Source organism: Variovorax sp. 679 (assembly GCF_003952185.1).
GTDB lineage: Bacteria > Pseudomonadota > Gammaproteobacteria > Burkholderiales > Burkholderiaceae_C > Variovorax.
This window is the reverse complement of sequence record NZ_RXFS01000002.1, coordinates 225,312-448,833: the sequence shown is the minus strand read 5'-3', so window position 1 is coordinate 448,833 and position 223,522 is coordinate 225,312. Positions and strand designations below refer to the sequence as shown.

Below are 223,522 nucleotides of genomic sequence, written 5' to 3'. Positions count from 1 at the left end.
AAGGCCAGCATCTCGCTGGTGCAGCGCCACCTGAAGATCGGCTACAACCGTGCCGCGCGCCTCGTCGAGGACATGGAAAAGGCCGGCCTCGTCAGCGCCATGAGCGGCAGCGGCCAGCGCGAAATCCTGGTGCCGGCGCGCGCGGCGGAGTAATTCGCCGCCGGGCTTTCGCAATTCCGGTTACGTGCTGAAAGGCAATTTGCAAAAGCACCGTGCGGCATTGCAAATCTTCATCAAGACCTGCACCTGCCGCAATTCGCGGCGGGTAGGGTTGAAGCCCGGTGCCACAGCTATTCAGAGGAATCCAAATTGAAATTGCGTCATTGGCTGTTGATCGGCCTCCTGAGTTCCGCCAATGCCTGGGCCGGCGGGCTCGAGAGCCTTGAAGCCTTCGTGAAGACGGTCAAGTCCGGCCGCGCCGATTTCACCCAGACCGTGACCGCCCCGGCGCGCGAAGGGCAGCCGGGCCGCACCAAGACATCGGCCGGCACCTTCGAATTCCAGCGCCCCGGCAAATTCAAGTTCGACTACCAGAAGCCCTTTGCGCAGAGCATCGTGGCCGACGGCAGGACGCTGTGGCTCTATGACGCCGACCTGAACCAGGTCACGCAGCGCGCACAGGCGCAGGCGCTGGGCTCCACGCCTGCCGCGCTGATCGCCGCGGCGCCCGACCTGAAGGCCCTGCAGGCCGACTTCACGCTCGAAGCCGCGCCGGAGCGCGATGGCCTGCAGTGGGTCAAGGCCACGCCGAAGAACAAGGATGGCCAGCTGCAGAGCGTGCAGGTCGGCTTCCAGGGCGATGCGCTGGCTGCACTCGAGATCCTCGACAGCTTCGGCCAGCGCTCGGTGCTCAAGTTCAGCAAGGTCGAGGTGAATCCTTCGCTGCCGGCCAGCGTGTTCGACTTCAAGCCGCCGGCCGGCGCCGACGTCGTCAAACAGTAAATAAAAAGCCCACGGGATTGGCCTCCACAGCCCATCAGCCCCTCGCCGAACGCCTGCGCCCGAAGACGCTGGGCGACGTGATCGGCCAGCAGCACCTGCTCGGCCCGGGCATGCCGCTGCGCATTGCCTTCGAGTCGGGCCAGCCGCACTCCTGCATCCTCTGGGGGCCGCCGGGCACCGGCAAGACCACCATCGCGCGGCTCATGGCCGATGCCTTCGACGCGCAGTTCCTGAGCATCAGCGCGGTGCTCGGCGGCGTGAAGGACATCCGCGAGGCCGTCGAGCGAGCCACCGCTGCGCGCGACGGCCTCACGCAGCAGCGCACCATCGTCTTCGTCGACGAGGTGCACCGCTTCAACAAGAGCCAGCAGGACGCGTTCCTGCCGCACGTGGAGTCGGGCCTTTTCACATTCATCGGCGCGACCACGGAGAACCCTTCATTCGAGGTCAACTCGGCGCTGTTGTCGCGTGCGGCCGTCTATGTGCTGCAGTCGCTCGACGAGGGCAACCTCAAGCAGATCGTCGCGCGCGCACAGGCGATCCAGGCCGTGCCCGCCATCGACGACACCGCGGTCGATCGCCTCGTGGCCTATGCCGACGGCGATGCACGCCGGCTGCTCAACACGCTCGAAACCCTCGCCGTCGCGGCCCGCGCCGAGAAGCTCGACCACATCACCGACGAGTGGCTGCTGCGCGTGCTCGGCGAGCGCATGCGGCGCTACGACAAGGGCGGCGAGCAGTTCTACGACACCATCAGCGCGCTGCACAAGTCGGTGCGCGGCAGCGATCCCGATGCCGCGCTCTACTGGTTCGTGCGCATGCTCGACGGCGGCGCCGATCCTCGCTACATGGCGCGCCGGCTGGTGCGCATGGCCAGCGAGGACATCGGCCTGGCCGACCCGCGCGCATTGCGCCTCGCACTCGATGCCGCAGAGGTCTACGAGCGACTGGGTACCCCGGAGGGCGAACTGGCGCTGGCCGAATGCGTGGTCTACCTCGCCATCGCACCCAAGTCGAACGCCGTCTACAAGGCCTACAACGCCGTGCGCGCCCTCGTGAAGACCGACAGCACGCGTCCGGTGCCGATGCACCTGCGCAATGCGCCGACGAAGCTCATGAAGGAGCTCGACTACGGCAAGGGTTATCGCTATGCGCACGACGAGGAGGGCGGTTTCGCCGCCGGCGAGCGCTACCTTCCCGACGGTCTGGAAGGCCAGGTCTTCTACGAGCCCGTCGAACGTGGACTCGAGATCCGCATCGCGGAAAAGCTGCGCGAACTGCGCCGCCTGAACGGCGAGGCAAAGGGTTGATACAGCCGTCTATACGCTGTTGCAGCATGCGCGCAAAGTGCGCATGACCCCACGCGCATACAGCATGACGTGAGCGGGTAAACCCCCGTCCGCGCGCACCAAATCAGCGCTGGTGCGTGACTACAATCCCGCCCACAAATCTGCCAGCGACACATGTTGGCTGGTTTTTTGCTTGTCAAGCCAGGGGCGCCAAACCGGTGCCCCGGTGGGTGAATGGCACCCCGCAACGGTGCAACACATAGGGAATCGCGTTATGGACATTTTGCTGCAGCAGATCATCAACGGTCTGGTACTCGGCAGCATGTACGCCTTGATAGCCTTGGGCTACACAATGGTGTACGGCATCATCAATCTGATCAACTTTGCGCACGGTGAAGTGCTGATGGTCGGGGCTCTCACGAGCTGGACCATCATCGGTCTCATGAAGGACGGCATGCCCAACACACCGGGCTGGCTCATCCTCCTCATTGCCCTGATCATCGCCTGCGTCGTCGCGGCAACCCTGAACTTCGTGATCGAGAAAGTGGCCTACCGGCCGCTGCGCAACAGCCCCAAGCTCGCGCCGCTCATCACCGCCATCGGCATGTCGATCCTGCTGCAGACGCTGGCAATGATCATCTGGAAGCCGACCAACAAGGCATATCCGACACTCCTTCCCTCCGACCCCATCCACCTCGGCGGCGCGGTCATCTCTCCAACCCAGGTCATGATCCTCAGCGTCACGGCGTTCTCGCTCGTGGTGCTCATGTGGCTGGTCAACTACACCAAGCTCGGCCGCGCGATGCGCGCCACCGCCGAGAACCCGCGCGTGGCTGCGCTCATGGGCATCCGCCCCGACATGGTCATCTCGGCCACCTTCATCATCGGCGCCGTGCTCGCAGCCATCGCCGGCGTGATGTACGCCTCCAACTACGGCATCGCGCAGCACGCGATGGGCTTCCTGCCCGGCCTCAAGGCCTTCACCGCGGCCGTGTTCGGCGGCATCGGCAACCTGGCCGGCGCGGTGGTCGGCGGCATCCTGCTCGGCCTCATCGAGGCCATCGGCTCGGGCTACATCGGAACGCTGACCGGCGGTGTGCTCGGCAGCAACTACAGCGACATCTTCGCTTTCATCGTGCTGATCGCCATGCTCACGCTGCGTCCTTCGGGCCTGCTGGGCGAACGCGTGGCCGACCGCGCCTGAGGAGCTTGCCATCATGAAGAACAGCAAGAACCTTGCTCTCTACGTCATCGGCGCCATCGCCGTGCTCGCGCTGCCCCTGCTGCTGCAGATGCAGGGCAACGCATGGGTGCGCATCGCCGACATCGCACTGCTCTACGTGCTGCTGGCCCTGGGCCTGAACATCGTGGTCGGCTACGCCGGCCTGCTCGACCTGGGCTACGTCGCCTTCTTCGCGGTGGGGGCGTACCTCTTCGCGCTCATGGGCTCGTCGCACCTGTCCGAGACCTTCGAGTGGTTCAAGATCACGTTCCCGAACGGCATGCACACATCGCTGCTGATCGTCATACCGTCGGCCTTCGCGCTGGCCGCGGTGATGGGCGTGCTGCTGGGCGCGCCCACGCTCAAGCTGCGCGGCGACTACCTCGCCATCGTCACGCTCGGCTTCGGTGAAATCATCCGCGTGTTCCTGAACAACCTCGACCAGCCGGTGAACATCACCAACGGTCCGAAGGGCATCACCTCGATCGACTCGATCAAGTTCTGGGGGCTCGACCTGGGCAAGCCGCTGAAGCTCGACGGCTTCACCATCTCGTCGGTCACGCTCTACTACTACCTGTTCCTGGCGCTGGTGCTCATCACCATCCTCATCTCGCACCGCCTGCAGCTCTCGCGCATCGGCCGCGCCTGGATGGCCATCCGCGAAGACGAGATCGCCGCCAAGGCCATGGGCATCAACACCCGCAACATGAAGCTGCTGGCTTTCGGCATGGGCGCGAGCTTCGGCGGCGTGTCCGGCGCGATGTTCGCGGCCTTCCAGGGCTTCGTGTCGCCCGAGTCCTTCAGCCTGATGGAGTCGGTGATGATCGTGGCGATGGTCGTGCTCGGCGGCATCGGCCACCTGCCCGGCGTGATCCTGGGCGCCATCCTGCTGGCTGCGCTGCCTGAAGTTCTGCGCTACGTGGCCGGCCCGCTGCAGTCGCTGACCGACGGCCGCCTCGACGCCTCCATCCTGCGCCAGCTGTTCATCGCGCTGGCCATGATCGTCATCATGCTGGTGCGTCCGCGCGGCCTGTGGCCATCGCCGGAGCACGGCAAGTCGTTGACGAAGAAGGGCGCGGCGCCTGTCGACCCGACCCATGCGGCCGTGGCTCCCGGATCGCTGCAGACCCATGCACCAGGCGTCGATTCGCCCGCTGACGAGTTGCCTGGCGCGGCTTCCCGTCCCATGTCGATCAATCCCTGAACGCCGAAGGAGGAAATCAACATGACGACAGACACCATCCTCGACGTCCGCGGAATCTCCAAGCGCTTCGGCGGGCTGCAGGCCCTGTCCGACGTGGGCATCACCATCAAGCGCGGCCAGGTCTACGGCCTGATCGGTCCCAACGGCGCCGGCAAGACCACGTTCTTCAACGTGATCACCGGCCTGTACACGCCAGACAGCGGCACCTTCGAGCTCGCGGGCAAGCCCTACCAGCCGACGGCCGTGCATGAAGTGGCCAAGGCCGGCATTGCGCGTACCTTCCAGAACATCCGCCTCTTCGCCGAAATGACGGCGATCGAGAACGTGATGGTCGGGCGCCACATCCGCACTCATTCGGGCGTGCTCGGCGCGATGTTCCGCACCGGCGGCTTCAAGGCCGAAGAGAAAGCCATTGCCGACCGCGCGCACGAACTGCTCGACTACGTGGGCATCGGCAAGTTCGCTGACTACAAGGCACGTACGCTGTCCTACGGCGACCAGCGTCGCCTCGAGATCGCGCGCGCACTGGCAACCGACCCGCAGCTCATCGCGCTGGACGAACCCGCCGCCGGCATGAACCTGACCGAGAAGGTCGCGCTGCGCGAGCTGATCGACCGCATCCGCCGCGACAACCGCACCATCCTGATCATCGAACACGACGTCAAGCTCATCATGGGCCTGTGCGACCGCGTCACCGTGCTGGACTACGGCAAGCAGATCGCCGAGGGCACCCCTGTGGAGGTGCAGAAGAACGAGAAGGTGATCGAGGCCTACCTCGGCACCGGAGGACATTGAGATGAGCGCAGCAACGATGACGAGCGAACAAGGCACCGCGACGAAGGCGGCCGGCAAGACGCTGCTGAAGGTCAGCGGCCTGAAGGTCGGCTACGGCGGCATCCAGGCCGTCAAGGGCGTGGACTTCGAGGTGCGCGAGGGCGAGCTTGTCTCGCTGATCGGCTCCAACGGCGCCGGCAAGACCACCACCATGAAGGCCATCACCGGTACGCTGCCGGCCGGGGCCGGCCACATCGAGTTCCTGGGCCGCAGCATCAAGGGCCGCGGCGCGTGGGACCTGGTGGAAGAGGGCCTCGTGATGGTGCCGGAAGGCCGTGGTGTGTTCACGCGCATGACCATCACCGAAAACCTGCAGATCGGCGCCTACATCCGCAAGGACAAGGCCGCGATCGCGAGCGACATGGAGCGCGTGTTCGTCACCTTCCCGCGCCTGCGCGAACGCAAGGACCAGCTCGCCGGCACCATGTCGGGCGGCGAGCAGCAGATGCTGGCCATGGGCCGCGCGCTCATGGCACGCCCCAAGGTGCTGCTGCTGGACGAACCCACCATGGGCCTGTCGCCCATCATGTGCGACAAGATCTTCGAGGTGGTGCAGGCCGTGGCCGCGCAGGGCGTGACCATCCTGCTGGTAGAGCAGAACGCCAACCGCGCGCTGCAGCTGGCCGACCGCGGCTACGTGATGGAGTCTGGGCTCATCACCATGAGCGGCGAGGCCAAGGCCCTGCTGAGCGACCCGCGCGTGCGGGCCGCCTACCTCGGCGAATAAGCGGGCGTTTCGTTCGCCAGAGGCGGTGCGGGCCGCGCCTGCATGGCGCGGCGGTACGCACCGCCTTTTTCTTTCTCCTGCCGGCTACATCATCGCCGCGGCGGCCTTGATCGCCTCGCGGATGCGGCCGTAGGTGCCGCAGCGGCACACGTTCTCGATGGCGTCGATGTCGGCGTCCGTCGGGTTGCGCGTGCGGCGCAGCAGGTCCACCGCCGCCATGATCTGCCCCGGCTGGCAGAAGCCGCACTGCGGCACGTCGAGGTTCAGCCAGGCCTGCTGCACCGGGTGCAGCGTGTTGCCGTTGGCCAGTCCCTCGATGGTCGTCACCTGGCGGCCGCGCACGTCGGAGACGCGCACCGAGCACACGCTCACCGCCTTGCCGTCGACATGGCATGTGCAGGCCTTGCAGACGTTGATGCCGCAGCCGTACTTCGGCCCGGTGATGCCGAGCTTGTCGCGCAGCACCCAGAGCAGCGCCATGTCGTCGGGCGCCTCGACGTCGACGTTCTGGCCATTCACCTTGAAAGATTGCACGGGCATGGGGAGCCTCCTCAGGTCGGGATCGGAACGTTGACGGGCGTGGGCAGCTTGCCCGGCGGGATCGGCGTGAAGTCGACCGGGAAGTTCAGCGGGAAGCTGCGCGGCTTCGTGCCGGTGGCGCGCGCATACGCGTTGGCTATCGCACCGGAACTGGCCGACAGCCCGACCTCGCCCAGGCCGCCGATGGCCTCATTGCTGGCCGGCATGATGATGACCTTCACGTCCTTCGGGTAGTGCTTCATGCGCGAGAAGTGGTACTGCGAATAGCTGCCTTCCAGCGGCAGCCCGTTCTGGATGTGCAGGCCCGCGCTGAGCACCAGCGCGATCGACTCGCACAGGCCGCCCTGCATCTGCGCCTCGATGCCCGATGGGTTGATCGGCGTGCCGACGTCGATGGCGATCGTTGCGCGCACCACCTTCGCGGCCGACGGCGCCCGCGCGTCGATCTCGACGATGCAGGCCGTGAACGACTTCGACTCCTGGTGCACGCCCACGCCCTGCGCGAAGCCCGCGGGCATCGCCTTGCCCCATTGCGCGGCCTCGGCCACCGCCTTGAGCACCGCGCGGGCGCGCGGCAGGCGCAGGTACTCGAGCCTGAACGCGACCGGATCCTTGCCCGCCGCCTTGGCCATCTCGTCGACCAGGATCTCCTCCACCAGCCGCGAGGGCTGGATGTGCACCGAGCGGTAGGAGCAGGTGTTCATGTCCATCGCCACCGGCGTCAGCAGCTTGGTCGTGACGCCGAAGTTGTACGGCGAGGTGACCATGGTCTTGAACATGATCTGCTCGATCGCGAAGTTGCCCACCGTCTGCGGAAAGCCGTTGGGCAGCGCGATGGCCGCGGCCTCCAGCATGTTGCCGAAGCCGTGGCGCGTGTCGAGGCGCACGCCGGCGATGCGCTGCTCGAAGGCGATCACCTGGCCCAGCAGCATCGTCGCGCGCGCCTTGTGGAACATCGGCGGGCGGATGCGCGTGTGGCGCATGTCGTCGGTGCGGTGGTACATCAGGCGGCAGGGGCGCCCGAGCGCCTTGGAGACCTGGATCGCCTGCAGCACCGGGTCCCAGAAGAGGCGCCGGCCGAAGGAGCCGCCCGAGGGCACCGCATGCACGATCACCTTGCTCAACGGCAGGCCCAGCTCGGCCGCCACGGCCTGCTGCGTGACGATGGGGCTCTGCAGCCCCGCCCAGATCTCGGCCCGGTCGGCGCGCACGTCGGCGATGGCGCATTCGACCTCCATCGGGCAGTGCGCGGCCGGCGCGAACTCGAACTCGCCCTCGACCGTCAGTGCGCCCAGCGGCGGCAGCGCGAACGGCAGCAGCGCCGACTTCAGCTTGCGCATGATGGTGGCGTTCGATTCGCCGTCGATCGGGCCGGCGGCCCAGGTCACGTCGAGCGCGTTCACGGCGGCCCAGGCCTGCCCGAAGGTCTCGGCCATCACGGCCACGCCGGGCGGCGTCGGCGTGATGCCGTTGGTCGAGGGAATCGGCACCACGCCGATCACGCCCGGCATGGCCGTCACCGTGTTCATGTTGTTGATGCTCACGAACTTGCCGTTGATGGTCGGCGGGCGCCGCACCATCGTCGGCATCGCGCCGGGCACCGCCTGGTCGAGCGTGAACTTCTTGCGCCCGGTGACGATGTCGAGTGCGTCGAGCCGCGTGACGCGCTGCCCGACCACCGAGGGCGTGGAGCCCGAGAGCAGGCCGCCCAGGCCGCCCAGCAAAGGCATGCCGGCATGCAGCGAGCGCACGCTCGACGAGCCGCCGGTGAGCTGGTTCCAGATCAGCTCCGGGCTGGCGTCGGCCGAGCTCACCTCGATCGCACTCAGCGGCAGGCGCAGCTTGTCGGCCAGCATCATCGCGGTGGCCGTGGCGATGCCCTGGCCCACCTCGAGGCGCGGCAGCGCGAGCCGCACGCGGCCGTTCTCGCCGTTCGTCACTTTCACCAGGGGCATGGTCGGCAGTGCAGTCACCGTCACCGCATCGCCGATGTCGATCAGGTCGGTGGTGTCGGGCGGGGTCATCGGCAGCAGTGCTGCGGCTGCCTGGGAGGGCGCCGCGAGGCCGGCCAGTCCGGCGGTGGCTGAGACCAGCGGCGCGGCTGTCGCGTAGCCAAGAACCTCGCGTCGGCGCAGGCCCGGCGCATCACCGTCGTCCGGCCCGCGCGGGGGGCGCGGGCTCTCGTTCGAGCGCTTCATCGTTGTCTCCTTGTTGTGGTGGCGAACGCGGGGGACTGTGGCATCATGGCCGCGCCGAAGATGTCGTCGGAACGACATTTCTTACGGCCCCGGTGGCCGGCCCCTGCGACGGGCCGCCAGCTGTCTTGGGAGGAGACCGCAGGAGGCACGACGATGTCGAACGCGTTGGAGAACATGCTCCGCGAGAGCCTGTGGGCGCGTGCCCTGACGAGCGAGGAGCTCGATCGCGTCGTGCAGGAGTCCCACGAGCGCGCGGTGCCTGCCGGCGGTTTTGTCGTGCGGCGCGGCGAACCGGCCGATCACTGGGTCGGCGTGATGGATGGGCTCCTGAAAATGTCCGTGTCGCTGCCCGACGGGCGCGTTTCCACTTTCACCGGCGTCACTGCCGGAGGCTGGAGCGGAGAGGGCTCCTTGCTCAGTCCCGGATGCTGGCGCTACGACGGCGTGGCATTGCGGCCAACGCGCGTTGCATGCATTCCCCGGCACAGCTTCGAGCGCCTGCTGGCCTCGAACATCGAATTCAATCGGTTTCTGTTGTTACACATCAACGCGCGATTGAGCCTGTTCATCGGGCTCATGGAGTTCGATCGCCTGCTGGGACCGGACGCGCGCGTGGCGCGCTGTCTCGCCAGCCTGTTCGATCCGATCCTGTATCCGCGCGCCGACCGCTTCGTGCGGTTGAGCCAGGACGAGATCGGCCTGCTGTCGGCGGTGTCGCGCCAGCGGGCCAACCGGGCGCTGCATGCCTTGCAGCGCGACGGGCTGCTGCGCGTGGAGCACGGCGGCGTCGAGGTGCTCGACCTCGCCGGGCTGCGCAATTACTCGGGCGAGGCCACCACGGCGGGGCGCGGCCCGGATCCGGAGGCGCTCCCCGGGGAGCTTGTCAGTCCACCTTCGCCCCGGTGGCCTTGACCACCTTCTCGTACTTCGCGAGCTCGCTCTTCATGAAGGCGCCGAACTGCTCGGGCGAGCTGCCGACCGGTTCGGCCAGCAGCGAAGCAAAGCGCGTCTTGGTTTCCGGCGCGTTCAGCGCAGCCACGAAGGCCTGATTGAGCTTCACGATCACGTCGTGCGGCGTGCCGGCCGGTGCGACCAGGCCCCACCAGGTGTCGATGGAGAAGCCCTTGAGCGTGTCGGCCACGGGCGGCACTTCGGGCAGCGAGGCGCTGCGCTGCAGCGTCGTCACCGCGATCGCCTTCAGCTTGCCCGCACGGATGTTCGGCGCGGCGGTGGCGAGGTTGTCGAAGTTGAAGTCGACCTGCCCCGAGATCAGCGCCAGCTGGGCCGGGCTGCCGCCGTTGTACGGGATGTGCACCGCGAAGATGCCCGCTTCCTTCTTGAACAGCTCGCCCGCGAGGTGCCCCGCGCTGCCGTTGCCGCCGCTGCCGTAGTTGAGCTTGGCGGGGTTGGCCTTGGCATAGCGGATCAGGTCGGCCACGCTGTTGATGTTCAGGCGCTTCGCCGTGTCGGCGTTCATCACCAGCACGTTGGGCACGCGGACCATCTGCGTGATCGGCGCGAAGTCGGTCGCTGCGTTGAACGGCATCTTGCTGTAGAGCCACGGGTTCACCGCGTTGGTGGCGGTGGCCGCAATGCCGATCGTCAGGCCGTCCGCGGGGGCCTTGGCCACCACGTCGGCACCGATGTTGCCGCCAGCGCCGGGCTTGTTGTCGATGATGACCGTGCCCAGCGTGTCCTTGACGCGTTCGGCCAGGATGCGTGCCGTGTTGTCGATCGGGCCGCCCGCTGCGTAGGGTACGACGAGGCGGATGGGGCGCTGCTGCTGTTGTGCGGTCGCCTGGCCGGCGCCCAGCAGGGCCGTGGCGCTTGCGAGGAGGGTGAGGAGGAAGTGTCTCGTCTTCATTTTCTTCTTGGGTCTTGTCTCAGGGGAGGGCCTTGTCGGCCTCTGTAGTGAATGCGTCGGCAAAGAATTCTTCTTCGGGCAAGCCAGCCAGCGCCACGTAGTCGCGCTTGGCCGAATCGACCACGATGGGCGCGCCGCATGCATACACCTGGTGGCCCGAGAGGTCGGCGAAATCTTCGAGCACGGCCTTGTGGACGAAGCCGGTGCGGCCGGTCCAGTTGTCCTCGGGCGTGGCGTTGGAGATGACGGGCACGTAGCGCAGGTTGGGCATCTGCGCCATCTGCTCGCGCAGCCAGCCGTCCATGTACAGGTCTTCCGGCCGGCGGCCGCCCCAGTAGAGAGTGGCGGGCCGGTCGATGCCCTTGAACTGCATGTGCTCCAGCAGCGCCTTGATCGGCGCGAAGCCGGTTCCGGATGCCAGCAGGATCATCGGCTTGTCGGAGTCTTCGCGCAGGAAGAAACTGCCGAAGGGACCTTCGATGCGCAGGATTTCCTTTTCCTTCATCGTGCCGAACACATGGTCGGTGAACTTGCCGCCGGGCAGGTGCCGCAGGTGCAGCTCGATGCCCGTGCCGGGCTGGGCCACGGTGTGCGGCGCATTGGCCATCGAGTAGCTGCGGCGCGCGCCGTCGCGCAGGATGAATTCGACGTACTGGCCCGCGTAGAACTGCAGCGGCTCGCCGGCCGGCAGTTGCAGGCGTACCAGCATCACGTCGTGCGACTGGCGCGTGAGGGCCATCACCCGCACCGGCATCTTGCGGATCGGCAGTGCGCCGGCCTCGGTGACCTGGCGCGATTCGAGCACCACGTCGCTCGTGGGGTGGGCGCAGCAGGTCAGCACGTAGCCGGCAAGCTGTTCCTCGGCGCTCAGGGCCTTGCTCTGGTGCGGGCCCAGCGTGACCTCGCCCGAGAGCTTCTTGCACTTGCACGAGCCGCAGGCGCCGTCCTTGCAGCCGTAGGGAAGGCCGATGCCCTGGCGGATGCCGGCGGCCAGGATGGTTTCGTCGCCCTGGACCACGAAATGGCGCCCGCTGGGTTCGACGGTGATGGAAAAGCCCGCTTCGTGCGGCGCCGAGACAGTCATCGGTATTCTTCGAGGGGTAACGCTCTTGCCGGGCCGCAGGCGACCCGGGAGCAACTGAATTGGAAGACGGGAACAGGATTTTGCCTTCAATCAATAGCCCCTCCGGCGCGCTGCCAGCGCGGTTCCGGCGAGAACGCCTGCTGATCGTCGGTTGCGGCGACGTGGGCCAGCGCGTTGCGCGCGACCTGCGCGGGCGCATGCAGCTGGTGGCGCTCACTTCGTCGGCCGACCGTGTGGGAGCCCTGCGCACAGCCGGAACACGCCCGCTGGTGGGCAATCTGGACGATCCGGCCACCCTGCGCCGGCTGGCGGGCATCGCCACTCGCGTGCTGCATCTGGCGCCGCCCGCCCGTGACGGCGGTGCCGCCTGGTGGCGCGACCAGCGCACCACGGATCTCGCGAGGGCCCTGCGGCTGCGTTCGGTGCCCTCGGCCTTCGTCTACGGCTCGACCAGCGGCGTCTACGGAGACTGCGGCGGCGCCCGCATCGACGAAACCCGCACCGTGCGCCCGGACACACCGCGCTCCCACCGCCGCGTAGACGCCGAACGGGCAGTGCGCTGGCTGGGCCGGAGCGCGGGCGTGCGCGCCAGCATCCTGCGCATTCCGGGTATCTACGCTCCCGACCGCGAGAACGGCACTCCCCGGGCCCGCGTGCAGCGCGGCACACCCGTGCTGCGGCGCGAGGACGACGTCTACACCAGCCACATCCACGCAGACGACCTTGCACGGACCTGCATCGCCGCGCTGTTCCGTGGCAAGCCGCAGCGTGTCGTGCACGCCTCGGACGACACCGAGCTGCGCATGGGCGACTACTTCGACTTCGCCGCCGATCTCTACGGCATGCCCCGCCCGCCGCGCGTGGACCGAGGCGAAGCCGAACGGCAACTGCCGTTGCAGCTGCTGAGTTTCATGGGGGAATCGCGCCGGCTGGACAACACGCGGCTGAAGCGCGAACTGCGGGTGCGGCTTGCGCATCCGACGGTGCATACAGGCCTGCAAGAACAGACCGAATCGAGATAAGGGAGGGGAGGGCCCTATTCCAGGGACACCGTGGAACCGGCTCCGCCGGGCCACCGGTGTCGCCCCCGGTAGGGGGAAGGCGAAGCGACACGAAGTGCGCGAAGCCTGGGGGCGAGCAAAGTGTGGTGCCCGGGGCCGGAATCGAACCGGCACACCTTTCGGTGGGGGATTTTGAGTCCCCTGCGTCTACCAATTTCACCACCCGGGCAGGGTTCTGAACGAAGCCCAAAATTATGGCACAGTGGCTGCCATGAATTATCCGACCATCGAAGACGCCATCGGCAAGACCCCCCTGGTCGCACTGCAACGCATCAATGCCGCGGAAAACGCCAAGCGCGGCAACGTGATTCTCGGCAAGCTCGAAGGCAACAATCCCGCCGGTTCGGTAAAAGACCGACCGGCCCTCTCGATGATCCGGCGCGCCGAGGAGCGCGGCGAGATCAAGCCCGGCGATACGCTGATCGAAGCCACCTCCGGCAACACCGGCATCGCGCTCGCGATGGCCGCGGCCATCAAGGGCTACCGCATGGTGCTCATCATGCCGGAGGACCTCTCCGTGGAGCGCGCCCAGACCATGAAGGCCTTCGGCGCCGAGCTCGTGCTCACGCCCAAGAGCGGCGGCATGGAATACGCGAGAGACCTCGCCGAGCAGATGGTGACCCAGGGCAAGGGCCGCGTGCTCGACCAGTTCGCCAACCCCGACAACCCGCGCATCCATTACGAGACCACCGGCCCTGAGATCTGGGCCGACACCAAGGGCAAGGTCACGCACTTCGTGAGCGCCATGGGCACCACCGGCACCATCACCGGCGTCTCGCGCTTCCTGAAGGAGAAGAACCCGGCGATCCGCATCATCGGCGCGCAGCCAGCCGAGGGCTCGCGCATCCCGGGCATCCGCAAGTGGCCCGCCGAATATCTGCCGAAGATCTTCGATCCGAGCCGTGTCGATGAAGAAATCAGCGTGAGCCAGAGCGACGCCGAAGAGATGTGCCGGCGCCTCGCGCGCGAGGAAGGCATCTTCGGCGGCATCTCCGCAGCCGGCGCGCTGTGGGCTGCATTGGAAGTGTCGAAGACGGTCGAGAACGCGACCATCGTGTTCGTTGTCTGCGACCGCGGCGATCGCTACCTGTCGACCGGCGTCTTCCCGGCCTGAACTGCGGCCGACTGCAGTGCCTGCCAAAGGCGGGCAGACCGCCCAATAAAAGAAAGAGACCCCATGCCCCATCCCAAGTTCTGCCAGGTCTGTGCCACGCCGCTCGAGTGGATCGCGTTGATGGAAGACGGCGGCCCCAAGGAGCGCCTGCGCTGCCCCAACTGCGGCCACACGCACTGGAACAACCCGACCCCCGTGCTTGCGGCCATCGTCGAGTACCGTGGCCAGGTGCTGCTGGCGCGCAATGCCGCGTGGCCGGGCAAGATGTTCGCGCTCATCACCGGCTTCATGGAGGCCGGCGAGACGCCCGAGGAAGGCATCGCGCGCGAGGTGAAGGAAGAAACCAACCTCGACGTGAGCGCCACCAAGATCGTCGGCGCCTACGACTTCCAGCGCATGAACCAGGTCATCATCGCCTACCACGTGGTGGCCGACGGCGAGGTGAAGCTCTCGCCCGAGCTGGTCGACTACCGGCTCTACGATCTGCCCGACCTCAAGTGCTGGCCCGCCGGCACCGGTTATGCACTGGCCGACTGGCTGCGCACGCGCGGGCACGAGCCCGTGTTCTTCACCGCCGCGGAAAACGAGGAGCGCCGCCGAGGCCTGAACCTGCCGCCGGAGCCTGGCAATGCAAGTTGATCGCGAGCTCGACACGCGCGGGCTGAACTGCCCGCTGCCCATCCTCAAGGCGAAGAAGTCGCTCAACGAGATGGCGAGTGGCCAATTGCTGAAGGTGGTGTCGACCGATCCGGGGTCGATCCGCGACTTCCAGGCCTTCGCGCGCCAGACGGGCAACGAGCTGATGGAGCAGGAAACCGTCGGCACCGACTTCATCCACGTGCTGAAGCGCCGCTGACGAGGCTGCGGAAGCAGCAAAGAAAAAGGGCCGCAGTCGCGGCCCTTTTTGTTCGTGTGCTCGAAGCAGCGATTACAGCTTCAGGCTCTTGAGGTACTCGCGGAAATCCGCGCCCACTTCCGGGTGCGCCAGCGCCAGTTCCACCGACGCCTGCAGGAAGCCTTCCTTGCTGCCGCAGTCGTAGCGGATGCCCTTGTACGAGTACGCGTAGACCGATTCCTTCTTCATCAGCGCCGCGATGCCGTCGGTCAGCTGGATCTCGCCGCCCGCGCCCTTGGGCTGGTTGCGGATCTCGTCGAACACGCCCGGCGTGAGGATGTAGCGGCCGGCAACGCCCAGGCGCGAGGGAGCTTCCTCGGGCTTCGGCTTCTCGACCATGCGGCTGACCTTCACGAGGCCTTCCTCGATCGTGTCGCCCGCCACGATGCCGTAGCGCTTGACGTGTGCGAGCGGCACTTCCTGCACCGCCAGCAGCGAGCCGCCGAGGCGGCCGAAGGCTTCGGTCATCTGCGCCAGCACGGGCTGGCCGCCTTCGGGGCCGACCATCAGGTCGTCCGCCAGCAGCACGGCAAAAGGCTCGTTGCCGACCAGGTGTTCGGCGCACAGCACCGCATGGCCCAGGCCCAGCATGCGCGGCTGGCGCACGTAGGAGCAGGTCATGTCGTCGGGCATGACCGAACGGGCGATGTTCAGCAGGGCGGTCTTGCCGCTGGCCTCGAGCTGGCTTTCGAGCTCGTAGGCGGTGTCGTAGTGATCCTCGATGGCGCGCTTGTTGCGGCCGGTCACGAAGATCATGTCGCGGATGCCCGCTGCGTATGCCTCTTCGACGGCGTACTGGATCAGCGGCTTGTCGACCACAGGCAGCATTTCCTTGGGCTGTGCCTTGGTGGCCGGCAGGAAGCGGGTGCCGAAGCCTGCGACAGGAAATACGGCCTTGCGGATGCGGGTCGAGGAAGTGGACATGGGCAGTTCTGCGTCTTTCTTCAAAAAAGGGGGAGGGCAGGAAGCGAAACGGGACCGGCGCGGGGCCGCTCCCGGAATGCTAAACGCCTTCGAAACCCCTGGTCTGTCAGCCGAGGCGCACAAGCTGGTCGCGCAAACGCTCCAGAGTGGCCGTGAAGTCAGCCAGACGTTTACGTTCCTGCTCGATCACGGCCGGCGGGGCCTTCGCGACGAACGCTTCGTTACCCAGCTTGGAATGCACCTTGGCGATCTCGCCTTCGATGCGTGCAATTTCCTTGCCGATGCGAAGCTTCTCCGCAGCCTTGTCGATTTCCATGTGCAGGCACAGTCGCGCCGCGCCCACCACCGCGACCGGAGCCGCTTCCGCGGCGGCCGACCAGGAAGCCTCGTCGTCGAAGACCTTCACTTCCTTGAGCTTGGCGAGCGCCTGCAGCACCGGAGCCGATTCGCGCAGGAAGGCCGCGCCTTCGGCATCGTCGGCCACTGCGTAGAGCGGCAGTCGCACCGCGGGCGACACGTTCATCTCGCCGCGCAGCGTCCGGCACGCATCCACCAGCGCCTTCAGCCGCGTCACATACGCTTCCGCAGCCTCGTCGATCTTCTCCGGCTGGCTCTTCGGATAGGCCGCGACCATGATCGACTCGCCCTCACGTCCTGCAACCTTCGACACCTTCTGCCACAGCTCTTCCGTGATGAACGGAATCACCGGGTGCGCCAGGCGCAGCAGCGTCTCGAGCACGCGGATGAGCGTGCGGCGCGTGGCGCGCTTCTGCGCGTCGTCGCCGGTCTGGATCTGCACCTTGGCGATTTCCACGTACCAGTCGCAGAACTCGTCCCAGGCGAACTGGTAGATCGCGGTGGCCACGTTGTCGAGGCGGTATTCCTCGAAGCCCTGCGCCACCTCAGCCTCCACGCGCTGCAGCTTCGACACGATCCAGTAGTCGGCGCGGCTGAACTTCAGGTAGCCGTGCGCCGGTCCGCCGACCTTGCACTCTTCCTTCGTGTGCTCCAGCAGGCCGCAGTCCTGGCCTTCGCAGTTCATCAGCACGAAGCGCGTGGCGTTCCACAGCTTGTTGCAGAAGTTGCGATAGCCCTCGCAGCGCTTCGAGTCGAAGTTGATGCTGCGGCCCAGCGAGGCGAGCGAGGCAAAGGTGAAGCGCAACGCGTCGGCGCCGAAGGCCGGAATGCCGTCCGGAAACTCCTTCTGCGTGTTCTTGCGCACGGCGGGCGCCGTCTCGGGCTTGCGCAGGCCTTGCGTGCGCTTGTCGAGCAGCGCGGGCAGCTCGATGCCGTCGATCAGGTCCACCGGGTCGAGCACGTTGCCTTCCGACTTGCTCATCTTCTTGCCCTGCGCGTCGCGCACCAGGCCGTGGATGTACACGTGCTTGAAGGGCACCTTGCCGATGAAGTGCTTGGTCATCATGATCATCCGGGCGACCCAGAAGAAGATGATGTCGTAGCCGGTCACCAGCACGGTCGAAGGCAGGTACAGGTCGAGGTCCTGCGTCTTCTCGGGCCAGCCCAGCGAAGAGAAGGGCACCAGCGCCGACGAATACCAGGTGTCGAGCACGTCCTCGTCGCGCGTCAGCTTCTTGCCAGGCGCCTTGGCCTGCGCGGCGGCTTCGTCTTCCGCCACGTACACGTTGCCTTCCTCGTCGTACCAGGCGGGAATCTGGTGGCCCCACCAGAGCTGGCGCGAGATGGTCCAGTCCTGGATGTTCTCCATCCAGTGGTTGTAGGTGTTGACCCAGTTCTCGGGCACGAAGCGCACCTCGCCCGACTTCACCACGTCGATGGCCTTCTGCGCGATCGACTGGCCGTCGGCGCCGGGGCGCGTCATGGCCACGTACCACTGGTCGGTGAGCATGGGTTCGACGATGGCGCCCGAGCGCGCGCAGCGCGGCACCATCAGCTTGTGCTTCTTCACCTCGACCAGCAGGCCCAGCGCGTCGAGGTCGGCCACGATGGCCTTGCGCGCCACGAAGCGGTCGAGGCCGCGGTACTTTTCGGGGGCGTTGCCGTTGATGGTCGCGTCGAGCGTCAGCACGCCGATCATCTCGAGCTTGTGGCGCTGGCCGACTGCGTAGTCGTTGTAGTCGTGGGCGGGCGTGACCTTCACCACGCCGGTGCCGAACTCCTTGTCGACGTAGTCGTCGGCAATGATCGGAATCAGCCGGTCCACCAGCGGCAGCTTCACGCGCTTGCCGATGAGGTGCCTGTAGCGCTCGTCCTCGGGGTGGACCATCACGGCCGTGTCGCCGAGCATGGTTTCGGGCCGGGTAGTGGCCACGGTCAGCGTGCCGCTGCCGTCCTCCAGCGGGTAGGCGATGTGCCAGAGCGAGCCGTCTTCTTCCTCGCTCTCGACTTCCAGGTCGCTCACCGAGGTCTTGAGCACCGGGTCCCAGTTGCCCAGGCGCTTGCCGCGGTAGATCAGGCCTTCTTCGTACAGCTTCACGAAGGTGTGGGTCACGACCTTGGAGAGGTCGTCGTCCATCGTGAAGTATTCGCGGCTCCAGTCCACCGTGTCGCCCAGGCGGCGCATCTGCTGGGTGATGGTGTTGCCCGATTTCTCTTTCCACTCCCACACGCGAGCCACGAAGTTCTTGCGGCCCAGGTCGTGGCGGTTGACCTTCTGCTCCTGCAGCTGGCGTTCCACCACGATCTGCGTGGCGATGCCGGCGTGGTCGGTGCCCGGCACCCACAGCGTGTTGTCGCCCTTCATGCGGTGGTACCGCGTGAGGCTGTCCATGATCGTCTGGTTGAACGCATGGCCCATGTGCAGCGTGCCCGTCACGTTGGGCGGCGGCAGCTGGATCGCGAACGATTCGGCGCCTTCCTTGGGTTGCTGCGTGCCTCGGAAGCCGGCCTTGGCATAGCCGCGCTTCTCCCATTCGGGGCCCCAGTGCGCCTCGATGGCGGCGGGCTCGAACGATTTGGAAAGGCTGTCCAGTCCAGGCTGGGCGGGAGGGGTGGTGGGTTCGCTCATGGGAAATGCAGGAACGGCCCTTCGGGGAGCCGTTGGGGGGACACAGGTGGGTAGCCGGCGATTTTACCGGGGCGGCCCCGTGTCACGGCCGCCACTGATAATTCCGGCATGCTCTTCCTGCTTTCCCCTGCAAAGTCGCTCGACTACGACACCCCGGTCCCCTCCGAACTCCCCGCCACCCAACCCCACTTCGAATCGCCTCGCGGCCCTTCGGTCGAACTGATCAAGCTGCTGCGCGAGAAGTCGCCCCAGCAGATTTCGGAGCTGATGCACCTGTCGGACAAGCTCTCGGCCCTGAACGTCGCCCGCTACGAGGCCTGGTCCAGCAAGAGCAGCCCGAAGAACGCCCGCCAGGCCGCCTTCGCCTTCGACGGCGACGTCTACGGCGGCCTCGACGCCCGTACGCTCACCAAGGCCCAGATCGGCTGGGCGCAGGACCACGTCTGCATCCTCAGCGGCCTCTACGGCCTGCTGCGCCCGCTCGACCTGCTGCAGCCCTACCGCCTCGAAATGGGCACCCAGCTGGCCAACCGTTACGGCAAGGACCTGTACGCCTTCTGGGGCTCGCGCATCGCCGAGCACCTGAACGAACGCCTCGCGGCCGACCGCACGCCGGTGGTCATCAACGTCGCCTCGCAGGAGTACTTCAAGTCGGTCGACCGGAAGGTGCTCAAGGCCCGTGTGGTCGAATGCGTGTTCGAGGAATGGAAGGGCGACAGGTACAAGATCGTGAGCTTCTTTGCCAAGCGCGCCCGCGGCCTGCTGGCGCGCTGGGCCGTGCAGCACAAGGCCGCCACGCCCAAGGCACTGGAAAAGTTCGACCTCGAGGGTTATGGTTTCGACGCAGATGTCTCGAAACCCGACAGGCTGGTATTCAGGAGAAGGCTGGACTGACCCCCAGTCTTCGCGCACTTCGTGTCGCTTCGCCAACCCCCTTGCAGGGGGCAATACCGGCGGCCCGGCAAAACCGGTTCCGCGGTGTTCCTGGAATGGGGCGTGGCTGTTTTTTCATGCGTTGCGGGGCTTGCCGCAGCGTGGAGGAGTAATTGATATGTCGCAAGCGATCAGTCCGGAACTGCGCGAATGGCTGGTTGCCCAGCTCGCCGCCGGGCACTCGGTGCCGGCCCTGCGCGCCTCGATGCGCGCGGCCGGCTGGCACGATGCCGCCGCCGACGTGGCGCTGGCCCAGCTCGAAGCCGGCTTCCCCAACGTGGAAGTTACCCTGCCGCCGGTGCAGGCGAAGATGCCCGGGCCCGACCTCGACGGCGCGCCGCTGTACATCGACGCGGGCGACCGTCGCGTACAGGTGCTGCAGACCATGCGGCATCCGCGCGTGATCGTTTTCGGCAACCTGCTGTCGGCGGAGGAGTGCGAAGGACTGATCGCCGCCGCGAGCGTGCGGCTCGCGCGTTCGCTCACCGTTGAGACGCGCACCGGCGGCGAGGTGCTGAACGTCGACCGCACCAGCGACGGCATGTTCTTCGAGCGCGGCGAGAACGAGATCGTGGCCCGCCTCGAGCAGCGCATTGCCGCGCTGCTGCGCTGGCCGCTCGAATTCGGCGAAGGCCTGCAGATCCTGCGCTACGCCCCCGGCGCGCAGTACCGCCCGCACTACGACTACTTCGACCCGAACGAGCCCGGCACGCCCACCATCCTCAAGCGCGGCGGCCAGCGCGTCGGCACGCTGGTGATGTACCTGCAGGAGCCCGAGGGCGGCGGCGCCACCACCTTCCCCGACGTGGGCCTCGAAGTGGCGCCCGTGCGCGGTTGCGGCGTGTTCTTCAGCTACGACCGGCCCGACCCCGTCACCCGCACCCTGCACGGCGGTGCGCCGGTGCTGGCGGGCGAGAAGTGGGTTGCCACCAAGTGGCTGCGCGAGCGCGAGTTCAAGTAGCGCGAGAACAAGGACCCGATGAAAGTCACCGCCAACGGGCTGCAGATCGAAGTCGACGACACCGGAGGCGAAGGGCGCCCCGTCATCCTGCTCATCATGGGCCTGGGCATGCAGCTCGTTGCCTGGCCGACCGCCTTCGTTCAGCAACTGGTGGACGCGGGCTTCCGCGTGGTACGCCACGACAACCGCGACATCGGCCTGAGCCAGGGCTTCGACCACGCAGGCACCGGCAACATCGTGTGGGAGACCATCCGCCACCGCCTCGGGCTGAAGGTGCGCTCGGCCTACACGCTGCAGGACATGGCCCTCGACTCGCTCGGCGTGCTCGATGCGCTGGGCATCGAGAAGGCCCACATCGTCGGCGCCTCCATGGGCGGCATGATCGCGCAGCGCATCGCGGTCTTCGCGCCGCAGCGCACGACCAGCCTCGTGAGCATCATGAGTTCGAGCGGCGCACGCGGCCTGCCCGGACCGCGCCGCGAAGTCACCTCCATGCTCATGCGGCGCCCGGCGGGCCGAGACGAGGCCGCGCTGGTCGCGCACAGCATCAGGCTGCTGCGGCTCATCCAGAGCCCCGCCTATCCGCAGACCGACGAGGCGCTGGCCGAGCGCCTCACCTTCGGCCTGCGGCGCTCGTACCATCCGGCCGGGCTGCTGCGGCAGATGCTGGCCATCGGCGCCGACGACGAGCGCCCCCGCATACTGCAAGGCATCCGGTCGCCCACGCTGGTGCTGCACGGCGATGCCGATGCGCTCGTACCCATCGCCTGCGGCGAAGACTCGGCCAGGCGCATTCCGGGAGCGAAGTTCGTTTCCATCCCCGGCATGGGCCATGACCTGCCGCCCGAGGTGTGCACCATCCTCGCCAACCACATCGCACCGTTCGCGCACGCGGCCGATGCAGCAGACACGAGACCATCATGAGCCACGACCCGCACAACCCCAACACGCCCGAGCAATCGCAACTGGGTCGCGCCTCGGCCTACGCCGACCACTACGACCCGACGCTCCTGTTCCCCATCGCGCGCGCCACGCAGCGCGAGGCCATGGGCATCAAGACCGGCGCCTTGCCCTTCTTCGGCGCCGACCTCTGGACCGCCTTCGAGGTGAGCTGGCTCAACCTGCGCGGCAAGCCGCAACTGGCCATCGCGCACTTCACCATTCCCTGCGAGACGCCGAACATCATCGAGAGCAAGAGCTTCAAGCTCTATCTCAACAGCTTCAACAACAGCCAGTTCGCCAGCGTCGACGCCGTGCGCGAGCGCCTGCGCGCCGACCTGTCGGAAGCTGCATGGCGCGGCAGCGACCAGCAGGCCGGCATCGGCGTGACCCTGCTGGCGCCCGAGATGTTCGACCGAGAGCCCGTGCACGAACTCGACGGCCTCGACCTCGACCGCCTCGACATCGAGTGCAGCCACTACCAGCCCGCTCCCGAGCTGTTGAGCAGCGACGCCACGCAGGCGCCGGTGACCGAAACCCTCACCAGCCGCCTGCTCAAGAGCAACTGCCTCGTCACCGGCCAGCCCGACTGGGGCAGCGTGCAGATCCGCTACAGCGGCCCGCCCATCGACCAGGCCGGCCTGCTCGCGTACATCATCAGCTTCCGCAACCACAACGAGTTCCACGAACCCTGCGCCGAGCGCATGTTCACGGACATCTGGACCCGCTGCAAGCCGAACAAGCTCGCGGTGTATGCGCGCTACACGCGGCGCGGCGGGCTGGACATCAACCCGTTCCGCACGAGCTGGCCACAGGCGTTGCCGCCGAACATCCGTACTGCGCGGCAGTAGGCCAAGGCAGGCCGGGGGCCTTCCTTAAGCCCCTCTTCGGAAACCCGAAACCCGCTCTGGCCCTGCTTGTGGCATTCTGGATTTCACCCGCGAGCCTGCGGGCGAACGAACATCCGGAGCACAGACAAGCATGGTTGAAGGAAAAGTGGTCGTCGTCACCGGCGCGGGCGGCGGCATTGGGCGCGACATCGCGCTGGCGATGGCGGCGCATGGCGCGAAGGTGGTGGTCAACGACATCGGCGCGGCGCTCGATGGTGCCGGCGGCAGCGCCGGGCCCGCGCAGCAGGTGGTCGACGAGATCCGCGCGGCGGGCGGGCAGGCCGTGCCCAACACCGACAGCGTGGCCGATGCGGCGAGCGCGGCTCGCATCGTCGAATGCGCGGTCGAGAACTTCGGGCGCATCGACGCCGTGATCAACAACGCAGGCATCCTGCGCGACCGCTTCTTCCACAAGATGTCGGTGGACGAGTGGGACTCGGTGCTCAAGGTGCACCTGTACGGCGCCTACTACGTGAGCCGCGCCGCCGCCACGCATTTCAAGGAGCAGGAGTCGGGCGCGCTGGTGCACATGACCTCCACCTCGGGCCTCATCGGCAACTTCGGCCAGGCCAACTACGCGGCCGCCAAGCTCGGCATCGTCGCGCTGTCGAAGTCGATCGCGCTGGACATGCAGAAATTCAACGTGCGCTCCAACTGCATCGCGCCCTTCGCCTGGAGCCGCATGATCGGCGCCATTCCCACCGACACCGATGAGCAGCGCGCCCGCGTCGACAAGATCAAGCAGATGACGCCGGCCAAGGTCGCGCCGCTGGCCGTCTACCTTGCGAGCGATGCGGCCAGCGCGGTCAACGGGCAGATCTTCTCGGTGCGCAACAACGAGATCTCGCTCATCAGCCAGCCGCGCCCGGTGCGCTCCATCCACCGCTCGGAGGGCTGGACGCCGCAGAGCATCGCCGAGCACGCCATGCCGGCGATGCGCGCCAGCTTCTACCCGCTGGACCGCTCGGCCGACGTGTTCAGCTGGGACCCGGTCTGAGTACAAACCCGCAGGAGGCCGCGCGCCGCTTCATTCGCCGGACAATGCGCGTTCCCTTTCTCCTTCGTGCCCGCGCCCGGTGAACCTGCACTTCGACCTGTTCGACCTGAAACTGTTCGTCTACGTGGCGGACGCGCACAGCCTCACGCGCGGCGCGGAGAAGGCCTGCATCTCGCTGGCCGCCGCCTCCACCCGCATCAAGCAGATGGAAGAGGCCGTGGGCGGCAAGCTGCTGCACCGCAGCGCGCAGGGCGTGAGCCTCACGGCGGCGGGGCAGGCGGTGCTGTACCACGCCAAGCGCGTGATGCAGCAGATGGAGCACCTGCGCTGCGACATGCAGGACTTCGGCAAGGGCATCAAGGGCCATGTGCGGGTGTTCGCCAACACCACCTCGATCACCGAGTACCTGCCGCAGAAGCTGGCGGGCTTTCTCACGCAGCACCCGGCCGTGCAGGTGGACCTGCGCGAATACCTCAGCGAGGAGATCGTGCGCGCGGTGGCCGACGGCGAGGCCGACATCGGCATCCTCGCGGGCGACGTGCACACGGGCGACTTCGACGCGCGCCCCTTCGGCAGCAACCACCTCGTGCTGGTCGTGCCCGCCACGCACCGCCTGGCGGGCGCATCGTCGGTGGCCTTCGCCGACACGCTCGACGAGCAGCACGTGGGCCTGCACCACGGCAGCGCCATCCACCGCTTCCTGCAACGCCGCGCGGAGCTCGCGGGCAGGGGCTTCAACCCGCGCATCCAGGTCAGCAGCTTCGAGGCCATCTGCCTGATGATCGAGGCGGGCGTGGGTGTGGGCGTGCTGCCTGCTTCATCGGCGCAGCGCCTCTCGATGGCGATGCGCATCTCGACAGTGGCGCTCAGCGACGCCTGGGCCGAGCGCGAGCTGAAGCTCATTGCTCGCAACCGCGAGCAGCTGCCGGCCTCCGCGCGCGAGCTGTTCGATCACCTCGTGGCGCACTGAGGGTGCCGCCGCGATGTCCGCCGACCTGAAGTCGCTGCGCCTGTTCGTGACCGTGGCCGACCACGGCAGCATCAGCGAGGGCGCCAAGCGCTGCCACATCGCGCTTGCCGCCGCCAGCAAGCGCATCTCCGACCTCGAAGCCCGCGCGCGGCTGCCGCTGCTGGTACGTCATGCGCGTGGCGTCACGCTCACCTCGGCGGGCCACGGGCTGCTGCTGCATGCGCGCGCCGTGCTCTCGGCCATGGACCGCCTCGGCGCCGAGCTCGACGACTTCCAGAACGGCGTGGCCGGCGTGGTCAGCATCACGGCCAATGCATCGACCATCGCGCAGTTTCTTCCAGCGCAGATCGGCTCTTTCCTGCGCCTGCACCCGGTGCTGAAGATCGACCTGCAGGAGCGCGCCAGCACCGAGGTCGTGAAGGCGGTGCAGGCGGGCCTCGCCGACATCGGCGTGATCGAGGGCAACACGCCCGCCGACGGCCTCGAATGCCTGCCCTACCGCAACGACGAACTGGCGGTGGTGATCGCGCGCGACCATCCGCTGGCGCGGCGCAAGCGCATCGGCGTGGAGGAGGTGCTGCGGCACGACCACATCGTGGTGCGCGAAGGCACGGCCCTGCATCGCGTGCTGCTGGCCGCGGCGCTGGAGGCGCAGGTGCCGCTCAAGGTGCGCATGCAGGTGGGCAGCTTCGACATGGTCTGCCGCATGGTGGAGCAGGGCGTGGGCATCGGCGTGCTGCCCTACGCGGCCATCCTGCCGCAGCTGCAGATTCTGAAGCTGCGCTGCCTGAAGCTCGACGCGCCCTGGGCCGTGCGCCGTCACCTGCTGTGCGTGCGCAGACAGCAGGACCTGACCGTGGCCGCGCGCTCGGTGCTGGAGCACCTGGGCCGGCCCGACTGAGCGCGAGCCTTCGCGCGGCACGAAGGCTCGAACTCGCCAAAAACGAATTGTTCTCCCGCGGTTCGCACGCAAAGATGCGCGCATCAACCAAGGAGACACTCTTGAAGATCGTTCGCGTCAGCGCCACGCCGCTGAACATCCCCGTCACCATCGACGTGGTCGGCATGAACAAGCAGACCTCGCTGTCGCTGTGCCTCACCGAGATCGAGACCGACACCGGCCTCGTCGGCCACGGCATGACGGCCATCACCGAGGAAGAAATCATCGCCGCCGCCGTGCGCGAGGTGGCCGGCCCGGCACTGATCGGCGAAGACCCGATGGCCACCGAGCGCCTCTGGGAAAAGCTCTACTGGCTGCTCTCGCCGCGAGGCCAGACCGGCTACGCCAGCCACACCATCGCCGCGCTCGACATCGCACTGTGGGACATCAAGGCCAAGGCGCTCGGCCAGCCGCTGTGGCGCCTGCTCGGCGGCGCGCGCTCGAAGGTGCCGGTGTACGCCACCTTCGGCTTCGGCTTCTTCGAGCGCGACCAGCTCGCCGCTGCCGCCAAGCTGTGGGTCTCGCAGGGGTTCCAGCGCCTGAAGATGACGGTCGGCAACCACGCGCTCGCGCGCCGCGACGAGCCGCGCCCGCTCGACGAAGTCATCGCCGAGGACGTGCGCCGCGTCGCGGCCGTGCGCGAGGCCGTGGGCCCCGACGTCAAGCTGTACGTCGACGCCAACTGCGGCCTCGACCTGTTCCACGCCACCGAGCTGGCGCACCGCATCGAGCCCTACGGCATCAGCTTCTTCGAGGAGCCGCTCACGCAGAACGACGTGCGCCAGATGGCCCAGCTGCGCGCGCGCACCCGCATTCCGCTGGCCTGCGGCCAGAACGAGGGCCTGGCCTTCCGCTTCCGCGACCTGCTGGTGAACCAGGCGGCCGATGTGCTGCAGCCCAACGTGACCATTTCGGGCGGCTATTCGCAGGTGCTGAAGATCGCCGGCATGGCGCAGGCCTTCAACGTGCCCATCGACAACGGCGGCGCCTGGCCCTTCCACAACATGCACCTGCATGCGGGCGTGTCGAACGGCGGGCTGGTCGAGTACCACTACGTCGCGGTGCAGATGCTCAAGCAGATCTTCGACGGCCTGCCGGTGCCCGAGCAGGGCTGGCTCACGCTGCCCGAGACGCCCGGCCTGGGCTTCGCGCCCAATGCCGGGCGCGTGCGCGAGCTGGCGAAGCTGCCGACCTCGCACGGCAAGGGCAAGGCCTGAGCGGCCGGCCACTGCCCTGCGGCGACACTTCGATTCACGACCGGGCCGCGACAGACGGCCGGCGATTCCGACCAGAACAACGGAGACATGATGAAAGCCAGACAAGAGATTCGACGACCGGAGCGCCGCCGCGCATTGCGCGCGATGGCGGTCCTTGGCCTCGCAGGCGCGCTCGTGGTACCCACGGCCTGGGCCCAGAAATACCCCGACAAGCCCATCCGCCTCATCGTCGGCTACTCGGCCGGCGGCGGCGTCGACGCGGTGGCGCGCCTGCTCGGCACGCGCCTGTCGAACGTGCTGGGCCAGCAGGTGCTGGTGGAGAACCGCACCGGCGCCACCGGGCTCATCGCGGCCGACTTCGTCGCCAAGGCGCCGCCCGACGGCTACACGCTGATGATGGGCGACAGTGCCTTGCTCGCCGCCAAGCTGCTTCAGCCGAAGATCGCCATCGATCCGCTCACCAGCTTCAAGCCGGTGGCGGGGGCTTTCATCTCGCCGCTGATGATCGTCTCCGGCAATGATTTCCCCGCGAAGACGCCGGCCGAGCTGGTGAAGGAGCTCAAGGCCAATGCCTCGCGCTACTCGTACGCCACCTCGGGCGTGGGCACCGTGCAGCACCTGGGTTTCGAGATGCTCAAGCAGGCCACCGGCAGCCCGGTGGTGCATGTACCGTACCGCGGTGCGGCGCAGATCGTGCCCGACGTGATCGGCGGGCAGATTCCGCTCGGCGTGGTGAGCGCCACGGCCGGCATGGCGCAGGCCAAGGCGGGCAAGCTGCGCGCGCTGGCAATGATGAACACGGCCAAGCTCGAAGGTGCCGAGAACGTACCGCCGCTGGCCGACGCATTGCCCGGCTTCGACGTGGCGCCGCGCATCTTCGTGCTGGCACCCGCCGGCACGCCGAACGACATCGTCGACAAGCTCTCGGCTGCCGTGAAGTCGGTGCTCGACACGCCGGAGGCGGGCGCGGCGGCCGCTGCGCAGGGCACCCTGCGCGCCTATGCCACGCCGGCCCAGCTCGGCAAGGACATGGCGGCGGAAACCGCGCGATGGAAGAAGATCATCTCGGAGCAGAACATCGTGGCCGAGGGAAGCTGATGCAGGCCGGAACGACGACACCCCACCTGGGCCTGATCGTGCCCCCCGCTGCCGGCGCAGTGCCGGTGGACGGCCCCTTGCTCTACGGCGAGCGCATCCGCTTCAGCGCACTGGGGCTGGGGCTTGGCGAAGTCTCCACGCGCGGCTACCTCGGCGTCATCGACTCGGTGGTCGAGAAGGCCGTGGCGCTGAAGGAGCAAGGCGTCGGCGCCGTCTCGCTCATGGGCACCTCGCTGAGCTTCTTTCGCGGCGCCGCATTCAACCGGCAGCTCGAGATCGAAATGACGCGCGCCACCGGATTGCCCTGCACCACGATGAGCAACGCCATCGTCGGCGCGCTGCGGCACATGGGCGTGCGGCGCGTGGCGGTGGCCACCGCGTACATCGACGAAGTCAACGTGCACCTGCGCAAATACCTGGAGCAGAGCGACTTCGAGCCGCTCGCGCTCGAAGGCCTTTCCATCTCCGACGTGCAGGCCGTGGGCGAGGTGCCGACTCAGGTGCTGGTCGACCTGTGCGTGAAGGTGTTCGACGCGCAGGCGGGCGCCGACGGCGTGCTGATCTCGTGCGGCGGGCTGGTGACGCTCGACGCGGTGCGCGAGGTCGAAGCCCGGCTGCAGGTGCCCGTGGTGTCCAGTTCGCCCGCGGGCTTCTGGGACCTGGTGGGCACCGCAGGGCTCGACCCGCGTTCGGCCGGAGGCGGGCGCCTCTTTTCCTAGGCCAGCCAGCGCCCCACGCGCGGCGTGTCGGCCAATTGCCAGATGCGCTGGCACAGCGCCTTCGCCTCGTCGGCCGTGGCGCCTTCGCCGTAGTGCGCGAGGCGCTGCATCTTGTCCTCGATCTCCGCGCGACTCAGGCTGTTGCCAGGGTCACCCTTGGGCTCGTCCACGCGACCCAGCAGCGTGCGGCCGTCGGCGGTCCGCACGCTGACCTTGCCGATCCAGCGTGCGGGGTAGGCGGTGTCGACCTCCTCGTCGAGCTGCATCGTCACCTTCTCGCGGAAGGCCGAAACTTCGGGCGCGAGGAAGTCGCGGTCGAACTCGCCCAGGCCCGCGCGGCCATGCACGGCGATGAGGCCCAGCACCGTGCCCATCGAGAACTTGCCCTGGTGAACGGTGGCCGGCACCGTCACGCGGCCCAGCACGTCGATGGCGCCCTGGTGCACGTGCGTTGTCACGCGCGACACGTCGGCGGGCTTCAGTCCGTTCTGCTTCATCACCTGCAGCAGCGCATCGGCGGCGGGATGCGTGTGGCGGCACGAGGCGTGGTACTTGAAGGAGGTCTCGGCCAGCGTCCAGCGCGTGCCGAGACCGTCGGTGAGCTTCGCCGGATCGGCATCGCTCGACATGCCCACGCCAAGGCCCTGCGCGCCTTCGAGGATCTTCGCGGCGCCTGTGAAGCCGTCCTGCGCGAGGTAGGCCGACATCAGCCCGCTCGCCGCGGCGTGCGCGCAGTGCAGCTGCTTGGAATCGGCGGCGTCGCGAAGGAACTCCCACACGCCGGCCGACTGCGTGCCCGCCGAGCCGAAGGCGTGCAGCATCTGCTGCGGCGACAGTTCGAGCAGCCGGCCCACCGCCGCAGCCGCCGCGAGCGTGCCCGCCGTCGCTGTCGTGTGAAAAGTCTTGTAGTGCGAGCGGCCGAGGAATTCGCCGACGCGGATGCCGACCTCGTAGCCCGCGACCACGGCCGTCAGCAGCTGCGCGCCGCTCGCGCCGATGCTCTGCGCCACCGCGAGGGCGGGTGCGATGACTACGGCTGCCGGATGGAACACCGAGCCGTTGTGCACGTCGTCCTGCTCCACGAAATGCGAAGCCGCCGCGTTGACCAGTGCCGCGAACACCGGCGACGTGGTGCGGCGCGAGGTCAGCAGTTCGCTCGGCCCTTCGGCGGGCCCCATCATCTGCGCGAAGCGCTCGATGCTGCGCACCGGCCGTGCCGTGCGGGCCGCTAGCACGGAGCCCAGCCAGTCGAGCATCAGGTCCTCGGTGCGGCGCAGCACGGGCGCGGGGATGTTGGAGAACTGCAGCCCGGCTGCAAAGGTCGCGAGCACCTTGCTCGGGTGGTCGGCAACGGCGGATGTCATGGATGGATCCTTTCGTGGAATGCCGCGGAACCGGCTTTGCCGGGCCGCAGGCGTTGCCCCCTGCAAGGGGGTTGGCGAAGCGACACGAAGTGCGCGAAGCCTGGGGGTTGGTCAAAAGGAACGGGGGAGGCCGAGCATGTGTTCGGCGACGTAGCTGAGGATCAGGTTCGTCGAGATCGGCGCCACCTGGTACAGCCGCGTCTCCCTGAACTTGCGCTCGATGTCGTATTCGCACGCGAAGCCGAAGCCGCCATGGAACTGGAGGCAGGCGTTGGCTGCCTCCCAGCTCGCCTTGGCCGCGAGGTACTTCGCCATGTTGGCCTGCGCGCCGCAGGGCTGGTGCGCATCGAACAGACGGCAGGCCTCGTAGCGCATGAGGTTCGCGGCCTCCACCTCGATGAAGGACTCGGCGATCGGGAACTGCACGCCCTGGTTCTGGCCGATGGGCCGGCCGAACACCACGCGCTCCTTCGTGTACTTGGTGACCCGGTCGATGAACCAGTAGCCGTCGCCGATGCACTCGGCCGCGATCAGCGTGCGCTCCGCGTTGAGTCCGTCGAGGATGTACTTGAAGCCCTGGCCTTCCTCGCCGATCAGGTTCTCGGCCGGGATCTCCAGGTTCTCGAAGAACAGCTCGTTGGTCTCGTGATTGACCATGTTCAGGATAGGCCGCACCGTCAGCCCCTTGCCGATGGCCTCGCGCAGGTCGACGATGAATATCGACATGCCCTCGGACTTCTTCTTCACGTCTGCCAGCGGCGTGGTGCGCGCCAGCAGAATCATCAGGTCGGAGTGCTGGATGCGCGAGATCCACACCTTCTGGCCGTTGACGACGTAGCGGTCGCCCTTCTTCACGGCGGTGGTCTTGATCTTGGTGGTGTCGGTGCCGGTGGTTGGCTCGGTCACGCCCATCGACTGCAGGCGCAGTTCGCCGTTGGCGATCTTCGGCAGGTAGGCGCGCTTCTGCGCTTCGCTGCCGTGGCGCAGCAGCGTACCCATGTTGTACATCTGGCCGTGGCAGGCGCCGGAGTTGCCGCCGCAGCGGTTGATCTCTTCCATGATGACCGAGGCTTCGGTCAGGCCCAGCCCCGAGCCGCCGTACTCCTGCGGGATCAGCGCGGCCATCCAGCCGGCCTTGGTGAGCGCGTCGACGAATTCGGCTGGGTAGCCGCGCGCCTCGTCGATCTTGCGGAAATAGGCATCGGGAAACTGCGCGCACAGGTCGCGCACGGCGTCGCGGATGTCGGGGTAGTTCTTGTCGTTGGCGTTGTTCATCGGTCTTGACTCAGTCCTGGTGCGGTCCGCCGGCTTCCTTCTCCACGCGCTGCCAGATCTCGATCGCCATCGGGTCGTCGATCTCCTCCAGGATGTGGCCCACGAGGCCGATGGCGCGGGCCATCACGCCGAAGCCGCGGATGATCTTCCACGGAAAGCCGAACTCCGCCGCGATGGCGCCGATGGCCCCGGTCGCGTTGATCGGCAGCGACTTGCCCGACACGCGCTCGGCTTCTTCCTGCACCGCCTGCATCAGCGCGACGTAGTGCGTGGAAAGCCCGTTCTCCGCCGCGATCTGGAACAGGCGCGGCGTGCGCGGATCGATGGGCTTGTGCAGCGGATGGCCCAGCCCCGGCACGATCAGCTTGCGCGCGCGGTGGTCGGCCACGATGTCCTTCGCCATGTCGGCGAGCGGGCGGGAGGGTTTCTCGCCGAAGGGAATCGCCTCGTAGAGCATCTTCGCGGCGCCCTCGGTGCTGCCGACGAACACGGTGCCCAGGCCGCACAGGCCGGCCGCCACGGCCGCCTGCAGCGCCTCGGGTGCGCCGGCATAGGTGAGGCGCGCGGCCAGCGCGCTCGGCGTGACGCCGTGCTCCACCAGCGTGACGACGATGGCGTTGAAGGTCACCGACTCCTGCGGCGTCGGGATGCGCCCCGTCAGTTCCAGGAAGGCCATGTCGCCGAGGTTCAGGTGGCCGAGGATCTCCGAAGGCAGGTCGCGCCCGCGCACGGTGATCCTGTCGGGCGTGCTGTGGCCCAGCTCGGTGTGCAGGGATTTCTTGATCTTGGTGGTCATGGGCCGAATCTAGCCCGCCTCGCGCGGGGCGGCTCTCTGATTGCGAAACCCTCCCTTCGGCAAATGCAAATGCCGCCCGGCGGGGTCTTCGGGCACGCTGCGGCGATGGATCCTGAATCACTTTCGGCAGTGCGCGAATCGGCGCTCGACTACTTCGTTCGCAGCCGCGCCATCCAGCGGCGGCGGGCGCGCATGGAACATCCCGGCGGCGACGAGGCCGAGGGCTGGCGCGACATCGCCGCGCTCGGCTGGACCGGCATGCTGGCGCCCGAATTGGCCGGAGGACTCGCATTGGGGCTCGACGGCGCCGCGGAGATCCTGCGGGCCGCGGGCGAGCATGTCGCGCCCGAGCCGCTGCTGGCCGTGGCCGGCCTCAGTGCATTGCTGCTGGCGCGGCTCGGCACGCCCGGCGCGAATGCCTTGCTCGCCGAGCTGGTCTCGGGCCGCAGCCTGCCCGCGCTGGCCTGGCAGGAAAGTGCGGGCGACCTGAGCGCCGTGCCACTGGCCTGCGGTTGCGAGGCCCGGCCGGGGCACCAAGGCGGCGTGCTGCTGCAGGGTGAAAAACTCATGGTGCTGCCCGGCGCCGCCGCCAGCGGCTGGCTGGTGTCGGCGCGCGGCGACGACGACGCGGTGCTGCTGTGGGTGCCGCGCGGCACCGAAGGCGTGAGCGAGACGCTGGTGCCGCTGGTCGACGGCAGCCAGGCCTCGAACCTGCGCTTCGAGCAAGTGGCGCTGCCGGCTGATGCGGTGCTGGCCGAAGGCCCCGCCGCGCAGGAGGCCCTGCGGCATGCGCTCGCAACCGGCCAGATCCTGCAGTCGGCCGAACTGCTGGGCGCGGGGCAGGCCATGCTGGCGCAGACGCTGGCCTACCTGCGCACGCGCTCGCAGTTCGGCAAGCCCATCGGCAGCTTCCAGGCGCTGCAGCACCGCTGCGTCGACATGTTCATCCACCTCGAGGTGGCGAAGGCCACGCTGGACGAGGTGCTTGCGCTGACTGCCGAGGGGCTGGAAGCAGACCTGATGGAAGCCGAGGCCAGCCGCGTCAACGCCCGCTGTACCGCCGCCGCGCTGCAGGCTTCGCGCGCATCGGTGCAGCTGCATGGGGCCATCGGCTACACGCAGGAATGCGACCTGAGCCTGTTCTACAAGCGGGTGCTGTGCCTGTCGGCATGGCTGGGCAACACCAGTGCGCACCAGCGCCGGCATGCATCGCTGTCGGGCGATGCGGAAGCCACGCCGGGCGCGGCCGCCGAGTGGAGCGCTGAGTTCCCGCGCATTGCCGACTGGTCCGCCATGCCCGAGCCCGACTTCCGCCGCATGGTGCGCGCCTTCCTGCAGCAGCGCTACCCGCAGCAACTGCGCTACCTCTCGCACCGCGCACGCTGGAGCGAGATGCGCGAGTGGTACCTCACGCTGTCGGCACAAGGCTGGATCGCACCCGCGTGGCCGCAGGCGCATGGCGGCATGGGGCTGCCGGCGGACAAGCTCATCGCATGGATCGAGGAGCTGGAGCAGCACGGCGTGGCGCGCGCGCCCGACCAGGGCATCGTGATGATCGGGCCCCTGCTCATCCAGCACGGCACGCCCGGGCAGCAGCAGCGCTTTCTGCCACGCATCCTCAGCGGCGAGCACGTCTGGTGCCAGGGCTACTCGGAGCCCAACGCCGGCTCCGACCTCGCGGGCCTGCGCACCGAGGCGATGCCGGCGCGCGACGCGCAGGGCGAGCATTTCGTGGTCAACGGCCAGAAGATCTGGACCACGCTCGCGCAGGACGCCAACCACATCTTCATGCTGGTGCGCACCGACAAGGACGCGCGCAAGCAGGAGGGCATCAGCTTCCTGCTGTGCGACCTGCGCACGCCGGGCATCACGATCCGGCCGATCCACACGCTGGCCGGAGAGCCCGAGTTCTGCGAGGTGTTCTTCGACAACGTGCGCGTGCCGGCCGAAAACCTCGTGGGCAAGCTGCATGGCGGCTGGACCATCGCGAAGGCGCTGCTGGGCTTCGAGCGCATCTTCCTCGGCAGCCCCAAGCAGTCGCAGTACGCGCTGGGCCAGCTCGCGCGGCTGGCGCAGGCGCGGCGGCTGTTCGCCGACCCGGTGTTCGCGCAGCGCTTCGCGGCGCTGCGGCTCGACGTGCTCGACCTGTCGGCCGCCTACACCGGCTTCGCGAACATCGTGCGTGCCGGCAAGCCGCTGCCCGCATCGGTGTCGCTGCTGAAGATCTGGGCGAGCGAGACCTACCACCGCATCGGCGCGCTGCTGGTCGAGGCGGGCGAGGAACAGGGCGCGGTGGCCGGCGACCAGGTGCTCGACGGCCAGAGCTTCAACGTGCTCTCGCCGCTCATCGGCTCCACCGCCGCAATGATCTACGGCGGCACGAACGAGATACAGCGCAACATCCTCGCGCGGCAGGTGCTCGACCTGCCCGTATGAGGCTCGCCCCCAGTCTTCGCGCACTTCGTGTCGCTTCGCCAACCCCCTACCGGGGGCAACACCTGCGGCCCGGCAAAGCCGGTTCCGCGGTGTTTCACGAAAGAACAGTCCTGCTTGGCTTTTGAGCCTGACTTGTAGATCAACAACAGGAGACAACGCTCATGACATCGATTCACTTCTCGCGCCGCCAACTCATGGCCGCGCTGGCCGGCGGTGCTGCACTCGGTGCGCTGCCGCACCGAGCCTTCGCGCAGCAGCCGTTGCCGCCGCTCATCAAGCTGGTGGTCGGGTATTCGGCCGGCGGTCCGGTGGACGGCGCCGCGCGGCTGCTCGCGCCGGCGCTGAGCCAGGAGCTGGGCACGCAGGTGATCGTGGACAACCGCCCCGGCGCCAGCGGCTCGCTGGGCGGCGACGCAGTCGCCAAGGCTGCGCCCGACGGCGCGACGCTGTTCTTCGGCGCGAGCCCGACCATCACCATCAACCCCAACGTGCAGCGCCACATGGCCTTCGACCCGATGAAGGACCTGGCGCCGATCGCGCCGCTGGTGGACTACACCAACGTGCTGGTCGTCAACAACGAGGTACCGGTGCGCAGCGTGGCCGAGCTGCTGGCCTATGCGAAGGCGCGGCCCGGCAAGGTGTTCTACGGCTCGGCGGGCGTGGGCGCCTCCAACCACCTGAGCGGCGCGCTGCTGGAGAAGATGACCGGCGTGCAGCTCACGCACGTGCCCTACAAGGGCAGCGCGCCGGCGCTGGCGGACGTGATGGCCGGCACCGTGACCATGATGTTCGACATCATCGCCACCTCGAAGCCTTTCATCCAGACGGGCAAGGTGCGTGCGCTGGCCGTCACCTCACGCCAGCGCAACCGCATGCTTCCCGATGTGCCGACCATGGTCGAGTCGGGCGTGCCCGGCTATGACGTGGGCGGCTGGTTCGGCCTCTACGGACCGGCACGCATGGACCCCGCGATGGTCGCGCGCATGAACGCCGCCGCGCAGAAGATGCTGGCGCGCGAGGACATCGCGAACCGGCTGCGCGAGCAGGGCTACGACGTGTGGTCGGGCGCGGCCGACGTGCTGGCGGCCAAGGGCAAGTCCGACCGCCAGCTGTGGGCGACGGCGTCCAAGGGCATCGAGGCGGAATAGGCGATGCGGCGGATTCATCATTTGCTGGAAGAGCGTGCGGCGCGCACGCCGGATGCGGTCTTTCTCTTCGAGCCGGGCGGCACGACGACATACGCGCAGCTGCAGGCCATGGTCGACATCGCCGCGCAGGACCTGCTGTCAGCCGGCGTGCGGCCGACCGACCGCGTGCTGCTGGTGGCCGAGAACTGCGCCCCGCACATCGCGCTGCTCATGGCCTGCAGCCGGGTGGGCGCGTGGTCGTGCGGCGTGAATGCGCGCATGTCGCCCGGTGAGATCGGGGCCATCGTCGAGCGCGCGGATGCGCGGCTTTGCTGCTTCACGACCGGGGCATCCGAAGCCGCCGAGAAGCACGCTCGGAGGGCCGGTGCAAAGCCGACGGCACTCGCCGGCGTGATGCGCTCGGCGGCCCGCGACGAGGCGCGCACCGAGCCCGATCCGGCATTGGCCGACACCGCCGCCATCATCTTCACCTCCGGCACCTCTGGCACGCCCAAGGGCGTGATGGTGTCGCACCGCGGCCTGCTGCATTTCGGGCGCGTCTCGGCGCAGGTGCGCGCGCTGGACGAGCGCGACCGCGTCTATGCCTTCCTGCCGATGACGCACATCTTCGGCATCGGCACTGTGTTGATGGCAGCGCTCACGGGCGGTGCCGCGCTGGTGCTGCGCGGCAGCTTCTCGCCGGCCGACGTGCTGCAGGCGCTGGCGCACGAGCAGGTGTCGAACCTGCTCGGGCCGCCCACGATGTACGCGCGCCTGCTGGCCCACATCGAGACCGAAGGCGCGGCGCCGCGCTTTCCGCATCTGCGCTATGTCTACACCGGCTCGGCGCCGCTCGATCCGGCGCTCAAGCAGCGCGTGGAGCGGCTCTTCGGCCAGCCGCTGCACTATGGCTACGGGCTGTCGGAGTACGCGGGCTCGGTGTTTCTCACGCGCACCGAGTCGCCCCGTGCGGATACGTCCGCGGGCCACGCGGTGGAAGGAGGCGAGGCGCGCATCCTGGGCACCGACGGCAAAGACGTTGCGACCGGCGACACCGGCGAGATCTGGCTGCGCGGCCCCGGCCTCATGCTCGGCTACTTCCGCGACGCCGCCGCCACGGCGCAGGTGATGCGCCCCGGCGGCTGGTATGCCTCCGGCGATCTCGGGCGCTTCGGCCCCGACGGCGCGCTGTTCGTGGTCGGCCGGCTGAAGGAAATGATCATCCGCTCGGGCTTCAACGTCTACCCGGCGGAGATCGAAGCGGTCATCGGCCGCTTCGACGGCGTGCACCTGTGCGCGGTGGTCGGTGTGCCCGAGGCCGACGGCAACGAGCAGGTCGTCGCCTTCATCGAGCTGAAGCCCGATGCGACGCTCGACGAAGCGGCCCTGCGAGAACATCTGGTCGAGCACCTGTCGCCCTACAAACGGCCGGCCCGCATCGAGGTGATCGACGCGATGCCCACCACGGCCAACGGAAAGCTGCTCAAGCGCGAGCTGCGGGCGCGCTGCTGATTCGGACCCTGGCGGTTCAGCCGAAGATCGCCGCGCGGCCCTTTTGCGTGTCCATGTACTCGCGCACGCGGGCGATGCGGCCTTCGCGCAGCCCGAAGACGAAGCAGTAGTCGTTGTCGTAGTGCCTGCCGCTGGCCAGCGTGGCCTGCATGCGCTCTTCGAGGATCACGGTGTCGCCGTCGCAGTACAGGTGGGAGAAGCTCACTTCGACGTTGGCGACGAAGAGCCTGGGAAAAGCCTCCACCAGGAAGTGTGCGATCGCGGCCGGTCCGATCATGTGGTCGGGCACGTCGAGCGCCACCGCCGTCGCGTTGCCCCTGGGCGCCAGCCATTCGGCGTCCTCGGTGAAGACGGCCTCGATGCGTTGCGGGTCGCGGCTCGCAAAGGCCTTCCAGGCTTCGGTGACGGCGCGCTTGTTCTGTTCCGGTGTCATGGGGTGGGTCGGCGGTGGGAGTGGACGGAAGCCCGAGGCTAGGGCGCGTGCCGCGCGCCGGCCCGCCGGTTCCGGACATCTCCACCCAGGGCATCGTAGGCACGCTCCTACACCTGTGGCCGGGGGCGGGCACGATACTTGTAAATTGTTTGTTAACTACAAGTTTCCGGAAATAGCCTTGACCTTGCCGATGAACCCGAAGCCAGAGGCTGCCGCGCGATGAAGTCGTCTCCCAGTGCGCGCAGCTGGATTGCCGCCGGCGTGCGCCACGAACTTCTCACTCGCGCGCTGCCAGCCCTGCGGCACGACATGGCGGCGCCGGTCTCGGTGATCCGCATGGCGCTGCTGATGCTCAAGCGGCAGGTCGGCGCGGCCACCATCGACGCCGCGGCCTGCGAGGAGCGGGTGGGGTTGATCGACAGCCAGGTCTCGGAGCTGGTCGAGGCCATCCGTTCGCTGCGCGACTGGGAACTGGCGACCGCCGACGACGGCATCACCCGCGGCACGCTGGTGGCGCAGTGCGTGACGCTGATGCGCTCTGCCTTCGACCTGCACGGCGTGGCGCTCGACGTCGATGCCTCCCTGGAGCCCAGGGACGACGAGCACCGCTGGCCGGCCGCCGCTGCGCTGCGCTACCTCTTCCTCGGCGCCTTGGGCTACCTGCACGACGGCGCGGACGAGGCCGGAGCGATCCGCATCGAGGCCGACGGCGCGAACGCCCTGCGCCTCACGGCTCTGCCACGCGAGCCCGGCAGCGCGAATGCCGTGCTCGACGCGCACCGCGCACCGCGCGCGCTGGCCATCGACGCCGTCGCGCTGCAGAACCTGGCCGAAGACCTTGGCTACGCGGTGATGCTGGAGGCCGACAGCGTGCGCCTCGTGCTCGCGACCGGCAACTGAGCGCTACCTGCGCGCATCGGCGGAAAATGCCGGCCTGCGGGCCGGGCGCGCTTGTTGCTCCTGCCCGGCCGTCTTTTCCTTTTGACCAGGTTCCAGAATGACTTCGCTCAAGTCCTCCTTTTCCGCCGCCCGATGGCTGGCCGTGCCCGCAGCGGCGCTGCTCTTCACGGCCTGCGCCTCCACTTCCACGACGACGGCTCCAGCCGCGGCTGCCCCGGTGAAGGTCAAGGTCTTCGTCGCCGCCATGTTCGAGATCGGCCAGAACACCGGCGACCGCGCCGGCGAGTTCCAGCACTGGTACGAGCGCTACTGGAAGGACGCCAAGCCCATCGCCGTGCCCGGCGCGCTGCAGCCCGTGTACTGCAATGCCGACGGCGTGTGCGGCGCGGTGCTGGGCATGGGCAAGGTCAACTCGTCGTCGTCGATGCAGGCCATCCTGCTGAATCCGCGGTTCGATTTCTCGCAGAGCTACTACGTCATTTCGGGCGTGGCCGGCACGCCGCCTTCGCGCGGCACCATCGGCGAGGTCAGCTGGGCCACCTGGCTGGTCGACTACGACCTCGGCCACCGCTGGGCGCCCGAGGAGAACAAGCCCGGCGAGCCGACCTTCATGCCGCGCAAGGGCTACGAGGAATACCGCCGATTCAAGCTCAACCCCGACCTCGTGAGCTGGGCCATGAAGCTCTCGGCCGACACGCCGCTGAAGGACTCCGAATCGGCCCGCAAGTACCGCCTGCGCTACCCCGACGTGGCGGCGCGCCGCGCGCCCTTCGTCGGCACCGGCACGCACATGACCGGCGACACCTTCTTCCACGGCCCCGGCATGTCGAAGCAGGCGCAGTACATCGCCAGGCTCTACGGCGCCGACGACTACGTCATCACCGAGATGGAGGCCGCCGCCATCACCCTGGTCATCAAGCGCACCCACGGCACCGACCGCGTGATGAGCCTGCGCGGCGCCGTCAACTTCGACCAGGGCAACCCGAAGGAAACCACGCTGCAGCACCTCGACCCGGCACCCGGAGAAACGGCTGGCGGCTTCGCCGAGACGGTGGAGAACATCGAGCTGGTGGGCTCGCGCGTGGTTGACCACATCGTCGCGAACTGGCCGAAGTGGTCGGGCGGCGTGCCCAAGCCCTGAGGCTTGCCGATCAGGGCAGTGCCGGCTTCAGGTGCCACGTCACCGTGAAGTCGAAGGGCGTCCACCGGCTGACGGTGACGCCCGAGCGGCGCAGGCCGCGGCCGGTCCAGGTGTTGCAGGTTTCGAAGAGGTTGTAGCCGCCTTCGGCCTCGTAGAAGGCGTCCTGGTTGTCGTAGTGCGCGCCGGCGATGGGCGTGGCCTGGCCCGAGGGCAGGGCGGCGCGGACGTAGCCGGCGAGTTGTGCGTACTGAGCCTGCGAGAGCGGCAGGCTGTAGGCGCTACGCCCCAGCTGGTTGCGCCGCAGGTAGCTCACGTGCATCAGCGCGCGGTTGCCGCCCATGAGCGCGCCGAACGCGCGCGCGGCCGTCAGGTCTGCCCAGGTGGGCGTGTTGAGGTAGAACTCCCGGTCGCCCCAACCGATGGCGACGAACTCGGCGTCGGGCGGCGGCGCCCTGAAGTCCTTCAGCGGAAACACCTGCAGCCAGTCGATGGTGGCCGAGCGGATCGGGAACACGTAGTCGGTGTGAACGCCGTTGCTCAGTACCCAGGCCTGTACGTCGGCCTTGGCGTCACCAGGCGGTTCGGCATTGGCGGGCCAGAACACCAGCGCGCAGGCTGTGGCCACGTAGAGACCGACCAGCGCGACGAAGCCCAGCAGCGTGAAGGCGATGCGGCGCAGCCAGCGTCGGACCATCGCGTACTCAGAAGAGCGAAGCGGTGGTCGCCACCGGTTCCGCCGCACGGTGTCCACCGGAGCCGGCAGGCGCCAGCGCCTCGGGGCTGCCCGCCTTCGCCAGCGCACCCACGCGCACGCCCAAGAGGCGCAGCGGACGCTCCAGCGGCACGCGCTTCAGGCACAGGCCGCCGGTGTGGCGGATGGTCTTCGCGTCGTCGGTGAAGCGGTTGATGGTCTGGTCGCGCGTGGCGATCCTGAAGTCGTCGTAGCGCAGCTTGATGCCGATGGTCTTGCCCACATAGCCCTTGCGCTGCAGGTCGGCGGCGAGCTGCTCGCACAGCTGCGTGAAGATCGCGCCCAGCTCGGCGCGGTCGCGCACCGCGTGCAGGTCGCGGTCGAAGGTGGTCTCGCGGCTCATCGACACGGGCTCGCTCTCGGTCACCACCGGTCGGCTGTCGCGGCCCCACGAGACTTCGTGCATCCACGCGCCCGTGGCCTTGCCGAAGTTGGCGATAAGCCAGTCGCGGTCGCGCGCCGCGAGCTGGCCCACGGTCTCGATGCCGAAGCGCTTGAGCTTCTCGTCGGCCTTGGGGCCGATGCCGTTCACCTTGCGGCAGGGCAGGGGCCAGATGAGCTTCTCGAGGTCGTCTTCGTAGACGACCGAGATGCCGTTGGGCTTGTTGAACTCGCTCGCCATCTTGGCGATGAGCTTGTTGGGCGCCACGCCGATGGAGCAGGTGAGGCCGGTGGCGTCGAGGATGGCCTTCTGCAGCAGCCGCGCCAGCGAGCGCCCGCCCTCGCGCTGCCCGCCGGGCACGTCGGTGAAGTCGATGTACACCTCGTCCACGCCGCGGTCTTCCATGAGCGGCGCGACCTCCAGGATGATCTTCTTGAAGGCGCGCGAATAGCGCCGGTATTCGTCGAAGTCCACCGGCAGGATGATGGCGTGCGGACACAGCTTGGCCGCCTTCATGAGCCCCATCGCCGAGCCCACGCCGAACTGGCGCGCGGGGTAGGTGGCGGTGGTGATCACGCCGCGGCCGGTGTAGTCCTTCAGCAGCGGGAACGAATCGACCGGAATGTCGGCCAGCGTGCCGCCTTCGGGCAGGTTGCGGATGGCTTCGTCCACGCGACGGCGGCCGCCGCCGATCACCACCGGCAGGCCCTTGAGCTGCGGATAGCGCAGCAGCTCGACCGACGCGTAGAAGGCGTCCATGTCGAGGTGCGCGATGCGGCGGATCGGCGGTGTCGTCGGGGTCTGGGAGCTCACGGAAACAATTGTCTCGCGGTCGGGCGCCGCGTGCCTGCCTGGGGGCGATCGGGTCAGCGCGTTTCCACCGTCACCAGCAGGGGCGAGTCGAACATCGCCACGGGGGAGATCACAGGCTCGTCCATCGGCACCTTGTCGCCGTAGCGCTCGCGCATCTTGGCGCGAACCGCCGGGTCGGTGAGGTTGAATTCGCGGATCTTCTGCAGCTCGCCGATGCGTACACCCAGCGCGCGCTGGTAGAGCTTCCACACGAGTTCGGAGCAGTAGATGCGCTTGTCCGACCACTCGAAGGTCAGGTCGTAGGGGCGGCCCTCGAAGTCGGATGTGCCCGCGCGCAGCTTTGCAATCGCGCCGGGCGTCAGCAGCGTGTCGGCGTTGCGCAGCCGCTTCACCACGTAACGGCCGCCGTTGCCGCGCGCCGTCCACTGTGCGAGCGGCGTGTAGCGCACCGTCGACACCGCCTCGAACACGTAGGGCTTGCCATCGCGCATCAGCACGACGCCCATGTGGCTGTAGCGCGAGCCGGTGGCGCGCTGCACCGCGATGCTTTGCGCCGAGCGCGAGGTGTGGAAGATGATGTCGCCGTCCTTCAGCGCGGCCGCGGCATGGGCGGCCCCGGCCAGCAGAAAGGAGAGTGCCAGCGCGAGGGCTGCAGGTAGCCTGAAGGTCATGAACGCGGATTGTGGGGCACGCTGCGCGGCCAGCTATCTCTCCTCTGGAGGCAAGGCACTGTCACTCGTGTCGGGTGGCTCCATCTCGCCTATCAGGCATTCCGCCGCCTCGTGGTTTATCTGTTCGGCGGGCGCGGGCGGGTCGTACGGTTCCACGGAGTCCACAGGGGGAGGGATGTCTGCCGGAGGCGTCATGCGGGGAAATCGTCTCCCCCGAACCTGACTGGCACCTGCGGGACGGCGGGTCATTGCTTGCGTGCCGCAGCGTGCCGGTGCCATCATGCGCGCCATGCAAACGGTCGCCTCCATCCTCTGGCGCAGGCTCGACGTCCCGGGCCACGATGCCTGCCGCCTCGAACGCAATGCCTCGGCCTGGCAACTCGACGGAGCCGCCGTGTTCCGCCTGGAAGACGGCCGCACCGGCCAGCTGCACTATCGCGTGCGCTGCGACTTGCTATGGCACACCCAGTGGGGCACGGTGCGCGGCTGGCTCGGCGATTCGGCGGTCGACCTGTCGATCGCCCGTGACGCGCGCGGCCACTGGAAGCTCAACGACGAGCCCGTGCCCGACCTGTCGCACTGCATCGACCTCGACCTGGGCTTCACGCCCGCCACCAATCTGCTGCAGCTGCGTCGCCTCGGGCTTTCGAAAGGCGAGGGCGCCGATGCACCCGCCGCATGGGTCGACATCGACGGCGGTGGGGTGCTCAGCGAGCTGATGCAGCGCTACGAACGGCGCAGCGACACCGAATACGCCTACGAGGCGAAGCGCTTCGACTATGCGCAGACGCTGCGCGTGACGGAAGACAGCTTCGTGCTCGATTACCCGCGGCTTTGGGTCGCCGAGAAGTAGCCGCTCAGTCGAACTGCGAGCGGTCGCCCGAGACCAGTTCGCGGTTGCGCCGCCGGTCGAGCGCGATCTCGTGCGCGAAGGCTTCGGTGCCTCCACCGGCCGGCAGGTTGTAGGCTGCGCGCAGCCGCGAGCGCACCGTGTCGCTTTCGAGCACCCGGTTGATCTCGGCATTGAGCATCTGCACCACCGCCGCTGGCGTGCGTGCCGGCGCGAAGATGCCGAAGAGCGAATCGCGGTTCGCCTTCTCGAAACCGAGTTCCGCAAGAGTGGGCACGGCAGGCAGCGCCTCGATGCGCGCCGGCGCGCCTACTGCCAGCGCCTGGAAGCGCCCGCCTTCGATGTATTGCAACTGCTGCGCCGCGACATTGGTCGACAGCACTTCGAACTGCCCGCTCAGCGCATCGTTGAGCTGCGGACCGCCGCCCTGGTAGGGGATGTGCGTGATGTCGGTGCGGCTCTGCACGCGCACCTGCGCCAGCACCAGGTGACCGATGGTCGCCACGCCCGATGTCGCCCAGCGCACCGCGCCCGGCTGCCTGCGCGCCTGCGCGATCAGCTCGCCGAAGCCCAGGCCCGTGAAAGCCGGCGTGCCCACCACCAGCACCGGCGTGCGCATGACGCTGGCCACGGGCACGAAGGCGCGCATCGGGTCGTAGGGAACGCGCGCCAGCAGCGGGTGCAGCGTGAGCGGACTGATGGCCGAGAAGGCCAGCGTGCAGCCGTCGGGCGTGGCGCGCGAGAGTGCGTCCATGCCGAGGCTGCCGCCCGCGCCGGGGCGGTTTTCGATGAGCACCGGCACGCCGAGCGAACGCGCGAGCGGTTCTGCCAGCACGCGCGCCATGCCGTCGCTCACGCCACCGGGCGGATAGACCACGATCAGGCGCACCGGCTTGTTCGGCCACTGCGCCGGCGCGGCGTGCAGCACGCGTGGCAGCGCGCAGGCGGCCGCGAGCAGCGTGCCCGAGCCCTGCAGCAGGCGGCGGCGAAGCCGGTTCATGAGCCCGGGTTCTCCAGCGCCAGCCGGCGCAGGAGCGCGGCGAAATTCTGCGCGGGCAGGTTGTCTTCCTCGGCGCGCGACACCAGCGTGAGCGGCGCGTCGAGCTGGCCGCCGTCGGCCAGCCGCGCGTAGGCGATGGCGTGTGCGTGCACGCCATGCATCGAGGCCGGCACCACCGAGAGGCCGACACCCGCGGCCACGAGATTGAGGTTGGTCATCATCCGATCGACTTCGGCCACCACGCGCGGGCGCAGTCCCTTGGCGTGGCACAGCGTGAGCAGGTCGGCATAGAGGCCGGGCGCGCCCGGGCGCCGCACGAGGATGATGCCTTCCTCGCAGAGCTTCGCGAGCGGCAGCGGGCGCGAGTCCTTGTCGCGGCCGAGGGCAAGGCGGTGGTCGCTGGGCATGGCCACCAGCACCGGCTCGCGCAGCAGCGTCTCGAACAGAAGCCCCTCGGGTCGCGCCACCGGCACGCGCAGCAGGCCGCAGTGCAGGCGGCCCGCGGCCAGCGCCTCGGTGAGCTCTGCCGCGTTGTCTTCGCGCAGCTGCAGCTCCACTTCCGGGTATTCGCGGCGGAACTCGCGCAGCGCCTCGGGCATGAAGCGGTGCGCCGCGGCCGAGCTGGTGAAGCCCACCGCGAGCGTGCCGGACTGCCCCTTGGCCACGCGCGTCATGCGCTGCTTCATGGCCTCCATGTCCTGCAGCATGCGCAGCGCCTCGGCCTGGAACAGCCGGCCCGCGTCGGTCAGCGCCACGCCGCGCGGATGGCGGCGGAACAGCAGCACGCCCAGCTCGCGTTCGAGCGCCTTGATCTGCAGGCTCAAAGGCGGCTGCTGGATGCCCAGTTGTTCGGCCGCGCGCGTCATGTGGCCGGTTTCCGCGACCGCGGCGAAGTAGCGCAGTGCCCGTATGTCCATATGTTTTTTGTATGAAAAGTGCCTTGTTATTTTATTTGACCCTAGGTCACACCGAATCTATCTTCCGGCCGCCCATTCAAGAACAAGCGGCCCAACGAGGCCGCATGCCGGAGACAAACCCATGCGCACAACGCGCCCCGCCTCGATGTTTCGTGCCGTCCGCCACGCGGTCGGCTTCTCACTGGTCTCGCTGATCCTTGTCGCCTGCGGTGGTGGCGGAGGCGGCGGCGGTGGCATCGGCTTCCTGCCGACCACACCGCCCGCCAGCAATCCTCCTGCCAGTAACCCGCCGGCGAACGATCCGCCGGACAACCCACCGCCCCCGCCGGTGCAGCCGGCCGTTTCCTGCGCTGACCTGAACGGCAGGAGCCTGCCCGCCTCGCTGATCAGCCTGCCCACGCAGGGCGCCACCGTCACCAGCGCCACGCCCGTCGCCGCGAGCGACGCCGGCAATACGCTCGGCGACTACTGCCGCGTGCGCGGCACCATCCAGCCGGTCGACCCCAGCTCGCAGTCCATCAACTTCGCGGTGAACCTCCCCGAGAAGTGGAACCAGAAGACCATCCACTTCGGCGGCGGCGGCTTCGACGGCGTGCTCATCGACGGCACCGAGGTCATCCGCTTCGGCCCCGCCGGCAAGCCCGCGCCGCTCGCGCTGGGCTACGCCACCTACGGCGACGACTCGGGCCACCAGTCGGGCAGCATCACCGACGGCAAGTTCGCGGCCAACGACGAGCAGCTCGCCAACTACGGCGGCCTCTCGCTCAAGAAGACGCGCGACGTGGCGCAGGCGCTGGTGCTCGCGCGCTACGGCGTGGCGCCCAAGCACGCCTACTTCCTGGGCACCTCCACGGGCGGGCGCGATGCGTTGAGCTACATCCAGCGCTGGCCGCTCGACTACGACGGCGTGATCGCCAACGAGCCCGCGCTCAACTACACCGGCACGCGGCTGTCGAACGTGGCCGTGGGCCGCGCGCTGTATTACAACAACGGCACCGCCGGCTGGATGGACCTGAGCGAGACGCTGATGGTGCAGAAGGCCGCGATGCAGGCCTGCGACAAGCTCGACGGCGCGGCCGACAGCATCGTGAGCAACGTCGAGAGCTGCCGCCTGCTCAACACGCAGATCCTGGCCTCGCTGCGCTGCCCCGGCGGCACGAAGACGGCCAAGACCTGCCTGTCGGACGCGCAGATCGCCACCGTGAACGCCATCGAGTCGCCGCTCGATTTCACGACCTATTCGCTGGCCAACGGCGTGAAGCGCGCGGGCGGCTACAACCTGCTCGAAGGCGCGCTGGTGGCGGGCCCCTTCACCACGCGCGACCTAGGCACGCGCAACGTGCCGGCCAATCCCGCCACGTCGGCCGACGCCAACATGTACGTCACCGGCGACCAGTGGGTGAAGTTCTTCGTCACGCGCGACGCCAACTTCAACACGCTCACCTTCGATCCGCTGGATCCGGGCAGCTATGCCGCGCGGGTGACCGAGGTGTCGAGCCTCACCGACGCGACCAACCCGAACCTCGCGCCCTTCTTCGCGCACGGCGGCCGGCTCATCATGCTGCACGGCCTGGCCGACGAGGTGATCAGCCCGAACTCGACCATCGACTACTACAAGCAGCTCATCGCCACGCTGGGCCAGGCCTCGGTCGACCGGAACGTGCGCTTCTACACCGTGCCCGGCATGGGCCACGGCACTGGCAGCTTCATTCCCAACTGGGATTCGCTGGCCGCGCTCGAAGGCTGGGTCGAGGGCGGCCTCGCGCCGGCCACCGGCGTGGCGGTGGACGCCGTGGCCGGCACCTATGGCCGCACGCGCCCGCTGTGCCTGTTCCCGGCGTGGCCCAAGTACCGCGGCAGCGGCAGCCTGGACGCAGCCGTCAACTACAGCTGCGTCACCGAGGTCGGCGACCCGCTGGTCTGCCCGAACCTGCCCGCGGCCGTCACCAGCTACAAGGGCGGCAACAGCTTCGGCGAAGAACTGCGCGTGCAGATCGACCCGGCCACCATGGCCTACACCGTGACCATCGACGCCAGCCTGCAGCGCACGGCCGGCACGGTGCGCACCGGCACGCTGGTGTCGGAAGGCAACTGCAGCTACGGCAGCGGCGAGAGCGGGGCGGTGTTCAGCTTCGGCGCCGGCGGGGTGCTGTCGGGCGGCGTGAATGCGCCGAGCGGCGGTGGCTTCGCGCCCCTGCTGGCGTTCCAGAACACCTTCCAGAACTCGGCGACGCCGACGGTGTTCAACCCGGTGGCGAACATCTTCAACGCGGTTGGCGTGCAGCAGGGCACGGGCGGTACTGCAGCGCAGGCGTTGGCGGTGCGGCTGCGCAATGCCGGCACCTTCCAGTACTGCCGCGATCCGGCCAACGGCTTCATGATCTACGACGCCACCTGCACGCAGACCGAGAAGGGCTACATCACCTACAACGGCACGCGCGGCGCCTTCGACCTGTTCACGACCTCGCCCACCGGCGGCGCCGTGACCACCGGCGGCACGCTCACCGGCTCGATGGTGATCGGCCTCGTCAGCGGTACGGCGGTGCCCATGCACCTGGTGCGCGAGTCGGCCGCCAACGCAGGCATGCGCTTCTTCGGCCTGCAGCAGAGCCTGGTCTCCGGCACGGCCGACGGCAGCTATGCGCTGCTCAGCGTCAAGGGCGAGAACCACGATGCCACGGTGGCCGGCAGCGGCCTTAACCTCGGCGGCGCGGCCGCGGGGCTGAGCTACGACACGCCGGTGCTCGGCGTGGCACAGGCCGATGCCGGCCGGGCGGGCAATTTCATCTTCAACAGCGGCGTCCTCGCATTCGTCTCCACCGACGCGGCGAAGGCGGCGCTCGAACTCGGAGTACGTCATTGAAAAAACGACTGTCCAGCCTTGCGGCTTCCATGGCCTTCGCGCTGATCGGCGCGGCACCGACCCTGCCCGCGCATGCGGCGCCCTCCGGGCCCAAGGCGGCCGCCTGCCCGGCGCCGGTGCCAGAGTCGGCGCGCTGCTACACCGGTGAGGACGGCGCGGGCTCCTTCTACTGGATCGCCATCCCGAAGGACTGGGCGAAGAACGCCGGCCGCGTGCTGGTGCTGCACGCCCACGGCGGCCCCGAGACCGGACCGCCCAAGCTGGAGCGAAGCGAGGAAGACCTGAAGCGCTGGGCAGTCACCGTGAAGGCCGGCTACGCATGGGCCGCCTCCACCTACCGGCGCGGAGGCTACGGCGTGACCATGGCGGCGGAAGACACCGAGCGCCTGCGCCGGATCTTCGTGCGCCATTTCGGCCAGCCGCACCGCACGCTGCTGCACGGGCAGAGCTACGGCGCGGGCGTGGCGGCTAAGGCGGCGGAACTCTATGCACCGGCCGGCGGTACGAAGAGCCCCTACGACGGCCTGCTGCTCACCAGCGGCGTGCTCGGTGGCGGCAACAGCGCCTACGACTTCCGGCTCGACCTGCGCGTGGTGTACCAGTACGTCTGCCGCAACCATCCGCGCCCCGACGAGCCGCAGTACCCGCTGTGGATGGGCCTTCCTCTTGACACCAAGCTCACGCGCGCCGATCTCGCCGCGCGCGTGAAGGAGTGCACCGGCGTGGGCCTGCCGGCCGCGCAGCGCACGCCCGAGCAGGCAGCGCGGCTGAAGACCATCCTCTCGGTCGTGAAGATCCAGGAGCGCTCGCTGCTGGGCCATCTCACTTGGGCGACATGGCTCTTCCAGGACCTGGTGCAGAAGGGGCTCGAGGGCCGCAACCCCTTCGGCAACATCGGCGTGGTCTACAGCGGCTCGGCCGACGACGCAGCGCTCAATGCCGGCGTGCTGCGCTACGCGGCCGATCCGCAGGCCAAGGGCGCGCTGGCGGCCGACAGCCAGCCGACCGGTCGCACCGCGCTGCCCACCGTGGGCCTGCACGCCATCGACGACCCGACGGCCTTCGTCGAACTGGAGAACTCCTACCGCCGCATCCGCGACGCCGCGGGCACCGGCAACCTGCTGGTGCAGAGCTTCAGCAGCGAACGCGAGCACAGCTACCTGAGCGATTCGGAATACCCCGCGCTCTTCGCCGCGCTGCTCGACTGGATCGACAAGGGCGAGAAGCCCACGCCCGACGGCCTCGCGCAGCGCTGCAAGGCGCTGATGCCGCGCTACGACACCGACGGCAAGAACGGCTGCCACATCCAGCCCGCATGGCAGCCGCCCGCGCTCGAGAGCCGCGTGCCGTCGCGCGCGCCCTGAATCATTTTTCAATCCAACGTCACGGAGACTCCATGAAGAAACTGTTCGCCCTTGCGGCGATCGCCACCGCCGCCGTCGCTGCCCACGCACAGGACTTTCCGGGCGGCAAGCCCGTCACCATCGTCGTGCCCTTCGCGGCCGGCGGCCCGACCGACCGCGTCGCGCGCGACCTCGCCGAGGCGTTGCGCAAGCCGCTCGGCGGCGCCAGCGTGATCATCGACAACGTGCCCGGCGCCGGCAGCTCCATCGGCGCAGCCAAGGTGGCGCGCGCCACGCCCGACGGCTACACGCTGCTGCTCAATCACATCGCGATGGCGACCGTGCCGAGCCTGGTGCGCAACGTGCCGTTCAAGGTCGAAAGCGACTTCGAATACCTGGGCATCGTCAACGACGTGCCGATGACGCTCATCTCCAAGCCCGGCATTCCCGCCACCAACTACAAGGAGCTGAGCACCTGGATCGCCGCCAACAAGGGCAAGATCAACATCGGCAACGCGGGCGTGGGCTCGGCCTCGCACCTGTGCGGCCTGCTGTACCAGAGCGCCACGAAGACCGAGATGACGCCCGTGCCCTACAAAGGCACCGCGCCCGCCATCACCGACCTGATCGGCGGCCAGATCGACCTGCTGTGCGACCAGACCACCAACACCACGCCGCACATCCAGGCGGGCAAGGTGAAGGCCTTCGCCGTCACCACGCCCAAGCGCCTCGCGCTGCCGATGCTCAAGGACCTGCCCACGCTCGACGAGGCGGGTCTGAAGAACTTCCAGGTCACGATCTGGCACGGCCTCTATGCGCCCAAGGGCACGCCCGCGCCGGTGCTGAAGAAGCTCAACGACGCGGTGAAGGTCGCGCTGAAGGACCCGGACTTCATCCATCGCGAGGAGCTGCTGGGCGCCGTGGTGGCGACCGACGGGCGCGTCGAACCCGCGGGCCACAAGAAGTTCGTGATCGACGAGATCGCGAAGTGGACGCCGGTGATCAAGGCAGCCGGGGTCTACGCGGACTGAGGTCGCGCCCCCGGGGCCTGCGGTCAGCGCATCGAGTGCGACCAGGCCTCGTACAGGTCCTCGCCCTCGTCGCGCACCGGCAGCGATCGCACGGGCATCTCGCGCTGCTCCAGCGGCCGCGCGATCTCCAGGTAGCCGCGTTCGGCGGAGAGGTCGTGCGGCTCGCCGTCCTCGTTGGAGTAGGCGAAGTACACCTCCTTCACGCCGGCCAGGTACATGGCCGTGAGGCACATGGGGCACGGGTAGCCGCTGGCGTACACGACGCTGCCCGACAGGTCGGTGCCGCCCTGGGCCTTGGCGGCGATGCGCACCGCCTGCATCTCGGCGTGGGCCGTGGGGTCGCACAGCGCGTCGACCTCGTTGACCGCCCGGGCCAGCACCTTGCCGTCGCGCACCAGCACGGCGCCGAAAGGCCAGGTCCTGCGTTCGCGCACGTTCCGCATGGCCAGCCGGATGGCGTCGACCATGTACTTCTCCGAGTCTTGATCGGTATGGGGCATCTGTAGAAACTCCTGCGGCGAGTCAGCTGCCGCGATAGGTTGAAAAGAACCAGGGCGCGCACAGCATCGGCACGTGGTAGTGCTGCGCCGCGTCGAAGATGGAGAAGCGCACGGGCACCACGTCCGAGAGCCCGTCGGCCGCCTTGAAGTGGTCGCCGACGTGGAAGCGCAGCTCGAAGTGGCCGGTGCGCGCGTCCTTGGCCGCGAGCATGGGCGCATCGGTGCGGCCGTCGGCGTTGGTGCGGGTGCCGTTGATGCGCGTGGGCGGGTTGGTCGCCACGTCGTAGAGCTCCACCTGCAGGCCCGCCAGGGGGCGCCCGTTGGTGATGTCGAGCACGTGCGTCGAGATGCCGGTCATGTCGTTTCCTCTTTCGTCAGTGCAATGGGCTCAGCTGCCGCGCGAGTAGGTGTAGCTCCACGGGCCGAACTGGATCGGCAGGTGGATGCGCTCGGCGACGTTGGCGACGCGGATGCGCACCGGCAGCTTCGTCAGGAACGGCGGCATGGGCAGCACGGCCTTCTTGCCGGCGAAGTAGTCGTCGACGTGCAGCAGCAGTTCGTAGTCGCCGGGCTGGTAGCTGTCGCCGATCAGCAGCGGATCGTCGGAGCGCCCATTGCCGTTCATGACGACGCTGCGCAGCTGCTTGTAGCTGCCGCCTTCCAGCCGGGAGAAGTCGATGCGCAGGCCGGTGGCTGCCGCGCCATGGAAGGTGTCCAGCGCATGCACCGTGAGCCGCGGGCTCACGCCGTGCAGCACGATGGGGCCGCTGGCCCGGGCGGGGCCGGCCGGCGCGGCGCCCGGCTGCTGTGCCAGCGCCCCGCGCGCGGTCAGCGCCGCCGCGCCGAGCGCCAGTCCCGAGAGCGCGAACTGCCTGCGCGCGGGATGGTGGGATACGACTTGATTCGCCATCTTTGCTTGTCTCCTGTCGTTGTCTGCCCTTTTCCGGGCGATGGAACGCCTGGCCGGTGCGAGGGGACACCGGTTGGCGGGAACGGGAACGGGAACGGGAACGTGTCGCGGGGAAAGAGAGCGCGCCGGAGGCCTCAGCCGTCCAGCAGGGCGTCGATGCGCCCTCTGGTGATGAAGCCGATCTGGTCGAGCGCGGCGCGCTGCTCGACCTCGGTGCTCGCCGCCGCGCGCGTGCGCATCGCCTCGAAGATCTGCTGCTTGGTGTTGCGGCGCACGGCGATGATGAAGGGGAAGCCGTGGCGCTCGCGGTAGGCGCGGTTCAGGTACTGCATCTCGCCCAGCTCGTCGCGGCTGAGCGCGTCGAGCCCGGCGCTGCGCTGCTCGCCGACGGACTCGGCCGTCATCGTGCCGGCCTGGGCTTCGCGGCCCGCCAGCTCCGGGTGGCCGCAGAGGAAGGCGATGCGGCGCTCCTGCGGCGCCTGCCGCACCACGTCGAGCATCGCGGCATGCAGCGCACCGGCATCGGCGAAGGGGCGGCGCGCCCACGCGGCCTGCGCGACCCAGGGGGAGTTCTCGAAGGTCGGCCCGACGGCGGCGACGAAGGCGTCGCGGTCCATCTCGTTGAGCGCAGCCAGGTTCAGGCGGGTGGTGGTGAGGGTCATCGGTCGTTCTTTTCTTCGGTGGCGATGCCGGCCGCTCAGCGCGCGGCGGAGGCAACGGATTGCTTGCGGTGCGAGGGCACGCAGGCCAGGATCAGCAAGGTGGCGCAGATCTCGACTGCCGCCACCACGTACAGGCCGGGCGAGAGGCTGCCGGTGGACGTCTTGATCAGGCCCAGCATCCAGGGCGCGCCGAAGCCGGCCAGGTTGGCGATGGAGTTGATCAGCGCCACGCCGCCGGCGGCCGCGGTGCCGGCCAGGAAGCGGTTGGGCATCTGCCAGAACACCGGAATGGCGCTCATGGTGCCGACGATGGCCAGGGTCAGGCCCACCAGCACCGCCAGCGCGCTGTGCCCGAGGAAGAGCGCGATGGCCAGCAGCGAAACCGCCCCCAGCGCCGCGGCAAGGCCGCAGTGCCAGCGCGATTCCTGCTGCTTGTCGGAGTGGAAGCCGTTCCAGATCATGCCGGCCGCGCCGCACAGGTAGGCCGCGGCCATGATCCAGCCCACCGTCACAGGGCTGGCGAAGCCCACTTCCTTGACCAGCGTCGGGCCGTAGAAGGTCAGCGAGGAGTTGGCCGCGATGATGCAGAAGAAGATCAGGATCAGCAGCCAGATGCGCCCGCTCCTGAGCGAGGCCAGCATGCTGTGCTCGCGCTGGCCCAGCGAGCGGCCGTCGCGCTCGAGGTCTTCGTGCACCAGCTGGCGCTCGCGTGCCGTGAGCCAGTTGGCCTGCTCGGGCTTGTCGGTCAGGTAGAAGTAGGTGACGAAGCCGGCGATGACCGATGGAATGCCCTCCAGCAGCAGCACCCACTGCCATCCCGACCAGCCGTTCACGCCGTGCATGCCGGTCATGATGGTGCCGGCCAGCGGCCCGCCGATCACGCCCGCGAAGGCCGAGGCCGACATGAACATGCCGAAGGCCTTGGCGCGCCGGTCGTTGGGGAACCAGTAGGTCAGGTACAGGATGATGCCGGGGTAGAAGCCGGCCTCGAACACGCCCAGCAGGAAGCGCAGGAAATAGAACATGTCCGGCGTCTTCACGAACATCGTGGCGATGGAGGTCAGGCCCCAGCCGATGGTGATGCGCATGATGGTCTTCTTGGCCCCGATGCGCTGCAGCAGCAGGTTGCTCGGCACCTCGAAGAAGAAGTAGCCCAGGAAGAAGATGCCCGCGCCCAGGCCGTACATCGCCTCGCTCCACTTGAGCTCGTCGAGCATGGTGAGCTTGATGAAGCCGATGTTGACCCGGTCGATCCAGGCCAGCACCCACAGCAGCATCAGGAAGGGAATGAGCCGCCAGATGATCTTGCGGTAGACCCCGTCCAGCTCGGACGGGGTGGAGGAAGGCCGGACCGATGCGGCCGCTGTGGTTGATGTCATGCTTGTCTCCAGGTCCTTGGTGTGGGGCGCTGCGGTCCGGACCGGCAAAAGGAGCGCCGCCTGCGTGGGCACTGTAGGCACAATGGTCCGGCCGCGCGCACGGCGCGCGGAATGTGCGGCATAAACCAGAGCGATAGGTCGCGCCCCGCAACGGCGCGCCATCCGGTCGAACCCCTAGACACATGACCAGAAGCCAGGACCTTGTCGACATCCACCTGCTGCGCGTGCTGGCGGTGCTGGTGGCCGAGCGCAGCGTCTCGCGCGCGGCGGTGCGCATGAACCAGACGCAGCCGGCCGTCAGCGCGGCCCTGCGGCGCCTGCGCGACGCCTTCGGCGATCCGATCCTGGTGCGCGAGCGCGGCGGCATGGTGCCCACCGCCCGGGCGCTGCAGCTGCGCGACAGCGCGCGCGAAGTGCTCGGCGAGATCGACCGCATGCTGGCCGGCCCCGAGCGCTTCGTGCCCGCCTCCAGCACCACGACGTTCACCATCGCCACGCCGGACTACCTGGCGGCCAGCTTCATGGCCGAGGTGGTGGCGCGCTTCCGCGCCGAGGCGCCGCAGGCGCGCCTGCTGGTCCACCCGCTGACGCCCGGCTACGACTACGAGCGCGCGCTGGCGCAGGGAGAGCTCGACATCGTGATCGGCAACTGGCCGCTGCCGCCCGAGCGCATGCACCTGTCGCTGCTGATCGAGGACGAGCTGGTGTGCATGATGAGCCCGCGCAACCCGCTGGCCGCACCTGACGCCATGACGCTGCCGCGCTACCTCGCGGCCGTGCACGTGGCGCCCACGCCGTTCGCCAAGTCGCACCGCGCGGTGGTCGACAGCCATCTGGCCGGCCTGAGGCAGACCCGCGACGCGCGCGTCTTCGTGCCCTACTACGCGATGGCGCCCTACCTGGTGGCCGACAGCGACCTCGTGTTCACCACCGCGCGCCACTTCGCCGAGCAGTTCACGCGCAGCCTTCCGGTGGTGTGCGTGGCGGCCCCGGAGGGGTTTCCGCGCATGCGCTTCTACCAGCTGTGGCACGAACGCTCGCAGCACCAGGGCGCCCATCGCTGGCTGCGCGGCCTGCTCTCGACGGTGGGTGGCCACCTGGCGCAGGCGGCGCCGGGATCGGCGATCGGGCCGCCTGCCGACGAGGATGGATAGCGGGCCTCATCCGGACAACGGATCCCCGATGCGCGGATACCAGCAACAACCCAGGTGAACCTCATGAACCAGATGAACCATCCTGAAGATGCACCCCGGGCGTTCCAGGCCGCCTGGAACAGCCACGACATGAAGGCGCTCGCGGCGCTGTTCCACGGCAACGCGAGCTTCGTGAACCGGTTCGGACACTACGTGCGCGGTGTCGACGAGATCGTCGGCCTGCATGCGCCCATCCACGCAACCATCTACAGCGACTCCACGCTGGACAACGAGTTGATCGATGTGACCGCGATCGGCGACGACGCGGCCATCGTGCACTTCTGGAGTCGCCTCACGACCGGTCCGGCGCATCCGGCGGGCCCGCATGCCGTCGACACGCTGATCCTCGCCGTGCTGACGCGGGAGGCCGGCGAGTGGCGGATCAAGGCGCTCGAGAACGTCACGCTGACGAATCCCCGCACCGGGGAAACCGTGCTCAGGGACGACGGCAAGGCGGCCTGAACGAGCGGCCGCCCGCGGCATCACGTAGCGAAGCGCCTCCGGTACTCCACGAGGCTGACCCCCAGTCGACGGGCGAACGCACGCCTGAAGCCGTCCACGTTCGCATAGCCGACCGCATCGGCCAGCCGCTTGGCCGGCACGTCGGATTCCTCGGCCAGCCTGCGGGCGGCGTCGATCCTTGCGTTCTCGACGAACTCCGCGGGTGTCGTGCCTGTTTCGTCGCGGAAGATCCGCGCGAAGCTTCTCTCGCTCATGCCCGCGCGTGCGGCCAGGGCGGGCACCGACAGGTCGTCCTTCAGGTTCGCGAGCACATGATCCTGCACCGTGCGCACGCCGGAGCGCTCGGAAGTCTGCGCCGCGAGGTGCGCGCTGAACTGGCTCTGGCCTCCGGGGCGCTTGAGGAACATCACCAGCTGGCGTGCCACGCGCAGCGCGAGTTCGCGGCCGTGGTCTTCCTCCACCATCGCGAGGGCAAGGTCCATGCCGGCGGTTACCCCTGCCGAGGTGAACAGGTTGCCGTCCTTCACGTAGATGGCGTCCGCCTCCACGCGTGTGCGCGGGTATGCCGCCGCGAGGCCGGCGGCGGTGTTCCAGTGGGTCGCGACCCTCTTGCCGTCGAGGAGTCCGGAGGCCGCCAGCACGAAGGCGCCGGAGCACACCGAGCCGTAGCGCCGCACGGTGCCGGCCTGGCGCCGGAGCCAGTCCTGCAGTTGGGTGTCGCTTTCCATGTCCTCGATGCGGGGGCTGCCCGCGACCAGCAGGGTGTCGATGGCGCCGCAATGCGTTGCCACCGTGGCGTCGACGGCCAGCTTCAGGCCGCCGCTGCTCTTGAGAACGCCGGCCTTGGTGCCGATCACCTGCACCTGGTAGGCGCGCGGCTTCCCGAGCTGGTGCGCTGCTTCGACGAAAACGTCGGCAGGCCCGGCAACGTCGAGCAGCTGGAAACGGGGAAATGCGAGGATGGCGATGCGCATGGCAGACAAGGTCCGGGGATTGGCTGAAAACGCCGTGAACCGAGGAAGGCGACGGCGGGAGTCTGGCGGAAAATACCAACTAACGCAAATTCAGCCAAAGGTGCCAGCCATGCAAAGCCAGTCACTGAACCCTTCCTCATCGGTCGTTCCTCCGCGTGCGGAAGCCTCCGTGCGCAACCTTCCGGTCAACCTGTTCGCCTCGGTGATGGGCCTGTCGGGCCTCGCCCTCGCATGGCGGCTCGTGCACGAAAGCCTGGGTGTGCCGGCCTTCGTCGGCGAGGCCGTCGGGGCGTTCGCGCTGTTCGCCTTCGTGCTCATCTCGGCGGGCTACCTGATGAAGCTCGTAAGGCACCGGCAGGCGGTGCAGGCGGAGTTCAATCACCCGGTGGCGGGCAACTTCTTCGGCACCATCGCGATCTCGGTCCTGCTGCTGTCGGTCGTCATCGCACCCTACAACGCGCCCGTCGCGCACTTCGGCTGGACCGTGGGCCTCGTCGCGACCTTCGCGCTGAGCTTCATCGTGCTGTCGCGGCTGCTGAAGGGGCAGGTGGATGCGTCGCTTGCCGTGCCGGCCTGGATCATCCCCGGCGTGGCCACGCTCGACATCCCCGTCACCGGCGCGCACATGCCGATGGCGTGGGCCGGCGAAATCAACCTGGCCGCAAGCGCGGTCGGCGCGGTGCTGGCGCTCGTGCTCTTCACGATGATCATCGGCCGGCTCGTGCACCGCGATCCGCTCGCGCCCGCCATGGAGCCTTCGCTGATGATCCTGGTGGCGCCTTTCGCGGTGGGCTTCCTGGCGTACACCAACGTCGTCGGCGAAATCGATCGCTTCGCCGCGATGCTCTTCTACTTCGGGCTCTTCATCTTCGCGGTGGTGGCTCCGAAGGTGTTCCGCAGGGGAGCGACGTTCTCGCCGAACTGGTGGGCGATCGGCTTCCCGATGGCCGCGCTCGCCAACGCGGCGCTGAAGTACGCGGAGCTGCGCGCGAGCGTCGCGCTCTGGGTTGTTGCGCTGGTGCTGCTGGCCGCGCTGAACGTGGCGCTGGCCGTTCTCACGGTGAAGACCGTGCGGATCGCGCTCAACGGGAAGCTGTTCGCTTGAGCCTGGGGTTCAGGCTGCGAGGGCAAGCGCGGCCACCCAGCCGGCCGCATGGAGACCCAGCCCGAAGACAGCGTGCGTGACCAGGCTGTGCAGCCGCGCGACCATGGGCCGCGGCGTGCGGCTTGCCGCGATGCCTGCGCCCATGCCCGGCTGCATCACCAGGAAGGGCGCCGCCACGCTGCCGATGCCGACGATCATGGCCGGGCCCAGCGTGGGGTGGCTGGCCCACGCCGGTCCCCAGCCTGCGAGCAGCACGGCCGCGAAGGTAACGCCGATGCCGTAGTGCGCTACCCACCCGATAAGTCGCTCGCTTCGCACGGGTGGTGACGCAGCGATGGGGTTGTGGCGAAAGCGGCCGCGCGGCAGATAGGCGAGCCAGCGGCCCACCAGTGCGTAGTCGAGCGAGGGAACGCCGAGCAGTCGTTTGCGGGCAATGGCCCACAGATCCATCACCGCCGTCGCGCCTATGCCGGTCAGCAGCACGCTGGCGAGGAGCTTCGCCGCTTCAGTCATTCCGGTTCTTCCCCGGCGCGTGTGCGGCGACCATCCAGCAGGCTGCGGTCAGACGGACCTCGTTGCCGTGCACGAATGGCTCGAAGGCGGCGCGGACCGTGCCGATGACCCGTTCGCGCGTGCGCTCGTCCACCTGCCGCAGCGCCAGGCCGACCGGGCCGAGCCGGCTCAGGTAGCCGACGAGATCTTTCTCCGGCAGGGTGCAGGGCAGGTCGACGGGCCGGATGTCGATGCCGCGCCAGCCGCTTTCCTCGAGGATGGCTTCCACACGATGCCTGTCCGCAAAGCCGAACTGGCCCGGCGCGTTCGGCTGTCGAGGCGGAAGGTCCGGCAGCAGCGGAGCGGCAGCGCGCTCGGCGGTGGTCATGAAGGGGTTCTCGGCGGCGCCGCGCCAGGCGATGAAGTGCAGTGCGGCACCGTCCTTCGCGGCATGCCGCAGGTTGGAGAAGGCGTGCACCGGGTCGTCGAAGAACATCACTCCGAGGCGCGAGACGATGCCGTCGAAGCTCGCAGGCTCGAAGGCATGCGTCTGGGCATCGGCGCAGACGAAGCGTGCCGCCGCGCCTTCGCGCACGGCGCGGCCTTGGGCGGCGGCAATCATCGGCTCCGAGATGTCGATGCCGACGCAATCCGTGCCGGCGCCCAGTGCCCGCGCGATGGCCAGCGTGGTGCCGCCAGTGCCGCAACCCACGTCGAGCACACGGCTTGCTGGCGGGCTGCCGGCGGATGCCGCGTCGACGAGCAGCTTCTCCAAGGGCCGGAACAGCTGGTCGAGCGTTGCCTGTGCCTCGACCCAGGCGTTTCCGGCCGGGCCGTTCCAGAGCCTGGCCTGTTCGTCGCCGGCCTGTTGCGTGCTTCTTTCCATGATGGTTTCCTCTTGCTTGCCTTCACGAGGCGGAAACCGCACTATGCAAATTCAAGTCGGCTTGAGGTCAAGAGGATGAAGCAACTGGATATTGCAGAGGTGGCGCAGCGCTCGGGCGTGCCCGCCTCGACGCTGCGCTACTACGACGAAAAGGGGCTGATCGCCTCCATCGGGCGGCATGGCCTGCGCCGCATGTTCGACGCCAACGTGCTGGAGCGCCTTGCGCTCATCGCGCTGGGGCGCGCCGCCGGCTTTTCGCTGGACGAGATCGCGCGCATGTTCGGGCCCAACGGGCAGCCGCGCATCGATCGGCTGATGCTCACGGCCAAGGCGGACGAGCTCGACCGCACGATCCGCAACCTGAGCGCGATGCGCGACGGCCTGCGGCATGCGGCCGTCTGCCGGGCGCCCAGCCACATGGAATGCCCGACCTTCCGGCGCATTCTTGGCGCTGCGGCATCGGGTGCCATCGGCGGGCGGAAAAAGAAGGAGAAGACGCCGAAGCCGCCCGTCAGCTAGGCGTTCGCCAGCAGCGACAGGTCGCGCGCCGCCTGCAGCATCAGCTCGCGTGCGCGGTCCAGCGACGGAATCGCATGGCGGTCGATGCGCCGGATGTACGGCGTGGTGAGCACCGCCAGCGCATGCCCGTGCGGGCCGAGGATGGGGCAGGAGATGTCGATCACGCCGAAGTACTGCAGGCTCTCGCGCTGCCGGTAGCCCGTGGCGCGCACGGCTTCGAGCATGTGCTCCAGCTCGTCGGGCGGAATCTGCACCTCGCCGTCGAGCGCGACGTGCTCGGCCACCATCTGCCGGCGCCGCTCGTCCGACTCGCAGGCCAGCAGCACCTGGCCCGAGCCGGTGTCGAGCAGGTTCACGCGCGTGCCGGGCCGCACCGTCATGCCGCAGGTGGCGGGGCTGCTGACCTGCGCCACGATCTGCACGTTGCCCCGGTCGTACACGCCCAGGTGGCACGACTGCTCGGCCTCCTTCACGTAGCGGTCCATCACCGGCAGCGCCTGCGTCACCAGCCGGTGGTTCGGTGGATAGCGGTGCGCCAGGTCGAACATCTTCAGGCTCAGGCTGTAGCGGTCGCCCGCCAGCGAGCGCAGCACGTACTGGCGGGCCACCAGCCGTTCGAGCATGCGGTAGATCTCGCTCGGGCCTCGGTCCAGCGCCTTCACGATCTCGCCGCGCGTCAGGCCCTCGGGCTGGTCGGCGAGCAGTTCGAGGATGTCCAGGCCCTTGTCCAGCGCCGGTGCGCGGTAGCGATCCTGCTGCTCCTGGTCTTCGGCGGGCTTGCCGAGGATGTCGGATTGAATAGATTTGTTCACTGATGAATTTCAGCAGCAAGCCAGGCTTTTTGCAAGTTTCGTTCTACGGGTAAGCACCCATGAGGCAGCCTTGACGTCGAAAATTCGTATGTAAATACTCTGTTCATAAATGGACTAGAGAGGCAAGGCGTTCGGCAGCACCCGGCTGCCCGCGACCCGACATGATCCAGCGCATCGACTCGCATCAGCATTTCTGGCGGCCCGCGCGCGGCGACTACACGTGGTTGCGCGCCGACGTGCCCGCGCTGGCCCCATTGCTACGCGACTTCATGCCCGAAGACCTCGCACCGCTGCTGCGCGCCCACGGCGTAAGCCGGACGGTGCTGGTGCAGGCCGCCGAGTCCAGGGCCGAGACCGACTTCCTGCTCGGCATCGCCAGCGATCACGAAGAAGTCGGCGGCGTGGTCGGCTGGGTCGACCTGAGCCGGCCGGGCGCCGCCGCCTCGCTGGAGCGGATGGCCCGGAATCCGAAGTTCAAGGGCGTGCGGCCGATGCTGCAGGACCTGCCCGACGACGACTGGATCGCGCGCCGCCCGCGCCCCGACGCGATGCGCACCCTGCTGCGCCTCGGCCTGCGCTTCGACGCTCTGGTGAAGCCCCGGCACCTGCCGCAGCTGATGAGCTTCCTTGCGCAATGGCCGCAACTGCCGGTGGTGATCGACCACGCGGCCAAGCCGCCGGTCGGCGCGCACGACGGCGAAGATTTCGCCCGCTGGCGCCGCGACATCGCTGCGGTGGCCGCGTTGCCGCAGGTGTGCTGCAAGTTCTCGGGACTGTGGACCGAGGCGCCGTCCTCGATGCAGCGCGATGCGGATGTCGTCACCCACGCGGTGCGCCCCGTGTGGGAACACCTGCTCGAGGTGTTCGGCCCCGGCCGCCTGATGTGGGGCAGCGACTGGCCCGTGCTCACGCTTGCCGGCGACTACGCAGGCTGGATCGCGGTGAGCGAGGCCTGCATCGGGAGCCTCTCGCCGGACGAGCAGGCCAGCGTATGGCAAGGCACCGCGCGGCGCTTCTACGACCTGAAAGCGGACTGAGCGAGCACCTCATGCAACCCATCGTCACCATCCGCGACCTGAGCAAGTCCTTCGCCGGCGTGCGCGCGCTCGACAGGGCGCAGTTCGATCTGCTGCCCGGCGAGGTGCATGCGCTCATGGGCGAGAACGGCGCGGGCAAGTCCACGCTGATGAAGGTGCTGGCGGGCGTGTACCGCAAGGACTCGGGAGAGGTGCTGCTCGACGGCCGGCCCGTGGACATCGAGAGCCCGCGCGCCGCGCAGGCGCTGGGCATCGGAATCATCCATCAGGAGCTCAACCTGATGAACCACCTGAGCGCCGCGCAGAACATCTTCATCGGCCGCGAGCCGCGCGGTCGCTTCGGCCTCTTCATCGACGAGGAGGCCATGTGCCTGGAGGCGCAACGCATCTTCGAGCGCATGAACCTGAAGCTCGATCCGCGCACGCCGGTGGGCGAACTCACGGTGGCCAGGCAGCAGATGGTGGAGATCGCCAAGGCGCTGTCGTTCGACTCGCGCGTGCTCATCATGGACGAGCCCACCGCCGCGCTGAACAACGAGGAGGTGGCCGACCTGTTCCGCATCATCGCGCGGCTGAAGTCGCGCGGCGTGGCCATCGTCTACATCTCGCACAAGATGGACGAGTTGAAGCGCATCGCCGACCGCGTGACCGTGATGCGCGACGGCCAGTACATCGCCACCGTGCCGATGGCGGCGACGCCGATGGACACGCTCATCGCCATGATGGTGGGCCGACAGCTCGCAGATGTGGAGCATGAGATGCCCGACACCTCCGGCAACGAGATCGTGCTCGAGGCCAGGGGCATCCGCCGCGGCTCGATGGTGCGCGATGCGAGCTTCGTGCTGCGCCGCGGCGAGATCCTCGGCTTCGCGGGCCTCATGGGCGCGGGCCGCACCGAACTGGCGCGCGCGGTGTTCGGTGCCGACCGCATCGACGCGGGCGAAGTCTTCGTGCATGGCAAGAAGGTGTCGATCCGCTCGCCCGAAGACGCGGTGGCCCACGGCATCGGCTACCTGTCGGAAGACCGGAAGCATTTCGGACTGGCCACCGGCATGGACGTGGAAACCAACATCGCGCTGCCGAGCATGAAGAAGTTCCTGTCGATGGGCCTGTTCATCGACCAGGCCGCCATCGAGTCGGCCGGCGAGCGCTACGTGAGGCAGCTCGGCATCAAGACGCCTTCGGTGCGCCAGCAGGTGCGGCTGCTGTCGGGCGGCAACCAGCAGAAGATCGTCATCGCCAAGTGGCTGCTGCGCGACTGCAGCGTGCTCTTCTTCGACGAGCCCACGCGCGGCATCGACGTGGGCGCCAAGGCCGAGATCTATCGCCTGCTCAACGAACTGGCCGCTCAGGGCAAGGCCATCGTCATCATTTCCTCGGAACTGCCCGAGGTACTGCGCATGAGCCACCGCGTGCTCGTGATGTGCGAGGGCCGCATCACCGGCGAGCTCCCGGCGCGCGAAGCCTCGCAGGAAAAGATCATGCAGCTCGCCACCCGGCGCGAAGCTGCCACCGCCGAATGACGACTGGAGACAACCCCTTGACGACCCCCACCGCCACGACCACCGTCGCCCCCGGTTTCTCGCTGAAGACGCTGAAAGAGCGGCTCTTCCGCCCTGCCACGCGGCAGAAGCTGCTGGCCTTCGCCAGCCTCGTCGCGCTGATGGTGTTCTTCAGCTTCGCGTCGCCGCAGTTCCTGCAGGCCGACAACCTCGTGGGCATCCTGCAGTCGACGGCGGTGAACGGCGTGCTCGCCATCGCCTGCACCTTCGTCATCATCACCTCGGGCATCGACCTGTCGGTGGGCACGCTGATGACCTTCTGCGCCGTCATGACCGGCGTGGTGCTCACCTACATGGGCATGCCGCTATGGCTGGGCATCTGCGCGGCGATCTTCTTCGGGGCGTTGAGCGGCTTCGTCTCGGGCGTGCTGATCGCCAAGCTCAAGATCCCGCCCTTCATCGCGACGCTGGGCATGATGATGCTGCTCAAGGGCCTGTCGCTGGTGATCTCGGACACCAAGCCGATCTACTTCAACGACACGCCGGGCTTCACCGCCATCTCGCAGGACTCGCTGATCGGCGACATCGTGCCGTCGCTGCCGATTCCCAATGCCGTGCTGATCCTGTTCCTGGTGGCGGTGGCCGCGAGCATCGTGCTCAACCGGACCATCCTCGGGCGCTATACCTTCGCGCTCGGCAGCAACGAGGAGGCGGTGCGCCTGTCGGGCGTGAACACCGACTTCTGGAAGATCGTGGTCTACACGGTGAGCGGCGGCATCTGCGGCATCGCGGGGCTGCTGATCGCCTCGCGCCTGAACTCGGCGCAGCCGGCGCTGGGGCAGGGCTACGAGCTCGACGCCATCGCGGCCGTGGTCATCGGCGGCACCTCGCTCAGCGGCGGCACCGGCACCATCGTGGGCACCATCATCGGCGCCTTCATCATGAGCGTGCTCACCAACGGCCTGCGCATTCTCTCGGTCGCGCAGGAATGGCAGACGGTGGTCACGGGCGTGATCATCATCCTGGCCGTGTACGCCGACATCCTGCGCCGCCGCAGCGGCAGCAAGGCGCACTGAGTTCCCCACGTTCCCGATCCGTTCGTTTCATACAACCACAGGAGACTTCGAATGATCCAGAGAAGAGCAGTCGTCGCGTGCACGGTGGGTGCGGCCCTTGTCAGCTTGACGGGCCTGCCGGGCCTGGCACAGGCACAGCAGGCGCAGGAAATCTACATACCGCTGGTGTCCAAGGGCTTCCAGCACCAGTTCTGGCAGGCGGTGAAGTCGGGCGCCGAGCAGGCCGGCAAGGACCTGAAGGTCAAGGTGAGTTTCGAAGGCCCCGAGACCGAGGCCATGGTCGACAAGCAGATCGACATGCTCTCGGCCGCGCTCGCCAAGAAGCCGCAGGCCATCGGCTTCGCCGCGCTCGACAGCCAGGCCGCGATTCCGCTGCTGAAGAAGGCGCAGGCCGCGAAGATCCCCGTGGTGGCTTTCGACTCGGGCGTGGACAGCGACATCCCGGCGACCACGACCACCACCGACAACAAGGCCGCCGCCGCGCTGGCCGCCGACAAGATGGCCGAGCTGATCGGCAAGAGCGGCGAAGTCGCGCTGGTGGTGCACGACCAGACCAGCCGTACTGGCGTCGACAGGCGCGACGGTTTCGTCAATCGCATCAAGTCGACCTACCCGAACATCAAGATCGTGAGCGTGCAGTACGGCGGCGGCGACCAGCTGAAGTCGACAGAGATCACCAAGTCGATATTGCAGGCATCGCCCAACCTCAAGGGCATCTTCGGCGCCAACGAGGGTTCGGCCATCGGCGTGGTCAACGGCGTGAAGGAGATGAAGCGCACCGGCAAGGTCGTGGTCATCGGCTACGACTCGGGCAAGCAGCAGAAGAACGCGATCATGGACGGCAGCATGGCCGGCGCCATCACGCAGAACCCGGTGGGCATGGGCTACAAGACCGTCGAGATGGCGGTGAAGGCCGTCAAGGGCGAGAAGCTGCCGAAGATCGTCGACACCGGATTCTTCTGGTACGACAAGACCAACATCGCGGACCCGAAGATCGCCGCGGTGCTTTATGACTGACCCCCAGGCTTCGCGCACTTCGTGTCGCTTCGCCAACCCCCTTCCAGGGGGCAACACCAGCGGCCCGGCAAAGCCGGTTCCGCGGTGTTCCCCGAAGGAGCCTCCTTTCTCCCCTCGGCAGCTGTCATGACCATCGTCCGCTCCATGCGCGTGCTCGACGTGCGCTTTCCCACCTCGCAGCATCTGGACGGCTCGGATGCGATGAACCCCGATCCGGACTACTCGGCGGCGTACGTCGTGCTCGAGACCGATCAGCCGGGGCTGGAAGGCCATGGCCTCACGTTCACCATCGGCCGGGGCAACGAGATCTGCTGCGCGGCCATCGAGGCGATGCGGCACCTGGTCGTGGGGCTCGACCTGGCATGGGTGGCCGAGGACATGGGGCGCTTCTGGCGGCACGTGACCTCCGACAGCCAGTTGCGCTGGATCGGCCCCGACAAGGGCGCGATCCATCTCGCCACCGGCGCGGTGGTCAATGCGATGTGGGACCTGTGGGCCAAGTCCGAAGGCAAGCCCGTGTGGCAGCTGGTGGCCGACATGTCGCCCGAGGAGCTGGTGCGCTGCATCGACTTCCGCTACATCACAGACTGCATCGCGCCCGATGAGGCGCTGGCGCTGCTGCGCGAAGTCTCCAAGGGAAAGGACGAGCGCATCGCCACGCTGAAGGCCGAGGGCTACCCCTGCTACACGACCTCGGCGGGCTGGCTGGGTTACTCCGACGACAAGCTGCGGCGCCTCGCGCAGGAGGCGATCGACGCGGGCTTCAATCACATCAAGCTCAAGGTGGGGCGCGACCTGCAGGACGACATCCGCCGCCTGACCGTGGCGCGCGAGGTGCTCGGGCCCGACCGCCACCTGATGATCGACGCCAACCAGGTGTGGGAGGTGGGGCAGGCCGTCGACTGGGTGCGGCAGCTCGCCTTTGCCAAGCCGTGGTTCATCGAGGAGCCCACCAGCCCCGACGACGTGGAAGGCCATCGCAGGATCCGCGAGGGCATTTCGCCGGTGAAGGTGGCCACGGGCGAGATGTGCCAGAACCGGATCATGTTCAAGCAGTTCATCATGCGCGGCGGCATCGACGTGGTGCAGATCGATGCCTGCCGGCTCGGCGGCGTGAACGAGATCCTGGCGGTGATGCTGATGGCCGCGAAATACAAGCTGCCCGTGTGTCCTCATGCCGGAGGCGTGGGGCTGTGCGAGTACGTGCAGCACCTCTCGATGATCGACTACCTCTGCATCTCGGGCACGCGCGAGGGCCGCGTGGTCGAGTACGTCGACCATCTGCATGAGCATTTCGTCGAGCCCTGCGAGATTCGCAACGCGGCCTACATGCCGCCGAAGGGCGCGGGCTTCTCGATCACGATGAAGCCGGAGTCGCTGGAGCAGTACCGCTTTCGTGGATAAGGAAAGGCATCGCACAGCATGGACCTGAATCTGAAGGACAAGGTGGTGATCGTCACCGGTGGCGGCAGCGGCATCGGTGCGGCCATCTCCATGGCGCTGGCGCGCGAAGGCGCAGTGCCGGTGATCTTCGGCAAGAACCCGCTCGACGAGCCCTTTGAAGAAGCGCTGCGTGCGCTGCAGCCGCGCGCGCGCTTTTTCCAGCTCGAGCTGATGGAAGAGGCCGCGTGTGCCGGGGCCATCGCGGACACCGCCACGGAGTTTGGCCGCATCGACGGGCTGGTCAACAACGCGGGCGTGAACGACAGCGTGGGGCTGGAAGCGGGGCGCGATGCCTTCGTTGCTTCGCTCGAACGCAACCTCATTCATTGCTACGTGATGGCGCACCACTGCCTGCCGCACCTGAAGGCCAGCAAGGGGGCCATCGTGAACATCTCGTCGAAGACGGCGATCACGGGGCAGGGCAACACCAGCGGCTACACGGCGGCCAAGGGCGGGCAGCTCTCGCTCACGCGCGAGTGGGCTGCTTCGTTGCTGGAAGACGGCGTGCGCGTGAACGCGGTGATCCCCGCCGAGGTGATGACGCCGCTCTACCAGCGATGGATTTCCGCCTTCGACGAACCCGACCGCAAGCTCGCCGACATCACCGACAAGATTCCGTTTGGGCGCCGCATGACGACGCCCGAGGAGATTGCCGACACCGTCGTATTCCTTCTCTCGGAGCGTGCCTCGCACACCACCGGGCAATGGGTGTTCGTGGATGGCGGCTACACGCATCTGGACCGGGCGCTGACCTGATCATTTCTTCGCCCCGATTGGAATTTCCCATGCGCCATTTCCTGGCTCTCGATTTGAAGGACGACCCGGCCCTGATCGCCGAATACGAGGCTTATCACCGCAATATCTGGCCCGAGGTGCGAGAGCATCTGAAGGCGCACGGCGTGATGGGCATGGAAATTCACCGGCTCGGCACGCGGATGGTGATGCTGATGGAAACGGACGACGCACGCTACGACGCCGATGCGATGGCGCTCGCGACGCGCAGCAATCCAAAGATTGCGGAATGGGAAGAACTGATGTGGAAGTTCCAGGCGCCTACGCCGTGGACGCCGGAGGGCGGGAAGTGGACTGCAATGACGCGGATATTCGCTTTGTAATCAAAAGATTCGAGTTTGATCCTATATTCGATATTCCTGTCCCGTGTTTACATTTGCTGGGCACAATGCCGGCATGCCCAACATTGCATCGATTCTTAAATCCGAGATTTCGCGCGTCGCCCGCAAGGAAGTTCGCGCGGAAATGGAAGCCCTCAAGAAGGCATCGGTTCATCATCGCGCAGCCATAGCGGCATTGCGTCGTCAGGTGAGTTCGCTGGAAAAAGAGCTGCGCAACGTCGCGAAAGGCTCGGCCCGCAGCGCACGCGCAAGCGAATCGGACGAGGCCGGCGACGAAGGCCCGAAGCGCCGGTTCAGCGCCGGCCGGCTGGCTGCCCATCGCGAAAAGCTGGGTATTTCCGCCGCTTCGTATGGAAAGCTGGTGGGCGTATCGGGCCAGACGATCTATCACTGGGAACAGGGCAAGGCCCGCCCCAGGGCCGCGCAGCTCCAGAGCCTTGCTGCCGTGCGCGGGCTGGGCAAGCAGCAGGTGGCCGAGCGGCTGGAAGCCGAGTAGCAGCAGCCCCGGCAACCGATCAGTGATCGTGATGCAGGTAGCTCGCCTGCCGCGGCAGCCTCAGGCTCACCAGGAAGGCGATGACCATCATCGCGCTCACGTACCAGAAGAAGGCCGACTCGTGTCCCAATGACTTGAGTCCGAGCGCCACGTATTCCGCCGAGCCGCCGAAGATCGCGTTCGCCACGGCATAGGCCAGCCCCACGCCCAGGGCCCGCACCTCGGGCGGGAACATTTCCGCCTTCACGATGCCGCTGATGGAGGTGTAGAAGCTCACGATGGCCAGTGCCACGATGATGAGCACGAAGGCCAGCACCGGACTCGTGGTGTGCTGCAGCGCGGTGAGTATGGGCACGGTAGCGAGTGCCCCGAGTCCGCCGAACAGCAGCATGTTGTTGCGCCGCCCGATGCGGTCCGACAGCGCGCCGAAGGCCGGCTGCATGCACATGTAGACGAACAGAGCCCCGGTCATCACGTAGCTGGCTGTCTTGATCGGCAGGTGCACCGTGTTCACCAGGTACTTCTGCATGTAGGTGGTGAAGGTGTAGAAGATCAGCGAGCCGCCTGCCGTGTAGCCCAGCACCGTGAGGAAGGCCGGCGTGTGGTGCCTGAAGAGGCCGGCGATGCTGCCGGCTTCCTTGTTCTTCTTCGCCTCGTCGGTCTGCGTCTCGTGCAGCGTGCGGCGCAGCAGCAATGCGACCACCGCCGCGATCGCGCCGATGACGAAGGGAACGCGCCAGCCCCATGCCTTGAGCTCGGCCTCGGTCAGCAGCTGCTCGAGCACCACGATCACCAGCACCGCGAGCAGCTGTCCGCCGATCAGCGTGACGTACTGGAACGACGAGAAGAAGCCGCGCTGGCCGCGCAGCGCCACCTCGCTCATGTAGGTGGCGGTGGTGCCGTATTCGCCGCCCACCGACAGCCCCTGGAACAGCCGGCAGACCAGCAGCAGGAAGGGCGCCCACGCGCCGATCTGCGCATAGGTCGGCAGGCAGGCGATGACGAGCGAGCCGCCGCACATCATCGTCACCGAGATCAGCATCGAGGTCTTGCGCCCGAGCCGGTCGGCAAGGCGGCCGAAGACCCAGCCGCCGATGGGACGCATCAGGAAGCCGGCCGCGAACACGCCCGCGGTGTTCAGCAGCTGCGCGGTGGGGTCGGACTTGGGAAAGAAGGCCGGCGCGAAGTACAGCGCCGAGAAGGCATACACGTAGAAGTCGAACCACTCGACCAGGTTGCCCGAAGAGGCCGCCATGATCGCGAAGACGCGGTGGCGCTTTTCTTCGGCCGTGTAGTGCGGGGGTGACGAGGCGGAGGCCGCTGGGCCTCCCGGGACAGGCGTGACTGCGCTCATGATGCCTTCTTGTGCCGCGCGGGCAATGTTGTTGTTTCCAAAACATTTTGCGCCGCCAAGGGGCTGTGGCGTGTCGGCCGATGTCGCATCGGCCTACCTCCGGAATGGCCTTCCGGAGGCGTCAGGGCAAGCTCAGAAAGTACCCGGCAGCAGGATGCTCGAATCGACGTCGTCGATGTTCGTGCGGCCGCAGAAGGCCATCGTGATGTCGAGTTCCTTCTGGATGATCTGCAGCGCGCGCGTCACGCCTTCCTGCCCGTAGGCACCCAGGCCGTAGAGGAAGCTGCGGCCGATGAGCGTGCCGCGTGCGCCCAGCGCGCGGGCCTTGAGCACGTCCTGCCCGCTGCGGATGCCGCCGTCCATCCACACCTCGATCTCGGTGCCCACCGCGTCGACGATCGCCGGCAGCGCCGCGATGGAGGAGGGCGCGCCGTCGAGCTGACGCCCGCCGTGGTTCGACACGATGAGCGCGTCGGCGCCGCTGGAGGCCGCCAGGCGCGCGTCTTCCACGTCCATCACGCCCTTGAGGATGAGCTTGCCGCCCCAGAGCTTCTTGATCCACTCCACGTCGGCCCAGCTCAGCGCGGGGTCGAACTGCTCGGCGGTCCACGACGAGAGCGACGACAGGTCCTTCACGCCCTTGGCGTGGCCCGCGATGTTGCCGAAGGTGCGGCGCTTGGTGCCCAGCATGCCCATGCACCAGCGCGGCTTGGTGGCCAGGTTGATGAGGTTCTTGATGGTGGGCTTGGGCGGCGCGGTCAGGCCGTTCTTGATGTCCTTGTGGCGCTGGCCGAGGATCTGCAGGTCCAGCGTGAGTTGCAGAGCGGTCACGTTGGCGGCCTTGGCGCGCTCGATCAGGCGCTCGATGAAGTCGCGGTCCTTCATCACGTAGAGCTGGAACCAGAAGGGGTGCCGATCGGTGTTCTCGGCGATGTCTTCGAGCGAGCAGATGCTCATGGTCGACAGCGTGAACGGAATGCCGAAGGCCTTGGCCGCGCGGGCGCCGAGGATCTCTCCGTCGGCGTGCTGCATGCCGGTGAGTCCGGTGGGCGCGATGGCCACGGGCATCGCGGTTTCCTGGCCGGCCATGGTGGTGCGCAGCGAGCGGCCTTCCATGTTCACGGCCACGCGCTGGCGCAGCTTGATCTTCTGGAAGTCGCTCTCGTTGGCGCGGTAGGTGCCCTCGGTCCATGCGCCGGAGTCGGCGTAGTCGTAGAACATCTTCGGCACGCGCCGCTTGGCGATCACCCGGAGGTCTTCGATGCTGGTGATCTTGGAAAGGTCGGACACTGGCGGTCTCCTGGCTGGTTCTTGTGGATCGGCGAAGGCTAACCGGCCATTATCTGCAGGCGCCTTGCGGCGGCATCTGAAAAGAACCGGGCCCGCGACTGAAAAGAATTCAGGCAGCCCACTTCATTCGCGCAGCGCGTCGCGCAGCCATTCGGCGAAGGTCGCGCACTCCCAGCGCTCCATGGTGCCGGGCCTCCAGCACAGGAAGTAGGCGTTGGGCGAGGGCACGCTGCGCGTCGACAGCCGCACCAGCCGTCCGTTGTCGAGCCAGGCGCTGCCCAGGCGCAGATGCATCAGCACCACGCCGAAGTCTTCGGCCGCCGCATCGAGTGCCAGCCCGAGGTCGTTGAACTGGTGCCCCGTGGCCGGCTCGGGCAGGCCTACGCCGCAGGCCTTGAACCAGGTGCGCCACGATTCCAGCGGCGTGCGCAGCAGTTGCGCGCGCGACACCTCGGCATCGGTGGCAAAGCCGTCGAAGGGGCCGTGGCGTTCCAGGTAGGCTGGGCTGCACACCGGCGAGACCTCGTCGGCCAGCAGCTGGAAGAACTCGCGGTCGTGAAAGGGGCCGGTGCCGAAGCGCAGCTCGAGGTCGGCATCTTCCACCGTGGTGTTGCGCACCGGCGTGGTCACCTGCAGCATCAGCTCGATGTTCGGGTACGCGTCGCGGAAGCGGGCGAGCCTCGGCAACAGCATCTGCCGCGAGAAGGTCGGCGTGACGGCCACGCGCAGCCGCCGCACCTGCGATTCGGGTTCGCGACCCGGCACCTGCTGCAGCGCAGCGATGGCCTCGCGCACGCGCGCCAGGTAGGCCATGCCGTCGGCGCTGAGGCTGAAGTCGCTGCCCACGAAGAACTTGAGCCCGAGCAGCAGTTCGAGCTGGCGGATGCGGTGGCTCACCGCGCTGGGCGTCACGGCGAGCTCTTCCGCTGCGAGGTTCACGCTGCGCAGCCGTGCGACAGCCTCGAAGGCCTGCAGGCCCTGTGTCGAGGGGAGACGCGGAGAAACCATCTTTTATCGGGAGGGGTAGCGGGGTAGGATGGTATCGAACGCTCCCGGTCCAGCCCTGACCGGGGCACCGGCTCTGAAGAATTTCCAACAACAAGGAGACGAGCGCATGGTCTGGCAACAGGTTTACAACCCCTTCGGCAACATGATCGTATCGACGGCGCTGGCCGCGATACCGGTGGTGGTGATGCTGGTGTGTCTGGGGCTGCTTCACATCAAGGCGCACTACGCGGCGGGGCTGGGCCTGCTGAGTGCCCTGGTCATCGCGGTGTTCGCGTTCGGCATGCCGGCCGACATGGCGGGCAAGGCCGCCTTTCTGGGCGGCATCAGCGGCCTGCTGCCCATCGGCTGGATCGTGCTGAACATCATCTTCCTGCAGCAGCTCACGCAGCAGAACGGCAGCTTCCAGATACTGCAGGACTCGATCGCGGGCATTACGGAAGACAGGCGCCTGCAGCTGCTGCTCATCGCATTCGCCTTCGGCGCCTTCTTCGAGGGCGCGGCGGGCTTCGGCACGCCGGTTGCGGTCACGGCGGCCATCCTCATCGGGCTGGGCTTTTCGCCGCTCGCGGCATCGGGGCTCTCGCTCATCGCGAACACGGCGCCCGTGGCCTTCGGCGCACTGGGCACGCCGGTCATCACGCTGGCCAAGGTGCATGGCTACGACCTGATGGCGGTCACCGCGATGATCGGGCGGCAGCTGCCATTCTTCTCGCTGCTGGTGCCGTTCTGGCTCATCTGGGCCTTCGCGGGGCGCAAGGGAATGATGGAGGTGTGGCCGGCCATTCTGGTGACGGGCGTGTCCTTCGCCATTCCGCAGTTCCTGGTGTCGAACTACATCGGGCCGGAGCTGGTGGACATCATCGCGGCCATCGTGTCCATGGCGTGCCTGATCGGGTTCCTGCGCGTGTGGAAGCCGAAGAAGGTCTGGACCTCGGTATCGCTCAAGGGACATGAAGCCGACAGCGGCGAGGCGGGGCCGGCCAACGCGCCCACCAGGCATTCGAACGCCGCCGTGATCCGCGCCTGGACGCCGTGGCTCATCCTCACCGTGTTCGTGTTCATCTGGGGCCTGCCGGTGGTGAAGACCTGGCTCAACGGCATCTTCGCGCCCAGCTTCCCCATCGACGGGCTGCACAACATGATCGAGAAGGTGGCGCCGGTGGTGCCCAAGCCGACGAAGGAAGGCGCGGTCTACCAGCTTCTGCTGCTCTCGGCTACGGGCACAGGCATCCTGGTGTCGGCCATCGTGGGCGGGCTGGTGATGAAGTACAACCCGATCCAGCTGGTGGCTGCCTATGGCCGCACGCTGTGGCTGGTGAAGTTCTCGCTGCTCACCATCGTGCTGATGCTCGCGCTGGGTACGCTCACGCGCTACTCGGGGCTGGACACCACGCTGGGCCTGGCCTTCGCCAACACGGGTGTGCTCTATCCCTTCTTCGGCACGTTGATGGGCTGGCTGGGCGTTGCGCTCACCGGTTCCGACACTGCATCGAACGTGCTCTTCGGCGGCATGCAGAAGGTGGCGGCCGACCAGCTGGGCCTGAGCCCGAACCTGATGGGCGCGGCCAACAGCTCGGGCGGCGTGATGGGCAAGATGATCGATGCACAGTCGATCGTGGTCGCCTCCACCGCCACGCGCTGGTTCAACCACGAGGGCGAGATTCTTCGCTACGTGTTCTTCCACTCCATCGCGCTGGCCTGCCTCGTGGGCTTGTACGTGACCTTGCAGGCCTACGTGTGGCCGTTCACGCTGATGGTCGTGAAGTAGCGGGCAGCGTGGCCGCCAGCGCCTGAAGCAGCCAGCGCAAGTCGTCGACCGCTTCGCGTGCCTGCGCGGCGCCGCCGATCTGCGCCTTGACGATGGCGCCGTCGACGCCCAGTGCGGCGGCTTGTGCAACCGCCATGCGGCGCGAACCCTCCAGTGATTCCGGCAGCAGTCCGGCGATGACCTCGACCATCTCGCGCTTGTGTTCGCGCGAGATGTCGCTTGCGCCGTTCACGCTGCCGCCCACCTCGACCACCGAGTTGATGAAGGCGCAGCCGCGGAACGTCGGATCGGCGAACCACTCGGCCATTGCATCGGCAAGCACCTCCAGCGCCTGGCCGCCGCCGATGCGCTGCTGGGCGCCGAGCCGGCCGAGCGCGTCGACGAACCACGCCATCCAGAGGCCATGGCGATGGTCGAGGAAGGCGCGCACCAGGTCGTCCTTCGACGGGAAGTGCCGGTAGAACGTGACCTTGGTGACGCCAGACGCGGCGATGACGCGGTCGATGCCGGTGGCGCGGATGCCGTCGGCGTAGAAGAGGTCGTGCGCAGTGCGGAGGATGCGTTCGCGCGCGGGGAGTTCGGAGATGGAGGAGATGTCCATGGCGTGATTGTAGGCATGTAGACAGGTCTGTCTACATGTGGCACATTGCCACGCATTCCTCTTCAACTTCAATCGAAAGAACCGCCATGGAATCACGCCCACCGCTGCCGCCCTTCACCCTCGAATCCGCCACCAAGAAAGTCCAGGCAGCCGAAGACGCCTGGAACTCGCGCGACCCGGAGCGCGTGAGCCTGGCCTACACGCCGGATACCGAATGGCGCAATCGCGCCGAGTTCGTCAACGGCCGCGAGCAGGTGGTCGAGTTCCTGTCGCGCAAGTGGGTGCGTGAGCTCGACTACCGGCTGAAGAAGCAGCTCTGGGCCTTCATGGACAACCGCATCGCGGTGCGCTTCGAGTACGAATGGCACGACGACGCTGGCCAGTGGTATCGCAGCCATGGCAACGAGAACTGGGAATTCGCGGAGAACGGCCTGATGCAACGGCGCTTCGCGAGCATCAACGACCAGCCCATCGAGGAATCGGACCGCAAGTTCCACTGGGCGCGCACCTGAGCCTCGGCGAGGGCGGGTGCCTCCGGGCACGGCTGTTGCTTGCTTTTGGTGCATGGAGACGCCCGTACTGAACCCCACCGCCAGCCACCCGCTCTGGCAGCACCAACTCGGGCTGCTGCTGGAGTCGACGGGCGAGGGCATCTTCGGCATCGACCTCGACGGCCATTGCATGTTCATCAACAGGGCCGGCGCGCAGATGCTCGGCCATGAGGTGCGCGACGTGCTCGGCTCCAACATGCACGAGCTCACGCACCATTCGCACCCCGACGGCTCGCATTACGCCGACACCGATTGCCCGATCTTCAACGCCTTCCGGCGCGGCCTGCCGTGTCGCATCGACACCGAGGTGTTCTGGCGCCGCGACGGCAGCGCCTTCGCGGTCGAGTATTCGAGCCACCCCATCATGGACGGCACGCAGGTGCGCGGCGCCGTCATCACCTTCGTCGACATCACCGAGCGCCGCCGTCAGGCCGAGGCGCTGCAGCAAGCCAAGGACGAGCTCGGCCTGCGCGTGCAGGAACGCACCCGCGAGCTCAGCGACGCGCTGGCGCAGCTGCGCGAGCTTTCCGCATGGCTCGACAAGGTGCGCGAGGACGAGCGCACCCGCATCGCGCGCGAGGTGCACGACGAGCTCGGCAGCCTGCTGGTGGCGCTGAAGATGGACGTCAACTGGATCGGCAAGCGCCTCGGCGAGCAGCAGGAGCGCACGCCCGATGCGGCGCAGGCCATGCGCGAGCAGATGCGCTGCAAGTGCACGAACATGAGCCAGCTCATCGAGCGCGCGGTGGACAACGTGGGGCGCATCATCACCGACCTGCGCCCCAGCATCCTCGATCACCAGGGGCTGTGGGCCGCGCTGGAGTGGCAGGCGCACGAGTTCGTGCAGGCCGCCGAGCTGGCGCTGGACTGGCGCGTCGACGTGCCGCCAGGCGTGGAGCTGCCGGAGCCCGCCGCCATCGCGGTGTTCCGCATCTTCCAGGAGATGCTGAGCAATGTCGGGCGCCATGCGAAGGCGAGCAGTCTCGACATCCGCATCGGTGTCGAGCAGGGGCGGCTGAGCATCGGCGTGCGGGACGACGGTGTGGGCGCACCGGCACAGGCCTTCGAGGCCGCCACCTCCTACGGCGTGCTCGGCATGCGCGAACGCGCGCGCCACTTCGGTGGGCGCATCGACATCGAGAGCCGCGTGGGCGAGGGAAGCACCTTCCGCCTGCACCTGCCGCTGCCCGTGGAGGCCTGAGATGAGCGACATCCGCGTACTCATAGGCGACGACCACCGCATCGTGCGCGAGGGCCTGAAGCAGATGCTGGGCGACCTCTCCAACGGCCTGCCCGCCATGGCCGTGCGCGCCGAGGCGCAGACCGGTCCCGAGGTGCTGGAAGCCGTGCAGGCGCTGGGCGGCCCCGAGGGCCTCGACGTGGTGCTGCTCGACATCGCCTTGCCCGGCCGCGACGGCCTCGACGTGCTGCAGGCGCTGCGCAAGCAGTGGCCCACGCTCCCGGTGCTGATGCTCAGCACTTATCCGGAGAAGCAGTACGCGGTGCGCTGCATCAAGCTGGGCGCCTCGGGCTATCTCAACAAGAGCGCCGATGCCGACGACATGGTCGGCGCGGTGCGCAAAGTCGCGGCCGGCGGGCTCTACGTGTCGGCGGCCACTGCCGAGGCGCTGGCCACTGCCGTGGGCCGTGGTGCCGGGCAGGGCGCAGAGATGCTCTCGCACCGTGAGCATCAGGTGTACCGGCTGCTCAGCGCGGGGCACAGCGTGAGCGAAATCGGTGCGCAGCTGGGCCTGGCGCCCAACACCGTGAGCACCTATCGCGCGCGCATCCTCGAGAAGACCGGCACCAAGAACGATGTGGAGCTGGCGTTGTATGCCGAGCGCCACGGCAAGCAGGGCACATCCGGTTGAGGTCGGGCTGAAAACGCGGCCGGCCTGCACCGGCTTGTAGTGCCAGCCCTACAAGGCCTCGACATCGGCGGCACGATCTGAAGCCGCAAGCTCTGCAAGGGCTCCTGCAGAGCCTTTCCGGCCCGGCGCTTGCAACGGTCGATGCATCTTTCCAACAAGGTGCACACCATGTCCAGCCCGCACGAACCGACCGCCTGCGATCCCTACGATGCCGACCGGCCATTGAACATGCGCTGCGCCTGCGGGCGCGTGCACGGCGCCGGTGTGCTGCCCGAAGACAAGCTCGAGGCCAGCCTCATGAAGGCGCTGTTCCCCGTCGACAGCGTGCGGCGCGGCTTCCTGCGCGCCGTGGGCGCGGGCACTGCGCGCGCCGCCATCGCCTCGGTGTTTCCGCTCGGTGCGCTGCAGGCCATGGCGCAGGAGAAGGCACCGCTGGAGAAGACGAAGCTGAAGATCGGCTTCATTCCCATCACCTGCGCCACGCCGCTCATCATGGCGCACCCGCTGGGCTTCTATCAGAAGCAGGGCCTCGACGTGGAGGTGGTGAAGACGGCGGGCTGGGCGCTCATCCGCGACAAGATGCTCAACAAGGAGTACGACGCCACGCACTTCCTGTCGCCGATGCCGCTGGCCATCTCGATGGGTGCGGGCTCCAACGCGGTGCCCATGAATGTCGCGACCATCCAGAACACCAACGGGCAGGCCATCACGCTGGCCAACAAGCACAAGGACAGGCGCGACCCCAAGACCTGGAAGGGCCTGAAGTTCGCCGTGCCCTTCGAGTACAGCATGCACAACTTCCTGCTGCGCTACTACGTGGCGGAAGCGGGCCTGAACCCCGACACCGACATCCAGATCCGCGTGGTGCCGCCGCCGGAGATGGTGGCCAACCTGCGCGCCGGCAACATCGACGGCTACCTCGGCCCCGATCCGTTCAACCAGCGCGCCGTGTTCGAGGAGATCGGCTTCATCCACCTGCTCACCCGGGAGCTGTGGAACGGCCACCCCTGCTGCGCTTTCGGAACCTCGGCCGAGTTCATCGAGAAGAACCCCAACACCTTCGCCGCGCTGGTGCGCTCGGTGCTCACCGCCTCGGCCATGGCGCGCGAGCCGAAGAACCGCGAGCTCATCGCCAAGGTGATCGCGCCCGCGCAGTACCTGAACCAGCCCGAGACCGTGCTGACGCAGGTGCTCACCGGCAAGTTCGCCGACGGGCTGGGCAACATCCGCACCGTGCCCGACCGCGCCGACTTCGACCCCATTCCGTGGCAGTCGATGGCCGTGTGGATGCTCACGCAAATGAAGCGCTGGGGCTACGTGAAAGGCGACATCAACTACAGACAGATCGCGGAGAAGGTCTTCCTGCTCACCGACGCGAAGAAGCGCATGAAGGACCTGGGCCAGGCCGTGCCCGATGGGGCGTACCCCAGGTTCACCATCATGGGCAAGGTGTTCGACCCTGCGAAGCCCGACGACTACGTCAAGAGCTTCGCCATTGCGAAGATGGCCTGAGTCATGCCGAAGAAGGCTCTTTCGTTCAGGGCGGCGCTGGTGTCGCTGCTGATGTTCCTGCTGCTGGTGGGCGTGTGGCAGGTCGCGACTGCGCCGGCCGGTGGCGCCGCCGCCGCTTCAGGCATGACCGCCGAGCAGATCGAATACCAGAAGATGCTCGGCAAGGACCCGACGCAGGGCCAGGTGAAGAGCTCCGGCTTTCCCACGCCCGCCGAGATGGCGGCCACCGCGTGGAAGCACCTGTCGAATCCGTTCTACGACAACGGGCCCAACGACAAGGGCATCGCCATCCAGCTGGCCTATTCGCTGGCGCGCGTGGGCCTGGGCTTTGCGCTGGCGTGCGCGGTGGCGGTGCCGCTGGGCTTCGTCATCGGCATGTCGCCGCTGCTGCAGAAGGCCTTCGATCCGTTCATCCAGGTGCTCAAGCCGATCTCTCCGCTGGCGTGGATGCCGCTGGCGCTCTACACCATCAAGGAATCGTCGGTCAGCGGCATCTTCGTGATCTTCATCTGCTCGGTGTGGCCGATGCTGCTGAACACCGCCTTCGGCGTGGCCTCGGTCAAGCGCGAGTGGCTCAACGTGGCCAGCACGCTCGAAGTGAAACCGCTGCGCCGTGCGTTCCGCGTCATCCTGCCGGCGGCGGCGCCCACCATCCTCACCGGCATGCGCATCAGCATGAGCATTGCGTGGCTGGTCATCGTGGCGGCCGAGATGCTGGTGGGCGGCACGGGCATCGGCTACTTCGTGTGGAACGAGTGGAACAACCTGTCGCTCACCAACGTGATCTTCGCGATCCTGCTGATCGGCGTCGTGGGCATGCTGCTCGACCAGGCCTTCGCGGGCCTGCAGCGAAAGGTGACCTATGTGGAGTGAGCGCGCCGGTCTTCCGGCCCGAGGTGAAGCCATGACCCAGCCTGTCGTTTCCTCCGCCGTGGAGGCGCCGGGCGCCCGCGGTTTCCTGCGCGTCGAGGGGCTGGCCAAGGCCTTCGTGCCCGCGCGGCCCGTGTTCGCCGACGTGTCGTTCACGCTCGACCGCGGCGAGTTCGTCTGCATCATCGGCCACTCCGGCTGCGGCAAGACCACCATCCTCAACGTGCTGGCGGGCCTCGACCAGGCCAGCGCGGGCCACGTCTTCATGGACGGGCGCGAGGTGGCGGGCCCCAGTCTGGAGCGCGGCGTGGTGTTCCAGAGCCACGCGCTCATGCCGTGGCTCACGGTGCGCAGGAACATCGCTTTCGCCGTGGTCTCGCGCTGGCCGCAGTGGTCGGCCGCACAGGTCGATGCGCAGGTGGAGCGCTTCGTCGCCATGGTCGGGCTGCAGGCGGCCATCGACAAGAAACCCTCGCAGCTCTCGGGCGGCATGAAGCAGCGCGTGGGCATCGCGCGCGCCTTCGCCATAAGCCCCAAGATGCTGCTGCTCGACGAGCCCTTCGGCGCGCTCGACGCGCTCACGCGCGGCACCATTCAAGATGAGCTGATGGCCATCGTGCGCCAGACACAGCAGACCGTCTTCATGATCACGCACGACGTGGACGAGGCCATCCTGCTGGCCGACCGCATCCTGCTGATGAGCAACGGCGCCGACCTGCCGCAGGGCGGCTACCGAGCGGGGAACATCGTAGAGACGGTGGTCAACCCGCTGCCGCGCGAGCGCACGCGCGCTTCGTTGCACCACCTCGATGGCTACTACGCGCTGCGCAACCACATCGTCGATTTCCTCGTCACGCGTGCGAAGGCTGCGTGACTTCGCCTTCATCCTTCATTTCAATCAGGAGCAAACCCGCATGAACCGCAACGACGTCACCGAGAAGATCATCACCGTCAAGGTGAGCAAGGGCATCCAGTGGGCCGACGTGGCAAAGAAGGTCGGCCTTTCGAAGGAGTGGACCACCGCCGCCTGCCTCGGCCAGATGACGCTCGACGACAGGCAGGCGAAGATCGTCGCCAAGATCTTCGGCCTCACCGTCGAGGAGCAGAAGTGGCTGAAGGTGGTGCCCTACAAGGGCTCGCTGCCCACGCCGGTGCCGACCGATCCGCTCATCTACCGCTGGTACGAGGTGGTGAGCGTGTACGGCAGCACAATCAAGGAACTGATCCACGAGGAGTTCGGAGACGGCATCATGAGCGCCATCGACTTCAGCATGGACATCCAGCGCCAGGCCGACCCGAAGGGCGATCGGGTCAACGTGGTGCTGTCGGGCAAGTTCCTGCCGTACAAGACCTACTGACTCACTATTGGGCGTACTCGGCCGGGCGCGGCTTCGGGCGATACCCGGTCCGCGCCGGCGCGATGCCGTAGCCGTAGCCCTCGATGGCCCCGGCGATCGAGCGCGCCACCGCATCCACCGGCACCGCGATGCGCCGGTTGGTGCGCATGCGTTCGCGGGCATAGCTCGCCGCGATGCGCTCTGCCAGCGGATCGATGGGGCCATGCACGTCGGGGCTCACCACCGTCACGTGCAGGCGGCCGGCATGCTCCTGCCGCAGCCCTTCGGATATGGCGTTCACCGCGTACTGCGTGCCGTGGTACACGGCGGAGCCCGGCGACAGGCCGTGCATCGCCACCGGCGCCACGTTCACGATGTGGCCCCAGCCCTGCTCCTGCATCGTCGGCAGCACCGCCGCAACGCCGAGCAGCACGCCGCGCAGGTTCACGTCGATCATGAGTTCCCACTCCTCGATCTTGCGGTTCCACAGCGGCGACATCGGCATCACGCCGGCGGCGTTGACGAGCACGTCGATCTGCTCGTGCGTCTCGAGCGCGAACTCGGCAAAGGCTTCCACGTCGGGCCGGTGCGTCACGTCGAGTCGCTGGTAGCTCGCCGTGCCGCCCGTGGCCACGATCTCGGCCGCGAGCGCCGCGAGCCTGTCGGTGCGGCGCGCACCAAGCACCACCTTGGCACCGCGCCGCGCAAGCAGCCTGGCGGTCGCTTCGCCGATGCCGCTGCTCGCGCCGGTGATGAGTACGACTTTTTCCTGGAATGTGGTCATGGAGAACTCCTCGTGCTGGACTGGTTGCCGTGGAGCGCACACTGGGATGAGCGTGGGCCGGGCATGGAGATAAGTGTCTCTTTCGAGGGCCTCGGGGTGGTATCCGAATCGAACGCGGTTTTTGCCTGATCCTGCAAAACACGAGGCCGGCTGCGTCCGCGGATCAGCGCCGCGTAGTGCTTTCGCGGTAGAGCACCATGCCACCGTGATACAGCACGCCGTCGCGGAATTCGCCGTCGGCTGTGAAGCCGGTGTCGTCGACGTAGTCGATGTGATTGCCGGTCAGCCTGTAGCTGCCTTGGTAGGCGCTGTGGCGTGTACCGCGCGCTTCGTCGTAGCGGCCGTTAGGCAGCAGTTCGTGGCCGATATGGCCGTCTTGTGTCACCCACATGCCCACGTAGCGGTTCGGGTCTTCGAGCAACCTGGGGCGTTGCGGCTGGGCCTGCGAGGGGCCCGATGCCATGGCGAGGGACAGCGAGAGCGCGGTGAGTGCGCCGGTGCGATGTGCGGTGTTCATGGTGCGCCTTGGTTCGTGAATGGAGCGTCCATTCTTGAAAAAGGAGCGGCTGGGGCGTTAGTCGCTTCGTGCGAGTTTCTTGCCTGATTCCCCGAGGACTGGGGCGCTCATGGGTGCGGGCCGATGCATCCATCGGTAAGTCGCTTTGCACCATGTCGCAAGGATTGAGTGGAAACGCGAAATCGCCGATGCTCCGCTGATGGACAACCAGTCCCCCTGGACAGCGACGCGCCCGCGCATCTATCTCGCAGGCCCGGATGTCTTTCGTCCCGACGCGAGGGAGCATTTCATCAGGCTGACCGCCGCCTGCGATGCCGCCGGCCTTGCTGCATTGCTGCCGGCCGACGGCAACGAGGAGCAGACCACTGAAGTCCCGGAAAAGCGGATCTACGAAGCCAACATGCGCCGCCTTCGCGGCGCGGATGGTGTCGTCGCCAATCTCGCCTGCTTCAGGGGCATGGAGCCGGATTCCGGCACGGTATTCGAGGTCGGCGCGGCGATTGCGCTAGGTATTCCGGTTGTTGCTTATGGCGTGCCCGGGGGCAGCTACGCGGATCGCGCGCGCGTGGCACTGTCATGCGAGGTCGACGCGAACGGAGTGCTGCGCGAGAGCGGCACTGGCATCGCCGTCGAGGACTTCGGCCAGCAGCTGAATCTGATGCTGGCCTGTTCGATTCACATCGAGCCTACGCCGGAGGCGGCGCTGCGGAAGATGGCAGAGGTACTTGCTGGCATCAGCCGCCGATAGGGCGTCACGAGGCCTTCTTGCTGCTCTCGTCGGCGATCAGTGCGTCACGCAGTTGCGACGTGGTGCTGTCCACCGCACTGATGCAGCGTTGGAGTTCTGCATTGGCAAGGCGAAGCAGGGCACTCAGTTCGCTCCGCGTGGTTATCAGTCCTTCGAGCTCGCTTGTGCGTTCTGGAGCGATGAGTTTTTCGATGCAGGCATGAGCGCATAGGACTTCATGCAATTGGGCCGCATCGTCGCAGGCTTGTCGTGCGAGCTCGTCGATTGCGAGTTCGACTGGCATGGAAGGTGGTTGCGAGTGCGCAAGAGCGGGTTGAGCCATGAATGGACTCCAAGAGGTGTGGTTTCAAAAACCACCGCACCCGCTTCCAAACGAGGGCGGCAGCTCGAACGGGTTGGAAGACCGGCCACCTCTTGCGAGAACCGGCAGGGCTCGCGCCCTCCCGCCCGAGCCGCCATAAATGGAGCACGAGCGAAAAAGCCGCAGACCATGTGCGGTAGCTGCGGCTTTCGTCGCAGAGGTGGAGCGGGCTTCCAAACCCGGTCACGCCAAATCGGCGCGACGCGGCAGTATATCCACGCGACAGGAGCCGAAAGCCCCTTGTACAAGCCGAAAGAAAGAAGACGCCGGTTGGCTGTCCGCCCTGCGACAGAGGCTGGAAACCCCTGATCGAATCGCCGGTAGCGACCCCCTAGGATGGTGCTCCCCCCTATTGAATGGAGCACCGCATGCCGACCACCGAGACCCACTTCGAACTGACCACCAACGACGGCGTCACGGTGGAGGTCCATCGCTGGCTCGGCACGGTGACGACGCCGCGCGCCGTCATCCAGCTTGCGCACGGCATGGGCGAGCATTCGCTGCGCTACCGGCACCTGGCCGAATCGCTGGTGCGTGCCGGGTATGCGGTCTATGCGAACGAGCATCGCGGTCATGGCAAGGGCGCGGCTGCGCGCGGCGAATTGGGCGAGTTCGGACCGCGAGCGTTCGCCGGACTGGTTGACGACATGGCGCTGCTGAGTCATCACGTGCGCGGCGTGCATCCGGGCCTGCCGCTGATCCTCCTGGGCCACAGCATGGGCTCGTTCGCCACGCAGTACTACCTGGTCGAGCACAGCGCGCTGCTGGCGGGCGCGGTGCTCTCGGGCACCTCGGCGCTAGACCTGCTGGGGGCGGCGCTGCAGTCCGGCTTCAAGCTGGAAGACATGAATGCCGTGCTGCCCGACGTGCGCACGCCCTTCGACTGGCTCAGCCGCGACCCGGCGCAGGTCGATGCCTATATCGCCGATCCGCTGTGCGGGTTCACGGTTTCGGCCGAGGGGCTGGGTTCGATGTTCGCGAAGCTGGGCGATCTGACGCCGGATGCGATGCGAAAGCGCATCCGGCCCGAGCTGCCGCTCTATCTGTTCATCGGCGACGAGGACCCGGTGAGCAATAAGGCCGAATGGTTCTATCCGCTGGTGCAGCGCTATCGCGAGGCAGGGCTGCGCGACGTGTCTTGCCACGTGTTCGGTGGCGCGCGTCACGAGACGCTGAACGAGCTCAACCGCGACGAAGTCGAGGCGGTGCTGCTCGCGTGGATCGAGCGGGTGGTGGGGAAGGGCTGAAACAGCCGAGAGAGGCGGCGCGCCGGGCGCTGCCGACGGCTACTGCTTCCCGCAGTCGCCGCCCATGGACACGGTTCCGTCCTTGCACTCGGTGAGCATCGGCTCTCTCGACGGAGGTGGGGATGGAGACGCAGCGGCCGGTGCCGAGCCCGGTCCGGTGCCGACGTCCTTCTCATAGACGATCTTCCTGCTGCCGAGCTCACAGCTGCCCACTACTTGCCCGTTCGCCGGTGCATTCGCATCGACGACGGTGACGGTGAAGCGCGCCACGCCGGCAGCGGCGATCTTTTGTTCGATACGGGTGCGCAGGGCCTCGCAGTCTTCGGCGCCGTGGGCGGTACCTGCGAATGCCAGCGTGAGGGAGATCAGCAGACGGTGTTTCATGGTGGGCTTGCCTCACACGGCGAGCTTTAGAGGGGCAGGCAGTCTAGTTGTGAAGGGCGGGGGGGCCAATCCCCCGTCCTTGTAACAGCGTGCATGGGTACTCATTGCATCAGCCCAGTACCTGGCGACGCGCGCGCGGTAGGTTTTGCGCGGCACCGATGGGTTGGCCCGATGCCGGCACGGCACGCTCGCGGCCCCAGGCGCGGATGTTCTCGATCTGCTCGGGCGCGGTCTTCGACAGAGGCACCACGTTCACGAAAGCGCTGCGGAACAGGTCGGGCGTGACGGCCGCGTCGCCGTTCAGGTAGGCCTCCTTGACCACTTCGCGCACAGCCGATTCGAGGTCCGACCCCGCGAAGCCGTCCGACAGGCCGACCAGCTCTTCCATCAATTCCTCGGGCGGCGTCTGCTTGAGGCCGCGGCGCGTGTAGATGTCGATGATCTCGCGGCGCTCCTGTGGCGTCGGCAGGTCGACGAAGAACAGTTCGTCGAAGCGGCCCCGGCGCAGCAGCTCGGGCGGCAGCTTGGACACGTCGTTGGCGGTGGCCACCACGAACACGCGCGAGCGGGCCTCCTGCAGCCAGTAGAGGAACTGCCCGACCAGGCGCGTCGAGGTGCCGCCGTCGCCGCTGCCTTGCGCGCCGGCCAGGCCTTTTTCGATCTCGTCGATCCACAGCACGCAGGGCGACACGTGGTCGGCCGTGGCCAGCGCGTCTTTCAGGCGCGACTCGCTCTGGCCAAGGTACTGGCCGTGGATGGTCGACAGGTCGAGCCGGTACAGTGGCAGGCTCCAATTGGCCGCGATGGCCTTGGCCGACAGCGATTTGCCGCACCCCGGCACGCCCACAAGCAGCACGCCGCGCGGCGGGCGGATGCCGCGTTGGCGCAGGTCGGCGGTGAGCAGCGGGCGTTCCTTGTCGAGCCATGCCTTGAGGCCACCGAGCCCGCCGACGTTCAGCTCGGTGCCGCGCACGTTGACGCGCTCGATGCCGGAAATGTCAGCGAAGATGCGGTCCTTGGCGTGCATCAGCTCGACCACGTCGGCCTTGGTCACGCGGCCGTTGGCCAGCAGCGTGGCGATGATGTTCTCGGCCTCGATGCGCGAAATGCCCGCGAGGATGGCCGCGGCCCGGCGTTCGTCGTCGGCGTCCCATTCGATGGGAAAGTGGCCGCGATAGGCGTCGAGGTTCTCGCGGATGATCGCGAACATCTCGTCCTCGGTCGGCGCCGAAAGCGTCAGCGACATGCCGGCACGCTGCAACTGGCCCCACACGGGCTTGGTCGTGATGACCACCACCACGCCGCTGTGTTCGGCAGCCAGCATCACCACGTCGAGCAGGTGGCGCGCGGAGGCGGTGTCGTCCTCGATGTCGGAGACCTCGGTCAGCACCATCGACAGGTTCTGCCGCTGCGCGAACTGCTGGCTCGCGAAATCGACGGCGCCCGCGGCCGAGCGGTCTTCGTTGACGGAGCGCCCGGTCGCGAGCTCGCGGGTGCCCTGGGAGAGCGTGTGCACGTACACCGGCGCATTCAGCGTGGTGCCTACCTCGCGCAGCAGGTCCAGCACGCGGGCCCGTTCCGCGCTGCGGATCGAGATGAATGGAATGCGCGCCTTGAGATAGCGCGTGAGGGTGGCTTTGAATTCGGTGGTGTCGCTCATCGGAACTCTTCAAATCAGGATGTTGCGGCGACGGGGGCCGGAAGGGGGCGTGCCCGTGGCGGCGGTGGAAGCCGGAGCCGAAGGCGAGGTGGCGGCGATGGGGGCGGCCAGCGCGTCGTAGCGCAGCAGGTTGTTGTTCTGCAGCAGCAGCCGCAGGCGTCCACTGCGATCGGCCTGGGCCGAGTCTTCGAGTGACTTCTGCGAGCGCTCCGCGAACTTGCGCACTTCGCTCGTCAGGTGCGCGCGCAGTGTTTCGGCAAAGACCGGGAGCTGCGCGAGCCGGTGCAGGAAGAACAGCGACTGGCGCGCATTGAGGATCGCCCGCACCACGCTGCTTTCGTCCGCGCCCGTGCGCAAGTCGCGCGTCAGGTGCTCGGAGCAGCGAGTCAGCCGGGCGTTGAATTCATCGGCCAGCCGCTGCGCGAACAGCGGGCCGACGCCGCCGCTCCAGGAAAGCTCGCCGCGACCCATGTCCGCGAGACAGGCCTCGTCCTGCGTGCCCGAGGCCAGACGGTTGAGGCATTCGCTCCACTGCGCGTAAGTCCGCGGGCCTTCCGTGGGCGCGGGCATCTACTTGACGCGGCGAATGAAGGGCGTGGCCGGCAGCAGGTCCCAGGCGGGCAGCGCGCCCGCCAGCGCGTCGGGTGCCTCGGCGGGGGCCTGTTGCGGGGTGGCGGGCGTCGTTGCCGGAGCAAGTTCGGCGGGCGATGCGGGCGCGGCGGCGCCCGGGATGATGACGCGATTCATGCGTAACTCCTTCTTGTCGGTTTCTCAGCCATTGACCAGGACGCGGCGCACCGTGTCGTGCGACGAGAGGATGTGCTGCCCGGGAGTGATGCTCTCGAGCAGCGCCGTCACGTCCGTCGCCACGGCGTCACGCTTGGCGATGTCGCGGCGCAGTTCGACCACCTCGGCAACGCAGGCACGCAGTGCCTGGCTCGATTGCTCGAGCAGCGTCGCGAAGTCGGCCCTGATCTTGTCGCGCGTCTTGTCGAGCTGGCGATAGGTCAGGAACACCCACGTCAGACAGCCCGCACCGATGAGGAGCGGGAACAGGCCGGCGCCGAAGGCCGCCAGCATCAGCAGGACACCGATCACCAGGCCGGCCCAGTGCATGCCCGTGAGCTTCACCTGCGCCAGCGCATCGGCTTCGCGCCTGGCGATGTCTTCCTTCAGGCTGGCGAGCAATTCCGTCTCGTCCTCGCCGTTGGCGGTGCTGCCCTTCCAGTCTTCGATGGTGATGCCGATGCGCGTCGGTATGGCCATGCGCGCGCCGGCAGTGACATCGGCATGGGCGTCCACGATCCAGTCGCGCGAATGTGCGATGGCAAAGCGCTGCGTGGCGCGCGTGACGTGCGAGGTCTCCGGATGCATGGCCGCGTTGGTCAACAGCTGCGTGAAGTCGACCTGCTCTTCGAGTGCGGTGCTTTGCAGGTCATAGCGCTTGCGGGCTGCGTTCTTGTCGCCGTTTTCCTCGATGATGAAACGGCACATTTCTTCCTGGCGGCGCAACGGTAGCTCTTCGTCGTCGAAGCGCGTCACCAGCTTGCTCAGCAGGTCGTCGACCGCCGTCAGGATGCTGGGCGCGGCCTTGATCTCGCCCTTGAAGACGCCGTCGAAATGCGTCAGCACGGCCTGGTGCATGGCCACGCCGTTGAGCGCCTGGTTGACGGCCGTCCAGGTCGGGCTGAAGCGCTTGAGGTGGCTGTAGCGGCCGCCGTGGTCTTCGTTGGGTGTCTTCGAGAGCAGGCCTTTGCTCCACTGGCGGCGCTGCGTTTCCACGAAGCCGGCCTGCTGCGACAGCTCGTCGATCCACGCGGAGATGCGCTTGCTGCAATGCATGCTCACGTCGGCGCCGAACACGCCGTTGGCCATAGCATCGATCATGACGACGGTCTGGCGGTCGAGCTTGTAGGGGTTCTGCAGCGCGAAGTAGCGGTCGAGCCAGGTGCCGTTGGCCTCAATGCGGCCGGCGCGGCGCGACACGAGCGCGAAGAACAGCGAAGTCTTCTCGTCGTCGCGGCGCACGGCTTCCGCCAGTGCGCGTGTCGCCAGCTCGCGGTTGTCTCCCAGCCAGGCGGCCAAGGCCACCAGCGCGGGCGCCAGCCAGTAGCGGGGCGCTGAGATCATCAGTTCCTCGGTGGCGCTGCGCAGTGTTTCGTTGCGCACCAGTTGCACATCGGAAGCCTGCAGGATGCCGGTGGCCTGGCGGCGCACCACGGCGTAGTAGCCGAAGGCGGTTTCCAGTTCCTGGCGCACTTTGACCTGACGCGTCTCTGCCAGCGAGAGCTCCTTGGCCTTGAGGTCGGCCTCGACGAAGTCGGCAAAGGCCTGTTCGAGCCGCGACAGTTCGAAGCGGGTTTGCGTCAGGTCACGCCCGACGGATTCGACCTGACCCGAAACCGTGCCGATGTCGCCCTGCAGGTTGCGCAGCGACCCGAGGATCATGCTCAGGTCGGCCAGTTGAATGATGCGTTCTGAACTCATGGGTCGCCTTTCAAATGTCGATGATGGCCGTCTGGCCGGAGGCGCTGACGGTGACCAGCCGGGTGGAATACACCTCGATGAAGGCGTAGCCGGGGTGTTGCGCGAGCGAGCGGGCGCGCTCCATCAGCGGCGGCAGCGCCTCGCCTGTCTTGAAGTGCTGGATGATGCTGCCGGCGCAGGTCAGGGTGTGCACTTCATGGGGCACGCCCAGGTAGCACTTGGCGACGATGCCGACAGGCAATGCGTCGATGGCCACGTCGGGGAGCTCCTGGCGTATGGCGGCCAGCAGGTCCTGCGTGGCCTGGCCCGCATGGGCGCCGTGCAGGTGCGTGCCGGCGTCGAGCCGGGTCATGGCTTCGATGTAGGCGGCCGAGCGTTTCTGGCGCAGGCGTGTCTGCAGCGCCGCCCCGCCCAGCACGGTGCGGCTGGCGGTCTGCGTGTCGGCGGGACGCAGCGACAGCTGCGAACCGGGTTCTGCGGGCTTTGCGCCCAGGATGGCACGTGCCATGGCCTCCCTCCGTTTGAACTCTGCGGTGTGCGCTTCGTTGGCGCTGGAGTGCTCGTTGCCGCCCGGTGTTCGGGCGCGAGTCGGTATCGTGACGTGAATGCACCGGCGGCAGGCCTCGCGTGGGCCCGAGCGCCGGCGCGGTCGGGTGAGCCGGGGTTCAACGGCGCGGCATGGGCTGCCGCACCGCCGCGTCCATCAGCCCTGCGCGGAAGCCAGCGCCGCGTTCAGCGTGGCGCTCGGGCGCATCACCGCCTCGAATTTCACCTTGTCGGCGAGGTAGTAGCCGCCGATGTCCACCGGCTTGCCCTGCACGGCGGCGAGTTCGTCGACGATCTTCTGCTCGTTGGCGGTGAGCGTCTCGGCCAGCTTCACGAAGGCTGCCTGCAGTTCCTTGTCGTCGGTCTGCGCGGCGAGTTCCTGGGCCCAGTACATCGCCAGGTAGAACTGGCTGCCGCGGTTGTCGAGCTGGCCGGTCTTGGGCGACGGGTTCTTGTTGTTGTCGAGCAGCTTGCCGGTGGCGGTGTCGAGCGTCTTGGCCAGGATGGCGGCTTTCTTGTTGCCGGTCTTCAGGCCCAGGTCTTCCAGGCTCACGGCCAGCGCCAGGAATTCGCCCAGCGAGTCCCAGCGCAGGTGGTTTTCTTCCACCAGCTGCTGCACGTGCTTGGGGGCCGAGCCGCCCGCGCCGGTCTCGTACAGGCCACCACCGGCCATCAGGGGCACGATGGACAGCATCTTGGCCGAGGTGCCCAGTTCCATGATGGGGAACAGGTCGGTCAGGTAGTCGCGCAGGATGTTGCCGGTGGCGCTGATGGTGTCCAGGCCGCGCACGACGCGCTCCAGCGTGTAGCGCATGGCGCGCACCTGGCTCATGATCTGGATGTCCAGGCCCGCGGTGTTGTGCTCGTGCAGGTACATCTTGACCTTGGTGATCAGCTGCGCCTCGTGCGGACGGTAGGCGTCGAGCCAGAACACCACCGGCATGCCGGAGTTGCGCGCGCGGTTGACGGCCAGCTTCACCCAGTCGCGGATCGCGGCGTCCTTGACCTGGCACATGCGCCAGATGTCGCCTTGCTCCACGTCTTCGCTCATCAGCACTTCGCCGGTGTCCAGGTCGGTGATGTTGGCGACGCCGTCTTCCGGAATCTCGAAGGTCTTGTCGTGCGAGCCGTATTCCTCGGCCTTCTGCGCCATCAGGCCCACGTTGGGCACGGTGCCCATGGTCTTGGGGTCGAAGGCGCCGTGCCACTTGCAGAAGTTGATGATCTCCTGGTAGATGCGGGCGAAGGTCGATTCGGGCATCACGGCCTTCACGTCCTTCAGGCGGCCGTCGGCACCCCACATCTTGCCGCCGTTGCGGATCATCGCGGGCATGGAGGCGTCCACGATCACGTCGTTGGGCGAGTGGAAGTTGGTGATGCCCTTGGCCGAGTCGACCATCGCCAGTTCGGGGCGGCCTTCGTGGCAGGCGTGCAGGTCGCGCTTGATCTCGTCCTGCGTGCTCTGCGGCAGCGTGGCGATCTTGTTGTAGAGGTCGACCATGCCGTTGTTGACGTTGATGCCCAGCTCGTCGAACAGCTTGCCGTGTTTCTCGAAGGCTTCCTTGTAGAAGATCTTCACGCAGTGGCCGAACACGATGGGGTGCGAGACCTTCATCATGGTGGCCTTCACGTGCAGCGAGAACATCACGCCCGTCTTGTGCGCGTCCTCGATCTCCTTTTCATAGAAGGCCAGCAGCGCCTTCTTGCTCATGAACATGGAGTCGATGATCTCGCGGTCGAGCAGCGCCACCTTGGGCTTGAGCACGATGGTCTTGCCGCTCTTGGTCAGCAGTTCCATCTTGACGTTGCGCGCGCGGTCCAGCGTCATGGACTTCTCGCCGTGATAGAAGTCGCCGCCGTGCATGTGCGAGACATGCGAGCGCGAGGCCTGGCTCCACTCGGCCATGCTGTGCGGGTTCTTGCGCGCGTATTCCTTCACGGCCTTGGGTGCGCGGCGGTCGGAGTTGCCTTCGCGCAGCACGGGGTTCACGGCGCTGCCGGTGCACTTGTTGTAGCGCGCGCGGATGTCCTTGTCCTCGTCCGTGGTCGGGTTCTCGGGGTAGTCGGGGATCTTGTAGCCCTTGCCTTGCAGTTCCTTGATGGCGGCCTTGAGCTGGGCCACCGAGGCGCTGATGTTGGGCAGCTTGATGATGTTGGCTTCGGGCTTCAGCGTGAGCTTGCCCAGCTCGGCGAGGTTGTCCGGCACTTTCTTGTCGTCGCCCAGCAGCTCGGGGAACTCGCCCAGGATACGGGCCGCCACCGAGATGTCGCTGGTTGCGACGTTGATGCCGGCCGGGTTGGTGAAGGCGCGGATGATGGGCAGGAACGCGTAGGTCGCCAGCAGGGGCGCCTCGTCGGTGAGGGTGTAGACGATGGTTGGTTGCTTCGAGCTCATGCGCTTCTTCCGTAGATCCTGGTTGTCGGGGTGGCTGGAACTTCCGGCTGTCAGGGGATAGGCCTGTTTTTGCCGGAATCCCCGATTGTCGCCCGCCGGGACCGGGTTTCGCCATGCGGGTTTCGATGCCCCCGGCGCAAAGCGCGTCTTAACGGGGCTCCTGCTGGCCGGATGCCGCTTTTTCGAGCATTTCGCGGGCCAGGTCGACGAAGGCGCGCAGCTTGGGCGCCTGGGCCGCGCGGCGGGGAAAGTACAGGAACAACCCCGGCTCCTCGAAGGCCGAGCGCGGCAGCAGCTGCCGCAGCCGGCCCTCGCGCAGCTCGGCGCGCACCAGCGGCTCGAAGATGTAGGCGATGCCCACGTCGGCCAGCGCCAGGTCGCGGGCGTAGAGCGCATCGGTGACGCGCACCGTGCCCGGCACCTCGACCGACACGTGGGCGCCGCCCTTGTCGCGGAGGTCCCAGGCGTAGACGCCGCCCGAGGTGACGAAGCGGAAGCCTATGCAGTTGTGCTGCTGCAGCGCCTCGATGTCGCGAGGCTCGCCGGCTGCCTCCAGGTAGCGCGGCGTGGCCACCATGATGGCCTGGAAGGGCGGGGTGAGCCGTACGGCCACCATGTCCTGCGCCACGGTGTGGCCCAGCCGCACGCCGGCGTCGTGCCCGCTGTCCACGATGTCGGCCAGGCCGTCGTCGCAGGTGATCTCGATCACCAGTTCGGGGTGGCGGCGCGACATTTCGGCCACCAGCGGCGTCATGACGAGCGGCAGCGCCACGTGCGGCGCGTTGATGCGCAGCACGCCGCCCACGCGTCCCGACGACTCGCCGAAACGGTCGACCGCGTCGGCGATTTCGCCCATGGCGGGTGCGAGCATGCCGATGAAGCCGGCGCCGGCCTCGGTGAGCCGCACGCTGCGGGTGGTGCGCGCGAACAGCGGCTGGCCCAGGTGGTCTTCGACGGCGCGCACCGCGTGGCTCACGGCCGAGGCGCTCATGCCCAGCTCGGCCGCGGCGGCCGCGAAGCCGCCGCGCCGGTGCACCGCCAGCACGATGGCCAGATGCGGAAGAAGGGTGCGGTCCATTCGTGCACTGTATCGCAAGGTGCATTCGATTTGAACCGTCTAGTCGATGAATGCGGTTGGTGGAACAGTCACACCATGCCTTCACGGCAATCCATCAACCCTCAAGGAGCAAGCCTCATGTCCACCGCCGCCAACAACGTTTCGCAAGTCCGCAAGACCTGGTTCATCACCGGCGCCGCCTCCGGCTTCGGCCGCGCTTTCGCCGAACACGCACTGGCCCGGGGCCACAACGTGGTCGCCACCGCCCGGGACGCCGGCCGCCTCGCCGACCTCGTGGCGCTGGCGCCCGATCGCGTGCTGGCCACGCCGCTCGACGTGGACGCGGCCGGCGCTGCCGAAGCCGCCGTGCAGGCCGCGGTCGAGCGCTTCGGCCGCATCGACGTGCTGGTCAACAACGCCGGCTACGGCGTGGTCGGCGCGCTCGAGGAGACGCCCGACGCCGAACTGCGCGCGCTGATGAACACCAACTTCTTCGGCGCCATGGCCGTCACCCGCGCCGCGCTGCCGGTGCTGCGCGCGCAGAAGTCGGGCGCCATCGTCAACATCTCCAGCCTGGGCGGGCAGCTGTCGTTCTCGGGTTTCAGCGCCTACTCGGCCTCCAAGTTCGCGCTGGAGGGCGCTTCGGAAGCGCTGGCGCAGGAAGTGGCGCCCTTCGGCATCAAGGTGCTGATCGTCGAGCCGGGCCAGTTCCGCACGCAGCTCGCGGGCAGCGGCATGCGCCACATGCCGGTGATCGAGGCCTACCAGCCGGTGGTCGGCGCCACGCGAGAGTTCGCGCACAGCATGCACAACACGCAGGCCGGCGATCCGCGCAAGGCCGCGATGGCCATCGAGAAGGCGCTGGATGCCGAGCACACGCCGCTTCGCCTGCAGCTCGGCGACGATTCGGTCGACGCGGTGCGCGCCCATGCGCAGGCCATGCTCAAGGACATGGAGGCCTGGGAGTCCGTGAGCCGCAGCACGAACTTCGACGCTGCCTGAGAGCGGGCTTCAGGCGAGGGGCAGTTCGATGGTGGCCGCGAGCGGTACGGTGTCGATGCGCGCCGCGCTGGCCACGATGACTGCCCGGCCCTGCTGCCCATCGAAACCGGAAAGCGTGCTCCACAGGCAGCGCGTCGACGGCATGTCGAGCCCGGCCGTGGGTTCGTCGAGCAGCACGAGCGGCCGGCCCGACGCGAGCCCGGCCGCCATCCACACCTTGCGCTTCGAGCCGGTCGAGAGCATGAACATCTTCTTGTCCAGGTGCGGCGCCAGCGAGAAGCCGTCCGCGATGGCTTGCCACTTCTCATGGTCGAAGCCCGTGTCGCCCTCGGCGAGAGAGGCCGTGCATTCGCGGGCCGTGAGCTGGTCGAAGCGGTCGGTCACAGGGTCGACGAAGAACACCTGGCGGTGGTATGCCTCGGGCGCGGTGTCGAAGCTCGTGTCCGCCACCGTCAGCCGGCCGGAAGAAGCGGGCAACGTGCCGGCGATCACCTGGAGCAGCGCCGATTTGCCGGTTCCGGTGTCGCCATAGAGCAGCGTGACGCCCGGGCCGATGGATGCATTCCAGTCCGACGCGAGCGGCGACTGGTCGGGGTAGGCGAAGCTCAGCGCGTCGATCCGGAGGAGGGCGGGAGAAGATGGATTCATGGTCGCGTGCGACTTTATCAACCAGGCGCCACCGCCGGTGGCTACCATCCGGCTCCATGAGAAAACTGCCGTTCCTGCTCGCTCTGTTGCCGCTTGCCGCTCCGGTGCTGGCCGCTCCCGATCTTTCCGCGCCGTCGGCGCAGGTGTTCGATGCGGTGAAGAAGCCCGAGTCGCTCGATGCGCAATGGCGCGCGAACCTCTGCACGCTGCTGCCGAAGCCGTGCAATGAGCAGCAGCTCGGCCTTTACCGCCCGCGCGGCGCAGCGGCCGGCGACTACGTGGTGCTATCGACCGAGCCGCTGGCCATGGCGCGCATCAAGCGGAGAACCGATGCGAAGAGCTGGCAGCTCGACCGCCTCCACGACTTCTCCGACTACGCGCAGGCCCTGAAGAAAGACAGCGACCCCAGCCGGTCCGAGGCGCGCCTCTCGCTCGCGCCGGCGCTCTATCCGCTGGCCGAGGGCAAGTGGGCCGCGGCCGTGCTGCAGACGGTGTCGGAGGGGTATTCGGGCGGCGGCGCCTCGTTCGACACCGCCGACTTCGTCCCGCTCGAAGGCGGCAAGGCGGTACAGGAGGGCATTCCGTTCTCGTGCTCCAAGATGATCCGCGCCTGCTTCAGCGAGAAGGAATACAAGACCTCGAAGCACTGCCACGACGAGAGCTTCGGCAGCCTGCGCATCGCCTACGGCGAGACATTCAAGCCCGGTGCGCCCTACGACTGGCAATACACCTGGGTGCAGACCGAGTGGCCGCAGAACGAGCCGCGCGGCGCGGCGACCACCACGCGCGTGCTCTTCACCGCGAAGACCACCGAGCGCGCGGGCTTTTGCGGTGGGCCGCAGTAGGCAGGCGCCCCGCGCTTCAGTGCCGGGGCACGGTCGTCGCGCCCACGTGCATCGTGCGACCCGCGCCCAGCCCCGCGATCACGAGCGCGATGCCCAGCCCGATGAAGAGCCACGACGAGGCGCGGAAGCTCCCCGTCCAGCCGTGCAGCAGCCCGGCCACCAGCGGGCCGAAGGCCGCCACCATGTAGCCCACGCCCTGCGCCATGCCCGAGAGATGCGCGGCCACGTGCGAATCGGGCGAGCGCAGCACGATCATCGTGAGCGCCAGCGCGAAGGTGCCGCCCTGCGCGATGCCCAGCAGCACCGCCCAGGCCCACACCCCGAACACGCCTCCCAGCGGCGCGAACAGCATCGCCAGCATCGCGCCCACGGTGAGCATCGCCAGCGCGACGGCGAGGCCGCGCTGGTTGCGCAGCTTCACCGCCAGCGCCGGCACCACGAGGCAGGTCACCACCTGCGTCATGACCGACAGCGACACCACGTAGCCGGCCGTCTCGCTGCCCAGACCGCGCTCGCGCAGGATCGGCGCGAGCCAGCCCATCACGATGTAGGCGAGGGCGGACTGCAGGCCCATGAAGAACGTGACCTGCCAGGCCAGCCGGTCGCGCCACAGGCCGCGCACGGTGAAGCCCGACTCGCTCGCCACCGGCTTCAGCGGCAGCGCCTGCGGCGCCCAGATCAGCGTGACCAGCGCGGCCGGCAGCGCCCACATCGCGAGCGCCATGGTCCAGCCGCCGCCCAGCGAGTGCTCGATGGGCACCGTGAGGCCTGCGGCACTGGCCGCGCCGCCGCACACGGCCATGGTGTACAGGCCCATCATCAGCGCCGCCTGCGAAGCGAAGTCGCGCTTCACCAGGCCCGAGAGCAGCACGTTCGACACCGCAATGCCGCTGCCGGCGATGGCCGAGGCCAGGAACAGCAGCGGAATGTTGCCGGTGCCGCGCAGCACCGTGCCGACCAGGATCAGCACCATGCACCCGAGCAGCGTGCGTTCGGTGCCGAAGCGGCGGCCCAGGCCGGGCGCGAGCGGCGCGAACACGCCGAGGCAGACGATGGGCAGCGTGGTCAGCAGGCTCGCCGCGGTGGACGAGAGCCCGGTGGCCTTGATGATTTCCGGCAGCACCACCGAGAGGCTGGCGAACACCGGGCGCAGGTTGAAGGCGATCAGCACCACGCTGGCACCCAGCAGGATGCGGCGCGCGAGCGTGGGGGCAGGCGTGGGGCGCGGGGCGGGGAGGCTGTCGGCCTCGGCGTCGATCAGCAATTCGTCGCTGGGGTGGCGCGCCGTGGCGGCGGTGGCCAGGCTCATGGCGAGCCCAGCGTCAGCATATTGATCATCGGCGCCATGAAGGCGCGTACCGCCGCGGCGGCCGCGTCGGGGTCGCGGCTGGCAATGCCTTCGATGACGGCGCGGTGCGCGGCCTCGTCGGGCTCGGGCAGGGTGTTGCCCGTCATCGAGCTCGCGATGGTTTCCTTGATGTAGCCGGTGATGAAGCGGCATGTCTCGGCCAGTGCGAGGTTGCCCGACACGTCGACGATGGCGAGGTGGAAGGCGAGGTCGCGCTCGATGAAGGCCGCGCCGTTGTCGGCCTCGTCGGGCACGCCGCGCTTGTCGAGCAGCGTGTGGAGGCGGCGCAGGTCGCGCGCCGTGTGGCGCACCGCCGCGAGCCGGGCGGCTTCCACCTCGAGCGCCTGGCGCACCTCGAACTGGTCGCGCAGGCTGGCCAGGCGCATCTTCTGCAGGCTGGACGAAGGGTCGAAGCCCGAGCGAACATAGGTGCCCGAGCCCTGGCGCACTTCGAGCAGCCCGCGCGACACCAGCGTCTTGACCGCCTCGCGCACCGTGCCGCGGCTCACGCCCAGCAGTTGCGCCAGTTGCGGCTCGATCGGAATGCGGGTGCCGACGGCCCAGCGGCCGGCGGAGATTTCGGCGCGGATGCTGTCGGCGGCAGTGTCTGCAAGAGAGGTACGGGGGGCTTGGGCGAGCATCGGGTGAGCCTGGTCATTCAATGATTGGACGAATTTTGTCGCCAAACAGAGCCCGGAATGTACATCCGGCGGCCGATTCGGGCGGGGCTCCTACAAAAAACCGCAATCCATGTTCAAGGCATCGCACAAGGCGATCTCGCGGATTTGCCGGGATAAGGTGAAATTTTCCCCGCATTGAGCAAGTGTTACTGAAAGCATTGCCCGCGCCGAGCGCCATGTCAGAGAATGAAACTAAAGGTAGCTTGCGAATCAGCAGGTTGCCATGCTCCGTGGTTCGGCACTCCCTTCCCCGACCGCTGGACGGAGCGTTCAGGGAGAGCAGGAAAAACGGACCCCGTCGAAGCGAAATGAAGGACTTTTCTTTGTCGGATGTGAGGCTCTTCACCAAGGCCGCGCAACTCGGGGGACTGACTCCGGCCGCCGAAGTGCTGAACGTGCCCAAGGCTTCCGCGTCGCGCCAGCTCCAGAGACTGGAAGCCACCGTCGGTCACCTCCTGCTGCATCGCGGCGCCACGCGCTTCGCGCTGACGGAAGAAGGCCGCGAGTTCCTTGCAGCGGCCCAGCACGCGCTGACCATCCTCGACGACGTCATGCTCAACCTGTCGTCGGAAGGCGGCGCCGTCTCGGGGCGGCTGCGCATCGCCGTGCCGCACTACTGCGGCAGGGAACTGCTGATGAACCACCTGCCGGCTTTCATGACTGCCTATCCCCGCCTGGAGGTGACGGTCGAGACCAGCAGGGACCGGGCGGACCTGCTCCACGACGGAGCCGACGTGGCCATCCGGTGCGGGCGCGAGGGCAGCGACGAACTGGTGGTGCGCCATCTGGCGCAGGAGCCGTTGATGCTGTGCGCCGCGCCGGCGTATCTCGCGCGGCACGCGCCGGTGCAGGGCCTGCCCGACTTGGCGGCGCATCGCTTCCTGACCACCGACACCGAGGGGCGCAAGCGCGAAATCAGCCTCGCGACCGTCGAGAAGACGCACCAGATGCGCGTGGAAAGCGTGTTCCGCTCGGACGACCCTGAAATGGTCCTGCGGCTCGCGCTGTCGGCCCGTGGCATCGCGCTGCTGCCGGTGTCGTTGGCGAGGCCGCAGATCGACGGCGCAACGCTGGTGCCCGTGCTGCCGTCGCTGGCGCTGAAGCCGCACGACATCGAACTGAGCTACCTGCCGGCGCGCCGCAACACGCCGAAGATCAAGACCTTCGTCGACTACTTCCTGGACGTATTCAGGTCGGCCTGATGTCCCGGCGGGGGCGATCGATCAGTGGGCTTCAGCGCCTGGCGTTCTTCGCCACCACGCCCGCGCCGCGCACTTCCAGCCTGCGCTGGTCGACCACCTTGCCGCTCGCGTCCACCAGCTCGATCACATGCCGTCCCGGCCAGGGAAACCATTGCACGGTGTTGCCGCGCGCCAGCGGCTTGCCGTCCACGCGCCACTGCACGCCGCGGCCTTCGGAGTCGAAGCGCACGCGCTGGCGCTGCGGCGGTATGTCGGGGTCGATCGCGATGATGGTGCCGTCGGCCGGCGCGGTGATGCGCGCGGAGGCCGAATCGGTCGCGATGCCGGTGTCGAGCGCAAACAGGGGCTGCTCGGTGCCCTGCAGGAACCATTCGCTGCGCGCCGCCTCGAGCGGGTTGCCGTCGGCGCCGGGCCCGAAGCTCACGCGCGTCTCGACAAGGCCCGGCGGCGGCGCGGGCGCGCGGCTCGGCTCGCGCGCGTGCAGAAAGCGCATCACCTCGGCCCACACCGGCGCGGCGCCGCTGGTGCCGCTCACGTCCCACATCGATGCGCCGCTGGCGTTGCCGACCCACACGCCCACCGTGTAGCGCTGAGACCAGCCCACGGCCCAGTTGTCGCGCATGTCCTTGCTGGTGCCGGTCTTCACGGCCGTCCAGAAGCGGGTGGAAAGAATGCTGTCGAGTCCGAAGGTGCGCGTGCGCGCGTTGGGGTCGGAGAGGATGTCGCCGACGATGAAGGCGGCGCGCGGGTCGATCAGCGGCGGGGCGGCCGCGACGGCGGGCTTCGATTTGTCCGCCGCGGGCCGCGCGGTCAGCGTCGTTGTGCCGTAGCGGCCGTTGTTGGCCAGCATGCGGTACGCATTGGTGAGCGACAGCAGCGACACCTCCGCGCTGCCGAGCGCGAGGCTGTAGCCGTAGTAGTCGCCGCTCTCGCGCAGCGGCAGGCCGGCGGCGCGCAGCTCGCGCGCGAAGGCCTCGGGCGACACCATCACCAGCGTGCGCACCGCAGGCACGTTGAGCGAGGCGGCCAGCGCCGTGCGCGCCGACACCGGACCCTTGAAGCGCCGGTCGTAGTTCTGCGGAATGTAGAGGCCGCTGGCGGTGCTGATCTGCGCCGACGAGTCCTCGATCAGCGATGCCGCCGTGATGCGCCGCTCGGCGATCGCCTGGCCGTAGAGCAGCGGCTTGAGCGTGGAGCCGGGCTGGCGCAGCGCGGTGACGCCGTCGACCTCGGCCGCCTGGCTCAGCGGGCCGGAGGAGCCGACCCAGGCGAGCACCTCGCCCGTCGCGTTGTCGAGCACGACAAGGGCGCCGTCTTCCACATGGCGGTCGCGCAGTTCGCGCAGGTGGCGCTGCAGGGTGTCGAGCGAAAAGCGTTGAAGCGACGCGCGCAGCGTGGTGCGCACGCCGGGCTCCTTGCCTTTCGGGGCGGGCGTCGCCGCCGCATTCGCGCTCGCGTCCTTCAGCTCGCGCAGCACGCGCCGCGCCGCATGCGGCGCGATGCCCTCGTTGGGTTCGAAGGCCCGCCGCTGCACCGCCGCGCTGGTGAACATGTCGAGCGCCTCGCAGTCGATCTTCTGCTGTGGCTCCATCACGCGCATCACCTCGCAGGCGCGCTGCGCGACCACGGCGGGCTTGGCGTTCGGCGCGCGCACCAGCGAAGAGGCGACAGCCGCCTCGCGCGCGTCGAGACCGCTGGGTGCCTTGCCGAACAGCGTGCGCGAGAGCGCGTCGATGCCGACGATCTCGCCGCGGAACGGCACGGTGTTGAGATACGCCTCCAGGATCTGGTCCTTGCGCCAGTTGCGCTCCAGCTGCGCGGCCGCCACCGTCTGCCCGATCTTCTGCGTGAGGCTGCGTCCGCCCGAGCTGCGGCGCAGGTCTTCGTCGAGCAGGCCCGACAGCTGCATGGTGATGGTCGAGGCCCCGCGCGTGCGCGTGTTCCACAGGTTGCCCCATGCAGCGGCCGAGACCGCGCGCCAGTCGATGCCGCTGTGTTCGTAGAAGCGCCTGTCCTCGCTCAGCACCATGGCCGTGCGCAGCGCGGGCGACACGTCGGCCAGCGCGATCCACTGGCCGCGCCGCACGGTGGGGTCGGTGCGCACGCGCTGCAGCAGCTCGCCGTTGCGGTCGAGCACGGCGGTGTCGGACGAGCGGAAGTCGCGCTTCACCTCCTCGAAGCTCACGACGGCCCGCGCCGGCTGCGCCCATGCCGCGACGATCAGCAGCAGGGCGGCGGCGAGGGTGTTGCGGGCGTGAATGGAGGGCGCGAACTGCATCGAGGGAAAACCAGGGGCCGGAACAGTGAGACGCCGACATTCTCGGCGATGCCCCACGGGAATCGCGCCTACCCCGGGACGGGCGGCCCGCCGCCTTGCGGGTGCGCGGCCACGGGCCAGAGTTCAGGCCCGGGCCCACATCCGGTAACGAACTTCACGTGAGGGCTTCAATGCGGAAACCCGGCGCGTACCGGCGTGGACTTCAATGGAATACCGGCTCGCAGGAGGCGATCCCGGTTCCACAAACATTCCAAGGAGAACTCGCATGACGAAGACATTGGCGATCCTGCTGGCCGCTTCGGCCATCCTCGCCGGCTGCGTGGTCGCGCCCTATGACCGCCCGCCGCCGCGCCCGCACTATGGCTACGGAGATCGTGACCGCGACCGCGACGGTGTGCCGAACCGCTACGACCGCAGTCCCAACAATCCGTACCGCTACTGAGCAGCCGGCGACTCCAGAAGCTGAAAAGGCCGCGAAGCATTGCGCTTCGCGGCCTTTTTCTCGAGGTGGCTTGGGTATGCGTCAGCCCGGCCGGCGCGCCATCAGCGCCCAGACGCCAGCCGCGCTCAGCAGCGAGCCGCCGGCGAAGTTGAAGCGCCGCTGCGCGCGCGGCGACGAGAGCAACCTGCGCGCCGATCCTGCGAACACCGCGTACAGCGTGGCGTTGGTCGCCGCCAGCACCACGAAGGTCACGGCCAGCACCCAGAGCTGGCGCGTCACGTCGGCCGCCGGGCTGATGAACTGCGGCAGGAAGGCCACGAAGAACACGATGCCCTTGGGGTTCAGGGCAGTCACGAGGTAGGTGTTGGCGAACAGGCGAAGCCGCGATGCAGGAGCGGCCGGCGCGGCGACTTCAGTGGACGAGATACCCGCGCGCAGCAGCTTGATGCCCAGGTACAGCAGGTACAGCCCGCCCACCCACTTGACCACCGTGAACCAGAAGGCCGATGTGGCGAGCAGCGCGCCCAGCCCAAGCAGCGACACCACCAGCGCCGTCGAGTCGCCCAGCGCCACGGCCGCCACCAGCGGAACGTTGGCTCGGCGTCCGTGCGACATCGAATAGCTGATCACCGTGAGGATGGTCGGCCCCGGAATGATCAGCATGACGGCGGAGGCCGCGACGAAGGCGAGCCAGAGTTCGATGTGCATGTGCTTGTCTCCAGATGAAATGGTGTGTGTGTTGGTTCTTGCGAGATGCGATTCTCTTCGTCAGATTCCGATGGCCGTGCGCGCAACGTGCCAGGTGCCGCGGTGTCCGTCCACGTAGCTGATCGGCGAACTGGCGAGGTCGTCGAGATCCACGTCGTCCAGGCAGGTCACGTTCACGCCATAGGCGCTCTCGCCGGTTTCGGGCGAATGACCCACGCCGAAGGAGCGCACGCTGCAATGCCTGCAGACGATGTAGTGGCTGTTGCGGGTGTCGAGCATCTGCTCGCTGAGTTCGGATTCACCTTCGATCAGCCGGAAGGCATCTGTCGCGACGATGGCGGGCCAGAAGCGGGTACTGGTGCAGATCGAGCAGGTGCAGCGCAGGGTGCCCAGACTCAGGTCGATGTCGGCCTCGAATCTCACGGCGCCGCAATGGCAGCCGCCGGTGTAGGTCTTTTTCATGCGATCGAAGTTCGCGTGGTGGTGCTGGGGAACACCATAGCAAAGGCAGTGCCGCGGCGCCGGCATGAGGTTATGGGGCCGGGAGAGTCCGAATCCGGCGCGGGTGCCAAGGGCCTGCACCCTTGGCGGCCCGGAGTTTCTATGCCTTGGCCAGAAACGCCGCAACCAGGGCGTTCGCATGCCCGTGCCCCATCCCATGCTCGGTCTTGAGCTTGCCGACGAGCTCCATGTGCTTGCGGGAACTGGAGCTTTGAAGAATGTCCATCCAGTGCGCAATCGGCTTCTCGTACGTCTTCTCTATTGAAGGAAAGTACGAGGCAGGCCCCTTCACCTTCGTCGGTTCCACCATGGCGTCTCCATTTGCAAGTTGAGTGTGCCGATTGTGCCGACATCGACGGGCCCATCGCTGCCTGGAGCAATGGCGGCAATGGCCTGCGCCAGGCCACCGAAGCCGCCCCTCGTGGTCACGCAGGCTCGCTGCCGAACCGGATCGCGGCGCGAGCCTTGGCGCGCTCGGCCTCCACGGCCCGGTCGCGCGGCTCGGCCGTCGTGACCAGCGAATCGATCAGCCGTGCCGCCGTGGCGGCCACTTCATCGACCGCGCGGCCGAAGGCTTCCTCGTTGGCCTTGGACGGCACATTGAAGCCGCTGAGCTTGCGCACGAACTGCAGCGCGGCGGCGCGGATTTCCTGCTCGGTGGCGGGCGGTTCGAAGTTGTAGAGGGTCTTGATGCTGCGGCACATGAGAGCTCTTCGTTCGATGACGTTGGGGAGGGCGCGAGGCTGTCCCGTCCAGTTTAGGACATCGATCCCCAGGCGCTATCCAATCGTCATCAAGCTCGCGTTGCCGCCGGCGGCCGCGGTGTTGACGCTCAGGGCACGCTCGACGATCAGGCCTTCCAGCGAAACATCCCAGTCGCCGGGCTCGAATGCCCGGACGCTCACGATCGGTCCCGCGCGGCTCGCCAGGATCTGATTGACCTCGCGCAGCGAACTGGAACTGCCGTGGTGGAGCACGACATCGAAGTGGACCGTTGCCGCGCGCCAGTCTTGAGCGCTGGCCACGGCCTGCTGAACCTCGAGCGGCAAGGACGCGCGCAGGTTCTCACTCTTCTCGCCGGCCAGCCATACGGCCGTGCTGCCGACCGAGAGCACGGCGGCGAGTTGCACCAGCCGATCAGCATCGTCCTCGGCCAGGCACAGCACCGCCTCGCGCGGCAACAGCGTGTAGACGTTGCGCTCCCCGGTCGGCCCGGCCAGCGTTCGTGCATGGCCGCTGCGCGACAGGCCCGCGAATCGCCTGCACTGGCTGGCCAGCGCGTCGCGTCCGTTGCGCTCGGCCCACGCCTGCAGGGCGGCAAGGGCGGCAGGCGGCTGCGCGGCGCCGACTTCGCCCGAGCGCTGGCCCGGACCCGCTGTCGCCAGTGCGCGCGCCATCACATCCTCGGGGTGCTTCGACAGCATCCTGTACATGTAGAGCGGCCCTCCGGCTTTCGGTCCGGTGCCCGAGAGGCCTTCGCCGCCAAAGGGCTGGACCCCGACCACCGCGCCGACCATGTTGCGATTGACGTACACGTTCCCGACGCGCGCGTTTTCGACCACCTGCTCGATCGTCTCGTCGATACGGGTATGCACGCCCAGCGTGAGGCCGTAGCCGGTGCTGTTGATCTGCCCGAGCAGGGTGCCCAGGTCGCGGCGGCGGTAGCGCACCAGGTGCAGCACGGGGCCGAACACTTCGCGCTGGAGTTCCGACAGGTTGTCGATCTCGATCAACGTCGGCACGACAAACGTGCCCAGCCGCGTGGCGTGATGAACCTCGCGCGCCTGCTGGTGCACCTTGCGTCCGCGCTGCCGCATCGCCGCGACGTGGCGCTCGATGCCGTCGCGTGCCTCGGCGTCGATCACCGGGCCCACGTCCACCGCCAGGCTCGCCGGGTTGCCGATGCGGCTTTCGGCCATGGCCCCCTTGAGCATCTCGATGACGCGATCGGCCACGTCGTCCTGGACGCACAGCACGCGCAGCGCGGAGCAACGCTGGCCTGCGCTGTCGAACGCGGATGAGACCACGTCGGTGACGACCTGTTCGACCAGGGCGGACGAGTCGACGATCATCGCGTTCTGGCCTCCGGTCTCCGCGATCAGCGGAATCGGGCGGCCTTCGGGGCCGAGGCGCGCGGCCAGGGTCTTCTGCAGGATGCGCGCGACTTCGGTCGAGCCGGTGAACATGACGCCCTGCACGCGCGCGTCGTCCACGAGGGCGGCGCCGACCGTCTCTCCGCGACCTGGCAGCAGCTGCACGGCAGCTCTCGGAATGCCCGCCTGCCAAAGCATGCGAATGGCCTCCGCAGCCACGATAGGCGTCTGCTCGGCCGGCTTCGCCAGCACCGGGTTGCCCGCGGCCAGCGCGGCGGCGACCTGGCCGGTGAAGATCGCGAGCGGAAAGTTCCACGGGCTGATGCAGACCATCGGCCCGAGCGGGCGGTGCGTGTCGATCGCGAACTCGCTGCGCGCCTGGGCCGCATAGAAGCGCAGGAAATCCACCGCCTCGCGCACCTCCGCAATGCCGTTGGCAAAGGTCTTGCCGGCCTCGCGCGACAACAGGCCCAGCAGGCGCGGCATGCCGTCCTCGAGCAGTTGCGCCGCGCGATCGAGACACGCTGCGCGATCGGCTGGCGGCGTGCCCGCCCATGCCGGCGCGGCATGCAGTGCGCTGGCAATGGCCGTCTCGACATCGGCAAGCGTTGCCTGCCGCACGGTGCCGACCTGGTCTCGGAGGTCCGATGGATTCTTCACCGGCTCGGCCGGCCGGTCTTCGGCGGAATCGAGTGCTTCGGCAAGCATCGGCTCCGCGGTCCACGATTCATCGGCACTGCCTTCCAGCGCATGCCGGAGCGCGCGCAGGCTGTCGTCACTGGACAGGTCGAGGCCCATCGAATTCTTCCGTGCCTTGCCGTAGATGTCGTGCGGCAGCGGGATCGACGGATGCGGCAAGCCCATGGTGCCTTCGCTGGCGGCCATGCGCTCGACCGTTTCCACCGGGTCTTCCACCAGCGTGTCGATGGCGATCGTCGGGTCCGCGATGCGGTTCACGAACGAGGTGTTGGCACCGTTCTCCAGCAGCCGGCGCACCAGGTAGGCGAGCAGCGTCTCGTGCGTGCCGACCGGCGCGTAGATCCTGCAGGGGCGCCCGAGCTTGCCGGCTTCGGTCTTCCCGACGACCTGCTCGTACAGGGGCTCGCCCATGCCGTGCAGGCACTGGAACTCGTACTGGCCCGGTACATAGGTCGCCGGGTCGGCCATTTCATGGATGGCCGCCAGCGTGTGGGCGTTGTGCGTCGCGAACTGCGGATAGACCGCATCCGGCGCCGCGAGCAGCTTGCGCGCGCAGGCGAGGTACGACACGTCGGTGTAGGCCTTGCGCGTGAAAACCGGATAGCCCTCGAGGCCGTCGACCTGGGCGCGCTTGATCTCGCTGTCCCAGTAGGCGCCTTTCACCAGCCGGACCATGAGGCGGTGTCCGCTGCGCCTTGCCAGATCGACGACGAAATCGATGACGAACGGGCAGCGCTTCTGGTAGGCCTGGATCACGAAGCCGATGCCGTTCCATCCCGCGAGCGCCGGCTCGAAGCAAAGCCGCTCCAGCAGGTCGAGAGAAAGCTCCAGCCGGTCAGCCTCTTCGGCGTCGATGTTCAGGCCGATGTCGTAGTGCCTGGCCAGCAGCGTGAGTTCGCGCAGCACAGGGTAGAGCTCGTCCATCACGCGCCCGTGCTGGGCCCGGACATAGCGCGGATGCAGCGCCGAGAGCTTGATGGAGATGCCCGGGCCATCGTAGATGCCGCGCCCCGCCGCCGCCTTGCCGATCGCGTGGATCGCCTGCTCGTAGGCCGCGCGGTAGCGCTGCGCGTCCTGCGCCGTCAATGCGGCCTCGCCGAGCATGTCGTAGGAATAGCGGAAGCCCTCCGCCTCGAGCTTGCGCGCGTGCTCAAGCGCCTGACGGATCGTTTCGCCGGTCACGAACTGCTCGCCCATCATCCGCATCGCCATGTCGACGCCTTTGCGGATCAGCGGCTCGCCGCCCTTGCCGATCAGGCGCGTGAGCGTGCTCGAAAGCCCGGCCTCGCTGTGCGTTGCGACCAGCTTGCCCGTGAGCAGCAGCCCCCAGGTGGCCGCGTTCACGAACACGGACGGGCTGTGCCCCGCATGCGCCTGCCATTGCCCGTCGGCGATCTTGTCTCGGATCAGGGCGTCGCGCGTGGCAGCGTCGGGAATGCGCAGCAGCGCTTCGGCAAGGCACATCAGCGCGACGCCTTCCTGCGAGGAGAGCGCATATTCCTGGAGCAGGCCCTGCACCAGGCCCGCACGACCGCTGGCGTTCTTGCGGTCACGCAGCTGCGAGGCGATGCGGTGCGCCAGCTTGTGCGCGGCGCCTGCGGTCGCGGGGGCGAGCCGGGCGGCCTGCAGCAAAGGCTGCAGCGCTTCAGGTTCGGGCCGCCGGTACGCGGCAGTGATGCCGGCGCGAAGGCTGCCTCTGTCTTCCAGTGCGTCGGCGAAGGCCGGGAAGGGAGCGGGCGGCGCGGTATGAGCGGAATTGAGCGTCATGACGGAGGGTGATGATGAACACCTCGATGCTGCTCGGATCTGCTCCGAATGCTTATCTAAATATCGATCGCTTTGCAGAGGAATTCACTGGTCCGGTGGAGTGCCCTTCATCCCCCGGAAGCTTCCGTTGCACGAAGCCGTGCTTCCAGCTGCTGCTTCACCGCCGTCCACTCGTCGTCGATGATGCTGAAGCGCACCGAATTGCGCTTGCGGCCGTCCGGCATGATGCGTTCGTTGCGCACGATGCCTTCCTGTTTCGCGCCCAGCCTCAGGATGGCTGCGCGCGACTTCGCATTGATCTCGTCGGTGGTGAGCTGCACGCGCACGCACTGCAGCTCCTCGAAGGCGTAGCGCAGCATCAGCAGCTTGGCCTCGGTGTTGACGAAGGTCTTCTGCCACGAGGCCGAGATCCAGGTGCTGCCGATTTCCAGCTTGCGGTTGATGCGGTCGATCTTCCAGAAACGCGTGGAGCCGATGACCTTGCCGGTCTCGCGGATCACCGTGGCGAAGGGCATCACGGTGCCGGCTTCCCGGCCGGCGAGGGCGCTGCCGATGTAGGCATCGACAGTCTCGGCCGATGGCACGACGGTGAACGGCAGCTTCCAGAGCTCGCCGTCGGAGGCGGCTTCGACGAGCGCCGCCGCATCGGAGGCGAGCAGCGGGCGCAGCAGGAGGCGGGGGCCGGTGAGCGATGGTTGCGCGGTCGACATGAACCGGACGATAGCCGATGACGGAAGAGCCCCGTCACCGGCCCCCGTTCAGCCGATGCGCTGCAGCACGGGTTCGGCGGCCAGCGCCACCGCCGCCAGCCGCGCGTCGTCACCGCGCACCGACGCCAGCATCAACCCCACCGGCAGTTCGCCCGGCGCATGGCACGGCAGGCTGAAGGCGCAGCCGTCGAGCAGGTTGATCGCGAAGGTGTTGCGCAGCAGCAGCCCGTTGGCCTTGAAGAAGGCGGCGTCTTCCGCCAGCGCCGCGATGGGCGGCGCGACGATGGGCACGGTCGGGCATACGAGGGCGTCGAAGCCTTCGATGGCGCGCTCGACGCGGCCGATCCAGTCGCGCCGGCGGTCCTGCATGGCGATGTAGTCGGCGGCGCGCACCTCGGTGCCGAGCGCGATGCGGGCGGCCACGCGCGAGTCGAAGCCGTCGCGCTTCGCGGCGAAGCGTTCTCGGTGCACGGCGGAAGCCTCCACCGGCGAGAAGCCGCCGGGTGCGTTGACGGTCGCGATCTCCGCGAGTTCGGCCAGCGTGATGTCGACGATCTGCGCGCCTGCCACCGAAAGGGCTTGCAGCGCGCGGTCGAAGGCCTGCGCGACGGCGGGCTCGATGTCGTCGAACATCAGCGTGCGCGGCACGGCGAGGCGCATGCCCTGCAGCGGGCGGCGGCGCACCGCGAGCGGCGTGTCGGCAATGGCCGCGTCGGCGATCAGGCAGTCTTCGACGCTGCGCGCCATGGCGCACACCGTGTCGAGCGAGCGCGCCAGTTCGAAGGCGCCCGTGCGCGGCACGCGCGACTGCGTGCTCTTGAAGCCCACGAGCCCGCACAGCGCGGCGGGAATGCGGATGGAACCGCCCGTGTCCGAGCCCAGCCCGGCGACCGCGAGGCCGAGTGCCACCGACACGGCAGCCCCCGACGACGAGCCGCCCGGGATGCGCGCCGTATCCGTATCGGCAGGATTGCGCGGTGTGCCGTAGTGCGGATTGATGCCCACGCCCGAGAACGCGAACTCCGTCATGTTGGTCTTGCCGACGATGGCCGCGCCCTGCGCGCGCAGCCGGGCCACCGCAACCGCGTCGCGCGCAGCCGGCGGTTCGCCCGCGCAGACGGCCGAGCCGGCCATGGTGGTTTCGCCGGCCACGTCGTACAGGTCCTTGACCGAGACGGGCAGGCCGGCGAGCGGGCCGAGCGCGACGCCGGCCTTGCGTGCCGCATCTGCATGTCGCGCTGCGGCGCGTGCCGCATCTGCGTAGAGCCGCGTGAACACGTGCTCGGCTGCAGGCTGCGCGGCCGCCTCGAGCACCTGCTCGACCAGCGCCTCGTGCGACAGCTCGCCGCGTGCGATGCGTTCGCGCAGGGCCGCGATGGTGAAGCTGTTCTTCGTCGCCATCACGCCACCACCGGCAGTGCTTCCACCGCGTAGCGATGCACGATGCGACGCCGCAGCTTCGGGTCGTGCAGTTCGATTTCCATTTGCGCGGCGGGCCGGATGCCTTCGCCCTTCGCGTTGGGCAGGGCGCCCAGCGTGCCGCAGGTCATGAAAAGGCCCTCGGGCGCGGAACCGGCGCCGGGCATGCCGTCGCGCAGCGCGGCCAGCGGCCGGATCGATGCGAGCGTGCCGCGCTGGTAGTCGGTCCAGCGGCCGTCCTCGAGGATGCGCGAGCGCAGCTCCAGCGTGTCCTGGTGGGCCTGCACGTCGCGCCAGCGCCAGGCGGTCTCGGCCACGGGCTTGGCGCACATCTGCTTCGACACGGCCACCGAGTAGCTCTCGACCTGCCGGTCGGTGTGGTCCGAGGCCACGCTCAGCCACCACTCGCCCTGCGAGAAGAAGAACACGGGCTCGGCCTCGCCGGAGCTCTGGTCGCCCAGCGCCTCGATGGCCGGCGATTGCGTCAGCAGCTGGGCCGCGACGCGGTAGTACAGCGGCACGCTCGAAGGGCGCGGCACGCCCAGCGCTGCCAGTTCCTCGATGTGATGCTCGATGGCCGCGATGTCGCGGCCGGTCCAGCCCGCCACCACCAGCGCGCGGGGCGCGACGGCGTGCACGGCGGTGGAGCGGGTGCCGTCTTCGGCGATGCTCTCGCAGGCGAAGCGCAGGAGGGCGGAATGCATGTTGCTCGTCGTCATCAGCTCTCCAGCGGGCGCTTGGCGGTTTCGCGGGCCACCGCGAGGGCGATCATCGTCAGGCCCAGCGCGGCCACCACGTACAGCGACACGGCCACCGTGCTGCCCCAGGACTTGAACAGGCTCGCGATGATCAGCGGCGCGAAGCCGCCGCCCACGATGCCGGCCAGCGTGTAGGCCAGCGAGGCACCCGCGTAGCGCACGCGGCCGGGGAACTGCTCGGTCACGAAGGCGGCCTGCGGGCCGTACATCATCGCGTGGATCAAGAGGCCCACCACCACCGCCGCGCAGATGGCGACCGGGTGCGCGCTGTCCATCAGCACGAAGAACACGAAGGCCCACACCATGCCCAGCAGTGCGCCAACCATGTAGACCGGGCGGCGGCCGATGCGGTCGGACAGGCTGCCGAACCACGGCACCGCGATCGCGTTGCAGGCCGCGCCGATCATCGTGGCGGTGAGCGCCAGCGGACGCGACAGGTGCAGCACGGTGGTCACGTAGGTCAGCGTGAACACCACCACCAGCGCGTACAGCACGTCGGAGCCGATGCGCGAGCCGCCGGCCACCAGCAGGCGGCGCCAGTGCTGCGTGAGCACTTCCTTGATGGGGGTCTTGGCGGTGGCCTTCTTCTCTTCCATCTCGCGGAACACGGGGGTCTCGTCCACTCCGCGGCGCAGCCACAGGCCGAACAGCACCAGCGCGACGCTGGAGATGAACGGAATGCGCCAGCCCCAGCTCTGGAAGTCTTCAGGGCTCAGCCATGCCGACACGATGGCGATGAAGCCGGTGCCGATCAGCGTGCCGCACGACGGGCCGACCTGCGTGAACGAGGCGTTGCGTCCGCGCTCGTCGGGCTTGCCGTGCTCCATCGACAGCAGCACCGCGCCGGCCCATTCGCCGCCGAGCGCCACGCCCTGCACAAAGCGCAGCGCGACCAGCGCCACCGGCGCCCAGATGCCCCAGCTCGCGTAGGTGGGCAGCAGGCCCATCAGGCCGGTCGACACGCCCATGATGACCAGCGTGGCCACCAGCACGAAGCGCCGGCCCAGCCGGTCGCCGAGGTGGCCGAACACCACGCCGCCCAGCGGCCGCGAGATGTAGCCGACCGCGTAGGTCGAGAACGCGAGGATGGTGCCGGTGAGCGGGTCGAACGACGGGAAGAACACCGCGTTGAAGACCAGCGCGGCCATGATGTTGTAGACGGTGAAGTCGTACCACTCCAGCGTGGTGCCGATGGAGCTGGCCATGGCCAGCCGGCCCATCTTGGCGGACCCGGAACTGGAACCGGGTGTGGGCGGCGTGGCTGCGGTGGCCGCAGCGGGGAGAACATGTTCGGTCATGGAGGTACCTTTGTTCGGTGAAGACAGGGAAACCGGTTCAGGCCAGCTCGGTCGCATTCAGCTTCCAGCCGAGTGCGAGGAGCCAGCCGGTGGCGGGGTCGGCATCGAAGGCTGCGGCGGCCGTGGCGCGGGCACTGCGCGCGGCTTCGGCGCTGCTGGTCTCGATCACCAGCATCGGCTGCAGCACGCGGCCTTCGGTGGATTCGCGCGGCAGCGGCGTGCTCAGCGCGGTGTCGGGCACGAGCAGGTACGACTGCACGAAGCCTGCCTGCTCTTTCTTCAGCTGAAGGCCGATGCAGGCAGCGTGCGCCACCTGCGCCTCGGCATCGGCGGCCACCGGCAACGGCAGCACGACCACATGGCTGCCGCTGCCGAAGCCGGTGACCGCGCGCACGGCGCACACGCGGCGCACCGGCTGGCGCATGCGGTCGAGGTTGGCGACGGACCACGGCGTCTGCTTCTCGAACGCGGCGCGGTAGCCGGCCGAGCCGAACACCGCCAGCGATGCGGTACGGTACAGCCCCAGGTACTTGCGGCCGCCTTCGAGCGAGAAATAGCGCGCGCCCGAGAGAAAGCCGGGGATGCGCGCGCGCTCTTCCACATGCTCCTGGTCGTACCAGCGGTTGAAGTCGGCTTCGTCGGCCGGCTCCACGTCGGAGGCGACGAACAGCATGCCGTTTGCCGCCGTTGCTGCGGAAGAAGAGGAGTCAGGTGTGTTCATGGCGGCGGAAGAGCGTCGGGCCTTCGAAAAAATGAAGGCGCGATCTTCCGTCGCAGGGTCGAACTGTCACAAACGAGTTTTTCTGGGCCGCAGCCACAAGAATTACTGGCCCCTTTTCGGGGCTGAAATGCGCCATTTCGAGGGTTAACCCTCTGTCGACGCGCTCCAGGTTGGTGCGATTGCCGACGTGGTGAACTGGTCGGAGGCCCGGCAGGCCAGCTCGGCCACGAGCCGGATGGCGTCGGAGTCGGCGGCTTCCAGGTGGCTCACCACGATGCGCTGGGGCGAGATCAGCGCGTCGCACTCGATGATCCGCACATCGCCGATGGCCACGTATTCATAGCAGGGCGGCAGCGGCACCAGCGCGTTGCCGAAGCCCGCCTTCACCAGCCGCGCCAGCGCCGAGATCGAGCTCACGCAGTGCACCTTGCCCAGCGGAATGCCCGCCGCGCGGAACAGGTTCTTCAGCGCCTCGTGCGGCTGCGAGCCGGGGCTCATCGTGAGCACGGGCTGGCGCAGCAGCTGCTCGACGGTCTGCACGGGCTCGACGCCAGGCGGCCCGACCCAGCCCATGGGCATCGGCAGGCAGGGCGTGCTCACGATGCCCGCGCCGGCGATGTGGTCGGTCTGCAGCGCGATGTCGAGTGCGCCTTCGCGCAGGCCGCGGTGCAGGGCCAGCGTGGTCTCGGAGGTCAGCTGCACCTCGATGCCGGGGTAGGTGGAGCGCAGGTTGGTGAGAAAACCCAGCAGCCAGGTGTGGACCACGGTCTCGATGGCGCCGATGCGCACCAGACCGAGGATGTCTTCGCGCGGACGACCGAGAGAGACGATCTCGCGGCGCAGTTCGAGCAGCCGTTCGCCGTAGTCCATCAGCCGCACGCCGACCGGCGTGAGCCGCAGCTCGCGCGCATCGCGTTCGAACAGGCGCGCGCCGATGTCTTCTTCGAGGGAGGCGACGCGGTTGGACACCGCCGCCTGCGTGATGTGGAGCCGGTCGCTCGCCGCGCGGAAGCTGCCGAGCCGGGCGGCCCAGAGAAAGGCTTCTACAAATCTTGTGTTCATGAGGGCACCTGCGGGCCATTCTGCCCGCATCGCGCCTGCATGAGAACTTGCGTCCTACCGGTGTCGCCGCGCGGGTGCCGGCGAGGCGGGCAGGGTGATGTCGTCCACCATGCGCGCGGCGGCCGCCGACGCATTGCTCGCGAGCATCACCGCGGCCTGCTGCTTCGCCGGGTCGAAGACCAGCAGCGCGCGGTAGCCGCCGGTCTGGCCCGTATGGAAATAGCTCCGGTGGCCGGGAGCACCGCGCATGCGGATGGCGTAGCCCACTTCGTAGGTGCCGTCATGGCCGAGCGGGGTGAGCGCGCGTTCGGCCGCGGCACCCAGCGGACCGTTGCGGCCGGCCATGAGCGCGCGGGCGAACACCAGCAGGTCGGCCGCCGTCGAGCGCAAGGCACCCGCGCCCGCGAGCGCGTCGAAGTCCCAGGGCGTACGCGGCGTGTCGCGCTCGTAACCGGGCGCGAGCCTGCCTGCTTCGCCGCCGAGGTGCTGCAGCGTGTCCCTCATGCCCAGCGGCACGGCGATGTTCTCCTGCACCAGCAGGTCCCACGGCTTGCCGTAGCGGTCGGCAAGCAGCTGGCCGAGCAGGCCCAGACCCAGGCTGCTGTAGGGGCCCTTGCAGGGCGGTGCGTGTTCGAGCCTGAGCGTCGAGAGTCCCGTGAGCAGCTGCGGCCGGTCGGGTCGCGCGAAGGGCTGCCCGCTGGCCAGGCCCGGTGCGTCCGGCAGCATTCCCGGCAGGCAGGCGGTGTGGGTGACGAGCTGTCGCAGCGTGATCGCCGCGACCTGCGGCGGCATGGTGGTCTGGCCGGCCAGCAGCTTGCCCAGCGTGTCGTCGAGCGCGAGATCGCCGCGCTCCACCGCCTGCGCCAGCAGCACGCCGGTGAACACCTTGCTGATCGAGCCGATCTCGAAGAGCGGCTGCGCGTCTGGCTGCGTCGTCTCGACGATCCGGCCCGGCTGCCCGATGGCGTTGCGCTGCATCGCGAACTGCGTGCCGTCCTCGCGCGAGATGCCGACCACGATGCTGCCGGGCGCGCCGTTCATCACGCGCGCCACGATGGCGGCCGGTGCGGTGGCGAAGCCGATGGGTTCGGCGTGGGCGAGGGTGGCGAGCATCGCCGCGCCGCAGCCTGCGAGAAGAAGGCCGAGGCGCAGTCGATGAAGTGGGTGTCGAAGAATCATCCGGTCGGCTCCTTGCGTTGTCCGATGTGTGCAAAGGCCGGGATGATCCGGGGCCGCCTCGTGTGGCGGCAAGCGCGGCGGCGGGGTGCTTCGTCACCGCCGTAACGCCCGTCACGTGCGGGACGGACGGGGGGCGCCTACTCGTCGGCGTCGTAGAAGAACTCTTCCCGCACGATCTTTCCGCCCTTGGTGGTGTAGAGCGCCATTTCTTCCATGGTGAAGCGGTGGCCGGTGGACTTCATCGTCACGTCGAAGCGGAACCCGACGATGAAGCGGTCGTCATGCGGCCATGGGCCGGCCACCTGCATCGAATGCACCTCGTGGTTGGCGACCCACCATTCGCCCTTGGCCCTGATGGCCGCGAGGCCGACCGCCTCGCGCGCCATGCCGGGCACGGCGCCGGCCTCGACGCTCACGGCGTCGGGCGTGTAGAGCACCTCGGCTTCTTCGAACTTTCCTTCCTTGCACAGCGCCACGAGCTTGTCGGCGATTTCCTTGGTGTTCATGAGTTTCTCCTTTGAACGTTGGGGAGCGAGCGAGTGAACGAACGAACTGAGACCGGGGCGCAGTTTAGGCCCGCGAGCCCGCCGTGGCAGCGATAGGCCGACCGGCCGGCGGTACTTGTCTTTTCAGGAAGAAGCTGTGCCGTTGAGCGCGCGCATGCTGTCAACGGCTTCTGGCGAAGCCCACAGCAATGTGTTCAGGTAGGTCTCGATGCGATCCACCAGCGCGCCGCGCGGGCCTTCACGCCATTCGGGCGAGCCGTAGAACGCGGCCTGCTCGGCGTCGAGCGCCTCGCGGCTGGCGTAGGCGCGCACGAGGTGATAGGTCTCTTCCTCATGGTCCGACTTGCCGTAGGTGACGACGTTCATGCCCTTGTCGCGCAGCATCGGCACCGCGCGTTCGTGCATGGCCTGGTGAAAGGCATCGATGGTGCCGGGCTTGAGCCGGTAGGTGCGGATCTCGAGCAGCAGTTTCTTCATGGCTGTGGCCTTTCTCCTGGTTCTGACCTGCCCGGCCGCAACACCCAGCCGAGCGAGAGCACATAGCGGCTGCCGCCCACCACGCGCGTCACGCTGTGCTCGCAGGCGTCGGGACGGAACAGCTTGATGCGCCGCGTAGCGAAGATCGGCGTGGCGCACACGAACTCGCCGCCGGAGCGCGGCGACTTGAGCACGATGTTGAGCCGGTAGTGCCGCCCGGCCTGCACAGGGTCGGTATGCGGCGGAATCTCGGAGCCTTCGGGGTAGCGGATGAGGTAGCTGTCGAACGGCAGCGGCCATGGTGCCGTGGCGAGCAGCATCTTGTCGTAGCCCGTGCCCTGGCGGCCGCGTTGCCAGCGGAAGGCTTGCGAGAGGTAGGAGCGAAGGGCTGCAGCGATGCTCATGCGGGATGTCGGGGAGCCTCCATGCCGCGCATTTTCAGCCGATTCAGCAGAAAACGATTGCCGTCCCGTGCTCGATGCTAAGCCGCGCCGATTCGTACAGTAGCAGCCAGGACACGTATTCGCGGTAGAGGCCGTCGTCTTCCTCGATCAGGTCGTCGATGCGCTGTGCTTCCTCGTCGGAGAGTTCGCCATCCTCGAGCCGGATGCCGAGGGCGGGGGCCACGAACACGAGTTCCTCGAGCAGGCGGTAGGACGAGCCGAGCATGCCGCCGGGCAGGCCGCCGACTTCTTCCACCAGCTCGTCCTCGCCCCGGTCGTCGTCGGCGTCGCCTTCTTCAGCTTCGTCCTCCCCGTCACCGCATTCCTCGTCGAAGAGCACGTCGTCGAAGTCGACGGGAACGTAGAAGCCCTCCGCATCCGAATGGCACAGCAAGTGGCTTTCGGAGCCATCGAGCAGCGCCTGGATCTTCGGGTCGGCCGTGGGATCGACGTCGTCGGCCAGCGGCGTGGCCACCCAGTCCGGCGACAGCAGGCGGTGCGCGTAGGCGCGGCGCAGGTAGTGGATGAAGGAGTACGGAAAACCGTCGATCGAGGCGCGCGAGTCGAATTCCATCGGCTCGCGCGGCTCCGTGTGCTGGGGAAGCCCCGCGGCGGCCAGCACGCGGTTGACTTCGGCCAGTTCCTCCTCGAAGCCCTCGGCGCTCTCGGGATCGTCCTCGAGCAACTCGGCGAGCATGCCGACGCAGACAGCCAGACCCATGATCTTTCCTCCAGGTTGTTGGTTCGCCGCGATGGTGACGACCGCCGGTGAAGGATCGATGACCGCTAAATCGTTACTTCGCCGCTTCCACCTTCACCCGCGCGTTCGGCGCCTCGCCGAACATCTCGGGCGCGTACATCGCCTCGACGCGGCTCGGCGGCAGCGCGAAGTCGCCGACGTTGTTCAGGCGCACGGTGTATTCCATCTTCACCACGCCCTTGGGCAGGTACTCGTAGTAGCTGCGGAAGGCCTCGAAGCTGCGTTCCTCGAAGGCCGGCCAGCCGGAGCCCGACTTCTTTTCGCCCTGGGTGGCGATCTGCGAGTCGCGGCCCAGGCCGCCGCCGAGGATGGTGGCGCCGCCCGGGATCGGGTCGCTGATGACGACCCAGGTCATGTCGGCGCTGGCGTTCACCTCCAGCGTCACGCGCAGCACGTCGCCGCGCGTGTACTTGCCGGCGGTGGCCTGCTCGACCGGGGTGATGGTCTTCTTGATGGCGTAGCCGGCCGCGAACGGCGCCTTCAGCTGCACGGCGGCGATCGACTGCAGCGTGAGCCACGGCTTGCCGGTGCCCTGCTGCGTCACCAGCAGCGTGTCGCGCACCGGTGCGCCCGAAGGCGAAGCCGCCCACGGCAGGAACATCGTGTTGTTCTTCAGGTTGCCCGGCGAGGCGGGCGCGCCGAAGAAGGTGGTCTGGTTGGGCGCGCCGGCCGCGTCGGTGGTCTTCACGCGCTCGACCTTGCTCCAGTCGACCTGCGCCTTCACCGCGCCGAGCGTGGCGGCGGTGACGCCGGCCACCGGCGTGCTCTCGAACACCTTGCTGAATTTCTCCAGCGCCAGCCCGCCCCACAGGTTGGCGGTGGTGGTGTGCCAGGCGCCGTTCTGCTGGCGGCCGATGAAGCCGTTGGCGAGCTTGCCGATGTCGTCCTTCCAGCTCGGGTCGTCCATCACGCTGAGCAGCAGGCGGGCGGTGTTGACGTCGCCGTTGGTCATCAGCCACCACCAGTAGTCGTCCTGCTCGGTGCTGAAGATCAGCTTGGTGCCCTGGTACGACAGGCGCGCCTTCAGCACGTTGTTGGCTTCGTCCAGGCGCTGCTGGCGCTGCGGCACGTCGTTCACGCGCTTGAGGATGTTGAGCCAGTCGATCACCGCGCTGGTGGGCCACTGGTTCGGCGCGATGGTGATGCTGCCGACCATGCTGCCCTTGGCCTTGCCATAGCGCGAGAGCGCTTCGAGCGCGGCCAGCTTGCGCACGTCGAGGTCCTTGCGCGGGCTCCAGAAGTCGCGCGTGATGCGGCCTTCGACGAAGGCGATCAGGCCCGACTCCATCGGCGCGCGCACGTCGTCGGCGAGCGCGAAGGCGGGGTTGAGCTGGGCCGCCTCGTTGGTCGCCGCGAGCAGGTACGAGGTGAGGATGTCGCTGCCGCGGTTGGCCTCGCCGTCGCGCGGCGGGAAGTAGTTGGCCAGGCCGTCGCTGTCGAGGTAGGTTGGCAACTGGGCCAGCACGCCCTGCCACATCTTCGCGTCGCGCAGGCCGACCGACTTGCTGGTCTTCTGTTCGAGGCAGATGAAGGGGTAGTTCGCGAACCAGTCCCGCACGCCCGGCAGGCCTTCGGCCAGCTTGGGCTGCAGCGAGAGCTTCAGGCCGCCGCGGCCGGGGAGGGCGTCGGCGGGCGGTGCCACGTCGAGCGTGAAGGGGCCGTCGACCTGCACCAGCGTGCCCTGCTGCACCGTGAGCGGCACCGAGGGCACGATGCGCTGGCGCACCTTGAGCGCGTCGCGAGCGCCGCCGATGGTGTCCTTCGCCTCGATCTCCCAGATGATGGCTTCGGCGCGCGTCTGCGCGAGCTGCGCGGGCGCGGTCACGGTCCATGCCACCTCGCGCGCCTCGCCGGCCGGAATGTCGACCGTCTGCGGCTCCAGCGTGAGCAGGGTGGCGCGCGGCGTGGCCTCGACCTTCATCGGCTTCTGCGTGGTGTTGCGCAGAGTGACCTGGGCACGGAACTGGTCGTCCTCGCGCACCAGCGGCGGCAGGCCGCTGATGATCTGCAAGTCTTGCGTGGCCTGGATGCTGGCCTGCCCGGTGCCGAACAGGTTGGCGCCGGAATCGGCCACGGCCACGATCTTGAAGGTGGTGAGCGCGTCGTTCAGCGGCACCGTCACCACGGCCTGGCCGTTGGCGTCGAGCACCACCTTCGGGTTCCACACGAGCAGGGTGTCGAGCAGTTCGCGCGTCTGGCCCTTGCCGCCGCCGCCGCCCGCGGGCACGGCCTTGCGGCCGTAGTGGCGCCGGCCGACGATTTCCATCTGCGCGGTGGAGGTGCTCACGCCCCAGCTGCGTCGCTGCAGCATCGCGTTCAGCAGGTTCCAGCTGTCGTTGGGCATCAGCTCCAGCAGGGCCTGGTCGACCGCTGCCAGTGCCACTTCGGCGCCGGCGGCCGGCTTGCCGTCGGGCAGCTTGGCGCTGATGGTGACCTGCGCCTTGCTGCGGATCGGGTAGCTGGGCTTGTCGCTGGTAACGGTCACGTCGATCTGGTGGGCGCGCGTGCCGACGCGGATCTCGGCCATGCCGAGGCGGTAGGCGGGCTTGCTCAGGTCGACCATGGCGGTCGGCGCCACGTATTCCTTGCCTTCGTACCAGAAGGCCGTCCACCACTCGCGCGGCGACTTGAAGCCCCAGGTGAAGAAGCTGTACCAGGGCACCTCGCGCAGGCGGCCGCGCAGCGCGAGCACGCTCACGTATGCGTTCGGGCCCCACTCGGGCTTCACTTCGAGGGTGACGGTCGGGTCCTTGCCGTCGAGCTTGACCACGTGCGTCTCGATGATGCCTTCGCGTTCCACCGCGACCAGCGCGGTCGCGAAGCGGAAGGGGCTGCGCACTTGGAACTTGGCGATCTCGCCGGGCTGGTAGCTCTTCTTCTCGGGCAGCACGTCGATGCGGTCGTTGTCCTCGCCGCCGAACCAGAGCTCGCCCTGCTTGGTCACGTAGACAGAGCTCACCGCCTTGGCGTCGCGGCCTTCGCCGTCGGTGGCGCTGGCGATGAGTTCGACCTCACCGGCTTCCTTCAGCTCCGACTCGCACAGCAGCAGGCCGCGCGCGTCGCTCTTGCCGCTGCAGACGGTGCCGATGTCCTTCGTCTCGGTCTTGTTGTCGTAGGTGTAGAAGCCGCCCACCATGCGCTTGCGGCTGGTGGTGGTGATGCGGGCCACGGCGCGCACGTTGAGCGTCACGTTGGCCTGGGGCTTGCCCGACAGGTCGAGCGCGAGCGCCTGGAACTTCAGCTTCTGGGCGGTTGAGACCCAGCCTTCGGTCTTGATGCCGGCGATGACCGAAGCCGGCCACAGCGTCTGCGTGCTTCGGATGGTCTGCACCTCGCCGTTCGGGTCGGCGTAGGTGGCCTCGAGCAGCAGCTCGCGCGCCGCCTTGACCTTCGGCACCTTGTCGATCGTGACTTTGCCGGCGCCGTCCTTGTTCAGCGTGAGCGGCAGCTTGTCGGCGATCACGCGGGTGTCGTTCACGCTGTTGAGGTCTTCCTCGCCGGAGCCGGCCTCGGCCGCGGCGCTGACCGCCGTGGCGGCCTCGCTGCCGTCGCCCTGCGTGGAGCGTGGCGGGTTGAAGCTGAAGGCGTCGTAGTCGGAGAAGCTCAGGCTCTTGCCGCGCACCATGGCCGACACGCGCACCGGCAGGTTGGCCGCGCCGCCGCCGGAGACGTAGTTGATCTGCACGTCGGTCGGCACGTTGGTGGCCGCCACCAGCGGCTTCTTGTCGGTGGGCGCGATGCGGCCCTCGAGCACGGGCAGGCGGAATTCCTCGACGCGGAACATGCCGGTGCTGAAGCTGCGGCCGTAGTCCTCTTCGCCGTCACCTTCGCCGTTGGCGTCCTTGCCGCCGGTGCGCAGCATCACCTCGTACACGCCGAGCTTGGCGGCCGGCGGAATGGCGAAGCTGTTTTCGGCGCTCAGGCCGCCGGTGGCGGTCTTGCGCCAGTTCAGCGGCTGCGTGAAGCGCTGGCCGCTGCCCACGTGGGTGATGACCAGCGTGTCGGGCCGGCTTTCGGGAAGGCCGAAGCCCTTGCTGGTCTGCGTGCGGATCAGGCTCTTCATCGACACCGTCTCGCCGGCGCGCAGCAGCGTGCGGTCGAAGATGGTGTGGGCGACGCGGTCGGCCTCGGCCTGCAGGCTGGTCGGCACGTTGAAGCGCCAGGGCTCGATGCCGCGCTGCCAGTCGCTCCAGGTGAAGGCGAGGTCTTCCACGCCCTTTTCGTCCTTGGCGCGGGCGCTGACGAACCATGCGCCGCTGTCGTATTCGTTCGGGCCGTTGCACGACGGCGCCTGCGGCGAGACGCCGCTGAGCATGACGACGCCGTTGGCGTCGGTGGTGCCGCTGGCCACGGCCTTGCCGTCGCAGCTCGATACGCGCACCTCGGCGCCGGCCACGACCTTGCCCTTGTCGAGCGTGGTGACCCAGGCCATCGAGTTCTCGCGGCCCAGCTTGAAGTGCACCGCCAGGTTGGTGGCCAGCGCGGTGGTGCGCACGTACATCGTGCGGCCGGCGTTGTAGCGCTCGTCGAGCAGGGCCTCGCCCAGCTTCTGCGAGGCGATTTCGAGCACGTGGAAGCCCGGCGTCAGCGGGATGCCGATGACCTCGAAGGGGCGCGGATCGCCCGAGTCGGCCTTGGGCATGTCGAGCGCCTTCACGCCCGGCTGGCCGGCCAGCAGCGACAGCATGCGGGTCTGCAGCGTGGTGCGGTCGTCCTTGTCGATGACCGGGGGCAGCGGACCCTTCACGTCCTTGCGCGCCTGTTCGCGCGAGACGGTGAAGTTGTCGTAGCGACGCACCTTGCGGAACCACGCGATGATTTCAGCGTCGGTCTTCGGGTTCATGTCGCTGACCTTGCCGGGGGCGAGGTCGTTCACCATCAGCTTCGGCTCCACGCGGCGCACGGTGACCGGCATCATGGCCGGCGTGTCGGGTTCGGCCAGGCGCTCGACCACGCCGAAGGGCGAGGCGGCGAACTTGGCCAGCGGCGGCATCGCGCCGGTGGCCACCTTCATCGGGAAGTTGCCGGGCGTGGCGAGCGGGCGGCCCGAGGCGTCCTCGAACTTCGAGGGCAGCTCGATGCTGTATTGCGCGCTCTCCGCCAGCGGCGGCTCGAAGCTCACGCCGTTGACCACGTCGTCATCGCTCTGCGAACCGCCCTCGTTGTCGAGCTTGGCCTTGACGGTCTTGTCGCCCTTGAGCTGGATCTGCGAAGCCAGCTTGCGGGTGACCGGCGCGTTGAACTGCAGCTGCATCGGGCGCAGCGGCAGGCAGGCGGCCTGCGCGTTCTCGCGCTCGCAGGTGAACGAGACGGCGAAGGGCTCGCGCACCTGGAATTCAAGGCGCCGCTCCACGTTGTTGGCCACGCCGGAGGGCGTTGCCACGCCCTTGCCGTAGACGATCTGCACCTTGGCGCCGGGCGTCAGCGTGCGGTTGCACTGCATCGTGATGAAGCGCAGCGGGTCTTTCTCGGCGGACTTGTCGCGTCCGAAGGCCTTGAGCAGGCCGGTGCGCTGCTCGCCGTCGAGCAGCTTGACGGGAATGCGCTCGCCCACGCCGTCGGCCGTGCACCAGACGTTCTGGCGCACGCTCTCGAGCGTGGCCGCGCCGTTGAGCTCCAGCATGAACATCTGCTGCTCGTCGATGCGGCTGTAGCTGCCCGGCATGTAGTTGCGCACGAAGGGGCCGCCGGTGTTGAACTGGTAGCGCTCGGGGCCCGTCAGCTCGCCGCTGGCGGGCTTGAAGGTGGGAATGCGGGTGACCGTGCAGCGCACGCCGGGCGGCAGGTCGTTCTCGAAGTCGTAGACCCACGCCTTGGCGTCGGTCCAGCGGCCGGTGCCCTTGGCGGCCTGCGCGTCGTTGCAGCTCACCGTGAGCGGGGCGGGAGCCTTGGGGTCGCCGAAGTTGACGGCGGGCTGGTCGAACTTGGCGACCACCTGGCGTACGCGCGCCACCTCGCCCTGGGGCGTGACGCTGATGATCTGGAGGGCATGGCCCGGGGCGGCTGCGAGTACGCCGCCGGCCAGGAGCAATGTTGGAAGGAAACGATTCACTTTTTTGTATCTCCACCTAGAGGCAGCGCGCAGCGTAGCCGATTTGCACGACGGTTCGGGAGTGCCAACAGTCATAGGCCGTTGGCTTGATCGCCGGGCACGGCGGGCCTTACGCCGGTCTTCTTACAATCGACGCCGTCGTGCGTGCGCCGCGCAGACCGCCACCAAGACCTCGCCGCCGACCGATGAAACGCTACTGGGAAATAGACGCCTTGCGCGGGCTGATGCTCGTGTTGATGACCGTCACCCACCTTCCCACCCGGCTGACCGACCCGCTGGGCCAGCCTTTCGGCTTCGTCTCGGCGGCCGAAGGCTTCGTGCTGCTGTCGGCTTTCGTCGCCGGGCTGGTGTACAGCCGCATCGGCCATGTGCGCGGGGTCGACTCGATGCGCCAGGCCTTCTGGCGGCGCGTGCTCAAGGTATACCTGTGCCAGGCGGCGACCCTGCTGTTCCTGTTCACGGTGATCACCGCGGTGGGGCTGCACATCGACCAGCCGGCGGTGAAGAACCTGGTGTCGTACTACCTCGCGGAGCCTCGCGAGGGCTTCATCTACGGGCTGCTGCTCATCTACGAGCCGGCGCTGCTCGACATCCTGCCGATGTACATCTTTTTCATGCTCATGAGCCCCTGGGTGCTGGCCTTCGCCATGCGCCACGGCTGGACCGGGGTGATGGCGGCGAGCGCAGCCGTGTGGGCTGCGGCGCAGTTCGGGCTCAGCGAATGGGTCTACGGGCTGGCGGTGCGCTACCTGGGCGTGCCGGTGCCGTTCCACGAGATGGGAGCCTTCAACACCTACGCGTGGCAGTTCCTCTGGTTCGCGGGGCTGTGCATCGGTGCTACCCGCAACGGGCCGGATGCGCGGCCGCTGCGCTTCCCGGCGTGGCTGCTGGCGCTGGCGGCGGGCGTTGCGCTCTACGGCCTCTACTGGCGCCACACCGGCATCAACGGGCAGGCGCCGTTCGGCGGCGACGTTGAGCTGAACCTGCTGTTCGACAAGTGGCAGCTCGGGCCGCTGCGGCTGGTGAACCTGGTGGCGCTGGGCATCCTCGCGGTGCGTTTCGGGCCGTGGCTGATGCGGCGGATTCCGCGGCTGAGCTGGCTGGAGGCGATGGGCTCGGCATCGCTGCCGGTGTTCTGCGCGCACCTTGTCGCGGTGCTGCTGGTGCTGGCCTTCTACGGCGACAGCCAGACGGCGCGGCCCTGGTGGGGCGACGGCCTGCTGCTGGCGGTGGTGTTCTCGGGGATGTACTTCGTGGCGCGCTTCACGCGTGCGGCGGATGTGCCGCCGCCCGCGGACGACGTGCCCTCGGAGCCTGCGCCGGCCTGAGCGAGGCGGCTGTCCGATTCAGGGCAGGCTGGCCGCAGATGCCGCGGGAGGGCCCGGCAGGTGGGGCGCGATCACCGACAGCCAGAGCCGGTAGCCCTCGTCCGTCATGTGCAGCCGGTCGCTGCGGAACAGTTCCATGCGCGGGCGTCCGTCCGCGCCCAGCATCGGCGTGTAGATGTCGATGAACTCGCTGTTGGGCAGCAGGTTCAGGTAGGCCGAGACGACGTGGTTGGTCTCGCGGATCTGCGGCATCAGCTGCTCGCGCGAGGGGCTGGGCTTGACCGAGATGAAGCTGATGCGCGCATCCGGCAGCTCGGCGCGCACCGCGTTGGCAAAACGCGCGAAGCTGTCGAGCACCTGCAGCGGCGTGCGGCCTTCCGCCAGGTCGTTGTCGCCCGCGTAGACCATCACCTGGCGCGGCTTGTAGCGCACCACCAGGTCGCGCGCGAACAGGGCGCAGTCGGCCAGCGTGGAGCCGCCGAAGCCGCGGTTGATCACGCCGCCGGGCACGCGCGAGAAGTCCTGCTGCAGCCGGCTCCACATGCGCACCGTGGAGCTGCCCACGAACACCACGCCGCCGGGAGCGGGAAAGCGGTCCTGGTCGGCGCGGGCGAAGGCTGCGAGCTCGTTGTGCCAGCGCGCCTTGGCGGCCAGGTAGTCGCGCGCGGACGCAGCTTCGGCGGCGGCCGTCTCGGATTCCTGGGGGAAGAAGGAAGACTGGGCGTTCGCGGCAATCGCCGTGGCAAGCAGGGCGACCGCGGCGATCGCGGTTTTCATCGGATGCATCGGAGGGGCGGGGAAGGCAAAGGGCGGGAGTAACCGGATTTTCTACCACGACGCCCGAGGGCCCATGGCCGTTGACAGGCAGTCCCGCCTAGATGGTCTTCTCGATGAGCGCGCCCTTGAACAGGATCGGTCCCTTCGGCCCGCTGCCCGCCGGCACGCCGCCCTTGGCCTCGAGCGAGATGGCCAGCGCCGGCACGGCCTGCACGTCGGACTCCGACGCCTTCAGGCGCAGGCCCGGGGCGTTGTCGAGCACGCCCAGCGAACGCGGCGCGCCTCCCGGGGGCAGGGCCCAGAGCTGCAGCGACTTGTCGTTGCCCTCGTTGAAGCTGCCCACGCGCTGCAGCACAAGCTGTTTCTTCTTCGGATCGAAGGTCACGAGCATCGAGGCCGCGTCCTTGTCGTCGCTGAGCACGGCCACGTACTGCACCGCCGGGGCGTTCTGCAGCTGGTCGCGCAGGTTCAGGCCGACCGTCACGGCCAGCACGGTGGCCAGCGCGCCGGCTGCGGTGGCGGTGCGCCACAGCGCGAGGCTGCGCAGCCAGCCGCCCTGGGTCGGCTCGCCGCCGGCCTTGGCATTGGCGGCCTGGCGCTGGCGCTCGATGGCGAGCGCGGACTGCTCGGCGTCGATCATGTTGCGGATGCGGGTCCACACGGCAGGGTCGGGCGTGACCGGGGATTGCAGCTCGGTCATGCTCGCGAGCCGGCCTTGCCAGACCAGCGCGGCGGCGCGCACCGGGGCTTGTTCGCGGGCCAGGGCCTCGAAGCGGCGGCGGGCGCCGCCACGCAGGGTGCCCAGCGCATGGCTCGCGGCCAGCAGCTCGAGCAGTTCGGGGTGTGCGATGAGATTCATGGGGTGACCGCCTTTTTCTTCGTCGCCATCGCCTTCACGCAAAGCGCCCCATGCAGACGCGCAGCTTTTCCAGCCCGCGCCGTATCCAGGTCTTGACCGTGCCGAGCGGCAGCTTGAGCTGTTCGGCCAGCTCGCCGTGGCTCATGTCGCGCAGGTAGGCCAGGCTGACCACCTCGCGCTGGCGGCCCTCGAGCTGGCTCAGGCACTGGTGCAGTGCCCAGGCCTGCTCGCTGGCATCGGCCGTGTCGGCCGGGTTGGGGGCGTCCGACTCGAGCTGGTCGGCCATGAGCTCGTCGAATTCCTGCGTCAGCTGGGCGCGGTCGGCGGTGCGACGGCGCAACAGGTCGAGTGCCCGGCTGCGCACGATGAGCCCCAGCCACGCCAGCGGCGGGCTGAGCGAGGCGCGGTAGTCGCCGGCGACCCGCCAGACGGTCAGAAAACTCTCCTGGAGAACGTCCTCCGCCCATTCGCGCTGCCGGACGACGCGCATCGCCAGCCCCATCAGGCGGGGCGAGGTGCGGTCGTACAGCAGGCGCAGGGCGGCTTCGTCGCGATGGCCGATCCGGTCGATCAGCGCCATCAATTCGGCGTCGGGGCTGGGTGCTGGCATCCGCGGATTGTGGGGCATCGATGCGCATGCCCGGTATACGGGGCGGCCCGGCCGCCGGATTCAATGCGCCGCGCGAATGAAGTCTTTTGGAAACATTTGTGAACGTATACTGCCGCGCATAAACGAGGGACCGCGCACGGCGCGGACGGGAAGAATGAAGCAAATTGCGATCGTGATCGCGCTCTGCGTGGGTGCGTGGTACTTCTTTGTCGGCGGGCGCAAGCTCGACGAGCCGATGGTCCACGACTACTACCGCAAGGAGGCTCGCGCCATTTCCGACCGCGACGCCGAGAAGCTGTGCAAGCAGCTCGGCCGCAATGCCGTCATCGAGAGCAAGACGACCATGATGGGCCGCACGGAGGAGGCTTCGCACAACCGCGAGGAGGCCTGCGAGGCGCAGCGCAAGACCTTCGAGACCCTGCGCATGGTCGGCGACCGGATGGGCGCCGTTGTTTCCTTCGACTACGACTATCACATCGACTCCGTCGAAGTCGCTCCCGACCGCAAGAGCGCCATCGTCAAGGGCACCAGCGTGCTGCAGATGGGCGAATCCGCTTTCCAGGTCAAGACCAGCTTCACCCAGCGCCTTGAGCGCGAGCTCGGCCAGATGCGCCTCGTGCACGCCCAGGAGGCCTCCGTCGTCCGTCTGGGCGGCCGTGGCGCCATGAGCCAGAGCGAGTTCTTCCGCAAGTAAGTCAGAAAAAGAAGCCAGTACAGGGAGTTGCCATGATCGCCGTCAAGGATGCGCTGCCGCCGCCACCACCGTTCTGGCACCGCCTGAACAGCTTCTTTGCCTTCCCGTTCCAGATGCGGCCGTTTGCCTACGGCCTGCTGCTGTCGTTCTGCAGCCTGCTTTTCGACGCGGTCTTCTTCCTGCCCCAGGGGCTGGCCCTGTTCGTCATCGAGGTCGGCATCATGCTGGCGGCCAGCCGCTACGGCTTCAAGATCATCGCGCTGGGCGCGCGCGGCATCCACGACTCGGCCGATTTCGGCCGTGAATCGAGCGACGACTGGACCTACATGCCGTGGAAGCTGTTCGCCATCTCGCTGGTGCAGGCCTTCCTGATCGGCTGGCTCGCCTGGTACGCGCCCATCCTGGGCACGGTGGGCCTCTTCGTCATGTCCTTCACCTTCCCGGCGGCGGTGATCGTGCTGGTGCAGTCGGCCAGCTTCTTCCAGGCGATGAACCCGGCCCACGTGATGGACGCGATGCGCACCATCGGCTGGCCGTATGCGCTGCTGTGCTTCTTCCTGTTCCTGCTGAGCACCGGCGCGCAGGTGGCGCTGGCGATGGTGCTGCCGATGTTCGACGGGCGCATCGTGCTGCCGATCATCAACTTCGCCTTCATCTACTTCGGCTGGGTGATGGCGAGCCTGCTGGGCTACGTGATGTTCCAGCACCACGACGCCTTCGGCTTCGACGCCGTGCCGGGCAGCGAACTGCCCGACGGCGCGCCGGCCGACCGCCGCACGCCCGCGCAGATCGAGGCGCAGCGCATCGACGCGGAAGTGGCGCAGCTCATTACCGAGGGCGACCTCGCGGCCGCGCTGGGCATGGCCTACGAGGCGCAGCGAACGGCGGCCTACGACGATCTCTCGGCGCAGCGCCGCTACCACCGCGTGCTGGCGCTGATGCCCGACAAGAAGGACACCATGCTCGACCAGGCACGGCGCTTCATTCCCTTGCTGATGCGGCGCGACCTGACCTCCGAGGCGCTGAAGGTCTTCAAGTCCTGCAAGGAAAAGGACAAGGCCTTCGCGCTCGACGATCCGGCCATGGTGATCGCGATGGCGCGCGCCGAATGGCGCAACGGCGACGCGCACGCCACGCTGGCGCTGATTTCGGGCTTCGACAAGCGCTTTCGCGGACACGAGACGATTCCGCAGGCCTACGAACTGGCCGCCCGCGCACTGGTGCAGGGGCTGGGGCGCGCCGACATGGCGCAGCCCATCCTGACGACGATGGAAGCGCGCTACCCCGACAGCGAGCAGACGCAGGAAGTGCGCTGGCTGCTGCGGCCGACCCCGGCCGCCTAGCGCCCGGCGCTACAGGGTTCTACGAGGCGCCACGGCGGCGCCCTCGATGCCGTGCCGTTTCAGCGCCTCGGCCACGAAGCCTGACGCCTTCATCTCCTCGACGAAATCGCCAAGCCATGCCTGCGCGGCGACACGGCCCTTCGGCACTCCCATGGCCTGCTCGATCACCATGAAGCGGTCCGGCAACAGGCGTACGCCGCCCACTCGCGCGGCATCGGCTTCGAGCTGCTGCCTCACACCGGCAGCCACGTCGAGGTTCTGGGCCAGGAACTGGTTCGTGACCTCGGGCGAGGTCGATGCGCGCACCAGGGTGGCGGCCTTCAGCTCGCGCGTGAGGAACAGGTCGTATGCGCTGCCGCGGCCCACCACGACGCGGGTGCCTGCGCGGTCTACATCGGCGTTGCGCTGCAGCGGCGAAGCGTTGCGGACCAGGTAGGCGCCTTCGATGATCACGTAGGGCGCGGTGTATTCCATGTCCGCTGCGCGTACCGGGTCGATGGCGACGAAGGCCATGTCGACCTGCCGTGCCTTGACGGCCTCGACCACGTTGCCGGCGGAGTTGAACTGCACCAGTTCGACGGCCAGGCCAAGGCGGCGCGCGGCCTCGCGCGCGAGGTCCACCGAGACGCCGCTCGGCTCGCCGCCCGAGCCGCGGCTGGCGAGGATCGGGTTGCCGAAGTTGATGGCGGCACGCAGCTTGCCGGTGGCGCCGAGTTCCGCCGCGGCGGCTGCCTGCGAACTGGCCTTGGTGCCGGCGCAGCCCGCCAGCAGGAGCCCGCCCGCGGCGCAGAAGGCGCGGCGGTCGATGGCGTGGGAGGGCACGGGCTGTTTCATGCGTGTCTCCTTGCTTGTCAGGCGCGCTGCAGGGCGCGCGTCACCATGTCGTTCGGGGCCAGCCGCAGCAAGTGCGGCAACAGGCCCAGGGCCTTCTCGCGCTCGCCGGCATGCAGCAGCCCGTTGGCGCACACGGAAAGTGTGTCGGCCAATTGCGGATGGTCGGGCGCGGTCTTCAGCAGGATGCGGCACAGCATGTCGGCATCGCCGAACTCGCGGATGCGGGCGAAGCGGCGAGCGAGCCGGGCCATGTCGTCGGGCTTCAGGCGCAGCCCCGGCCTGGCTTGGTCGAGGTAGGTCTTGTAGCTGGCGTGCTGCAGCGCGATCGTCTCGGGGTCGGTGCCGGGCAGGCGGAAGATGCGTCGCGCGGCCTGATGGAAGTCGTCGCTCGCGGGCTGCAGCCGGGCGGTGTTGAACCAGGCGCGCAGCGTATCGGCGTCGTTGGGGCGCAGCGCGGCGGCGGCACGCCATTCGGCGCAGGCGCGGTCGAACTTCATCGCGGCGCCGAACTTGCGGGCCGCGGCCACGTGCTCCTCGAAGCCGCCGTCGTCACTTGCCATTTCCGACTTGACGGTTTCGGGCGTCTTCGCCCGGCCCAGCAGCATCGCACCGGCCATCAGCGCCGCACCCGTCAGCAGGCCGCCGAGGTGGGCCATGTAGGCGATGCCCTTGCCGCCCAGCCAGTGCTGCATCAGCTCGTTGGCGATCCAGGCCGGCAGCAGCAGCAGGGCCGGCGCAGTGACGTAGTTGAAATAGAAGAACAGCTGGTAGAAGAAGCGGATGCGCCGCAAGCGGTACATCACCGCGTACATGCCCATCAGCGCCGAGACCGCGCCCGAGGCGCCCAGCCCGTAAGTGCCCCCGGCATAGGCCCAGCCGGCCAGCACCGAGGCGCCAACGGCGCCCAGCAGGTAGAAGGCCAGGTAGGTGCCGCGGCCCAGCGCCAGTTCGACCGAGAAGCCGAACAGGAAGAGGAACACCATGTTGCCCAGCAGGTGGCCCGTACTGCCGTGCAGGAAGGCGTTGGTGATCCAGGTCCAGGGCCTGAACTCGGCGTCCGTCGCGTAGCTTTGCGCCCAGCGTTCGGTGAAGGGCGCGGGCAGCATCGCCTCGTACTGCTGGCGGGCGCGCTTCCAGTCGCCGTACTGCGGATTGGCGGGCGTGATGACCTCGTCTGCATGCAGCTTCTGCAGGAACTTCCGGTCGTTCTGCAGGCCTTCGAGAAGCTGCGGATAGGCCTCCTCGTGCCGCAGCATGCGGCGGGCCAGCTTGCCGCGCTTGGGGTCGGTCTTTTCAAGCCACTCGACGAAGGGCGGCAGCTCGAGTGCGGGCAGCGCACTCTTCACGTAGAAGGCGGCGGCGCGTTCCTGCCCTTTTTCTTCGCTGCGCTGCGGTCCCCAGAACACGATCATGTTCACGAGGATCAGCAGCACCGTCATCCACGGTGGGTTGCGCCAGCTCGGTTTGTTCTCGAGCGGGATGGCGTAGAACACGGTGCGGCTGCCGCTGTTGCCGCCGCGCTCAGCCGAGGCGTGCGCGGTGACGCGCCACTTGCGCCTTCACCTGCGCCGGGGCGGTGCCGCCCAGGATGTTGCGCGCGTTCAGCGAGCCGCGCAGGCTCAGAACGTCGTACACGTCCTTCTCGATGCCCGGGTTGAACTGCTGCAGCACGGCCAGCGGCAGCTCTGCCAGGTCGACCTTGTGCGAGGTGGCGGCCTTGACGGCGTGCGCCACCGTTTCGTGCGCATCGCGGAAGGGCAGGCCCTTCTTCACGAGGTAGTCGGCCAGGTCGGTGGCGGTGGCGTAGCCGCGCAGCGTGGCGGCTTCCATGGCTTCGGGCTTCACGGTGATGCCGCCGATCATCTCGGCGAAGATGCGCAGCGTGTCCTTGAGCGTGTCGACGGTGTCGAACAGCGGCTCCTTGTCTTCCTGGTTGTCCTTGTTGTAGGCCAGCGGCTGGCCCTTCATGAGCGTGACGAGTGCCATCAGGTGGCCGACCACGCGGCCGGTCTTGCCGCGCGCCAGCTCGGGCACGTCGGGGTTCTTCTTCTGCGGCATGATCGACGAGCCGGTGGTGAAGCGGTCGGCGATCTGGATGAAGCCGAAGTTCTGGCTCATCCACAGGATGAGTTCCTCGCTCATGCGGCTCACGTGCACCATGCACAGGGTGGCGGCGGCGGTGAATTCGATGGCGAAGTCACGGTCGCTCACGGCGTCCAGGCTGTTCTGGCAGACACCGTCCATGCTCAGCGTCTTCGCGACCAGCTCGCGGTCGAGCGGGTAGCTGGTGCCGGCCAGTGCCGCGGCGCCCAGCGGCAGCCGGTTGACGCGCCTGCGCACCTCGGCCATGCGTTCCGCATCGCGGCTGAACATCTCGACATACGCCAGCATGTGGTGGCCGAAACTCACCGGCTGCGCCACCTGCAGGTGGGTGAAGCCCGGCAGGATCACGTCGACGTTCTTCTCGGCGATGTTCACCAGCTCTTTTTGCAGCTCGACCAGCAGGTCGCCGATCAGGTCGATCTCGCCGCGCAGCCACAGGCGCACGTCGGTGGCGACCTGGTCGTTGCGGCTGCGGCCGGTGTGCAGGCGCTTGCCGGCGTCGCCGACCAGCTGGGTCAGGCGGGCCTCTATGTTCAGGTGCACGTCCTCGAGGTCGAGCTTCCACTCGAAGGCGCCGGATTCGATCTCGGAACGGATCTGCGCCATCCCGCGCTCGATGGCGGCGTGGTCTTCCACGCTGATGATGCCCTGCGCGGCCAGCATGCCGGCATGGGCCAGCGAGCCCTGGATGTCGGCCTGCCACAGGCGCTTGTCGAAGAAGACGCTGGAGGTGTAACGCTTCACCAGGTCGCTCATCGGTTCGGAGAACAGGGCCGACCAGGCTTCGGATTTCTTGTCGAGTTGGTTTTGGGTCATGGGAGCCGTCCTGGAGGCAATAATGGGTTGGTTACCCGATGGATCAGATGTCTGCGATGCGCAACCCGGCGATTTTATCGGCCAGCTCCTCCCCCACGCCCCCGCCGTCGTCGGAAAGGGCGCGCACGGCCGCGTCCTCCGCGTACGGCGGCCCGTCGATCTTCGATGCGTGCCAGATCGGCGTGGTGCTGCGCACGGTGGTGTTCGTCGAGGCGGTGGTGGCGATCGCCGCGCTTTTCGTGGTTTCCACGCCCGGCGAATGGCTGGTGCAGACCGCCACCATCACCGGCGGGGCGTTGCCCGCCACGCTGCTGTGGCTGGTGAGCGCCTGCGGGCTCAAGAAGCCGCTGCGGCGGCTGCCGAAGCACTGGCAGTACACGGCCGGCGCGCTGCTTGGCGCGTTGTCGGCGCTTTATGGCTGCGGCCTGCTGCGCCTGACGGGCGTGCTCTCCAGCGCGCCCTGGCTGGCCAGCGCCCTGGCCGGCTCCCTGTTCGCGGGGCTGGTGATGGCGGCGATGGTGCTGCGCGCGCGGGGCCAGACGCCGGCGGCGACCACCGCGCGGCTGGAAGAACTGCAGTCACGCATCCGTCCCCACTTTCTGTTCAACACGCTCAACAGCGCCATCGCGCTGGTGCGCGAGGAGCCGGCCAAGGCCGAGACCATGCTGGAAGACCTGGCCGAGCTGTTTCGCCAGGCGCTGGCCGACCCCGGTGAATCGGGCACGCTGGCCGACGAGATCGCGCTGGCCGAGCGCTACCTGGCCATCGAGCAGGTGCGCTTCGGCGACCGCCTGCGCATCCGCTGGGACCTGGACGCCGCCGCCAGCAACGCGCGCCTGCCGCCGCTGCTGCTGCAGCCGCTGGTCGAGAACGCCATCAAGCACGGCGTGGAGCCCAGCCCCGAGGGCGCCAAGCTGCGCATCCGCACCGAGCGGCGCGGCAGCATGGTGGTGATCGAGGTGGTCAACAGCCTGCCGCCGCTGCGCTGGGCCGACGAGCCGCTGCCGCGCGGCCACGGCATCGCGCTGGCCAATGTGCGCGACCGCCTGCGGCTGCTGCACGACATGCAGATGCAATTCAGCGCAGGCATGGACCAGAAAAGCTACCGGGTGCGCATAGCCATCCCCGCCGAATCATGACGACTCTCAAGACACTCATCGTCGACGACGAAGCCCTGGCGCGCTCGCGCATGCGCACGCTGCTGCGCGACTGCACATCGCCCGCCGCCGAGGTGGTGGCCGAGGCCTCGCAGGGCGCCGAGGCGCTGCAGCAGCTGGGCACGCTGGCGCTCGACCTGGTGCTGCTCGACGTGCACATGCCCGGCATCGACGGCATCGAGGTGGCGCGCGCGCTGCGCAGCCGTGCCGACGCGCCGGCCGTGGTGTTCGTGACCGCGCATGCGGCGCACGCGGTGACGGCCTTCGACCTCGACGCGGTCGACTACCTCACCAAGCCCGTGCGCGCCGAGCGCCTGCAGCATGCGCTGCAGAAGGCCGAGCGCTTCCTGAAGGAGCGCCGCGCGCTGCAGGCCGAGGCCGCGCCCGAGACGGTGCTGATCCAGGACCGCGGCCGCGCCGAGCGGGTGCCGCTGTCGGAGGTGCTCTACCTCAAGTCCGAATACAAGTACCTCACGGTGCGCACCGCCACGCGCAGCCACATCCTCGACGGCTCGCTCAACGAGTTCGAGGAGCGCTATCCGCATCGCTTCCTGCGCGTGCATCGCAATGCACTGGTAGCGCGTGCGGCGATCCGCGCGCTGGAGAAATACGACGACGGCGAGGATGCCGAAGGCTGGGCCCTGCGGCTCGACGCCATTCCCGAACCCGTGGCCGTGTCGCGCCGCCAGCTCGCCGCCGTGCGCGAGGTGCTGAAGGAAGCGCGATGAGCGACGACAAGCCAGCGCCCGCTGAGGCCCCGCCGCCGGAGCCGGCGGCCGAGCCGCCACAGCCGCCGGTTGCGGCCGAACCGGAGCCTGAGCCCGTATCTGCTCCCGAGGAGCCGCCTGCCGAGACCGAGCCGGAGCCTCCCGCCCCGGCGCGCGAGCGCCTGCTGCTGCACATGCCCGTCGACGTGCGCAGCGCCTCGCTGGTGGTGCTCGCGGTGCTGGCCAGCGTGTTCGCGCTGCAATGGGGGCAGGCCGTCTTCATCCCGCTGATGCTGAGCCTGCTGCTGACCTACGCGCTGTCGCCGCTGGTGGACATGCTCCATCGCTGGCGGCTGCCGCGCTGGATCGGCGCGGCGCTGATCCTCTCGGGGCTGTTCGGCGGCCTGGGCTGGACCGGCTATTCGCTCTCGGGCAGCGCCACGCAGCTGCTCGATTCGCTGCCCGTGGCGGCGCAGAAGCTGGGCCAGGCCATGCGCCGCGACAAGGGCGCCAGCGCCACGCCGCTGGACAACGTGCAGCAGGCGGCGGCGCAGCTCGAGAAGGCCGCCGAAGAGAATTCGGCCCGGGTCGCGTCCCGCAAGGGCGTGGCGCGCGTCATCATCGAGCGTCCCGGCTTCAATGTGCGCGACTACCTCCTGAGCGGCACCGTCGGGCTGCTGAGCGCGCTGGGGCAGCTCACGCTGGTGGCCTTCCTCACGTACTTCGCGCTGTGCTCGGGCGACACCTTCCGCCGCAAGCTCATCAAGATCACCGGCTCGAGCCTGCAGAGGAAGAAGGTGACGGTGCACGTGCTCGACGACATCACGCGCAACATCGAGCGCTACCTGCTTGTGCAGATCCTGGTGAGCGCCATCGTGGGCGTGGCGACGGGCCTAGCGTTCTGGGCCATCGGCGTCGAGAACGCGGCCGTCTGGGGAATCATCGCGGCCGTGACCAATCTCATTCCCTACATCGGCTCGGTGATCGTGCTGGCGGCCGCGGGGCTGGTGGCCTTCCTGCAGTTCAACAGCCTGCAGATGGGCATCGTGGTGGCCGGCGTGTCGCTGGGCATCCACACGGTGGTGGGCAACCTGCTGATGCCCTGGCTCACCAGCCGCACCAGCCGCATGAACCCGGTGGCGGTGTTCGTGGGCGTGATCTTCTGGGGTTGGCTCTGGGGCATCTGGGGGCTGCTGCTGGGCATTCCGATCACGATGGTGATCAAGTCGATCTGCGACCGGGTGGAAGACTTGCAGCCGATCGGGGAGTTGCTGGGCGAGTAGCTCGCACGGTGCACGTGATAGAAACGCACGGCACCTGATTTTTTGCTCCGGGGTAGTTCAGTGGCAGAACGCTCGGCTTGGACCGAGAAGGCGCTGGTTCAACCCCAGCCCCCGGACCCACTACTTTCGCTACCCCCATGGACGACGACTCGAACGTATCGCTGCGCGGCTACGCGGGCTTCCAGCTAGCCCGTGCGTTCGCCGCGCTGGAGCACGCGGATGTCGACGTACGCGAGGGCGCGGCAAAGCGCTTGCGCCAATGGACTGCGGTGCTCCGAGGCAGCGCAGGCGGCATCCTGGATGCCGGCTCGCGCAAGCCGGTAAAGGGCACGCCCGCCTGGGCCACACTCGAAGTGGTGACCGGCGGGTTCGCGACCGGGGCGCTCCTTGCGGGCGGGCTTCTCAGACCCCATGAACGCCGGTGGCGTGATGAGTGCGCGCCCGGTGTGCCGGACGCTGACGCCCGACGCGCGCTGAACAGCTTCTTCCTTACGGACGCGGGGCTCGAAAGGCTGCAGTCGCTCCTTGTCTCCGGGCGCTTCGGCATCGAGGTGCCGGAGGAGGGGGCGTTGCTCGTGGTGGCCTGGCTCGTGCATGCTGGCGCGGTGGACGATGCATGGGCATTGGTTGAAGCGCTGTCGCCGTGGTTTTCTACGTTGCGCTTCTATCCTGCCGAACTGCCCGAGACACCGACCGACGGTATGCAGCTGTGGGTCGACGACGTGGCAACGGCCACGAAGCGCCTGCAGGCAGTGAAGCCGAATCCGCAGATCCTGGCGCAGAAGGAGGCTGTGGGGGTCTGGGGGCCGCTCTACGATCGGATGGCCACACTGATGTTCGACACTGTGGCTGGCGACGCACCCCTCGCACTGCGTGGCGCCGACGGTGCCTGGTTGCGCAGAGAGACCGGTGGCTTCACGGTGACCGGCGGCTGGCCGTGCGCACGCTATCCCGAAGGATGGCGCGAGCGTGCGTTGGCTGTGCTTGCGGACTGCGCGCAGGCGCGTGCGGTCCATACGCGCTGCGCCCGGCCTGAGCGCGAAGGCGACAGCTTCTCCACGTTGCGTGAAGCCCTGCAACGCTGCGTCGATACACCTGCGTCGCTGACCGGCAAGGAGGTGGGGCGCATCCGCCTCGTTCTGGCGCGTTATCGCGCGAAGCGCGGCTTGCCGGATGCGGCCGGACGCGTGGCATGGCGGCAACAACATCTTGAGCAGGTCGGCGTGGCCACCTTCGCGGAGATCGCACAGCAGGTCACGAGGCGGCTGCAAGCCTGTCGGGCCGACGAGGGCCTCGACGACACCGCACCCCTGGTCGCACCCATCGACGTGAGTGAAGCCGCCGCGAGCGGCATCCGTGCGGGAACGCCTGTGCCGTCCTCGCTGCGGCGCAAGGTCGAACGGGCTTGCAAGGGCACGGCTGCCGAGCTGGTCGAGCGTGGCGTCATTCCTTCTGGTGACGTGCTGGCCAGGGTGTTGCCGCGATGGAGTGCTGCGTTGCGCGCGGCGGATGTGTCCGACCTGGTGCTGCGCAGGCTCCTGGTGTCTCTCGACCGGGCGTTCCGGCTCAGGCGCTCGCTGCTGTTGGTCGACCTGCAGGCCCAGGTGCGCTTCGAGGAGTTGCCGTGGGTGGCGGCCATCGGACGCTTCCGCGAGGGCGACGCCGACTCGCGCCGTGCCGCGCTGCAGGCGCTGACCGAAGCTTCGCAATTGGCGCTGGTTGCGTTTCCGCAGGCCATCCTTCCGAACAAGCTGCTGCAGGAGCTGTGGACACTGGGCGATGCGGCGGGTCTCAAGCTGCCCTTGGTCGAGGAGGTGGCAGCCGACATCTTCATGGGCCGGTTCTCGCCCAAGTTCCTGATGGCCGCGAAAGTGGCGGCAAAGCTCCTGCAGGGCGGCCTGTATGAGCGGTACTACGGCATCGACTGCGCTGCGCTCGGTGCCATGCCCGTGCCGTCGGAGAAATCCAAGGGCACGGGTCATGGCAAGTCCGACGCGCTGGCGCACCTGTGCGCATCGCGCGCCGGCGTGCAGCCGGGCGGATGGGGCGCAGCGCGCAACGGCATGGTGCTCGAGCAGGCACAGGTCCTGACTACTCACAACCTCGCCGTGCTGTTCACCGAACTCGGGCTTGGTACGCGCCTGGAAGGGCAGTTGCCGGGCATGGCGCACGCATGTTTTGCCTGGGTCTGCGAGCGGTTGCAGATAGCGGTCGACCACAGGCACGCGCGGCTGATCCAGATCAAGAACTCGGCCAGCGCCTGGCGCCAGATGGTCTTTTTTCTCTCGCTGTGCAGTGCGAGCGAGACTGACGCATTCCTTGTCGGGGCGAAAGCCCATCTGGATGCGCAGGGCCACGAGTTCCGGCGTGTCTTTGCGCCGGCCCTGTCGGGGTTGGCGGCGGCTGCACAGGGTACGGGCCGTGGCGTCGGGCCTTTCCTCGGTTGGAGCCAGGACAGGCACTGGCTGATGCCCGAGGCCCTGGCAGCACGCTAACCCAGCAGGGCCTTCAGCTCGTCGGCCGCTGCCTTCAGGATCTCGCGCGACAGCGCCTCGTCATTGACCGCTCGCGAAAGCGACACCGCGCCGACCAGCGAGGACAGCGCCGCGATGGCCTTCGCACGCTTTCCCTTCGATTTCTCGGCTGCCGCGAGGTTGGCGAGCAGGTCGAGGTACGTGTTGACCTGCTGCGTGTAGGCCGCACGCGCCCGCTCGTTGCTGCGGGCCACGTCGCCTGCCAGCGTGGTCACGGCGCAGCTCGTCGCCAGGCTGTCGCGGTGCGCGGTGCTGAGGTAGGCGTCGACCAGCGTGGCAGCCACAACCTGCCGGCTCGCCTTGGAAGCTGCCACCGCCTCGACGGCGCGGCTGCCGTCGCTCAGCGCGCTTTCGACCGCCTCGGCCACCAGTTCGTCGCGCGAGGCGAAGTGGCGGTAGAAGCCGCCATGGGTGAGGCCGGCCTCCTTCATCAGGTCGGACACGCCGACGCCGTCGACGCCTTCCTCGCGGAAGCGCGCGGCGGCGGTCTGCACGATGCGCGCGTGGCTTTGCTCCTTGTTGGCTTTGGAATGGCCCATGGCGGTGAAACGTGAATCCTCGATCCGTGTGCTTGACGATGAGGATTATGTTCATCATCATGCTGCTTCTGGATGATGACCATCATTCAGATCGAGACCGTATCCCACACAACACGCCAGAGGACGCACTCCCATGCCCATGATCGACGTCTACGCCCCCGCAGACATGTTCCCCGCCGATGCCGACCGCCAGCTCGGCGAAGCCCTCACGCTGGCCGTGCTGCGCGCCGAGGGAGTGGCCAAGCCCGGCCCCTTCCACCTCGACAACACCGCCGCCTACATCCACCGCCTGCCGGCTTCGGCCGTGCAGACGGCCACCACCGCGCAGGCCCGCACGGTGCGCGTGCAGATCATCACGCCGCCCGGTTCGCTGAACCGCGAAGGGCAGAAGCAGATCACCAGGGAGGCGACCGAGATCGTCACGAAGCTCTCGGGCGATCCGAGCCAGGCGGCGCGCACCTGGGTGATCCTGACCGAGGCGGCGGAAGGCGGCTGGGGCCTCTTCGGCACCGCCTTCGGCAAGGAGGAGTTCGCCGCGCTGGCCGCCAAGGCGAAGGCGGCTGCAGCCGCCGCCGGGTAAGCGACCCGCCGCCGACGACGCGAGCGGCGGCGAGGGTGTCATATCGGTGGGCTACGATATTGGGATTCAATTCCCAATAACGCTGTGCCCGAATCTTCATCCACTCTTTCACCGACCCGGGCCAGCAACCCGGCCCGGCTGCTCTCCATAGACGCGCTGCGCGGCCTCGTGATCCTGTTCATGCTGCTGGATCACGTGCGCGAGACCTTCTACCTGCATCGCCAGGTGCCCGATCCGATGGTCATCGCGGAAACGCCGCCCGAGCTGTTCTTCAGTCGCCTGCTGGCTCACCTGTGCGCGCCGGTGTTCGTCTTTCTCACGGGGCTGTCGGCCTTCCTCTACGGCTCGAAGCAGGCGGACGGCCGTGTGGCTGCGTCGTCGTTCCTGTGGAAGCGCGGGCTTTTCCTCGTGCTGCTCGAAGTCACGGTCATCAACTTCGCGTGGACCTTCCAGTTTCCGCCCGCCAAGGTGTTCCTGCAGGTGATCTGGGTGATCGGCCTGTCGATGCTGGCCCTGGCGGCGCTGGTGTGGCTGCCGCGCAAGGCGCTGATCGCACTGGGTGTGGTGCTGGTCGCGGGGCACAACCTGCTCGACGGCGTGCACTTCCCCGTGGGTCATGTGCTGCACGTGCCATGGGCGGTGCTGCACGACAGGGGCTGGATCGAAGTGTCCGACGCGCTGCGCCTGCGCACTTCCTACCCGTTGCTCCCGTGGATCGGCGTGATCGCGCTGGGCTACGCCGCCGGGCCGTGGTTCCTGCCCGGTGCCGACGCGCCGCGTCGCCAGCGGCTGCTGCTGGCATGGGGCCTGGCGCTGCTGGCCGGCTTCGTGTTGTTGAGGGCGCTGAACATCTATGGCGACAGGCCATGGGCGGCCGGCGACAGCGCCGTTACCACGCTGATGGCCTTTCTCAACATCACCAAGTACCCGCCGTCGCTGCTGTTCATCGGATTGACGCTGGGAGCTGGCCTGCTGCTGTTGCGCGCATTCGAGCGCCGGCAGGGTGCAGCGTGGCTCGCGCCGCTGGCCGTGTACGGCTCGGCGCCGATGTTCTTCTACGTGCTGCACCTGTACGTGCTCAAGTTCCTCTACCTCGGCGCGGAAGCCGTCTGGGGTGCCAACCAGGGCAAGTTCTTCGGCTTCGACGCAGTCTGGGCGGTGTGGCTCGCTGCCATCGCGCTGGCCTTCGCGCTGTATCCCGCGGTGCGCGCATTCGCGGCACTGAAGGCGCGGCGTCGCGACATCGCCTGGCTGAAGTACCTGTGAGCGCCGTTGGAATTCAGAGGCCGGCCGCAGGCCGGTTCTTCGGCGCGGCCCTTGCCATGCTGGGCGGCACATCGATGGCTGGCGAGGCCGGCGGCTTCGTCGAGGACACGCGCTGGAACGTGCTCCAGCGCAGCGTGTACGAAAACCGCAGCTACCTGCGTGGCGACCGCAGCAATGGCGGGCGCAATGCCACGCTGCCCAAAGCGCGGCGCAGCGACTACGCGCAGGAATGGGGCTACGGCCTCATGGGCACGGTGGAGTCGGGGTTCACGCAAGGCTGGATCGGCTTCGGTGCCGACGCGCATGTCTCGCTTGCGCGCAACCTCTCCGGCGACGACTTCCGCGTCGGCAAGATCCGCATGCTGCCGGTGGATGGCGCAGGCTACGCGCAAGACGGCATCGCACGCGGCGGCATCGCGCTGAAGGCGCGCATCTCCTCCACCGTGCTGAAAGTGGGCGAACAGCGCGTGAAGACGCCGATCTTCAGTTCGTCCGACACGCGCCTGCTGCCCGAGACCATGCACGGCTGGCTCATTACCAGCAACGAGTTCGACGGCCTCACGCTGCAGGCGGGCCGCTTCACCGGCTCGACCGACCGCAACGCGCGCGGCACCGACAACCCGCTGGTCGTGAACTACCTCGACCCGAAATCCCCGCGCGGCGACGCGTTCGACTTCGTCGGCGGAACCTGGAAGGGCATTCCGTCGCTCTCGCTCACGGCCTATCTCGGTCGCCTGAAGGACACCTGGCGCACTGGTTACCTGGGCGCCCACTACACGATGCCGCTCCGGGAGAAGCGCGCGCTGTCCCTCGACCTGCAGGTCTATCGCAGCAAGGACACCGGCCGTGCGCTGGCGGGGCCGATCGACAACACCACGGCCAGCCTGATGGGCACCTACAGCCACGGTCCGCACCGCGTGGGCCTCGGCTGGCAGAAGGTGGCGGGCGACACGCCGTTCGACTACGTGACGCGTGGCGCGATCTGGCTCGGGAACGCGGCGCAGCTCTCGGACTTCAATGCGCCGCGCGAGCAGTCATGGCAGCTGCGGTACGAAGTCGACGCCACGCATTGGGGCGCACCGGGGCTGGCGTTGGGAGCGGCCTACATCCGCGGCAGCGGCATCGACGGCAGCCGCGTGCCCGTGCGCGGAGGCTATGCCTGGCTTGGCTACGGCCAGGGCGGCAGGCACTGGGAGCGCGACCTGTGGCTGCGCTACACGGTCCAGCAGGGCAGCGCCAAGGGGCTGGCCTTCCTGCTGCGCTACGGCGAGCACCGCAACAACAAGGCGCAGGCCGAACTCAACACGCGGCAGATCCGCGTGGCCATGGAGTACCCGATAGGCAACTGAGAAGAAAGGAGCGAAAGAGCGGGCGCGCCGCCCGTCAGCGCGCCGCCTTGGCCGGCAGCTTCTTCACGAAGGTCGCGTCCGGGTCCAGCTGCTTTCCATCGCGCGCGCGCAGCTCGATCTTCGGCACCGGCTTGCCGCTGTCGCGCTCGAGCAGCACCGAATGCGGCTCGCCCCTGGCATACAGGTGCGCCTCGCCCCAGTGCCGCAGGCCGACCACCACGGGGAACAGGCCCTTGCCCTTGGCCGTCAGCACGTACTCCTGGTAGGCCGATCCGTCGGAGGCTGGCACGAGTTCGAGCACGCCTTCCTGCACCAGGTTCTTCAGCCGGTCCGACAGGATGTTCTTGGCGACGCCCAGGCTCTGCTGGAACTCGCCGAAACGCTTCATGCCGTCGAAGGCGTCACGGATGACGAGCAGCGACCACTGGTCGCCGACGATGTCGAGCGCGCGTGCCATCGGGCATGTGTCGGCCTTGAGGCTTTTTCGTTGGGCCATGAGGGACTGTGTTCTTTCCGGATCGGGATGGGCTCGGGCAACAGCGCCGGCCTCAGTTTTATTTTAAAACCCGAGGCCGTGCGCATGCTCAGCGGGCCGCCATGTGCACGCGATGCAACCGCGAGAAGCGCGCGATCATCAGCGGCCCGAGCAGCGCGCCCAGGCCGGCCGAGCTCCATGCCGCGACCCACGCGTGCGTGCTGCCGAGGCCGAAGCGCATCTGCCCCCAGTCCAATGCAAGGCCGAACATCCACGGGCTGAGCGCGCCGGCGCCGAAGCCCATCACCGAGCGCACCGAGAAGGCCACGCCCAGCCGGTGCGGCGCGACCACGTCGGCCAGTGCGGTCGAGTAGACCGACGAATCCGCGATGGCGAGCAGGTTGTAGACGGCGGCCGCTGCCGCCAGCAGCCACAGCGGCCAGCTCCACATCCAGCCGAAGGAGAAGGACATGCACAGGCTCGCGACGGTCGCGATCATCATCACCCGCGCGCGGCCCAGCCTGTCGGAAGCCGCACCGCCAGCGATGCTGCCGAACACGCTGACCAGATGCGCCAGCGCCGCCAGCGCGATGCCCGCGCCCTGCCACGATGCAGCGGTGCCCGAGGAGGCCACCAGGTAGGCCGGCAGCCACGCCCACAGTGCCATGAGCTCCCAGCAGTGGAAGGCGTAGGCCCAGTTGCCGGCCATGGCGGGCTTGTCGCGCACCGTGGCGGACAGCGCATGCCAGGTGCCTTCGCGGGCCGCGCCGGGCGCCGGAGCCGAAGGCGGCCGCATGCGGCGCAGCGCCTGCGCCGTCAGCAGCGCGCCCGCCACGGTGCAGCAAGCCGCCGCCAGCAGGCCCAGCCGCCAGTGCTGCAGATGGCTGAACGCCGCCACCACCGCGAGCGAGAGCGCATAGCCCATCGACGACGATCCGATGAAGAGCCCCATCGCCCGTCCTCGCACGGCGGGTTCGGTGTTTTGCGCCAGCAGCTGCAGGCCCGGCGTGTACGAGGCGCCCGCGCACAGTCCGGCCAGGCCGTAGAGCAGCATCGCCGAGAGATGGTCGCGAGCGAAGAGGGCAAAGGCGAGCGCCGCCATCGCACTGACTGCGCTGCCCACGAGAAAGATGCGCTGCGGTCCGAAGCGGTCGGCCAGCAGGCCCACCGCGAACAGCGAGCTCATGTAGCCCACGTGCCAGGCGCTCTGGATCGAGCCGGCCTGCGCGGCCGTCATGTGCCAGTCGACCATCGCGAAGGGCAGCACGCCGGAATAGGCGGTGACGATCATCGACTGCAGCAGCCGGCTCGCGCACAGCAGCGCCAGCCAGCCGCGCGCGGGGCCAGTTGTGTCGTGCGGCATGACGGGGTCTCAGCGCAGGGCGCGCTGCATCAGCACGGTGTCCACCCAACGCCCGAACTTGAAGCCGACGTCGCGCAGTACGCCGACCTGCTCGAAGCCCAGGCTCTGGTGCAGCCGCAGCGAGCCCGTGTTGGCGCTGTTTCCGACGCAGGCGACCATCTGGGTGAATCCGGCGTCGGTGCAGCGCAAGATCACCTCGCCCAGCAGCGCCTTGCCGATGCCGTGGCCGTGCATGCCTTGCGCCACGTAGACCGAGTCCTCCACCGTGTGCCGGTATGCGGAGCGGGCGCGGTAGGCGGTGGCGTAGGCGTAGCCGGCCACCTCGCCGTCGAGCATCGCCACGAGATAGGGCATGCCGCGCGCGATCACGTCGGCGCGGCGTGCCTGCATCTGCTCGACGCCCGGCACTTCCTCCTCGAAGGAGCAGAGGTCGTGCAGCACGTAGTGGCTGTAGATGGACTGCACGGCCGTCATGTGGCGCGGCTCGGCATCGAGGATTTCAACGGTGGTGGAAGCAAGATGTGGCGATGACATGGACCGATCTTGACGATCCTCAATCGATAAGTGAAGCTTCGCTGACCTATGCAAAGCATAAGAAATACTTTGGATAAATCGCTGAATCTCGACCAGCTCAGGTCCTTCTCGCTGGTGATCGAAACGGGCAGCTTCTCGGCCGCCGCCGACAGGCTGGGCATCTCGCAGCCGGCCGTGAGCCTGCAGATCCGCCAGCTCGAACGCCGGCTGGCGGTACGTCTCGTCGAGCGTGTCGGCAAGCGCGCGCAGGCCACGCCCGCGGGCATGGAGCTGCTGCGTCACGCGCAGAACATCGAGACTGCGGTGGAGAACGCCGTCGACGCATTGGCCGATCACGCCAGCGGCATCGCGGGCCGCGTGCGGCTGGGCACGGGCGCCACGGCCTGCCTGCATTTCCTGCCGGCCGTGCTGCGCGGACTGCGCGAGCGCTTTCCCGAACTCGGCGTGGTGGTCAGCACCGGCAACACCGAGGACCAGGCGCGCAAGGTGGAAGAGAACGGCCTCGACCTCGCACTGGTCACCCTGCCGGTGGCCGGGCGTTCGCTGGAGGTGATGCCGGTGCTCGACGACGAGTTCGTGGCCATCGGCCGGGCGGACGTCGAGCCGTTGAAGACGCGCGTGACGCCGGGCGACCTGGGCGCGCTGCCGCTGGTGCTGTTCGAGCCCGCCGCCAACACGCGCAAGCTGGTCGACCGCTGGTTTGCCGCGGAGGGACTGCAGCCGCAGCCGGTGATGGAGCTGGGCAGCGTCGAGGCGATGAAGGAGATGGTGGCCGCGGGGCTGGGCTATGCCATCGTGCCGGGCATGTCGATGGTGGGGCGGGGCGCCCATCCCGAGCTGAAGACAAGCCGGCTGAATCCCCGCATGCACCGCACGCTGGCCGTCGTGATCCGGCGCGACAAGCCCGTCAACAAGGCCTTGCGCGTAGTGCTCGATGCGATCGTAGCTGCCGGGAAGAAGCCCGGCAGCTGTTGACCGACCAATGCCGCGTTATTCCGGAACCGCAGCGAGCGCTGCACCACCGCGTGCGCGGCCCAGCGTGCCGACGATCAGCGCCGCGATCAGCACCAGCACGCCGCTGAGCACCATCGCGCTGGAGATGCCGAAGCTGTCGACCGTCACGCCGCCGATCAGCGCGCCGGAAGCGATCGCTACCTGGAAGCCGCTCACCAGCAGGGCCTGGCCGGCTTCGGGCGCGTCGGGCACGGCTTCCATCATCCAGCCGGTGAGCGCCACCGGAATCAGGCCGAAGGCCACGCCCCAGATCACGACAACCACCGCGCCGGGCACGAAGCCGGAACCGATCACGGTGGTCAGCAGCAGGGCCGTGGCGAGCATCAGCGCCGCCAGCAGGGTGGTGCCGCGCACGCTGCGCGCCACCAGGCTGCCACCGAGGAAGGTGCCGACGAAGCCCACAGCGCCGTAGACCAGCAGCAGCGTCGAGACCGAGTTGGGCGCCAAGCCGAACACCTGCTGCAGCAGCGGCTTCAGGTAGGTGTAGGCCGCGAAGTGGCCGGCGATGAAGAACAGCACTGCTAGCAGGCCGACCTGCGCCATGCGGCGCGTGAGCGGCGTCAGCAGGTCGCGTGCACCGATGGCGCGCACTGGCGGAATCGCGGGCAGCAGCCACAGCTGCACCAGCAGCACGAACGCAGCCAGCGCACCGGTCACGGCGAACGAGGCGCGCCAGCCGAACAGCGTGCCGAGGAACGAGCCGGCCGGCACCCCGAGCACCGTGGCGGCCGACACACCCGCCAGCACCAGCGACATGGCACGTGCCTGCGAGGCATGCGGCACCAGCTGCGTGGCGGCGGCGGGCGCAAAAGTCCAGAAGCCACCGACGCACAGGCCGAGCAGCAGGCGCGCCACCAGCATCGTGCCGAAGTTGGGCGCGAAGGCGGCGAGCAGGTTCGAGGCGATCAGCAGCGTGGTGAGCGCGATCAGCACGGTGCGGCGGTCGAGCCTGCCCGAGGCGACGATCAGCGCCGGGCCGGCGAACGCGGCCAGCACGCCGGGCATGGTGACCATCAGGCCGGCCGTGCCATCGGACACGTTGAGCCCGCGCGCGATGTCGGTGAGAAGGCCGATGGGCATGAACTCGGTCGAGACCATCGCGAAGGTGCCGACGGCGATCGAGCCGACGGCGAGCCATGCGGAGCGCGATGCCGGAGCCGGCGCGGAGGCCGGCGCCGATGCAGCGAGGTCGTCGATGCACGGGTTGCTGCTTGGGGAATTCATCATGATGGGAAGCGGTCCTTGGGAGCACCGGAGGCGAGGCGCACCGATGCCGTTGAAGAGGCATCGAAGTGTGCGAGCCGTCGCCTCCGCGACAAAGAGACCGGGGAGCAGTAGTCAGTTTCCCTGGGGCGAACAATCGGCTCTTTTGATGGCCATCGCCATCAATGCGCCCCTGATGCCCGCTACGCCAGTGCTGGCCGCAGCTGCAATATCCGCCCGTCGGCGATGAAAGAGTCGCCGATCAGCACACGAAAGGATTCACCGACCGGAAAGCGCGGCATCGCGATGGCCGGCGAGAGGAATTCGACTTCGAGCGCGGCGGGCTTGCCGCGCTCCAGCGCATCGCCCGGCGGCACGACCCAGCGCGCCGAGAAGCCTTCCTTGTCGAGCACCAGCGCGCAGCGGTATTCGCCCGGGGCGACGGGAATGTCCTGCGAGGGCAGGGCCGGCTTGCGGAAGGTGATCTCGGCGAGCACGTTGGGCGTGAAGGCGCCCAGGTCGTCGAAGCCGGGCGGCGCGGGAGGTGGCGCACGGCGCGGCCGCTTGCTGATGAGCCACGCGATGACATTGCCGATGATCGGCACCCACAGCACCATCAGCAGCGTGGCGATGTCGCGCGTGGTGGTGCCGGGCGCCGCGTAGTGCCGCACGATCGCGCCGCCCACTGCCACGCACAGCAGCACGGCGACGATGACCTTGCGCCTGAACCGGATCCTGGTAGTGCTCATGCCTTGGCCGGCGGTGCTTCGGGGAACGAAGGAATCGCGGTGGCGTGGTCCAGCCACGGCACTTCGTGCGAGGTCCAGATATGTGCCGTGGGGCGCTGGCCCGGATCGTCGTCGAGCGAGCCCAGGCGCAGGATCACCTGCGGCTGCGCCACCCACTCGGCGACGAGATGCGTGCCGCAGCGGGTGCAGAAGTGGCGCAGCTTGCCGGGCGTCGATTCGAAGGAGCCGATGGCGTCCTCGCCCGCGGTCCAGCGGAAGTCGGCCCTGTCGGCGCGCCCGGTCGTCGTGAAAGCCGCGCTGTGCGCCTTGCGGCAGGTCTTGCAATGGCAGTGGATGACGGGGCCGGCGAGGCGCGTGGCCTCGTATCGGACGGTGCCGCACAGGCAGGAGCCTTTCATGGCTTTTCCTTCTTTCGGTCGCGATGGGTGAGTGGGGCTGCGAGTCTATGCCTGCCGCAAGAAAAGACGGGCCCGTTCAGGGCCCGTCTTCACTTCGCCGCGTGGTGCGTCGTCAGCCGGTGTTGCGCAGCCCCGCCGCGACCCCGTTGATCGAGATGTGGATGCCGCGCTGCAGCCGCTCGCCGCCGTCGCCCGCGCGGTAGCGCCGCATCAGCTCGACCTGCAGGTGGTGCAGCGGATCGATGTACGGGAAGCGGTGGCGCACCGAGCGCTGCATCTCGGCATTGCCCTCGAGCCGCTGCTTCGCGCCGGTGATGAGCGAGAGCGCGTCCGAGGTGCGGTGCCATTCGGCGTCGATCATCGAGAACACCTTCTGGCGCAGCTTGCGGTCGGTGACCAGCTCGGCGTAGCGCGAGGCCAGCGCGAGGTCGCTCTTGGCGAGCACCATGTCCATGTTCGACAGCAGCGTGCGGAAGAAGGGCCACTGCACGTACATGCGCTGCAGCAGCGCCTGCCGTTCCTTCTTGCCCGCGGCATTGCCGGCGGCGGCCAGGAACTGCTCCACGCCCGAGCCGAAGCCGAACCAGCCCGGAATGGTGAGGCGGCACTGGCCCCAGCTGAAGCTCCACGGCACCGCGCGCAGGTCGTCGATCTTGTGGCTGGGGTTGCGCGAGGCGGGGCGCGAGCCGATGTTGAGTTCGGCGATCTCGCGGATCGGCGTGGAGCCGAAGAAGTAGTCGCCGAAGCCCGGTGTCTCGTAGACCAGCTTGCGGTACGCGGCCATGCTCGCGGCCGACAGTTCGCTCGCGGCCGAGAGGAAATTGGCGGGCGCCGACTTGCCCTGCGGCAGCAGCGTGGCCTCGAGCGTGGCGGCCACCAGCGTCTCGAGGTTGCGCCGGCCGATCTCGCGGTTGGCGTACTTCGAGCCGATCACTTCGCCCTGCTCGGTCAGACGGATCTGCCCGCGCACCGTGCCCGGCGGCTGGGCCAGGATCGCCTGGTAGCTCGGGCCGCCGCCGCGTCCCACCGTGCCGCCACGGCCGTGGAACATGCGCAGGCGGATCGGCTTGGCCTTCTTCTTGTTCAACTCGTCGAAGAGCGACACCAGCGCGATGCCCGCGCGGTACAGCTCCCAGTTGCTGGTGAAGATGCCGCCGTCCTTGTTGCTGTCGGAGTAGCCCAGCATCACGTCCTGCTCGGCGCCCGAGCGCTCGATGAGCGCCTGGATGTTCGGCAGCGCGTAGAAGGCGCGCACGATGGGCGCGGCGTTGCGCAAGTCTTCGATAGTCTCGAACAACGGCACCACGATCAGGTCGCAGGTCGCGTTGCCGTCCATCGCGCCGCGCAGCAGGCCCACTTCCTTCTGCAGCAGCAGGGCTTCGAGCAGGTCGCTCACCGTCTCGGTGTGGCTGATGATGTAGTGGCGGATGGCCGCCGCGCCGTAGCGCGCACGCGCCGTGCGGGCGGCGGCGAAGATGGCCAGCTCGCTCTTCGCAAGTGGCGAATAGTCGGCGTCGGGCACGCGCAGCGGGCGGGCGTCGTCGAGCAGCCTCAGCAGCAGGGTCTGCTTGGCCTCTTCGGCCAGCGACGCATACGAGGGCTCGATGCGCGCGGTGGCCAGCAGCTCGGCGATCACCGCCTCGTGCTTGTCGGAACTCTGGCGCAGGTCGACCGTGGCCAGGTGGAAGCCGAACACCTCCACCGCGCGGATCAGCGGCAGCAGGCGCGGCGCGGCCAGCACGCTGCCGTGCTTTTCCTCCAGCGACTCCGCGATGGTGCGCAGGTCGGCCAGGAATTCTTCCGCGTTGGCGTACGGGTTCTGCGGCGCGACGGCGTGGCGTGCGGCCTCGCCGCCGGTGAGTTCGCGCAGCGTCGCGGCGAGGCGCGCGTACACGCCGGTGAGGGCGCGGCGATAGGGCTCGTCCTTGCGGTGCTCGTTGGTGTCGGGCGAGCGCTCGGCCAGCGCCTGCATCTCGACCGACACATCGACCAGCGTGGCCGACAGCGACAACTCGCCGCCAAGATAGTGCACTTCGGTGAGGTAGTGGCGCAGCGCCAGTTCGCACTGGCGGCTCAGCGCGTATTCGAGCGTCTCGGCCGTGACGTTGGGGTTGCCGTCGCGGTCGCCGCCGATCCACTGGCCCATGCGCAGGAAGGGCGCGACCGACGGTGCCTGGCCGCCTTGCGCCAGGGCCTTCTCGAGGTCGGCGTACACGCGCGGGATCTCGCGCAGGAAGGTGGCCTCGTAGTAGCTCAGCGCGTTCTCGATCTCGTCGGCCACGGTGAGCTTGGAGAAGCGCAGGATGCGCGTCTGCCAGATCTGCGTGACACGGATGCGCATCTGCGTTTCGTTCTCGGCGAATTCGAGCGGCGTGAGCGTGTCCTTGCCGCCCGCGTAGGCGCTCTGGCGCAGCCGGATCTCGTCGCGCACGGTGAGCAGCTGCGCGATGGCGCGCTCGGCATCGAGGATGCTCTTGCGCTGCACTTCGGTCGGGTGCGCGGTGAGCACCGGCGAGACATAGCTGTGGGCCAGCGAGGCGACGATGTCGTCGGTCTTCACGCCGGCCTTGCGGATGCGCGCGAGCGCCGTTTGCAGATCGCCCTCGACGCTTTCGCCCGCGCGTTCGGTTTCGGTGCGGCGGCGGATCTGGTGGCGGTCTTCGGCAAGATTGGCCAGGTGGCTGAAGTAGGTGAAGGCGCGAATGACGCGCACTGTCTCTATCGCGCTCAGGCCCTTGAGCAGGTTCTTCAGCGCCCGGTCGGCCGCGTGGTCGGCATCGCGGCGGAAAGCCACGGACAGGGTGCGGATCTTCTCGACCAGTGCGTAAGTCTCGTCTCCTTCCTGCTCCCGGATCACGTCGCCGAGGATCCGGCCCAGCAGCCGGATGTCTTCGATCAGTGGCTGGTCTTCCGCCTGGCGGCGCTTCGGGGGAGCAGGGGTCTTGCTGGCTTTCATTCGATGTTTGTCCTGGACTTATGACTTCTTGAATGGATGCGCCGCCTGCGTTGTTGCGGCGCAACATGCTAGCATTCCAAAGGTTTGAAACACGTACTTTTGGGACCGGTCTTGAGCAATATCGTCATCGCCACGCGCGAAAGCCGCCTGGCACTGTGGCAAGCCGAACACGTGCAGGCCCTTTTGCAAGAAAGAGGCCACACGGTCAGCCTGCTGGGCATGACGACCACCGGCGACCAGATCCTCGACCGCACGCTCAGCAAGGTGGGCGGCAAGGGGCTCTTCGTGAAGGAACTCGAACTCGCGCTCGAAGAAGGACGCGCCGACATCGCGGTCCATTCGCTGAAAGACGTGCCAATGGACCTGCCCGAAGGCTTCGCGCTGGCCTGCGTGCTGGAGCGCGAAGACCCGCGCGACGCGCTCGTCTCTCCCCGCTATGAATCGATAGACGCCCTGCCGCAGGGCGCGGTGGTCGGCACTTCGAGCCTGCGCCGCGTGGTGCTGCTGCGCGCGCTGCGACCCGACCTGCGCATCGAACCGCTGCGCGGCAACCTCGACACCCGCCTGCGCAAGCTCGACGAAGGCCAGTACGACGCCATCGTGCTGGCCGCGGCCGGGCTCAAGCGGCTGGGGCTGGAAAGCCGCATCCGCGTGGCATTCGATCCCGACACCATGCTGCCCGCCGCGGGGCAGGGCGCGCTCGGCATCGAGGTGCGCGCCGACCGCAAGGACCTCATCGAACTGCTGGGCTCGCTGGCCCACAGGGGCGACTGGCTCTCCACCGCTGCCGAGCGCGCCGTGAGCCGTGCGATGGGCGGCAGCTGCTCGATGCCGCTGGCGGCCCACGCACGCTGGCAGGCCGACGGCGCATTGCGCATCGACGCCGCATGGGGCGATCCGGAAGGCAATGCGGCGCTGGTGAAGGTGCATGCGCTGGCATCGGCCGGCGACTTCGCCCAGGCGGATGCGCTCGGCGAGCATGCCGCGGCGCTGTTGCGTGCCGCCGGGGCCCACTGATACCGGTGGTCGTCGTATGACCGGCCGCTCCGTCATCGTCACGCGGCCGGCGCGCGAGGCGGCGCAATGGGTGAGCGACCTGCGCGACGCGGGGCTCGATGCGGTGGCGCTGCCGCTCATCGTGATCGAGCCTGCGGCCGACGTCGAGCCATTGCGTGCGGCATGGCAGCGAATCGGGGACTACGCTGCGCTGATGTTCGTGAGCGCCACGGCCGTCGAGCATTTCTTCCAGCACAGGGGCGCCGCAAATTCGCTGGCAGGTCACCGCTTCTGGGCCACGGGCCCCGGCACCACGCGCGCCTTGCTGCGCGCGGGCGTGCCGCGGGAATCCATCGACGCACCTCCTCCGGAAGCCACGCGCTTCGACTCCGAGGCGCTGTGGGAGCGCGTCCACGCGCAGGTGTCGCCGGACGTGCGCGTGCTGATCGTGCGCGGCGGCGACGAAGCCGGACGACCCGCGGGACGCGACTGGCTCGCCAACGAGATCGATGCCGCGCGCGGTCATCGCGACACCGTGGTGGCCTATCGCCGCTTGCCGCCATCGCTGGATGTCGTACAACGCAAGCTGGCCATGGACGGCGCCGAGGGCCGCGCGATCTGGCTCTTCAGCAGCTCCGAGGCCATCGGCAATCTCCAGCGCGCGATGCCCGGCGTGCAATGGCATGCCGCGAGCGCTGTCGCCACGCATGCGCGCATCGGCGAAGCCGCGCGGGGCGCGGGTTTCGGGACGTTGCGTGTATGCACACCGCTGCTGGAGGCGCTGGTCGCGTCTATAGAATCCTTGGCATGAGCGCCGCGTCCCCCACAGACGATTTTTCTTCTTCCCCATCCGCTGCCACGGCGCCGGTGCCCGCCACGCTGGCACCGCATCAGACACCTGCCGCGCAGGCCGCCGGAGCGCTGCTTCTCTCCCGTATCGGATTCGCCCTCGTGGCCCTCGTGGCACTGGCCGCGCTGCTGATGTCCATCGCGCTGTGGCAGAAGGTCGGCGGCATGAAGGAGCAGCTCGCCCGCCAGAGCGCCGACGCCATCGCGCAATCGATGGAAGCGCGCACGCTGGCCCGCCAGGCCAGCGACACGGTGCGCGATGCATCTGCCCGCGTGGCGCTGGTCGAAACCCGCGTGACCGAAATCGCGCTGCAGCGCTCGCAGCTCGAGGAACTCATCCAGAGCCTCTCGCGTTCGCGCGACGAGAACCTCGTGGTCGACATCGAGTCCGCCGTGCGCCTTGCCCTGCAGCAGGCGCAGGTCACCGGCAGCGTAGAGCCGCTGCTGGCCGCCCTGAAGGCCGGCGACACCCGCATCGCGCGCGCCGCGCAGCCTCGGCTGACGCCCCTGCAGCGCGCCATGCAGCGCGACGCCGACCGCCTGCGCAGCAGCGCCAGCAACGATGGCGGCGAGGCGTTGCAGAAGCTCGACGAGCTGATGCGCAACGTGGACGACCTGCCGACGCTCAACGCGGTCGCGGTGCGCGGCACCGGCACCAATGCATGGCAGCCCGAACCCATTCCCGCTGACGCGCCGTGGTGGCGCCGCGCGCTGCTCACGGTGCGCGGCGAGGCCCGCTCGCTGGTGCGCGTCGGCCGCATCCAGAGCCCGGAAGCGATCCTGCTGGCGCCCGAGCAGTCGTATTTCCTGCGCGAGAACCTGAAGCTCAAGCTGCTCAATGCGCGCCTGTCGCTGCTGTCGCGGCAGATGGAAGCCACGCGCAGCGAGCTGTCGCAGGTAACGGCTTCGCTCAATCGCTACTTCGACCCTGCGTCGCGCCGCACCCAGGCTGCGGCCACGCTGCTGCAGCAACTGCAGGCCCTGGTGAAGACGACCGAGCCGGTCCGTATCGACGACACGCTGTCGGCACTTGCCACCGCAGCGGCAGGCCGCTGATCGGACATCCATGCGCGCAGCAATCTGGCTCCTCGCCCTTTTCGCCGTTGCAGCGGCAGTCGCTCTCTTCGCTGGCAACAACCAGGGCACGATCACCGTGTTCTGGCCGCCATGGCGCGTCGATCTCTCGCTGAATCTCGTGCTCGTGATCCTGCTGGTGGCCTTCGTGCTGCTGCATGCGGCGCTGCGGGCACTGGCGGCGCTGTTCTCGTTGCCCACGCAGGCGCGCCAGTGGCGACTGCAGCAGAAGGAGCGCACGCTTCACTCCGCCTTGCTCGACGCGATGGTGCAGCTGATCTCCGGCCGCTTCTCGCGCGCGCGCAAGGCCGCGCAGGCCGCGCTCACGCAAGAAAAGACGCTGGCCGCGCTCGGCGCCAGCCTGCCACAGGCGCAGCAGGTTCGCGTGCTTTCGCATCTGCTCGCGGCCGAGAGTGCGCAGGCGCTGCAGGACAAGGCTGCGCGCGATGCGCATCTGCAGCAGGCCCTCAACGAAAGTGCGGACCGCACCGTGCTCGCCAGCCCCGAGACGCGCGAAGGCGTCCAGTTGCGCGCGGCGCGCTGGGCGCTCGAAGACCGCGACGCGGCCGCCGCGCTCGCACGGCTCGAAGAGCTGCCGCAGGGCGCGCAGCGTCGCACGCTCGCATTGCGCCTGCGGCTCAAGGCGGCACGCCAGGATCGCCGGACGCTCGAAGCGCTCGAAACCGCGCGCCTGCTGGCCAAGCACCGCGCCTTCTCGGAGGCGGCGGCGCAGAGCATCGTGCGCGGCCTCGCGACCGAACTGCTGTCGGGCGCACATGACCCTGCGCAGCTGCTTCGTGCATGGACCGAGCTCGATGCCAACGAACGCGAGATGCCCGAGGTGGCGATCCACGCGGCGCAGCGCATGGTCGCGCTGCGCGGCGATCTCGCCCTCGCGCGCGGCTGGCTGCTGCCGGCCTGGGAGCGCATGGTGGCCAATCCGCGCGGGCTGGGTGACGCATTGCGCGTCAAGCTGGCGCGCGCGCTCGAAGCGGGGCTCGATTCGGTGGATGCCGAGTGGCTGGCGCGCATCGAAAGCGCACAGCGCAACAACCCGCGAGACCCGAATCTGCAGTACCTCGCGGGCATGGCCTGCATGAAGCGCCAGCTCTGGGGCAAGGCGCAGCAGCTCCTGATGCAGGCCGGCCTCGGCCTGCAGGACACCGAGCTGTATCGTCGCGCCTGGCTTGCACTGGCCCAGCTGGCCGAAGATCGCGACGACGCCGAGCAGGCCGCCGAAGCCTGGAAACGCGCGGCGCAGGTCGAGAACAGCTGAACCGGGGGTTTTGTCAGGGGCACGCGGGCTTCTTCAGGCCCGGCGCCGGTTGTGCCGACTGCTTTCCGCCACCGAAGACGAGCCAGCTGATGCCGGCCAGCACCCACACGCCGACGCCGCCGTAGAGCATCACCAGCCCGAAGCCCTGTACCAGCGCCGCGTGCACCACCGCGCCGGATGGATCGGCCTGCGACAGCGCCGGGAAGCTGTCGGCAATCGATGCGAAGCTGCCGGCCGCGATCTTCTCCGCCAGCGTGCGCAGCTGAAGTGCGTCGAGCGACGCCGAGAGCGCGCCACGCAGATGCGAATGGATGCCTTCGAGCAACACGAAACCCATCAGCGCGATGTTGATGGCCAGCGTGATGAGCCGCGCGCTCATGTCCATGCCCGACGCCATGCCCGCGCGCGTGCTCGGCACCGAGCCGGTGGTGGTGTTGGTCACGGGCGTGTTGGTCAGGCCCAGCCCGATGCCGGCCAGCAGGCAGCCGGGCAGCATCGTCATCCAGCTCGCGTGGGTCATGCCGCTGCCGTAGCGCATCGCGATGAAGCCGAGCCCGATAACGAACAGGCCCGCCGGAATGACCACGCCCGGCCGGTAGCGCAGTGACAGCCGCTCGGCCAGCGGCGGCAGCACCAGCGTGGGCAGCGTGTAGGCCAGCAGCGCCGAGCCGGCCACGACTGCGTCGTAGCCCAGCGCGCCCTGGAAGTAGATCGGCAGGTAGATCATGAACGGCCAGAAGCTGAAGTTCATGCCGATGGAGCCGATGATCGAACCCGAGAAGTTGCGGATTTTGAAGACCGAGAAGTCGAACATCGGGTGCGGGTTGATCTTCTCCACCCACAGGAAGAGCACGAAGCTCGCGGCCGACGCAACCGCGATGCCGATGGACAGCGGGCTCGAGAAACCAAGGCTGGGCCCCTGCGTGATGAAGCTGGTCAGGCCCAGCACTGCGAGCGACAGCGTGACGATGCCGGGCAGGTCGAGCCGCTGCGCATCGGGGTCGCTCGACTCCTGCACGCTGCCCAGCACGAGCACGACCGCCACCACGGCCAGCGGCGCATGGACCAGGAACACCCACTGCCAGCTCGACAGCGCCACAATCGCGCCGCCGATGATCGGCCCGAAGCCCAGGCCCATGCCGAAGACCACGCCCCAGGTGGCGAAGGCCCGGCTGCGCTCCTTGCCCTGCTGGAACTGGTGCGAGAGCACCGCGAGCTGGCAGATCAGCATCGCGCCGCCGCTCAGGCCCTGGAGGAGGCGCGCGGCGATCAGCACCGGCGCGTTCTGCGCGAGCCCGCAGGCCAGCGAGGTCAGGCCGAACAACACGACGCTGACGACGAGGATGCGCTTGCGGCCGTAGCGGTCGGCCAGCGTGCCGGCGGCCATCAGTACCGTGGTGCAGGCGATGGTGTAGGCGTTCATGATCCACTGCATGTCGCTGAAGTCGCCATGCAGTGCTTTTTCGAGCGTGGGAAGAATGACCGGCACGCTGGAGATTTCCAGGCCGAACATCAGCGCGATGAGGCAGATGGCGGCCAGCGCGACACGGTTCCTGCCGGTGTGGGAGAGAGGCATCGGGGATCTTTCTGGGAGCTTTGGCAAAGAGGTCCGGGCGATTCTGGGGAAAGCCTCTTCATGATGGAAATGATTTAATTTCCTAGAATCCATGATCAATCATCATTGATCTGCTGCCATGGATTTCGACCCAGCGCTGTTGCGAGCCTTCGTGGCCGTCAAGGAAACCGGCGGCTTCACGCGTGCTGCCCAGCGGCTGCACCTGACGCAGTCGGCCATCAGCCACCAGATCCGGCGGCTGGAGGAGCAGGTGGGCCGGCCGCTGCTGCATCGCACGACGCGCCGCCTCACGGTGACGGAGGACGGCGAGGACTTTCTCCGCTACGCCCAGCAGATCCTCGAAACGCTCGACGCGATGACGCGGCGCTTCCAGCCGTCGCCGATCGCGGGCGTGGTGCGCTTCGGCGCGCCGGACACCTTCATGGGCGAGCGACTGCCGCCCTTGCTGTCGCAGTTCGCGCGCTCCTTTCCCGCCACGCGCATGGAGGTCAGCGTGAGCATGCATCTCGACTTCCGCGCCATGATCCGCGCGGGCGAACTCGATCTTGCGGTGGTGATGTCGCCGCCCGGCTGCGAGGAGGGCACGCGCCTGCGCCGCACGCAACTGGTCTGGGCGGCGGCGGAAACCTTCGAGGCGTCGCCGGGCGCATCGCTGCCGCTGGCTTTCTTCCCGAAGCCTTGCGTCAACCGCGAGGTGGCGGCCGGAGCCCTGGATGCCACTTCGCGCGACTGGCACGTGGTCTTCACTTCGGCGAGCCAGCACGGCATTCGCGCGGCGGTGCTGGCGGGGCTGGCCGTGACAGTGCTCACGCGCGAGGACGTTGAGCCGGGCATGAAGATCGTCGATGGCCGCTACGGCTTGCCGCCATTGCCGAGCGTGGATTTCTCGCTGATCTGGAGCGAGGGCGGCAGGACGGAATGTGCCTGCCGGTTCGGCCAACTGATCCTGGAGATGCCGGAACTGCCGGCGCACGACAGGGCATGAATAAAAAAACGGCGCCAGAGGCGCCGTTTTCTACTTGCGAGCTTGCGTCGCTCAGATGGAGCGTTGCTGCTGCTGTTCCTGCTCGAACGGCAGCGACATCGAGCCGAGGTCGCGGCGGGTTTCGACCAGCACCAGCGGGCCTTCGTCGAGCACGACCACCGGCGGGCGCTCGCGCGGCACATGCACTGGCTTCGGCTCGGCTTCGATGGCGGCGCGGGCTTGCGCGATGCGCTCGGCGTCCGAGTTGACCCACTGCAGGCCCGAGCTCTCGGCGATCTGCGCGAGCTCGGCCAGCGGCAGCTCGAAGGGCTGGACCTTGGGCAGTGCGCGACCGTTGGCCGCCGCGGGTGCCTTGGCGGCGACGCTTTCGGCGATCACGATCTGCTCGGCAACCGCGGCGGCGACGACCGGCGCGGGGCGCTCGGCGCGAACCTGCTGCTGCGGTGCCTCGCGGACTTCCGTTGCGACAGCAACGGCTTCCACAGCTTCGGCGCGCTCGGACACCAGCGGCAGTTGCTGCTGGGGCTCTTGCGACGAGAGGCCTTCGGCAGCCACTGCTGCGCCGGCTTCGGCTTCGTCGCGCGGACCACGTTCGCGGCGGTCGCGGCCATAACGGTCACGCGAACGGCCGCGGCGCTCTTCGCCGTCGCGGCGCGGTGCCTGCTCGTTGCTGCCGTTGATGGCGGCCTCGTTGCCTTGGTCGGCATCGGCTGCCGCGGCTTCGGCGCCGCGTGCGTCTGCCTCGGCCTGCGGCGCATCGTTGCGACGTTCGCGGCGACCGTCGTTGCGGTCATTGCGTTCGCCACGCGGTGCGCGCTGCTCGTCGCGGCCGTTGCGTGGCTGGCGTTGCTCGCCTTGCGCGGCGCCTTCGCCGGCTTCGGCATTGCGTTCGCGGGCGCCGTTGTCGCCATTGCGGTCACCACGTTCGCCACGCTCGTTGCGCTCGCCGCGTTCACGACGTTCGCCACGGGCGCGCGGCGCGCGCTCCGCTGCATTGCCTTCGTCGCCTGCGGCAGCGCCAGCCAGTTGCTGGGCTTCGAGGTTGACGCCGTCGAGCGCCTCGGCCGGCAGCACGCTGTTGCGACCTTCGCGGCCTTCACCTTCGCGGCGCTCGCCGCGTCCGTTGCGGCGCTGTTCGCCGTCGCGCGGTGCGCGCGCTTCACGCGGCTCGCGTTGTTCGCGCGGCTGGTTGGCGCCTTCGTTGCGTTGCTCGTTGCGCTGTTCATTGCCACGGCCCTCGCCGCGTCCTTCACGGCGCTCGCCGCCGCGGCCGCCGCGGCGTTGCTCGCCGTCGCGACCGTTCGGGCGTCCGCCGTTCTCGCCACGGCCCTCGCCGCGGCCTTCGCCACCGCGGCCGCCACGGCGCTGTTCGCCGTCGCGCGCGCCGCCGCGGGCTTCACCGTCGCGGCCAGGGCGGCCGTCGCGGCGGGGCTTCGGTGCCTCGACCGGGATCGCTGCAGGTGCGGGCGCCGCAGCGGGAGCCGGCGTGCCGCCGAACAGGTTCTTGATCCAGGCGAAGAAGCCCTTCTGTGCCGGAACCGGCGCGCTCACCACGGGCGGAGCGACCGGTGCCGGTGCGGCAGGAGCGCGCACCGCTTCGGGCTTGGGCTGCACCACGGGCGCGGGTGCATCGGGCAGCACGCCCTTGATGACCGGCGTCTGCTTGTTGGTGGGCTCCTGCGAACGGCGCGTGACCGAGGTCGGGTCCTCGATTTCGTCGGCCATCTTGTAGCTGGCCTCGATGTGGTCCAGGCGCGGGTCGTCGTGCTTCAGGCGCTCGAGCTTGTAGTTTGGCGTCTCGAGCGTCTTGTTGGGCACCATCAGCACGCTCACGCGTTGCTTGAGCTCGATCTTGGCGATCTCGGTGCGCTTCTCGTTCAGCAGGAACGAAGCCACTTCCACCGGCACCTGCACGTGCACGGCGGCGGTGTTGTCCTTCATCGACTCTTCCTGAATGATGCGCAGGATCTGCAGCGCGCTCGATTCGGTGTCGCGGATGTGGCCCGAGCCGCCGCAGCGGGGGCAGGGGATCGACGAGCCTTCGGAGAGCGCCGGCTTCAGGCGCTGGCGGCTCATTTCCATCAGGCCGAACTTGCTGATCGAGCCGAACTGCACGCGGGCACGGTCTTGCCGCAGCGCGTCGCGCAGGCGGCTTTCGACTTCGCGGCGGTTCTTCGACTCGTCCATGTCGATGAAGTCGATGACGATCAGGCCGCCCAGGTCGCGCAGGCGCATCTGGCGGGCCACTTCGTCGGCGGCTTCGAGGTTGGTGCGGGTGGCGGTCTCTTCGATGTCGCCGCCCTTGATGGCGCGGGCCGAGTTCACGTCGACCGAGACCAGCGCCTCGGTGTGGTCGATCACGATGGCGCCGCCCGAGGGCAATTGCACGGTGCGGGCGTAGGCCGATTCGATCTGGTGCTCGATCTGGAAGCGGCTGAACAGCGCCGCGTCGTCGCGGTAGCGCTTCACGCGGGCGGCATGCTCGGGCATGACGTGCGCCATGAATTGCTGCGCCTGGTCGTAGATGTCGTCGGTATCGATCAGGATGTCGCCGATGTCGTGATTGAAGTAGTCACGGATGGCGCGGATGACCAGCGACGATTCCTGGTAGATCAGGAAGGCGCCCTTGCCGCCCTTGGCCGCGCCGTCGATGGCGCTCCAGAGCTTGAGCAGGTAGTTCAGGTCCCACTGGAGTTCGGACGCGATGCGACCGATGCCGGCGGTGCGCGCGATGATGCTCATGCCCTTCGGGTACTCGAGCTGGTCCATCGCCTCCTTGAGTTCGGCGCGGTCGTCGCCCTCGATGCGGCGCGAGACGCCACCGCCACGGGGGTTGTTCGGCATCAGCACGACATAGCGGCCGGCCAGCGAGATGAAGGTGGTGAGGGCCGCGCCCTTGTTGCCGCGTTCTTCCTTTTCGACCTGGACGGTAAGTTCCTGGCCTTCGCGGATCGCGTCCTGGATGCGGGCCTGGCTGGCCGACACGCCTTCGGCGAAATACTGCTTGGAGATTTCCTTGAACGGCAGGAAGCCGTGGCGGTCTTCGCCGTAGTCGACGAAACAGGCTTCGAGCGAGGGCTCGACGCGCGTCACGACCGCCTTGTAGATGTTGCCCTTGCGCTGCTCGCGCCCTTCGATTTCGATTTCGTAGTCGAGCAGTTTCTGCCCGTCGACGATTGCCAGGCGGCGTTCTTCGGCCTGCGTGGCATTGATCAGCATCCGCTTCATGATGCGTTGTCCTTATATGTATCGTTCTACCGGCCCATGACGAGCCAACGATGCACGGACGACGCCCGCGAAACCAGGGAATTGCCGCTTGGGCCCCGGATGCTGTCGCTGCCGCGCAAGGCGCGGGCAGGCTTCTCGAGCGTTAGCTCAAGAAGACAGCCGGGGTGGGGGCGCGTGGATGGGCGCGAGCCAGATTCGGTGTTGGGCGGCTATCTTTTCGATAGCAGGTTGCGCAAGGATGACTCGCGCTGCGGACGATTCAATGCCCGAGGCCACTGGCAGAAGCCAGTGCAGGCACATTCGAATCAGCAGCATCAACACAACAAGGGACTCGCTTCGATCCGCCGGCAGCTTGGAAGCTGCAGGCTGGGGTATTCCGTATCGGTGTTTCGTGGGTGTCGGCTTGACTTGGACGCCTGGTCTGCCACTTTGCGCGATTGCGCGGGGTTTGCAGCTCGGCGCCAAAGCGGCATCGACCTCCCAGCGCCGCCCTGGGTATTTGATGGCAGTGGACTAAACTTCTGTCTAATCAAGCACTTACATGACCGCGCTGGTGAAAAACATTATAGGTGCGAAGCAAGGCCCCGCGGCTGCTCGAAATCCCGCAGGCCGCGAAGCTCCAGGCGAAGCCGGGGCGCCGCCTTCAGCCATCAGATTCCTCACGGTCGACGCCGAATCGGCCGGGCAGCGGCTCGACAACTTCCTTTTTCGCCATCTGAAAGGCGTTCCGAAGACGCACGTCTACCGGATCATCCGGTCGGGCGAGGTGCGCATCAACAAGGGGCGCGTGCAGGCCGAGACCCGGATCGAAGCCGGCGACGTGCTGCGGTTGCCGCCGATCCGGATTTCGGCGCGTGCGGAGGAGGGGGCGGCTCCGCCCGCGCCGGCGCGTGAATTTCCCGTGTTGCTCGAAGACGAGGCCGTGCTGGCTGTCGACAAGCCGGCCGGTGTGGCCGTCCATGGCGGCAGCGGCGTGAGCTTCGGCGTGATCGAACAGCTTCGCACGGCGCGGCCTGCTGCGAAATTCCTGGAGCTGGTGCACCGGCTCGACCGCGAAACCTCCGGCATCCTGCTGGTGGCCAAGAAGCGCAGCGCGCTGGTCGCGCTGCAGGATCAGTTCCGCGAACGCGAGACCGGCAAGACCTATCTGGCGCTGGTCGAAGGCGACTGGCCCGCCAACAAGAAGGTGCTGGATGCGCCCTTGGCGAGATACCTCCTGCCCGACGGCTCCGCAGGCGCGGGCGAGCGCCGTGTGCGCGTGGTCGCCAAGGACCATCCGGACGCCATGCGCGCCGTCACGCTGGTGCGGGTGCTGGCGCAGCTCTCGCTGCCGGGCGAAGCGAAGCCGATGTCGCTGCTCGCAGTGACCATCAAGACCGGCCGCACGCACCAGATCCGTGTTCACCTCGCCTCGGCCGGCCATCCGATCGCGGGCGACGACAAGTACGGCGAATCCGAACGCCAGCGCGCGCTGCAGAAACTGGGCCTCAAACGCATGTTCCTGCACGCCTGGCGACTGCAGTTCAATCACCCGGCCAGCGGCGACCGTGTGGCGCTGCAGGCCGACCTGCCGCCCGAGTTGAACGCGCTGATGCCACCCGCCGCCCTCGAGGCGATGGCCCAACACCCCACACCCCCGGCCCATGACTGAATCCACGAGACCCCTTCGCTTCGACCTGATCGCCTTCGACTGGGACGGCACGCTCTATGACTCCACCCGGCTGATCGTGCGCTGCATCCAGGCTGCGGTGATCGACGTCGGCGGTGCCAAGCCGAGCGAGAACGACGCCGCCTGGGTGATCGGCCTCGGCCTGGCCGAAGCGCTCGCCCGAGCGGCGCCCGACGTGCCGAAGGAAAAGTACCCCGAACTCGGCGCGCGCTACCGCTATCACTACCTGCAGCACCAGGACGACCTCGTGCTGTTCGAAGGCGTGCTGCAGATGCTCGACGCGCTGCGCGCGCGCGGCCACAAGCTGGCCGTGGCCACGGGCAAGTCGCGCCGAGGCCTCAACGAGGCGCTGAAGTCGGTCGCGTTGCGCGACCGTTTCGACGCCTCGCGCACCGCCGACGAGACCTTCGGCAAGCCGCACCCGCGCATGCTGCTGGAGCTGATGGAAGAACTCGACGTGCCGCCGGAGCGCACCCTGATGATCGGCGACACCACGCACGACCTGCAGCTCGCGCAGAACGCCGGCTGTGCCAGCGTGGGGGTGAGCTACGGCGCGCACGAACCCGCCAGCTTCGACGAGTTCAAGCCGCTGCACGTCGCGCACTCGGTGGCTGACCTCGAAGCCTGGCTCCTCGACAACGCCTGAGGACTTCGCCATGAGCGATCAGGAAGAACGCATTCCCCTGTGCAATGCCTCCGACCTGGCCGAAGGCGGCCTGGCCGTGCCTTTCGATGTGGTCTATGGCGGAGAAACCTGTCGCGCCTTCGCGATACGTTTCGAAGGCCAGCCGCATGCGTTCCTCAACAGGTGCAGCCACGTCGCGATGGAACTCGACTTTCAGCCCGACCGTTTCTTCGACGACACAGGCCAGTGGCTGCTGTGCGCGACGCATGGCGCGGTCTACAGGCCCGATACCGGCGAATGCGCGGGCGGCCCATGCCGCGGCGGCCTCGTGAAGATCGCGCTGAGCGAGCATGACGGCGTGGTGCACTGGCATACTGGCTGGAACCTTCACCCCCTGACTTTCTGACATGACCGACCCGAACCGAACCGAACCCGCGGGGTTCGAGCCATTTGAGCCGGCTCCTTCCACGAACATGGCCAAAGATCCCACGCAGCGCCCCGGTTGGGAGCGCGCCACCCTCGAGAAGCTCGCTTTCGCCTCGCTGAACGAACAGAAGGCCGCGCGCCGCTGGAAGACATTCACGCGCCTGGCATGGCTGGCCTTCTTCGTCTTCCTGGCCTGGGTCGCCTTCTCGCGCAGCACGCCGAGCACGGCCAAGACCTCGGCCCACACGGCCGTGGTCGAGATCAAGGGCGAGATCGCCAATGGAGGGGATGCAAGCGCCGAGTTCGTGGTCGCCGCGATGAAGACGGCCTTCGAGGACGAGGGCGCCAAGGGCGTGGTCCTGCTGATCAATTCGCCCGGCGGCAGCCCGGTGCAGGCCGGCATCATCAATGACGAGATCAAGCGCCTGAAGGCCAAGTACAAGAAGCCGGTCTATGCCGTGGTCGAGGAAACCTGTGCCTCGGCGGCCTATTACATTGCCGCCGCGGCGGACAAGATCTACGTCGACAAGGCCAGCATCGTCGGCAGCATCGGCGTGCTGATGGATGGTTTCGGTTTCACCGGCGTGATGGAAAAGGTCGGCGTCGAGCGCCGCCTGCTGACTGCCGGCGAGAACAAGGGCTTCCTCGACCCGTTCAGCCCGATGAGCGACGCGCAGCGTGCACATGCCCAGACGATGCTGAATCAGATCCACACGCAGTTCATCAATGTGGTGAAGGCCGGCCGTGGTGACCGCCTGAAGCTCGACACGCCGGGCCTGTTCAGCGGCCTCTTCTGGAGCGGCGAGCAGGCCGTCGAATACGGCCTGGCCGACCAGCTCGGCAATGTCGACTACGTGGCCCGCGAGGTCATCAAGGCCGAAGAGGTGATCGACTACACGCGTCGCGACAACGTGGCCGAGAAGCTGGCCAAGAAGTTCGGCGCCGCGATGGCCGAGACCACCGTGCGCCTGATGCACACCACTCCGGCCCTGCGTTGATTCTTCCCTATCTGGCTTCGCTGCGGCTGGCGGTGTAGCGCGCCGATGCCGCCAGCGCCGCAGCGAAGACCACGACCACATAGAGCGCGGCCGTCAGCGAGGTGGCCCGCGCCAGCAGCCCGATCACTGCCGGGCCTGCCATGAACCCCAGATAGGCCAGTGCCGAGACCGACGCGATGCCACGCGCGGGCTCGATGCCCGGTACCTTCGCCGAGGCGGAGAACAGGATTGGCACCACGTTCGCGAAACCGACGCCCACGCCGGCGAAGCCGGCCAGCGCGAGCCAGGGCAGGTCGGTGATGAGCACCAGCGCCATGGACACTGCCGCCAGCAAGCCGCTGCCGAGCAGCAGCGCAGCCGGCGAGAAGCGGGCACGCAGCGCATCGCCGCCGAAGCGCGCAGCCGCCATCGCGGCCGAGAAGCTCGCGTAGGCCAGCGCTGCCTGCTGTTGCGGACTGCCGATTTCCTGCTGCATGTAGAGCACGCTCCAGTCGTAGATCGCGCCTTCGGCGATCAGGCCCAGCGCGGCGAGCACGCCCAGCACCGCGAGCGTGCCGCGGGGCAGCAGGAAGCCATGGTCGACTTCGGTCGCACCGCTGGTGGCGGGCCTGGGCAGCATGCGCGTCGAGGCCACGGCGACGAGCAGCACCATCGCGGCCGCGACCATCAGCAAATGCGCCTGCGCGCCCAGCCCGGCCGCCAGTGCGGCGCTGCCGCTGGCGGCACCGGCCATGCCGCCCAGGCTGAACATGCCGTGCATGCCGCTCATCAGCGGCGTGCCGCCGTGCAGTTCCAGCTGCGCCGCCTCGGTGTTGATGGACACGTCGAACACGCTGGTCACGAGGCCGAAGGCGGCCAGCAGGACCAGCAGTGCGGCATAGCCGGGCATGGCGATCAGGCCGGCCAGCAGCAGCGCATAGACGGTGCCGCAGATGCCGGCCATGCGCCGCGGGCCGTTGCGTCCGATCCAGCGGCCCGCGCTGGTCAGGCCGAACATGGCGCCGGCACCGGCCGCGAGCATCGCCAGCCCGAGTTGTGCTTCGTCGATGCCGTAATGCGCCTTGACCGTGGGCACATGCACCCCCCAGGTCGCGAAGATGAAGCCGGCGGCGAAGAATTGCGCGCGCGATGCCCAGCGCGTGGCTGCGGTAATGGCCAGCATGGTCAGCGGCCGATCGCGAACACGGCGGGCAGGCGTTCGTCTGTCGTGGCCTGGGGCTTGGCCGCGCGCCAGGACTTGACCGTCTCGCTGCGCACGTGGGCCGTTGCGAGCGTCAGGCCGCGCGCGACGGCGAGGCGGGTGTTGTGCTGCAGCGTCTGCACGAGGGCCTGCAGTAGCGCGGCGTTGCGATAGGGCGTCTCGATGAAGAGCTGCGTCTGGCCCGACTTCAGCGCCAGCGCCTCCAGCTCGCGGATGCGGGCCTGGCGCTCGCCGGCGTCCTGCGGCAGATAGCCGACGAAGGCGAAGTTCTGGCCATTGAGTCCGCTCGCGGCCAGCGCGAGCAGCAGCGAGACGGGGCCGGTCAGTGGCACAACGACAAGGCCGAGGTCGTGCGCGGCACGCACCACCGACGAGCCCGGGTCGGCCACGGCCGGCATGCCGGCCTCGCTCAGCAGGCCGATGTCGTGGCCTTCGAGCGCAGCGGCCAGCAAGGGGCGAGCGTCGAACTGGCCCGCGTGGTCGCCTTTCTTGTGCACTTCGCGCGGCAGCTCCTGGATGCTCTGCGCCTGCAGGGGGGCGGCCAGCGGCGCGACGGCGTCGATGCGCTTCAGGTAGGCGCGGGCGGATTTCGCGTTTTCGCAGATCCAGTGGGTGATGCCCGCGGCAGTCTGCAGCGTGCCCAGCGGCAGGGCGTCCTGCAACGGAGCTTGCACGTCGCAGCCGAAGTCGAGCGGCGCGGGGACCAGGTAGAGCTTGCCTTTCGTTGGCTGTGTCATAGGAGGTCGACTCCCGCAGCGCGCAGCATCTGGCAGGTTCTTATCAGCGGCAGGCCGACCAGGGCGGTCGGGTCGTCGCTGTCGATGGAATTCAGCAGCGCGATGCCGAGGCCTTCGCTCTTGGCGCTGCCGGCGCAGTCGTAGGGCTGTTCGGCCTGCAGGTAGTACTCGATGGCGGCGTCGCTGAGATCGCGGAACATCACGCGCACGGGCGCGATGTCACGCTGGACGAAGCTCGTGGCCTTGCAGACGACGGCCACGGCTGTCTGGAAGATCAGCGTCTGGCCGCGCATCCGGCGCAGCTGGGCGGTGGCGTGGGCGTGGTCGCCGGGTTTGCCGAGCGCTTCGCCTGCGAGGTCGGCCACCTGGTCGGAGCCGATGACCACGGCTTCCGGGAAGCGGGCGGCCACGGCGTTGGCCTTTTCAAGTGCAAGGCGCACGGCAAGGTCGTGCGGTGTTTCTCCGGGCAGCGGGGTTTCGTCTACTTCCGGCGAGTGAACGTCGAAGGGCAGACGCAGGCGGGTGAGCAATTCGCGGCGGTAGCGCGAGGTAGAGGCGAGGATCACTGTGCGGTGCATGGGAACGATTGTGCGTGAGCCGCCCGAAGCCCTCAGGCTTGTCCCATGCCGGCGGGGCGGCCGGCGCGCTAGACTGGCGCGGATGAAGAGAGAATTCGCCCCCGAACGGCTCAATGTGCCCGGTTTCGCCGCCGCTGGCGCCACGCTGGAAGCTACCGATCCGGTTCCCAGATACGAACGCCTGGTCGCCGAACTGGCGATTCCCGCGCCCGAGGCGGTGGTCCGCTGGACGGCCCACGGCGAGGAGCGTCCCGGCGTGGACGGCAAGGCCACGCCATGGTTGCACCTGGAGGCCGAGGCCGTCGTGCCGCTGGTTTGTCAGCGCTGCCTGTCGCCGGTCGACACCTCGCTCGAAGTGAATCGCTGGTTCCGCTTCGTGGCCAGCGAAGCCGTCGCCGAGTCGGAAGACGAGGAATCCGAAGAAGATTTGCTCGTCGTGAGCCGGGATTTCGACCTGCACGCACTGATCGAGGATGAGCTTCTGATGGAAATTCCTGTCATGCCGACCCACGATGTCTGTCCGACGCCGGTGCAGCTTTCTTCAAGCGACGATGACTTCAATGCGGCGGAAGAAGCCAAGCCGAACCCCTTCGCAGTGCTCGGTGCGTTGCGTTCGCGCAAGCCGGAAGAGGGAAAGTAGCCCTTTCTCCCGGGCTGGGCTATAATCATGGGCTTCGCGCGCGCCGCCGTGAGCAGCGATACACGAAACGACAACAGGGGCATTCCATACATGCCACCGGGTTTCTTGTATTGCCACCGCTTGAGCCCGCATCCAATCACCAACCTTACAGTCCAGGAGCCATCATGGCCGTCCAGCAAAACAAGAAGTCGCCTTCCAAGCGCGGCATGCACCGTTCCCACAATGCGCTGGTCGTTCCCGGCATCGCCGTGGAGCCGACCACCGGCGAAACGCACCTGCGCCACCACATCAGCCCCAACGGTTTCTACCGTGGCCGTCAGGTGCTCAAGAACAAGTCCGAAGCCTGATTTTGCATCCCAAGGCCAAGGCCCGAAGCTACTTTTGCTGTAGCGTCGGGCCTTTGTTTTGATGGCTACGCCTTCTTCTCCCGAAATCACTGCTGCGTCTCCCGCAATCACGCTCGCCGTGGATTGCATGGGGGGCGACCATGGGCCGCGCGTCACGCTCGCGGCCTGCCGCGCATTCCTTGAGCGGCACAGCGAAGCCTCGTTGCTGCTCGTTGGTGCGCCGGCTGCGCTGGCGGGGTTCGCTGCGCATCCACGTGCCCGCATCGTCGCTGCCAGCGAAGTGGTGGGTATGGACGATCCGGTCGAAATCGCGTTGCGCAAGAAGAAGGATTCTTCGATGCGCGTCGCTATCCAGCAGGTCAAGGACGGTGCCGCCCAAGCGGCAGTCTCTGCCGGCAACACCGGCGCCCTCATGGCGATCGCGCGCTACCTGCTCAAGACGCTCGAAGGCATCGATCGCCCGGCGATCGCGCCTCAGCTTCCGAACGCCAAGGGTGGTGCAACGACCGTGCTCGACCTGGGGGCGAACGTCGATTGCGACGCCGAAGACCTGCTCCAGTTCGCCGTGCTCGGCTCGGCCTTGGTGTCTGCGCTGACCGGCAACGAGGCTCCTTCGGTCGGCCTGCTCAATATTGGCGAAGAAGCCATAAAAGGCAGCGAAACGATCAAGAAGGCAAGTCAATTGCTGCGTACGGCTGCCAACTCCAAGGATCTGAATTTCTACGGCAACGTGGAAGGCAACGATATCTTCAAGGGCACGACCGACATCGTCGTCTGTGATGGCTTCGTCGGAAACGTGGCGTTGAAGGCCAGCGAGGGCGTGGCTTCGATGATCGGCGAGTTCATTCGCGTCGAATTCTCGCGAAGCATTTTTACCAAGGTGGCGGCAATTGTTGCTTATCCGGTTCTAAAAGCGTTCAAAAGTCGCCTGGATCATCGTCGCTACAACGGCGCAGCCTTGCTGGGCCTGCGCGGGCTGGTTTTCAAGAGCCATGGCTCGGCTGACGAAGTGGCTTTCGGCCACGCTCTGGATCGCGCTTATGATGCCGCTCGCAACAACCTGCTCGATCGCGTGCGGGCCCGCATCGCCCACGCCGCGCCTTTGCTCGCGCGGCAGGAGCCGGCGGCGCCGGTCGACGCGACAGCCCTTCACGTTTGATGACTCCTTACTCACGCATTACCGGCACCGGCAGCTATCTGCCTCCACGCCGCGTGACCAACGACGATCTCGCCAAGGATCTGGCGACGCGAGGCATTGAAACCTCGGACCAGTGGATCGTCGAGCGCACCGGTATTCACGCCCGGCATTTCGCCGCACCGGATGTCACTAGCAGTGACCTCGGGTTCGAGGCGGCCAGGCACGCTCTGGAAGCTGCCGGCCGCAAGGCCGGCGACGTCGACCTGATCATCGTCGCGACTTCCACGCCCGACATGGTGTTTCCGTCGTCGGCCGCCATCCTCCAGAACAAGCTCGGCATCGCCGGCTGCCCGGCGTTCGACGTCCAGGCGGTCTGCAGCGGTTTTGTCTACGCACTCACCGTTGCCGACGCGATGATCCGCACCGGTACCGCGCGTTGCGCGCTGGTGGTGGGCGCCGAAGTGTTCTCCCGTATTCTCGATTTCAACGACCGCACCACCTGCGTGCTGTTCGGGGATGGCGCGGGCGCGGTGGTGCTCGAAGCCAGCGAAGAGCCCGGCATCCTGGCCAGCGATCTGCATGCGGACGGCAAGCACGTCGGCATTCTTTGTGTGCCGGGTCATGTGTCGGGTGGCAATGTGCTGGGCACGCCGCTGCTGCACATGGACGGCCAGGCCGTCTTCAAGCTCGCAGTCCGCGTGCTGGAAGAGGCGGCGCGCGCCACGCTGGCGAAGGCCGGCAAGGTCGACGCCGACATCGACTGGCTCATTCCGCACCAGGCCAACATCCGCATCATGGAAGGCACTGCGAAGAAGCTGAAGCTTCCGCGCGAGAAGCTGATCGTCACGGTGAACGAGCACGGCAACACTTCCGCCGCTTCGATTCCGCTGGCGCTCGACGAGGCCGTGCGTTCCGGCAAGGTGAAGAAGGGCGAAACGCTCATGCTCGAAGGCGTGGGTGGCGGCTTCACCTGGGGCGCGGTGCTATTGAATCTGTAGTGCGTTGCGGCGCCCGCAAGAGGGTGCCTGCAATGCGAGATGACGCATAGAACAATGAAATCCTTTGCATTTGTCTTTCCGGGACAAGGCTCGCAGGCGGTCGGCATGCTCGACGCCTGGGGCGATCATCCGGCCGTGGCTGAAACGCTGCGCGAAGCATCCGAAGCGCTCGGCGAAGACGTCGGCGCTCTGATCAAGAACGGCCCGAAGGAAGAGCTGGCACTCACCACGAACACCCAACCGGTGATGCTGGTAGCTGGAGTTGCCGCATGGCGTGCCTGGCTGGCCGAGGGCGGTGCGGCGCCTTCCGTCGTGGCGGGACATTCGCTGGGCGAGTATTCGGCGCTGGTGGCTTCGGGCGCGTTGACGCTCGCGCAGGCCGCGCCGCTTGTGCGTTTTCGTGCGCAGGCCATGCAGCAGGCGGTGCCCGTCGGCGTCGGCGCGATGGCTGCGGTGCTCGGCATGGAGTCGGGCAAGGTGGTCGCGGGCTGCGCGGAAGCTACTGCGAGCTTCGGTGCCGGCAGTGCCGAAATCGTCGAAGCGGTGAACTTCAACGACCCCGCGCAGACCGTGATCGCCGGCAGCAAGGCTGCGGTGGACAAGGCCTGCGAGTTGCTGAAGGCCAACGGCGCCAAGCGCGCACTGCTGCTGCCGGTTTCCGCGCCGTTCCATTCGAGCCTGATGAAGCCTGCCGCAGAGGCGCTGCGCGAGAAGCTGGCTTCGATCACGCTGGCGGCGCCGCAGATCCCGGTGCTGAACAACATCGACGTTGCCATCGAAACCGACGCAGACCGCATCCGCGACGCCCTGGTGCGCCAGGCCGCCGGCCCGGTGCGTTGGGTCGAGAGCGTGCAGGCCTTGAAACTGCGAGGGGTAGCCGCCATCATCGAGTGCGGCCCCGGCAAGGTGCTGGCCGGCATGGTGAAGCGCATCGCCCCCGATCTGGAAGCCGCGTCGGTGTACGACCCGGCAACGCTCGCGGACACCCGACAATCGCTCGCCGGCTGACCGGCGCAAGGCTCCCATACTTTTCTTATGAGCATTCCCAAATTCGAAGGGCAGGTTGCCCTGGTCACCGGCGCGACGCGCGGCATCGGCGCGGCGATCGCGCTGGAGCTGGCCCAGCGCGGCCTCAAGGTCGTGGGCACCGGCACCACCGATGACGGCGCGGCCAAGATCACTGCCGCCCTGAGTGCATACGACGGCCGCGGCCGTGCGCTCGACGTCAATGACGGTGCCGCCGTCGAGGCCCTGATCGACGAGATCGTGCAGGCCTACGGCGCTATCCACGTGCTCGTGAACAACGCCGGCATCACGCGCGACACGCTCGCCATGCGCATGAAGGACAGCGACTGGGATGCGGTGCTCGACACCAATCTCAAGGCCGTCTTCTCGCTCTCGCGCGCCGTGATCCGCCCGATGATGAAGCAGCGCTACGGCCGCATCATCAGCATCACCAGCGTGGTCGGCGCCTCCGGCAATGCCGGCCAGGCCAACTACGCGGCCGCCAAGGCTGGCGTCGCGGGCATGACCCGTGCGCTGGCCCGCGAACTGGGCAGTCGCAACATCACCGTCAACTGCGTTGCACCCGGTTTCATCGAGACCGACATGACGGCCAGCCTTCCCGAAGCCCAGCAACAGGCGCTGCTGCAGCAGATCCCCCTGGGCCACCTGGGCAAGCCGGCCGACATCGCGCACGCGGTGGCATACCTCGCATCGCCCCAGGCGTCCTACGTCACGGGGCAGGAGCTGCACGTCAACGGCGGCATGCACATGTAGCCGCAAGGCGCAAGTTTTCTCCGTCCCGGGGGCACGGCAAATGCCACAATGCGCCCGGCTAAAATCCACCGATTACCTACAACCCTCAGAGGGAACCAAATGAGCGATATCGAAGCACGTGTCAAGAAAATCATCGCCGAGCAACTCGGCGTGGAAGAGTCCCAAGTGACGAACGAAAAGGCTTTCGTGGCCGACCTCGGCGCGGACTCTCTCGACACGGTCGAACTCGTGATGGCACTCGAAGACGAATTCGGCATCGAAATTCCCGACGAAGATGCCGAGAAGATCACCACGGTGCAAAACGCCGTCGACTACGCCACCAAGAATCAAAAGGCCTGATAGGCCAGCTGACAACATTGCAACTGCGGCCGGCGGCTTTTCCTTGAACCGCACGCGCCGACAGGCAACTGTTCAGCGCTTCCAGAAAGGTTTGCCGGCATGACCAAACGCCGCGTCGTCGTTACCGGACTCGGTTGCATCGCTCCTGTCGGAAACTCCGTAACCGAGTCCTGGGCCAACCTGTTGGCCGGGAAGTCGGGCATTGCGAACATCACCGCGTTCGATGCAAGCGCCTTCGCCTGCAAGTTCGCAGGTGAGGTCAAGGGTTTCGACATCACCCAATACATCTCGGAGAAAGAAGCGCGTCACATGGACCGCTTCATTCATCTGGGGCTCGCCGCCGCCATCCAGGCGGTGCAGGACAGCGGACTGCCGACCGGCGAAGCGCTGTCCTATGAAGAGGCCGTGCGCATCGGATGCAACATCGGCTCCGGCATCGGCGGCCTGCCGATGATCGAGGAAACGCACGGTGAACTGATGAACCGCGGCCCGCGCCGCGTGTCGCCGTTCTTCGTGCCGGCGTCGATCATCAACATGATCTCGGGCCATGTCTCGATCAAGTACGGCTTCAAGGGCCCGAACATCGCGGTCGTGACCGCCTGCACCACCGGCCTGCATGCCATCGGCACCTCGGCGCGCATGATCGAATACGGCGACGCCGACGTGATGATCGCCGGCGGCGCCGAGTCGACCATTTCCCCCCTCGGCATCGGCGGCTTCACCGCGCCCCGCGCGTTGAGCACCCGCAACGACGATCCCGCAACGGCCTCGCGCCCGTGGGACAAGGACCGCGACGGCTTCGTGCTGGGCGAGGGCGCCGGCGTGCTGGTGCTCGAGGAGTACGAGCGCGCCAAGGCGCGCGGCGCCAAGATCTATGCGGAAGTCGCAGGCTTCGGCCTGACGGGCGATGCATATCACATGACCGCGCCTGACGTCGACGGCCCGCGCCGTTCGATGGCCATGGCGCTGTCGAACGCAGGCGTCAACGCCGACCAGGTGCAGTACCTGAACGCGCACGGCACTTCCACGCAGATCGGCGACGTCAACGAGACCAATGCGGTCAAGCTGGCGTTCGGCGATCACGCGAAGAAGCTCGTCGTCAATTCGACCAAGTCGATGACCGGCCACCTGCTGGGCGGCGCGGGCGGCATCGAGTCGGTGTTCACCGTGATGGCGCTGCACGAGCAGAAGAGCCCGCCGACCATCAACATCTTCAACCAGGATCCGGAGTGCGATCTCGACTACTGCGCCAACGAGGCGCGTGATCTGAAGATCGACGTCGCGGTCAAGAACAACTTCGGCTTCGGCGGCACCAACGGTACGCTGGTGTTCAAGCGCGCTTGAGCATTGCTCTGCCATGCATAGCGCGCCGTCGGTGACCTATCCGGTGGGGCGCTCGCGTGGCGCAACGCGGATTCTTGTTGTCCTGTGGGCCCTTGGGGCCATCTGTGCTGGCGCGTCCTGCTATCTCTTCGATAGCGTCGGATGGCGCCAGTTGCTACTTGTTTTCAGCGTTGCGTTCGCAGGCGTGGCTGCGGGCTTCGGCTTGCGGCAGGAGGGGGCGGGCGTCCTGCATTTCGACGGCCTCTACTGGTCGTTGACGGGTGGCCACGCCAACCGTGCGGTGCATGCAGCCCAGGCATTCGTGGCGCTCGATTTCCAGTCGCTGATGCTGGTGCGGCTCAGTGAGCCAGGGCGCGCCCGGCGCTGGATCTGGATCGAACAGCGGGCCATGCCGGAGCGCTGGCGCGACCTGCGCCGTGCGGTATATTCGCGCCCCCCGTCCGCGGCGCCCGCGGGCGACCCCTGGCGTGCGACGGCCCCGGCCGACGCGCCCTGAACCTCCGTAGATGACCACTTCCCCGCCCGTGCCGCCGGACTCCGGCCCGACCGACGCGTCCGCCGTGGCGCCGCGTCCGGGTGAGGTCGATTTTCAGCTGGTCCAGCGCACCGTTGCCGGGGACCAGAAGGCGTTCGAGCTGCTGGTCATCAAGTACCAGCGCCGCATCGAGCGCCTGATCGGGCGGATGGTGCGTGATGTCGACCTCATCGAAGACATCGCGCAGGAAACCTTCATTCGCGCATACCGAGCCCTCCACCAGTTCCGCGGCGAGGCGCAGTTCTACACCTGGCTCTACCGGATCGCCGTCAACACCGCCAAGAAGGCGCTGGTGGACATGAAGCGCGATCCGACTGTCTCCGAGGCGGCCCTGAGGCCTTCTTCCGAGGACGATGATGAAACTTACCGTCCCGGAAACGAACCAACCACCGACGAAACCCCCGAATCGGTCCTGGCGGCGAACGAAATTGCCGGTGCCGTCGAGGCAGCCATGGAAGCGCTCCCCGCCGAGCTGCGCCAGGCGGTCACGCTGCGTGAAATCGAGGGCATGAGTTACGAAGAGATTGCCGAGGTCATGGATTGCCCTATCGGCACGGTGCGTTCGCGTATTTTCCGGGCGCGTGAGGCCATTTCGGCCAGGGTCAAGCCCTTGCTGGACAACCAGTCCGGCAAGCGTTGGTAAGTAAGCAGGTGAATGAAATGAATCAGACGATGACGGTTCGGGAACAGGTGTCCGCACTTGCGGATGGTCATTTGCAGGGCGAGGCGTTCGCGCAGGCGATCGAAGCGGCCTGCGCCGAAGGCGAATCGCGCACGGCATGGCAGGCTTACCATGTGGTGGGCGACGTGCTGCGTTCCGGTTCTCATGCACCGTGCAGCGATACCTCCGCGTTTTTGGCGCGCTTCCAGCAGCGGTTGGCTGCGGAGCCCGTGATGGCTGTCCCGGCGCCGACGCCGGTCGACGTGCCGGTGGCGGTGCCCGTGCAGCGCAGGGCGGAAGCGGCCAACGAGCCGGTGTTCCGCTGGAAGCTGGTGGCAGGTGCGGCATCGCTGATGGCTGTTGCCGCCATCAGCTGGACTTTGGTTGGCAACGGCACGGCTGTGCCGCAACAAGGCGGTGCGCAACTGGCGTCGGTCCAGCAGCAACAGCAGCCGGCCGTCAACTCGGTGCTGGCAGCGGCCGCAGCCAACGGCCCGCAGGCCGTCAGCAATACGCTGACCCCGACCCGCGTGATCGTGGGTAGCGGCAATCCGCAGGTCATGCTGCGCGATCCCCGCCTCGACCAACTCCTCGAGGCGCACCAGCAGGCTGGTGGCGCCTCGCAAATGCCTTCCGGTTTCCTGCGCAACGCCACTTTCGAAGGGCCGACGCGCTGAGCGCGCGCACCTCCAGCTGCCCGCAATGACCGTTCCGATGCCGATCTCCGCACGCGCCGTCGTGCTTGTGTTCGCTGCCTTTTGCCTGGCACAGGCCGCCACCGCGCAGACCCGCTCGGGTGCTGCGAATGCGAAGAGCGCGACGACGGCGCAGACGGACGAGCCGCCGGCCATGAGCGTGACCGAGTGGCTGCAGCGCATGCACACCGGCGCCAGGCAGCGCAACTACGTGGGCACCTTCGTGGTCTCGGCACCGGGCGGGGACCTGTCGAGCGCGCGCATCTGGCACGTGCGCGACGGCGAGCATCAGATCGAGCGCATCGAGGCCCTGTCGGGGCCGCCGCGCTCGACCTTCCGGCGCAACCGCAACGTCATGACCTTCCTGCCGGAGGCGAAGGTGGTGAAGGTCGAGAAGCGCGAGAACCTCGATCTCTTCCCTAACCTGCCGGACAAGCCCGATCCGTCCATCGGCGATTTCTACGATGTGCGTGCGATCGGCAAGGATCGCGTCGCAGGCTTCGATGCCGACGTGGTGCAGCTGGTGCCCCACGACGGGCTGCGCTTCGGCTACCGGATCTGGAGCGAGCGCCGCTCCGGCCTCGTGGTGAAGCTGCAGACCGTCGACAGCGATTCCCGCGTGGTCGAGCAGTCGGCGTTTTCCGAATTGCAGCTCGATGCGCCGGTGAAGGCGCAGGCGCTCGCGCAGATGATGTCCAACACCTCGGGCTACCGCATCGAAAAGCTGGAGCTCGAGCGCAGCAACGCGCAGGACGAAGGCTGGACCTTGCGCACGCCCGTGGCCGGATTCAAGCCCCGAAGCTTCTTCCGTCGTCCGACGGCGGGCGACGATGGCGGCAAGTCGAAGCAGGATGCGGCCACGGTGCAGTGGACCTTCTCCGACGGCCTGGCCTCGGTGTCGCTCTTCATCGAGCGCTATGACGCGGCGCGTGCGCCCCGCGACGGCGTGCTGACCATCGGCGCGACCAACGCCATCCGCCGACGCCTGCCCGAGCCGGCGAGCGACTGGTGGCTGACTGCGGTGGGCGAGGTGCCGCAGCAGACGCTCAATGCATTTGCGCAGAGCCTCGCGCGCACGCGCTGACAGTTCGAGGTCGCACAAGCGCCAATTGCGCTGAACCAAGCACGCAGCGCAGACTCATAGCACCTGTTTTCAGCCGCTCCGTTCTTTTGAAAGAAAACTGATGAACTTCAAAGTCGAGGGACACAAGTTTCGTTCCGGCCTGCTGGCTTGCGCGCTCGCACTGACTGCCGGCGCCACCTTCCTGCCGGTCGAGCCGGTCCACGCGCAGACGCGCACGCTGCCAGACTTCACCGATCTGGTCGATCAGGTCGGCCCTTCCGTGGTCAACATCCGCACGGTAGAGAAAGTCGTGCAGCGCGGCGGCAACGGCGAGATGGACGAGGAAATGCAGGAGTTCTTCCGCCGCTTCTTCGGTCAGCCGCTGCCGGGCCAGCCGCGTCAGGGGCCGCGCCAGAACCGTCCGCAGCAGCCGCAGGAAGAAGAGCGTCCGCGCGGCGTCGGCTCCGGCTTCATCCTCACGCCCGACGGCTACGTGATGACCAATGCGCACGTGGTCGAAGATGCTTCCGAGGTACTGGTCACGCTGCCCGACAAGCGCGAGTTCAAGGCCAAGATCGTCGGCGCCGACAAGCGCACCGACGTCGCAGTCGTGAAGATCGAGGCCACCGGCCTGCCTGCTGTGAAGGTCGGCGACATTTCCAAGCTGCGTGTCGGCGAATGGGTGATGGCCATCGGCTCGCCCTTCGGCCTCGAGAACACAGTCACCGCGGGCATCGTGAGCGCCAAGCAGCGCGATACCGGCGAATACCTGCCGTTCATCCAGACCGACGTGGCCATCAATCCCGGCAATTCGGGCGGGCCGCTGATCAACATGCGCGGCGAGGTGGTCGGCATCAACAGCCAGATCTACTCGCGTTCGGGCGGCTTCATGGGCATCTCGTTCTCGATCCCGATCGACGAGGCGATTCGTGTGAGCGATCAACTGCGCACCTCGGGCCGCGTCTCGCGTGGCCGCATCGGCGTGCAGATCGACCAGGTCACCAAGGACGTGGCCGAGGCCATCGGCCTGGGCAAGGCGCAGGGCGCGCTGGTGCGCGGCGTCGAGGCCGGATCGCCGGGAGAAAAGGCCGGCGTCGAACCGGGCGACGTCATCACCAAGTTCGACGGCAAGCCCATCGAGAAGCCGAGCGACCTGCCTCGTCTGGTGGGCAACACCAAGCCGGGCACCAAGAGCACGCTCACGGTGTTCCGCCGCGGCGCTTCTCGCGATCTCAGCGTGACCATCGCCGAGATCGAGCCCGACAAGCCCAGCAAGCGCGCGAGCGACCGCGACGAACCGGCGCAAAAGCCGCCAGCATCCGCCGCCGCCAAGTCACTGGGGCTGGCCGTGAGCGATCTCACCGATGCGCAGAAGAAGGAGCTGAAGGTGAAGGGTGGCGTGAAGGTCGATGCCTCCGGCGACGCCGCTGCCCGCGCAGGCCTGCGCGAGGGCGACATCATCATGGCGGTGGGCAATACCGAAGTGTCGAATGCCCGCGAATTCGAGTCCGCCGTCGCCAAGTCCGACAAGAGCAAGCCGCTCAGCGTGCTGTTCCGCCGTGGCGACTGGGCGCAGTACGCGCTGATTCGTCCCGCACGCTGATCCGGCTCGGCGTCAAGTGGCCCCACCCGGCAGTCGGGTTTGGGGCCGTTTTTTTGAGGTGTTTACGACGTTCTGGCGTCGGCCTCCAAAAAAATCAGTGGGCCCGAAAATGCCGAATTTTGTTTGCGATCACTAACTTATAAAGAGGCTAAGGACGGATTTCGGTAGAATAGAGCACCCTCGGCGGCCGGTCGGCGCATAAGGAATGCCCCGACCTTCACCATGCGAGATGTCAGATGGCAGTCCACCGGTGCTCCACAGATCGCCCACAAGTTGTTCAGTAACTGCTCCACCGATCCTGTTGATAACCTGTTCATATCTTTGATGTTGTGGACCTGCAACGACCCCTTTGGACCCTGTTCCCGGATGTACGCGCTTCCCTTTTTGCCTACAATGAAGCTCCAACTACTGCAGTTGCCATTGCTTGTTGGTTCAGGGCGCGTCTCCAGAAGACGCGCCCTTTTTTCTTGCCTGTCGCACTCTGCGTACGAGCCAATTCAAGTACTTAAGCGTTCCCGTTGATGAATCACATCAGAAATTTTTCGATCATTGCGCACATCGACCATGGCAAGTCGACGCTCGCAGACCGTTTGATCCAGCGTTGCGGCGGCCTCGCGGAACGCGAGATGGAAGCGCAGGTTCTCGACTCGATGGACATCGAAAAAGAGCGTGGGATAACCATCAAGGCGCAGACCGCGGCGCTGCACTACAAGGCGCGCGACGGGCAGGTCTACAACCTCAATCTGATCGACACGCCGGGCCATGTCGACTTCTCGTATGAAGTGAGTCGTTCGTTGTCTGCATGCGAAGGCGCGCTGCTCGTCGTCGATGCATCGCAAGGCGTCGAAGCGCAGACGGTGGCCAACTGCTACACCGCGCTCGACCTCGGTGTGGAAGTGGTGCCGGTGCTCAACAAGATCGACCTGCCCAACGCGGATCTCGACAACGCGCGCACCGAAATCGAAGACGTGATCGGCATCGACGCGACCGATGCGATTCCGTGCTCGGCAAAGACCGGCGTGGGTATCGACGACATCCTCGAAGCCATCGTCGCGCGCATGCCCGCGCCGCGCGGCAACCCCGACGGCCCGCTGCGCGCGATGATCGTCGACAGCTGGTTCGACCCGTACGTCGGCGTCGTCATGCTGGTGCGCGTGGTCGACGGCCGTCTCGTGAAGGGCGAGCGCATCAAGATGATGGCTTCGGGCGCGATGTACAACGCCGACAGCGTCGGCGTCTTCACGCCCGCCAACGAACCCCGCAATTCGCTCGAAGCGGGCGAGGTGGGCTACATCATCGCGGGCATCAAGGAGCTGCAGGCGGCCAAGGTCGGCGACACGGTCACGCTGATCAGGCCCGGCACCGGCGGTGCAGCGGCCACGGCCACCGAGGCGCTGCCCGGCTTCAAGGAAATCCAGCCGCAGGTGTTCGCGGGCCTGTACCCCACCGAAGCCAGCGAGTACGACTCGCTGCGCGACGCGCTCGAAAAGCTCAAGCTCAACGATTCGTCGCTGCGCTACGAGCCCGAGGTGAGCCAGGCGCTCGGCTTCGGCTTCCGATGCGGCTTCCTCGGCCTGCTGCACATGGAAATCGTGCAGGAGCGCCTGGAGCGCGAGTTCGACCAGGACCTGATCACGACCGCGCCGAGCGTGGTCTACCAGGTGGTCAAGAACGACGGCGAAGTGATCATGGTCGAGAACCCGTCCAAGATGCCCGACGTCGGCAAGATGGCGGAAATTCGCGAACCGATCGTCACCGTGCATCTCTACATGCCGCAGGAATACGTCGGCGCCGTCATGACGCTGGCCAACCAGAAGCGCGGCGTGCAGATGAACATGGCCTACCACGGCCGCCAGGTCATGCTGACCTACGAGATGCCGCTCGGTGAGATCGTTCTCGACTTCTTCGACAAGCTCAAATCGGTGAGCCGCGGCTACGCCTCGATGGACTACGAGTTCAAGGAGTACCGCGCCTCCGACGTGGTGAAGGTCGACATCCTGCTGAACGGCGAAAAGGTCGACGCGCTGTCGATCATCGTGCACCGCACCCAGTCGCAGTACCGCGGCCGGGCGGTGGTCTCGAAGATGCGCGAGATCATTTCGCGCCAGATGTTCGACGTGGCAATCCAGGCCGCCATCGGGGTCAACATCATTGCGCGTGAGACAATCAAGGCCCTTCGCAAGAACGTTCTGGCGAAGTGCTACGGCGGCGACATCACCCGCAAGAAGAAGCTGCTCGAGAAGCAGAAGGCGGGCAAGAAAAGAATGAAGCAGATCGGTTCCGTCGAGGTCCCGCAAGAGGCCTTCCTCGCCATTCTGCAAGTCGAAGACTGATCACAAAATGGCATTCATCACCTCCCTGGTCCTCGCGGCCTTAGCCGCCTATGTCGGTGCCTGGTACTTCAACGCGATCGAAGGCAACTTCGCCTTGCTGCTGTTCCTGGCCACCGTGATCACGGGCCTGTACTGGCTGGCCGAGCGCTTCTACTTCCTGCCCCGGCGCGAGCAGGCCGCCGCAAAGCTGGAGGCCTCGCTGGCCGACCGCAATGCGCGCCTGGCCGGGCAGGGCATCAAGCAGGTCGACACCGCCGATGCCAAGGCGAGCGAGCGCCTGCTGATGCAGCCTTGGTGGCTCGACTGGACCGCAGGCCTGTTTCCGGTGATCCTGGTGGTGTTCCTGCTGCGCTCGTTCCTCTACGAGCCTTTCAAGATCCCTTCCGGCTCGATGATGCCGACGCTGCTGACCGGCGACCTGATCCTGGTCAACAAGTTCACCTACGGCCTGCGCCTGCCGGTCATCAACACCAAGATCACTGCCGGCACCCCGCTGGCGCGCGGCGACGTGGTGGTGTTCCGCTACCCGCCAAAGCCGAGCATGGACTACATCAAGCGCGTGGTCGGCATTCCCGGCGACGAGATCGCCTACCTGAACAAGAAGCTCACGATCAACGGCCAGCCGGTTTCCAAGACGCCGGCCGCCGACTACCTCGACGGCGAGTCGATGCGCCTGCTCAAGCAGTTCGACGAGAAACTGGGCGACAAGGAGCACAAGATCCTCAACGACGAAACCTCGCCGTCGTTCATTCCCGGTGCCGGCGGCTTCAACTTCCCGGGCATCGAGAACTGCCGCTACTCGGCTGAAGGCGTGGTCTGCAAGGTGCCCGCGGGGAGCTATTTCATGATGGGCGACAACCGCGATAATTCGGCGGACTCGCGTTTCTGGGGCTTCGTGCCGGACAAGAACATCGTGGGCAGGGCATTCTTCGTCTGGATGAACTTCGGCGACCTGGGACGCATCGGTCCGTTTCAATAAGCATTCATCTGCAAGCATAGTTCGAGGGGTATGAGGGCATGAGAACACATCGGTCCGTTCGCAGCAGGGCTGCGCAGCAACGTGGCATTTCGTTCATCGGCTTGGTGTTCGTCGCCGCCGTGCTCGGATGCCTGGGCGTGGTCATCGCGCAGGTCATTCCGACGCTGATCGAGTGGCAGGCCATCGACAAGGCCGTCAACAAGGCCAAGGAAGGCACGACCGTGCCCGAGGTGCGCGCCATCTTCGATCGCGCCCAGGCCATCGACGACTTCAAGTCGGTCAGCGGCAAGGACCTCGAGATCAAGAAGGTCGGCGACAAGGTGGTCGTGTCGTACTCGTACGAGCGCGAGATTCCCCTGTTCGGCCCGGCCTACCTGACGCTCAAGTACAAGGGCGAATCCCGCTGAACACGGCTCCCAAAAAGGTGGACGGCAGCCTCGCCGCGTTGCAGGCACGCCTGCAGCACACCTTCTCCGACCCGCGGCTGCTGCAGCTCGCGCTCACGCACCGCAGCTTCTCGGCCGACCACAACGAGCGCCTCGAATTCCTTGGCGACTCGGTGCTGAACCTGGCGGTCTCGCACCTGCTCTACATGCGCCTGTCGGCCCTGCCCGAAGGCGACCTGTCGCGCGTGCGGGCCAATCTCGTCAAGCAGGACACCCTGCATCGCCTGGCGGTGGGGCTGGCGCTGTCGCCGCTGCTGCGGCTCGGTGAGGGCGAGGCCCGCTCGGGCGGCCCGAACCGGCCGTCGATCCTGGCGGACGCGCTCGAGGCGCTGATCGGCGCGGTGTATCTCGATGCCGGCTTTGCCGCCGCCCAGGCGCTGGTGCACCGGCTCTACGAGTCGGTGGAGATCAACCCGCGCATGGAGGCTGCGGCCAAGGATCCCAAGACCGAATTGCAGGAATGGCTGCAGGGTCACAAAATGAAGCTGCCGGTGTACCGCGTGGCCGCCACATTGGGCGCGGCACACAAGCAGACTTTCGATGTCGAGTGCGAAGTGCCCGAGCTGGGCTTTCGCGAACGCGGCATCGGCGGCTCGCGCCGCGCCGGCGAGCAGGCGGCGGCCGCTGCCATGTTGATCCGGCTCAAGGCACGCGGCGCCGCGTGAAATCACAATGAACGATGCTATCAATCCCGTAGCGGAACCCGAAGACGCCGCCAGCGGCGAGGGTGCCGCTGGTCCCCAGCACTGCGGCCTCATCGCCATCGTCGGCAAGCCCAACGTGGGCAAGTCGACGCTGCTCAATGCGCTGGTCGGCCAGAAGATCAGCATCACCTCGCGCAAGGCGCAGACCACGCGCCACCGCATCACCGGCATGCGCACGCTGGGCGCCACGCAGTTCGTGTTCGTCGACACGCCGGGCTTCCAGACCCTGCACGCCAACGCGCTGAACAAGTCGCTCAACAAGACCGTGCAGGGCGCGGTCGGCGACGTGGACCTGATCCTGTTCGTGGTCGAGGCGGGCAGCTTCACCCAGGCCGACGAGCGCGTGCTCAAGCTGCTCGGCAAGGGCATCCCGACCGTGCTGCTGGCCAACAAGCTCGACAACGTGCACCGCCGCGGCGACATCGCGCCCTGGCTCAAGAGCATGCAGGAGAAGCACGAGTTCGCCGAGTTCGTGCCGATGTCCGCCAAGAACCCGAAGGACGTCGAGCGCCTGTTCGGCATCTGCGAGAAGTACCTGCCCGAACAGCCCTGGTTCTACGACGAGGACGAACTGACCGACCGCAGCGAGAAGTTCCTCGCTGGCGAGCTGGTGCGCGAGAAACTGTTCCGCCTTACCGGCGACGAGCTGCCCTACACCTCGACCGTCGTCATCGACAAGTTCGACGAGGAACCGCCCCAGAAGAAGGGCCAGAAGCGCCTGCTGCGCATCGCCGCCACCATCGTGGTCGAGCGCGACGGCCACAAGGCCATGGTGATCGGCGACAAGGGCGAGCGCATCAAGCGCATCGGCATGGAAACCCGCGTCGAGCTCGAGAAACTGGCCGACGCCAAGGTGTTCCTCGAGCTGTGGGTGAAGGTGCGTTCGGGCTGGGCCGACGACGAAGCCCGCGTGCGCTCGTTCGGCTATGAATAAGCAAACCCCCAGGCTCGCTCGCTTCGCGTAGCCGCCAACCCTCTTGCTTGGGGGCAACGCCTGCGGCTTGGCAAAGCCGGTTCCGCGGCGTTTGCCGGCCTCAAACCTCGATGCCTCATTGCGCTCTGACATGGCCACCCACCGCGTTTCGCACGAGCCGGCTTACGTCCTCCACCGCTACGACTGGAGCGAGTCGAGCCTGATCCTCGAAGTCTTCACCCGCCACCACGGGCGCATCGCGCTCGTGGCCAAGGGTGCGAAGCGGCCGAGCTCCAACTTCCGGCCGGTGTTGCTGCCGCTGCAGCCCCTGCAGCTCAACTACGGCGGCGACGCCGAGATCCGCACGCTCAAGGGCGCTGAATGGATGGGCGGGCACGTCATGCCGACCGGCGAGGCGCTGCTGTCGGGCTACTACGTCAACGAGCTGCTGCTGCGCCTGCTGGCGCGCGACGATGCCCATGAGGCGCTGTTCGACGCCTACGCCGGGGTCGTGCAGGTGCTTGCAAGCGAGCACGCCGGCGCCCAGGCCGCGACCCAGGCGGCCGCGCTGCGCGCCTTCGAACTGCTGCTGCTGCGCGGAGTCGGCCTGCTGCCCTCGCTCGATGCCCAGACCCTCACGCTGGAGCCGCTCGCTGGCGAAGAGCGCTACAGCCTCGTTCCCGAGGCGGGCCTGCGCCAGGCCGGCGATGACGAGGCTGCGCTGACCGGTGCCGACTGGCAGGCCCTGCAGGCCGTTCTGGACGACAGGGCCCCATTTACCGCCACGTTGCGTGAAATTGCCACCATGAACGCCGGCAGCAACAGTGCCCTGCGAAACCAGCTGCGCGCGCTGCTCAACTACCATTGCGGCGTGTCCACGCTGCGTACGCGGCAAATGATGAGAGACCTGCAAGCACTATGAGCACTCCGGGCCAAGCCGGCACCACCGCCGCCACCTCGCTGTCCGTCAACCTCAACAAGGTCGCCCTGGTGCGCAATACGCGCCATCTGGGCATTCCAAGCGTGGTGAAGGCCGCCCAGGCCTGCCTGGCTGCCGGCGCACACGGCATCACCGTGCATCCTCGCCCGGACGCCCGTCACATCCGCGCGCACGACGTGAGCGACCTTTCCGCGCTGCTCGCAAAAGATTGGCCGGGCATCGAGTTCAACATCGAGGGCAATCCCTTCCAGAACCTGATGGACTTCGTGCGTACGCTGAAGCCGCACCAGGCCACCTTCGTGCCCGACAGCGAGACCCAGTCGACCAGCGACCACGGCTGGACCTTTCCCGACGACGCCGAGCGCCTGCGTCCGCTGATCGCCGAAGCCAAGGCGCTGGGCGTGCGCGTCAGCCTGTTCATGGACCCGATCCCCGAGATGATGGCTGCGGTCAAGGCCGTGGGCGCCGACCGCGTCGAGCTCTACACCGAAGGCTATGCCGCATCGCGCGGCACCCCGAACGGGCAGGCCGTTCTCCAGCGCTATGTCGACACGGCGCGCGCGGCCCATGCCGCGGGCCTGGGCATCAATGCCGGCCACGACCTGAGCCGCGACAACCTGACGGCTTTCCTGCGCGCCGTGCCCGGCGTGCAGGAAGTCTCGATCGGCCATGCCTTCGTGGCGGATGCGCTGGAGCTCGGCTACACGGCCACCACGCGCGACTACCTGCGCTGCATCGCCGAGGCGCAGCAGCAACAGCAGCAGCAGCAACAATGAACGCTGGCGCCGCATGATCTACGGCATTGGCACCGACATCTGCGACCTGCGTCGTATCGCCGCGACCTTCGAGCGCCAGGGCGAGCGCTTTGCCCGCAAGGTGCTGAGCGACGCCGAATTCAAGGTCTGGCAGGCTCGCAGCGCACGCTGGCCCAAGCGCGGCCTGAGCTACCTGGCAACCCGCTTTTCCGCCAAGGAGGCCTTTAGCAAGGCCATCGGGCTGGGCATGCGCATGCCCATGAGCTGGCGCCTGTGCGAGATTGCCAACCTGCGCAGCGGCAAGCCCGTCATCGTGCTGCACGGCGGCCTGAAGGACTGGTTCGAGGCGCAGGGCCTCACTGCCCACGTCACCGTGACCGACGAAACCGAATACGCCGCGAGCTTCGTGGTGGTGGAGAAGATATGACCGCCGGGCTTGCCGATCGCCCTGAACACTCCCATGCGCCGCTGATCATCGATGTCGCGGGTACGGAACTCGGCGATGCCGACCGCCGGCGCCTTGCCAACCCGCTCGTCGGCGGCGTGATCCACTTCGCCCGCAATTGGCGGGATCGCGCGCAGATGACCGCGCTCAACGCCGAAATCAAGGCGATCCGGCCAGACCTGCTGATCTGCGTCGACCACGAGGGTGGGCGCGTGCAGCGCTTTCGCACCGATGGTTTCACCCACCTGCCGTCGATGCGCGAGCTTGGCGAGCTGTGGATGCGCGACGCCATGCGCGCCACCCAGGCTGCGACCGCAGTCGGGCAGGTGCTTGCTGGCGAGCTGCGCGCCTGCGGCGTCGATTTCAGCTTCGCACCGGTGCTCGACCTCGATTACGGCGGCAGCAGCGTGATTGGTAACCGCAGCTTCCATCGCGACCCACGCGTGGTGGCGCTGCTGGCCAAGAGCGTGATGCACGGCATGCTGCAGATGGGCATGCGCAACTGCGGCAAGCACTTTCCGGGGCACGGCTTCGTGCAAGCCGATTCGCACGTCGAGATTCCGGTGGACAAGCGCGGCCTCAAGGTCATCCTGGCCGACGATGCGCGGCCGTACGACTGGCTGTCGGGCTCGCTCGCGGCTGTGATGCCGGCGCACGTGATCTATCCGAAGGTCGACAAGCGGCCGGCGGGTTTTTCTTCGAAATGGCTCGGAGAAATCCTGCGGAAGCGTTTCGCCTTCGATGGCGCTGTGTTCAGCGATGACTTGAGCATGGAGGCGGGGCGCTATATCGACGGTGAGCTGCTCAGTTTTACCGACGCGGCGCTGGCGGCGCTCGAAGCGGGGTGCGACATGGCGTTGTTGTGCAACCAGAGCGTTGGGGGGGGCGCGCCTTTGGATGAAATGCTCGACGGCTTCGCGTTTGCGGCGCGCACGCAACGTTGGCAGCCCGATGCGCGCAGCGAAACGCGGCGGCAGGGGTTGTTGCCAGACGGCCCTGCGCCCTCGTGGGACAGGCTGATGGGTTCCGCAGGCTATCGCGGTGCCAGGCGCCTGCTGGCTCAGACCAGCCTGCTGGAGTAGAGCCATGCCGTTGTGCCTCAGTTTCCTCCAGCGCCGGGATGAAGAAGAGGTTCTGCGCAACCACGCGTACTACTGCAGGCTCTACGGCTACCCCCACCAGTGGGTCGAGAGTGACCGCGTTCTGCACCCGGCGCTTCGCGACAGCGTGAAGTACAGCGAAATCTTGCGCCACCTGCGCAAGTTGGCTGAGGGTGACTGGCTGCTGTTCCTGGATGGCAATTCGGTGGTTTTCCATCCCATTGCGGTCGACGTCCTCATGCGGGAGCGCGACCTGCTTGCGGCCGAAGGCCCGCCGGTGGGCAGCCGGACTGGCTTGGCCATGACCAACATGATGGTCGTGCGCAACACCGCGGCCAATCGAGCCATGCTGCATGCGCTGATCGTCGATTCGGGGTACGTGATCGCCCGGGCTGCCAAGCACATCGACGAGGCCGCGCGCCTGCGGCCTGCCGGGTTGCTTGGCTGCAATGCCATGGAGGCGGGGGTCTACGTCAATGTGTCCTGGCGTATCGCGCAGTGGTATCAGGCGCCGATCTTCGTGGTCAACCTGGGGCCATTGCCGGTCGAGGCGAACGGCGAGTTGAGCGATGACATGCTGCACGACCTGAACCTGCAGCGCATGCTGGTGGACCAGGTCAACGAGGCGCTGATGCAGGGGCGCCCGGTTCTGCAGCAGCCGGCCTACCCGGAGCCGTCGAAAGCGGCGATGGACAGCTACAACCCCGAAGCGCCGATCGCTTTCCTGACGCTCTATACGCCGCATATCCAGACCTATGCTCGCGTGTCCGAGCACAACGTGCGCCGCTATTGCGAACGGCACGGGTATGCCTATCACGTGTACCGCGATATTCCTGAATCCATCGGGCCGAACATCAACGGCTCGTGGATTCGCAGCTGGCTCATCAACCAGCATCTGGCCCACCACGCTTGGGTCATCTGGGTGGACGCGGACGCCATCTTCTACAACCAGGCCAGGCGCATCGAGCCGCTGTTGGAAGGCCGTGACCTTCTGCTCGCCAAGGACATCGGCGGCTGGCAGTTCAACTCCGGCGTCATGGGTTTTCGCAACACGCCCGCCAACGCACGCCTGCTCGATCGCATCTGGGAGCGCATCGGCGGTGTGGCCGACAAGTCAGGCGTCTACAGCAGCCAGGGCGACCAGTACTACACGAACGAGGTGCTGACTGAAGAAGGGCTTGTCGCCGAGCCGCACATTCTGGACAACCTCAGCATCAACACGCCTCCGCATCTGGCAGGCAATGAAACCCTGCTGGTGCACTTCATCAATCTCGGCGAGCCCTACCGCTCTGCCTACATGGCCGCCATGGATGTCCGCTCGCAGCGGATCCGGTAGCGTCTCCAACGGGAGGAATCGATATGGCGACGATGGGCGTGCTGGTCTACATCGACAACAAGCAGGAAATCATCGACGAGTTTTCATGGCTCTACAAAAGCATGATCTTCTCGAACCTGTTTTCACGCGCGAAGATCATTGCGGTCTGTCACCCGGATGCTGTCGCTGCACTGCCCGAGGACGACCGGATCGTCGTGATCCCGAGCGTGCCCTATGTGGAGCGCAACACCGACTGGATCGGCTACGGCTTCATCAATTCGGTGGCCAACCTGTGCGAGCCAGCCGTGATCGAGGAGTGCAGGAAGTACGACTCCGTGCTGAAGACCGACTGCGATACCTTCGTCACGCCGGCACTCACGAGCTTCACACCCACGGGCCTGTGCTTTGGTTTCGGCGCGTACGCCTATGAAGAGGAGGTGCGTCGCAAGCTCTCGGAGTGCAGTGCACGGTGGGGCTTTCCTCATTCCGGGCTGCACAACGTCGGAGCTTCCGTGCTCGGCCCATCCGAATTCGTCTGCAATTTCGTGGAAGCCCAGCTCGACTATTGCAACAGGCTGCTCGACGAGGAGTTTCGCCACTTTCAGGGGCAGTGGCCGGGCTGGTGCAAGAACGTGGTCACGATGTATGCGGGCGAGCTGGCCCTGCGTCGAACCTACCCGCAGCAATGTTCCCTTGGCCTGCTCGATCACTTGCCCTACGCGAGTCGCGTGATCGGCAGCGATGTACTGCACATCCATGCGTGGCATACCGACCAGTACTGGTCCAAGCACCAGTTCCGCGCCGGCAAGTACGCCGGCATGGCGCTGGGCGACATCGACCGGCGCACCTCAGGGGGCTATTGCCATTGGCTGGCTGTTGCAGGCATCGACGAGGTCGAGGCCGCGGTATCGACCTGACGGCCGCTCGGGCGTGAGGTCTTTCAGCGCCCGATGCGCGCCAGTGTCTCCCGCACGTCGTCCAGCAGCCAGAGGCCCAGGCAGCGATCTGTCTGCGGAAATCTCGGGGAACCCTCCAGCGACGGATAGATGATCGCTTCGGTCACATTGCCTTCGACGATCAGGCGGCGTGGCGGCGGCAGGTTGTACGGGGGCATCTCGAGATTGATGGGCGTCCAGCCGCCTGTCTCGATCTCTCCGTTGCGCGGCAGCGTGCGGTAGGTGAAGGTGGTCGTCAGCAACCATTGGGAGCGGCTGTCGACCAGCGCGTGCAGCGCCCGGAACACATCCGCGTGCGAGAAATGGAAAAGGCAGTCTCGGCACAGTACCAAGTCGACCTCGGGCAACCCGCCCGTGAGCAGATCGAGCTTGCCGAAGCGCCGGCCGGGGCGGCCGAAGCGCTCGTTATTGCGTTGCACGAGCTCGTCGACGATGTCCGCTCCCAAGTAGTCGATGTCTTCGAGATCGACGTGCTGCATCCAGTTGAAATCCCCGCAAGGCAGGTCGAGAAACGTCTGTACGCGCAGTTCGCGAAGGAGTGCCGGCAGTTCGCGAATGATCTGCGCGGTGTTGCTCAACTCCGAACCTGCGCCCGATACGCTCTCCATCGATCCCCAGGTGTTGGCGGCGAAGATATTCGAGAAGACGGCTTCAGCGGGCTGCGTGGACATGGGGCGGTCGATCAAGGGAGACAGACAGGATGGGCGTTCACGGTGCCTTCGGGACCGTCGACCAGAGGGGCTGACCGCCGGTTTCCATGTGGGTCAGGTAGAGCCGCAGATCGAATTCAAGCCGATGGTAGTCCGGCTCCATGTGCATGCACAGTGCGTAAAACGCCTTGTCGTGCTCACGTTCCTTCATATGTGCCAACTCGTGCACAACAATCATCCGCAGCCACGCGAGAGGCACGTCCTTGAACAGGCTGGCCACCCGTATCTCCCGCTTCGCCTTGAGCTTGCCGCCCTGCACGCGCGACACCGTGGTGTGCGTGCCCAGCGCGTTGCGGATCACATGCAGCTTGTTGTCGAACATCACCTTGGACAGCGGTTCGGCCTTGCGCATGAACTCGCTCTTGAGCTCGCTCACGTACTCGTACAGCGCACGGTCGGTCTGCACGTTGTGCACCCCGTCCGGATAGCGCTTGTCGAGCAGCGCGGCGAGCTTGTCCTCGGCGATCAACTGGCGGACCTGGTCCAGCAAGGACGCCGGATAGCCCGCCAGGTATTTCATGCGCGGCGCTCCGTGCGCGCCGCGCAGGCCAGCCCGGTGGCCACGCCGCCAAACAGGTCGCCCTCGACCAGGTTCACGCCCGCGAAGCTCTTGCGCAGAGCGTGCTGGAACGGCCGCAGCGCGGACGAGCCACCGGTAAGGTAGATCGCGTCGAGGTCGCCGCTGCGCAGGCCCGCGCGCTTGACGCAGGCGTGCGCGCAGGCGATCACGTTCTCCAGCGGGGTCGCCAGCTGCTGCGCCATGTCGTCCGGCGTGAGCGAGGCCGCGAGGCCTCGTTCGGCGCAGTCGAGGTCGATGGCAGTCGGCGCGTCGCTCAGCGACACGTCGATCTTGGCCGCTTCCACCGCGCTCGCGATGCGGTGGCCGTGCCGTTCCTCGAGCACGGCCATCAGCCGGTCGTGCAGCCGCGTGTCGCTGTAGCTTGTGCGCAGTTCCTTCGCCTGCCTCACTGCCTTGGCGGCGTAGAGCCAGTTGATCAGGTGCCACGAAGACAGCTCGAAGAACACCTTGCTGGGTACCTCGCGCCCCTGCGGGCCGTGGTGGCGGAAGCCGAATTGCGGCATCACGCGCTCGAGATTCAGCCGCTGGTCGAAGTCGGTACCGCCGATGTGCACGCCGCTGGTGGCCAGCACGTCGTCGCTGCGATCCTCTCGCGCGGCACGCTCGGGGCCGACGCGCACGACGGTGAAGTCGGAGGTGCCGCCGCCGATGTCGACGATGAGCACGATCGACTCCTTGGCAACGCGCTGTTCGTAGTCGAAGGCGGCCGCGATGGGTTCGAGCTGGAACGCAATCTCGCGAAAGCCCGCGGCGCGCGCCGCGACGCGCAGGCTTTCTTCCGCGCGTTCGTCGCGCTTCGGATCGTCGTCCACGAAATGCACCGGGCGCCCGATCACCACGCGCTCGGGCATCTGGCCCAACTCGCGGCTGGCGCGCATGGCCAGTTCGCGCAGGAAGCGCGCGATGATGTCCTCGAAGCTCACGAGGCCGTCGTAGATGGCGGTCTTCTCCTGCATCAGCGCGCTGCCGAGCAGGCTCTTCAGTGAGCGCATCAGCCGGCCCTCGGTGCCCGAGAGGTATTGGCCGATGGCGTCGCGCCCGAAGTGGGTCTTGCGGTCTTCTGCGTTGAAGAAGATCGCTGTGGGCAGGGTGGTGGCTGCGCCTTCGATAGGCAGAAGGCGGGCTTCGCCGTTGATGCGGCAGGCGACGGCGGAGTTGGAGGTGCCGAAGTCGATGCCGATCGTCGGCAACGACGACGGTGCCTTCACGTTCAAGATTCCCTGCGCAGCGCCGGGAACAGGATCACGTCGCGGATGCTCGGCGAATCGGTCAGCAGCATCATCAGCCGGTCGATGCCGATGCCGCAGCCGCCGGTGGGCGGCATGCCGTATTCGAGGGCGCGCACGAAGTCGTGGTCGTAGTACATGGCTTCGTCATCGCCGCTGTCCTTGGCGGCCACCTGCGCGTTGAAGCGCGCGGCCTGGTCCTCGGCGTCGTTCAGCTCGCTGAAGCCGTTGCCGAACTCGCGGCCGGTGATGTACAGCTCGAAGCGCTCGGTGACCTCGGGGCGCTCGTCGTTGGCGCGCGCCAGCGGCGAGATCTCGGTCGGGTGCTCCATGATGAAGGTCGGCTGCCAGAGCTTCTCTTCGACGGTTTCCTCGAAGTACATCACCTGCAGGCTGGCGAGGCTGCGCTGCGAGAGCTTGTCCTTCTCTTCGCTCAGGCCGATCTTGCGCAGGGCGGCGATGAGCCAGGCGCCGTCGTCCACGCCCTGAGCCACGCCTTCCGCGTCGGTGTACTTCAGGATCGCCTCGCGGATCGTCAGGCGTTCGAAGGGCTGCGTCAGGTCGACCGGCTTGCCCTGGTAGGTGAGCTGCTGCGTACCCACGGCCTTGTCGGCGATGGTGCGGATCAGCGTCTCGGTGAAGTCCATCAGGTCGCGGTAGTTCCAGTAGGCCGCGTAGAACTCCATCATCGTGAACTCGGGGTTGTGCCGCACCGAGATGCCCTCGTTGCGGTAGCTCCGGTTGATTTCGAACACGCGCTCGAAGCCGCCGACGATCAGGCGCTTGAGATACAGCTCGGGCGCGATGCGCAGGAACATCTCCTGGTCGAGTGCGTTGTGGTGCGTCTTGAAGGGCTTGGCGTTCGCGCCGCCTGGAATCGGGTGGAGCATGGGCGTCTCGACTTCGAGGAAGTCGTTGGCCACCATGAACTCGCGCAGCGCGCTCACGGCCTTGCTGCGGGCGGTGAAGCGCACGCGCGCCGATTCGTCGGTGATCAGGTCGACATAGCGCTGGCGGTACTTCTGTTCCTGGTCGGCCATGCCGTGGAACTTGTCGGGCAGCGGGCGCAGGCTCTTGGTGAGCAGGCGCAGCTTCGTGACCTTGACCGACAGCTCGCCGGTCTTGGTCTTCATCAGCGTGCCTTCGGCGCCGAGGATGTCGCCCAGGTCCCAGCGCTTGAATTCGGCATACGTTTCTTCGCCGACGGCGTCGCGCGTCACGTAGAGCTGAATGCGGCTGGTGGCGTCCTGCAGGGTGGCAAAGCTGGCCTTGCCCATCACGCGCTTGAGCATCATGCGGCCGGCCACGCTGACTTCGACGGCCTGTGCTTCGAGTGCTTCGGCCTCGGTGGCGTCATGTGCCTCGACGAGCGCCGCCGCGCGGTGGCCCGGCTTGAAGTCGTTGGGGAACGCGACACCCTTGCCCTCGGCCTGCGCCGTGCGCAGCAGCTTGAGCTTTTCGCGGCGTTCCGCGATGAGCTGGTTTTCGTCGACGGGGGGCGGAGGAGGCGGAGGGGTCTTTTGATCGGACATGGGAGGCGGGTAGCGCGCAACCGGGAGCGTGCGCGGGGCTCGCATTTTAGCCGATCGGGCGTTGCGTAAAACCGCCTCTATCGCGCGTCAGATGTGCATAAGTTGCTATTGAAAAGGTAGCAAACTATTCAGGCAAGCTGTAGTTCTATCCGCCGTGCATCCTCGTTCATGACCAATGTCCTGAAGCGATCCGCGTAGCCCATGTAGTGCAGCATGAAGCTGTTCTCGTCGTAGAGGGCCGGATGCGAATTGAAGGAAACGCAGTCCGAAAGCGGCATGGCGGTCGCGCCGCCAGCCTCGTGCCAGGCAGAGATGAAGAAGGTCTGGTCGCCACCCGACGCGTAGACGCCGTTCTTGTCGTGGACCTCGTCGATCATTGCCTGCACCCGCTCGAGGTAGGCAAGGCATTCGGGCGTTTGCGAAAACACCATGAAGCCGCTGTTGAACGCATGGCCGGAGATATCGCGCGCCAGCGCGACCGGACGGCCCCGCAAGATCGAGTCGAGAGGGCGCTCGGGATGGTGAATCAGGATGTCGGCGTCAACCCAGGCGACCTGTTCATGCTCCTTCAAGTGGCGCAGCAGCAATTGCGGCTTGATCCAATTGCCGGCCAGTTGGCCTTGAAGGGCGGCTGGTAGATCCCGATAGATGTGATGCGTGTATCCGTGCCGTGCGGCGTAGCTGGAAAGATTGCGCTCCGAGATCGAGGCATAGCATGCGATGTTCGGCGTATAGCTGGTCAGCAACGCCACCGGACGCCCCGGGTCTTGCACCTCGTAGGCAGGAAGTGCCTGCAAAGGCTGCAGCAGATGATTGTCGAAGAGGGGCGTGCCGCGCTGCAGGGACGCGTTCAGGTGCTCGACGAAAAGACTTGCAAGTCGCCCGTCGTGGACATTGGCGTGAGCCGTGGGGTTCAACGAAAGTACGAAGGTGGAAATGTCGGGCAGATGATGGCCGAAAGGCGCGAACAGCAGGTTCGGGAAATGCCGGCCATCGAGCAAGGCGCCATGAGCCTGAGCAGAGAGGCCCTCCAGTTCGATGTGCGCCCAGCGGTCTACTCCCGTATCGGGCATCGTGCGCAAACGCTCGAGAATACCCTCGATCATCGCGGTGGCAGCAGGGCCGGCGCGCAGCATGAAGAAGTTGCCCTCGGGGCGGTGCGTGTGCGCGTTCTCGGCGATCCAGTGCGTCGCGTCGCCGATCACGTCATGGGCGGCAATCGGCGAATAGATGGCTGCATCGTCATCGGCAAAGATCAGCAACGCGTCTGGCGGCGAATCCGTCACTGCGTGGAATATGACGCTGTACTTGTAGACGAGCAGGGTGCGCGGGCTGTTGTGCGGGCTCCCGATGGCATGCCGAAGGTGTTCGTAGCCCCAGCGCTCGCAATAGATGCGATGGTTGTCGAGCAGCGCCTCGGCATCCGCGCGCAGCATGATCGAGTGAAAGCGGGCGTGCTGCGCGTGCATGCTATTCGGTGATGCCGGTGCGGGCCAGCAGATCGCTGACCAGCTCCAGCCGCATCAGCGGGCTGTCGAGCTCCATCAGGCGCTGCCGCAGTTCGAGTTGCATGGGCACCAACTCGCACCAGCGGTTGGCCACCCAGCCGCAATCGTCGAAGCGGTAGGGCTCGCCGATGGGCAGCCGCATCGTGCCGCCCTGGGCTTGGCGCCGCTCCTCGAGCGTCCCGATCAGGCGCTGCAGCGCAGTAGATGTGTGACGCAGGTCGTCGGGAATCTCGAGCGCGATGTCGTCGTTCACCGCCTCGACTTCGGCGACCCACAGGCCGTGCTTCTGCAGCTCGTGGCTGCGAACCCGAAAGCGTTGCGTGCCTAAGCATTCGATCTGCAGCAGGCCGCTTTGCGGCGACTCGAACTCGCGGATCATGGCCAGCGTGCCGATGGCGGCGAAGCTCTCCGCATCGGCGCCGGCCTTGCGCACTTCGCTGCCGCTGGTGAGGCTCACCACTCCGAAGGGCACATCGGCCTTGCGGCATTTGCCGATCATGTCGAGATAGCGGACCTCGAAGATGCGCAGTGGGAGCAAGCCGCCGGGAAACAAGACTGTCCCGAGCGGGAAAAGAGGAATGTGCACGTTGAGGGCCTTCGGCCATGACGCCGAAGTCATTCGGATTGAAAGATCAGATCGAGGACTGCCGCGTGTCCTGCGCCCAGTATCCCCCGCGCCTCGAAACCCTGGCGTGCGTGATTCAACAGATTCACGATCGACTCCCGGCAGGCGGAGGCACTCTGGCCCCAGCGAGTGTCGATTTCAGACAGCGCGTTGCGGGCCGCGCGATGCAGGGCCACCATATGGGCCAGGGTCTGCGGCATGTCTTCGGCGCTACGGTACAGCGTCAGCAGATACTCGCAGTCTTGTCCCTGGAGGCGCGGGAACAGCAATGGCAGAAAACGCCGGTAGATGCGGTCCTTCGACGCGTACAGCCGGTCGAGGCGCAGGGTACGCGAGGTCATGTTCGGGTGAATGCGGTAGCGCGTCAGCGCCTCGGGCAGGTTGGCGAAGCGCGCGCCGTGCAGCATGCAGTCCATCCAGAAACCCAGGTCGTCGACCACGTACAGGTTCGGGTCGTACCGGAGGGCATGTGCGCGATAGAAGTCCAGTCGCCCAAGGGTGCTCTGGTTGGCCAGGTAATCGAAACCCTCCACCATGCGCGCCTTGATGGTCGCATCGTCCAGCGGCAGGCCTGTGATGCCCGCTTCGTCCTGGAAATGCTCAAGCTGGCTGCCAACGACGGTGATATCGGGGTTCTTCTCGAGGAAGTCGACTTGCCGTGCAAAGCGCTCTGGCATCGCGCAGTCGTCGTGGTCGACGCGTGCCAGGTACTTGCCCTTGGCCATCGCCATGGCGATGTTCATGTTGGTGGGGAGGCCGACGTTGCAGGCGTTGCGGTGCAGGCGGATGCGTGGATCATCGAAGCCACCCAGCCGCTCCCAGGTGCCGTCCGAGCTGGCATCGTCCATGACGAGCAATTCGAAATCGGTGAAGGTTTGTGCCAGCAGCGACTGCAGTGTTTCGATGACCAGTTCGCCGCTGTTGTAGGTGGGCAGAACGACGCTCAGCAAAGGCATGGTGTTCCGTAGGGCAGTGTGGATGATGCCGAGGCGCTTGTGGGCCAGAATCGGGGCAGTCGTGCAACTGCACCTTTTCTCCAACGACATGTTGTACCAGATACCTTCGTTCCTTCTCGACGTGATCGTCGGCCTGCTCGGCGGTGCCTGCCTGCTGAGGCTCTACATGCAGTACCACCGGGTGCCCTTCGGCAACCCGCTCGGGCGCTTCGTGTTCGCCATCACCGACTGGATCGTGCTGCCGCTGCGGCGCATCGTGCCCGCGGTGAAGCGCTGGGACCTGGCGAGCCTGATTGCTGCGTGGCTGCTGGTGATGCTGAAGTTCCTGCTGCTGTGGCTGCTGGTAGGCAACCTGGGGCGCATCGCCACCTTGCCGCTGGTGTCGCTGGTGGGGCTGATGCAACTGGCCATCTCGGGCCTGACCGCGTTGCTGGTGGTCTACGCGGTGCTGTCGTGGATTCCGGGCGCATCGCCGATGCTGCTCGACCTGATCTCCCGCCTGGCCGAACCGCTGGTGCGGCCGTTTCGCCGCTTCATTCCGCTGATTGGCGGGGTCGATCTTTCGCCGCTGGCTGCCATCGTGGTGCTGCAGGTGATCGCGATCGTGCTGGGCAACCTGCTGGTGTTCGCGTATCAGCTGACCTTCTGAGTTTTGAGCCCCAAGCAAAAGGGCCCGGATGCATCGCACCCGGGCCCTTTTGCCTTGATTGCCGTTCGTTCTTCAGCTCACCGCATCGGCCGGCTGGCGCAGCAGCATGGCAAGCGTGCTGGCGATGGTCTTGCGCAGTTCGCGGCGGTCGCTGATGAAGTCGATCGCGCCCTTGGTCTGCAGGAACTCGGCACGCTGGAAGCCTTCGGGCAGCGTCACGCGCACGGTCGATTCGATCACGCGCGGGCCGGCGAAGCCGATCAGCGCCTTGGGCTCGGCGATCACCACGTCGCCCACGAAGGCGAAGCCGGCGGACACGCCGCCCATGGTCGGGTCGGTCAGGACGCTGATGTAGGGCAGGCCCTTCTTTGCCAGGCGCGTGAGCGCTGCGTTCGTCTTGGCCATCTGCATCAGCGAGAGCAGGCCTTCCTGCATGCGCGCACCGCCAGTGGCGGTGAAGCAGATGAACGGCACCTTCTGCTCGATGGCGGTCTCGACACCGCGCACGAAGCGCTCGCCGACCACGCTGCCCATGGAGCCGCCCATGAATTCGAACTCGAAGCACGCCACGACGACGCTGATGCTGTGCACCGAGCCGCCCATGACGACCAGCGCGTCGGTTTCGCCAGTGTTTTCCAGGGCTTCCTTCAGGCGCTCGGGGTACTTGCGGCTGTCCTTGAACTTCAGGGCGTCGACCGGCAGCACTTCCTGGCCGACTTCGTAGCGGCCCTCGGCGTCGAGGAACGCGTCGAGCCGCGCGCGGGCGCCGATGCGGTGGTGGTGGCTGCAGCTGGGGCAGACGTTCTGGTTGTGCTCAAGGTCGGTCTTGTACAGAACGGTCTCGCAGGCGGGGCACTTGATCCACAGGCCCTCGGGCACCTGGCGGCGCTCGGACGGGTCGGTTTGGGCGATCTTGGCGGGTAGCAGTTTTTCAAGCCAGCTCATGGGGGCTCCTTGTGTTGGCGGTGATTATCGACCAGCCGCGTTCTTGGCCGTCGCGGCGGGCAGGGCGTCGAGCGCCTCGCGGATGCCCGCGAGGAATTCGCGCACCGCCGGCACGACCTTCTCGCGCGGTTGGTCTTCGATGAGTTGAATGATCTTCGTGCCGATCACGACCGCATCCGCGGCCGAGCCGACCGCCTGCGCGGTACGCGCGTCGCGGATGCCGAAGCCCACGCCGACCGGGATGCTCACATGCTGGCGGATGCGCGGAATCATCTGGCCGACGGCTTCGGTGTCGAGGTGGCCGGCACCGGTCACGCCCTTGAGCGACACGTAGTAGACGTAGCCGCTGGCAATGCGCGCGACCTGCGCCATGCGCTCGTCGGTGCTGGTGGGGGCCAGCAGGAAGATCAGGTCGATGCCGGCGGCCTTCAGCTCGCCGGCGAAGTCCTCGCATTCCTCGGGCGGATAGTCGACCACCAGCAGGCCGTCGACGCCGGCAGCGACTGCGTCACGGATGAAGGCCTTCTTGCCGTGCACGAGGTCGTAGCGTTCGACCGGGTTGGCATAGCCCATCAGCACCACGGGCGTGGTCGTGTCGGTCTTGCGGAAGGCGGCGACGATGGCGAGTACCTGCTTCATGCCGACGCCCAGCGCCAGCGCGGCTTCGCCGGCCTTCTGGATCACGGGGCCGTCGGCCATCGGGTCGGAGAAGGGCACGCCCAGTTCGATCACGTCGGCACCGGCCTCGACCATGCCGTGCATCAGTTCGGGCGTGATGTCGGCGAAGGGGAAGCCTGCGGTCACGTACGGGATGAGAGCGCGTCGGCCTTCCTTCTTCAGTGCCTCGAAAGTGGCTGCAATGCGGCTCATCACTTGCCTCCCTTCACGCTCAAACCGCGCATCGAGGGGCGGTCATAGAAGTCGAAGCCAGACAGGTCGGCGACGGTGCCGATGTCCTTGTCGCCGCGGCCCGAGAGGTTCACCAGGATCGACTGGTCGGGGCGCATGGTCTTCGCGAGCTTCAGCGCGTGGGCCACGGCGTGGCTGGATTCGAGCGCGGGAATGATGCCCTCCGTGCGGCACAGGTAGTGGAAGGCGTCGAGCGCCTCGGTGTCGGTGATGCCGACGTATTCGGCGCGGCCGATGTCGGCCAGGTACGCGTGCTCGGGGCCCACGCCCGGGTAGTCGAGGCCCGCGCTGATGCTGTGGGTCTCGGTGATCTGGCCGTCCTCGTTCTGCAGCAGGTAGGTGCGGTTGCCGTGCAGCACGCCGGGGCTGCCGCGCAGGATGGAAGCCGAGTGCTTGCCGCTGTCGAGCCCTTCGCCCGCTGCCTCGACACCGATCAGGCGCGTGCCCGCGAACGGGATGTAGGGGTGGAAGATGCCCATCGCGTTGCTGCCGCCGCCCACGCAGGCGATCACCACGTCGGGCTGCTTGCCCTCGGCTTCGCCGGTGATGCCGTCGGCCGCGAGCATGGCGGGCATCTGCTCGATGCACTCGGTGCCGATCACGCTCTGGAAGTCGCGCACCATGGTCGGGTAGGGGTGCGGACCGGCGACGGTGCCGATGATGTAGAAGGTGTTTTCCACGTTCGTGACCCAGTCGCGCATCGCCTCGTTGAGCGCGTCCTTCAGCGTCTTGCTGCCGGATTCGACGGGCACCACGGTCGCGCCGAGCAGGTTCATGCGGTAGACATTCGGGCTCTGGCGCTTCACGTCCTGGCTGCCCATGTAGACCACGCACTCGAGGCCGTAGCGCGCGCAGATGGTGGCGGTGGCCACGCCGTGCTGGCCGGCGCCGGTCTCGGCGATGACGCGGGGCTTGCCCATGCGGCGCGCGAGCATCGCCTGGCCGATCACGTTGTTGATCTTGTGCGCGCCGGTGTGGTTCAGGTCTTCGCGCTTCAGGTAGATCTGTGCGCCGCCCATCTCGCGGCTGGTGCGCGCCGCGTGGTAGATCGGCGAGGGGCGGCCGACGAAGTGCTTGAGCTCGTAGTGGAATTCCGCGAGGAACGCCGGATCGTCCTTGAACTTGGCGTACGCATCGCGCAGTTCGTTGATCGCGTGGGTGAGCGTTTCGCTCGCGAAGGTGCCGCCGTAGTTGCCGAAGTGGCCGGTGGCGTCGGGTTGCTGGTAGTCCTGGAATTGGCTTTGCATGGTTCTCGATCGGTGGGCCGCAGCCCGACAAACGATCGGCTGCGGCGGCTAACTGGAGAAGGACGCGTCGGCAGCCCTGACAGCTGCGACGAATTGCCGGATCTTTCCGGCGTCCTTGAGGCCCTTGTTCCCGGGACCGTCGATTTCGACGCCCGAGCTCACATCAACGGACAGCGTCTTGCAACGCGTCCGCAGGATGCGAATGCCATCGCTCACGTTTGCAAGTGTGAGCCCACCACTCAAGACGAGGTGAGCGTCGACGGCGGGTGGAAGAAGTGACCAATCGAATGCCTTGCCGCCACCGCCATAACCGTCGACATGCGCGTCGAGCAGGATGGCCTGGGCGTGGGAGTAATCGGACGCGTATTTTACGAGGTCGAAGCCGGCCCCGGCATCCCCCAGCGGAATGCGGGCGGCGCGCATGTAGCGGAACCGGCCCGGGCCGGTGGCTTCCTCGCACTGCTGCGGCGTCTCTTCACCGTGGAACTGCGCGATGGAGCCCTTCACCTGGGCGAGCGATGCTATGACTTTGGGAGCGTCCTCGTTCACGAACAGCAGGACCGGCGTGATGAACGGCGGCAGGCGCGATGCGAGTTCGGCCGCGCGTTCGACAGTCACGGCGCGGGGGCTCTTCGGATACAGGACGAAGCCGATCGCGTCGGCACCGGCTTCGATCGCCGCATCGACATCGGCTTCACGGGTCAGGCCGCAGATCTTGATGCGGGTGCGGGGCAGGAAGGGCGCGCTCATGGCGGGCCATCATACGGAGCCCCGCCGGCCTGCAGCGTGGCTTCGTCCGGCAGACCCCACTTGGCGTCGTACAACGGGCCCAGGAAGTACAGGCCGTCGGCGGAGAAGGTGGGTGCTGCCACCTTTCGGCTGCGCGCCTCGAGCACTTCGGAGATCCATTCGGGCCGCTCGTCGCCACGACCGATGCGCACGAGGCAACCCATCAGGTTGCGGATCATGTGGTGCAGGAAGGCGTCGGCCTCGAATTCGAAATGCCAGCGGCAGCGTTCGCCACTGCCAACGCGCGTGATCTCGATGCGCCGGAGGTCCTTGACCGGCGAGCGCGCCTGGCAGGCCGAGGCGCGGAACGAGCTGAAGTCGTGCTGGCCGATCAGCAGCGCTGCCGCTGCGCGCATCGCATCGCCGTCCAGCGGATGCATCGACCAGCCGACCCGGCCCGAATCCAGGCTGGGCCGCACCGGCGACTGCGAAAGAACGTAGACATAGCGGCGCGCCAGGGCACTGGCGCGGCAGTGGAATTCGTCGGGCACCGGGTGCGCCCACTGCACCGCGATGTCGTCGGGCAGGAAGCGGTTGGTGCCGCGCATCCAGGAGAAGGGCTCGCGCTCGACGGTGGTGTCGAAGTGCACTACCTGCATCAGGGCATGCACGCCGGCGTCGGTGCGACCTGCGCACAGCGTGCTGATGGGCTGTGCGGCGAATTTGGTGAGGGCGGCCTCGAGCTTGTCCTGCACCGTGCGGCCCGAGCGCTGGCTCTGCCAGCCCTCGTATGCCTGGCCGTTGTACCGGATGCCGAGCGCCAGCCTCACCACGAATTCAGGGAACGGAAGAGCGCGGCGGCAGTCGCGCGCTCAGCGCAGTTCCGCGAGCAGTTGACGGGCTTGCGACTTGAGGTCGCCGGCGCTTTCGGCTTCGACTTCCTCGACCAGCGAACGTGCGCCTTCGACGTCGCCGATGGCTTGCAGTTCGCGGGCGAGCGACAGCTTGACAGCGTGCGGGCTGTCGTCGCCTTCGTCGTTGTGCGCAGCAACGGCAACCGCCGCAGGCTTGGTGACTTCGGCCGGACGGGCAGCCGGCAGGCCAGCCAGTGCGCTCATGTCGAACTCGATGAAGCCCGAATCGGCCGGCAGCGCATTGCGCAGCATGGCGGGGCGGGTGTTGTGTTCCGCGTCGCTCAGGCTCAGCGAACCGGGCAGCGTGTCTGCAGACAGCGCGCCGGGGGCCGTGTCGAAGTCGTTCTCGAGGTCGACGGGCGTTGTCGGAGCATGGCCGTTCGACAGCGGGGCGGCCGGCCGCGCCGTCGTCGGAGCGGGTGCATAGACCGACTTCGGCAGGCTGGCGCCGACAGGCGCGTGTTGCGGCACCGGTGCCGGTGCGGGCGAGGGTGCCGGCGGAGTGGTCAGGTCGAGGTCGAAGTCCAGCGGTGCGACCGAGGGCACGAAGGCGGGCGGCGCGACAGCCACTGGCGGCGACACCGGGGCGGGGGCAACTGCCGGCTTGGCGGCCGCGGCAAGGGCGCCCGCGAAGGCGGCCGTCTCGGCGGCGCTGGCGCCGCCACCACTGCGGGGCGTGCCCGATTCATACAGCGGGTTGCCCGGATCGAGGTCCTTGCCCATGTCGACCACGCGGTTCCAGTCGGAACCGAGGCCGCCGGTCAGCTTGTGCACTTCGGTGGCAAGGCTTTCGTAGGCGCGCACGTCGCGGCGCTTGGCGTGGATCTCGAGCAGCTTGAGGTGGATGGCGGTGCGGTCGGGGTTCAGGCGCAGCGCTTCGCGCAGGATTTCCTCCGCCTGCAGGTCGCGGCCGTAAGCCAGGTACACGTCGGCTTCGGCGACCGGGTCGACATCGCCCGCGTCGAGCTGGCTCGGCGAGTACGACAGCGACGAGACGGTGGAGTCACCGCGGTGCTTGGTGTCCACCGATTCGCCACCGCTGGCGCCGAAGAACGAGTCCTTCGGAATGCGGCTTTCGAGGAACACGCTTTCGCTCATTTCCTCGCGCCGGCGGCCCAGCACGCGGTACAGCAGGAAGCCGACCAGCAGCGCGATCAGCGCAGCGCCGGCCAGCATCAGCGGGTTGTCCAGCAGTTCCTCGAGGAAGGTGGGTTCCGGCGGCGGGGGAGGCGGTGCCGGCTTCTTCACGGCCGGCTTCGGTGCGGCGGCCACTGCGGCGCTTGCAGCTGCAGCAGCGGGAGTCGCGGTGGCGTCGGCTGCCACCGGTGGCGTGGCGGTTGCGGCAGGTGCCTCGGCGGCTGGAGTGGCTGCAGCAGCGGGAGCTGCCGGCGCCGTGGCTTCGGGCGTCGGTGCGGGGCTTGGCGCTGCTGCGGCCGGAGCGGCGGCAGGTGCTGCCGCGGCGACCGGGGCCGGTGCCGGAGGTGCGACTGGTGCAGCGGCGGCGGGAGCCGGTGCCGGGCTCGCGGCCGGGGGCGTGATCGTTGCGCTGGTGTTGGGTGCCGGAACCGGGATGCCCGGCGTTGCCGGTGCCGGTGCAGCGGCGGGTGCGGCGGCGGACGAGCCGGTGCCTGCCGTCGCCTTGAGCTTGTTCAGCTCGTTGATGTTCTTCGACAACTCCGCGACGCGGTTGCTGCTGTCCTGAGCCTGACGGTTCTGCGCGACCTTCTCGTCGGCGGCGCGGGTGGCTGCGTTGCCTTGCGAGATCGTGAGCTTGTCGGGCGAGCTGGCCGCTGCATTGCGGTCCTCGACGTTGGCCTGCACCTTGCCCGAGGCCTTGCGGCTCGCAGCTGCGACGTTCGAGGTCGGCGCGTTGTCGGCCAGGCGCTGGCGGTAGGAGCCGAAGTCGCGGCTTTGTGCCGTGACCGTGCGACGGGCTTCGGCCGGCGGAACCGCGGATGCCTCGGCGGCGCTCGGCAGATCGAGCACCGCGCCGGCGCGCATGCGGTTGACGTTGCCGCCGACGAATGCGTCGGGATTGGCCATCAGCAGCGCAACCAGCATCTGGTCGAGCGACACGTCAGCCGGTTTGTGGGCTGCGGCGATCTTGCCGGCGGTGTCGCCGCGCTGCACGGTGACCTGTTCCCCGCCAGCGCTGCGAGCCGGTGCGGCGGCAGCAGCAGGGGCTGGCGCGGCGGGCGCTGGTGCGGTCGCGGCCGGAGCGGCAGGGGCCGCCGAAGGCGCGGCCACCACGGGAGGGCGTTCGCGGCGCGCGCGAGCCGCGGGGGCTGCGCGCTCGACGGGCGCGGTGATCTGGGGCGAAATGGGAGCGGCCGGCGCGCTGGTCGTCGCCTGGCGCGTGGCTGGCGGATCGAGCAGCACGGTGTAGTCGCGCACGATGCGGCCAGACGAGCCGTTGGCTTCGACCAGCAGGTCGATGAACGGATCGTTCATCGGGCGATTGCCGCTCAGGCGCACCACGTACTGGCCGCCAGCGCGGCGCTGCAGCGTCGCCTTGACGTCGCTGAGTGCCGAGTTGTACGGAACGCCTGCGTTCTTGAAGGCCTCGGCGGTCGCGATGTTGATCTTCAGGCCGTCCGCCTCGTTGGCCGCGATTTCGGTCACGTCGATCTCGGCGCGCAAGGGTTCGCCGAGGGCCGACTGCACCTTCAGCTGGCCCAGCGCGAAGGCGCTTGCATCGGTGCTTGCGATGCCCAAGGCCACGGCTGCCGCCGCGCCAAGAATGGAAAGGCGCCAACCGTTCGAAGGAAGAGGCGGGCGAGCAGCCGATGGGCTGGCCGCAGGCAACAGATGTCTTGTCATGCTGATAGGGGGCGGCTCAGGCCCGGAATTTGTAAGAGGACGTTAGCATCATCACTGGGCACTGACAAGGCAATGCGCTTGTTCTACCCAGTGCGCGCATACTTACGCACACATCTTCTGTTGCCGGATGGCAACAATTCGTGTTTCAAAAGGGCCTGAGCACCCCGCATCAGGCTTCGAGCAGGATGCGCAGCATGCGGCGCAGCGGTTCCGCGGCACCCCACAGCAGCTGGTCGCCGATGGTGAAGGCACCGACGTACTCCGGTCCCATCGCCAGCTTGCGGATGCGGCCGACCGGGATATCCATGGTGCCCGTCACGGCCACCGGGGTCAGGTCCTTCACCGTGGCTTCGCGCGTGTTCGGCACGACCTTCGCCCAGGGGTTGTCGGCGGCGATCATCGCTTCGATGTCGGCGACCGGCACGTCCTTCTTGAGCTTGAAGGTCAGGGCCTGGCTGTGGCAGCGCATCGCGCCGATGCGCACGCAGAAGCCGTCGACCGGCGTGGCGGCAGTGCCGAAGCCCGCGCCTTGGCCGAGGATCTTGTTGGTCTCGGCGCCGCCCTTCCACTCTTCCTTGGACATGCCGTCGCCCAGGTCCTTGTCGATCCAGGGGATCAGCGAGCCGCCCAGCGGCGCGCCGAAGTTGGCCGTTTCGGCGGCGCTGAGGGTCTGCTGCTTGTGCAGCACCTTGCGGTCGATCTCGAGGATGGCCGACTTCGGATCGTCCAGCAGCGCGCGCACTTCGGCGCTGAGGGTGCCGAACTGGGTCAGCAGCTCGCGCATGTGCTGCGCGCCACCGCCCGAGGCGGCCTGGTAGGTCATGCTGGTCATCCACTCGACCAGGCCGGCCTTGTAGAGAGCGCCCACGCCCATGAGCATGCAGCTCACGGTGCAGTTGCCGCCGATCCAGTTCTTGCCGCCCTTGGCGAGGGCGTTCTCGATCACCGGCAGGTTGACCGGGTCGAGCACGATGATCGCGTCGTCCTGCATGCGCAGGGTGGAGGCGGCATCGATCCAGTGGCCGTTCCAGCCGGCGGCGCGCAGCTTGGGGAAAACCTCGCTGGTGTAGTCGCCGCCCTGGCAGGTGATGACGATGTCGCACTTCTTCAGTGCCTCGATGTCGTTCGCATCCTTCAGCGCGGTCTCGTTCTTTGCCATTGCCGGGGCCTTGCCGCCGGCGTTGGAGGTCGAGAAGAAGATCGGCTCGATGAGACCGAAGTCGCCTTCGGCCTGCATGCGGTCCATCAGGACCGAGCCGACCATGCCGCGCCAGCCAACGAGGCCGACCAGAGGTTGAGATGCGTTCGCCATTTCAGTTTGCCCTTATGAAAAAAGAAAAAGTTGTCTTTTTTTGCCCCCGACTCGTCGAGCCGGGGAGGGGCGTGACGAAGCGGGCTGCGGTTAGCCGGTAATCGTCTTTTTGGTGATTGCTGCTACGACCGCGTCGCCCATCTCGCGGGTGCCGACGCGCTTGGTGCCTTCCGACCAGATGTCCCCGGTGCGCAGCCCGGAGGCAAGCACGTCCTTCACCGCCGACTCGATACGGTCGGCAGCTTCGGGCTGGTTGAGTGAGAAGCGGAGCATCATGGCAGCGGACAGGATTGTAGCCAAAGGATTGGCAACCCCTTTGCCGGCAATGTCGGGCGCGCTGCCGTGGCTGGGCTCGTACAGGCCCTGGTTGCTCGAATTGAGCGAGGCCGAGGGCAGCATGCCGATGGAGCCGGTGAGCATCGCGGCCTCGTCCGAGAGGATGTCGCCGAACATGTTGCCGGTGACCACCACGTCGAACTTCTTGGGCGCCTTCACGAGCTGCATGGCTGCGTTGTCGACCAGCATGTGGTCGAGTTCGACGTCCGGATATTCCTTCGCGATGTCGAGCATCACGTCTTTCCACAGCTGCGAGGTTTCCAGCACGTTGTTCTTGTCCACGCTGGTCACGCGCTTGCTGCGCTTGCGGGCGGCCTCGAAGGCGACGCGGGCGATGCGCTCGATCTCGGGGCGCGAGTAGCGCATCGTGTCGAAGGCTTCCTCGGCGCCCGGGAAGTGCCCGTCGACCGCAGTGCGGCGGCCGCGCGGCTGGCCGAAGTAGATGTCGCCAGTCAGCTCGCGGATGATGAGGATGTCCAGGCCCGCAATCAGCTCGGGCTTCAGGCTCGATGCGTCCACCAGCTGCTCGTAGCAGATGGCAGGGCGGAAGTTCGCGAACAGGCCCAGGTTCTTGCGCAGCCCCAGGATGGCCTGCTCAGGCCGCAGCGGGCGATCGAGCTTGTCGTACTTCCAGTCGCCGACGGCGCCGAACAGCACCGCGTCGGCTTCCTTGGCGAGCTTGAGCGTCGACTCGGGCAACGGGTGGCCGTGCGCCTCGTAGGCCGCGCCGCCGACCAGCGCCGACTCCATCTCGAACTTCAGGTCGAGCACGTCGAGCACCTTGACGGCTTCCGCCACGATTTCGGTGCCGATGCCGTCACCCGGGAGAACTGCGATTTTCATAAGTTGGTCTGAGGTTTCTTGAAAACGGAAATGCGCGCGATCAGGAGATCATCGTATGGGCGAGCCAGGGCTTCTGCGCCAGGCGCTCGGCCTCGAAAGCCTTGATCTTGTCCTTGTGGCGCAGTGTGAGGCCGATGTCGTCCAGCCCGTTGATCAGGCAGTACTTGCGGAAGGCCTGCACGTCGAACGCGAACTCCTGGCCATCGGGCTTCACGACCACCTGGCGCTCCAGGTCGATGGTCAGTTGGTAGCCCGGAAACGCGAAGGTCTCGTCGAACAGCTGGGCCACCTGCGCCTCGGGCAGCACGATCGGCAGCAGGCCGTTCTTGAAGCTGTTGTTGAAGAAGATGTCGGCGTAGCTCGGCGCAATGATCGCGCGGAAGCCGTACTGGTCGAGCGCCCAAGGCGCATGCTCGCGCGACGAGCCGCAGCCGAAGTTCTTGCGCGCCAGCAGCACCGAGGCGCCCGCGTAGCGCGGCTGGTTCAGAACGAAGTCGGGGTTCGGCTTGCGGCTCTTCGGATCCTGGCCGGGCAGGCCTGGGTCGAGGTAGCGCCACTCGTCGAACAGGTTCACGCCGAAGCCGGTCTTCTTGATCGACTTGAGGAACTGCTTCGGGATGATCGCGTCGGTGTCGACGTTCTCGCGATCCATCGGGGCCACGAGGCCCTTGTGCACGGTGAATTTCTGCATATGAATCTCTCTGTGTTCAGGCGAACGTACGGACGTCGACGAAGTGGCCGTGCACGGCCGCGGCCGCGGCCATGGCCGGGCTCACGAGGTGGGTGCGGCCACCGGCGCCCTGGCGGCCTTCGAAGTTGCGGTTGCTGGTGGATGCGCAGCGCTCGCCGGGCTCCAGGCGGTCGGCGTTCATGGCCAGGCACATCGAGCAGCCGGGCTCGCGCCATTCGAAGCCGGCGGCCTTGAAAATCTGGTCGAGGCCTTCGCGCTCGGCCTGTTCCTTCACCACGCCCGAGCCGGGCACGACCATCGCGAGTTTCACGTTCTTCGCGACCTTCTGGCCGAGCTTCTTCACCACGGCGGCGGCTTCGCGCATGTCCTCGATGCGGCTGTTGGTGCACGAGCCGATGAACACCTTGTCGATGAAGATGTCGTTCATGGCCTTGTTGGGCTCCAGGCCCATGTAGACCAGCGCGCGCTCGATGGCGCCGCGCTTGCTCGCGTCCTTTTCCTTGTCGGGATCGGGCACGCGGCCGTTGATCTCGACCACCATCTCGGGCGAGGTTCCCCAGGTCACCTGCGGCTGGATCTGCGTCGCGTCGAGCTCGACCACGGCGTCGAACTTCGCGCCTGGGTCGGATTGCAGCGTGCGCCAGTAGGTCACGGCCTGGTCCCATTCCACGCCGGTGGGCGCGAGCGGGCGGCCCTTCACGTAGCTGATGGTCTTCTCGTCGACCGCCACCAGCCCGGCGCGCGCGCCGGCCTCGATGGCCATGTTGCAGACCGTCATGCGGCCTTCCATGCTGAGGTCGCGAATGGCCGAGCCCGCGAACTCGATGGTGTAGCCCGTGCCGCCGGCCGTGCCGATCTTGCCGATGATGGCCAGCACGATGTCCTTGGCCGTGCAGCCCAGGGGCAGCTTGCCCTCGACCTTCACGAGCATGTTCTTGGCCTTCTTGCCCAGCAGCGTCTGCGTGGCCATGACGTGCTCGACCTCGCTGGTGCCGATGCCGTGCGCCAGCGCGCCGAACGCGCCGTGCGTGGAGGTGTGCGAGTCGCCGCAGACCACCGTCATGCCCGGCAGCGTCGCGCCGGACTCGGGGCCGATCACGTGCACGATGCCCTGGCGCTTGCTCAGGAAGGGGAAGAACGCGGCGGCGCCGAACTCGGCGATGTTGTGGTCGAGCGTGGTGACCTGTTCCTTGCTGGTCGGGTCGGCGATGCCTTCGTAGCCGCGCTCCCAGCCGGTGGTGGGCGTGTTGTGGTCGGCGGTGGCCACCACCGAGCTGATGCGCCACAGCTTGCGGCCGGCCTCGCGCAGGCCTTCGAATGCCTGCGGGCTGGTGACTTCGTGCACCAGGTGGCGGTCGATGTAGAGGATCGCGGTGCCGTCTTCCTCGGTGTGGACGACGTGTTCGTCCCAGATCTTGTCGTAGAGCGTGCGTGCCATGTCGGTCTCTGTCTTTCGTGGGGAAATGGAATTGTCTGTCGTTGCGGCCTAGGCCGCGAGCTGTTCGCCGGCATCCGCGGCCGCGTGCAGGTGATTCACCAGCGAGCGCGCCGCCACGGGCAGGGTGGAGAAGTCGCGTGCCACCAGCCTGATTTCGCGCGCGGCCCAGGCGTCGTTGAGCGCCATGCTCACGAGGCCGTGGCCGATGCCGTTGCGCATGAGCTCGAAGGCGCGCTGCGGCATCACGCCGATGCCCAGGCCGTTCTCGATCATGCGGCACATGGCGTCGAGGCCCGTCACATGGATGCGCAGCTTGATGCTGCGGCCCGCGTCCAGCGCGGCCTCGTGCATCGCGACGTAGATGGAGCTGTTGGTGTGCAGGCCGACGTGATCGAAGTCGAGCGAGTCGACGAAGTCGATGCTGCCCTGCGCCGCCAGCGCATGCCCCGTGGGCACGATGAGCGCGAGGCGGTCGTGGCGGTACGAGAGGCTCTGCAGCTCGCCCGCGCCGCCGGCCACGTGGCACACGCCGAGATCGGCCGCGCCTTCCTGCACGGCACGGATCACTTCGCTGCTCAGGTGTTCTTCAAGGTCGATCTTGATGGCCTCGTGGGCGCGCGTGAACACGCCCAGGTCTTCCGGCAGGAACTGCACGATCGCCGAGATGTTGGCGTGCACCCGCACGTGGCCGCGCACGCCGTCGGCGTATTCGCTGAGCTCGCCCTGCATCTTCTCGAGGCTGTAGAGCACCGAGCGCGCGTGGTGCAGCAGGCTTTCGCCAGCGGGCGTGAGGTCGACGCCGCGCGCGTGGCGGTAGAGCAGGGTGGTGCCGAGCGTGGCTTCGAGGTCCGACAGCCGCTTGCTGATGGCCGAGGCCGCGATGAATTCGCGCTCCGCCGCGCGGCCGATGCTGCCCAGTTCGCAGACGGCCACGAACAACTGCAGCGACGTGAGGTCGATGCGGCGGGCGAAGTTGCGTTCGGACGTGCTCATGGGACTGCGGGGAGTCATCGCGTTTTGCGATGTGATGGCTATTTTCCCCTTGTTTTTGGCACGATGCCATCGCAATCCGAGATGGCATCGCTGCCGTCCTGAGACGAGCGCGCAACTGGCTTGGGAGTTCGTCCTCGAAAGGCATCGCCGATCAGTCTGCCGGGATCCCTGTGCGCCAGGCCGACCAGTTGCTCACGATCGCATCGACCAGGGGCCGCCCTGCGATCAGGAGGTTGGCGGTGGAGATCGGGAATCCGCCCGACTCGGCCGACAGCGAGGCGTACGCCGTCTGCCCCGGATGGGGCCGGTCGAAGTTCGACGCGGTGCGCAGCACGGCCACTCGCCGCAGGTCGAGCAGCCCGGCGCTGGCGCCCCGCTTCAACGCCTCGTAGGTGGCGTTGTCCTCCTGCTGGGTGGTGCAGTACTTGCCCTGCCCATCGGTCACGAGCGAAACCCAGCGCGTGGCCGTCTCTCCGAGGTATTTGCCGTGCCAGTAGGTGTCTCCGGCCGCGGTGTCGCATTGCAGGACGGAAGGACGGGCTTTGGCCGTCGGCTGCGGATACCTGGCGCGATAGGCGCGCGCCTTGTCGTTGTCGGCCAGCGGTGCGTTGGCCGACAGCTTCAGGGCCTTCTGCAGCAGCTTCTCGTCGAGGCGGAAGACCTCGGTGCGATATTCGAACTTGGGCTTGGAGTCCGGATCCTTGGCGCCGATGCCGAAGTAGCCGGACCGCCAGGTCGAGGGCATCTCGCGTGCGTCGATCTCGTGCGCGATGCCGAAGTCGACCAGGTACCGGGCCCAGGTGGCCGAGCCGATGGTCGAGACATTCGGGTCGACGCCCGCGATGCCGGCCACCAGGAAGTAGGTCTTCGAGAGGTCGAACTTCCCGCTGAACACCAGCGCCGTGATGGAGGCCGCCGCATTGGTGTGGCCCATGCCGGTGGTCACCTGGCACACCGAATCGGCGTTGCACCGCACCGCCGGGTCGTCGGCGGACAGGCCCGGCACCTTGATCTCCCGGTTCAGCTTCAGCGGCTCGAGCCACACCTGCGCCTCGGGCTTGAACATGCTGATGATGAGGACCTTCACCGCCACCTGCTGCTGCGCACCGGGTGCCGTCGAAGGTGGTGCGGATCGGTTCGCATCGCTCGCGCAGCCGAACAGGGCTGTCGCGGCGAGGGCGATGCATGCTGCCCTTGAACACAAACGGGTTACGCGTCGAGAAACTGCCATCTGCTTTCTCCTTTTCCGTCGAACAACAAGAAGGAGACCGCAATTTACAGGCCAAAAAAAAGCTGCCCGAAGGCAGCTTTCGCGATCGAAACCGGACGAGGCGGATCAGCGAGCCGAGATCGGCTTCACGTCACGCTTCGGCGAGCCTTCGAACAGCTGGCGCGGGCGGCCGATCTTGTACTCGGGGTCGCCGATCATTTCGTTCAGCTGGGCGATCCAGCCGACCGTGCGGGCCAGCGCGAAGATCGCGGTGAACAGCGGCACCGGGATGCCGATGGCGCGTTGCACGATGCCCGAGTAGAAGTCGACGTTCGGGTACAGCTTGCGCGACACGAAGTACTCGTCTTCCAGGGCGATCTTCTCGAGTTCCTTGGCGAGCTTGAACAGCGGGTCTTGTTCCAGGCCCAGCTCGGTCAGCACTTCGTTGCAGGTTTCCTGCATCAGCTTGGCGCGCGGGTCGTAGTTCTTGTACACGCGGTGGCCGAAGCCCATCAGCTTGACGTTCGAGTTCTTGTCCTTGACCTTCTTGATGAACTCGCCGATCTTCTCGACGCCGCCTTCCTTCTGGATGTCGTACAGCATGTTGAGTGCTGCCTCGTTGGCGCCGCCGTGGGCCGGGCCCCAGAGGCAGGCCACACCGGCCGCGATGGCCGCGAAGGGGTTCGTGCCCGACGAGCCGCACAGGCGCACGGTCGAGGTCGAGGCGTTCTGCTCGTGGTCTGCGTGCAGGATGAAGATGCGGTCGAGCGCGCGCTCGAGCACCGGGTTCACCTTGTACTCCTCGCACGGCGTGGCGAACATCATGTGCAGGAAGTTGCCGGCGTAGCTCAGGTCGTTCTTCGGGTACATGTACGGCTGGCCGATCGTGTACTTGTAGGCCATGGCCACGAGCGTGGGCATCTTCGCGATCAGGCGGATCGCGGCGATCTCGCGGTGCTCGGGATTGTTGATGTCCGTGCTGTCGTGATAGAAGGCCGACAGGGCGCCCACCAGGCCGGTCATGATGGCCATCGGGTGTGCGTCGCGGCGGAAGCCACGCAGGAAGAACTGCATCTGCTCGTTCACCATCGTGTGGTTCGTCACGAGCTTGGTGAAGTTGGCCTTCTTGGCGGCGTCCGGCAGTTCACCGTACAGCAGCAGGTGGCAGGTCTCGAGGAAGTCGCAGTTGGTAGCGAGCTGCTCGATGGGGTAGCCGCGGTACAGCAGCTCGCCCTTGTCGCCATCGATGTACGTGATGGCCGACTGGCAGGCGGCGGTCGACATGAAGCCCGGGTCGTACGTGAACATGCCGGTCTGTGCGTACAGCTTGCGGATATCGATCACGTCGGGGCCAACGGTGCCCTTGTAGATCGGCAGTTCGACGCTGTCGCCGCCGTTGCTGAACGACAGCGTGGCCTTGGTATCGGATGCTTTCATTTCGGTTTACTTTCAGAGGTGGATTCAGGACGAAGGAGAAATTGCAGGACGCTGCGCGCCGTCGGTGCGCATCAGCTGCAGCAACGCGACCACCTCGGCCCCGGCCCATTCGGGCTCGGGCTCCTTTCTACGCAGAAGGAGGTCGAGGAGATCGTTGTCCGACAGGTCCATCAATGTCTCCATCGCTCCCGCCTGACCCACGGTCATGCGGGATTCGTGCCGCTCGAAGAAGCGGGCGATGAACAGGTCGTTCTCGAGCAGTCCGCGCCGGCAGCGCCATTTGAGCTTGCTCAGCGCACGTTCGCTGAGCAGTTCGGCGGAGTCGGTGGCGGGTTGCATGGTGGCGTCTCGAACAGATGGATCAGGGTCAGATGGCGCGGCGCACCATCAATTCCTTGATCTTGCCGATGGCCTTGGTCGGGTTCAGGCTCTTGGGGCACACGTCCACGCAGTTCATGATCGTGTGGCAGCGGAACAGGCGGTACGGGTCTTCCAGGTTGTCCAGGCGCTCGGCGGTGGCTTCGTCGCGGCTGTCGGCGATGAAGCGGTAGGCCTGCAGCAGGCCGGCGGGGCCCACGAACTTGTCGGGGTTCCACCAGAAGCTCGGGCAGCTCGTGGAGCAGCTCGCGCAAAGAATGCACTCGTACAGGCCGTTGAGCTCTTCGCGCTCTTCGGGCGACTGCAGGCGTTCCTTCTCGGGCGGCACGCTGTCGTTCTGCAGGTACGGCTTGATCGAGTTGTACTGCTTGAAGAACTGCGTCATGTCCACGATCAGGTCGCGGATGACGGGCAGGCCCGGCAGCGGCTTGAGCACCACGGTGCCCTTGAGCGTGTTCATGTTGGTCAGGCAGGCCAGACCGTTCTTGCCGTTGATGTTCATCGCGTCGGAGCCGCAGACGCCTTCGCGGCACGAGCGGCGGAACGACAGGGTCGGGTCCTGTGCCTTGAGCTTCATGAGGGCGTCGAGCAGCATGCGCTCGTGGCCGTCGAGTTCGATCTCGACCGTCTGCATGTAGGGCTTGGCGTCCTTGTCCGGGTCGTAGCGGTAGATCTGGAATGTGCGCTTCATCGTAGTGACCTTGTGAATGCTTTGTATGAGCTGACTGTGAGCCGTTCTTTTAGAACGTGCGGACCTTCGGCGGAACCGAGGCCACGGTGAGCGGCTGCAGCTTGACCGGCTTGTACGAGAGGCGGTTGTCGGCGCTGTACCAGAGGGTGTGCTTCATCCAGTTGGCGTCGTCGCGGCCGAGCGGGGCGACCGGGTCGTCCGCCGGGCGTTCGTAGTCTTCCACCGTGTGGGCGCCGCGGCATTCCTTGCGGGCGGCGGCCGAGACCATGGTGGCCTGCGCCACTTCGATCAGGTTGTCGACTTCCAGCGCTTCGATGCGGGCGGTGTTGAACACCTTCGACTTGTCCTTCAGGCCGATGGCCTTGACGCGCTCGCGCACGGCGGCGATCTTGGTCACGCCTTCGTCCATCGAGGCCTGCTTGCGGAACACGGCCGCATGCTGCTGCATGACGGCACGGATCTCTCCGGCCACGTCCTGCGCGTACTCGCCGCCGGTGGTGGCTTCGAGGCGGTTCAGGCGCTCCAGCGTGCGGTCGGCCGCATCGTTGGGCAGGGGCTTGTGTTCCTTGAGCTTGTCGTTGAACTCGACGATGTGGTTGCCGGCAGCGCGGCCGAACACCAGCAGGTCGAGCAGCGAGTTCGTGCCCAGGCGGTTGGCGCCGTGCACGCTCACGCAGGAGCATTCGCCCACGGCGTAGAGGCCGTTCACGACGGCGCTGTTGTCCTCGCCCTTCTGCACCACGACCTGGCCGTGGATGTTGGTCGGGATGCCGCCCATCTGGTAGTGGATGGTCGGCACGACGGGGATCGGTTCCTTCGTGATGTCGACGTTGGCGAAATTGACGCCGATCTCGTACACCGAGGGCAGGCGCTTGTGGATGGTGTCCGCGCCAAGGTGGTCGAGCTTGAGCAGCACGTAGTCCTTGTTGGGACCGCAGCCACGGCCTTCCTTGATTTCCTGGTCCATCGAGCGCGAGACGAAGTCGCGCGGCGCCAGGTCCTTCAGCGTGGGCGCATAGCGCTCCATGAAGCGCTCGCCGTTGCTGTTCAGCAGGATCGCGCCTTCGCCGCGGCAGCCTTCGGTCAGCAGCACGCCCGCGCCGGCCACGCCGGTCGGGTGGAACTGCCAGAACTCCATGTCCTGCAGCGGAATGCCCGAGCGGGCGGCCATGCCGAGGCCGTCGCCGGTGTTGATGAAGGCGTTGGTCGAAGCCTGGAAGATGCGGCCCGCGCCGCCGGTGGCCAGCAGCACGGTCTTGGCCTGCAGGATGTGCAGGTCGCCGGTTTCCATTTCGAGCGCGGTCACGCCGACCACGTCGCCTTCTTCGTCACGGATGAGGTCGAGCGCCATCCATTCGACGAAGAACTGGGTGCGGGCTTCGACGTTCTTCTGGTAGAGCGTGTGCAGCATCGCGTGGCCGGTGCGGTCGGCCGCGGCGCAGGCGCGCTGCACGGGCTTCTCGCCGTAGTTGGCCGTGTGGCCGCCGAACGGACGCTGGTAGATCGTGCCGTCGGGGTTGCGGTCGAAAGGCATGCCGAAGTGTTCGAGCTCGTACACGACCTTCGGTGCTTCGCGGCACATGAACTCGATCGCGTCCTGGTCACCGAGCCAGTCGGAGCCCTTGATCGTGTCGTAGAAGTGGTAGTGCCAGTTGTCCTCGCTCATGTTGCCGAGCGATGCGCCCACGCCGCCCTGGGCCGCGACGGTGTGCGAACGGGTCGGGAACACCTTGGAGAGCACGGCCACGTTGAGGCCGGCACGTGCGAGTTGCAGCGAGGCGCGCATGCCGGAGCCGCCGGCACCGACGATCACGACGTCGAACTTGCGCTTGGTGATTTTTTCTTTTGTGTAGGTCATGGTGGGTCAGATCTTCCAAAGCACTTGAATGGCCCAACCCGCACAACCGACAAGCCAGACGATGGTGAAAACTTGCAGCACGAGACGGATGGCGACGGGCTGGACGTAGTCCATCCACACGTCGCGCATGCCGACCCACACGTGATAGAGCAGGGCGACGATCACGGAGAAGGTCAGGACCTTCATCCACTGCGCGGCGAAGATGCCGGCCCACAGGTCGTAACCGATGGGGCCGCGGGTGAAGATCAGCTGCGCGAGCAGGATGATCGTGAAGAGCGCCATCAGGCAACCCGTGATGCGCTGGCTGAGCCAGTCGCGCAGACCGTAGTGGGCGCCGACGACGACGCGTTTGGAGCCGTAGTTCACAGACATGTTGGCTCCTTCTCAGTACAGGCCGAACAGCTTGGCGCCGAGCGCCAGCGTGAGGATGATGCTCGCACCCAGCGTGAAGATGGCCGAGGTGTTGCCGAACTCCTTGTTCACCGCGGAGTGGCTCACGTCCATCCAGAGGTGGCGCAGGCCGGCGATGAAGTGGTGCAGGTAGGCCCAGATGAGCGCGAGCGCGACGAGCTTGAAGAACCAGCCTGGAGCGAAGCCGATGCCGACGTTGAAGGCGGCCTTGAATTTCGCGAACGAATAGTCAGATGACAGCGAGGTGTCGAACATCCAGATGATGAACGGCAGCAGCAGGAACATCAGCACGCCGCTGACGCGGTGCAGGATCGACACGATGCCCGCCGGCGGCAGCCGGTAGGTCGTGAGATCGGTGAAGGCATTGATGTTGCGGAATTCGCGACGCGGTGGCCGGGGGGGAGTTGCAAGCTCTGTCATTGGGGGATGGCTTTCGTGGCTTTGTGACTTGTTGGCTTGTTCTGAGAGCGAACGCTTTTGTTTCTTCTGCGGAAGTGCAAACAACGCAAAATTCTATTGCAATGCACCATCGCGCTGCGGACACGCACGAGTCAGCGCACCGTTGCAGTCGGATGCTATTGACTTCGTAGCGCAACGCGCACGTTGCATGCGCGCGCTGGCGCCGAGGTGTTCGGCCTTCTTTGTGTGCATCGGATCAGCCCAGCTGGTTTCTGTAGTGGTGCGTGTCGGTGCGATAAAGCCCGCGGCGCAATTCCATGGGCGTGTCATGGTAGGTGTGCGCCACGCGTTCCACGCTCAGCAGGGGCATCTGCAGCGTCACGTCGAGCAGCGCGGCCTGTTCGGCATCGGGCAGCACGGCGCGGATCTTTTCTTCGGCGCGCACCATGCGCACGCCGAACTCGGTTTCGAAGAGTGCGTACATCGGGCCGGGCCACGCACGCAGCCGCTCGGCGGTGAGTCCCTTGAAGGGCGCGCCAGGCAGCCACAGGTCTTCGAGGATGGTGGGTACTCCGCCATAGGCCAGCACGCGGCGCACCTGCAGCACGGCGTCGGCGGTGCGCAGGCCGAGAGCGCGCGCCACGTCGGCCGATGCGCGCTGGCGCTTGCAGTCGACGATGGTGCGCACGGCGGGGCCTTCGGTGCTCGGGTCGCCCTCGTCGGGCACGAGCTTGAGAAAGCGGTACTGCACATGCTGCTCGGCATGGGTGGCGACGAAGGTGCCCTTGCCCTGGCGGCGCACCACCAGGTTTTCGGCCGAGAGCTCGTCGATGGCCTTGCGCACCGTGCCCTGGCTCACGCGATAGCGCACCGCCAGGTCCATCTCGCTCGGGATGGGTTCGCCTGGCTTCCACTCGCCGGCCTGCAGGCTCTGCAGGATCAGGGTCTTGATCTGCTGGTAGAGCGGACTGAAGGACGGCGTCGTGGGCTCGTCGAATGGGGTGGGCGTGTTCATGGCAGCGGTGGGGTGCGCCTTGGCGGACCCCGAGAGGATATCTTATATAAGACATAAGACGAGGCTCATTGAATCGGCTTAAAATGCGGCCGGTCTCGCGCTGCGGGAAGGTGTTTCATCCCGCAGAACCCCTGGCGCCCCACGAGAGCGCCGACACCGTTTCATTACCTTCTGGAGTCTTCCCATGAGCAAAAAACCCGTCCGCGTTGCCGTCACCGGTGCCGCTGGTCAAATCGGCTACGCCCTGCTGTTCCGTATCGCCTCCGGTGAAATGCTCGGCAAAGACCAGCCGGTCATCCTGCAACTGCTCGAGATCCCCGACGAGAAGGCCCAGAAGGCGCTCAAGGGCGTGATGATGGAACTCGACGACTGCGCGTTCCCGCTGCTGGTCGGCATGGAAGCCCACGGCGACCCGATGACCGCCTTCAAGGACGCCGACTACGCACTGCTCGTCGGTTCGCGTCCCCGCGGCCCCGGCATGGAACGTGCCGAACTGCTGGCCGTCAACGGCGCCATCTTCACCGCGCAAGGCAAGGCCCTCAACGCCGTCGCCAGCCGCAACGTCAAGGTGCTGGTGGTCGGCAACCCCGCCAACACCAACGCCTACATCGCGATGAAGAGCGCACCGGACCTGCCGCGCAAGAACTTCACCGCCATGCTGCGCCTGGACCACAACCGCGCCGCCAGCCAGATCGCCGCCAAGACGGGCAAGGCCGTGGCCGACATCGAGAAGCTCACCGTGTGGGGCAACCACTCGCCCACGATGTACGCCGACTACCGCTTCGCCACCATCAACGGCGAAAGCGTCGCCAAGATGATCAACGACCAGGAATGGAACGCCAACGTGTTCCTGCCCACCGTCGGCAAGCGCGGCGCCGCCATCATCGAAGCACGCGGCCTGTCGTCGGCTGCCTCGGCCGCCAACGCCGCCATCGACCACATGCGCGACTGGGCCCTGGGCACCAACGGCAAGTGGGTCACCATGGGCATCCCGTCGGACGGCCAGTACGGCATTCCGAAGGACGTGATGTTCGGCTTCCCCGTCACCTGCGAAAACGGCGAGTACAAGCTGGTCGAAGGCCTGGAGATCGACGCATTCAGCCAGGAACGCATCAACAAGACGCTGGAAGAACTCGAAGGCGAACGCGCCGGCGTCGCCCACCTGCTGTAAAGCAAACCCCGGCATGCTCGACTGGAACCCCGCGCTCTACCGTCGCTACGAGGACGAGCGCACAAGACCCGCACAGGAACTCCTGGCGCGGGTGCCACTGACCGAGGCGGCCCGCGTGGTCGACCTCGGGTGCGGGCCGGGCAACTCCACCGAGCTGCTGGTCAACCGGTTCCCGAAGGCGCAGGCCCTCGGAACCGACAACTCCGAAGCCATGCTGGTCAGCGCACGCGAGCGCCTGCCGCAGGCGCGCTTCGAGTTGAGCGACATTGCGACCTGGGCGCCGCAATCCAAGGAAGAAGCGCCCGACCTCATCTATGCCAACGCGTCCCTGCAGTGGGTGCCCGATCACGAGAAGCTGATCCCGCGCCTGTTCGACGCGCTGGCCCCGGGTGGCGTGCTCGCCATCCAGATGCCCGACAACCGGCAGGAGCCCACGCATCGCCTGATGCGCGCCCTGGCAGCCGAAGCTCCGTGGGCGGAGCGCATCGGCGACGCCGACAAGCTGCGCACGCTGCTGCTCGACCTGCGCGGCTACTACGACCTGCTGGCGCCGCAAGCGGCGAACGTCGACGTCTGGCACACCATCTACCAGCACCGCATGGCCGACGCGGCTTCCATCGTCGAATGGGTGCGCGGCACCGGCCTGAAGCCCTTCGTCGACCGGCTGCCTGCCGACCTGCAGGCGAGCTATCTCGCCGAATACCAGCGCCGCGTGGACGAGGCCTACCCCGTCCGCACCGACGGCAAGCGGCTGCTCGCTTTCCCGCGCATGTTCATCGTCGCGCAGAAAAAGGCATGACGACCACGGCCCACCCCGCTGAAGTGCTGCTCGGCGCGCAGGCCGGCGCAGTGACGCTGCCCGTGTGCGACCACTACAGCGGCGTCGAAGCGCGCATGAAGAAGAGCCTCGCGCTCCAGGCCGAGATGGCCGGGGAGTTCGGCGCCTGCGTGTTCGACGTCACCCTCGATTGCGAAGACGGCGCCCCGGTGGGCGGCGAGGCCGAGCATGCCGCGCTCGTCACCGAGCTCGCGCTGGCCGCGAAGCCCGGCATGCGCGTCGGTGTGCGCGTGCACCCGGTCGACCATCCAGCCTTCGCCGGCGACGTGGTCACCATTGCCGGCCGCGCCGGCTCGCGCCTGAGCCACCTGATGGTGCCCAAGGTCGAATCGGCTGCAGATGTGTTGCAGGCTGTTGCCGCGCTCGACGCCGCCGATGCCGGCGCATTGCCGCTGCACGTGCTCATCGAATCGCCACTCGCGGTGCACAACGCCTTCGAGATTGCCGCCCATCCGCGAGTGCAGTCGCTGAGCTTCGGGCTCATGGATTTCGTCTCGGCGCATGCCGGCGCCATTCCGGCCGACGGCATGGGCGCGGCAGGGCAGTTCAGCCACCCGTTGGTGGTGCGCGCCAAGCTGGCCATCGCATCGGCCGCGCATGCCTACGGCAAGGTGCCTTCGCATTGCGTGGTCACCGAGTTCAATGATGCGGATGCGATGCGCACTGCGGCCCGCAAGGCGGCCACCGAATTCGGCTACACGCGCATGTGGAGCATCCATCCGAACCAGATCCGGCCCATCCTCGAGGCCTTCGCGCCCGACGAGTCTCAGATTCAAATTGCCACAAAAATCCTTGTAAAGGCGGCAGCCGCGGATTGGGCTCCGACACAAATTGATGGCACATTGCACGACCGCGCGAGCTACCGCCATTTCTGGCAGGTTCTGACGCGTGCCCACGCAACAGGGCGCGCGTTGCCCTCCGAGGCGAAAGCCTGGTTCGCACTCGCGGCCTCCTGAAACGAAACCTCCGAACCCAGCCTCAAGGAAACCCACACATGAAGAAAATTGCCCTGATCGCCGCTGTGGCCCTGGCTTTGCCGCTCGGCGCCATGGCGCAGAACGCAGCGCCCGCCAAGCCGGCCGCCGCGAAGTCCACCGAAGCCAAGAAGGCTCCCCCGAAGCGCCAGGTCACCCGCAAGGCCGCCAAGGCCGTGGAAGAAGTGACGCCGATCAGCGATGACACCAACATCGTCCTCACCGACGCCGACCTCGAGGTCGCCAAGCGCGTGTCGGTCGGCAAGGCCCAGTGCGAACTCGGCGCCGACGTGACCGTCACGCCCGATGAGAAGAAGCCCGGCTTCTTCACCGTGAGCACCAAGGGCCAGAAGTACCGCATGCACCCGGTCGAAAGCCGCACCGGCGCCATCCGCCTCGAAGACCCGCGCGCCGGCGCCATGTGGCTCCAGCTCGGCAACAAGTCGATGCTGATGAACCAGAAGGCCGGCCTGCGCATCGCCGACGAGTGCCAGACCGACGCACAGATCGCTTTTGCCGCAGAAATGAAGAAGAACCCGCCCAAGGCTCTCTTCGACGGCGCCGACGGCGAGAAGAAGTAAGCGTACCCACCACGGGGTGCGGCGCGGCTCTTGCTTGACCGCCTGGGCCGCCTCGCACGCCCGCCAGATCAGTTTCCGGAGAAAAGAAGATGTTGCAAGCCTACGTTGACCATGTTGCCGAACGCGCCGCGCTCGGTATCCCGCCGCTGCCCCTGAGCGCGAAGCAGACCTCTGAAGCGATCGAGCTCCTCAAGAGCGCTACGCCCAAGGACGGCGCCTTCCTGCTGGACCTGCTCACCTACCGCGTGCCTGCCGGCGTCGACGACGCCGCCAAGGTCAAGGCGAGCTACCTCGCGGCCGTGGCCCACGGCACCGAAAAGAGCGAGTTCATTTCGCGCGCCCGCGCGACCGAACTGCTCGGCACCATGCTCGGCGGCTACAACATCAGCCCCCTGATCGACCTGCTCGACGACGCCGAAGTCGGTGCCGTCGCAGCCGAAGGCCTGAAGAAAACCCTGCTGATGTTCGACCAGTTCCACGACGTCAAGGAAAAGGCCGACAAGGGCAATGCCAACGCCAAGGGCGTGCTGCAGAGCTGGGCCGATGCCGAGTGGTTCACCAGCCGCCCCGAAGTGCCGCAGAGCCTGACCATCACGGTCTTCAAGGTGCCCGGCGAAACCAACACCGACGACCTCTCGCCCGCGCCCGACGCCACCACGCGTCCCGACATCCCGATGCACGCGCTGGCCATGCTCAAGAACAAGCGCGAAGGCACTGCGTTCCAGCCCGAGGAAGACGGCAAGCGCGGTCCGGTCAAGTTCATCGAATCGCTGAAGGACAAGGGCAACCAGGTCGCCTACGTGGGCGACGTGGTCGGCACGGGCTCCAGCCGCAAGTCGGCCACCAACTCGGTGCTGTGGTTCACCGGCGAAGACATTCCCTTCATCCCCAACAAGCGCTTCGGTGGCGTGTGCCTGGGCTCGAAGATCGCCCCGATCTTCTACAACACCATGGAAGACGCGGGTGCGCTGCCCATCGAGCTCGACGTGAGCCAGATGGACACCGGCGACGTCGTCGAGCTGCGCCCCTACGAAGGCAAGGCGCTGAAGGACGGCAAGGTCATCGCCGAATTCAAGGTCAAGAGCGACGTGCTGTTCGACGAAGTGCGCGCCGGCGGCCGCATTCCGCTGATCATCGGCCGCGGCCTGACGGCCAAGGCGCGCGAGGCGCTGGGCCTGCCGGCTTCGACGCTGTTCCGCCTGCCGCAAAGCCCGGTCGACACCAAGAAGGGCTTCTCGTTGGCACAGAAGATGGTCGGCCGCGCCTGCGGCCTGCCCGAAGGCCAGGGCGTGCGCCCGGGCACGTACTGCGAACCCAAGATGACCTCGGTCGGCTCGCAGGACACCACCGGCCCGATGACGCGCGACGAGCTGAAGGACCTGGCCTGCCTGGGCTTCTCGGCCGACCTCGTGATGCAGTCGTTCTGCCACACCGCGGCCTACCCCAAGAAGGTGGACGTGAAGATGCACCACGAGCTGCCCGACTTCATCAGCACCCGCGGCGGCGTCTCGCTGCGTCCTGGCGACGGCGTGATCCACTCGTGGCTCAACCGCCTGCTGACGCCCGACACCGTGGGCACCGGCGGCGACAGCCACACCCGCTTCCCCATCGGCATCAGCTTCCCGGCCGGCTCGGGCCTCGTGGCCTTCGCGGCCGCAACCGGCGTGATGCCGCTGGACATGCCCGAATCGGTGCTCGTGCGCTTCAAGGGCAAGATGCAACCCGGCGTGACGCTGCGTGACCTGGTCAACGCGATTCCGCTGTACGCCATCAAGTCCGGCCTGCTGACGGTCGAGAAGAAGGGCAAGAAGAACATCTTCTCGGGCCGCATCCTCGAGATCGAGGGCCTGCCCGACCTGAAGGTGGAACAGGCCTTCGAGCTGAGCGACGCATCGGCCGAACGCTCGGCTGCCGGCTGCACGGTGCACCTGAACAAGGAACCGATCCAGGAGTACATCAACAGCAACATCACGCTGATGAAGTGGATGATTGCCGAAGGCTACGCCGACGCCCGCACGCTGCAGCGCCGCATCGCCGCGCAGGAAGCCTGGCTGAAGGATCCGCAGCTGCTCAAGGGCGACGACGACGCCGAGTACGCAGCCGTGATCGAGATCGACCTGGCCGAGATCCACGAACCCATCGTGGCTTGCCCGAACGACCCCGATGACGTGAAGACGCTCAGCGACGTGTCGGGCGCCGTGATCGACGAAGTGTTCATCGGCTCGTGCATGACCAACATCGGGCACTTCCGCGCTGCGTCGAAGCTGCTCGAAGGCAAGCGCGACATCCCGGTCAAGCTGTGGATCGCGCCGCCCACGAAGATGGATGCCCAGCAGCTCACCGAGGAAGGCCACTACGGCGTGTTCGGCAATGCCGGCGCCCGTACCGAAATGCCGGGCTGCTCGCTGTGCATGGGCAACCAGGCACAGGTGCGTGAAGGCGCCACGGTGATGTCGACCAGCACTCGCAACTTCCCGAACCGCCTGGGCAAGAACACCAACGTGTACCTGGGCTCGGCCGAACTGGCCGCCATCTGCTCGCGCCTCGGCCGCATCCCGACCAAGGAAGAGTACATGGCCAGCGCCGGCGTGCTCGACGCGGCCAGCTCGCAGATCTACCAGTACCTGAACTTCGACAAGATCGAGGACTACAAGGGCGTGGCGGATTCGGTCGCGGCCTGACCCGGCCCAGGCGATCTGCGGGTCGCCTGAATGAAACAAGCCCCGCTTCGGCGGGGCTTTTTCTTTTTCAGAGCGGTGGCTGGTTGGGCTGCAGGTACTCCCGGCCCGCGAGCACCATCGTCGCGCCAGCCGGGCCGCCGACCGCGTGCGGCAGCGCAGTCAGCAGCGAGTTCGCGAAGTCGCCGCGGTACAGCTTGGCGCCCTGGTGCGACAGGTTGGAGTTGGCGTCGATGTAGATCGATTCGCCCAGCCCCGACCACAACCGGCAGAAGCCGTAGTCTTCCGACAGGTAGCGGCGGGTGACGGGGTCGACCATCACGTCGAAGAAGCGGTAGTGCAGCCCCTGGTCTGCCTCGCCGATGCTGTCGGGCACGTAGTTGAGATCGGGGTAGCTCGCCATGAGCCGCTCGAACACGGCGCGCCTGATCACCATGAAGCCGGTCGGCGCCTCGGTCATCTTCATGAAGCCGTCGGGCTGCACATCGAGCTCGACCCGCGACGTGGTCTCCGATGCCTTGGCGTTGACCGTGTAGCGCGTGAAGGTGGCCTCGAACAGCTGCTGCGTGGTGCCTTCGGCCACGCCGCCGTCGGGCCAGTTGTCGCGCTTGAGCGGATAGACGCCGGCCGCGACGTCGTAGCCCGACAGCAGCAGGCGAAAGGCCGCCTGCGCCGAGAAGCCGATGTCGGCATCGATCCAGAACAGGTGCGTCCACTGCGGGTTGGCGAGGAACTGGGCCACGCAGTTGTTCCGCGCGCGCGTGACCAGGCTCTCGCCCTGGTGCATCAGCACCTGCATCCGCATGCCGGCGCGCTCGGCCTGCACGGTGAAGTTCAGCATCGAGGTGACGTAGTTCTGGAAGAACTTGCCGTCGTGACTCGGCGTCACGATCACGGGGAAGAATTGCCGGAGTTCGGACGGGTCAAGCATGTCGGGTTCCGTGCGCCTAGCGGGCGGGGCGCTGCATCAGGTCGAGCAGCAGGTTGTTGTAGACCCCGGTGGCCGCGGCGTTGCCGGGGAGGTAGCGGTCGATCAGGGTGCGTTGGCGTGAGCGGTAGTTTGCCGCGTTGGCGTCGTGCGTGTCGATGGCCTCGAGCACGCGGGCGCTGCCGCCGGCCACATCGTTGCCCTGGTAGTAGTAGCCGAGGTCCGCGCACAGGTGCGCGTTGTGCACCAGCGGGTAGCCCTGCCAGCAGGTCTCCAGGTAGAAGTAGTTCAGCGGGTTCTCCCACTGGTGGGAGACCACGATGTCGGTGTTCTGCGCCAGGAACACCGGCGTTTCGTGCCGGCCCAGGAACACCGCCTTGTGCTCGCGGACCAGGTCCAGCTGGTTCATCAGCGTGATGAACTCCATGTTCTCCCTGGCCAGCCGCTCGGCATTGGTGACCTGCAGCAGTGCGATGGCCTCGGGGCGCGACCGGTAGGCCAGCTCGGCGATCAGCACCGGATAGAGGCAGAACTTCACCACGTTGATGTTCGGCTCCATCACGCTGAGCCGGCGCG

At 67.4% G+C, this 223,522-nt stretch carries 214 protein-coding genes and 2 tRNA genes (2 of these 216 only partly in view); 108 read left to right on the top strand and 108 right to left on the bottom strand.

Annotated elements, in window-relative coordinates; genetic code table 11:
* The 7 genes from EJO71_RS06080 to EJO71_RS06050 all read left to right on the top strand — a co-directional run.
* Positions 1-153, top strand: the final stretch of a protein-coding gene (locus EJO71_RS06080) for a DNA translocase FtsK (RefSeq protein WP_125947662.1). 2,292 nt of this gene lie to the left of the window's left edge; only the last 153 of its 2,445 coding nucleotides appear in the window; the start codon falls outside the window, past its left edge; the stop codon is at positions 151-153.
* A 156-nt stretch (positions 154-309) separates the two neighbouring features.
* On the top strand, positions 310-942 hold the full coding sequence (lolA, locus tag EJO71_RS06075; protein ID WP_125947663.1) for an outer membrane lipoprotein chaperone LolA: 633 nt from the start codon (positions 310-312) through the stop codon (positions 940-942).
* Between the two features lie 17 nt (positions 943-959).
* On the top strand, positions 960-2,252 hold the full coding sequence (locus EJO71_RS06070) for a replication-associated recombination protein A (protein ID WP_125947664.1): 1,293 nt from the start codon (positions 960-962) through the stop codon (positions 2,250-2,252).
* Positions 2,253-2,505: 253 nt separating this feature from the next.
* The gene (locus EJO71_RS06065) at positions 2,506-3,435 is read left to right on the top strand and encodes a branched-chain amino acid ABC transporter permease (RefSeq protein ID WP_125947665.1); all 930 of its coding nucleotides are present in this window, start codon (positions 2,506-2,508) and stop codon (positions 3,433-3,435) included.
* Positions 3,436-3,448: 13 nt separating this feature from the next.
* Positions 3,449-4,657, top strand: coding sequence for an ABC transporter ATP-binding protein (locus EJO71_RS06060; RefSeq protein ID WP_125947666.1), 1,209 nt, complete (start codon positions 3,449-3,451; stop codon positions 4,655-4,657).
* Positions 4,658-4,678: 21 nt separating this feature from the next.
* Positions 4,679-5,452, top strand: coding sequence for an ABC transporter ATP-binding protein (locus EJO71_RS06055; RefSeq protein WP_125947667.1), 774 nt, complete (start codon positions 4,679-4,681; stop codon positions 5,450-5,452).
* A gap of 1 nt (position 5,453) precedes the next feature.
* Positions 5,454-6,218 (top strand): ABC transporter ATP-binding protein, encoded by a 765-nt coding sequence (locus tag EJO71_RS06050; protein ID WP_240651290.1) that lies wholly within the window; start codon positions 5,454-5,456, stop codon positions 6,216-6,218.
* 84 nt (positions 6,219-6,302) lie between these two features.
* Here EJO71_RS06050 and EJO71_RS06045 read toward each other — a convergent pair whose 3' ends face one another.
* A complete protein-coding gene (locus EJO71_RS06045) occupies positions 6,303-6,758 on the bottom strand; it encodes a (2Fe-2S)-binding protein (protein WP_125947668.1) in 456 nt (151 codons plus the stop codon).
* Between the two features lie 11 nt (positions 6,759-6,769).
* The gene (locus tag EJO71_RS06040; protein ID WP_125947669.1) at positions 6,770-8,956 is read right to left on the bottom strand and encodes a molybdopterin cofactor-binding domain-containing protein; all 2,187 of its coding nucleotides are present in this window, start codon (positions 8,954-8,956) and stop codon (positions 6,770-6,772) included.
* A gap of 153 nt (positions 8,957-9,109) precedes the next feature.
* Here EJO71_RS06040 and EJO71_RS06035 point away from each other — a divergent pair, with 153 nt between their 5' ends.
* Positions 9,110-9,868 (top strand): Crp/Fnr family transcriptional regulator, encoded by a 759-nt coding sequence (locus EJO71_RS06035; RefSeq protein WP_125947670.1) that lies wholly within the window; start codon positions 9,110-9,112, stop codon positions 9,866-9,868.
* On the opposite strand, the gene EJO71_RS06030 is transcribed toward EJO71_RS06035, so the two are convergent.
* Positions 9,840-10,820 (bottom strand): tripartite tricarboxylate transporter substrate binding protein, encoded by a 981-nt coding sequence (locus EJO71_RS06030; RefSeq protein ID WP_125947671.1) that lies wholly within the window; start codon positions 10,818-10,820, stop codon positions 9,840-9,842. The two genes, EJO71_RS06035 and EJO71_RS06030, sit on opposite strands and share 29 nt — an antisense overlap.
* A 19-nt stretch (positions 10,821-10,839) precedes the next feature.
* A complete protein-coding gene (locus EJO71_RS06025; RefSeq protein WP_125947672.1) occupies positions 10,840-11,904 on the bottom strand; it encodes a CDP-6-deoxy-delta-3,4-glucoseen reductase in 1,065 nt (354 codons plus the stop codon).
* Between the two features lie 80 nt (positions 11,905-11,984).
* Between EJO71_RS06025 and EJO71_RS06020 the strand changes: the two genes are divergently transcribed.
* Positions 11,985-12,926 (top strand): SDR family oxidoreductase, encoded by a 942-nt coding sequence (locus EJO71_RS06020; RefSeq protein ID WP_125947673.1) that lies wholly within the window; start codon positions 11,985-11,987, stop codon positions 12,924-12,926.
* A 123-nt stretch (positions 12,927-13,049) separates the two neighbouring features.
* Here EJO71_RS06020 and EJO71_RS06015 read toward each other — a convergent pair.
* Positions 13,050-13,134 (bottom strand) — tRNA-Leu (locus EJO71_RS06015).
* A 42-nt stretch (positions 13,135-13,176) separates the two neighbouring features.
* On the opposite strand from EJO71_RS06015, the gene cysM reads away from it, so the two are divergent.
* The 3 genes from cysM to EJO71_RS06000 all read left to right on the top strand — a co-directional run bounded on the left by cysM (position 13,177) and on the right by EJO71_RS06000 (position 14,935).
* The gene (gene cysM / locus EJO71_RS06010) at positions 13,177-14,079 is read left to right on the top strand and encodes a cysteine synthase CysM (RefSeq protein WP_125947674.1); all 903 of its coding nucleotides are present in this window, start codon (positions 13,177-13,179) and stop codon (positions 14,077-14,079) included.
* A gap of 63 nt (positions 14,080-14,142) precedes the next feature.
* Positions 14,143-14,718: an NUDIX domain-containing protein gene (locus EJO71_RS06005; protein ID WP_019654253.1), complete on the top strand. Its 576-nt coding sequence runs from the start codon at positions 14,143-14,145 to the stop codon at positions 14,716-14,718.
* Entirely contained in the window at positions 14,708-14,935 is a 228-nt protein-coding gene (locus EJO71_RS06000) for a sulfurtransferase TusA family protein (RefSeq protein ID WP_093205394.1), read from the top strand. The genes EJO71_RS06005 and EJO71_RS06000 overlap by 11 nt, the downstream gene beginning before the upstream one ends.
* A 72-nt stretch (positions 14,936-15,007) precedes the next feature.
* On the opposite strand, the gene galU is transcribed toward EJO71_RS06000, so the two are convergent.
* Positions 15,008-15,898, bottom strand: coding sequence for a UTP--glucose-1-phosphate uridylyltransferase GalU (gene galU, locus EJO71_RS05995; protein WP_125947675.1), 891 nt, complete (start codon positions 15,896-15,898; stop codon positions 15,008-15,010).
* Positions 15,899-16,004: 106 nt separating this feature from the next.
* Positions 16,005-18,884 (bottom strand): valine--tRNA ligase, encoded by a 2,880-nt coding sequence (locus EJO71_RS05990; RefSeq protein WP_125947676.1) that lies wholly within the window; start codon positions 18,882-18,884, stop codon positions 16,005-16,007.
* A gap of 108 nt (positions 18,885-18,992) precedes the next feature.
* Between EJO71_RS05990 and yaaA the strand changes: the two genes are divergently transcribed.
* The 10 genes from yaaA to EJO71_RS05935 all read left to right on the top strand — a co-directional run bounded on the left by yaaA (position 18,993) and on the right by EJO71_RS05935 (position 28,548).
* Entirely contained in the window at positions 18,993-19,778 is a 786-nt protein-coding gene (yaaA, locus tag EJO71_RS05985; protein ID WP_125947677.1) for a peroxide stress protein YaaA, read from the top strand.
* 157 nt (positions 19,779-19,935) lie between these two features.
* On the top strand, positions 19,936-20,778 hold the full coding sequence (locus EJO71_RS05975) for a 2OG-Fe(II) oxygenase (RefSeq protein ID WP_125947678.1): 843 nt from the start codon (positions 19,936-19,938) through the stop codon (positions 20,776-20,778).
* 18 nt (positions 20,779-20,796) lie between these two features.
* The gene (locus tag EJO71_RS05970) at positions 20,797-21,702 is read left to right on the top strand and encodes an alpha/beta hydrolase (RefSeq protein ID WP_125947679.1); all 906 of its coding nucleotides are present in this window, start codon (positions 20,797-20,799) and stop codon (positions 21,700-21,702) included.
* Positions 21,699-22,568, top strand: a complete 870-nt coding sequence (gene queF / locus EJO71_RS05965) for an NADPH-dependent 7-cyano-7-deazaguanine reductase QueF (RefSeq protein WP_125947680.1) — start codon at positions 21,699-21,701, stop codon at positions 22,566-22,568. Before EJO71_RS05970 ends, queF begins: the two co-directional genes overlap by 4 nt.
* Before the next feature lie 130 nt (positions 22,569-22,698).
* Positions 22,699-23,604: an SDR family NAD(P)-dependent oxidoreductase gene (locus EJO71_RS05960; RefSeq protein WP_125947681.1), complete on the top strand. Its 906-nt coding sequence runs from the start codon at positions 22,699-22,701 to the stop codon at positions 23,602-23,604.
* A 79-nt stretch (positions 23,605-23,683) separates the two neighbouring features.
* A complete protein-coding gene (locus EJO71_RS05955) occupies positions 23,684-24,574 on the top strand; it encodes a LysR substrate-binding domain-containing protein (protein WP_125947682.1) in 891 nt (296 codons plus the stop codon).
* Between the two features lie 13 nt (positions 24,575-24,587).
* The gene (locus EJO71_RS05950; protein WP_125947683.1) at positions 24,588-25,475 is read left to right on the top strand and encodes a LysR family transcriptional regulator; all 888 of its coding nucleotides are present in this window, start codon (positions 24,588-24,590) and stop codon (positions 25,473-25,475) included.
* 101 nt (positions 25,476-25,576) lie between these two features.
* Positions 25,577-26,731: a mandelate racemase/muconate lactonizing enzyme family protein gene (locus EJO71_RS05945; protein WP_125947684.1), complete on the top strand. Its 1,155-nt coding sequence runs from the start codon at positions 25,577-25,579 to the stop codon at positions 26,729-26,731.
* Between the two features lie 90 nt (positions 26,732-26,821).
* Complete coding sequence (locus EJO71_RS05940) at positions 26,822-27,829, top strand: tripartite tricarboxylate transporter substrate-binding protein (protein ID WP_125947685.1); 1,008 nt, start codon at positions 26,822-26,824, stop codon at positions 27,827-27,829.
* Positions 27,829-28,548 carry an aspartate/glutamate racemase family protein gene (locus EJO71_RS05935; RefSeq protein WP_125947686.1) on the top strand — a complete coding sequence of 240 codons (720 nt, stop codon included), beginning with the start codon at positions 27,829-27,831 and terminating at the stop codon, positions 28,546-28,548. Before EJO71_RS05940 ends, EJO71_RS05935 begins: the two co-directional genes overlap by 1 nt.
* On the opposite strand, the gene EJO71_RS05930 is transcribed toward EJO71_RS05935, so the two are convergent.
* From EJO71_RS05930 to EJO71_RS05920, 3 genes are all read right to left on the bottom strand, one after another.
* Positions 28,545-29,912, bottom strand: a complete 1,368-nt coding sequence (locus tag EJO71_RS05930; RefSeq protein WP_125947687.1) for an MmgE/PrpD family protein — start codon at positions 29,910-29,912, stop codon at positions 28,545-28,547. The two genes, EJO71_RS05935 and EJO71_RS05930, sit on opposite strands and share 4 nt — an antisense overlap.
* Before the next feature lie 111 nt (positions 29,913-30,023).
* Complete coding sequence (locus tag EJO71_RS05925; protein ID WP_125947688.1) at positions 30,024-31,187, bottom strand: acyl-CoA dehydrogenase family protein; 1,164 nt, start codon at positions 31,185-31,187, stop codon at positions 30,024-30,026.
* A 10-nt stretch (positions 31,188-31,197) separates the two neighbouring features.
* Positions 31,198-31,983, bottom strand: a complete 786-nt coding sequence (locus EJO71_RS05920; protein ID WP_125947689.1) for a citryl-CoA lyase — start codon at positions 31,981-31,983, stop codon at positions 31,198-31,200.
* 105 nt (positions 31,984-32,088) lie between these two features.
* Here EJO71_RS05920 and EJO71_RS05915 point away from each other — a divergent pair, with 105 nt between their 5' ends.
* The 3 genes from EJO71_RS05915 (at position 32,089) to EJO71_RS05905 (ending at position 37,058) form a co-directional block, all read left to right on the top strand.
* Entirely contained in the window at positions 32,089-34,419 is a 2,331-nt protein-coding gene (locus tag EJO71_RS05915) for an acyl-CoA dehydrogenase (protein ID WP_125947690.1), read from the top strand.
* Positions 34,420-34,580: 161 nt separating this feature from the next.
* Positions 34,581-35,567: a tripartite tricarboxylate transporter substrate binding protein gene (locus EJO71_RS05910; protein WP_125947691.1), complete on the top strand. Its 987-nt coding sequence runs from the start codon at positions 34,581-34,583 to the stop codon at positions 35,565-35,567.
* 3 nt (positions 35,568-35,570) lie between these two features.
* Positions 35,571-37,058, top strand: a complete 1,488-nt coding sequence (locus EJO71_RS05905; RefSeq protein ID WP_125947692.1) for a class I adenylate-forming enzyme family protein — start codon at positions 35,571-35,573, stop codon at positions 37,056-37,058.
* A 16-nt stretch (positions 37,059-37,074) separates the two neighbouring features.
* Here the strand turns inward: EJO71_RS05905 and EJO71_RS05900 are convergent, their stop codons facing one another.
* A complete protein-coding gene (locus EJO71_RS05900) occupies positions 37,075-37,491 on the bottom strand; it encodes a nuclear transport factor 2 family protein (protein ID WP_125947693.1) in 417 nt (138 codons plus the stop codon).
* Between the two features lie 219 nt (positions 37,492-37,710).
* Between EJO71_RS05900 and EJO71_RS05895 the strand changes: the two genes are divergently transcribed.
* Together EJO71_RS05895 and EJO71_RS05890 are read left to right on the top strand one after the other, a co-directional pair.
* A complete protein-coding gene (locus tag EJO71_RS05895) occupies positions 37,711-38,391 on the top strand; it encodes a hypothetical protein (protein WP_125947694.1) in 681 nt (226 codons plus the stop codon).
* A gap of 97 nt (positions 38,392-38,488) precedes the next feature.
* Positions 38,489-39,532 (top strand): purine nucleoside permease, encoded by a 1,044-nt coding sequence (locus tag EJO71_RS05890; RefSeq protein ID WP_125947695.1) that lies wholly within the window; start codon positions 38,489-38,491, stop codon positions 39,530-39,532.
* A gap of 10 nt (positions 39,533-39,542) precedes the next feature.
* Here EJO71_RS05890 and EJO71_RS05885 read toward each other — a convergent pair whose 3' ends face one another.
* From EJO71_RS05885 to EJO71_RS05875, 3 genes are read right to left on the bottom strand one after another with little or no spacing between them, the layout of a single operon-like run.
* Positions 39,543-40,226 (bottom strand): TIGR02117 family protein, encoded by a 684-nt coding sequence (locus EJO71_RS05885; RefSeq protein WP_125947696.1) that lies wholly within the window; start codon positions 40,224-40,226, stop codon positions 39,543-39,545.
* 7 nt (positions 40,227-40,233) lie between these two features.
* Positions 40,234-41,478 (bottom strand): DNA polymerase IV, encoded by a 1,245-nt coding sequence (gene dinB, locus EJO71_RS05880; RefSeq protein WP_125947697.1) that lies wholly within the window; start codon positions 41,476-41,478, stop codon positions 40,234-40,236.
* Positions 41,479-41,531: 53 nt separating this feature from the next.
* Complete coding sequence (locus EJO71_RS05875; protein WP_125947698.1) at positions 41,532-42,149, bottom strand: YiiX family permuted papain-like enzyme; 618 nt, start codon at positions 42,147-42,149, stop codon at positions 41,532-41,534.
* A gap of 280 nt (positions 42,150-42,429) precedes the next feature.
* On the opposite strand from EJO71_RS05875, the gene EJO71_RS05870 reads away from it, so the two are divergent.
* A complete protein-coding gene (locus EJO71_RS05870) occupies positions 42,430-43,002 on the top strand; it encodes a putative glycolipid-binding domain-containing protein (RefSeq protein ID WP_240651847.1) in 573 nt (190 codons plus the stop codon).
* 4 nt (positions 43,003-43,006) lie between these two features.
* Here the strand turns inward: EJO71_RS05870 and EJO71_RS05865 are convergent, their stop codons facing one another.
* Together EJO71_RS05865 and EJO71_RS05860 are read right to left on the bottom strand one after the other, a co-directional pair.
* Positions 43,007-43,999: a tripartite tricarboxylate transporter substrate binding protein gene (locus EJO71_RS05865; protein ID WP_125947700.1), complete on the bottom strand. Its 993-nt coding sequence runs from the start codon at positions 43,997-43,999 to the stop codon at positions 43,007-43,009.
* On the bottom strand, positions 43,996-44,916 hold the full coding sequence (locus tag EJO71_RS05860) for a LysR substrate-binding domain-containing protein (protein ID WP_125947701.1): 921 nt from the start codon (positions 44,914-44,916) through the stop codon (positions 43,996-43,998). The genes EJO71_RS05865 and EJO71_RS05860 overlap by 4 nt, the downstream gene beginning before the upstream one ends.
* 121 nt (positions 44,917-45,037) lie before the next feature.
* On the opposite strand from EJO71_RS05860, the gene EJO71_RS05855 reads away from it, so the two are divergent.
* The 3 genes from EJO71_RS05855 to EJO71_RS05845 are packed head-to-tail and all read left to right on the top strand — an operon-like array spanning position 45,038 to position 50,153.
* Positions 45,038-47,779 carry a tannase/feruloyl esterase family alpha/beta hydrolase gene (locus EJO71_RS05855; RefSeq protein ID WP_125947702.1) on the top strand — a complete coding sequence of 914 codons (2,742 nt, stop codon included), beginning with the start codon at positions 45,038-45,040 and terminating at the stop codon, positions 47,777-47,779.
* Complete coding sequence (locus EJO71_RS05850) at positions 47,776-49,143, top strand: hypothetical protein (protein WP_125947703.1); 1,368 nt, start codon at positions 47,776-47,778, stop codon at positions 49,141-49,143. Before EJO71_RS05855 ends, EJO71_RS05850 begins: the two co-directional genes overlap by 4 nt.
* 32 nt (positions 49,144-49,175) lie before the next feature.
* Positions 49,176-50,153: a tripartite tricarboxylate transporter substrate-binding protein gene (locus tag EJO71_RS05845; RefSeq protein ID WP_125947704.1), complete on the top strand. Its 978-nt coding sequence runs from the start codon at positions 49,176-49,178 to the stop codon at positions 50,151-50,153.
* 23 nt (positions 50,154-50,176) lie between these two features.
* On the opposite strand, the gene EJO71_RS05840 is transcribed toward EJO71_RS05845, so the two are convergent.
* From EJO71_RS05840 to EJO71_RS05820, 5 genes are all read right to left on the bottom strand, one after another.
* Positions 50,177-50,653, bottom strand: a complete 477-nt coding sequence (locus tag EJO71_RS05840; RefSeq protein WP_125947705.1) for a nucleoside deaminase — start codon at positions 50,651-50,653, stop codon at positions 50,177-50,179.
* 22 nt (positions 50,654-50,675) lie between these two features.
* On the bottom strand, positions 50,676-51,011 hold the full coding sequence (gene uraH, locus EJO71_RS05835; protein WP_093205314.1) for a hydroxyisourate hydrolase: 336 nt from the start codon (positions 51,009-51,011) through the stop codon (positions 50,676-50,678).
* A gap of 30 nt (positions 51,012-51,041) precedes the next feature.
* Entirely contained in the window at positions 51,042-51,563 is a 522-nt protein-coding gene (locus EJO71_RS05830; protein ID WP_125947706.1) for a hydroxyisourate hydrolase, read from the bottom strand.
* Positions 51,564-51,697: 134 nt separating this feature from the next.
* Entirely contained in the window at positions 51,698-52,225 is a 528-nt protein-coding gene (gene uraD / locus EJO71_RS05825; RefSeq protein WP_125947707.1) for a 2-oxo-4-hydroxy-4-carboxy-5-ureidoimidazoline decarboxylase, read from the bottom strand.
* A 35-nt stretch (positions 52,226-52,260) separates the two neighbouring features.
* Complete coding sequence (locus EJO71_RS05820) at positions 52,261-53,604, bottom strand: MFS transporter (RefSeq protein WP_125947708.1); 1,344 nt, start codon at positions 53,602-53,604, stop codon at positions 52,261-52,263.
* Between the two features lie 182 nt (positions 53,605-53,786).
* Between EJO71_RS05820 and EJO71_RS05815 the strand changes: the two genes are divergently transcribed.
* Together EJO71_RS05815 and EJO71_RS05810 are read left to right on the top strand one after the other, a co-directional pair.
* Positions 53,787-54,758, top strand: coding sequence for a LysR substrate-binding domain-containing protein (locus EJO71_RS05815; RefSeq protein WP_125947709.1), 972 nt, complete (start codon positions 53,787-53,789; stop codon positions 54,756-54,758).
* Between the two features lie 63 nt (positions 54,759-54,821).
* Positions 54,822-55,259, top strand: coding sequence for an SgcJ/EcaC family oxidoreductase (locus EJO71_RS05810; protein ID WP_125947710.1), 438 nt, complete (start codon positions 54,822-54,824; stop codon positions 55,257-55,259).
* Between the two features lie 20 nt (positions 55,260-55,279).
* Here the strand turns inward: EJO71_RS05810 and EJO71_RS05805 are convergent, their stop codons facing one another.
* A complete protein-coding gene (locus EJO71_RS05805; protein ID WP_125947711.1) occupies positions 55,280-56,233 on the bottom strand; it encodes a GlxA family transcriptional regulator in 954 nt (317 codons plus the stop codon).
* Positions 56,234-56,342: 109 nt separating this feature from the next.
* Here EJO71_RS05805 and EJO71_RS05800 point away from each other — a divergent pair, with 109 nt between their 5' ends.
* Positions 56,343-57,338: an SLAC1 anion channel family protein gene (locus EJO71_RS05800; protein ID WP_125947712.1), complete on the top strand. Its 996-nt coding sequence runs from the start codon at positions 56,343-56,345 to the stop codon at positions 57,336-57,338.
* A 9-nt stretch (positions 57,339-57,347) separates the two neighbouring features.
* Here the strand turns inward: EJO71_RS05800 and EJO71_RS05795 are convergent, their stop codons facing one another.
* Together EJO71_RS05795 and EJO71_RS05790 are read right to left on the bottom strand one after the other, a co-directional pair.
* Entirely contained in the window at positions 57,348-57,851 is a 504-nt protein-coding gene (locus tag EJO71_RS05795) for a DUF2938 domain-containing protein (protein ID WP_125947713.1), read from the bottom strand.
* On the bottom strand, positions 57,844-58,716 hold the full coding sequence (locus EJO71_RS05790) for a class I SAM-dependent methyltransferase (RefSeq protein ID WP_125947714.1): 873 nt from the start codon (positions 58,714-58,716) through the stop codon (positions 57,844-57,846). Before EJO71_RS05790 ends, EJO71_RS05795 begins: the two co-directional genes overlap by 8 nt.
* 75 nt (positions 58,717-58,791) lie before the next feature.
* Here EJO71_RS05790 and EJO71_RS05785 point away from each other — a divergent pair, with 75 nt between their 5' ends.
* Complete coding sequence (locus EJO71_RS05785; RefSeq protein ID WP_125947715.1) at positions 58,792-59,235, top strand: helix-turn-helix domain-containing protein; 444 nt, start codon at positions 58,792-58,794, stop codon at positions 59,233-59,235.
* Here the strand turns inward: EJO71_RS05785 and EJO71_RS05780 are convergent.
* A complete protein-coding gene (locus EJO71_RS05780) occupies positions 59,232-60,047 on the bottom strand; it encodes an IclR family transcriptional regulator (protein ID WP_240651291.1) in 816 nt (271 codons plus the stop codon). The two genes, EJO71_RS05785 and EJO71_RS05780, sit on opposite strands and share 4 nt — an antisense overlap.
* Positions 60,048-60,208: 161 nt before the next feature.
* Between EJO71_RS05780 and EJO71_RS05775 the strand changes: the two genes are divergently transcribed.
* The 8 genes from EJO71_RS05775 to EJO71_RS05740 all read left to right on the top strand — a co-directional run bounded on the left by EJO71_RS05775 (position 60,209) and on the right by EJO71_RS05740 (position 67,751).
* Positions 60,209-61,084 (top strand): amidohydrolase family protein, encoded by an 876-nt coding sequence (locus EJO71_RS05775; protein WP_125947716.1) that lies wholly within the window; start codon positions 60,209-60,211, stop codon positions 61,082-61,084.
* 11 nt (positions 61,085-61,095) lie between these two features.
* Entirely contained in the window at positions 61,096-62,607 is a 1,512-nt protein-coding gene (locus EJO71_RS05770) for a sugar ABC transporter ATP-binding protein (RefSeq protein WP_125947717.1), read from the top strand.
* Positions 62,608-62,624: 17 nt separating this feature from the next.
* The gene (locus tag EJO71_RS05765; protein WP_125947718.1) at positions 62,625-63,662 is read left to right on the top strand and encodes an ABC transporter permease; all 1,038 of its coding nucleotides are present in this window, start codon (positions 62,625-62,627) and stop codon (positions 63,660-63,662) included.
* A gap of 51 nt (positions 63,663-63,713) precedes the next feature.
* Positions 63,714-64,679, top strand: a complete 966-nt coding sequence (locus EJO71_RS05760) for an ABC transporter substrate-binding protein (protein WP_125947719.1) — start codon at positions 63,714-63,716, stop codon at positions 64,677-64,679.
* Between the two features lie 126 nt (positions 64,680-64,805).
* Complete coding sequence (locus EJO71_RS05755) at positions 64,806-66,083, top strand: L-fuconate dehydratase (protein WP_125947720.1); 1,278 nt, start codon at positions 64,806-64,808, stop codon at positions 66,081-66,083.
* Positions 66,084-66,101: 18 nt separating this feature from the next.
* A complete protein-coding gene (locus EJO71_RS05750; RefSeq protein WP_125947721.1) occupies positions 66,102-66,878 on the top strand; it encodes an SDR family oxidoreductase in 777 nt (258 codons plus the stop codon).
* Between the two features lie 29 nt (positions 66,879-66,907).
* Positions 66,908-67,237, top strand: coding sequence for an L-rhamnose mutarotase (locus tag EJO71_RS05745; protein ID WP_125947722.1), 330 nt, complete (start codon positions 66,908-66,910; stop codon positions 67,235-67,237).
* A 73-nt stretch (positions 67,238-67,310) separates the two neighbouring features.
* On the top strand, positions 67,311-67,751 hold the full coding sequence (locus tag EJO71_RS05740; protein ID WP_125947723.1) for a helix-turn-helix transcriptional regulator: 441 nt from the start codon (positions 67,311-67,313) through the stop codon (positions 67,749-67,751).
* Between the two features lie 19 nt (positions 67,752-67,770).
* Here EJO71_RS05740 and EJO71_RS05735 read toward each other — a convergent pair whose 3' ends face one another.
* From EJO71_RS05735 to EJO71_RS05725, 3 genes are all read right to left on the bottom strand, one after another.
* Complete coding sequence (locus tag EJO71_RS05735; protein ID WP_125947724.1) at positions 67,771-69,105, bottom strand: MFS family transporter; 1,335 nt, start codon at positions 69,103-69,105, stop codon at positions 67,771-67,773.
* Positions 69,106-69,237: 132 nt separating this feature from the next.
* The gene (locus tag EJO71_RS05730) at positions 69,238-70,395 is read right to left on the bottom strand and encodes an alpha-hydroxy acid oxidase (protein ID WP_125947725.1); all 1,158 of its coding nucleotides are present in this window, start codon (positions 70,393-70,395) and stop codon (positions 69,238-69,240) included.
* A gap of 123 nt (positions 70,396-70,518) precedes the next feature.
* Positions 70,519-71,403 carry a LysR substrate-binding domain-containing protein gene (locus EJO71_RS05725; RefSeq protein WP_125947726.1) on the bottom strand — a complete coding sequence of 295 codons (885 nt, stop codon included), beginning with the start codon at positions 71,401-71,403 and terminating at the stop codon, positions 70,519-70,521.
* Positions 71,404-71,509: 106 nt separating this feature from the next.
* Between EJO71_RS05725 and EJO71_RS05720 the strand changes: the two genes are divergently transcribed.
* Complete coding sequence (locus EJO71_RS05720; protein WP_125947727.1) at positions 71,510-73,171, top strand: L-lactate permease; 1,662 nt, start codon at positions 71,510-71,512, stop codon at positions 73,169-73,171.
* Here the strand turns inward: EJO71_RS05720 and EJO71_RS05715 are convergent.
* Positions 73,149-73,772, bottom strand: a complete 624-nt coding sequence (locus tag EJO71_RS05715) for a TetR/AcrR family transcriptional regulator (protein ID WP_125947728.1) — start codon at positions 73,770-73,772, stop codon at positions 73,149-73,151. The two genes, EJO71_RS05720 and EJO71_RS05715, sit on opposite strands and share 23 nt — an antisense overlap.
* Positions 73,773-73,858: 86 nt before the next feature.
* On the opposite strand from EJO71_RS05715, the gene EJO71_RS05710 reads away from it, so the two are divergent.
* The 7 genes from EJO71_RS05710 to cynS all read left to right on the top strand — a co-directional run bounded on the left by EJO71_RS05710 (position 73,859) and on the right by cynS (position 79,934).
* Positions 73,859-74,284 carry a nuclear transport factor 2 family protein gene (locus EJO71_RS05710; RefSeq protein WP_125947729.1) on the top strand — a complete coding sequence of 142 codons (426 nt, stop codon included), beginning with the start codon at positions 73,859-73,861 and terminating at the stop codon, positions 74,282-74,284.
* A 52-nt stretch (positions 74,285-74,336) separates the two neighbouring features.
* Positions 74,337-75,524 (top strand): PAS domain-containing sensor histidine kinase, encoded by a 1,188-nt coding sequence (locus EJO71_RS05705; protein WP_125947730.1) that lies wholly within the window; start codon positions 74,337-74,339, stop codon positions 75,522-75,524.
* Between the two features lies 1 nt (position 75,525).
* Positions 75,526-76,194, top strand: coding sequence for a response regulator transcription factor (locus EJO71_RS05700; RefSeq protein ID WP_125947731.1), 669 nt, complete (start codon positions 75,526-75,528; stop codon positions 76,192-76,194).
* Between the two features lie 168 nt (positions 76,195-76,362).
* On the top strand, positions 76,363-77,706 hold the full coding sequence (locus tag EJO71_RS05695; RefSeq protein WP_125947732.1) for a CmpA/NrtA family ABC transporter substrate-binding protein: 1,344 nt from the start codon (positions 76,363-76,365) through the stop codon (positions 77,704-77,706).
* A 3-nt stretch (positions 77,707-77,709) separates the two neighbouring features.
* Complete coding sequence (gene ntrB, locus EJO71_RS05690; protein ID WP_125947733.1) at positions 77,710-78,579, top strand: nitrate ABC transporter permease; 870 nt, start codon at positions 77,710-77,712, stop codon at positions 78,577-78,579.
* Between the two features lie 31 nt (positions 78,580-78,610).
* On the top strand, positions 78,611-79,450 hold the full coding sequence (locus EJO71_RS05685; RefSeq protein WP_125947734.1) for an ABC transporter ATP-binding protein: 840 nt from the start codon (positions 78,611-78,613) through the stop codon (positions 79,448-79,450).
* A gap of 40 nt (positions 79,451-79,490) precedes the next feature.
* Positions 79,491-79,934, top strand: coding sequence for a cyanase (cynS, locus tag EJO71_RS05680; protein WP_125947735.1), 444 nt, complete (start codon positions 79,491-79,493; stop codon positions 79,932-79,934).
* Between the two features lie 4 nt (positions 79,935-79,938).
* Here cynS and EJO71_RS05675 read toward each other — a convergent pair whose 3' ends face one another.
* A complete protein-coding gene (locus tag EJO71_RS05675) occupies positions 79,939-80,697 on the bottom strand; it encodes an SDR family oxidoreductase (protein ID WP_125947736.1) in 759 nt (252 codons plus the stop codon).
* 163 nt (positions 80,698-80,860) lie between these two features.
* Positions 80,861-81,214 (bottom strand): Atu4866 domain-containing protein, encoded by a 354-nt coding sequence (locus EJO71_RS05670; protein ID WP_240651292.1) that lies wholly within the window; start codon positions 81,212-81,214, stop codon positions 80,861-80,863.
* A gap of 199 nt (positions 81,215-81,413) precedes the next feature.
* Between EJO71_RS05670 and EJO71_RS05665 the strand changes: the two genes are divergently transcribed.
* Positions 81,414-81,962, top strand: a complete 549-nt coding sequence (locus tag EJO71_RS05665) for a nucleoside 2-deoxyribosyltransferase (protein WP_125947737.1) — start codon at positions 81,414-81,416, stop codon at positions 81,960-81,962.
* Between the two features lie 4 nt (positions 81,963-81,966).
* Here EJO71_RS05665 and EJO71_RS05660 read toward each other — a convergent pair whose 3' ends face one another.
* Complete coding sequence (locus EJO71_RS05660) at positions 81,967-82,245, bottom strand: hypothetical protein (protein ID WP_125947738.1); 279 nt, start codon at positions 82,243-82,245, stop codon at positions 81,967-81,969.
* Between the two features lie 446 nt (positions 82,246-82,691).
* Between EJO71_RS05660 and EJO71_RS05655 the strand changes: the two genes are divergently transcribed.
* Positions 82,692-83,570, top strand: coding sequence for an alpha/beta hydrolase (locus EJO71_RS05655; protein WP_125947739.1), 879 nt, complete (start codon positions 82,692-82,694; stop codon positions 83,568-83,570).
* A gap of 39 nt (positions 83,571-83,609) precedes the next feature.
* Here EJO71_RS05655 and EJO71_RS05650 read toward each other — a convergent pair whose 3' ends face one another.
* The 8 genes from EJO71_RS05650 to EJO71_RS05620 form a co-directional block, all read right to left on the bottom strand.
* Positions 83,610-83,954 (bottom strand): DUF1161 domain-containing protein, encoded by a 345-nt coding sequence (locus EJO71_RS05650; RefSeq protein ID WP_125947740.1) that lies wholly within the window; start codon positions 83,952-83,954, stop codon positions 83,610-83,612.
* A 109-nt stretch (positions 83,955-84,063) separates the two neighbouring features.
* Entirely contained in the window at positions 84,064-85,614 is a 1,551-nt protein-coding gene (locus EJO71_RS05645; RefSeq protein WP_125947741.1) for an AAA family ATPase, read from the bottom strand.
* 9 nt (positions 85,615-85,623) lie between these two features.
* On the bottom strand, positions 85,624-86,184 hold the full coding sequence (locus EJO71_RS05640; protein WP_125947742.1) for a hypothetical protein: 561 nt from the start codon (positions 86,182-86,184) through the stop codon (positions 85,624-85,626).
* Positions 86,185-86,361, bottom strand: a complete 177-nt coding sequence (locus EJO71_RS34275; protein WP_164546764.1) for a hypothetical protein — start codon at positions 86,359-86,361, stop codon at positions 86,185-86,187. It lies immediately after the preceding gene.
* Positions 86,362-86,385: 24 nt separating this feature from the next.
* Positions 86,386-88,101 carry a hypothetical protein gene (locus tag EJO71_RS05635; RefSeq protein WP_125947743.1) on the bottom strand — a complete coding sequence of 572 codons (1,716 nt, stop codon included), beginning with the start codon at positions 88,099-88,101 and terminating at the stop codon, positions 86,386-86,388.
* 10 nt (positions 88,102-88,111) lie between these two features.
* Positions 88,112-88,609: a hypothetical protein gene (locus EJO71_RS05630; RefSeq protein ID WP_125947744.1), complete on the bottom strand. Its 498-nt coding sequence runs from the start codon at positions 88,607-88,609 to the stop codon at positions 88,112-88,114.
* A gap of 195 nt (positions 88,610-88,804) precedes the next feature.
* Positions 88,805-91,042, bottom strand: coding sequence for an NADP-dependent isocitrate dehydrogenase (locus EJO71_RS05625; protein WP_125947745.1), 2,238 nt, complete (start codon positions 91,040-91,042; stop codon positions 88,805-88,807).
* Positions 91,043-91,190: 148 nt separating this feature from the next.
* Positions 91,191-92,120 carry a LysR family transcriptional regulator gene (locus EJO71_RS05620; RefSeq protein ID WP_125947746.1) on the bottom strand — a complete coding sequence of 310 codons (930 nt, stop codon included), beginning with the start codon at positions 92,118-92,120 and terminating at the stop codon, positions 91,191-91,193.
* A 117-nt stretch (positions 92,121-92,237) separates the two neighbouring features.
* On the opposite strand from EJO71_RS05620, the gene EJO71_RS05615 reads away from it, so the two are divergent.
* The gene (locus EJO71_RS05615) at positions 92,238-93,101 is read left to right on the top strand and encodes an oxidoreductase (RefSeq protein ID WP_125947747.1); all 864 of its coding nucleotides are present in this window, start codon (positions 92,238-92,240) and stop codon (positions 93,099-93,101) included.
* A gap of 9 nt (positions 93,102-93,110) precedes the next feature.
* On the opposite strand, the gene EJO71_RS05610 is transcribed toward EJO71_RS05615, so the two are convergent.
* On the bottom strand, positions 93,111-93,749 hold the full coding sequence (locus EJO71_RS05610; protein WP_125947748.1) for an ATP-binding cassette domain-containing protein: 639 nt from the start codon (positions 93,747-93,749) through the stop codon (positions 93,111-93,113).
* A gap of 56 nt (positions 93,750-93,805) precedes the next feature.
* Here EJO71_RS05610 and EJO71_RS05605 point away from each other — a divergent pair, with 56 nt between their 5' ends.
* Entirely contained in the window at positions 93,806-94,594 is a 789-nt protein-coding gene (locus EJO71_RS05605) for a hypothetical protein (protein WP_125947749.1), read from the top strand.
* A gap of 16 nt (positions 94,595-94,610) precedes the next feature.
* Here the strand turns inward: EJO71_RS05605 and EJO71_RS05600 are convergent, their stop codons facing one another.
* Together EJO71_RS05600 and EJO71_RS05595 are read right to left on the bottom strand one after the other, a co-directional pair.
* A complete protein-coding gene (locus tag EJO71_RS05600) occupies positions 94,611-95,903 on the bottom strand; it encodes an MFS transporter (RefSeq protein WP_125947750.1) in 1,293 nt (430 codons plus the stop codon).
* Positions 95,900-96,583, bottom strand: a complete 684-nt coding sequence (locus tag EJO71_RS05595; RefSeq protein ID WP_125947751.1) for a FadR/GntR family transcriptional regulator — start codon at positions 96,581-96,583, stop codon at positions 95,900-95,902. The genes EJO71_RS05600 and EJO71_RS05595 overlap by 4 nt, the downstream gene beginning before the upstream one ends.
* Positions 96,584-96,930: 347 nt before the next feature.
* On the opposite strand from EJO71_RS05595, the gene EJO71_RS05590 reads away from it, so the two are divergent.
* Entirely contained in the window at positions 96,931-97,824 is an 894-nt protein-coding gene (locus tag EJO71_RS05590; RefSeq protein WP_125947752.1) for a LysR family transcriptional regulator, read from the top strand.
* A gap of 31 nt (positions 97,825-97,855) precedes the next feature.
* Here the strand turns inward: EJO71_RS05590 and pbpC are convergent, their stop codons facing one another.
* Positions 97,856-100,102 carry a penicillin-binding protein 1C gene (pbpC, locus tag EJO71_RS05585; RefSeq protein WP_125947753.1) on the bottom strand — a complete coding sequence of 749 codons (2,247 nt, stop codon included), beginning with the start codon at positions 100,100-100,102 and terminating at the stop codon, positions 97,856-97,858.
* Between the two features lie 265 nt (positions 100,103-100,367).
* On the opposite strand from pbpC, the gene EJO71_RS34270 reads away from it, so the two are divergent.
* Positions 100,368-100,544: a hypothetical protein gene (locus EJO71_RS34270; RefSeq protein ID WP_164546765.1), complete on the top strand. Its 177-nt coding sequence runs from the start codon at positions 100,368-100,370 to the stop codon at positions 100,542-100,544.
* A gap of 81 nt (positions 100,545-100,625) precedes the next feature.
* On the opposite strand, the gene EJO71_RS05580 is transcribed toward EJO71_RS34270, so the two are convergent.
* The 17 genes from EJO71_RS05580 to EJO71_RS05500 form a co-directional block, all read right to left on the bottom strand.
* Positions 100,626-101,252: a LysE family translocator gene (locus EJO71_RS05580; RefSeq protein WP_125947754.1), complete on the bottom strand. Its 627-nt coding sequence runs from the start codon at positions 101,250-101,252 to the stop codon at positions 100,626-100,628.
* 60 nt (positions 101,253-101,312) lie between these two features.
* Positions 101,313-101,714 (bottom strand): GFA family protein, encoded by a 402-nt coding sequence (locus tag EJO71_RS05575; protein ID WP_125947755.1) that lies wholly within the window; start codon positions 101,712-101,714, stop codon positions 101,313-101,315.
* A gap of 139 nt (positions 101,715-101,853) precedes the next feature.
* The gene (locus EJO71_RS05570) at positions 101,854-102,063 is read right to left on the bottom strand and encodes a DUF4287 domain-containing protein (protein ID WP_125947756.1); all 210 of its coding nucleotides are present in this window, start codon (positions 102,061-102,063) and stop codon (positions 101,854-101,856) included.
* Positions 102,064-102,178: 115 nt separating this feature from the next.
* Positions 102,179-102,457: a DUF2277 domain-containing protein gene (locus tag EJO71_RS05565; RefSeq protein WP_125947757.1), complete on the bottom strand. Its 279-nt coding sequence runs from the start codon at positions 102,455-102,457 to the stop codon at positions 102,179-102,181.
* Between the two features lie 75 nt (positions 102,458-102,532).
* Complete coding sequence (gene putA, locus EJO71_RS05560; protein WP_125947758.1) at positions 102,533-106,312, bottom strand: trifunctional transcriptional regulator/proline dehydrogenase/L-glutamate gamma-semialdehyde dehydrogenase; 3,780 nt, start codon at positions 106,310-106,312, stop codon at positions 102,533-102,535.
* A 107-nt stretch (positions 106,313-106,419) separates the two neighbouring features.
* The gene (locus tag EJO71_RS05555; RefSeq protein WP_125947759.1) at positions 106,420-107,022 is read right to left on the bottom strand and encodes a GNAT family protein; all 603 of its coding nucleotides are present in this window, start codon (positions 107,020-107,022) and stop codon (positions 106,420-106,422) included.
* Between the two features lie 48 nt (positions 107,023-107,070).
* Positions 107,071-108,423, bottom strand: coding sequence for an amidase (locus tag EJO71_RS05550; RefSeq protein WP_125947760.1), 1,353 nt, complete (start codon positions 108,421-108,423; stop codon positions 107,071-107,073).
* The gene (locus tag EJO71_RS05545) at positions 108,423-109,160 is read right to left on the bottom strand and encodes a DUF2848 domain-containing protein (protein ID WP_125947761.1); all 738 of its coding nucleotides are present in this window, start codon (positions 109,158-109,160) and stop codon (positions 108,423-108,425) included. The genes EJO71_RS05550 and EJO71_RS05545 overlap by 1 nt, the downstream gene beginning before the upstream one ends.
* Entirely contained in the window at positions 109,160-110,497 is a 1,338-nt protein-coding gene (locus EJO71_RS05540) for an MFS transporter (RefSeq protein ID WP_171022424.1), read from the bottom strand. The genes EJO71_RS05545 and EJO71_RS05540 overlap by 1 nt, the downstream gene beginning before the upstream one ends.
* Positions 110,498-110,534: 37 nt before the next feature.
* Positions 110,535-111,218: a DUF4286 family protein gene (locus EJO71_RS05535; RefSeq protein ID WP_125947762.1), complete on the bottom strand. Its 684-nt coding sequence runs from the start codon at positions 111,216-111,218 to the stop codon at positions 110,535-110,537.
* 144 nt (positions 111,219-111,362) lie between these two features.
* Complete coding sequence (locus EJO71_RS05530) at positions 111,363-112,280, bottom strand: LysR family transcriptional regulator (protein ID WP_125947763.1); 918 nt, start codon at positions 112,278-112,280, stop codon at positions 111,363-111,365.
* Between the two features lie 54 nt (positions 112,281-112,334).
* Positions 112,335-113,459: a serine hydrolase domain-containing protein gene (locus tag EJO71_RS05525; RefSeq protein WP_125947764.1), complete on the bottom strand. Its 1,125-nt coding sequence runs from the start codon at positions 113,457-113,459 to the stop codon at positions 112,335-112,337.
* 137 nt (positions 113,460-113,596) lie between these two features.
* Positions 113,597-113,965, bottom strand: a complete 369-nt coding sequence (locus EJO71_RS05520) for a nuclear transport factor 2 family protein (protein WP_125947765.1) — start codon at positions 113,963-113,965, stop codon at positions 113,597-113,599.
* Between the two features lie 123 nt (positions 113,966-114,088).
* The gene (locus EJO71_RS05515; RefSeq protein ID WP_206168995.1) at positions 114,089-114,442 is read right to left on the bottom strand and encodes an NIPSNAP family protein; all 354 of its coding nucleotides are present in this window, start codon (positions 114,440-114,442) and stop codon (positions 114,089-114,091) included.
* Entirely contained in the window at positions 114,439-114,846 is a 408-nt protein-coding gene (locus EJO71_RS05510) for a 2OG-Fe(II) oxygenase (protein WP_125947766.1), read from the bottom strand. The genes EJO71_RS05515 and EJO71_RS05510 overlap by 4 nt, the downstream gene beginning before the upstream one ends.
* Before the next feature lie 43 nt (positions 114,847-114,889).
* Entirely contained in the window at positions 114,890-115,606 is a 717-nt protein-coding gene (locus EJO71_RS05505) for a hypothetical protein (protein WP_125947767.1), read from the bottom strand.
* 73 nt (positions 115,607-115,679) lie between these two features.
* Entirely contained in the window at positions 115,680-121,697 is a 6,018-nt protein-coding gene (locus EJO71_RS05500; protein ID WP_125947768.1) for an alpha-2-macroglobulin family protein, read from the bottom strand.
* A 185-nt stretch (positions 121,698-121,882) separates the two neighbouring features.
* Here EJO71_RS05500 and opgC point away from each other — a divergent pair, with 185 nt between their 5' ends.
* Positions 121,883-123,025, top strand: a complete 1,143-nt coding sequence (gene opgC / locus EJO71_RS05495) for an OpgC domain-containing protein (RefSeq protein ID WP_125947769.1) — start codon at positions 121,883-121,885, stop codon at positions 123,023-123,025.
* Positions 123,026-123,043: 18 nt separating this feature from the next.
* On the opposite strand, the gene EJO71_RS05490 is transcribed toward opgC, so the two are convergent.
* The 3 genes from EJO71_RS05490 to EJO71_RS05480 form a co-directional block, all read right to left on the bottom strand.
* Positions 123,044-123,802, bottom strand: a complete 759-nt coding sequence (locus tag EJO71_RS05490) for an SGNH/GDSL hydrolase family protein (RefSeq protein ID WP_125947770.1) — start codon at positions 123,800-123,802, stop codon at positions 123,044-123,046.
* A 97-nt stretch (positions 123,803-123,899) separates the two neighbouring features.
* On the bottom strand, positions 123,900-124,661 hold the full coding sequence (locus EJO71_RS05485) for an anti-sigma factor (protein WP_125947771.1): 762 nt from the start codon (positions 124,659-124,661) through the stop codon (positions 123,900-123,902).
* Positions 124,662-124,695: 34 nt separating this feature from the next.
* Positions 124,696-125,289 (bottom strand): sigma-70 family RNA polymerase sigma factor, encoded by a 594-nt coding sequence (locus EJO71_RS05480; protein WP_125947772.1) that lies wholly within the window; start codon positions 125,287-125,289, stop codon positions 124,696-124,698.
* Positions 125,290-125,425: 136 nt separating this feature from the next.
* Between EJO71_RS05480 and EJO71_RS05475 the strand changes: the two genes are divergently transcribed.
* Both EJO71_RS05475 and EJO71_RS05470 read left to right on the top strand, forming a co-directional pair.
* A complete protein-coding gene (locus tag EJO71_RS05475; RefSeq protein WP_125947773.1) occupies positions 125,426-125,965 on the top strand; it encodes a hypothetical protein in 540 nt (179 codons plus the stop codon).
* 32 nt (positions 125,966-125,997) lie between these two features.
* A complete protein-coding gene (locus EJO71_RS05470; RefSeq protein ID WP_125947774.1) occupies positions 125,998-127,308 on the top strand; it encodes a hypothetical protein in 1,311 nt (436 codons plus the stop codon).
* A 9-nt stretch (positions 127,309-127,317) separates the two neighbouring features.
* Here EJO71_RS05470 and EJO71_RS05465 read toward each other — a convergent pair whose 3' ends face one another.
* Genes EJO71_RS05465 through argH form a run of 3 tightly spaced genes read right to left on the bottom strand, consistent with a single transcriptional unit; the run spans position 127,318 to position 131,061 of the window.
* Positions 127,318-128,142 (bottom strand): ABC transporter substrate-binding protein, encoded by an 825-nt coding sequence (locus tag EJO71_RS05465; protein WP_125947775.1) that lies wholly within the window; start codon positions 128,140-128,142, stop codon positions 127,318-127,320.
* A gap of 17 nt (positions 128,143-128,159) precedes the next feature.
* Positions 128,160-129,635 (bottom strand): rhomboid family intramembrane serine protease, encoded by a 1,476-nt coding sequence (locus tag EJO71_RS05460; RefSeq protein ID WP_125947776.1) that lies wholly within the window; start codon positions 129,633-129,635, stop codon positions 128,160-128,162.
* Positions 129,636-129,663: 28 nt separating this feature from the next.
* The gene (argH, locus tag EJO71_RS05455; RefSeq protein ID WP_125947777.1) at positions 129,664-131,061 is read right to left on the bottom strand and encodes an argininosuccinate lyase; all 1,398 of its coding nucleotides are present in this window, start codon (positions 131,059-131,061) and stop codon (positions 129,664-129,666) included.
* 38 nt (positions 131,062-131,099) lie between these two features.
* Between argH and EJO71_RS05450 the strand changes: the two genes are divergently transcribed.
* The 5 genes from EJO71_RS05450 to EJO71_RS05430 all read left to right on the top strand — a co-directional run bounded on the left by EJO71_RS05450 (position 131,100) and on the right by EJO71_RS05430 (position 136,703).
* A complete protein-coding gene (locus EJO71_RS05450; protein WP_240651846.1) occupies positions 131,100-132,200 on the top strand; it encodes a histidine kinase in 1,101 nt (366 codons plus the stop codon).
* A complete protein-coding gene (locus EJO71_RS05445) occupies positions 132,197-132,946 on the top strand; it encodes a LytTR family DNA-binding domain-containing protein (RefSeq protein WP_125947778.1) in 750 nt (249 codons plus the stop codon). Before EJO71_RS05450 ends, EJO71_RS05445 begins: the two co-directional genes overlap by 4 nt.
* Complete coding sequence (locus EJO71_RS05440; protein ID WP_125947779.1) at positions 132,943-134,208, top strand: AI-2E family transporter; 1,266 nt, start codon at positions 132,943-132,945, stop codon at positions 134,206-134,208. Before EJO71_RS05445 ends, EJO71_RS05440 begins: the two co-directional genes overlap by 4 nt.
* Before the next feature lie 46 nt (positions 134,209-134,254).
* Positions 134,255-134,328 (top strand) — tRNA-OTHER (locus EJO71_RS05435).
* A 17-nt stretch (positions 134,329-134,345) separates the two neighbouring features.
* On the top strand, positions 134,346-136,703 hold the full coding sequence (locus tag EJO71_RS05430; protein WP_125947780.1) for a hypothetical protein: 2,358 nt from the start codon (positions 134,346-134,348) through the stop codon (positions 136,701-136,703).
* Here EJO71_RS05430 and EJO71_RS05425 read toward each other — a convergent pair.
* On the bottom strand, positions 136,700-137,281 hold the full coding sequence (locus EJO71_RS05425) for a TetR/AcrR family transcriptional regulator (protein ID WP_125947781.1): 582 nt from the start codon (positions 137,279-137,281) through the stop codon (positions 136,700-136,702). The two genes, EJO71_RS05430 and EJO71_RS05425, sit on opposite strands and share 4 nt — an antisense overlap.
* A gap of 133 nt (positions 137,282-137,414) precedes the next feature.
* On the opposite strand from EJO71_RS05425, the gene EJO71_RS05420 reads away from it, so the two are divergent.
* The 3 genes from EJO71_RS05420 to EJO71_RS05410 all read left to right on the top strand — a co-directional run bounded on the left by EJO71_RS05420 (position 137,415) and on the right by EJO71_RS05410 (position 140,476).
* Complete coding sequence (locus EJO71_RS05420; RefSeq protein WP_125947782.1) at positions 137,415-137,861, top strand: hypothetical protein; 447 nt, start codon at positions 137,415-137,417, stop codon at positions 137,859-137,861.
* 84 nt (positions 137,862-137,945) lie between these two features.
* Positions 137,946-139,127 (top strand): DUF1624 domain-containing protein, encoded by a 1,182-nt coding sequence (locus EJO71_RS05415; protein ID WP_125947783.1) that lies wholly within the window; start codon positions 137,946-137,948, stop codon positions 139,125-139,127.
* 56 nt (positions 139,128-139,183) lie between these two features.
* Positions 139,184-140,476: an OprD family outer membrane porin gene (locus EJO71_RS05410; RefSeq protein WP_125947784.1), complete on the top strand. Its 1,293-nt coding sequence runs from the start codon at positions 139,184-139,186 to the stop codon at positions 140,474-140,476.
* A gap of 34 nt (positions 140,477-140,510) precedes the next feature.
* Here EJO71_RS05410 and EJO71_RS05405 read toward each other — a convergent pair whose 3' ends face one another.
* The 3 genes from EJO71_RS05405 to EJO71_RS05395 all read right to left on the bottom strand — a co-directional run bounded on the left by EJO71_RS05405 (position 140,511) and on the right by EJO71_RS05395 (position 142,848).
* Positions 140,511-140,972 (bottom strand): helix-turn-helix domain-containing protein, encoded by a 462-nt coding sequence (locus tag EJO71_RS05405; RefSeq protein WP_125947785.1) that lies wholly within the window; start codon positions 140,970-140,972, stop codon positions 140,511-140,513.
* A gap of 88 nt (positions 140,973-141,060) precedes the next feature.
* A complete protein-coding gene (locus EJO71_RS05400) occupies positions 141,061-142,314 on the bottom strand; it encodes an MFS transporter (RefSeq protein WP_125947786.1) in 1,254 nt (417 codons plus the stop codon).
* Positions 142,315-142,323: 9 nt separating this feature from the next.
* A complete protein-coding gene (locus EJO71_RS05395; protein ID WP_125947787.1) occupies positions 142,324-142,848 on the bottom strand; it encodes a GNAT family N-acetyltransferase in 525 nt (174 codons plus the stop codon).
* Positions 142,849-142,896: 48 nt separating this feature from the next.
* Between EJO71_RS05395 and EJO71_RS05390 the strand changes: the two genes are divergently transcribed.
* Positions 142,897-143,823, top strand: a complete 927-nt coding sequence (locus EJO71_RS05390; RefSeq protein WP_125947788.1) for a LysR family transcriptional regulator — start codon at positions 142,897-142,899, stop codon at positions 143,821-143,823.
* A gap of 15 nt (positions 143,824-143,838) precedes the next feature.
* Here EJO71_RS05390 and EJO71_RS05385 read toward each other — a convergent pair whose 3' ends face one another.
* The 4 genes from EJO71_RS05385 to ppc form a co-directional block, all read right to left on the bottom strand.
* The gene (locus EJO71_RS05385; protein WP_125947789.1) at positions 143,839-145,089 is read right to left on the bottom strand and encodes an MFS transporter; all 1,251 of its coding nucleotides are present in this window, start codon (positions 145,087-145,089) and stop codon (positions 143,839-143,841) included.
* A 179-nt stretch (positions 145,090-145,268) separates the two neighbouring features.
* The gene (locus tag EJO71_RS05380; protein WP_125947790.1) at positions 145,269-145,814 is read right to left on the bottom strand and encodes a hypothetical protein; all 546 of its coding nucleotides are present in this window, start codon (positions 145,812-145,814) and stop codon (positions 145,269-145,271) included.
* Complete coding sequence (locus EJO71_RS05375) at positions 145,811-146,212, bottom strand: GFA family protein (protein WP_125947791.1); 402 nt, start codon at positions 146,210-146,212, stop codon at positions 145,811-145,813. The genes EJO71_RS05380 and EJO71_RS05375 overlap by 4 nt, the downstream gene beginning before the upstream one ends.
* Before the next feature lie 112 nt (positions 146,213-146,324).
* Positions 146,325-149,168 (bottom strand): phosphoenolpyruvate carboxylase, encoded by a 2,844-nt coding sequence (gene ppc, locus EJO71_RS05370; RefSeq protein ID WP_125947792.1) that lies wholly within the window; start codon positions 149,166-149,168, stop codon positions 146,325-146,327.
* A gap of 111 nt (positions 149,169-149,279) precedes the next feature.
* On the opposite strand from ppc, the gene hemC reads away from it, so the two are divergent.
* Genes hemC through EJO71_RS05350 form a run of 4 tightly spaced genes read left to right on the top strand, consistent with a single transcriptional unit; the run spans position 149,280 to position 153,363 of the window.
* Positions 149,280-150,185 carry a hydroxymethylbilane synthase gene (gene hemC / locus EJO71_RS05365; protein WP_240651293.1) on the top strand — a complete coding sequence of 302 codons (906 nt, stop codon included), beginning with the start codon at positions 149,280-149,282 and terminating at the stop codon, positions 150,183-150,185.
* A gap of 16 nt (positions 150,186-150,201) precedes the next feature.
* Positions 150,202-150,975 (top strand): uroporphyrinogen-III synthase, encoded by a 774-nt coding sequence (locus EJO71_RS05360; protein WP_125947794.1) that lies wholly within the window; start codon positions 150,202-150,204, stop codon positions 150,973-150,975.
* Positions 150,972-152,069: a uroporphyrinogen-III C-methyltransferase gene (locus EJO71_RS05355; protein ID WP_125947795.1), complete on the top strand. Its 1,098-nt coding sequence runs from the start codon at positions 150,972-150,974 to the stop codon at positions 152,067-152,069. Before EJO71_RS05360 ends, EJO71_RS05355 begins: the two co-directional genes overlap by 4 nt.
* Positions 152,070-152,079: 10 nt before the next feature.
* Positions 152,080-153,363 carry a heme biosynthesis HemY N-terminal domain-containing protein gene (locus EJO71_RS05350; protein ID WP_125947796.1) on the top strand — a complete coding sequence of 428 codons (1,284 nt, stop codon included), beginning with the start codon at positions 152,080-152,082 and terminating at the stop codon, positions 153,361-153,363.
* Positions 153,364-153,376: 13 nt separating this feature from the next.
* On the opposite strand, the gene EJO71_RS05345 is transcribed toward EJO71_RS05350, so the two are convergent.
* A complete protein-coding gene (locus tag EJO71_RS05345; protein WP_125947797.1) occupies positions 153,377-154,939 on the bottom strand; it encodes an MFS transporter in 1,563 nt (520 codons plus the stop codon).
* 118 nt (positions 154,940-155,057) lie between these two features.
* On the opposite strand from EJO71_RS05345, the gene EJO71_RS05340 reads away from it, so the two are divergent.
* On the top strand, positions 155,058-155,924 hold the full coding sequence (locus EJO71_RS05340) for a LysR family transcriptional regulator (RefSeq protein WP_125947798.1): 867 nt from the start codon (positions 155,058-155,060) through the stop codon (positions 155,922-155,924).
* Between the two features lie 51 nt (positions 155,925-155,975).
* Here the strand turns inward: EJO71_RS05340 and EJO71_RS05335 are convergent, their stop codons facing one another.
* Entirely contained in the window at positions 155,976-159,152 is a 3,177-nt protein-coding gene (locus EJO71_RS05335) for an Rne/Rng family ribonuclease (RefSeq protein WP_125947799.1), read from the bottom strand.
* 553 nt (positions 159,153-159,705) lie between these two features.
* Between EJO71_RS05335 and EJO71_RS05330 the strand changes: the two genes are divergently transcribed.
* The 4 genes from EJO71_RS05330 to EJO71_RS05315 are packed head-to-tail and all read left to right on the top strand — an operon-like array spanning position 159,706 to position 162,870.
* Entirely contained in the window at positions 159,706-160,803 is a 1,098-nt protein-coding gene (locus tag EJO71_RS05330; protein WP_125947800.1) for an RluA family pseudouridine synthase, read from the top strand.
* A complete protein-coding gene (locus EJO71_RS05325) occupies positions 160,796-161,467 on the top strand; it encodes an HAD-IIIA family hydrolase (RefSeq protein ID WP_125947801.1) in 672 nt (223 codons plus the stop codon). Before EJO71_RS05330 ends, EJO71_RS05325 begins: the two co-directional genes overlap by 8 nt.
* Positions 161,468-161,477: 10 nt before the next feature.
* Positions 161,478-161,852 (top strand): Rieske 2Fe-2S domain-containing protein, encoded by a 375-nt coding sequence (locus EJO71_RS05320; protein ID WP_125947802.1) that lies wholly within the window; start codon positions 161,478-161,480, stop codon positions 161,850-161,852.
* Between the two features lies 1 nt (position 161,853).
* Positions 161,854-162,870, top strand: a complete 1,017-nt coding sequence (locus EJO71_RS05315) for a S49 family peptidase (protein WP_125947803.1) — start codon at positions 161,854-161,856, stop codon at positions 162,868-162,870.
* A 7-nt stretch (positions 162,871-162,877) separates the two neighbouring features.
* On the opposite strand, the gene EJO71_RS05310 is transcribed toward EJO71_RS05315, so the two are convergent.
* The 3 genes from EJO71_RS05310 to EJO71_RS05300 are packed head-to-tail and all read right to left on the bottom strand — an operon-like array spanning position 162,878 to position 165,386.
* On the bottom strand, positions 162,878-164,032 hold the full coding sequence (locus EJO71_RS05310) for an MFS transporter (RefSeq protein WP_125947804.1): 1,155 nt from the start codon (positions 164,030-164,032) through the stop codon (positions 162,878-162,880).
* Positions 164,033-164,034: 2 nt separating this feature from the next.
* Entirely contained in the window at positions 164,035-164,808 is a 774-nt protein-coding gene (locus EJO71_RS05305; protein WP_125947805.1) for an SAM-dependent methyltransferase, read from the bottom strand.
* Positions 164,805-165,386 carry a Maf family nucleotide pyrophosphatase gene (locus EJO71_RS05300; protein ID WP_125947806.1) on the bottom strand — a complete coding sequence of 194 codons (582 nt, stop codon included), beginning with the start codon at positions 165,384-165,386 and terminating at the stop codon, positions 164,805-164,807. The genes EJO71_RS05305 and EJO71_RS05300 overlap by 4 nt, the downstream gene beginning before the upstream one ends.
* An 82-nt stretch (positions 165,387-165,468) precedes the next feature.
* On the opposite strand from EJO71_RS05300, the gene EJO71_RS05295 reads away from it, so the two are divergent.
* From EJO71_RS05295 to EJO71_RS05180, 24 genes are all read left to right on the top strand, one after another.
* Complete coding sequence (locus EJO71_RS05295) at positions 165,469-166,026, top strand: DUF177 domain-containing protein (RefSeq protein ID WP_125947807.1); 558 nt, start codon at positions 165,469-165,471, stop codon at positions 166,024-166,026.
* 164 nt (positions 166,027-166,190) lie between these two features.
* Entirely contained in the window at positions 166,191-166,373 is a 183-nt protein-coding gene (gene rpmF / locus EJO71_RS05290) for a 50S ribosomal protein L32 (protein ID WP_007830466.1), read from the top strand.
* 61 nt (positions 166,374-166,434) lie between these two features.
* On the top strand, positions 166,435-167,532 hold the full coding sequence (gene plsX / locus EJO71_RS05285; RefSeq protein WP_125947808.1) for a phosphate acyltransferase PlsX: 1,098 nt from the start codon (positions 166,435-166,437) through the stop codon (positions 167,530-167,532).
* Entirely contained in the window at positions 167,532-168,509 is a 978-nt protein-coding gene (locus tag EJO71_RS05280) for a beta-ketoacyl-ACP synthase III (protein WP_125947809.1), read from the top strand. The genes plsX and EJO71_RS05280 overlap by 1 nt, the downstream gene beginning before the upstream one ends.
* A gap of 54 nt (positions 168,510-168,563) precedes the next feature.
* On the top strand, positions 168,564-169,517 hold the full coding sequence (gene fabD, locus EJO71_RS05275) for an ACP S-malonyltransferase (RefSeq protein WP_125947810.1): 954 nt from the start codon (positions 168,564-168,566) through the stop codon (positions 169,515-169,517).
* Positions 169,518-169,544: 27 nt separating this feature from the next.
* Positions 169,545-170,288 carry a 3-oxoacyl-ACP reductase FabG gene (gene fabG, locus EJO71_RS05270; RefSeq protein ID WP_093205043.1) on the top strand — a complete coding sequence of 248 codons (744 nt, stop codon included), beginning with the start codon at positions 169,545-169,547 and terminating at the stop codon, positions 170,286-170,288.
* Between the two features lie 99 nt (positions 170,289-170,387).
* On the top strand, positions 170,388-170,627 hold the full coding sequence (gene acpP, locus EJO71_RS05265) for an acyl carrier protein (RefSeq protein WP_007830471.1): 240 nt from the start codon (positions 170,388-170,390) through the stop codon (positions 170,625-170,627).
* 99 nt (positions 170,628-170,726) lie between these two features.
* On the top strand, positions 170,727-171,971 hold the full coding sequence (fabF, locus tag EJO71_RS05260) for a beta-ketoacyl-ACP synthase II (protein ID WP_125947811.1): 1,245 nt from the start codon (positions 170,727-170,729) through the stop codon (positions 171,969-171,971).
* A 13-nt stretch (positions 171,972-171,984) separates the two neighbouring features.
* A complete protein-coding gene (locus EJO71_RS05255) occupies positions 171,985-172,467 on the top strand; it encodes a hypothetical protein (RefSeq protein ID WP_125947812.1) in 483 nt (160 codons plus the stop codon).
* Between the two features lie 10 nt (positions 172,468-172,477).
* Positions 172,478-173,149: an RNA polymerase sigma factor RpoE gene (rpoE, locus tag EJO71_RS05250; RefSeq protein ID WP_125947813.1), complete on the top strand. Its 672-nt coding sequence runs from the start codon at positions 172,478-172,480 to the stop codon at positions 173,147-173,149.
* A gap of 17 nt (positions 173,150-173,166) precedes the next feature.
* On the top strand, positions 173,167-173,844 hold the full coding sequence (locus EJO71_RS05245) for a sigma-E factor negative regulatory protein (protein ID WP_125947814.1): 678 nt from the start codon (positions 173,167-173,169) through the stop codon (positions 173,842-173,844).
* Positions 173,845-173,869: 25 nt separating this feature from the next.
* A complete protein-coding gene (locus tag EJO71_RS05240) occupies positions 173,870-174,946 on the top strand; it encodes a MucB/RseB C-terminal domain-containing protein (protein WP_125947815.1) in 1,077 nt (358 codons plus the stop codon).
* A 100-nt stretch (positions 174,947-175,046) separates the two neighbouring features.
* Positions 175,047-176,528 carry a DegQ family serine endoprotease gene (locus EJO71_RS05235; protein ID WP_125947816.1) on the top strand — a complete coding sequence of 494 codons (1,482 nt, stop codon included), beginning with the start codon at positions 175,047-175,049 and terminating at the stop codon, positions 176,526-176,528.
* 521 nt (positions 176,529-177,049) lie between these two features.
* A complete protein-coding gene (lepA, locus tag EJO71_RS05230; protein WP_125947817.1) occupies positions 177,050-178,861 on the top strand; it encodes a translation elongation factor 4 in 1,812 nt (603 codons plus the stop codon).
* A gap of 7 nt (positions 178,862-178,868) precedes the next feature.
* Positions 178,869-179,840 (top strand): signal peptidase I, encoded by a 972-nt coding sequence (gene lepB / locus EJO71_RS05225; RefSeq protein ID WP_125947818.1) that lies wholly within the window; start codon positions 178,869-178,871, stop codon positions 179,838-179,840.
* A gap of 38 nt (positions 179,841-179,878) precedes the next feature.
* Positions 179,879-180,247, top strand: coding sequence for a DUF4845 domain-containing protein (locus tag EJO71_RS05220; protein WP_125947819.1), 369 nt, complete (start codon positions 179,879-179,881; stop codon positions 180,245-180,247).
* Between the two features lie 17 nt (positions 180,248-180,264).
* Positions 180,265-180,951, top strand: a complete 687-nt coding sequence (gene rnc / locus EJO71_RS05215; RefSeq protein WP_093205016.1) for a ribonuclease III — start codon at positions 180,265-180,267, stop codon at positions 180,949-180,951.
* Positions 180,952-180,958: 7 nt separating this feature from the next.
* On the top strand, positions 180,959-181,924 hold the full coding sequence (gene era, locus EJO71_RS05210) for a GTPase Era (RefSeq protein ID WP_125947820.1): 966 nt from the start codon (positions 180,959-180,961) through the stop codon (positions 181,922-181,924).
* 130 nt (positions 181,925-182,054) lie between these two features.
* On the top strand, positions 182,055-182,825 hold the full coding sequence (gene recO, locus EJO71_RS05205; RefSeq protein WP_125947821.1) for a DNA repair protein RecO: 771 nt from the start codon (positions 182,055-182,057) through the stop codon (positions 182,823-182,825).
* Positions 182,822-183,619, top strand: coding sequence for a pyridoxine 5'-phosphate synthase (locus EJO71_RS05200; protein WP_125947822.1), 798 nt, complete (start codon positions 182,822-182,824; stop codon positions 183,617-183,619). Before recO ends, EJO71_RS05200 begins: the two co-directional genes overlap by 4 nt.
* A 13-nt stretch (positions 183,620-183,632) precedes the next feature.
* A complete protein-coding gene (acpS, locus tag EJO71_RS05195; RefSeq protein WP_093205005.1) occupies positions 183,633-184,025 on the top strand; it encodes a holo-ACP synthase in 393 nt (130 codons plus the stop codon).
* Entirely contained in the window at positions 184,022-185,125 is a 1,104-nt protein-coding gene (gene nagZ, locus EJO71_RS05190; protein ID WP_125947823.1) for a beta-N-acetylhexosaminidase, read from the top strand. The genes acpS and nagZ overlap by 4 nt, the downstream gene beginning before the upstream one ends.
* A gap of 4 nt (positions 185,126-185,129) precedes the next feature.
* Positions 185,130-186,479 carry a galactosyl transferase GMA12/MNN10 family protein gene (locus EJO71_RS05185; RefSeq protein WP_125947824.1) on the top strand — a complete coding sequence of 450 codons (1,350 nt, stop codon included), beginning with the start codon at positions 185,130-185,132 and terminating at the stop codon, positions 186,477-186,479.
* A 23-nt stretch (positions 186,480-186,502) separates the two neighbouring features.
* Positions 186,503-187,375 carry a hypothetical protein gene (locus EJO71_RS05180; protein WP_125947825.1) on the top strand — a complete coding sequence of 291 codons (873 nt, stop codon included), beginning with the start codon at positions 186,503-186,505 and terminating at the stop codon, positions 187,373-187,375.
* A gap of 23 nt (positions 187,376-187,398) precedes the next feature.
* On the opposite strand, the gene EJO71_RS05175 is transcribed toward EJO71_RS05180, so the two are convergent.
* The 7 genes from EJO71_RS05175 to EJO71_RS05145 all read right to left on the bottom strand — a co-directional run bounded on the left by EJO71_RS05175 (position 187,399) and on the right by EJO71_RS05145 (position 194,551).
* Complete coding sequence (locus tag EJO71_RS05175; protein ID WP_125947826.1) at positions 187,399-188,085, bottom strand: class I SAM-dependent methyltransferase; 687 nt, start codon at positions 188,083-188,085, stop codon at positions 187,399-187,401.
* Positions 188,086-188,122: 37 nt separating this feature from the next.
* Positions 188,123-188,644 (bottom strand): M48 family metallopeptidase, encoded by a 522-nt coding sequence (locus tag EJO71_RS05170; RefSeq protein WP_125947827.1) that lies wholly within the window; start codon positions 188,642-188,644, stop codon positions 188,123-188,125.
* The gene (locus EJO71_RS05165; RefSeq protein WP_240651294.1) at positions 188,641-189,918 is read right to left on the bottom strand and encodes an Hsp70 family protein; all 1,278 of its coding nucleotides are present in this window, start codon (positions 189,916-189,918) and stop codon (positions 188,641-188,643) included. Before EJO71_RS05165 ends, EJO71_RS05170 begins: the two co-directional genes overlap by 4 nt.
* Positions 189,915-191,462, bottom strand: a complete 1,548-nt coding sequence (gene lysS / locus EJO71_RS05160) for a lysine--tRNA ligase (protein ID WP_125947829.1) — start codon at positions 191,460-191,462, stop codon at positions 189,915-189,917. The genes EJO71_RS05165 and lysS overlap by 4 nt, the downstream gene beginning before the upstream one ends.
* A 128-nt stretch (positions 191,463-191,590) precedes the next feature.
* Positions 191,591-192,931, bottom strand: a complete 1,341-nt coding sequence (locus EJO71_RS05155; protein ID WP_125947830.1) for a hypothetical protein — start codon at positions 192,929-192,931, stop codon at positions 191,591-191,593.
* A gap of 1 nt (position 192,932) precedes the next feature.
* A complete protein-coding gene (locus EJO71_RS05150; RefSeq protein ID WP_125947831.1) occupies positions 192,933-193,589 on the bottom strand; it encodes an LON peptidase substrate-binding domain-containing protein in 657 nt (218 codons plus the stop codon).
* The gene (locus tag EJO71_RS05145) at positions 193,586-194,551 is read right to left on the bottom strand and encodes a glycosyltransferase (RefSeq protein ID WP_164546766.1); all 966 of its coding nucleotides are present in this window, start codon (positions 194,549-194,551) and stop codon (positions 193,586-193,588) included. The genes EJO71_RS05150 and EJO71_RS05145 overlap by 4 nt, the downstream gene beginning before the upstream one ends.
* An 88-nt stretch (positions 194,552-194,639) precedes the next feature.
* Between EJO71_RS05145 and EJO71_RS05140 the strand changes: the two genes are divergently transcribed.
* Entirely contained in the window at positions 194,640-195,200 is a 561-nt protein-coding gene (locus tag EJO71_RS05140) for a YggT family protein (protein WP_093204985.1), read from the top strand.
* 72 nt (positions 195,201-195,272) lie between these two features.
* On the opposite strand, the gene accD is transcribed toward EJO71_RS05140, so the two are convergent.
* The 19 genes from accD to EJO71_RS05045 form a co-directional block, all read right to left on the bottom strand.
* Positions 195,273-196,145 (bottom strand): acetyl-CoA carboxylase, carboxyltransferase subunit beta, encoded by an 873-nt coding sequence (gene accD / locus EJO71_RS05135; RefSeq protein ID WP_012746558.1) that lies wholly within the window; start codon positions 196,143-196,145, stop codon positions 195,273-195,275.
* Between the two features lie 24 nt (positions 196,146-196,169).
* On the bottom strand, positions 196,170-197,015 hold the full coding sequence (gene trpA, locus EJO71_RS05130) for a tryptophan synthase subunit alpha (protein ID WP_125947833.1): 846 nt from the start codon (positions 197,013-197,015) through the stop codon (positions 196,170-196,172).
* Entirely contained in the window at positions 197,015-198,301 is a 1,287-nt protein-coding gene (gene trpB, locus EJO71_RS05125; RefSeq protein WP_125947834.1) for a tryptophan synthase subunit beta, read from the bottom strand. The genes trpA and trpB overlap by 1 nt, the downstream gene beginning before the upstream one ends.
* Before the next feature lie 48 nt (positions 198,302-198,349).
* Positions 198,350-199,051, bottom strand: a complete 702-nt coding sequence (locus tag EJO71_RS05120) for a phosphoribosylanthranilate isomerase (RefSeq protein ID WP_125947835.1) — start codon at positions 199,049-199,051, stop codon at positions 198,350-198,352.
* Positions 199,048-199,860, bottom strand: coding sequence for a tRNA pseudouridine(38-40) synthase TruA (gene truA / locus EJO71_RS05115; protein ID WP_125947836.1), 813 nt, complete (start codon positions 199,858-199,860; stop codon positions 199,048-199,050). The genes EJO71_RS05120 and truA overlap by 4 nt, the downstream gene beginning before the upstream one ends.
* Positions 199,861-199,902: 42 nt before the next feature.
* Positions 199,903-202,764: a FimV/HubP family polar landmark protein gene (locus EJO71_RS05110; RefSeq protein WP_125947837.1), complete on the bottom strand. Its 2,862-nt coding sequence runs from the start codon at positions 202,762-202,764 to the stop codon at positions 199,903-199,905.
* Between the two features lie 169 nt (positions 202,765-202,933).
* Complete coding sequence (asd, locus tag EJO71_RS05105; protein WP_125947838.1) at positions 202,934-204,076, bottom strand: aspartate-semialdehyde dehydrogenase; 1,143 nt, start codon at positions 204,074-204,076, stop codon at positions 202,934-202,936.
* A gap of 90 nt (positions 204,077-204,166) precedes the next feature.
* Positions 204,167-205,255, bottom strand: coding sequence for a 3-isopropylmalate dehydrogenase (gene leuB / locus EJO71_RS05100; RefSeq protein ID WP_125947839.1), 1,089 nt, complete (start codon positions 205,253-205,255; stop codon positions 204,167-204,169).
* Between the two features lie 40 nt (positions 205,256-205,295).
* Positions 205,296-205,946, bottom strand: coding sequence for a 3-isopropylmalate dehydratase small subunit (gene leuD / locus EJO71_RS05095; RefSeq protein ID WP_125947840.1), 651 nt, complete (start codon positions 205,944-205,946; stop codon positions 205,296-205,298).
* A gap of 16 nt (positions 205,947-205,962) precedes the next feature.
* Positions 205,963-207,384 (bottom strand): 3-isopropylmalate dehydratase large subunit, encoded by a 1,422-nt coding sequence (leuC, locus tag EJO71_RS05090; protein ID WP_125947841.1) that lies wholly within the window; start codon positions 207,382-207,384, stop codon positions 205,963-205,965.
* A gap of 48 nt (positions 207,385-207,432) precedes the next feature.
* Complete coding sequence (locus EJO71_RS05085) at positions 207,433-208,377, bottom strand: LysR substrate-binding domain-containing protein (RefSeq protein ID WP_125947842.1); 945 nt, start codon at positions 208,375-208,377, stop codon at positions 207,433-207,435.
* A gap of 151 nt (positions 208,378-208,528) precedes the next feature.
* Complete coding sequence (locus EJO71_RS05080) at positions 208,529-209,608, bottom strand: purine nucleoside permease (RefSeq protein WP_164546767.1); 1,080 nt, start codon at positions 209,606-209,608, stop codon at positions 208,529-208,531.
* Positions 209,609-209,713: 105 nt separating this feature from the next.
* Positions 209,714-211,024 (bottom strand): citrate synthase, encoded by a 1,311-nt coding sequence (gene gltA, locus EJO71_RS05075; RefSeq protein ID WP_125947843.1) that lies wholly within the window; start codon positions 211,022-211,024, stop codon positions 209,714-209,716.
* A gap of 24 nt (positions 211,025-211,048) precedes the next feature.
* A complete protein-coding gene (locus EJO71_RS05070) occupies positions 211,049-211,363 on the bottom strand; it encodes a succinate dehydrogenase assembly factor 2 (RefSeq protein ID WP_093198518.1) in 315 nt (104 codons plus the stop codon).
* A gap of 28 nt (positions 211,364-211,391) precedes the next feature.
* Complete coding sequence (locus tag EJO71_RS05065) at positions 211,392-212,093, bottom strand: succinate dehydrogenase iron-sulfur subunit (protein WP_081270662.1); 702 nt, start codon at positions 212,091-212,093, stop codon at positions 211,392-211,394.
* A 49-nt stretch (positions 212,094-212,142) separates the two neighbouring features.
* Positions 212,143-213,951, bottom strand: a complete 1,809-nt coding sequence (sdhA, locus tag EJO71_RS05060; RefSeq protein WP_125947844.1) for a succinate dehydrogenase flavoprotein subunit — start codon at positions 213,949-213,951, stop codon at positions 212,143-212,145.
* Positions 213,952-213,957: 6 nt separating this feature from the next.
* Positions 213,958-214,323 carry a succinate dehydrogenase, hydrophobic membrane anchor protein gene (sdhD, locus tag EJO71_RS05055; protein ID WP_125947845.1) on the bottom strand — a complete coding sequence of 122 codons (366 nt, stop codon included), beginning with the start codon at positions 214,321-214,323 and terminating at the stop codon, positions 213,958-213,960.
* A 12-nt stretch (positions 214,324-214,335) separates the two neighbouring features.
* Positions 214,336-214,782, bottom strand: a complete 447-nt coding sequence (sdhC, locus tag EJO71_RS05050; RefSeq protein ID WP_125947846.1) for a succinate dehydrogenase, cytochrome b556 subunit — start codon at positions 214,780-214,782, stop codon at positions 214,336-214,338.
* A gap of 235 nt (positions 214,783-215,017) precedes the next feature.
* The gene (locus tag EJO71_RS05045) at positions 215,018-215,776 is read right to left on the bottom strand and encodes a GntR family transcriptional regulator (RefSeq protein WP_125947847.1); all 759 of its coding nucleotides are present in this window, start codon (positions 215,774-215,776) and stop codon (positions 215,018-215,020) included.
* 184 nt (positions 215,777-215,960) lie between these two features.
* On the opposite strand from EJO71_RS05045, the gene EJO71_RS05040 reads away from it, so the two are divergent.
* The 5 genes from EJO71_RS05040 (at position 215,961) to EJO71_RS05020 (ending at position 222,021) form a co-directional block, all read left to right on the top strand.
* Positions 215,961-216,947: a malate dehydrogenase gene (locus tag EJO71_RS05040; RefSeq protein ID WP_125947848.1), complete on the top strand. Its 987-nt coding sequence runs from the start codon at positions 215,961-215,963 to the stop codon at positions 216,945-216,947.
* Positions 216,948-216,960: 13 nt separating this feature from the next.
* On the top strand, positions 216,961-217,746 hold the full coding sequence (gene tam / locus EJO71_RS05035) for a trans-aconitate 2-methyltransferase (protein WP_125947849.1): 786 nt from the start codon (positions 216,961-216,963) through the stop codon (positions 217,744-217,746).
* Entirely contained in the window at positions 217,743-218,741 is a 999-nt protein-coding gene (locus EJO71_RS05030) for an aldolase/citrate lyase family protein (protein WP_125947850.1), read from the top strand. Before tam ends, EJO71_RS05030 begins: the two co-directional genes overlap by 4 nt.
* 38 nt (positions 218,742-218,779) lie before the next feature.
* On the top strand, positions 218,780-219,340 hold the full coding sequence (locus EJO71_RS05025) for a hypothetical protein (protein ID WP_093198537.1): 561 nt from the start codon (positions 218,780-218,782) through the stop codon (positions 219,338-219,340).
* Positions 219,341-219,429: 89 nt separating this feature from the next.
* Positions 219,430-222,021 (top strand): bifunctional aconitate hydratase 2/2-methylisocitrate dehydratase, encoded by a 2,592-nt coding sequence (locus EJO71_RS05020; RefSeq protein WP_125947851.1) that lies wholly within the window; start codon positions 219,430-219,432, stop codon positions 222,019-222,021.
* A gap of 67 nt (positions 222,022-222,088) precedes the next feature.
* Here the strand turns inward: EJO71_RS05020 and EJO71_RS05015 are convergent, their stop codons facing one another.
* Positions 222,089-222,949, bottom strand: coding sequence for a hypothetical protein (locus EJO71_RS05015; protein ID WP_125947852.1), 861 nt, complete (start codon positions 222,947-222,949; stop codon positions 222,089-222,091).
* 16 nt (positions 222,950-222,965) lie between these two features.
* Positions 222,966-223,522: the 3' end of a DUF2827 domain-containing protein gene (locus EJO71_RS05010; RefSeq protein ID WP_125947853.1), read on the bottom strand. Its footprint extends 580 nt past the window's final position; the window shows 557 of its 1,137 coding nt (coding positions 581-1,137); its start codon lies beyond the right edge, outside the window; it ends in the stop codon at positions 222,966-222,968.

Bases quoted from the DNA above. Each gene is read 5' to 3' on its own strand.
- EJO71_RS06065 (WP_125947665.1), top strand. From the start codon at position 2,506: ATGGACATTTTGCTGCAGCAGATCATCAACGGTCTGGTACTCGGCAGC.
- EJO71_RS06060 (WP_125947666.1), top strand. From the start codon at position 3,449: ATGAAGAACAGCAAGAACCTTGCTCTCTACGTCATCGGCGCCATCGCC.
- EJO71_RS06055 (WP_125947667.1), top strand. From the start codon at position 4,679: ATGACGACAGACACCATCCTCGACGTCCGCGGAATCTCCAAGCGCTTC.
- EJO71_RS06050 (WP_240651290.1), top strand. From the start codon at position 5,454: ATGAGCGCAGCAACGATGACGAGCGAACAAGGCACCGCGACGAAGGCG.
- EJO71_RS06045 (WP_125947668.1), bottom strand. From the start codon at position 6,758: ATGCCCGTGCAATCTTTCAAGGTGAATGGCCAGAACGTCGACGTCGAG.
- EJO71_RS06040 (WP_125947669.1), bottom strand. From the start codon at position 8,956: ATGAAGCGCTCGAACGAGAGCCCGCGCCCCCCGCGCGGGCCGGACGAC.
- EJO71_RS06035 (WP_125947670.1), top strand. From the start codon at position 9,110: ATGTCGAACGCGTTGGAGAACATGCTCCGCGAGAGCCTGTGGGCGCGT.
- EJO71_RS06030 (WP_125947671.1), bottom strand. From the start codon at position 10,820: ATGAAGACGAGACACTTCCTCCTCACCCTCCTCGCAAGCGCCACGGCC.
- EJO71_RS06025 (WP_125947672.1), bottom strand. From the start codon at position 11,904: ATGACTGTCTCGGCGCCGCACGAAGCGGGCTTTTCCATCACCGTCGAA.
- cysM (WP_125947674.1), top strand. From the start codon at position 13,177: ATGAATTATCCGACCATCGAAGACGCCATCGGCAAGACCCCCCTGGTC.
- EJO71_RS06005 (WP_019654253.1), top strand. From the start codon at position 14,143: ATGCCCCATCCCAAGTTCTGCCAGGTCTGTGCCACGCCGCTCGAGTGG.
- EJO71_RS06000 (WP_093205394.1), top strand. From the start codon at position 14,708: ATGCAAGTTGATCGCGAGCTCGACACGCGCGGGCTGAACTGCCCGCTG.
- galU (WP_125947675.1), bottom strand. From the start codon at position 15,898: ATGTCCACTTCCTCGACCCGCATCCGCAAGGCCGTATTTCCTGTCGCA.
- EJO71_RS05990 (WP_125947676.1), bottom strand. From the start codon at position 18,884: ATGAGCGAACCCACCACCCCTCCCGCCCAGCCTGGACTGGACAGCCTT.
- yaaA (WP_125947677.1), top strand. From the start codon at position 18,993: ATGCTCTTCCTGCTTTCCCCTGCAAAGTCGCTCGACTACGACACCCCG.
- EJO71_RS05975 (WP_125947678.1), top strand. From the start codon at position 19,936: ATGTCGCAAGCGATCAGTCCGGAACTGCGCGAATGGCTGGTTGCCCAG.
- EJO71_RS05970 (WP_125947679.1), top strand. From the start codon at position 20,797: ATGAAAGTCACCGCCAACGGGCTGCAGATCGAAGTCGACGACACCGGA.
- queF (WP_125947680.1), top strand. From the start codon at position 21,699: ATGAGCCACGACCCGCACAACCCCAACACGCCCGAGCAATCGCAACTG.
- EJO71_RS05960 (WP_125947681.1), top strand. From the start codon at position 22,699: ATGGTTGAAGGAAAAGTGGTCGTCGTCACCGGCGCGGGCGGCGGCATT.
- EJO71_RS05950 (WP_125947683.1), top strand. From the start codon at position 24,588: ATGTCCGCCGACCTGAAGTCGCTGCGCCTGTTCGTGACCGTGGCCGAC.
- EJO71_RS05940 (WP_125947685.1), top strand. From the start codon at position 26,822: ATGAAAGCCAGACAAGAGATTCGACGACCGGAGCGCCGCCGCGCATTG.
- EJO71_RS05935 (WP_125947686.1), top strand. From the start codon at position 27,829: ATGCAGGCCGGAACGACGACACCCCACCTGGGCCTGATCGTGCCCCCC.
- EJO71_RS05930 (WP_125947687.1), bottom strand. From the start codon at position 29,912: ATGACATCCGCCGTTGCCGACCACCCGAGCAAGGTGCTCGCGACCTTT.
- EJO71_RS05925 (WP_125947688.1), bottom strand. From the start codon at position 31,187: ATGAACAACGCCAACGACAAGAACTACCCCGACATCCGCGACGCCGTG.
- EJO71_RS05920 (WP_125947689.1), bottom strand. From the start codon at position 31,983: ATGACCACCAAGATCAAGAAATCCCTGCACACCGAGCTGGGCCACAGC.
- EJO71_RS05915 (WP_125947690.1), top strand. From the start codon at position 32,089: ATGGATCCTGAATCACTTTCGGCAGTGCGCGAATCGGCGCTCGACTAC.
- EJO71_RS05910 (WP_125947691.1), top strand. From the start codon at position 34,581: ATGACATCGATTCACTTCTCGCGCCGCCAACTCATGGCCGCGCTGGCC.
- EJO71_RS05905 (WP_125947692.1), top strand. From the start codon at position 35,571: ATGCGGCGGATTCATCATTTGCTGGAAGAGCGTGCGGCGCGCACGCCG.
- EJO71_RS05900 (WP_125947693.1), bottom strand. From the start codon at position 37,491: ATGACACCGGAACAGAACAAGCGCGCCGTCACCGAAGCCTGGAAGGCC.
- EJO71_RS05895 (WP_125947694.1), top strand. From the start codon at position 37,711: ATGAAGTCGTCTCCCAGTGCGCGCAGCTGGATTGCCGCCGGCGTGCGC.
- EJO71_RS05890 (WP_125947695.1), top strand. From the start codon at position 38,489: ATGACTTCGCTCAAGTCCTCCTTTTCCGCCGCCCGATGGCTGGCCGTG.
- EJO71_RS05885 (WP_125947696.1), bottom strand. From the start codon at position 40,226: ATGGTCCGACGCTGGCTGCGCCGCATCGCCTTCACGCTGCTGGGCTTC.
- EJO71_RS05875 (WP_125947698.1), bottom strand. From the start codon at position 42,149: ATGACCTTCAGGCTACCTGCAGCCCTCGCGCTGGCACTCTCCTTTCTG.
- EJO71_RS05870 (WP_240651847.1), top strand. From the start codon at position 42,430: ATGCGCGCCATGCAAACGGTCGCCTCCATCCTCTGGCGCAGGCTCGAC.
- EJO71_RS05865 (WP_125947700.1), bottom strand. From the start codon at position 43,999: ATGAACCGGCTTCGCCGCCGCCTGCTGCAGGGCTCGGGCACGCTGCTC.
- EJO71_RS05860 (WP_125947701.1), bottom strand. From the start codon at position 44,916: ATGGACATACGGGCACTGCGCTACTTCGCCGCGGTCGCGGAAACCGGC.
- EJO71_RS05855 (WP_125947702.1), top strand. From the start codon at position 45,038: ATGCGCACAACGCGCCCCGCCTCGATGTTTCGTGCCGTCCGCCACGCG.
- EJO71_RS05845 (WP_125947704.1), top strand. From the start codon at position 49,176: ATGAAGAAACTGTTCGCCCTTGCGGCGATCGCCACCGCCGCCGTCGCT.
- EJO71_RS05840 (WP_125947705.1), bottom strand. From the start codon at position 50,653: ATGCCCCATACCGATCAAGACTCGGAGAAGTACATGGTCGACGCCATC.
- uraH (WP_093205314.1), bottom strand. From the start codon at position 51,011: ATGACCGGCATCTCGACGCACGTGCTCGACATCACCAACGGGCGCCCC.
- EJO71_RS05830 (WP_125947706.1), bottom strand. From the start codon at position 51,563: ATGGCGAATCAAGTCGTATCCCACCATCCCGCGCGCAGGCAGTTCGCG.
- uraD (WP_125947707.1), bottom strand. From the start codon at position 52,225: ATGACCCTCACCACCACCCGCCTGAACCTGGCTGCGCTCAACGAGATG.
- EJO71_RS05820 (WP_125947708.1), bottom strand. From the start codon at position 53,604: ATGACATCAACCACAGCGGCCGCATCGGTCCGGCCTTCCTCCACCCCG.
- EJO71_RS05815 (WP_125947709.1), top strand. From the start codon at position 53,787: ATGACCAGAAGCCAGGACCTTGTCGACATCCACCTGCTGCGCGTGCTG.
- EJO71_RS05810 (WP_125947710.1), top strand. From the start codon at position 54,822: ATGAACCAGATGAACCATCCTGAAGATGCACCCCGGGCGTTCCAGGCC.
- EJO71_RS05805 (WP_125947711.1), bottom strand. From the start codon at position 56,233: ATGCGCATCGCCATCCTCGCATTTCCCCGTTTCCAGCTGCTCGACGTT.
- EJO71_RS05800 (WP_125947712.1), top strand. From the start codon at position 56,343: ATGCAAAGCCAGTCACTGAACCCTTCCTCATCGGTCGTTCCTCCGCGT.
- EJO71_RS05795 (WP_125947713.1), bottom strand. From the start codon at position 57,851: ATGACTGAAGCGGCGAAGCTCCTCGCCAGCGTGCTGCTGACCGGCATA.
- EJO71_RS05790 (WP_125947714.1), bottom strand. From the start codon at position 58,716: ATGGAAAGAAGCACGCAACAGGCCGGCGACGAACAGGCCAGGCTCTGG.
- EJO71_RS05785 (WP_125947715.1), top strand. From the start codon at position 58,792: ATGAAGCAACTGGATATTGCAGAGGTGGCGCAGCGCTCGGGCGTGCCC.
- EJO71_RS05775 (WP_125947716.1), top strand. From the start codon at position 60,209: ATGATCCAGCGCATCGACTCGCATCAGCATTTCTGGCGGCCCGCGCGC.
- EJO71_RS05770 (WP_125947717.1), top strand. From the start codon at position 61,096: ATGCAACCCATCGTCACCATCCGCGACCTGAGCAAGTCCTTCGCCGGC.
- EJO71_RS05760 (WP_125947719.1), top strand. From the start codon at position 63,714: ATGATCCAGAGAAGAGCAGTCGTCGCGTGCACGGTGGGTGCGGCCCTT.
- EJO71_RS05755 (WP_125947720.1), top strand. From the start codon at position 64,806: ATGACCATCGTCCGCTCCATGCGCGTGCTCGACGTGCGCTTTCCCACC.
- EJO71_RS05750 (WP_125947721.1), top strand. From the start codon at position 66,102: ATGGACCTGAATCTGAAGGACAAGGTGGTGATCGTCACCGGTGGCGGC.
- EJO71_RS05745 (WP_125947722.1), top strand. From the start codon at position 66,908: ATGCGCCATTTCCTGGCTCTCGATTTGAAGGACGACCCGGCCCTGATC.
- EJO71_RS05740 (WP_125947723.1), top strand. From the start codon at position 67,311: ATGCCCAACATTGCATCGATTCTTAAATCCGAGATTTCGCGCGTCGCC.
- EJO71_RS05735 (WP_125947724.1), bottom strand. From the start codon at position 69,105: ATGAGCGCAGTCACGCCTGTCCCGGGAGGCCCAGCGGCCTCCGCCTCG.
- EJO71_RS05725 (WP_125947726.1), bottom strand. From the start codon at position 71,403: ATGGTTTCTCCGCGTCTCCCCTCGACACAGGGCCTGCAGGCCTTCGAG.
- EJO71_RS05720 (WP_125947727.1), top strand. From the start codon at position 71,510: ATGGTCTGGCAACAGGTTTACAACCCCTTCGGCAACATGATCGTATCG.
- EJO71_RS05715 (WP_125947728.1), bottom strand. From the start codon at position 73,772: ATGGACATCTCCTCCATCTCCGAACTCCCCGCGCGCGAACGCATCCTC.
- EJO71_RS05710 (WP_125947729.1), top strand. From the start codon at position 73,859: ATGGAATCACGCCCACCGCTGCCGCCCTTCACCCTCGAATCCGCCACC.
- EJO71_RS05705 (WP_125947730.1), top strand. From the start codon at position 74,337: ATGGAGACGCCCGTACTGAACCCCACCGCCAGCCACCCGCTCTGGCAG.
- EJO71_RS05700 (WP_125947731.1), top strand. From the start codon at position 75,526: ATGAGCGACATCCGCGTACTCATAGGCGACGACCACCGCATCGTGCGC.
- EJO71_RS05695 (WP_125947732.1), top strand. From the start codon at position 76,363: ATGTCCAGCCCGCACGAACCGACCGCCTGCGATCCCTACGATGCCGAC.
- ntrB (WP_125947733.1), top strand. From the start codon at position 77,710: ATGCCGAAGAAGGCTCTTTCGTTCAGGGCGGCGCTGGTGTCGCTGCTG.
- EJO71_RS05685 (WP_125947734.1), top strand. From the start codon at position 78,611: ATGACCCAGCCTGTCGTTTCCTCCGCCGTGGAGGCGCCGGGCGCCCGC.
- cynS (WP_125947735.1), top strand. From the start codon at position 79,491: ATGAACCGCAACGACGTCACCGAGAAGATCATCACCGTCAAGGTGAGC.
- EJO71_RS05675 (WP_125947736.1), bottom strand. From the start codon at position 80,697: ATGACCACATTCCAGGAAAAAGTCGTACTCATCACCGGCGCGAGCAGC.
- EJO71_RS05670 (WP_240651292.1), bottom strand. From the start codon at position 81,214: ATGAACACCGCACATCGCACCGGCGCACTCACCGCGCTCTCGCTGTCC.
- EJO71_RS05665 (WP_125947737.1), top strand. From the start codon at position 81,414: ATGGACAACCAGTCCCCCTGGACAGCGACGCGCCCGCGCATCTATCTC.
- EJO71_RS05660 (WP_125947738.1), bottom strand. From the start codon at position 82,245: ATGCCAGTCGAACTCGCAATCGACGAGCTCGCACGACAAGCCTGCGAC.
- EJO71_RS05655 (WP_125947739.1), top strand. From the start codon at position 82,692: ATGCCGACCACCGAGACCCACTTCGAACTGACCACCAACGACGGCGTC.
- EJO71_RS05650 (WP_125947740.1), bottom strand. From the start codon at position 83,954: ATGAAACACCGTCTGCTGATCTCCCTCACGCTGGCATTCGCAGGTACC.
- EJO71_RS05645 (WP_125947741.1), bottom strand. From the start codon at position 85,614: ATGAGCGACACCACCGAATTCAAAGCCACCCTCACGCGCTATCTCAAG.
- EJO71_RS05640 (WP_125947742.1), bottom strand. From the start codon at position 86,184: ATGCCCGCGCCCACGGAAGGCCCGCGGACTTACGCGCAGTGGAGCGAA.
- EJO71_RS34275 (WP_164546764.1), bottom strand. From the start codon at position 86,361: ATGAATCGCGTCATCATCCCGGGCGCCGCCGCGCCCGCATCGCCCGCC.
- EJO71_RS05635 (WP_125947743.1), bottom strand. From the start codon at position 88,101: ATGAGTTCAGAACGCATCATTCAACTGGCCGACCTGAGCATGATCCTC.
- EJO71_RS05630 (WP_125947744.1), bottom strand. From the start codon at position 88,609: ATGGCACGTGCCATCCTGGGCGCAAAGCCCGCAGAACCCGGTTCGCAG.
- EJO71_RS05625 (WP_125947745.1), bottom strand. From the start codon at position 91,042: ATGAGCTCGAAGCAACCAACCATCGTCTACACCCTCACCGACGAGGCG.
- EJO71_RS05620 (WP_125947746.1), bottom strand. From the start codon at position 92,120: ATGGACCGCACCCTTCTTCCGCATCTGGCCATCGTGCTGGCGGTGCAC.
- EJO71_RS05615 (WP_125947747.1), top strand. From the start codon at position 92,238: ATGTCCACCGCCGCCAACAACGTTTCGCAAGTCCGCAAGACCTGGTTC.
- EJO71_RS05610 (WP_125947748.1), bottom strand. From the start codon at position 93,749: ATGAATCCATCTTCTCCCGCCCTCCTCCGGATCGACGCGCTGAGCTTC.
- EJO71_RS05605 (WP_125947749.1), top strand. From the start codon at position 93,806: ATGAGAAAACTGCCGTTCCTGCTCGCTCTGTTGCCGCTTGCCGCTCCG.
- EJO71_RS05600 (WP_125947750.1), bottom strand. From the start codon at position 95,903: ATGAGCCTGGCCACCGCCGCCACGGCGCGCCACCCCAGCGACGAATTG.
- EJO71_RS05595 (WP_125947751.1), bottom strand. From the start codon at position 96,583: ATGCTCGCCCAAGCCCCCCGTACCTCTCTTGCAGACACTGCCGCCGAC.
- EJO71_RS05590 (WP_125947752.1), top strand. From the start codon at position 96,931: ATGAAGGACTTTTCTTTGTCGGATGTGAGGCTCTTCACCAAGGCCGCG.
- pbpC (WP_125947753.1), bottom strand. From the start codon at position 100,102: ATGCAGTTCGCGCCCTCCATTCACGCCCGCAACACCCTCGCCGCCGCC.
- EJO71_RS34270 (WP_164546765.1), top strand. From the start codon at position 100,368: ATGACGAAGACATTGGCGATCCTGCTGGCCGCTTCGGCCATCCTCGCC.
- EJO71_RS05580 (WP_125947754.1), bottom strand. From the start codon at position 101,252: ATGCACATCGAACTCTGGCTCGCCTTCGTCGCGGCCTCCGCCGTCATG.
- EJO71_RS05575 (WP_125947755.1), bottom strand. From the start codon at position 101,714: ATGAAAAAGACCTACACCGGCGGCTGCCATTGCGGCGCCGTGAGATTC.
- EJO71_RS05570 (WP_125947756.1), bottom strand. From the start codon at position 102,063: ATGGTGGAACCGACGAAGGTGAAGGGGCCTGCCTCGTACTTTCCTTCA.
- EJO71_RS05565 (WP_125947757.1), bottom strand. From the start codon at position 102,457: ATGTGCCGCAGCATCAAGACCCTCTACAACTTCGAACCGCCCGCCACC.
- putA (WP_125947758.1), bottom strand. From the start codon at position 106,312: ATGACGCTCAATTCCGCTCATACCGCGCCGCCCGCTCCCTTCCCGGCC.
- EJO71_RS05555 (WP_125947759.1), bottom strand. From the start codon at position 107,022: ATGTCGACCGCGCAACCATCGCTCACCGGCCCCCGCCTCCTGCTGCGC.
- EJO71_RS05550 (WP_125947760.1), bottom strand. From the start codon at position 108,423: ATGGCGACGAAGAACAGCTTCACCATCGCGGCCCTGCGCGAACGCATC.
- EJO71_RS05545 (WP_125947761.1), bottom strand. From the start codon at position 109,160: ATGACGACGAGCAACATGCATTCCGCCCTCCTGCGCTTCGCCTGCGAG.
- EJO71_RS05540 (WP_171022424.1), bottom strand. From the start codon at position 110,497: ATGACCGAACATGTTCTCCCCGCTGCGGCCACCGCAGCCACGCCGCCC.
- EJO71_RS05535 (WP_125947762.1), bottom strand. From the start codon at position 111,218: ATGAACACACCTGACTCCTCTTCTTCCGCAGCAACGGCGGCAAACGGC.
- EJO71_RS05530 (WP_125947763.1), bottom strand. From the start codon at position 112,280: ATGAACACAAGATTTGTAGAAGCCTTTCTCTGGGCCGCCCGGCTCGGC.
- EJO71_RS05525 (WP_125947764.1), bottom strand. From the start codon at position 113,459: ATGATTCTTCGACACCCACTTCATCGACTGCGCCTCGGCCTTCTTCTC.
- EJO71_RS05520 (WP_125947765.1), bottom strand. From the start codon at position 113,965: ATGAACACCAAGGAAATCGCCGACAAGCTCGTGGCGCTGTGCAAGGAA.
- EJO71_RS05515 (WP_206168995.1), bottom strand. From the start codon at position 114,442: ATGAAGAAACTGCTGCTCGAGATCCGCACCTACCGGCTCAAGCCCGGC.
- EJO71_RS05510 (WP_125947766.1), bottom strand. From the start codon at position 114,846: ATGAGCATCGCTGCAGCCCTTCGCTCCTACCTCTCGCAAGCCTTCCGC.
- EJO71_RS05505 (WP_125947767.1), bottom strand. From the start codon at position 115,606: ATGGGTCTGGCTGTCTGCGTCGGCATGCTCGCCGAGTTGCTCGAGGAC.
- opgC (WP_125947769.1), top strand. From the start codon at position 121,883: ATGAAACGCTACTGGGAAATAGACGCCTTGCGCGGGCTGATGCTCGTG.
- EJO71_RS05490 (WP_125947770.1), bottom strand. From the start codon at position 123,802: ATGAAAACCGCGATCGCCGCGGTCGCCCTGCTTGCCACGGCGATTGCC.
- EJO71_RS05485 (WP_125947771.1), bottom strand. From the start codon at position 124,661: ATGAATCTCATCGCACACCCCGAACTGCTCGAGCTGCTGGCCGCGAGC.
- EJO71_RS05480 (WP_125947772.1), bottom strand. From the start codon at position 125,289: ATGCCCCACAATCCGCGGATGCCAGCACCCAGCCCCGACGCCGAATTG.
- EJO71_RS05475 (WP_125947773.1), top strand. From the start codon at position 125,426: ATGAAGCAAATTGCGATCGTGATCGCGCTCTGCGTGGGTGCGTGGTAC.
- EJO71_RS05470 (WP_125947774.1), top strand. From the start codon at position 125,998: ATGATCGCCGTCAAGGATGCGCTGCCGCCGCCACCACCGTTCTGGCAC.
- EJO71_RS05465 (WP_125947775.1), bottom strand. From the start codon at position 128,142: ATGAAACAGCCCGTGCCCTCCCACGCCATCGACCGCCGCGCCTTCTGC.
- argH (WP_125947777.1), bottom strand. From the start codon at position 131,061: ATGACCCAAAACCAACTCGACAAGAAATCCGAAGCCTGGTCGGCCCTG.
- EJO71_RS05450 (WP_240651846.1), top strand. From the start codon at position 131,100: ATGGATCAGATGTCTGCGATGCGCAACCCGGCGATTTTATCGGCCAGC.
- EJO71_RS05445 (WP_125947778.1), top strand. From the start codon at position 132,197: ATGACGACTCTCAAGACACTCATCGTCGACGACGAAGCCCTGGCGCGC.
- EJO71_RS05440 (WP_125947779.1), top strand. From the start codon at position 132,943: ATGAGCGACGACAAGCCAGCGCCCGCTGAGGCCCCGCCGCCGGAGCCG.
- EJO71_RS05430 (WP_125947780.1), top strand. From the start codon at position 134,346: ATGGACGACGACTCGAACGTATCGCTGCGCGGCTACGCGGGCTTCCAG.
- EJO71_RS05425 (WP_125947781.1), bottom strand. From the start codon at position 137,281: ATGGGCCATTCCAAAGCCAACAAGGAGCAAAGCCACGCGCGCATCGTG.
- EJO71_RS05420 (WP_125947782.1), top strand. From the start codon at position 137,415: ATGCCCATGATCGACGTCTACGCCCCCGCAGACATGTTCCCCGCCGAT.
- EJO71_RS05410 (WP_125947784.1), top strand. From the start codon at position 139,184: ATGCTGGGCGGCACATCGATGGCTGGCGAGGCCGGCGGCTTCGTCGAG.
- EJO71_RS05405 (WP_125947785.1), bottom strand. From the start codon at position 140,972: ATGGCCCAACGAAAAAGCCTCAAGGCCGACACATGCCCGATGGCACGC.
- EJO71_RS05400 (WP_125947786.1), bottom strand. From the start codon at position 142,314: ATGCCGCACGACACAACTGGCCCCGCGCGCGGCTGGCTGGCGCTGCTG.
- EJO71_RS05395 (WP_125947787.1), bottom strand. From the start codon at position 142,848: ATGTCATCGCCACATCTTGCTTCCACCACCGTTGAAATCCTCGATGCC.
- EJO71_RS05390 (WP_125947788.1), top strand. From the start codon at position 142,897: ATGCAAAGCATAAGAAATACTTTGGATAAATCGCTGAATCTCGACCAG.
- EJO71_RS05385 (WP_125947789.1), bottom strand. From the start codon at position 145,089: ATGATGAATTCCCCAAGCAGCAACCCGTGCATCGACGACCTCGCTGCA.
- EJO71_RS05380 (WP_125947790.1), bottom strand. From the start codon at position 145,814: ATGAGCACTACCAGGATCCGGTTCAGGCGCAAGGTCATCGTCGCCGTG.
- EJO71_RS05375 (WP_125947791.1), bottom strand. From the start codon at position 146,212: ATGAAAGGCTCCTGCCTGTGCGGCACCGTCCGATACGAGGCCACGCGC.
- ppc (WP_125947792.1), bottom strand. From the start codon at position 149,168: ATGAAAGCCAGCAAGACCCCTGCTCCCCCGAAGCGCCGCCAGGCGGAA.
- EJO71_RS05360 (WP_125947794.1), top strand. From the start codon at position 150,202: ATGACCGGCCGCTCCGTCATCGTCACGCGGCCGGCGCGCGAGGCGGCG.
- EJO71_RS05355 (WP_125947795.1), top strand. From the start codon at position 150,972: ATGAGCGCCGCGTCCCCCACAGACGATTTTTCTTCTTCCCCATCCGCT.
- EJO71_RS05350 (WP_125947796.1), top strand. From the start codon at position 152,080: ATGCGCGCAGCAATCTGGCTCCTCGCCCTTTTCGCCGTTGCAGCGGCA.
- EJO71_RS05345 (WP_125947797.1), bottom strand. From the start codon at position 154,939: ATGCCTCTCTCCCACACCGGCAGGAACCGTGTCGCGCTGGCCGCCATC.
- EJO71_RS05340 (WP_125947798.1), top strand. From the start codon at position 155,058: ATGGATTTCGACCCAGCGCTGTTGCGAGCCTTCGTGGCCGTCAAGGAA.
- EJO71_RS05335 (WP_125947799.1), bottom strand. From the start codon at position 159,152: ATGAAGCGGATGCTGATCAATGCCACGCAGGCCGAAGAACGCCGCCTG.
- EJO71_RS05325 (WP_125947801.1), top strand. From the start codon at position 160,796: ATGACTGAATCCACGAGACCCCTTCGCTTCGACCTGATCGCCTTCGAC.
- EJO71_RS05320 (WP_125947802.1), top strand. From the start codon at position 161,478: ATGAGCGATCAGGAAGAACGCATTCCCCTGTGCAATGCCTCCGACCTG.
- EJO71_RS05315 (WP_125947803.1), top strand. From the start codon at position 161,854: ATGACCGACCCGAACCGAACCGAACCCGCGGGGTTCGAGCCATTTGAG.
- EJO71_RS05310 (WP_125947804.1), bottom strand. From the start codon at position 164,032: ATGCTGGCCATTACCGCAGCCACGCGCTGGGCATCGCGCGCGCAATTC.
- EJO71_RS05305 (WP_125947805.1), bottom strand. From the start codon at position 164,808: ATGACACAGCCAACGAAAGGCAAGCTCTACCTGGTCCCCGCGCCGCTC.
- EJO71_RS05300 (WP_125947806.1), bottom strand. From the start codon at position 165,386: ATGCACCGCACAGTGATCCTCGCCTCTACCTCGCGCTACCGCCGCGAA.
- EJO71_RS05295 (WP_125947807.1), top strand. From the start codon at position 165,469: ATGAAGAGAGAATTCGCCCCCGAACGGCTCAATGTGCCCGGTTTCGCC.
- rpmF (WP_007830466.1), top strand. From the start codon at position 166,191: ATGGCCGTCCAGCAAAACAAGAAGTCGCCTTCCAAGCGCGGCATGCAC.
- plsX (WP_125947808.1), top strand. From the start codon at position 166,435: ATGGCTACGCCTTCTTCTCCCGAAATCACTGCTGCGTCTCCCGCAATC.
- EJO71_RS05280 (WP_125947809.1), top strand. From the start codon at position 167,532: ATGACTCCTTACTCACGCATTACCGGCACCGGCAGCTATCTGCCTCCA.
- fabD (WP_125947810.1), top strand. From the start codon at position 168,564: ATGAAATCCTTTGCATTTGTCTTTCCGGGACAAGGCTCGCAGGCGGTC.
- fabG (WP_093205043.1), top strand. From the start codon at position 169,545: ATGAGCATTCCCAAATTCGAAGGGCAGGTTGCCCTGGTCACCGGCGCG.
- acpP (WP_007830471.1), top strand. From the start codon at position 170,388: ATGAGCGATATCGAAGCACGTGTCAAGAAAATCATCGCCGAGCAACTC.
- fabF (WP_125947811.1), top strand. From the start codon at position 170,727: ATGACCAAACGCCGCGTCGTCGTTACCGGACTCGGTTGCATCGCTCCT.
- EJO71_RS05255 (WP_125947812.1), top strand. From the start codon at position 171,985: ATGCATAGCGCGCCGTCGGTGACCTATCCGGTGGGGCGCTCGCGTGGC.
- rpoE (WP_125947813.1), top strand. From the start codon at position 172,478: ATGACCACTTCCCCGCCCGTGCCGCCGGACTCCGGCCCGACCGACGCG.
- EJO71_RS05245 (WP_125947814.1), top strand. From the start codon at position 173,167: ATGAATCAGACGATGACGGTTCGGGAACAGGTGTCCGCACTTGCGGAT.
- EJO71_RS05240 (WP_125947815.1), top strand. From the start codon at position 173,870: ATGACCGTTCCGATGCCGATCTCCGCACGCGCCGTCGTGCTTGTGTTC.
- EJO71_RS05235 (WP_125947816.1), top strand. From the start codon at position 175,047: ATGAACTTCAAAGTCGAGGGACACAAGTTTCGTTCCGGCCTGCTGGCT.
- lepA (WP_125947817.1), top strand. From the start codon at position 177,050: ATGAATCACATCAGAAATTTTTCGATCATTGCGCACATCGACCATGGC.
- lepB (WP_125947818.1), top strand. From the start codon at position 178,869: ATGGCATTCATCACCTCCCTGGTCCTCGCGGCCTTAGCCGCCTATGTC.
- EJO71_RS05220 (WP_125947819.1), top strand. From the start codon at position 179,879: ATGAGAACACATCGGTCCGTTCGCAGCAGGGCTGCGCAGCAACGTGGC.
- era (WP_125947820.1), top strand. From the start codon at position 180,959: ATGAACGATGCTATCAATCCCGTAGCGGAACCCGAAGACGCCGCCAGC.
- recO (WP_125947821.1), top strand. From the start codon at position 182,055: ATGGCCACCCACCGCGTTTCGCACGAGCCGGCTTACGTCCTCCACCGC.
- EJO71_RS05200 (WP_125947822.1), top strand. From the start codon at position 182,822: ATGAGCACTCCGGGCCAAGCCGGCACCACCGCCGCCACCTCGCTGTCC.
- acpS (WP_093205005.1), top strand. From the start codon at position 183,633: ATGATCTACGGCATTGGCACCGACATCTGCGACCTGCGTCGTATCGCC.
- nagZ (WP_125947823.1), top strand. From the start codon at position 184,022: ATGACCGCCGGGCTTGCCGATCGCCCTGAACACTCCCATGCGCCGCTG.
- EJO71_RS05185 (WP_125947824.1), top strand. From the start codon at position 185,130: ATGCCGTTGTGCCTCAGTTTCCTCCAGCGCCGGGATGAAGAAGAGGTT.
- EJO71_RS05180 (WP_125947825.1), top strand. From the start codon at position 186,503: ATGGCGACGATGGGCGTGCTGGTCTACATCGACAACAAGCAGGAAATC.
- EJO71_RS05175 (WP_125947826.1), bottom strand. From the start codon at position 188,085: ATGTCCACGCAGCCCGCTGAAGCCGTCTTCTCGAATATCTTCGCCGCC.
- EJO71_RS05170 (WP_125947827.1), bottom strand. From the start codon at position 188,644: ATGAAATACCTGGCGGGCTATCCGGCGTCCTTGCTGGACCAGGTCCGC.
- lysS (WP_125947829.1), bottom strand. From the start codon at position 191,462: ATGTCCGATCAAAAGACCCCTCCGCCTCCTCCGCCCCCCGTCGACGAA.
- EJO71_RS05155 (WP_125947830.1), bottom strand. From the start codon at position 192,931: ATGCACGCGCAGCACGCCCGCTTTCACTCGATCATGCTGCGCGCGGAT.
- EJO71_RS05150 (WP_125947831.1), bottom strand. From the start codon at position 193,589: ATGACTTCGGCGTCATGGCCGAAGGCCCTCAACGTGCACATTCCTCTT.
- EJO71_RS05145 (WP_164546766.1), bottom strand. From the start codon at position 194,551: ATGCCTTTGCTGAGCGTCGTTCTGCCCACCTACAACAGCGGCGAACTG.
- EJO71_RS05140 (WP_093204985.1), top strand. From the start codon at position 194,640: ATGTTGTACCAGATACCTTCGTTCCTTCTCGACGTGATCGTCGGCCTG.
- accD (WP_012746558.1), bottom strand. From the start codon at position 196,145: ATGAGCTGGCTTGAAAAACTGCTACCCGCCAAGATCGCCCAAACCGAC.
- trpA (WP_125947833.1), bottom strand. From the start codon at position 197,015: ATGAGCCGCATTGCAGCCACTTTCGAGGCACTGAAGAAGGAAGGCCGA.
- trpB (WP_125947834.1), bottom strand. From the start codon at position 198,301: ATGCAAAGCCAATTCCAGGACTACCAGCAACCCGACGCCACCGGCCAC.
- EJO71_RS05120 (WP_125947835.1), bottom strand. From the start codon at position 199,051: ATGAGCGCGCCCTTCCTGCCCCGCACCCGCATCAAGATCTGCGGCCTG.
- EJO71_RS05110 (WP_125947837.1), bottom strand. From the start codon at position 202,764: ATGACAAGACATCTGTTGCCTGCGGCCAGCCCATCGGCTGCTCGCCCG.
- asd (WP_125947838.1), bottom strand. From the start codon at position 204,076: ATGGCGAACGCATCTCAACCTCTGGTCGGCCTCGTTGGCTGGCGCGGC.
- leuB (WP_125947839.1), bottom strand. From the start codon at position 205,255: ATGAAAATCGCAGTTCTCCCGGGTGACGGCATCGGCACCGAAATCGTG.
- leuD (WP_125947840.1), bottom strand. From the start codon at position 205,946: ATGCAGAAATTCACCGTGCACAAGGGCCTCGTGGCCCCGATGGATCGC.
- leuC (WP_125947841.1), bottom strand. From the start codon at position 207,384: ATGGCACGCACGCTCTACGACAAGATCTGGGACGAACACGTCGTCCAC.
- EJO71_RS05085 (WP_125947842.1), bottom strand. From the start codon at position 208,377: ATGAGCACGTCCGAACGCAACTTCGCCCGCCGCATCGACCTCACGTCG.
- EJO71_RS05080 (WP_164546767.1), bottom strand. From the start codon at position 209,608: ATGGCAGTTTCTCGACGCGTAACCCGTTTGTGTTCAAGGGCAGCATGC.
- gltA (WP_125947843.1), bottom strand. From the start codon at position 211,024: ATGAAAGCATCCGATACCAAGGCCACGCTGTCGTTCAGCAACGGCGGC.
- EJO71_RS05070 (WP_093198518.1), bottom strand. From the start codon at position 211,363: ATGCAACCCGCCACCGACTCCGCCGAACTGCTCAGCGAACGTGCGCTG.
- EJO71_RS05065 (WP_081270662.1), bottom strand. From the start codon at position 212,093: ATGAAGCGCACATTCCAGATCTACCGCTACGACCCGGACAAGGACGCC.
- sdhA (WP_125947844.1), bottom strand. From the start codon at position 213,951: ATGACCTACACAAAAGAAAAAATCACCAAGCGCAAGTTCGACGTCGTG.
- sdhD (WP_125947845.1), bottom strand. From the start codon at position 214,323: ATGTCTGTGAACTACGGCTCCAAACGCGTCGTCGTCGGCGCCCACTAC.
- sdhC (WP_125947846.1), bottom strand. From the start codon at position 214,782: ATGACAGAGCTTGCAACTCCCCCCCGGCCACCGCGTCGCGAATTCCGC.
- EJO71_RS05045 (WP_125947847.1), bottom strand. From the start codon at position 215,776: ATGAACACGCCCACCCCATTCGACGAGCCCACGACGCCGTCCTTCAGT.
- EJO71_RS05040 (WP_125947848.1), top strand. From the start codon at position 215,961: ATGAGCAAAAAACCCGTCCGCGTTGCCGTCACCGGTGCCGCTGGTCAA.
- tam (WP_125947849.1), top strand. From the start codon at position 216,961: ATGCTCGACTGGAACCCCGCGCTCTACCGTCGCTACGAGGACGAGCGC.
- EJO71_RS05030 (WP_125947850.1), top strand. From the start codon at position 217,743: ATGACGACCACGGCCCACCCCGCTGAAGTGCTGCTCGGCGCGCAGGCC.
- EJO71_RS05025 (WP_093198537.1), top strand. From the start codon at position 218,780: ATGAAGAAAATTGCCCTGATCGCCGCTGTGGCCCTGGCTTTGCCGCTC.
- EJO71_RS05020 (WP_125947851.1), top strand. From the start codon at position 219,430: ATGTTGCAAGCCTACGTTGACCATGTTGCCGAACGCGCCGCGCTCGGT.
- EJO71_RS05015 (WP_125947852.1), bottom strand. From the start codon at position 222,949: ATGCTTGACCCGTCCGAACTCCGGCAATTCTTCCCCGTGATCGTGACG.